Origin of the sequence: Acetoanaerobium pronyense (assembly GCF_017874355.1) — a bacterium.
GTDB lineage: Bacteria > Bacillota > Clostridia > Peptostreptococcales > Filifactoraceae > Acetoanaerobium > Acetoanaerobium pronyense.
Genome location: NZ_JAGGLI010000001.1, coordinates 1 through 230,686, shown reverse-complemented (window position 1 = coordinate 230,686; position 230,686 = coordinate 1). Strand labels below are relative to the sequence as shown.

227 protein-coding genes and 2 pseudogenes (1 of these 229 cut by a window edge) are annotated in these 230,686 nt (G+C 33.5%); 26 read left to right on the top strand and 203 right to left on the bottom strand.

The window, feature by feature from the left end:
* The 98 genes and pseudogenes from J2Z35_RS01140 to J2Z35_RS00660 form a co-directional block, all read right to left on the bottom strand.
* Nucleotides 1–2,625 carry the 5' portion of a PolC-type DNA polymerase III gene (locus J2Z35_RS01140; protein ID WP_209658480.1) on the bottom strand. Its footprint begins 1,623 nt before the window's first position, so 2,625 of the gene's 4,248 nt are visible here — the first part of the coding sequence; its start codon is at nt 2,623–2,625; the stop codon falls past the left edge of the window.
* Nucleotides 2,626–2,710: 85 nt separating this feature from the next.
* Nucleotides 2,711–3,757 carry a flavodoxin-dependent (E)-4-hydroxy-3-methylbut-2-enyl-diphosphate synthase gene (gene ispG / locus J2Z35_RS01135; RefSeq protein WP_245330691.1) on the bottom strand — a complete coding sequence of 349 codons (1,047 nt, stop codon included), beginning with the start codon at nt 3,755–3,757 and terminating at the stop codon, nt 2,711–2,713.
* 10 nt (nt 3,758–3,767) lie between these two features.
* A complete protein-coding gene (rseP, locus tag J2Z35_RS01130; RefSeq protein WP_209658478.1) occupies nt 3,768–4,772 on the bottom strand; it encodes an RIP metalloprotease RseP in 1,005 nt (334 codons plus the stop codon).
* A gap of 15 nt (nt 4,773–4,787) precedes the next feature.
* Nucleotides 4,788–5,951 (bottom strand): 1-deoxy-D-xylulose-5-phosphate reductoisomerase, encoded by a 1,164-nt coding sequence (locus J2Z35_RS01125; RefSeq protein WP_209658476.1) that lies wholly within the window; start codon nt 5,949–5,951, stop codon nt 4,788–4,790.
* A gap of 15 nt (nt 5,952–5,966) precedes the next feature.
* A complete protein-coding gene (locus tag J2Z35_RS01120; protein ID WP_209658474.1) occupies nt 5,967–6,743 on the bottom strand; it encodes a phosphatidate cytidylyltransferase in 777 nt (258 codons plus the stop codon).
* Nucleotides 6,744–6,756: 13 nt separating this feature from the next.
* Nucleotides 6,757–7,476, bottom strand: coding sequence for an isoprenyl transferase (locus tag J2Z35_RS01115; RefSeq protein WP_209658472.1), 720 nt, complete (start codon nt 7,474–7,476; stop codon nt 6,757–6,759).
* Between the two features lie 60 nt (nt 7,477–7,536).
* Nucleotides 7,537–7,740 (bottom strand): hypothetical protein, encoded by a 204-nt coding sequence (locus J2Z35_RS01110; protein WP_209658470.1) that lies wholly within the window; start codon nt 7,738–7,740, stop codon nt 7,537–7,539.
* Nucleotides 7,740–8,297, bottom strand: coding sequence for a ribosome recycling factor (gene frr / locus J2Z35_RS01105; protein WP_209658468.1), 558 nt, complete (start codon nt 8,295–8,297; stop codon nt 7,740–7,742). Before frr ends, J2Z35_RS01110 begins: the two co-directional genes overlap by 1 nt.
* Nucleotides 8,298–8,299: 2 nt before the next feature.
* A complete protein-coding gene (gene pyrH / locus J2Z35_RS01100) occupies nt 8,300–9,013 on the bottom strand; it encodes a UMP kinase (protein WP_209658466.1) in 714 nt (237 codons plus the stop codon).
* A gap of 125 nt (nt 9,014–9,138) precedes the next feature.
* Nucleotides 9,139–10,053, bottom strand: coding sequence for a translation elongation factor Ts (gene tsf, locus J2Z35_RS01095; protein WP_209658455.1), 915 nt, complete (start codon nt 10,051–10,053; stop codon nt 9,139–9,141).
* Nucleotides 10,054–10,107: 54 nt separating this feature from the next.
* Nucleotides 10,108–10,860 (bottom strand): 30S ribosomal protein S2, encoded by a 753-nt coding sequence (gene rpsB, locus J2Z35_RS01090; protein WP_209658453.1) that lies wholly within the window; start codon nt 10,858–10,860, stop codon nt 10,108–10,110.
* A 178-nt stretch (nt 10,861–11,038) separates the two neighbouring features.
* Nucleotides 11,039–11,656 (bottom strand): hypothetical protein, encoded by a 618-nt coding sequence (locus tag J2Z35_RS01085; protein ID WP_209658452.1) that lies wholly within the window; start codon nt 11,654–11,656, stop codon nt 11,039–11,041.
* Between the two features lie 31 nt (nt 11,657–11,687).
* Nucleotides 11,688–12,035: a hypothetical protein gene (locus J2Z35_RS01080; protein ID WP_209658450.1), complete on the bottom strand. Its 348-nt coding sequence runs from the start codon at nt 12,033–12,035 to the stop codon at nt 11,688–11,690.
* Nucleotides 12,036–13,454, bottom strand: coding sequence for a DUF342 domain-containing protein (locus J2Z35_RS01075; RefSeq protein WP_209658448.1), 1,419 nt, complete (start codon nt 13,452–13,454; stop codon nt 12,036–12,038).
* Between the two features lie 23 nt (nt 13,455–13,477).
* Nucleotides 13,478–14,215, bottom strand: a complete 738-nt coding sequence (locus J2Z35_RS01070; protein WP_209658446.1) for a sigma-70 family RNA polymerase sigma factor — start codon at nt 14,213–14,215, stop codon at nt 13,478–13,480.
* Between the two features lie 14 nt (nt 14,216–14,229).
* Entirely contained in the window at nt 14,230–14,556 is a 327-nt protein-coding gene (locus tag J2Z35_RS01065) for a hypothetical protein (RefSeq protein WP_209658444.1), read from the bottom strand.
* A gap of 37 nt (nt 14,557–14,593) precedes the next feature.
* Nucleotides 14,594–15,079, bottom strand: coding sequence for a chemotaxis protein CheD (locus tag J2Z35_RS01060; protein ID WP_209658441.1), 486 nt, complete (start codon nt 15,077–15,079; stop codon nt 14,594–14,596).
* On the bottom strand, nt 15,072–15,695 hold the full coding sequence (locus J2Z35_RS01055) for a chemotaxis protein CheC (RefSeq protein ID WP_209658439.1): 624 nt from the start codon (nt 15,693–15,695) through the stop codon (nt 15,072–15,074). The genes J2Z35_RS01060 and J2Z35_RS01055 overlap by 8 nt, the downstream gene beginning before the upstream one ends.
* Before the next feature lie 22 nt (nt 15,696–15,717).
* Nucleotides 15,718–16,137, bottom strand: coding sequence for a chemotaxis protein CheW (locus tag J2Z35_RS01050; RefSeq protein ID WP_209658437.1), 420 nt, complete (start codon nt 16,135–16,137; stop codon nt 15,718–15,720).
* A gap of 15 nt (nt 16,138–16,152) precedes the next feature.
* Nucleotides 16,153–18,201 (bottom strand): chemotaxis protein CheW, encoded by a 2,049-nt coding sequence (locus J2Z35_RS01045; RefSeq protein WP_209658436.1) that lies wholly within the window; start codon nt 18,199–18,201, stop codon nt 16,153–16,155.
* A 2-nt stretch (nt 18,202–18,203) separates the two neighbouring features.
* Complete coding sequence (locus J2Z35_RS01040) at nt 18,204–19,292, bottom strand: protein-glutamate methylesterase/protein-glutamine glutaminase (RefSeq protein ID WP_209658434.1); 1,089 nt, start codon at nt 19,290–19,292, stop codon at nt 18,204–18,206.
* Nucleotides 19,289–19,930, bottom strand: a complete 642-nt coding sequence (locus tag J2Z35_RS01035; RefSeq protein WP_209658432.1) for a flagellar brake protein — start codon at nt 19,928–19,930, stop codon at nt 19,289–19,291. Before J2Z35_RS01035 ends, J2Z35_RS01040 begins: the two co-directional genes overlap by 4 nt.
* Complete coding sequence (locus J2Z35_RS01030; protein ID WP_209658430.1) at nt 19,927–20,823, bottom strand: MinD/ParA family protein; 897 nt, start codon at nt 20,821–20,823, stop codon at nt 19,927–19,929. Before J2Z35_RS01030 ends, J2Z35_RS01035 begins: the two co-directional genes overlap by 4 nt.
* A gap of 2 nt (nt 20,824–20,825) precedes the next feature.
* Nucleotides 20,826–22,046, bottom strand: coding sequence for a flagellar biosynthesis protein FlhF (gene flhF, locus J2Z35_RS01025; RefSeq protein WP_209658428.1), 1,221 nt, complete (start codon nt 22,044–22,046; stop codon nt 20,826–20,828).
* Nucleotides 22,046–24,073, bottom strand: coding sequence for a flagellar biosynthesis protein FlhA (flhA, locus tag J2Z35_RS01020; RefSeq protein WP_209658426.1), 2,028 nt, complete (start codon nt 24,071–24,073; stop codon nt 22,046–22,048). Before flhA ends, flhF begins: the two co-directional genes overlap by 1 nt.
* A 10-nt stretch (nt 24,074–24,083) precedes the next feature.
* Nucleotides 24,084–25,175: a flagellar biosynthesis protein FlhB gene (gene flhB, locus J2Z35_RS01015; RefSeq protein ID WP_209658424.1), complete on the bottom strand. Its 1,092-nt coding sequence runs from the start codon at nt 25,173–25,175 to the stop codon at nt 24,084–24,086.
* Between the two features lie 2 nt (nt 25,176–25,177).
* Nucleotides 25,178–25,966 (bottom strand): flagellar biosynthetic protein FliR, encoded by a 789-nt coding sequence (gene fliR / locus J2Z35_RS01010; RefSeq protein WP_209658422.1) that lies wholly within the window; start codon nt 25,964–25,966, stop codon nt 25,178–25,180.
* Nucleotides 25,967–25,977: 11 nt separating this feature from the next.
* Nucleotides 25,978–26,247 carry a flagellar biosynthesis protein FliQ gene (fliQ, locus tag J2Z35_RS01005; RefSeq protein WP_209658420.1) on the bottom strand — a complete coding sequence of 90 codons (270 nt, stop codon included), beginning with the start codon at nt 26,245–26,247 and terminating at the stop codon, nt 25,978–25,980.
* An 11-nt stretch (nt 26,248–26,258) separates the two neighbouring features.
* Nucleotides 26,259–27,047 carry a flagellar type III secretion system pore protein FliP gene (gene fliP / locus J2Z35_RS01000; RefSeq protein ID WP_330623305.1) on the bottom strand — a complete coding sequence of 263 codons (789 nt, stop codon included), beginning with the start codon at nt 27,045–27,047 and terminating at the stop codon, nt 26,259–26,261.
* Nucleotides 27,025–27,309 (bottom strand): flagellar biosynthetic protein FliO, encoded by a 285-nt coding sequence (locus tag J2Z35_RS00995; protein ID WP_209658418.1) that lies wholly within the window; start codon nt 27,307–27,309, stop codon nt 27,025–27,027. Before J2Z35_RS00995 ends, fliP begins: the two co-directional genes overlap by 23 nt.
* A 1-nt stretch (nt 27,310) precedes the next feature.
* A complete protein-coding gene (locus J2Z35_RS00990; RefSeq protein ID WP_209658417.1) occupies nt 27,311–27,673 on the bottom strand; it encodes a response regulator in 363 nt (120 codons plus the stop codon).
* Between the two features lie 22 nt (nt 27,674–27,695).
* On the bottom strand, nt 27,696–28,868 hold the full coding sequence (fliY, locus tag J2Z35_RS00985) for a flagellar motor switch phosphatase FliY (RefSeq protein ID WP_209658415.1): 1,173 nt from the start codon (nt 28,866–28,868) through the stop codon (nt 27,696–27,698).
* Nucleotides 28,858–29,856, bottom strand: coding sequence for a flagellar motor switch protein FliM (fliM, locus tag J2Z35_RS00980; RefSeq protein ID WP_209658413.1), 999 nt, complete (start codon nt 29,854–29,856; stop codon nt 28,858–28,860). The genes fliY and fliM overlap by 11 nt, the downstream gene beginning before the upstream one ends.
* A gap of 17 nt (nt 29,857–29,873) precedes the next feature.
* Nucleotides 29,874–30,305, bottom strand: a complete 432-nt coding sequence (locus tag J2Z35_RS00975) for a flagellar basal body-associated FliL family protein (RefSeq protein ID WP_209658411.1) — start codon at nt 30,303–30,305, stop codon at nt 29,874–29,876.
* Nucleotides 30,306–30,329: 24 nt separating this feature from the next.
* Nucleotides 30,330–31,079: a flagellar motor protein MotB gene (locus tag J2Z35_RS00970; RefSeq protein WP_209658409.1), complete on the bottom strand. Its 750-nt coding sequence runs from the start codon at nt 31,077–31,079 to the stop codon at nt 30,330–30,332.
* Nucleotides 31,079–31,504: pseudogene (locus J2Z35_RS14960) on the bottom strand (motility protein A); the annotation flags it as partial. The pseudogene J2Z35_RS14960 and the gene J2Z35_RS00970, both read right to left, overlap by 1 nt.
* A gap of 141 nt (nt 31,505–31,645) precedes the next feature.
* Nucleotides 31,646–31,861: pseudogene (locus J2Z35_RS14955) on the bottom strand (motility-associated protein); the annotation flags it as partial.
* A 3-nt stretch (nt 31,862–31,864) separates the two neighbouring features.
* Nucleotides 31,865–32,074, bottom strand: coding sequence for a flagellar FlbD family protein (locus J2Z35_RS00960; RefSeq protein ID WP_209658404.1), 210 nt, complete (start codon nt 32,072–32,074; stop codon nt 31,865–31,867).
* Nucleotides 32,075–32,090: 16 nt separating this feature from the next.
* The gene (locus tag J2Z35_RS00955; RefSeq protein WP_209658403.1) at nt 32,091–33,500 is read right to left on the bottom strand and encodes a flagellar hook protein FlgE; all 1,410 of its coding nucleotides are present in this window, start codon (nt 33,498–33,500) and stop codon (nt 32,091–32,093) included.
* Nucleotides 33,501–33,537: 37 nt separating this feature from the next.
* Nucleotides 33,538–33,915, bottom strand: a complete 378-nt coding sequence (locus J2Z35_RS00950) for a flagellar hook assembly protein FlgD (protein WP_245330690.1) — start codon at nt 33,913–33,915, stop codon at nt 33,538–33,540.
* Between the two features lie 9 nt (nt 33,916–33,924).
* Complete coding sequence (locus tag J2Z35_RS00945; protein WP_209658401.1) at nt 33,925–35,316, bottom strand: flagellar hook-length control protein FliK; 1,392 nt, start codon at nt 35,314–35,316, stop codon at nt 33,925–33,927.
* A gap of 17 nt (nt 35,317–35,333) precedes the next feature.
* Nucleotides 35,334–36,596, bottom strand: a complete 1,263-nt coding sequence (locus J2Z35_RS00940; protein WP_209658399.1) for a hypothetical protein — start codon at nt 36,594–36,596, stop codon at nt 35,334–35,336.
* 9 nt (nt 36,597–36,605) lie between these two features.
* The gene (fliJ, locus tag J2Z35_RS00935) at nt 36,606–37,046 is read right to left on the bottom strand and encodes a flagellar export protein FliJ (protein WP_209658397.1); all 441 of its coding nucleotides are present in this window, start codon (nt 37,044–37,046) and stop codon (nt 36,606–36,608) included.
* 12 nt (nt 37,047–37,058) lie between these two features.
* A complete protein-coding gene (fliI, locus tag J2Z35_RS00930) occupies nt 37,059–38,366 on the bottom strand; it encodes a flagellar protein export ATPase FliI (RefSeq protein WP_209658395.1) in 1,308 nt (435 codons plus the stop codon).
* Nucleotides 38,363–39,157, bottom strand: a complete 795-nt coding sequence (locus J2Z35_RS00925) for a FliH/SctL family protein (RefSeq protein ID WP_209658393.1) — start codon at nt 39,155–39,157, stop codon at nt 38,363–38,365. The genes fliI and J2Z35_RS00925 overlap by 4 nt, the downstream gene beginning before the upstream one ends.
* Nucleotides 39,150–40,169 (bottom strand): flagellar motor switch protein FliG, encoded by a 1,020-nt coding sequence (fliG, locus tag J2Z35_RS00920; RefSeq protein WP_209658391.1) that lies wholly within the window; start codon nt 40,167–40,169, stop codon nt 39,150–39,152. Before fliG ends, J2Z35_RS00925 begins: the two co-directional genes overlap by 8 nt.
* Nucleotides 40,170–40,183: 14 nt before the next feature.
* Nucleotides 40,184–41,755: a flagellar basal-body MS-ring/collar protein FliF gene (fliF, locus tag J2Z35_RS00915; protein ID WP_209658389.1), complete on the bottom strand. Its 1,572-nt coding sequence runs from the start codon at nt 41,753–41,755 to the stop codon at nt 40,184–40,186.
* A 22-nt stretch (nt 41,756–41,777) separates the two neighbouring features.
* A complete protein-coding gene (gene fliE / locus J2Z35_RS00910) occupies nt 41,778–42,071 on the bottom strand; it encodes a flagellar hook-basal body complex protein FliE (protein ID WP_209658387.1) in 294 nt (97 codons plus the stop codon).
* Nucleotides 42,072–42,095: 24 nt separating this feature from the next.
* Nucleotides 42,096–42,542 (bottom strand): flagellar basal body rod protein FlgC, encoded by a 447-nt coding sequence (gene flgC, locus J2Z35_RS00905; protein WP_209658385.1) that lies wholly within the window; start codon nt 42,540–42,542, stop codon nt 42,096–42,098.
* Entirely contained in the window at nt 42,542–42,937 is a 396-nt protein-coding gene (flgB, locus tag J2Z35_RS00900; protein WP_209658383.1) for a flagellar basal body rod protein FlgB, read from the bottom strand. The genes flgC and flgB overlap by 1 nt, the downstream gene beginning before the upstream one ends.
* 398 nt (nt 42,938–43,335) lie before the next feature.
* Complete coding sequence (locus J2Z35_RS00895) at nt 43,336–44,370, bottom strand: ABC transporter substrate-binding protein (RefSeq protein WP_209658381.1); 1,035 nt, start codon at nt 44,368–44,370, stop codon at nt 43,336–43,338.
* Nucleotides 44,371–44,387: 17 nt separating this feature from the next.
* On the bottom strand, nt 44,388–45,095 hold the full coding sequence (locus J2Z35_RS00890; RefSeq protein ID WP_209658539.1) for an ABC transporter permease: 708 nt from the start codon (nt 45,093–45,095) through the stop codon (nt 44,388–44,390).
* Nucleotides 45,096–45,160: 65 nt separating this feature from the next.
* Nucleotides 45,161–46,003: an ABC transporter permease gene (locus J2Z35_RS00885; protein ID WP_209658379.1), complete on the bottom strand. Its 843-nt coding sequence runs from the start codon at nt 46,001–46,003 to the stop codon at nt 45,161–45,163.
* 1 nt (nt 46,004) lies between these two features.
* Nucleotides 46,005–47,051 carry a spermidine/putrescine ABC transporter ATP-binding protein gene (potA, locus tag J2Z35_RS00880; protein ID WP_209658377.1) on the bottom strand — a complete coding sequence of 349 codons (1,047 nt, stop codon included), beginning with the start codon at nt 47,049–47,051 and terminating at the stop codon, nt 46,005–46,007.
* A gap of 144 nt (nt 47,052–47,195) precedes the next feature.
* On the bottom strand, nt 47,196–48,641 hold the full coding sequence (locus J2Z35_RS00875; protein ID WP_209658375.1) for a putative glycoside hydrolase: 1,446 nt from the start codon (nt 48,639–48,641) through the stop codon (nt 47,196–47,198).
* A gap of 63 nt (nt 48,642–48,704) precedes the next feature.
* Nucleotides 48,705–49,838 carry a THUMP domain-containing class I SAM-dependent RNA methyltransferase gene (locus J2Z35_RS00870; protein WP_209658373.1) on the bottom strand — a complete coding sequence of 378 codons (1,134 nt, stop codon included), beginning with the start codon at nt 49,836–49,838 and terminating at the stop codon, nt 48,705–48,707.
* 46 nt (nt 49,839–49,884) lie between these two features.
* On the bottom strand, nt 49,885–50,526 hold the full coding sequence (locus tag J2Z35_RS00865) for a ribonuclease HI family protein (RefSeq protein WP_209658370.1): 642 nt from the start codon (nt 50,524–50,526) through the stop codon (nt 49,885–49,887).
* Nucleotides 50,504–51,235, bottom strand: coding sequence for a hypothetical protein (locus tag J2Z35_RS00860; RefSeq protein WP_209658368.1), 732 nt, complete (start codon nt 51,233–51,235; stop codon nt 50,504–50,506). The genes J2Z35_RS00865 and J2Z35_RS00860 overlap by 23 nt, the downstream gene beginning before the upstream one ends.
* Before the next feature lie 16 nt (nt 51,236–51,251).
* Nucleotides 51,252–52,043 (bottom strand): Nif3-like dinuclear metal center hexameric protein, encoded by a 792-nt coding sequence (locus J2Z35_RS00855; protein WP_209658367.1) that lies wholly within the window; start codon nt 52,041–52,043, stop codon nt 51,252–51,254.
* On the bottom strand, nt 52,025–52,777 hold the full coding sequence (locus tag J2Z35_RS00850; RefSeq protein WP_209658365.1) for a tRNA (adenine(22)-N(1))-methyltransferase: 753 nt from the start codon (nt 52,775–52,777) through the stop codon (nt 52,025–52,027). Before J2Z35_RS00850 ends, J2Z35_RS00855 begins: the two co-directional genes overlap by 19 nt.
* Before the next feature lie 35 nt (nt 52,778–52,812).
* Nucleotides 52,813–53,943: an RNA polymerase sigma factor RpoD gene (gene rpoD, locus J2Z35_RS00845; protein ID WP_209658363.1), complete on the bottom strand. Its 1,131-nt coding sequence runs from the start codon at nt 53,941–53,943 to the stop codon at nt 52,813–52,815.
* A gap of 27 nt (nt 53,944–53,970) precedes the next feature.
* Nucleotides 53,971–55,722, bottom strand: coding sequence for a DNA primase (dnaG, locus tag J2Z35_RS00840; RefSeq protein ID WP_209658361.1), 1,752 nt, complete (start codon nt 55,720–55,722; stop codon nt 53,971–53,973).
* 130 nt (nt 55,723–55,852) lie between these two features.
* The gene (gene aroF / locus J2Z35_RS00835; protein WP_209658359.1) at nt 55,853–56,626 is read right to left on the bottom strand and encodes a 3-deoxy-7-phosphoheptulonate synthase; all 774 of its coding nucleotides are present in this window, start codon (nt 56,624–56,626) and stop codon (nt 55,853–55,855) included.
* A complete protein-coding gene (gene folK, locus J2Z35_RS00830; protein ID WP_209658357.1) occupies nt 56,626–57,105 on the bottom strand; it encodes a 2-amino-4-hydroxy-6-hydroxymethyldihydropteridine diphosphokinase in 480 nt (159 codons plus the stop codon). Before folK ends, aroF begins: the two co-directional genes overlap by 1 nt.
* Entirely contained in the window at nt 57,098–57,475 is a 378-nt protein-coding gene (folB, locus tag J2Z35_RS00825; RefSeq protein WP_209658355.1) for a dihydroneopterin aldolase, read from the bottom strand. The genes folK and folB overlap by 8 nt, the downstream gene beginning before the upstream one ends.
* Complete coding sequence (folP, locus tag J2Z35_RS00820; protein WP_209658353.1) at nt 57,475–58,272, bottom strand: dihydropteroate synthase; 798 nt, start codon at nt 58,270–58,272, stop codon at nt 57,475–57,477. Before folP ends, folB begins: the two co-directional genes overlap by 1 nt.
* A gap of 7 nt (nt 58,273–58,279) precedes the next feature.
* Nucleotides 58,280–58,858, bottom strand: coding sequence for a GTP cyclohydrolase I FolE (folE, locus tag J2Z35_RS00815; RefSeq protein ID WP_245330688.1), 579 nt, complete (start codon nt 58,856–58,858; stop codon nt 58,280–58,282).
* A 35-nt stretch (nt 58,859–58,893) separates the two neighbouring features.
* Nucleotides 58,894–59,223 (bottom strand): hypothetical protein, encoded by a 330-nt coding sequence (locus tag J2Z35_RS00810; RefSeq protein WP_209658352.1) that lies wholly within the window; start codon nt 59,221–59,223, stop codon nt 58,894–58,896.
* Between the two features lie 23 nt (nt 59,224–59,246).
* Nucleotides 59,247–59,999 carry an aminotransferase class IV gene (locus J2Z35_RS00805; RefSeq protein WP_209658350.1) on the bottom strand — a complete coding sequence of 251 codons (753 nt, stop codon included), beginning with the start codon at nt 59,997–59,999 and terminating at the stop codon, nt 59,247–59,249.
* Nucleotides 59,983–61,326, bottom strand: a complete 1,344-nt coding sequence (gene pabB, locus J2Z35_RS00800; RefSeq protein WP_209658348.1) for an aminodeoxychorismate synthase component I — start codon at nt 61,324–61,326, stop codon at nt 59,983–59,985. The genes J2Z35_RS00805 and pabB overlap by 17 nt, the downstream gene beginning before the upstream one ends.
* Complete coding sequence (locus J2Z35_RS00795) at nt 61,323–61,901, bottom strand: anthranilate synthase component II (protein ID WP_209658346.1); 579 nt, start codon at nt 61,899–61,901, stop codon at nt 61,323–61,325. Before J2Z35_RS00795 ends, pabB begins: the two co-directional genes overlap by 4 nt.
* A gap of 36 nt (nt 61,902–61,937) precedes the next feature.
* The gene (locus J2Z35_RS00790; protein ID WP_209658344.1) at nt 61,938–62,372 is read right to left on the bottom strand and encodes an ACT domain-containing protein; all 435 of its coding nucleotides are present in this window, start codon (nt 62,370–62,372) and stop codon (nt 61,938–61,940) included.
* Between the two features lie 102 nt (nt 62,373–62,474).
* Nucleotides 62,475–64,454 carry a transketolase gene (tkt, locus tag J2Z35_RS00785; RefSeq protein ID WP_209658343.1) on the bottom strand — a complete coding sequence of 660 codons (1,980 nt, stop codon included), beginning with the start codon at nt 64,452–64,454 and terminating at the stop codon, nt 62,475–62,477.
* A 173-nt stretch (nt 64,455–64,627) separates the two neighbouring features.
* Nucleotides 64,628–67,273 (bottom strand): pyruvate, phosphate dikinase, encoded by a 2,646-nt coding sequence (ppdK, locus tag J2Z35_RS00780; RefSeq protein WP_209658341.1) that lies wholly within the window; start codon nt 67,271–67,273, stop codon nt 64,628–64,630.
* 21 nt (nt 67,274–67,294) lie between these two features.
* Nucleotides 67,295–68,119 carry a pyruvate, water dikinase regulatory protein gene (locus J2Z35_RS00775; protein WP_209658339.1) on the bottom strand — a complete coding sequence of 275 codons (825 nt, stop codon included), beginning with the start codon at nt 68,117–68,119 and terminating at the stop codon, nt 67,295–67,297.
* Nucleotides 68,120–68,144: 25 nt separating this feature from the next.
* Nucleotides 68,145–68,789, bottom strand: a complete 645-nt coding sequence (locus J2Z35_RS00770) for a CBS domain-containing protein (RefSeq protein ID WP_209658337.1) — start codon at nt 68,787–68,789, stop codon at nt 68,145–68,147.
* 112 nt (nt 68,790–68,901) lie between these two features.
* Nucleotides 68,902–69,717 carry an HAD family hydrolase gene (locus J2Z35_RS00765; protein ID WP_209658335.1) on the bottom strand — a complete coding sequence of 272 codons (816 nt, stop codon included), beginning with the start codon at nt 69,715–69,717 and terminating at the stop codon, nt 68,902–68,904.
* Between the two features lie 3 nt (nt 69,718–69,720).
* Complete coding sequence (locus tag J2Z35_RS00760; RefSeq protein ID WP_209658334.1) at nt 69,721–72,075, bottom strand: phosphoribosyltransferase; 2,355 nt, start codon at nt 72,073–72,075, stop codon at nt 69,721–69,723.
* Between the two features lie 71 nt (nt 72,076–72,146).
* The gene (locus tag J2Z35_RS00755; RefSeq protein WP_209658332.1) at nt 72,147–74,864 is read right to left on the bottom strand and encodes a calcium-translocating P-type ATPase, PMCA-type; all 2,718 of its coding nucleotides are present in this window, start codon (nt 74,862–74,864) and stop codon (nt 72,147–72,149) included.
* An 86-nt stretch (nt 74,865–74,950) separates the two neighbouring features.
* Nucleotides 74,951–75,532 carry a TerD family protein gene (locus tag J2Z35_RS00750; protein ID WP_209658330.1) on the bottom strand — a complete coding sequence of 194 codons (582 nt, stop codon included), beginning with the start codon at nt 75,530–75,532 and terminating at the stop codon, nt 74,951–74,953.
* Between the two features lie 21 nt (nt 75,533–75,553).
* Nucleotides 75,554–76,156 (bottom strand): TerD family protein, encoded by a 603-nt coding sequence (locus J2Z35_RS00745; protein ID WP_209658328.1) that lies wholly within the window; start codon nt 76,154–76,156, stop codon nt 75,554–75,556.
* A 23-nt stretch (nt 76,157–76,179) separates the two neighbouring features.
* Nucleotides 76,180–76,863, bottom strand: coding sequence for a TIGR00266 family protein (locus J2Z35_RS00740; RefSeq protein WP_209658326.1), 684 nt, complete (start codon nt 76,861–76,863; stop codon nt 76,180–76,182).
* Between the two features lie 16 nt (nt 76,864–76,879).
* Complete coding sequence (locus J2Z35_RS00735) at nt 76,880–77,461, bottom strand: TerD family protein (protein WP_209658324.1); 582 nt, start codon at nt 77,459–77,461, stop codon at nt 76,880–76,882.
* Between the two features lie 24 nt (nt 77,462–77,485).
* Nucleotides 77,486–78,565: a toxic anion resistance protein gene (locus tag J2Z35_RS00730; RefSeq protein WP_209658322.1), complete on the bottom strand. Its 1,080-nt coding sequence runs from the start codon at nt 78,563–78,565 to the stop codon at nt 77,486–77,488.
* Between the two features lie 30 nt (nt 78,566–78,595).
* Nucleotides 78,596–80,227, bottom strand: coding sequence for a YceG family protein (locus J2Z35_RS00725; RefSeq protein WP_209658320.1), 1,632 nt, complete (start codon nt 80,225–80,227; stop codon nt 78,596–78,598).
* Between the two features lie 210 nt (nt 80,228–80,437).
* A complete protein-coding gene (locus J2Z35_RS00720) occupies nt 80,438–82,174 on the bottom strand; it encodes an NADH-dependent [FeFe] hydrogenase, group A6 (RefSeq protein WP_209658318.1) in 1,737 nt (578 codons plus the stop codon).
* 18 nt (nt 82,175–82,192) lie between these two features.
* On the bottom strand, nt 82,193–83,983 hold the full coding sequence (locus J2Z35_RS00715; protein WP_209658316.1) for an NADH-quinone oxidoreductase subunit NuoF: 1,791 nt from the start codon (nt 83,981–83,983) through the stop codon (nt 82,193–82,195).
* 11 nt (nt 83,984–83,994) lie between these two features.
* Nucleotides 83,995–84,393, bottom strand: coding sequence for a (2Fe-2S) ferredoxin domain-containing protein (locus J2Z35_RS00710; RefSeq protein ID WP_209658314.1), 399 nt, complete (start codon nt 84,391–84,393; stop codon nt 83,995–83,997).
* A gap of 15 nt (nt 84,394–84,408) precedes the next feature.
* Nucleotides 84,409–84,918: an NADH-quinone oxidoreductase subunit NuoE family protein gene (locus J2Z35_RS00705; protein ID WP_209658312.1), complete on the bottom strand. Its 510-nt coding sequence runs from the start codon at nt 84,916–84,918 to the stop codon at nt 84,409–84,411.
* 169 nt (nt 84,919–85,087) lie between these two features.
* On the bottom strand, nt 85,088–87,148 hold the full coding sequence (gene glyS / locus J2Z35_RS00700; protein WP_209658310.1) for a glycine--tRNA ligase subunit beta: 2,061 nt from the start codon (nt 87,146–87,148) through the stop codon (nt 85,088–85,090).
* Nucleotides 87,141–88,025 carry a glycine--tRNA ligase subunit alpha gene (glyQ, locus tag J2Z35_RS00695; RefSeq protein ID WP_209658308.1) on the bottom strand — a complete coding sequence of 295 codons (885 nt, stop codon included), beginning with the start codon at nt 88,023–88,025 and terminating at the stop codon, nt 87,141–87,143. Before glyQ ends, glyS begins: the two co-directional genes overlap by 8 nt.
* A gap of 131 nt (nt 88,026–88,156) precedes the next feature.
* On the bottom strand, nt 88,157–88,723 hold the full coding sequence (locus J2Z35_RS00690; RefSeq protein WP_209658306.1) for a DUF4342 domain-containing protein: 567 nt from the start codon (nt 88,721–88,723) through the stop codon (nt 88,157–88,159).
* A 130-nt stretch (nt 88,724–88,853) separates the two neighbouring features.
* Nucleotides 88,854–89,588 carry a DNA repair protein RecO gene (recO, locus tag J2Z35_RS00685; RefSeq protein WP_209658304.1) on the bottom strand — a complete coding sequence of 245 codons (735 nt, stop codon included), beginning with the start codon at nt 89,586–89,588 and terminating at the stop codon, nt 88,854–88,856.
* Nucleotides 89,589–89,595: 7 nt separating this feature from the next.
* Entirely contained in the window at nt 89,596–90,525 is a 930-nt protein-coding gene (gene era, locus J2Z35_RS00680; RefSeq protein ID WP_209658302.1) for a GTPase Era, read from the bottom strand.
* Nucleotides 90,526–90,546: 21 nt separating this feature from the next.
* Complete coding sequence (locus tag J2Z35_RS00675; protein ID WP_209658300.1) at nt 90,547–90,939, bottom strand: cytidine deaminase; 393 nt, start codon at nt 90,937–90,939, stop codon at nt 90,547–90,549.
* Between the two features lie 19 nt (nt 90,940–90,958).
* Entirely contained in the window at nt 90,959–91,693 is a 735-nt protein-coding gene (locus tag J2Z35_RS00670) for a diacylglycerol kinase (RefSeq protein ID WP_209658298.1), read from the bottom strand.
* The gene (gene ybeY / locus J2Z35_RS00665) at nt 91,690–92,163 is read right to left on the bottom strand and encodes an rRNA maturation RNase YbeY (protein ID WP_209658295.1); all 474 of its coding nucleotides are present in this window, start codon (nt 92,161–92,163) and stop codon (nt 91,690–91,692) included. Before ybeY ends, J2Z35_RS00670 begins: the two co-directional genes overlap by 4 nt.
* Before the next feature lie 31 nt (nt 92,164–92,194).
* Nucleotides 92,195–93,208 (bottom strand): PhoH family protein, encoded by a 1,014-nt coding sequence (locus tag J2Z35_RS00660; RefSeq protein ID WP_245330687.1) that lies wholly within the window; start codon nt 93,206–93,208, stop codon nt 92,195–92,197.
* Nucleotides 93,209–93,375: 167 nt separating this feature from the next.
* On the opposite strand from J2Z35_RS00660, the gene J2Z35_RS00655 reads away from it, so the two are divergent.
* Nucleotides 93,376–93,750 (top strand): class II SORL domain-containing protein, encoded by a 375-nt coding sequence (locus J2Z35_RS00655; protein ID WP_209658293.1) that lies wholly within the window; start codon nt 93,376–93,378, stop codon nt 93,748–93,750.
* A 96-nt stretch (nt 93,751–93,846) separates the two neighbouring features.
* Nucleotides 93,847–94,278, top strand: coding sequence for a S1 RNA-binding domain-containing protein (locus J2Z35_RS00650; RefSeq protein ID WP_209658291.1), 432 nt, complete (start codon nt 93,847–93,849; stop codon nt 94,276–94,278).
* 54 nt (nt 94,279–94,332) lie between these two features.
* On the opposite strand, the gene J2Z35_RS00645 is transcribed toward J2Z35_RS00650, so the two are convergent.
* From J2Z35_RS00645 to J2Z35_RS00630, 4 genes are read right to left on the bottom strand one after another with little or no spacing between them, the layout of a single operon-like run.
* Nucleotides 94,333–95,049, bottom strand: coding sequence for an MBL fold metallo-hydrolase (locus J2Z35_RS00645; RefSeq protein ID WP_209658289.1), 717 nt, complete (start codon nt 95,047–95,049; stop codon nt 94,333–94,335).
* Between the two features lie 20 nt (nt 95,050–95,069).
* Nucleotides 95,070–95,606 carry a hypothetical protein gene (locus tag J2Z35_RS00640; RefSeq protein ID WP_209658288.1) on the bottom strand — a complete coding sequence of 179 codons (537 nt, stop codon included), beginning with the start codon at nt 95,604–95,606 and terminating at the stop codon, nt 95,070–95,072.
* Between the two features lie 17 nt (nt 95,607–95,623).
* A complete protein-coding gene (gene floA, locus J2Z35_RS00635) occupies nt 95,624–96,634 on the bottom strand; it encodes a flotillin-like protein FloA (RefSeq protein ID WP_209658286.1) in 1,011 nt (336 codons plus the stop codon).
* A 3-nt stretch (nt 96,635–96,637) separates the two neighbouring features.
* Nucleotides 96,638–97,921 (bottom strand): NfeD family protein, encoded by a 1,284-nt coding sequence (locus J2Z35_RS00630; RefSeq protein WP_209658284.1) that lies wholly within the window; start codon nt 97,919–97,921, stop codon nt 96,638–96,640.
* Nucleotides 97,922–98,863: 942 nt separating this feature from the next.
* Between J2Z35_RS00630 and J2Z35_RS00625 the strand changes: the two genes are divergently transcribed.
* Nucleotides 98,864–100,543: a 2-oxoacid:acceptor oxidoreductase subunit alpha gene (locus J2Z35_RS00625; RefSeq protein WP_209658280.1), complete on the top strand. Its 1,680-nt coding sequence runs from the start codon at nt 98,864–98,866 to the stop codon at nt 100,541–100,543.
* Nucleotides 100,536–101,381, top strand: coding sequence for a thiamine pyrophosphate-dependent enzyme (locus J2Z35_RS00620; RefSeq protein ID WP_209658278.1), 846 nt, complete (start codon nt 100,536–100,538; stop codon nt 101,379–101,381). The genes J2Z35_RS00625 and J2Z35_RS00620 overlap by 8 nt, the downstream gene beginning before the upstream one ends.
* A 59-nt stretch (nt 101,382–101,440) precedes the next feature.
* On the opposite strand, the gene J2Z35_RS00615 is transcribed toward J2Z35_RS00620, so the two are convergent.
* From J2Z35_RS00615 to J2Z35_RS00590, 6 genes are all read right to left on the bottom strand, one after another.
* Nucleotides 101,441–102,196, bottom strand: a complete 756-nt coding sequence (locus J2Z35_RS00615; protein WP_209658276.1) for a YaaA family protein — start codon at nt 102,194–102,196, stop codon at nt 101,441–101,443.
* 117 nt (nt 102,197–102,313) lie between these two features.
* Nucleotides 102,314–103,273, bottom strand: coding sequence for an ABC transporter ATP-binding protein (locus tag J2Z35_RS00610; protein ID WP_209658274.1), 960 nt, complete (start codon nt 103,271–103,273; stop codon nt 102,314–102,316).
* Nucleotide 103,274: 1 nt separating this feature from the next.
* Nucleotides 103,275–104,264, bottom strand: coding sequence for an ABC transporter ATP-binding protein (locus tag J2Z35_RS00605; protein ID WP_209658273.1), 990 nt, complete (start codon nt 104,262–104,264; stop codon nt 103,275–103,277).
* A 17-nt stretch (nt 104,265–104,281) separates the two neighbouring features.
* Nucleotides 104,282–105,184 carry an ABC transporter permease gene (locus J2Z35_RS00600; RefSeq protein ID WP_209658271.1) on the bottom strand — a complete coding sequence of 301 codons (903 nt, stop codon included), beginning with the start codon at nt 105,182–105,184 and terminating at the stop codon, nt 104,282–104,284.
* 12 nt (nt 105,185–105,196) lie between these two features.
* Nucleotides 105,197–106,126: a nickel ABC transporter permease gene (gene nikB / locus J2Z35_RS00595; RefSeq protein ID WP_209658269.1), complete on the bottom strand. Its 930-nt coding sequence runs from the start codon at nt 106,124–106,126 to the stop codon at nt 105,197–105,199.
* Nucleotides 106,127–106,244: 118 nt separating this feature from the next.
* Nucleotides 106,245–107,807 carry a glutathione ABC transporter substrate-binding protein gene (locus J2Z35_RS00590; RefSeq protein WP_209658267.1) on the bottom strand — a complete coding sequence of 521 codons (1,563 nt, stop codon included), beginning with the start codon at nt 107,805–107,807 and terminating at the stop codon, nt 106,245–106,247.
* A gap of 593 nt (nt 107,808–108,400) precedes the next feature.
* Here J2Z35_RS00590 and J2Z35_RS00585 point away from each other — a divergent pair.
* Nucleotides 108,401–109,276, top strand: coding sequence for a LiaF transmembrane domain-containing protein (locus J2Z35_RS00585; RefSeq protein ID WP_209658265.1), 876 nt, complete (start codon nt 108,401–108,403; stop codon nt 109,274–109,276).
* A gap of 1 nt (nt 109,277) precedes the next feature.
* On the opposite strand, the gene J2Z35_RS00580 is transcribed toward J2Z35_RS00585, so the two are convergent.
* The 11 genes from J2Z35_RS00580 to hrcA form a co-directional block, all read right to left on the bottom strand.
* Entirely contained in the window at nt 109,278–110,528 is a 1,251-nt protein-coding gene (locus J2Z35_RS00580; RefSeq protein WP_209658263.1) for an MFS transporter, read from the bottom strand.
* A 48-nt stretch (nt 110,529–110,576) separates the two neighbouring features.
* Nucleotides 110,577–111,020 (bottom strand): GatB/YqeY domain-containing protein, encoded by a 444-nt coding sequence (locus J2Z35_RS00575; protein WP_209658262.1) that lies wholly within the window; start codon nt 111,018–111,020, stop codon nt 110,577–110,579.
* An 18-nt stretch (nt 111,021–111,038) separates the two neighbouring features.
* On the bottom strand, nt 111,039–111,215 hold the full coding sequence (gene rpsU / locus J2Z35_RS00570) for a 30S ribosomal protein S21 (protein ID WP_209658260.1): 177 nt from the start codon (nt 111,213–111,215) through the stop codon (nt 111,039–111,041).
* Between the two features lie 123 nt (nt 111,216–111,338).
* Nucleotides 111,339–111,680: a histidine triad nucleotide-binding protein gene (locus J2Z35_RS00565; protein ID WP_209658258.1), complete on the bottom strand. Its 342-nt coding sequence runs from the start codon at nt 111,678–111,680 to the stop codon at nt 111,339–111,341.
* Between the two features lie 14 nt (nt 111,681–111,694).
* Nucleotides 111,695–112,984: a tRNA (N(6)-L-threonylcarbamoyladenosine(37)-C(2))-methylthiotransferase MtaB gene (mtaB, locus tag J2Z35_RS00560; protein ID WP_245330694.1), complete on the bottom strand. Its 1,290-nt coding sequence runs from the start codon at nt 112,982–112,984 to the stop codon at nt 111,695–111,697.
* Nucleotides 112,985–113,093: 109 nt separating this feature from the next.
* On the bottom strand, nt 113,094–113,828 hold the full coding sequence (locus J2Z35_RS00555) for a 16S rRNA (uracil(1498)-N(3))-methyltransferase (protein WP_209658254.1): 735 nt from the start codon (nt 113,826–113,828) through the stop codon (nt 113,094–113,096).
* A gap of 16 nt (nt 113,829–113,844) precedes the next feature.
* Nucleotides 113,845–114,786, bottom strand: a complete 942-nt coding sequence (gene prmA / locus J2Z35_RS00550; protein ID WP_209658252.1) for a 50S ribosomal protein L11 methyltransferase — start codon at nt 114,784–114,786, stop codon at nt 113,845–113,847.
* Nucleotides 114,787–114,902: 116 nt separating this feature from the next.
* Nucleotides 114,903–116,036 (bottom strand): molecular chaperone DnaJ, encoded by a 1,134-nt coding sequence (gene dnaJ / locus J2Z35_RS00545; protein WP_209658533.1) that lies wholly within the window; start codon nt 116,034–116,036, stop codon nt 114,903–114,905.
* A 141-nt stretch (nt 116,037–116,177) separates the two neighbouring features.
* Entirely contained in the window at nt 116,178–118,013 is a 1,836-nt protein-coding gene (gene dnaK / locus J2Z35_RS00540; protein ID WP_209658250.1) for a molecular chaperone DnaK, read from the bottom strand.
* Between the two features lie 36 nt (nt 118,014–118,049).
* A complete protein-coding gene (gene grpE, locus J2Z35_RS00535; protein ID WP_209658248.1) occupies nt 118,050–118,583 on the bottom strand; it encodes a nucleotide exchange factor GrpE in 534 nt (177 codons plus the stop codon).
* A gap of 40 nt (nt 118,584–118,623) precedes the next feature.
* Nucleotides 118,624–119,667 (bottom strand): heat-inducible transcriptional repressor HrcA, encoded by a 1,044-nt coding sequence (hrcA, locus tag J2Z35_RS00530; protein ID WP_209658246.1) that lies wholly within the window; start codon nt 119,665–119,667, stop codon nt 118,624–118,626.
* Nucleotides 119,668–119,937: 270 nt separating this feature from the next.
* Between hrcA and hemW the strand changes: the two genes are divergently transcribed.
* Complete coding sequence (gene hemW / locus J2Z35_RS00525) at nt 119,938–121,116, top strand: radical SAM family heme chaperone HemW (protein ID WP_209658244.1); 1,179 nt, start codon at nt 119,938–119,940, stop codon at nt 121,114–121,116.
* Nucleotides 121,117–121,221: 105 nt separating this feature from the next.
* Here the strand turns inward: hemW and J2Z35_RS00520 are convergent, their stop codons facing one another.
* The 5 genes from J2Z35_RS00520 to lepA form a co-directional block, all read right to left on the bottom strand.
* Complete coding sequence (locus J2Z35_RS00520; RefSeq protein WP_330623296.1) at nt 121,222–121,917, bottom strand: cytochrome c biogenesis CcdA family protein; 696 nt, start codon at nt 121,915–121,917, stop codon at nt 121,222–121,224.
* Complete coding sequence (locus J2Z35_RS00515) at nt 121,917–122,144, bottom strand: thioredoxin family protein (RefSeq protein ID WP_209658242.1); 228 nt, start codon at nt 122,142–122,144, stop codon at nt 121,917–121,919. The genes J2Z35_RS00520 and J2Z35_RS00515 overlap by 1 nt, the downstream gene beginning before the upstream one ends.
* A gap of 15 nt (nt 122,145–122,159) precedes the next feature.
* Nucleotides 122,160–122,372 carry a hypothetical protein gene (locus tag J2Z35_RS00510; RefSeq protein ID WP_209658240.1) on the bottom strand — a complete coding sequence of 71 codons (213 nt, stop codon included), beginning with the start codon at nt 122,370–122,372 and terminating at the stop codon, nt 122,160–122,162.
* 132 nt (nt 122,373–122,504) lie between these two features.
* Complete coding sequence (locus J2Z35_RS00505) at nt 122,505–123,872, bottom strand: MATE family efflux transporter (RefSeq protein WP_209658238.1); 1,368 nt, start codon at nt 123,870–123,872, stop codon at nt 122,505–122,507.
* A 225-nt stretch (nt 123,873–124,097) separates the two neighbouring features.
* Nucleotides 124,098–125,900: a translation elongation factor 4 gene (lepA, locus tag J2Z35_RS00500; protein ID WP_209658236.1), complete on the bottom strand. Its 1,803-nt coding sequence runs from the start codon at nt 125,898–125,900 to the stop codon at nt 124,098–124,100.
* A gap of 272 nt (nt 125,901–126,172) precedes the next feature.
* Between lepA and rpsT the strand changes: the two genes are divergently transcribed.
* The gene (gene rpsT / locus J2Z35_RS00495; RefSeq protein ID WP_209658234.1) at nt 126,173–126,442 is read left to right on the top strand and encodes a 30S ribosomal protein S20; all 270 of its coding nucleotides are present in this window, start codon (nt 126,173–126,175) and stop codon (nt 126,440–126,442) included.
* 165 nt (nt 126,443–126,607) lie between these two features.
* On the opposite strand, the gene holA is transcribed toward rpsT, so the two are convergent.
* Entirely contained in the window at nt 126,608–127,669 is a 1,062-nt protein-coding gene (gene holA, locus J2Z35_RS00490) for a DNA polymerase III subunit delta (RefSeq protein ID WP_209658232.1), read from the bottom strand.
* Nucleotides 127,638–128,933 (bottom strand): ComEC/Rec2 family competence protein, encoded by a 1,296-nt coding sequence (locus J2Z35_RS00485; protein ID WP_209658230.1) that lies wholly within the window; start codon nt 128,931–128,933, stop codon nt 127,638–127,640. Before J2Z35_RS00485 ends, holA begins: the two co-directional genes overlap by 32 nt.
* 205 nt (nt 128,934–129,138) lie before the next feature.
* Here J2Z35_RS00485 and J2Z35_RS00480 point away from each other — a divergent pair, with 205 nt between their 5' ends.
* Nucleotides 129,139–129,744 (top strand): general stress protein, encoded by a 606-nt coding sequence (locus tag J2Z35_RS00480; RefSeq protein WP_209658228.1) that lies wholly within the window; start codon nt 129,139–129,141, stop codon nt 129,742–129,744.
* Between the two features lie 115 nt (nt 129,745–129,859).
* Here J2Z35_RS00480 and J2Z35_RS00475 read toward each other — a convergent pair whose 3' ends face one another.
* Together J2Z35_RS00475 and J2Z35_RS00470 are read right to left on the bottom strand one after the other, a co-directional pair.
* A complete protein-coding gene (locus J2Z35_RS00475) occupies nt 129,860–131,044 on the bottom strand; it encodes a GNAT family N-acetyltransferase (RefSeq protein WP_209658226.1) in 1,185 nt (394 codons plus the stop codon).
* 7 nt (nt 131,045–131,051) lie between these two features.
* A complete protein-coding gene (locus J2Z35_RS00470) occupies nt 131,052–131,891 on the bottom strand; it encodes a DUF2156 domain-containing protein (protein WP_209658530.1) in 840 nt (279 codons plus the stop codon).
* 336 nt (nt 131,892–132,227) lie between these two features.
* Between J2Z35_RS00470 and J2Z35_RS00465 the strand changes: the two genes are divergently transcribed.
* Both J2Z35_RS00465 and J2Z35_RS00460 read left to right on the top strand, forming a co-directional pair.
* Nucleotides 132,228–133,106, top strand: a complete 879-nt coding sequence (locus J2Z35_RS00465; protein ID WP_209658224.1) for a ComEC/Rec2 family competence protein — start codon at nt 132,228–132,230, stop codon at nt 133,104–133,106.
* Between the two features lie 10 nt (nt 133,107–133,116).
* Nucleotides 133,117–133,332, top strand: coding sequence for a DUF3006 domain-containing protein (locus tag J2Z35_RS00460; RefSeq protein ID WP_209658222.1), 216 nt, complete (start codon nt 133,117–133,119; stop codon nt 133,330–133,332).
* Nucleotides 133,333–133,459: 127 nt separating this feature from the next.
* Here J2Z35_RS00460 and J2Z35_RS00455 read toward each other — a convergent pair whose 3' ends face one another.
* The 6 genes from J2Z35_RS00455 to J2Z35_RS00430 all read right to left on the bottom strand — a co-directional run bounded on the left by J2Z35_RS00455 (nt 133,460) and on the right by J2Z35_RS00430 (nt 142,765).
* A complete protein-coding gene (locus J2Z35_RS00455; RefSeq protein WP_209658221.1) occupies nt 133,460–134,833 on the bottom strand; it encodes an MATE family efflux transporter in 1,374 nt (457 codons plus the stop codon).
* A 132-nt stretch (nt 134,834–134,965) separates the two neighbouring features.
* A complete protein-coding gene (locus J2Z35_RS00450; RefSeq protein ID WP_209658219.1) occupies nt 134,966–136,999 on the bottom strand; it encodes a methyl-accepting chemotaxis protein in 2,034 nt (677 codons plus the stop codon).
* A 125-nt stretch (nt 137,000–137,124) separates the two neighbouring features.
* Nucleotides 137,125–138,936 (bottom strand): hypothetical protein, encoded by a 1,812-nt coding sequence (locus tag J2Z35_RS00445; protein WP_209658217.1) that lies wholly within the window; start codon nt 138,934–138,936, stop codon nt 137,125–137,127.
* A 12-nt stretch (nt 138,937–138,948) separates the two neighbouring features.
* Nucleotides 138,949–140,535, bottom strand: a complete 1,587-nt coding sequence (locus J2Z35_RS00440; protein WP_209658215.1) for a DUF342 domain-containing protein — start codon at nt 140,533–140,535, stop codon at nt 138,949–138,951.
* A gap of 124 nt (nt 140,536–140,659) precedes the next feature.
* Nucleotides 140,660–141,976: a Na+/H+ antiporter NhaC family protein gene (locus tag J2Z35_RS00435; RefSeq protein ID WP_209658212.1), complete on the bottom strand. Its 1,317-nt coding sequence runs from the start codon at nt 141,974–141,976 to the stop codon at nt 140,660–140,662.
* A 75-nt stretch (nt 141,977–142,051) separates the two neighbouring features.
* Nucleotides 142,052–142,765, bottom strand: a complete 714-nt coding sequence (locus tag J2Z35_RS00430; RefSeq protein WP_209658210.1) for a tRNA threonylcarbamoyladenosine dehydratase — start codon at nt 142,763–142,765, stop codon at nt 142,052–142,054.
* 211 nt (nt 142,766–142,976) lie between these two features.
* Between J2Z35_RS00430 and J2Z35_RS00425 the strand changes: the two genes are divergently transcribed.
* Nucleotides 142,977–143,537 carry a hypothetical protein gene (locus J2Z35_RS00425; protein ID WP_209658208.1) on the top strand — a complete coding sequence of 187 codons (561 nt, stop codon included), beginning with the start codon at nt 142,977–142,979 and terminating at the stop codon, nt 143,535–143,537.
* Nucleotides 143,538–143,540: 3 nt separating this feature from the next.
* On the top strand, nt 143,541–144,800 hold the full coding sequence (locus J2Z35_RS00420; protein ID WP_209658206.1) for a nucleotidyltransferase: 1,260 nt from the start codon (nt 143,541–143,543) through the stop codon (nt 144,798–144,800).
* Nucleotides 144,801–144,925: 125 nt separating this feature from the next.
* On the opposite strand, the gene lysS is transcribed toward J2Z35_RS00420, so the two are convergent.
* From lysS to arcA, 31 genes are all read right to left on the bottom strand, one after another.
* Nucleotides 144,926–146,437, bottom strand: a complete 1,512-nt coding sequence (gene lysS, locus J2Z35_RS00415; RefSeq protein WP_209658204.1) for a lysine--tRNA ligase — start codon at nt 146,435–146,437, stop codon at nt 144,926–144,928.
* Between the two features lie 22 nt (nt 146,438–146,459).
* On the bottom strand, nt 146,460–146,951 hold the full coding sequence (greA, locus tag J2Z35_RS00410) for a transcription elongation factor GreA (protein WP_209658528.1): 492 nt from the start codon (nt 146,949–146,951) through the stop codon (nt 146,460–146,462).
* 81 nt (nt 146,952–147,032) lie between these two features.
* Nucleotides 147,033–148,001: a tRNA dihydrouridine synthase DusB gene (gene dusB / locus J2Z35_RS00405; protein WP_209658526.1), complete on the bottom strand. Its 969-nt coding sequence runs from the start codon at nt 147,999–148,001 to the stop codon at nt 147,033–147,035.
* Nucleotide 148,002: 1 nt separating this feature from the next.
* Entirely contained in the window at nt 148,003–148,773 is a 771-nt protein-coding gene (locus J2Z35_RS00400; RefSeq protein ID WP_209658202.1) for a type III pantothenate kinase, read from the bottom strand.
* 116 nt (nt 148,774–148,889) lie between these two features.
* Complete coding sequence (locus J2Z35_RS00395; protein ID WP_245330686.1) at nt 148,890–149,477, bottom strand: ECF transporter S component; 588 nt, start codon at nt 149,475–149,477, stop codon at nt 148,890–148,892.
* A 145-nt stretch (nt 149,478–149,622) separates the two neighbouring features.
* Entirely contained in the window at nt 149,623–150,594 is a 972-nt protein-coding gene (locus J2Z35_RS00390) for a P1 family peptidase (RefSeq protein WP_245330685.1), read from the bottom strand.
* Entirely contained in the window at nt 150,582–151,544 is a 963-nt protein-coding gene (locus tag J2Z35_RS00385; protein WP_209658200.1) for a biotin--[acetyl-CoA-carboxylase] ligase, read from the bottom strand. Before J2Z35_RS00385 ends, J2Z35_RS00390 begins: the two co-directional genes overlap by 13 nt.
* An 88-nt stretch (nt 151,545–151,632) precedes the next feature.
* Nucleotides 151,633–152,844, bottom strand: coding sequence for a sodium ion-translocating decarboxylase subunit beta (locus tag J2Z35_RS00380; RefSeq protein WP_209658198.1), 1,212 nt, complete (start codon nt 152,842–152,844; stop codon nt 151,633–151,635).
* Between the two features lie 74 nt (nt 152,845–152,918).
* Nucleotides 152,919–153,302: a biotin/lipoyl-containing protein gene (locus tag J2Z35_RS00375; RefSeq protein ID WP_209658196.1), complete on the bottom strand. Its 384-nt coding sequence runs from the start codon at nt 153,300–153,302 to the stop codon at nt 152,919–152,921.
* Between the two features lie 15 nt (nt 153,303–153,317).
* On the bottom strand, nt 153,318–153,710 hold the full coding sequence (locus J2Z35_RS00370) for an OadG family protein (RefSeq protein ID WP_209658194.1): 393 nt from the start codon (nt 153,708–153,710) through the stop codon (nt 153,318–153,320).
* 12 nt (nt 153,711–153,722) lie between these two features.
* The gene (gene mmdA / locus J2Z35_RS00365; protein ID WP_209658192.1) at nt 153,723–155,264 is read right to left on the bottom strand and encodes a methylmalonyl-CoA decarboxylase subunit alpha; all 1,542 of its coding nucleotides are present in this window, start codon (nt 155,262–155,264) and stop codon (nt 153,723–153,725) included.
* Between the two features lie 24 nt (nt 155,265–155,288).
* Nucleotides 155,289–155,699 carry a methylmalonyl-CoA epimerase gene (gene mce, locus J2Z35_RS00360; protein WP_209658190.1) on the bottom strand — a complete coding sequence of 137 codons (411 nt, stop codon included), beginning with the start codon at nt 155,697–155,699 and terminating at the stop codon, nt 155,289–155,291.
* Between the two features lie 24 nt (nt 155,700–155,723).
* Nucleotides 155,724–156,659, bottom strand: coding sequence for a methylmalonyl Co-A mutase-associated GTPase MeaB (gene meaB / locus J2Z35_RS00355; RefSeq protein WP_209658188.1), 936 nt, complete (start codon nt 156,657–156,659; stop codon nt 155,724–155,726).
* A gap of 171 nt (nt 156,660–156,830) precedes the next feature.
* Nucleotides 156,831–157,235 carry a cobalamin B12-binding domain-containing protein gene (locus J2Z35_RS00350; protein WP_209658186.1) on the bottom strand — a complete coding sequence of 135 codons (405 nt, stop codon included), beginning with the start codon at nt 157,233–157,235 and terminating at the stop codon, nt 156,831–156,833.
* A 51-nt stretch (nt 157,236–157,286) separates the two neighbouring features.
* A complete protein-coding gene (locus tag J2Z35_RS00345) occupies nt 157,287–158,966 on the bottom strand; it encodes an acyl-CoA mutase large subunit family protein (protein WP_209658184.1) in 1,680 nt (559 codons plus the stop codon).
* A gap of 113 nt (nt 158,967–159,079) precedes the next feature.
* Entirely contained in the window at nt 159,080–160,573 is a 1,494-nt protein-coding gene (locus J2Z35_RS00340) for an acetyl-CoA hydrolase/transferase family protein (protein WP_209658182.1), read from the bottom strand.
* A gap of 27 nt (nt 160,574–160,600) precedes the next feature.
* Nucleotides 160,601–160,921: a DUF3870 domain-containing protein gene (locus tag J2Z35_RS00335; RefSeq protein ID WP_209658180.1), complete on the bottom strand. Its 321-nt coding sequence runs from the start codon at nt 160,919–160,921 to the stop codon at nt 160,601–160,603.
* 279 nt (nt 160,922–161,200) lie between these two features.
* Nucleotides 161,201–162,475 (bottom strand): ArsB/NhaD family transporter, encoded by a 1,275-nt coding sequence (locus tag J2Z35_RS00330; RefSeq protein WP_209658178.1) that lies wholly within the window; start codon nt 162,473–162,475, stop codon nt 161,201–161,203.
* 258 nt (nt 162,476–162,733) lie between these two features.
* Complete coding sequence (locus J2Z35_RS00325; protein ID WP_209658176.1) at nt 162,734–164,071, bottom strand: sigma-54-dependent transcriptional regulator; 1,338 nt, start codon at nt 164,069–164,071, stop codon at nt 162,734–162,736.
* A gap of 72 nt (nt 164,072–164,143) precedes the next feature.
* Entirely contained in the window at nt 164,144–166,300 is a 2,157-nt protein-coding gene (locus J2Z35_RS00320) for an ATP-binding protein (RefSeq protein WP_209658174.1), read from the bottom strand.
* Between the two features lie 252 nt (nt 166,301–166,552).
* The gene (gene ftsH / locus J2Z35_RS00315; protein WP_209658172.1) at nt 166,553–168,538 is read right to left on the bottom strand and encodes an ATP-dependent zinc metalloprotease FtsH; all 1,986 of its coding nucleotides are present in this window, start codon (nt 168,536–168,538) and stop codon (nt 166,553–166,555) included.
* Nucleotides 168,539–168,595: 57 nt separating this feature from the next.
* On the bottom strand, nt 168,596–169,990 hold the full coding sequence (tilS, locus tag J2Z35_RS00310) for a tRNA lysidine(34) synthetase TilS (protein ID WP_209658170.1): 1,395 nt from the start codon (nt 169,988–169,990) through the stop codon (nt 168,596–168,598).
* A gap of 45 nt (nt 169,991–170,035) precedes the next feature.
* A complete protein-coding gene (locus J2Z35_RS00305; protein WP_209658168.1) occupies nt 170,036–170,458 on the bottom strand; it encodes a DUF1934 domain-containing protein in 423 nt (140 codons plus the stop codon).
* A gap of 29 nt (nt 170,459–170,487) precedes the next feature.
* Nucleotides 170,488–171,303, bottom strand: a complete 816-nt coding sequence (murI, locus tag J2Z35_RS00300; protein WP_209658166.1) for a glutamate racemase — start codon at nt 171,301–171,303, stop codon at nt 170,488–170,490.
* Complete coding sequence (locus J2Z35_RS00295; protein ID WP_209658164.1) at nt 171,284–172,351, bottom strand: D-alanine--D-alanine ligase family protein; 1,068 nt, start codon at nt 172,349–172,351, stop codon at nt 171,284–171,286. Before J2Z35_RS00295 ends, murI begins: the two co-directional genes overlap by 20 nt.
* 4 nt (nt 172,352–172,355) lie before the next feature.
* Nucleotides 172,356–173,036 (bottom strand): GntR family transcriptional regulator, encoded by a 681-nt coding sequence (locus J2Z35_RS00290; protein WP_209658162.1) that lies wholly within the window; start codon nt 173,034–173,036, stop codon nt 172,356–172,358.
* Nucleotides 173,020–173,901 carry a 4-(cytidine 5'-diphospho)-2-C-methyl-D-erythritol kinase gene (gene ispE, locus J2Z35_RS00285; protein WP_209658160.1) on the bottom strand — a complete coding sequence of 294 codons (882 nt, stop codon included), beginning with the start codon at nt 173,899–173,901 and terminating at the stop codon, nt 173,020–173,022. Before ispE ends, J2Z35_RS00290 begins: the two co-directional genes overlap by 17 nt.
* Nucleotides 173,902–174,014: 113 nt before the next feature.
* A complete protein-coding gene (locus J2Z35_RS00280) occupies nt 174,015–174,281 on the bottom strand; it encodes a Veg family protein (RefSeq protein ID WP_209658158.1) in 267 nt (88 codons plus the stop codon).
* Nucleotides 174,282–174,393: 112 nt separating this feature from the next.
* The gene (gene arcC, locus J2Z35_RS00275) at nt 174,394–175,332 is read right to left on the bottom strand and encodes a carbamate kinase (protein ID WP_209658156.1); all 939 of its coding nucleotides are present in this window, start codon (nt 175,330–175,332) and stop codon (nt 174,394–174,396) included.
* 25 nt (nt 175,333–175,357) lie between these two features.
* A complete protein-coding gene (gene argF, locus J2Z35_RS00270) occupies nt 175,358–176,356 on the bottom strand; it encodes an ornithine carbamoyltransferase (protein ID WP_209658154.1) in 999 nt (332 codons plus the stop codon).
* 45 nt (nt 176,357–176,401) lie between these two features.
* Nucleotides 176,402–177,634 carry an arginine deiminase gene (gene arcA, locus J2Z35_RS00265; RefSeq protein WP_209658152.1) on the bottom strand — a complete coding sequence of 411 codons (1,233 nt, stop codon included), beginning with the start codon at nt 177,632–177,634 and terminating at the stop codon, nt 176,402–176,404.
* A 265-nt stretch (nt 177,635–177,899) separates the two neighbouring features.
* On the opposite strand from arcA, the gene J2Z35_RS00260 reads away from it, so the two are divergent.
* Nucleotides 177,900–178,820 (top strand): pseudouridine-5'-phosphate glycosidase, encoded by a 921-nt coding sequence (locus tag J2Z35_RS00260; RefSeq protein WP_209658151.1) that lies wholly within the window; start codon nt 177,900–177,902, stop codon nt 178,818–178,820.
* A 97-nt stretch (nt 178,821–178,917) separates the two neighbouring features.
* On the opposite strand, the gene J2Z35_RS00255 is transcribed toward J2Z35_RS00260, so the two are convergent.
* Nucleotides 178,918–179,790, bottom strand: a complete 873-nt coding sequence (locus tag J2Z35_RS00255) for a TMEM165/GDT1 family protein (protein ID WP_209658149.1) — start codon at nt 179,788–179,790, stop codon at nt 178,918–178,920.
* Between the two features lie 170 nt (nt 179,791–179,960).
* Between J2Z35_RS00255 and J2Z35_RS00250 the strand changes: the two genes are divergently transcribed.
* The 5 genes from J2Z35_RS00250 (at nt 179,961) to J2Z35_RS00230 (ending at nt 184,904) form a co-directional block, all read left to right on the top strand.
* Complete coding sequence (locus J2Z35_RS00250) at nt 179,961–180,737, top strand: peptide arginase family protein (RefSeq protein WP_209658147.1); 777 nt, start codon at nt 179,961–179,963, stop codon at nt 180,735–180,737.
* Nucleotides 180,738–180,811: 74 nt separating this feature from the next.
* A complete protein-coding gene (locus J2Z35_RS00245) occupies nt 180,812–182,014 on the top strand; it encodes an efflux RND transporter periplasmic adaptor subunit (protein WP_209658145.1) in 1,203 nt (400 codons plus the stop codon).
* Nucleotides 182,014–183,210 (top strand): ABC transporter permease, encoded by a 1,197-nt coding sequence (locus J2Z35_RS00240; protein ID WP_209658143.1) that lies wholly within the window; start codon nt 182,014–182,016, stop codon nt 183,208–183,210. The genes J2Z35_RS00245 and J2Z35_RS00240 overlap by 1 nt, the downstream gene beginning before the upstream one ends.
* Nucleotides 183,203–183,976, top strand: coding sequence for an ABC transporter ATP-binding protein (locus J2Z35_RS00235; protein WP_209658141.1), 774 nt, complete (start codon nt 183,203–183,205; stop codon nt 183,974–183,976). The genes J2Z35_RS00240 and J2Z35_RS00235 overlap by 8 nt, the downstream gene beginning before the upstream one ends.
* Before the next feature lie 118 nt (nt 183,977–184,094).
* On the top strand, nt 184,095–184,904 hold the full coding sequence (locus tag J2Z35_RS00230; protein ID WP_209658139.1) for an undecaprenyl-diphosphate phosphatase: 810 nt from the start codon (nt 184,095–184,097) through the stop codon (nt 184,902–184,904).
* Nucleotides 184,905–185,003: 99 nt separating this feature from the next.
* Here J2Z35_RS00230 and J2Z35_RS00225 read toward each other — a convergent pair whose 3' ends face one another.
* Entirely contained in the window at nt 185,004–185,669 is a 666-nt protein-coding gene (locus J2Z35_RS00225) for an RluA family pseudouridine synthase (protein ID WP_209658137.1), read from the bottom strand.
* Nucleotide 185,670: 1 nt separating this feature from the next.
* Nucleotides 185,671–186,540: a class I SAM-dependent methyltransferase gene (locus tag J2Z35_RS00220; RefSeq protein ID WP_209658134.1), complete on the bottom strand. Its 870-nt coding sequence runs from the start codon at nt 186,538–186,540 to the stop codon at nt 185,671–185,673.
* A gap of 217 nt (nt 186,541–186,757) precedes the next feature.
* Between J2Z35_RS00220 and J2Z35_RS00215 the strand changes: the two genes are divergently transcribed.
* From J2Z35_RS00215 to J2Z35_RS00200, 4 genes are all read left to right on the top strand, one after another.
* A complete protein-coding gene (locus tag J2Z35_RS00215) occupies nt 186,758–187,267 on the top strand; it encodes a ferritin (protein ID WP_209658132.1) in 510 nt (169 codons plus the stop codon).
* A gap of 304 nt (nt 187,268–187,571) precedes the next feature.
* The gene (gene nuoE, locus J2Z35_RS00210) at nt 187,572–188,051 is read left to right on the top strand and encodes an NADH-quinone oxidoreductase subunit NuoE (RefSeq protein ID WP_209658130.1); all 480 of its coding nucleotides are present in this window, start codon (nt 187,572–187,574) and stop codon (nt 188,049–188,051) included.
* 15 nt (nt 188,052–188,066) lie between these two features.
* On the top strand, nt 188,067–189,944 hold the full coding sequence (nuoF, locus tag J2Z35_RS00205; protein ID WP_209658128.1) for an NADH-quinone oxidoreductase subunit NuoF: 1,878 nt from the start codon (nt 188,067–188,069) through the stop codon (nt 189,942–189,944).
* Nucleotides 189,945–189,961: 17 nt separating this feature from the next.
* A complete protein-coding gene (locus tag J2Z35_RS00200) occupies nt 189,962–191,698 on the top strand; it encodes an NADH-dependent [FeFe] hydrogenase, group A6 (RefSeq protein ID WP_209658126.1) in 1,737 nt (578 codons plus the stop codon).
* A 106-nt stretch (nt 191,699–191,804) separates the two neighbouring features.
* On the opposite strand, the gene J2Z35_RS00195 is transcribed toward J2Z35_RS00200, so the two are convergent.
* Complete coding sequence (locus J2Z35_RS00195) at nt 191,805–193,898, bottom strand: RNA degradosome polyphosphate kinase (protein ID WP_209658124.1); 2,094 nt, start codon at nt 193,896–193,898, stop codon at nt 191,805–191,807.
* 3 nt (nt 193,899–193,901) lie between these two features.
* Nucleotides 193,902–195,446 (bottom strand): Ppx/GppA phosphatase family protein, encoded by a 1,545-nt coding sequence (locus J2Z35_RS00190; RefSeq protein WP_209658122.1) that lies wholly within the window; start codon nt 195,444–195,446, stop codon nt 193,902–193,904.
* Nucleotides 195,447–195,720: 274 nt separating this feature from the next.
* On the opposite strand from J2Z35_RS00190, the gene J2Z35_RS00185 reads away from it, so the two are divergent.
* Nucleotides 195,721–197,226, top strand: a complete 1,506-nt coding sequence (locus tag J2Z35_RS00185) for a Ppx/GppA phosphatase family protein (RefSeq protein WP_209658120.1) — start codon at nt 195,721–195,723, stop codon at nt 197,224–197,226.
* A gap of 95 nt (nt 197,227–197,321) precedes the next feature.
* On the opposite strand, the gene J2Z35_RS00180 is transcribed toward J2Z35_RS00185, so the two are convergent.
* The 9 genes from J2Z35_RS00180 to J2Z35_RS00140 form a co-directional block, all read right to left on the bottom strand.
* A complete protein-coding gene (locus tag J2Z35_RS00180) occupies nt 197,322–198,812 on the bottom strand; it encodes an aldehyde dehydrogenase family protein (RefSeq protein ID WP_245330684.1) in 1,491 nt (496 codons plus the stop codon).
* Between the two features lie 120 nt (nt 198,813–198,932).
* Nucleotides 198,933–200,465 carry a glycoside hydrolase family 26 protein gene (locus J2Z35_RS00175; protein WP_209658118.1) on the bottom strand — a complete coding sequence of 511 codons (1,533 nt, stop codon included), beginning with the start codon at nt 200,463–200,465 and terminating at the stop codon, nt 198,933–198,935.
* A 29-nt stretch (nt 200,466–200,494) separates the two neighbouring features.
* A complete protein-coding gene (locus tag J2Z35_RS00170) occupies nt 200,495–201,130 on the bottom strand; it encodes a hypothetical protein (protein ID WP_209658117.1) in 636 nt (211 codons plus the stop codon).
* A gap of 13 nt (nt 201,131–201,143) precedes the next feature.
* Nucleotides 201,144–202,178, bottom strand: a complete 1,035-nt coding sequence (locus tag J2Z35_RS00165; protein ID WP_209658115.1) for an ABC transporter permease subunit — start codon at nt 202,176–202,178, stop codon at nt 201,144–201,146.
* A complete protein-coding gene (locus tag J2Z35_RS00160; RefSeq protein WP_209658113.1) occupies nt 202,153–203,052 on the bottom strand; it encodes an ABC transporter ATP-binding protein in 900 nt (299 codons plus the stop codon). Before J2Z35_RS00160 ends, J2Z35_RS00165 begins: the two co-directional genes overlap by 26 nt.
* On the bottom strand, nt 203,039–203,443 hold the full coding sequence (locus J2Z35_RS00155; protein WP_209658111.1) for a GntR family transcriptional regulator: 405 nt from the start codon (nt 203,441–203,443) through the stop codon (nt 203,039–203,041). The genes J2Z35_RS00160 and J2Z35_RS00155 overlap by 14 nt, the downstream gene beginning before the upstream one ends.
* 174 nt (nt 203,444–203,617) lie before the next feature.
* Entirely contained in the window at nt 203,618–204,109 is a 492-nt protein-coding gene (locus tag J2Z35_RS00150) for a nucleoside recognition domain-containing protein (RefSeq protein WP_209658519.1), read from the bottom strand.
* Complete coding sequence (locus J2Z35_RS00145; RefSeq protein WP_209658109.1) at nt 204,109–204,540, bottom strand: nucleoside recognition domain-containing protein; 432 nt, start codon at nt 204,538–204,540, stop codon at nt 204,109–204,111. The genes J2Z35_RS00150 and J2Z35_RS00145 overlap by 1 nt, the downstream gene beginning before the upstream one ends.
* Before the next feature lie 15 nt (nt 204,541–204,555).
* Nucleotides 204,556–205,035, bottom strand: a complete 480-nt coding sequence (locus J2Z35_RS00140; protein WP_209658107.1) for a hypothetical protein — start codon at nt 205,033–205,035, stop codon at nt 204,556–204,558.
* A gap of 324 nt (nt 205,036–205,359) precedes the next feature.
* On the opposite strand from J2Z35_RS00140, the gene J2Z35_RS00135 reads away from it, so the two are divergent.
* Both J2Z35_RS00135 and J2Z35_RS00130 read left to right on the top strand, forming a co-directional pair.
* Nucleotides 205,360–206,649, top strand: a complete 1,290-nt coding sequence (locus J2Z35_RS00135; protein WP_209658104.1) for a putative DNA modification/repair radical SAM protein — start codon at nt 205,360–205,362, stop codon at nt 206,647–206,649.
* Between the two features lie 16 nt (nt 206,650–206,665).
* Entirely contained in the window at nt 206,666–207,400 is a 735-nt protein-coding gene (locus tag J2Z35_RS00130; RefSeq protein WP_209658102.1) for a TIGR03915 family putative DNA repair protein, read from the top strand.
* A 21-nt stretch (nt 207,401–207,421) separates the two neighbouring features.
* Here the strand turns inward: J2Z35_RS00130 and pap are convergent, their stop codons facing one another.
* On the bottom strand, nt 207,422–208,933 hold the full coding sequence (pap, locus tag J2Z35_RS00125) for a polyphosphate:AMP phosphotransferase (RefSeq protein WP_209658100.1): 1,512 nt from the start codon (nt 208,931–208,933) through the stop codon (nt 207,422–207,424).
* A gap of 165 nt (nt 208,934–209,098) precedes the next feature.
* Between pap and J2Z35_RS00120 the strand changes: the two genes are divergently transcribed.
* A complete protein-coding gene (locus J2Z35_RS00120; protein WP_209658098.1) occupies nt 209,099–211,777 on the top strand; it encodes a cation-translocating P-type ATPase in 2,679 nt (892 codons plus the stop codon).
* Nucleotides 211,778–211,812: 35 nt separating this feature from the next.
* On the opposite strand, the gene J2Z35_RS00115 is transcribed toward J2Z35_RS00120, so the two are convergent.
* The 23 genes from J2Z35_RS00115 to J2Z35_RS14915 all read right to left on the bottom strand — a co-directional run bounded on the left by J2Z35_RS00115 (nt 211,813) and on the right by J2Z35_RS14915 (nt 230,671).
* Complete coding sequence (locus J2Z35_RS00115; RefSeq protein ID WP_209658096.1) at nt 211,813–213,000, bottom strand: glycine C-acetyltransferase; 1,188 nt, start codon at nt 212,998–213,000, stop codon at nt 211,813–211,815.
* 27 nt (nt 213,001–213,027) lie between these two features.
* Nucleotides 213,028–213,990, bottom strand: coding sequence for an L-threonine 3-dehydrogenase (locus J2Z35_RS00110; RefSeq protein ID WP_209658094.1), 963 nt, complete (start codon nt 213,988–213,990; stop codon nt 213,028–213,030).
* A 242-nt stretch (nt 213,991–214,232) separates the two neighbouring features.
* The gene (locus J2Z35_RS00105) at nt 214,233–214,691 is read right to left on the bottom strand and encodes a chemotaxis protein CheX (protein WP_209658092.1); all 459 of its coding nucleotides are present in this window, start codon (nt 214,689–214,691) and stop codon (nt 214,233–214,235) included.
* Nucleotides 214,692–214,801: 110 nt separating this feature from the next.
* Nucleotides 214,802–215,560: an ABC transporter permease gene (locus J2Z35_RS00100; protein WP_209658090.1), complete on the bottom strand. Its 759-nt coding sequence runs from the start codon at nt 215,558–215,560 to the stop codon at nt 214,802–214,804.
* A gap of 4 nt (nt 215,561–215,564) precedes the next feature.
* Nucleotides 215,565–216,275: an ABC transporter ATP-binding protein gene (locus tag J2Z35_RS00095; RefSeq protein WP_209658088.1), complete on the bottom strand. Its 711-nt coding sequence runs from the start codon at nt 216,273–216,275 to the stop codon at nt 215,565–215,567.
* Nucleotides 216,275–217,216, bottom strand: a complete 942-nt coding sequence (locus tag J2Z35_RS00090) for an ABC transporter substrate-binding protein (protein ID WP_209658086.1) — start codon at nt 217,214–217,216, stop codon at nt 216,275–216,277. The genes J2Z35_RS00095 and J2Z35_RS00090 overlap by 1 nt, the downstream gene beginning before the upstream one ends.
* A 169-nt stretch (nt 217,217–217,385) precedes the next feature.
* On the bottom strand, nt 217,386–217,676 hold the full coding sequence (locus J2Z35_RS00085; protein ID WP_245330683.1) for a hypothetical protein: 291 nt from the start codon (nt 217,674–217,676) through the stop codon (nt 217,386–217,388).
* 21 nt (nt 217,677–217,697) lie between these two features.
* Nucleotides 217,698–218,579 (bottom strand): hypothetical protein, encoded by an 882-nt coding sequence (locus tag J2Z35_RS00080; RefSeq protein ID WP_209658084.1) that lies wholly within the window; start codon nt 218,577–218,579, stop codon nt 217,698–217,700.
* Entirely contained in the window at nt 218,576–220,780 is a 2,205-nt protein-coding gene (locus tag J2Z35_RS00075) for a heavy metal translocating P-type ATPase (RefSeq protein ID WP_209658082.1), read from the bottom strand. The genes J2Z35_RS00080 and J2Z35_RS00075 overlap by 4 nt, the downstream gene beginning before the upstream one ends.
* Nucleotides 220,781–220,792: 12 nt before the next feature.
* Nucleotides 220,793–221,167 (bottom strand): HMA2 domain-containing protein, encoded by a 375-nt coding sequence (locus tag J2Z35_RS00070; RefSeq protein WP_209658080.1) that lies wholly within the window; start codon nt 221,165–221,167, stop codon nt 220,793–220,795.
* Nucleotides 221,167–221,745: an HMA2 domain-containing protein gene (locus J2Z35_RS00065; RefSeq protein WP_209658077.1), complete on the bottom strand. Its 579-nt coding sequence runs from the start codon at nt 221,743–221,745 to the stop codon at nt 221,167–221,169. Before J2Z35_RS00065 ends, J2Z35_RS00070 begins: the two co-directional genes overlap by 1 nt.
* A gap of 173 nt (nt 221,746–221,918) precedes the next feature.
* Nucleotides 221,919–222,734 (bottom strand): metal ABC transporter solute-binding protein, Zn/Mn family, encoded by an 816-nt coding sequence (locus J2Z35_RS00060; RefSeq protein ID WP_209658074.1) that lies wholly within the window; start codon nt 222,732–222,734, stop codon nt 221,919–221,921.
* A gap of 16 nt (nt 222,735–222,750) precedes the next feature.
* Nucleotides 222,751–223,557, bottom strand: a complete 807-nt coding sequence (locus J2Z35_RS00055) for a metal ABC transporter permease (RefSeq protein ID WP_209658072.1) — start codon at nt 223,555–223,557, stop codon at nt 222,751–222,753.
* The gene (locus tag J2Z35_RS00050; protein ID WP_209658070.1) at nt 223,545–224,252 is read right to left on the bottom strand and encodes a metal ABC transporter ATP-binding protein; all 708 of its coding nucleotides are present in this window, start codon (nt 224,250–224,252) and stop codon (nt 223,545–223,547) included. Before J2Z35_RS00050 ends, J2Z35_RS00055 begins: the two co-directional genes overlap by 13 nt.
* Nucleotides 224,253–224,442: 190 nt before the next feature.
* Nucleotides 224,443–224,865 (bottom strand): 3-hydroxyacyl-ACP dehydratase FabZ, encoded by a 423-nt coding sequence (gene fabZ / locus J2Z35_RS00045; RefSeq protein WP_209658067.1) that lies wholly within the window; start codon nt 224,863–224,865, stop codon nt 224,443–224,445.
* Between the two features lies 1 nt (nt 224,866).
* Nucleotides 224,867–226,105: a beta-ketoacyl-ACP synthase II gene (gene fabF / locus J2Z35_RS00040; RefSeq protein WP_209658065.1), complete on the bottom strand. Its 1,239-nt coding sequence runs from the start codon at nt 226,103–226,105 to the stop codon at nt 224,867–224,869.
* A 13-nt stretch (nt 226,106–226,118) separates the two neighbouring features.
* A complete protein-coding gene (fabG, locus tag J2Z35_RS00035) occupies nt 226,119–226,850 on the bottom strand; it encodes a 3-oxoacyl-[acyl-carrier-protein] reductase (protein ID WP_209658063.1) in 732 nt (243 codons plus the stop codon).
* The gene (fabD, locus tag J2Z35_RS00030; RefSeq protein ID WP_209658061.1) at nt 226,780–227,790 is read right to left on the bottom strand and encodes an ACP S-malonyltransferase; all 1,011 of its coding nucleotides are present in this window, start codon (nt 227,788–227,790) and stop codon (nt 226,780–226,782) included. The genes fabG and fabD overlap by 71 nt, the downstream gene beginning before the upstream one ends.
* A gap of 13 nt (nt 227,791–227,803) precedes the next feature.
* Nucleotides 227,804–228,757, bottom strand: coding sequence for an enoyl-[acyl-carrier-protein] reductase FabK (gene fabK / locus J2Z35_RS00025; RefSeq protein ID WP_209658059.1), 954 nt, complete (start codon nt 228,755–228,757; stop codon nt 227,804–227,806).
* 69 nt (nt 228,758–228,826) lie between these two features.
* Nucleotides 228,827–229,054 (bottom strand): acyl carrier protein, encoded by a 228-nt coding sequence (gene acpP / locus J2Z35_RS00020; protein WP_209658057.1) that lies wholly within the window; start codon nt 229,052–229,054, stop codon nt 228,827–228,829.
* Nucleotides 229,055–229,084: 30 nt separating this feature from the next.
* Nucleotides 229,085–230,062, bottom strand: coding sequence for a beta-ketoacyl-ACP synthase III (locus J2Z35_RS00015; protein WP_209658055.1), 978 nt, complete (start codon nt 230,060–230,062; stop codon nt 229,085–229,087).
* A 20-nt stretch (nt 230,063–230,082) separates the two neighbouring features.
* Nucleotides 230,083–230,454, bottom strand: coding sequence for a MarR family winged helix-turn-helix transcriptional regulator (locus J2Z35_RS00010; RefSeq protein WP_245330682.1), 372 nt, complete (start codon nt 230,452–230,454; stop codon nt 230,083–230,085).
* Between the two features lie 58 nt (nt 230,455–230,512).
* Nucleotides 230,513–230,671, bottom strand: coding sequence for an ATP-binding protein (locus J2Z35_RS14915; protein ID WP_334300513.1), 159 nt, complete (start codon nt 230,669–230,671; stop codon nt 230,513–230,515).
* Nucleotides 230,672–230,686: the final 15 nt, after the last annotated feature.

The window sequence follows — 230,686 nt, the reverse complement described above, 5'->3', positions numbered from 1 at the left end:
TGTAGCCGCAAAAGAGGACCCTACCGAACCTCTAGATCCAACAAGGTATCCATCTTCAATAGATTTTGTAACCAATTTTTGAGCAATTATATACATTACTGCATATCCATTACTTATAATAGAATTTAATTCACGCTCTAATCTACCCTCTACTATTTCTGGAAGATTTTCCCCATAGATAGATTTTGCTTTTTTAAAGCACATTTCCCTAAGCTCTGTCTCAGAGCCCTCAATGATTGGAGGAAAGGTTCCATCTGGTATTGGAAGGAGGGATTCAATCATATCATTTATATCATTAGTATTTTTTACTACAACCTCATATGCTAACTCTGCACCTAGATATGAAAACTCATCAAGCATTTCATCTGTTGATTTAAAATAAAGGGGTGTTGATTCCTCCACTCCTTTAAAACCAAGTGAATGCTGGATGATTTTTCTATATATTTCATCTTCAGGGTTAACAAAATGAGAATCTGAGGTAGCTACTACTTTTATATTGTTTCTTCTTCCCACTTCAATAAGCTTTTTATTTATTTCTATAAGATCTGATTCACTTTTTACTATACCCTTATCTACCATAAATTTATTGTTTGATAAAGGCATTATTTCTATATAATCATAAAATAAAGCTATCTCATCTATTTCCTTTTCGGTCTTTCCTTTTAGTATAGCCTGATACAGCTCTCCTCTTTCACATGCACTTCCTAATAGAAGTCCTTCTCTATAGTCATTTAGCATGCTTTTAAGTATTCTTGGATTTTTATAAAAGTAATCTATATGGGATTTTGATATAAGTTTATAAAGGTTTTTGAGTCCCGTAGTGTTTTTAGCAAGAATAACAATATGATTAGTACTTAGTGCTTTAAAATCTACATCTCCAAGCTTTGTATTTATTTCATTAAAATTATTTATAGATTTTTCTTTTAGTATTTCCATAAATTTTATAAATATTTGAGCTGTAGCCTGAGCATCATCAACTGCTCTATGGTGATTTTCAAGATTAATACCAAGATGTTTTGCAATAAGATTTAGCTTGTGTTTTTTTAATTCCTTTAAAATAACTCTCGATAATTTTAAGGTATCTATTTCATTGTTACCAAACTCAAGATTTAATCTTTTAGCGTTTTCCCTTATAAAGCCAATATCAAACTCACTGTTGTGGGCAACTAGTACTTTGTCCCCTATATATTCAAGAAACTCAGGCAATACCTTGTCTATAGTGGGTTTTTCTCTAACCATCTCATTGCTTATTCCAGTTAGTTCTTGAATTTTTAAAGGAATAGGCATTTCAGGATTAATAAGGGCACTGAAAGTATCTATTATCTCCATATTCCTTATTTTTACTGCTCCAATTTCAGTTATTCTATCAGAGGTATTTGAAAGCCCTGTAGTCTCTATATCAAACACTATAAATTCATCCATAAAATCAGCATTTTTGTCTAGCTTTACAATCTTGCTAATATCATTGGCAAGATAGCCCTCCACCCCGTAGATGATTTTTATTTTATTTTTCATTCCGGCTTCCATAGCCTCAGGAAATCCTTGAACTACTCCATGATCCGTTATTGCTATTGAAGTATGACCCATATCCTTAGCTTTTTTTATAAGCTCAGAAGGACTACATATGGCATCCATTGCTGACATGGTAGTATGGGCATGTAGCTCAACTCTTTTGTCCTTGCAAAGATCTTGTCTAACTTTTCGTGAAGCTTCTCCCATTGACTTTACTTTAAGAATGATTTCCTTTGAATAATTATCATAGATTACATCACCACTAACTTTAATGTAATCACCCTTGCCAAAACTTAAACTGTTATCGTCAGAAAAAATCTTACAGTATATCGAACCTGTATAGTCTGTTATAGCAAATTGAATCAAAAACTTCCCATTTCTTAACTCTCTTTTTTCTACTGCAAAAATTTCTCCTACAACCTTTACTCCATAGTCGTCCCCTTTAAGCTCGCTTATGCTTATAGTTTCTGTATTTTCTTTTTTTATAAAGGACTTATCTACAAACTTCTTTTCAGGAGCCTTAGTTTTCTTTTTCTCGGAAGTTTCCCCTTTATTATCAAGAGGGGGTTTATTTCCAAGATTATATAATATTGCTTCTGCTTCTGCTATTTTTTCTGTAGTATATTTGTCCATGTCCATACCCTGATTTAAGCATCTTACCTCTATATTTATGGAAAAGCCTGTCTCTTCCTCTAACATTTTATTTATTGAGTAAGGTATATTTTTCCCTTTTATTCTCTGCTCTACAAATTTATCTTTAATATCCATAATTATTTTATTTTCTTCTTTTTCAAATGAAAAAGAAATAGAATCATGGGTGCACAAGGTTGAAGGGCAAATAGACGAAACGATATATTTTATATTTTCATAAAAATCTCCTATAAAATCTTCGATTTTTTTATTTTCAAATTTATACCTTGGTCTAAGTCTTATATTTTTTATGTCCTTAAAAGTCTGTTTTAGTTTATCTTCATGTTCCCTTAGTGTACTGTATTTAATTATTTCCTGGGATTCTATATATATATCCAGAACTTTTTCATTTCTAAAATAAATCATATTGCTAAGGCTTATTTCCTTACCTAAGCCTTTAATATCAAAAATATTTTTTTGCATCTGACCATCTCCTGAGGTTTTAAACAACTATATAACAAAAGCCCTTCTAAGATTGTTGTGAAAGGGCTTTTGCAGCTTATCGACTTTAGAATTTATCTATCTCTTCTAATAGCACTTTTATTACTTCGTTTTCAGATATTTTTCTGATTACTTTTCCTTTTTTGAAGAGCAAGGCCTCTCCCTTGCCACCTGCTATACCTATATCTGCTTCTCTGGCTTCCCCTGGACCATTTACTGCACAACCCATTATAGCTACGCTCAAGGATTTTTTTATGTTCGCTGTAGCTTTTTCAACTGTCTGTGCAAGACTTATAATATCTATATCTGTCCTACCACAAGTTGGACAAGATATTATTCTGATACCCTCATCATATTCTCCAACTGATTTTAGAATCTCTTTAGCAACATAAATCTCCTCAACTGGGTCTGATGTAAGGGATACTCTTATAGTGTCTCCTATTCCCCTTAAAAGAAGATATCCTATCCCTACAGAGGATTTTATAGTGCCAGACCTTAAGGTTCCTGATTCAGTAATCCCAAGATGTAAAGGATAATCACTAAGATTTGAAAATAATTCATAGGCTTTAATAGTCTTTTGTATATCACTTGCCTTTAAAGAAACTGCAGTATTATAAAATTCATGTTTTTCAAGTATTTTTATATGATTGAAGGCACTTTGAACCATGCCTTCCGGTGTAGAGCCCTTGGTTTTTAAAATTTCTTTTTCTAAAGACCCTGCATTTACCCCTATTCTAATTTTTATATTACTTTCTTTAGCGGCTTTCACAACTTTTTCTACATTCTCTTCCTTACCAATATTTCCGGGATTGAGTCTAAGGCCATGTACTCCGCTTTCTATAGATTTAAGAGCTAGTCTATAGTCAAAGTGTATATCAGCTACAACAGGAATATTCACCTTTTTTATAATTTCCTTTAATGCATCTGCAGACTGCTCATCTGGAACTGTAAGCCTTACTATATCACAACCTGCATCTTCAAGTCTTTTGATTTGGTTTATAGTTTCATTTACATCTGCCGTCTTTGTATTTGTCATAGACTGTATTGTTATAGGATTTTCCCCACCGATTTTTATATTCTTAAGGGTAATTTCTCTAGTTTTTTTTCTGTTCATAATAGTACCTCTAATTGAATATTCTCAATATATCTTTATAGGTTACAAAGACCATAAGAAGAAGGAGGAGTGCCATTCCAATAAGATGGATAGTACCTTCTTTTTCTGGATCTATTTTTTTCCCTCTTACAAGCTCTATAAATTGAAATATAATTCTGCTACCATCAAGAGCTGGAATTGGAAGAAGATTTATAAGCCCTAGGTTAAGGCTGATTACTGCCGCAAGGAAAAGGACATTTGCAAATCCAGTTCTCGCTGCATCTCCCACTGCACTTATTATTCCTATAGGACCAACTACACCTTCACTTTCTGACCTTCCTGTAAAAAGCTGTCCTAAAAAGGTAAGCATATCTTTTAGCATTCCTACGGTTTGTTTAAAGCCATATGAAATAGATATTCCAGGTGCTCTTTCATATTTTGGTGAAATACCAATAGCTGTTCTTCCACCTTCTCTAACAGTCTCTACATCAATCATTAGAGTCTGAGACTCTCTTTGTACTTCAAATGTCAAAATTTCATCTTCTGAAGCACCAATAGTATCAGTTACATCTGTCCATGAGCTTGTCCTTGTTCCTTCAATAGAGATAATTCTATCTCCCTCTTGAAGCTCAGATCTAATTGCAGGCATGCCTTCAATAAGCCCCCCTACAGTATTTACTGGAACTCCTACCATCATATAAAGCATAGAGAATAGTAAAAAGGCAAATATAAAATTCATAAATGGTCCTGCAAAAATTATGGCCATTCTTTTAAGGGGATGCTTGTTGTTAAACCCGTTTGGGTCCTCACTACCTTCATCTTCCCCTTCCATTCTTATATAGCCACCTAAAGGTAGTGCTCTTACTGAATAATCAGTTTCATTTTTTGTTTTGCTAAAAATTTTAGGTCCCATCCCTACTGCAAATTCATGTACTGTAACTCCAAAGAACTTAGCAGTAAAAAAGTGTCCCATTTCATGCACTATAACTATTACGCCAAAAACTATCAATGCTATTATTATTGTCCATATACTCATAAATTCACCTTCTAATTAATTTATCACATTTTTAAAAACAAATTCCCTAGTCCACTTATCTACTTCCAGTATGTCTGATAATGTAGGATTTGATATATAATCATGGACTTTTATTGTTTGTTCAATTATATCAGATATTTTGTAAAAACTTATCTTATCTTTTAAAAACTCATTTACTAATACTTCATTTGCCGCATTTAAAACTGTAAGACTGCTTCCCCCTTGCTCCAGTGCCTCAAATGCCAGTCTAAGGCATGGAAACACTTCCATATCAGGTTTTTCAAATGTCAGGTCTTTAAGAGTATGAAAATTTAGCTTTGGCTCTTTAGAATGCAGTCTTTCTGGGTACGTGAGGGCATACTGAATTGGACCCTTCATATCTGGAGTTCCAATCTGAGCCTTTACAGAACCATCTTTGAATTCTACCATAGAATGTATGATGCTTTGAGGATGAACCACAACCTCAATATCATCTTTATCAACATCAAATAGCCATTTTGCTTCGATTACCTCAAGTCCTTTATTCATAAGTGTGGCTGAATCTATTGTTATCTTTTGTCCCATTGACCAGTTTGGATGTTTTAAAGCCTCTATTCTTGTCATCTTTGCTACATCATTTTTTTGCATGCCTCTAAAAGGTCCTCCAGATGCAGTAAGTATCAGTTTTTCAACTGAAGACTCTTTTTCACCTACAAGACACTGAAATATTGCACTATGTTCACTATCGACAGGAATAATCTGTCCCGAATATTTTTTTAGATGTTCCATTACAAGATGACCAGCTGTAACTAATGTCTCTTTATTTGCAAGGGCAATAGTCTTTCCCTTTTCAAGAGCCTTTAGAGTTGGCAAAAGTCCTATCATACCAACTACAGAAGTCACTAAAATATCTGTAGTTTCAATTTCACTAATTTTTACAAGGCCCTCTATACCTGAAGATACTTCAACTAAATCATCTAAGCCAAGCTCTTTAAGCCTTGATTTTAAAGTCTTTTCGTGTTTTTCTTCAAATATACATACTTCTTTAGGTCTAAACTCTATTATCTGCTCTATAAGAGTGTCTAAACTACTTCTCGCAGAAAGAGCATCTATTTGAAACATTTCCGGATTATTTCTCACTACTTCTATAGTTTGTAATCCTATAGAACCAGTAGACCCTAGAATAGAAATTCTTTTCAAACTAACACATCCTTTTTATAATACATTTACAAGGTATACAAAAATATATGTAAATGGAGCTGTAAATATTATACTGTCAATTCTGTCTAGCATTCCCCCATGACCAGGGATAAGGTTCCCATAATCCTTTATTCCTATTTTCCTTTTAAAAGAAGATGCAAACAGGTCTCCCATTTGAGATATCATACTTCCAAGTATAGAAGCTATTATAACAATTAATATATTTTCTGGGTGTACATAGTATGCATATAAGGAAGAAATTAATACACTTCCAAATATACCTCCAATGCCTCCTTCAACTGTTTTTTTAGGGCTTACAGATGGTATTAGCTTATTTTTCCCAAAAGTTAAGCCAACAAAGTATGCAAAAGTATCCGTTGCCCATGCAAATATAAATATATACCATATATACTCAAAATTATTATTTCTTATAACAATAATAGAAGATAGGGCAACAGTTATATATATAAAAGAAAGAGCGCTAACTGAAATATCTTCTATTTTTCTTTTATTAAAAACAAGAAGGATGCTTTCCATGAACACAAGTACAAAAAGAGCAACAGGAAGTATATTCCAAAGGTTTGCCCAGTTTGGTCCCATCACTAGTATTGAGAGTATATATAATGTAAAATTTGTAAGCTTTATTCCAGATTTGTTAAAGGCTCCTGTAAATTCGTACAAAGATATTAACGTTATTGCAATGACTGCTAGCCTAGTTATTAATCCTCCATATATAATTACAAAGAAAAAAACTGGTAATAATAAAAGGGCTGATATTATTCTGACCTTCAAGGAAAGACACCTCCTAGCTTAATCCCCCAAATCTTCTATCTCTATTTTGATAGTCATATATAGCTTTATGCAAATCTTGTTTTTTGAAATCTGGCCAATTTATATCTGAAAACCAAAATTCACTATAGGCAGCTTCCCACATAAGAAAATTTGATAGTCTTAACTCCCCACTTGGTCTTATAATAAGGTCTGGATCAGGCAAAAAGTTTGTAGATAAATATCTTCTTAAAAAATCCTCATCTATATCATCAATATTTATATTATTTTCTTTACAATCATCAAGGATTTTAATTATTGCTCCTTTAATATCGCTTCTGCTTCCATAATTTAGAGCTAAAGACATTGTTACACCACTATTGTTTTTTGTTTTTTCCATAGCATTTTTTAGTTCTAAAATAGCAAACTCTGGAAGCTTTTCTATATCTCCTATAGTTTTAATTCTTACATTGTTTTTGTGAAGCTCATTTACTTCATTTTTTAGATATTCCACCAAAAGCTTCATAAGTCCATTTACTTCTTCTTTTGGTCTTTTCCAGTTTTCTGTGGAAAAGGCATATAGAGTAAGATATTTTACTCCAAGGTTATTACATTCTTTTACTATTTCCCTTATTGTTTCAACTCCAGCTCTATGTCCAAAGCTTCTTGGTAAAAATCTTTTTTTTGCCCATCTTCCATTTCCATCCATAATTATAGCAATATGCTCAGGAATAGAATCTTTATTTATTTTATCCATATAATCCAACTTTAATCATTCCTTTATATGAACTTACCCCGGCCTTAAAAGGCCGGGGTCTTATATCATGGTTTTAAAATGAGATACTAAAACAGCTAATTTATTTTCTATAAGCTTAACTCTAACTACATAAGGCTCATCAAGTAAATCTTTATCTTTACCTCCACAGGTAGAGTAAGTAAAATATTCATAGCTATTTTCCCTTAGATACTTTTCAGCATCTTCTAATGATAATCCTATTAATTTATTATTTAAATCATTCATTAAACTTCCATTATATCCTTTTCTTTCTTAGCAATCAGTTCATCAATGGTCTTAATATGACCGTCCGTAATTTTCTGAACTTCATCTTGAGCTTTTTTAGAATCATCTTCTGTAAGCTCAGATGCTTTTTCCATCTTTTTTATAGACTCATTAGCTTCTCTTCTCTCGTTTCTTAAAGCTACCTTTGCCTGCTCTCCAACCTTTCCTACAACCTTGATTAAATCCTTACGTCTTTCTTCTGTAAGCTGAGGAATATTTATTCTTATTGAAGTTCCATCATTTGTAGGGTTGAACCCTAAATCAGAAGTTAATATAGCTTTTTCTATGCTTCCAATTGCAGTTTTATCCCAAGGCTGAACAAGTATAGTCCTTGGTTCTGGAGATGAAACCCCTGCCATTTGCTTTATAGGAGTCATAGTTCCGTAATAATCCACCATAACTCTATCAAGCATATTTGGATTAGCTCTTCCAGCTCTTATTGTTGCAAGCTCATCCTTCATTACTGATATGGTTTTTTCCATTTTTTCTTCTAGTTTCTTATGAACATCTAATTTCATTTCTAAACCCCCTTAACTAAAGTTCCAATACTTTTTCCTTTTACTACTTCTATTATATTATTTGGATCTTCTAATGAGAATACCCTAATTGGAATATTATTATCCATACAAAGAGATGTAGCTGTCGAATCCATCACTTTAAGTTCTCTGCTTAGAACATCCATATAAGTAAGCTCATCAAATTTCAGTGCATCTGGGTTAGTTACAGGATCACTGTCATAAACTCCATCTACTTTTTTAGCCAAAAGAATTACTTCAGCTTCAATTTCAGCAGCTCTAAGTGCAGCTGTAGTATCAGTGGAAAAGTATGGATTACCAGTTCCTCCTCCAAATATTACCACTCTATTTTTTTCAAGATGTCTTATAGCTCTTCTTCTGATATATGGCTCTGCTACCTGTCTCATTTCTATGGCAGTTTGAACTCTTGTATCAACTTCTATGTTTTCAAGGGCAGATTGAAGGGCTAGAGAATTGATTACAGTGGCAAGCATTCCCATATGATCAGCTGTAGTTCTATCCATTCCTTCTCCGGTTCTACCTCTGAATATATTTCCTCCGCCTACTACAATTGCTACTTCTACTCCCATACTTGTCAGCTCTTTTATTGACTTAGCAACACTATTTACAACATCATTATCAATGCCAAATCCTTTGTCTCCAGCTAGAGCCTCTCCACTGAGTTTTAGCAGTACTCTTGTGTATTTAATAGATTCCATAATTCCCTCCTAAAAGAAAAGCTTTTTAAAAAAGAGAACACTTTGTGTTCTCTTCTTTTTTTTACAAACAGGGCTATCCCTATAAAACTTAGGATTAATAAAGACTTTCCTGCTTAATATACATATTAGTTTCCTAATTGCTTTGCAACTTCTTCAGCAAAATTTTCTTCTTTTTTCTCTATACCTTCTCCTACTTCAAATCTCACAACGTCAGTAAGTTTGATTTCAGAGCCTATTTCTTTTGATGTTTCATTTACAACATCTTGAACTGTTTTGTCAGAATCCTTAACAAATGTCTGATCAAGAAGGCATACTTCTTTAAGCTGCTTTTGAAGTCTTCCTTCAACCATTTTTTCAACTATGTTTTGAGGCTTTCCTTCATTTAAAGCTTGTTGTATAAGAATTTCTTTCTCATGAGCAATATACTCTGGATCAACGTCATCTCTTGATATATATTTAGGATTCATAGCAGCCATTTGCATAGCTATATCTTTTCCTAGAGTTTCCAATTTTTCAGAATCATTTGATGCTTGCATCTTAACTAAAACGGCTATTTTACCAGCCCCGTGAACATAATCTGCAATTCTTCCACTATCTACAGAAAGAACAGAAAATCTTCTTATACTCATATTTTCTCCGATTCTAGCAATTTTAGCATTTAAAGCATCTTTAACTGTTCCTTCATTTTCATAAGAAGAAGCTAAAAGTTCATCAAGATTAGAAGGGTTGTTTTCTAGTGCAATTTTAGCAATATTATCTACAAAACCTATAAACTCTTCGTTTTTAGCTACGAAATCAGTTTCAGAGTTAACTTCTACCATAGAAGCTTTTTTCCCATCTTCAGATATAGCTACGCCTACAAGACCTTCAGCTGCAATTCTGTCTGATTTTTTAGCTGCTTTTGCTAGACCTTTTTCTCTAAGTAAGTCTATAGCTCTATCCATATTTCCTTCAGCTTCTGCTAAGGCCTTTTTACAATCTAGCATACCTGCTGCAGTCTTTTCTCTAAGTTCTTTAACCATACTTGCAGTAATATTCATTTTATCTCCTCCTATAAAGTAATAAAGGTAAGGGTGTTCCCCTTACCTTTAGTTTTACTCTGCTTCAACAACAGCCTCTTCTGACACCTGAGTCCCTTCAGCTTCTGAAGAAGTCTCTTCTATTTGTCCCTGCTTAGCTTCTATTACAGCTTGTGAAATTGTAGAAGCTATAAGCTTTACAGCTCTTATTGCGTCATCGTTTCCTGGTATTGGGAAATCTATTTCATCTGGATCACAGTTTGTATCTACGATACTTACTACTGGAATTCCTAGAGTATGTGCTTCTTTAACTGCAATTCTTTCTTTTCTTGGATCTACTATGAAAATCGCTCCTGGAAGTTCAGGCATTTCCTTTATTCCATTAAGATATTTTTCAAGCTTTTCTTTTTCATTCATAAGTTGGATTACTTCTTTTTTTGGAAGAACATCAAAAGTTCCATCTTCTTGCATTTTTTCAAGCTGAATAAGTCTATCTATTCTTCCTTTGATAGTCTTGTGATTTGTAAGCATACCACCTAACCATCTTTCGTTAACATAGTACATTCCAGCTCTTTCAGCTTCTTCTTTTATAGCATCTTGAGCTTGCTTTTTAGTTCCAACAAAAAGGATTGGCTTTCCAGTTTCAGCTACTTCTCTGATGAAGCTATATGCTTCTTCTATTTTCTTTACAGTTTTTTGAAGATCTATTATATAGATTCCATTTCTCTCTGTAAAAATAAATCTAGCCATTTTTGGGTTCCATCTTCTTGTTTGATGTCCAAAATGAACACCTGCTTCTAATAATTGTTTCATACTTACTACTGCCATTTTACTTCCTCCTTGGTTTTTCCTCCGACCCAATCATCTTATCAAAAACCTTTCGGCACCAATTTTGAGAATCATGAGACGTGTGTATTTAATTCCTCTAATATGATAATTGATAGTGTAAATAAAATCAAGTTTTATTTTCTACTTTTAAGCAAATATCTCAATTAACTTTGAGCTATTATTCTATTAATTTATCCGCTATTTCCCTTAAAGATGAATTTTTTCTAAATTCTTTGATTCCTGGATTAGTTTTTATGTCTTTTCTAAAAAGGTATGTAAGTTTTCCAAAATCTTCAGCACTTTGTATAATCCCATCTTTTTTAAGACCTTCTAGTATTTTAGTATTGTGGGTTTCAAGATTATTTAATAATTCCTTATGAGTATTAACATTATATATTATCCCATTGTTTCTCATAGACTCTGCTCCTTTTAACTTGTCATAATTTATAAGCTCAAGAAGCATTAATAGATCATTTTTATGAGAGTATATTTCGTGTTCAATTAAGGAATCTGCAATTTTACTATATGTCATTTCATCTTTTATTTCAATTTCTACTGTTTCTTCAGATTCAGATTCATTTTTTTCAATTTTTGCTAAAAGAGATTTATTTTCAGTTTCAAGGCTATTTATTTTTTCTTGAAGATCTTTGACTAAATTATCTTCTTGTTCAATACTTATAGTTTCTACTTCTTGGGAATTTTTATTTAGCGCTAAAGGCTTATTTATCTGTAATTCTAACGAAGAGCTAAGTCCTAAGCTCATTAAAATTACAAGAGCACCCATAGTAAATCCCATTATATACGAAAAAAAATTCTTGGATTTCAATTTACAATTTACCTCTCATTTTTAAAATAAGTTCAACTTCCTTAACACTTTTATTCATTTTTTTAGCTATTTCATTTATATCATTTCCTTGTTTTAAATACTTTTGAAGCTCATCCTCAGAGGGTACATTAAGCTCTCTAATCTCTAGAATTTCGTTTTTTAAATCAATTATTTCTTCTCTTACTGCTTTTAAATTTCTGCTTAAAAGCAGTATTTCCCCTCTTAAGAAATCAGGATTATCGGTATCATCTTTACTCCCTTTCTTAAAGAAGAAAAATAAAGATAAGATATTTATCAAAAAAAGCATTAATATAATTCCGTACATTAGATTTTGAGACATTGGTTTCATCTAACCCTTTCTAACTGTTATGTCATTATTGTCTATAAACATAGTACAGTTTCCTATTTCATCTTTTATAAATCTAGTATGTCTGCCTATCGATATTTTTGTCCCCGGATAAATCTTTTCTTTTATCTTTAAAACTCCTGTTTTTGCTTCAATTAGTGTTCGTTCTATCTTTTGAATCTCAAGCTCCACCATATTCGTAGATTGAAGAATTTTATTGTACTCTTCCAGCATTTTAATAAAAGAAACTCTTCTTACATTATCCATAAGACCTCTTTGAAGCATCTGCTTTCCAGTTTCTATATTTGGATGAATTTCTCTTGTTTTTCTTTGATAACTGTCTAGTTCTTCTTTATACGTTTCAAGCTTTGTTTTATCTGCAGGGTCTAGTCCAACTTCTAAGGATGTTTTAGTACCCATATAAGAGCCTATAACCTGAGCGGATATTTCGTTTTTAACTCTTATCTCTCCTCCAACTATAAGTCCTTTTTTTCCTTTTACGGTGAGGTTTTCCCCACAACTTACATTTGAATGTACTATAAAGTCTGTAATTATATCTCCTTTGGTGTAAACCATTGCATTTTCGATAAACCTACAAATTAGCTTTCCCCCAACTTCTACTTTTGATCTGGCATTACCTTGAATTCCACCCTTTACTACTAAATCCTTACCTACATGAACATTTGAAGCTTCTATAACCCCCATAACTTCAAGACTTCCTAGACATTCAACCTCAAAACCTGTCTTTATATCTCCTTGAATGTTTACATCTCCAGAAAACCTTATATTGCCTGTGCTTGTATCCACACTTCCTTTTATAGTAAGCACTTCATTTATTTGAATTTTATCTCCCTCATATTCTAATCTACCCGATTTTGAGGCAATTAGTGTATCATGTTCATCCGATTCCTGTACATTCTTGCCATATTTGAAAACAGCTTCTTTACCTTTTACTGCTTCTATTTCTTGATTTTTTATATTTTTCCCAGACAATCCTTCTGTAGGATTCACCTTTCGAGCAAGCACTTCCCCTTCCTTTACCTCAATAAACCAGTTTAACTCTTTAAAGTTTATATTGCCTTTTTCATCCTGATTAAGAGATATTGAGCTTTTTACTCTGTGGGTGAAACTTATATAGCCATCTTCCCCATTTTCAGGTTTGATTCCCTCTGCTATAAGTATAGATGTTTGGGATATTCTTTTAGTTTGCATATCTTTGATAGAAGATTCAATTATTCCATATGAAATTTCATTATCACTTAAAAACTCCATTATTTCATCAAAAGAGGGAAAATCGGATTTTGATTCAATCTCTTCTGGGCTCTCTAATATTTCTAAATAAGCTTTCATGAAATCAGCTGTCACTTTTAGGCTCAATTTGTACTCTCTGAGCAATTTTTCAAACGAAATCATTTTAAACATACTTTTGATCCCCTTTTCAATATTTATTTGAATTGGTTTCTCATTTTCACTATTGCTTTACTATGAATTTGAGAAACTCTTGATTCAGAGATTTTGAGTATCTCTCCTATTTCCTTATAGGTCAGGCCTTCATAATAATAAAGGTTAATGATAATCTTATCTCTTTCACTTAGTTTCTCGATGGCAAGCTGAAGCTCCTTTAAAGTATCATTTTTGATTGCAGAAGCTTCTGGACTAGAATCAATTGTCTCATCCTTTAATTGAATTTTATAGTTATCTTTAAAATCATCTTCTATGGACATTACATTAAAAATAGAAGTTTCATCAAACATAGACTTTATTTCCGATTCCGTTTTGCCTAAATATTCTGCTATTTCAGCGTTTGAAGGTTCTCTTCCCAGCTTTTGGTCTAAAACCTCATATGCATCTTTTAATACTTTGGATTTTTGCCTTATAGATCTTGGTACCCAGTCTAAATTTCTAATTTGATCTATTATAGAGCCTCTTATTCTAATTGAGGCATATGTCTCAAATTTTATATTTTTAGTTCTATCAAATTTATCTATAGCATCAATAAGTCCAATTACTCCATAACTCATTAAATCTTCATACTCAATATTACTAGCATAATAATTATAAAGCCTTCCAGATATAATTTTTACAAGACTTATATATTTGATTATTATTTCCTTTTTTATCTCACTTTTTGTATTTGAATCAACTTCCATATCATACTTTTTCCAAATATCTTCATTTTTCATATGAAATCCCCCTTTTATGGATTATTTGGGGTCCACTCTTCAAATTCAGGCTCGTTTATATTTTTAGTATCCTCATCCTCAATTGCCGATGTCTCTCTTAAAATTTCTTTTATCTCATCGTCTGTCCCGTTTATCTCAAGCTCAAATGTGGACTCTTTTCTTTGCATCAATATCTTGCCTACAAAGAAAAGAATCAATATTATAGTGTTGAGCCCCAAGACTCCTACTAGTAAATGAACTATAAATCTTGATAGCTCTAAACCTTTAGCTAGAGAAATAAACAGAATAACAATGGAGATAATATAATTTGTCAAAACCACAACTATTGTTTTATTCCTCATTTTAACTCCTTAAATACTGAATGAATTTGAGCTTTTATTATATTACTGTCTCACCTTTACCTATCGATTTAATATTGAGTTCTTGGTTAGAACAATTGAACCTTATAGTCCTTCCATGATTTCCAAAAACATCCTCTGATATAATCGGAATTTTTAAAAGCTTTAATTTTTCCTTAACAGCGATAACGTTCCGTTTCCCTATATTTAAGCTGTCCGAATTTAGGGAAACGCTAAACATCTGCGCTCCCCCTGCTATTTTAGCTTTTAGAGAGTTTTTATTTATATTCTTTTTAAGAAGCTCAATCATCATTAAGTCTATACAGGTATCTGCAAACTTCATTTTATTTGAATTGTTTTTTATTTCAAGACTAGATGGGAGCATAATATGAGCCATTCCTGCCACTTTATTTGCGGAGTCGTATATTATTACTCCCACACAGGACCCTAGCCCTAGAGTTACAAGTATATTATCTTTTTCTCCAACTTTATAGTCTGCCATCCCTATTTTTATATTGTTATCCATTACCCAACACTCCTAAGCTTTTAAATAAGGTGTCAAACGAAGTAAGGTCTGGCATAAAAAAGAAAAAACACTTGATTTTTTCTTCATCTATTATTAATCTATTTTCAATTAATATAAGCTTGTCACTTTCAAGTCCGTATTCTATAGCAGGTACACTTAAAATAGAACTCACCATATCAATATTTACAGAAGGAACTGATATATTGATATCAAGGGACGTAAGAAGTGATATAGAATTTACATAACCACTAGACATTATATTTCCAAGCTCTTGAATAACTGATGATTCAATTTCTGAATATATATCCCCTTTAGGTTTGTTTCCAAAAAGTATATTTACTAAATTGTCCGCAGATTCTTTATCTAAAAGAGTTAGTATAGTTCCATTTATACTTCCATTGAAATTAATATAAACCCCTACAGTAATTTCTTCCTCATCATCAAATAGCTCTACTACTTTTTCAGTTTCTACCACTTCAATGTTAGGAACTTCCATATTGACGGACTTATTAATCATTTTGGAAAGAGATGTGGCTGCATTTCCAGAGCCAATATTTCCAATTTCCTTAAGAACATCTAAATAAAGGCTATTCATATTATCTAAAGTAAAATTCATATAATATCTCCTGACTTTAAATTTACTTTTCCACTATCTTATCTACATCCAAAATTATTATCATTGTATCGTCTATTTTTCCTATTCCTTTTACAAATGTGTCTGAAGAAGCGTCGTCAAATGTAGCATAATCTATCATCGATGGTTCTATCTCTTTAACCTCTGATGCCGAATCAACAATATAACCTATCATCATTTCCTTCATTTTATTGACAATAATTCTAGTATCTGAGCCATATTCTTTAAATTCTATATTCAGTCTTTCTCTAAGGTCTATTATCGGGACTATTTCTCCCCTTAAATTTATTACTCCCTTTACATAATTTGGAGCTTTTGGAACTCTAGTTATGGGCATCATTCTTTCAATGGTCTCGACATAATCAATCTTTATACCATAAAATTCTTCCTCAAGTCTAAATATAACAAATTGGTTATTGTTCATATCCTCACCTCTTTTTTAGAATAAAGAGTTGGTATCTATTATTAGAGCAACTCCGCCATTTCCAAGTATTGTAGCTCCTGCAATCTGATTTATAAAGCTTAGATATTTGCCTAAAGATTTTATAACAATTTCTTGTTGTCCAATTAGATTGTCAACTATAAGCCCAATCTCTCTTTCTCCTTTTTTAACTATAACAACTGTGGCTTCGTCTTCCAATTCTTTAACCTCAGCACACATCAACTCTTCTGATAGTCTTACTAAAGGAAGAGTGTTTCCTCTATAAAGAACAACTTCTTTTTTTTCAACAAGTCTAATCCCTTTTGTATCTATGCTTGTAATTTCCTTAATATTATTTAGTGGTATTGCATATTTTTCTCCTCCTACAATTACAAGCAGCGCCTGTATAATGGCTAAGGTTAGAGGCAGTCTTATAATAAATTTAGAACCTTTATCAGTTTCTGTTTCTATCTCTACATTTCCTCCAAGAGCTTCTATTTTTGTTTTTACAACATCCAGCCCTACTCCTCTGCCTGATATATCAGAAATCTTATCAGCGGTACTAAAACCTGGCTCAAATATTAATTCTGCGGCTCTATTTATATCAAGTTCTTTTGCCTGCTCTGATGTAATAATCTCCCTTGAAATTGCAATTTGTTTTACTTTTTCAACATTTATTCCTGCTCCATCATCTGATACTTCTATTACAACTGTATTTCCATCTGGATAAGCAATTAAGTTTACTCTTCCTTTTTCAGATTTCCCTTTTTCTAATCTTTTTTCAGGTGTTTCTATTCCATGATCTATTGAATTTCTAAGAAGATGAATCAGAGGGTCTCCTATTTCATCAATTACAGTTCTATCTACCTCAGTCTCTTCTCCTGACATGTGTAATTCGATTTCTTTGTTTAAATCTTTAGACAAATCTCTAATCATCCTTGGAAAACGATTGAAAACTCTTTCAACAGGAACCATTCTAACTTTTGTAACAGCATCATGAAGGCTTGTAGTGATTCTTTCAAGATATTCAACTGCTTCTCCCATGCTTTGCTCATCTGAGCTTATTTCATCATCCTCAAGACGAGTTTTAACAATTATGAGTTCACTTACAAGATTCATTAAATTATCTAGCCTATCTATATCTACTCTTACAGTTTTAGCAGCTTTATTTTTCTTTTCTGTTTTTTCTTTCCCTTCATTTTCTTCAGGTGAAGTCTCATTTTTTTCTATATTATTAACTTCATTTATTATCTCTTGTTCATTACTTACATTAATTTCTTGGGATACTTTAGAAGTGTTTATATCGTATTCAGCTATCACTACAGACTTTACTTCTGAAACGTCCATTATAAGTTTTTCAATATCTTCTTGTGGTAACGTAGATGAAAAAAGTAATGTGAAAGAACTTTCAAACTTTTCATCTTCAATATCATCAGAGGAAGGATCTGAATATACTATTTCTCCATTTTCCTCAAGAGATTTAAAAACCAGAAATGCTCTTGCTGCTTTTAGCATGCAATTTGGCTCTAATTCAATCTTTAGAGAATGAATTTTGAATCCCTTTTCACTCATTTCACCAGCTACTGATTTTATTGTTTCCAAATCTTCACTAGAAATGCTAATACCAGCAGTATTATCTATTGTTAAAGGTTCTGATTGACTTTCTTTTTTTGCAGATACGCCACCCTTTTCAATTATTTCTAATCTTTTTATTATATCCGATATATCTATAGATTTTTCTTTACCTTCTGACTCTATAGCCTTTATTTGCTCTTCAAGTATATCAAGACCCTCGAAAAGTATATCTACTATTTCCTGCTCTGCATAAAGCTTCTGCCCTCTGATTCCATCAAGTATATTTTCCATCTTATGAGTTAGTGAGGCTATTACCTCAAATCCCATAGTAGCGGACATACCCTTTAGAGTATGAGCTATTCTAAAAATTTCATTTACAGTTTCAAGGTTTTCTCTGTTTTCTTCAAAGTTTAGCAAACATTGATTTAAACTTTGAAGATGCTCTTTGGACTCATCTATAAAAATATCAACATATTGTTCGAAATCTAGCACATTTACACCCCCATGATTTTGTTTAATTCCATAGCTATTTTTCCAAGTGGAACTATTTTGTCTATTTGACCTGTAGAAATTGCAGCCTTTGGCATTCCAAATACTACGCAAGTAGATTCATCTTCAGCAATATTATATGATTTTTTGCTGTTTTTTAAAGAAACTATCCCTTTTGTACCATCTGAACCCATCCCTGTCATCACTACAGCGATTACATCAGATATAGTACTTTCGCTTAAAGCTTGAAACATAAAATCTACTGAAGGCTTATGACCAGATACCTTCGGACCATCACTTAATTTAATACTATATTTCCCTGTTGCTATGCGTTTTATTTCTATATGTCTGTCACCTGGTGCTATATATACAGTCCCATTACAAAGAGGTTCTCCATCTTCAGCTTCTTTGACAGTAAGCTGAGATAGGCCATTAAGCCTTTCAGCAAGGGACTTTGTAAATCCTTTAGGCATGTGCTGAACTACTAAAACTGGTGCATCTATTTTGCCAGATACATTACTTATTACTTCTTGCAATGCTCTAGGTCCTCCAGTAGATGTCCCTATTGCGATAATTTTTTTTACGTCTTCGCACCTTCTATCCCTAGGGATAGGTTTTAAATTTCTTGAGCTTTCCATAGGCTCCTTTGGAATATATTCTGTAACAGTCTTTAATGACATTTTTTTTGTCTTAACCTTTGCTGCTTCCTTTACCTTTGTAATAATATCATCTTGTATATCAGATGAGCTCATTTTGAATATATTGGTAGGTTTTGCAACAAAATCCACTGCCCCCAAATCAAGGGCTTTAAATGTCATATCAGCACCTTCATTAGTAAGAGAGCTGAGCATTACCACCGGAGTAGGTTTAAAGCTCATTATTTCTTTTAACGTGTCTATACCATTCATTACAGGCATTTCAACATCCAAAGTTATTACATCTACTTCCTGCCGTGTTAAAAAATCAACAGCTTCTTTACCATTTTTTGCAGCGGCAATCACTTCTACACTTTGATCAGATTCTAAGATATCTTTTAATACTTTTCTTATAAATGCTGAATCATCAACTATGAGGACTCGTATCTTATTCATCATCTCATCCCTCTTTTAATTAACATTCTTTGCTGTTCAAATAAATAACCTATTAAATCATTTCTATCAATATCAGATATATCTACAAACTCCAGACTAATTTCATACCCTAATTCTTCGGATTTTTTTATATTTTTTACTAAAGCCTCTAATGAAAATGAATTTTCTCCGAGGGTAAACTCTATTTTAATAGATTCATCAAGGTCCAGCTTCATTCCAGTTTGAATCTTCACGCCCCCTCCGCTTAAATCCTTAGTAAATCCCTTTTCATATATTATATCCTCAATTCTCTTTATTTGAACAGGGATTATAACTTCTAAACGAAAGAAATTTCTTCTTTGACTTTTCTTTACTGGACTTATTATTTCAATAAGCATAGTAGGTATTTTTTCTTTATATTTAGATATAACTTTACCTTTAAAAGAGTATACACCTCGTTTTTCAAAGTTATATATAATCTCCAAAACACTTCCATTCATTATAGTTACAAGCTGATGATTTTTTATAGGTACCGCTATTTTTATATTCTTTTCTCCTACTATTTCTTCTACTTGACTGACATATTCAACTTTTTTTCCATTTTTTAGTTCTTCATTAAAAGTAATTTTTTGCCCTACTACAGGATAGTTTTTTTCCATCATCTTTTTCCTCCACTTGCAAAAATCCCTTTTAGCTTTGACATGAATCCAGTAAATCCAGTATCTTCAACTGGAGCATCTGTTATCTTTCCAGAAATATTTCTTATACACATTGCTGCATTTGATTTTGGATAGTCAATAATAAAAGGTTTTTGGCTTTTTACAGCTTTAGGAACTGCAGGATCGTCTAAAATACTTCCTAAAAAATTTAAATTCAAATCTAAAAACTTCTTGGAAACCATTTCAAGTTTAAGAAAAACATTTTTTGCCTCTGACATATTTTCTGCTCTGTTAACAACAATATTTATTTTCTTATCCTTTTCATTTAATGATATTACTTTTATAAGTGCATAGGCATCTGCAATAGAAGTTGGCTCACAGGTGGTAACTACTATCAGTTCCTTTGAAGCCTCTATAAATGATGTTACTGACTTTGAAATACCCGCTCCTGTATCAATGAGTATATAATCAGCCATCTCTTTGAGCCTATTTATCCCATTTAGCATAATATTCATATCGTAAAGAGAAAGTTCTGTCATTTCTTGAATTCCAGAGCCTCCAGAAATTATTCCTATCCCAAGTGGTCCTTGGATGATTATTTCTTTGATATCTATGCCTTGTTTTATAATATCAATAAGAGAGTATTTTGGCATAAGTCCAAGGAGAATTTCAACATTAGCAAGACCTAAATCAGCGTCTATAACAATTACTCTTTTTCCAAAGCTTTGGAGGGCTATAGCTAGATTGATAGTAAAATTACTTTTTCCAACCCCTCCTTTTCCACTAGATACGCATATGACCTGGGGCCCATCTAAAGATGAATTTTTTTCAGGTTCAATTTTTTCTTTTTTTATTATTGCTTCTCTTAGCCTATGAGCTTGGTCAAATCTTTGCATCTTTAATTCTCCCTTAAAAAATCATTGATAAAACCCTTTAAATCAAATATCTCTATATCATCAGGGACATTTTGCCCAAATGTAGTATAACTTATAGATTTACCCGCTTCATTCATTATATCGAATATTAATCCTAATCTGCTAGTTTCATCTAATTTTGTTACTATCAAATGATAATTCTCTATAAAACTATAATTCGATAATATTTCGTCAATATCTTCTTTGTTGAAGTTTGCTCCTATTACTAAAAATACCTCTTTATCATCTATAGTTTCTAGCATGTCTTTTAGCTCTGCCATATGCTTTTTATTCTTATGGCTTCTTCCAGCTGTATCTATAAATATGGTATCTCTTGTATCTAGTCTTTGAAGAGAGTCTTTTATGTCATTTTTATCATAAGCGACCTCTAGTGGGCAATTTAGAATCTCTGCATATGTTTTAAGCTGCTCTACTGCGGATATTCTATAAGTGTCTAGGGTCAAAAATCCTATTCTTTTATTTTCTTTTATAGAAAGACTTGACGCTATCTTAGCAAGAGTTGTAGTTTTGCCAACACCTGTTGGCCCTACAAAAACATTGTACTTTTTATTAAAAGAGCTTCTGCCTTCAATCTTAAATCCCTTAAATTTTTCTTCAAGAACTTTAGACATTATTCCTACTGAAGCCTCTCCTTGAGAAGAAATAGCCTTATCTACTATTTGAAGTGCCAGCTCTTGTGATATTCCTTTATCTCTTAAGAATTTTATAGATTCATTTTTACTTTTCTCTGACTCTTCGTCCTCTTCTGATTTAAAAGCGTCACTAAATTTTGCATTCAAATGATTGATTACCATTTTTATTTCGTCAATGTCTTTGCTTATAGTATCTTTTTCTATTGGTTTTGGGATAGTTCTAGAAGATGAAATTTTTATTTCATCTTCTAGGTCTTCATTGTTTTTTACATTATTTAAATAGGATTTAAATTTTTCATTTTGATAATTTTTATTTCTGTAGATTTCAGTATCTACCATAGAGGTTTTTAAAGGAGATTCTTTTCTTTTTAATTGTTTTTCCCTTATTTCTACAGCTGCTAAAATCTCAACTTGTTCTTTTTTCATAAAAGAAAATAGGCCTTTTGGCTTTATTTTTTTAGTTTGGAGTATAATTGCATCTTCACCTAATTCTTTTTTCACTTGTAACATTGCCTCAGCGGCAGTTTTTGCAACAAATTTTTTAATCTGCATTAAATACTCACCATCCCTATGGATTGAATTTTTGCTTTGGGATCTACTTCATTATATGAAAGAACAATTATATCATCACTAATCTGTTCAACAAACTTTTTAAAATAAAATCTGCAGACAGGGGCAGTTATTATTATAGGTTGTTCCCCAATTGAAAGTATTTTTTCAACTTCTTCCCCTAAGCTAGATATAAGTTTTTGTGATACTGAAGGGTCAAGAGCCATATATGTTCCAGTTTCAGTTGTTTGAAGAGACTCCATAATTGTTCTTTCAAGATCTGGATCAAGTGTAAGAACTTTTGCTTCAGTGCGAGGCATAAACTGCTTTGTTATAGATCTATACATAGATTGTCTTACATATTCTGTAAGCATATCTGTGTCTTTAGTAACTTGACCATAATCTGCAAGTGCCTCCATTATATTGCTAAAATTCCTTATTGATACTCCTTCTCTTAGAAGATTTGAAAGTACTTTTTGAATATCTCCAAGTGATAAAAGAGCTGGAACTACATCATCTACAAGAGTTGGATGTGTTTCCTTTAAATTATCCAGAAGCATCTTTACTTCTTGTCTTCCAAGAAGCTCAAAGGAATGTTTCTTTATAACCTCAGTAAGATGGGTGGAAATAATAGATGGAGGATCGACAACAGTATAGCCATATATCTCCGCTTTTTCTCTTTCTTTTTCGTCTATCCACTTTGCTGGAAGTCCAAAGGCCGGCTCTATTGTGTCAATCCCTTTTATATCTCCTTCTGCCATTCCAGGATTCATTGCAAGATAGTGATCAAAAAGGATTTCTCCACCAGAAATTTCTACGCCTTTAACTTTAATCATATATTCATTGGGTTGAAGCTGAATATTGTCTCTTAATCTAATCATAGGTACAACAATACCAAGCTCAAGTGCACATTGTCTTCTTATCATTACAAGTCTGTCAAACAAATCTCCACCCTGAGATTTGTCTGCAAGAGGTATTATTCCATATCCAAACTCAAGTTCTATTGGGTCTACATTTAAAAGAGGCAGTACATTTTCAGGACGTCTTATTTCTTCCACGTCCTCTTCTTTTGAGACTCCTTCTATTTCTTTAGGCTCCTCTGATGATCTTCTTAGCATATTAATCCCTGCTGCTAAAAATATCATAGATAATAGGAAGTATGGAATAAATGGAAGTGGTGTTACTGAAAGGAAAAACAGCACTCCTGATATAATAAACATTATTTGATAGTTATTGAAAAGCTGATTGACAAAATCCTGCCCTAAGCTAGACTCTGATGCAGCGCGAGTAACTACTATTCCAGTTCCTGTTGATATAAGAAGGGCTGGAATCTGAGATACAAGTCCATCTCCAACTGATAGTACTGTGAATCTTGAAATAGCTTCCATAAAAGGCATACCCATTATCATTACTCCGATTACAAATCCTCCAATGACATTTATAAGGGTAATTAATATACCTGCAATTGCATCTCCTTTAACAAATTTTGTTGCTCCATCCATAGCTCCATAAAAATCCGCTTCACGTTGTATCTTTAACCTTCGTTCTTTTGCTTGAGTTTCATCAATAAGACCAGAGTTTAAATCAGCATCTATTGCCATCTGCTTTCCTGGCATAGCATCAAGTGTGAACCTCGCTGCAACTTCCGATACCCTCTCTGCACCCTTAGTTATTACCATAAATTGTACTATAACTATTATTGTAAATACTACAAATCCTACTACTGGATTTCCAGCCATAACAAAATTTCCAAAGGCTTCGATTACTTGTCCTGCATTTCCTTCTCCAAGAATATATCTTGTGGTTGTGATATTGAGGGCAAGCCTAAAAAGTGTGGTAATTAGAAGCAATGATGGGAACACTGAAAAATCGAGCGCTTCTCTATTATACATAGCAACTACTAGTATAAGTAGTGCAAGTGATATATTTAAACTTAACATTACATCCACAAAAAATAGTGGTATTGGAATAATAATTATAAGTACGATGCCTATAACCCCTAGGGTTACTAAAATATCCTTAATCCTCATAAGGTCCCCCTTAAACTGCTCCTTTTAGAGAGTATACATATGCCAGAACTTCTGCTACTGCCTCATATAGTTCCGGTGGCACCATCTGTCCTATCTCAATTTCTTTATATAAAGCCTGGGCCAAAGGCTTATTTTCTACAAGTGGTATGCCCCCTTCTCTTGCTTTTTCTTTAATATTTTGTGCTATTAGGTTCTTCCCTTTAGCTATTATATATGGGGCATCAAATTTGCTTTCATCATATTTTATTGCAATAGCAAAATGTGTAGGGTTTGTTATTATTACATCTGCTTTAGGAATCTCCTGCATCATTCTTCTCATGGCAGCTGCCCTTTGCTTTTCCTTTATTTTTGCTTTGACCTGAGGATCTCCCTCAGATTGTTTGTACTCTTCTTTTACCTCTTGTTTTGACATTTTTAGATTTTTTTCATAGTCATATCTTTGATAGAAAAAATCAAGTATAGCTATTATTAAAATAGCAAAAGTCATTCTTATTGCAAGGTTCATAGCAAAATCATAGAGAAGATAAGAAAACTGAACTTTGCTTAGCTCCATACTTTTAAGAACAAGGCCAAAATTATCTCGCAAATATAAAAACCCTACAAAGCCTACAATACTAATTTTAAGAAGTGACTTTACAAGTTCTACTAAAGATTTTAATGAAAAAATTCGTTTAAATCCTTCTATAGGGTTTAGCCTCTCTGGCTTTACTTTTAGGGTCTCCGTTGTAAAAAGACTTCCAACTTGGATTCTAGAAGATATAAATGCAGCTACAAAACCAGCTCCTATAACTATAAAAACTGCTTTTGTTACAAAAAAAACTACATAAAGTACAGCTCTATAACCTCCCATTGTTGTTGAAAGAATGTCACTATAAAGAATATCCTTAAAAAAATAGATAGCTTCTGCAACTGTACGAAACATAAAGCCACCAGCTATCTTGAGTGCTAATACTGATGCCATTAAGGAAACAGTAGTATTAACTTCTTTACTTTGCAGGACCTGTCCTTTTTTCCTAGAGTCTTGCTTTTTTTTAGAAGTAGCCTTTTCAGTTTTTTCACCGGTAAAAAGCTGTAAATCTATATTGAAAGTAATAGGCTTCATAATCATCCTTTAATTATGTTTAAAAACCAAAACAAATATTTGTACATTTCCATAAGCATCTTTCTAATTAGATCTGCCATAAATGGAATAGAAATAATAAAAACTGCAAGTCCCATAAAAATTTTAAAAGGCATACCTACAATAAATACATTCATCTGCGGCATTATCTTTGCCATAAATGCCAGCAGAATATTACCAAGGAATATACTTATCATTATAGGTATAGAAACGGTTATTGCACTTATAAAAAAATATTCCATAAGCTTTCCTATAAATTCCAAAAAAGAGCCATTTATTACCTGACTCTGTCCCAAAGGCAAAACGCTGAAACTATTTATTAAAGATCTCATTAGATAGTGATGACCATCTATATATAAAAAAATTAAAAAAGCAAATATATCCATAAGTCTTGAGGTAATAGTAACCTGTCCTCCAAGCTCAACATCGTTTACTTGCGACATAGAAAGACCTATTTGAACATCCATTAAAGCTCCTGCTGACACAAATATTGCAAAAAACATTTGAGCTACATAACCTAAGCCTATACCTATTACAATCTCCTTTAATCCTAAAAAAATCAATTCTGCAGTCCCAACAGGTCTACCAAGTTCAAATACCATAAACGGAAGAATTATGTAAGAAACTATAATTGAAAACCCCATTTTAAGGACAGAAGGAAAATTAGTTCTGCTAAAAAAAGGGGCCGAAAGAAAAAATCCAGTCACCCTTGATAAAATAAGTAAAAAAACATTTATCGATATTATTACTGTGGTAAATAGTTCATTAAGCATATTTTATCCCATCATCTTATAAATATATCTACATTACTGAAGATATTTCTTGTAAATCCAACCATAGAGCTTATCATCCAAGGTCCAAAAATAACGAGTGATAGCATTACTGCTATTATTTTAGGTACAAATGCAAGAGTCGCTTCCTGTATTTGGGTTGTAGCCTGAAATATACTTACTAGAAGACCTACAGTAAGTCCAATGAGAAGCATTGGCGCAGACATTAAAAGTACCATAGTAAGGGCTTGTTGCATTACTCCTACAACTATATCCATATCCATAAAAAAACCTCCTAATTAAATCCTATAACGATGGACCTTACTACCATTTCCCATCCGTCTACAAGTACAAAGAGCAATATTTTAAATGGAAGTGATATCATCATAGGGGGAAGCATCATCATACCCATAGACATAAGGGTACTTGCTACAACCATATCAATTACTATAAAAGGCAAGAATAACAAAAATCCTACCTGAAAACCGGTCTTCAGCTCACTAATTATAAACGAAGGTATTAGCACCGTGTTAGGAATTTCTTCCAGTGTGATTCCTTCTTCCTGATTAAATCCCTCATCCTGAGAAAGCTCCATAAATAGCATTATATCTTTTTCTCTAGTTTGTCTAAACATAAACTCTCGTATTGGCACCATAGCTGTTCCAATAGCCTCACTTTGGGTTATTTCTTCATCAAAGTATGGTCTTAGAGCATCAGAGTAAACTACATTACCTACAGGTGCCATTATAAAGAGGGTCAAAAATAGGGCTAGTCCTATTATCACTTGAGAAGGAAGGGTTTGTTGAGTACCCATAGCACTCTTTAGAAGTGATAATATAACTATTATTCTAGTAAATGAAGTCATCATGATAATTATACTTGGAAGAAGGCTCAAAACAGTAAATAGAATAAGAAGCTCTATTGAGCTGCTGAGATTTCTAGGATCTTCCGAACCGCTTATCTGAAAAGAAAATTCAGGAACGGTCGGAGTCTGAGCCTCTATAACACTTCCAAATGCAACTACCATAATAATTGTAAAAAAACCTATAATTAACTTTTTTTTAGGGTTTATCATTTTTATCATTTTCCTCTTTACTTAGCTTGTCTAACAGAAAAATATTATTATTACTAGTTCCTATAAGATATTCTCTGCCTTTACAGTTTATAAGAAGTACCTGTTTATCTCTTGATATATAGGTTTTTTCAATTACCTTTAGATTTTTATTTCTGCTTAGTTTTTCATCTCTTTTTGCCAAAAATTCCGTTGAATATTTAGCTCCATAAAGTATTGCTCCAAATACACCCAGATAGAAAATAACCTTTATTATTTGAATAAAGAAATCCATATTATCCTATTACTTTTCTTACCGCTTCCACTATTCTGTCAGCTTGAAACGGCTTAACAATAAAATCCTTTGCTCCAGATTGAATAGCCTCTATAACCATAGATTGCTGCCCCATTGCAGAACACATAATAACTGCAGCTGAAGGGTTTATTTTTTTGATTTCTTTAACAGCCTCAATACCATCCATCTCAGGCATAGTAATGTCCATTATTACAAGATCTGGAGTAAGCTCCTTATACTTTTCTACAGCCTTTAATCCGTTTTCTGCCTCTCCTAAAACATCATATCCGTTTTTTACAAGTATGTCCTTAAGCATCATTCTCATAAAAGCCGCATCATCTACTAATAAAATTCCTTTTGCCATTATCTATAATCCTCCTTATTTATCAGATACTTTTAAGTCTTTTTTCCGCTTTAATTATATCTGTGACTCTAATCCCGTAATTTTCATCAATTACCACAACTTCCCCTTTGGCTATTTTCTTTCCATTAACCATTATATCAAGAGGTTCTCCTACAAGTCTATCTAATTCTAATATACTTCCAGGAGTAAGTTGTAAAATTTCATCTATAGATTTGGTGGTCTTGCCAAGCTCTACTGTAACTTTAAGAAGTACATCTTTAATTAAATCTATATTTTCAGGTACAGAGCCATGTCTTTTTGTTGGAGCATCAAAGCTTGCAAATGAAGCTGGCTGGACTCTTACATTATTTTGCTGAACATAATCTTGTCTAGGGCTTTCATAATCTGCTTCGTAAGAATCATACTCTGGTTCGGCTTCTCTTTCATAAGTGCTCTCAGCTCTATGAGCGCTTTGTTCAGGTGATTTAGGCATAGTAGTTGGCTCTTCCACCTTTAGCTCTTGCTGAATCTCTGGTTCATCAGATCCATATAGCATACCATTTACAAGACCTTTAGCAAAATCTATAGGCATAATTTGCATTATTGTACTATCAATCAAGTCTCCTATAGTCATTTTAAATGATGTACAAATAATTGGTTCTTTTGCAGATAAAAGTTCTGGATCTAAGCCTCCACCTTCAGCTAGATTAACCTTTGAAACAACTGGAGGGGTAATATCTATCTTTTTCCCTAACATTTCAGCTAGTGAAGTAGATGATGATCCTACCATTTGATTCATTGCCTCACTTATAGCACTTAGATGTATATCATTTAGTTCTTCAGGGATATCTGACTTTCCATCTCCTCCAAGCATTAGAGAAGTAATTATTTTAACATCATCTTCTTTTAGGATTAAAAGATTCATACCTTCTATTCCTATTCTGTAGTTAACCTGCACTGAAACAAACGGTATTGGATAACTGCTTGCTATGTCGCTTATTGTTGTCTCTTCAACACTCGGAGTCGTTATTTGAACCTTATGCCCAAGCAGTGTAAAAAGGGTAGTTGCTGCTGTACCCATATTTATGTTTCCAATTTCTCCAAGAGCATCTATCTCTATATCATTTAAAGCCGATGTTTTTGTAACTTCTTCTTCCTGAGGTCCTCCTTTTAAAAGAGAATCTATTTCCTCTTGAGAAAGCATGTCATTCCTCATAGTCATCATCACCCTTTTCTACCACTTTAGTAATTTTGAAGGCCATATTGTTTTTCTTCGTACCTGGCCGCCCAAAATATTTGGTTTTTCCTTCAACTTCAAGCTCTAAATCTTCATTTATACTCCTGTTTAATTTTATTACATCTCCAGCTTGGAGATAAATGAATTCTTCTACAGTTATATATGTATCACCTACTATAGCTGCTGCTTCAAGATTTGCTCTCTTTACCTTCTTTTTTAAGAACTGTTTTTCATCTTCAGTCATATCTTTCTTTACATTTGAAAACCAGAATCTTGTAGAAAGCTTTGGCAGTATAGGTTCTATAACTATGTGTGGCATACATACGTTTATAAGGCCTTCTACATCACCTATATTCACTCTTAATGTGATTAAAGCTACAGTTTCATTGGGAGAAACAATCTGAGCAAACTGGGAATTCGTTTCAAGTTTGTCAAGTGTTGGCTCAAGCTCAATTACATTTTCCCAAGGCTCTACTAAAAGAGCTGAAACCTGCTTCATTAGCTTAGCTAGTATAGTTTGTTCAATCTCGGTAAATGCTCTTGATTCAGAATCATATTTTCCATTTCCTCCGAGTATTCTGTCTATCATAGTAAAAGCCAATCTACTTGAAGCTTCCATTATTATCTGTCCTGGAAGAGGAGCAAAATCTATAACTGCAATAAGAGCAGGATTAGATATAGAGTTATTAAATTCGTAGTAAGAAAGCTCCTCTACTGATATTACCTCAACCTGAGTAATAGTCCTCAAATATCCAGATAAATATGTGTTGAATATCCTAGAAAAGTTCTCATGAATTATATTAAGAGTCCTAAGCTGATCTTTTGCCAATTTTTTAGGACTTTTAAAGTCATATTTTTTTATTTTGTTTTCTTCTGCTTCCTCTTTCATTTCAGAAACATCTATATCTCCAGAATTCAGAGCAGACAGAAGGGAGTCTATTTCGCTTTGTGACATAATATCTGCCAAGGTTCTTCACCTCTCTCTTACTGGATGATGTAATCCGTAAAATAAATATTTGTAATATCATTTATACCTAGTATTTCTGTAAGACTTTTGGTAATAGAGTCTCTTATTACCTGCATTCCAGAAGGAGTCATCATTTGCTTTAAGTCTTGTCCCATAAGGATTTGAATTACCGCATCTCTAACAGGTTCTATATTTTTTTCAAGCTCTGCAGGAGTTTTCTTATTCCCTGATTCTACCACAATATTACCTTTAAAGTATCTTCCGCTACTTCCTATGTTTGTAGAGAATTCCCCAATATCGTGTCTATATGTGGCTCTTGGTTTCGAGGGAGATCCTTCTCCATTTGCAACAGGAGTCCTAAAAAACACTAGGTATAGAGTGGTTCCAAATACAATCAAGGAAACCACAAACGCTACAATAGATAAAATAGCTATTTTCTTATTATCCAATATCATCACTCCTAAGAGTATAGTTTAGTTTGGTGCAGTGTTTCTATGATACATATCTTTAAGTATTACTATGTCAACTCTTCTATTTCTTGCTCTATTCTCAGGAGAATCATTAGGTACCACAGGGTGATACTCACTATATCCTGCTGCTGATATTCTCTCAGAATCGATGTTCGTGTTTTCAATTAAAAATCTTACAACATTGCTGGCTCTTCCTACTGAAAGCTCCCAGTTTGAAGGGAATCTAGGAGTATTCATAGGAATATTATCTGTATGACCCTCAATGCTAATGAATTTATTTTCAAAATCAGGACCATTTAGAAGATTCCCTATATATATCATTATTTGAGCTGAGTCAGATTTTAAATCTGCGCTACCAGGGTCGAAAAGTATATTGTCTTGAAATCTAAGTAAAAGACCAGCACTTTCGTTTAAAATTGTAACACTATCAGAGAGATTATTTTGGTCAAGATACTCCTGGATTGTTCTCTCAAGATTTTGAAAGCTTTGCATTTCAAGAACCTGACTGGATGCTCCATCATCTATAAGTCCTGTATCTATAGCTGGTATATCCTCCACTGTTCTTCCGCCCTCTAATACTCCCAGTGCTCCACTAAAAGACTGTATCACTGCCTCAAACTTTTTTGCATCAATAGATGCAAAGGAAAACAAAAGTACGAAGAAGCATAGTAGCAGGGTCATCATATCGCCGTATGTAAGCATATATTCTGCTACTCCGCCTTTTTTTTCTTCAACTTTCTTTTTTCTACCCATTAGTCTTCAACTCCGTTTCCTTCCCCAATAGAACCTCGTAGTGATGGAGGTAAGAATGCTTTAAGCTTTTCTTCTATAATTCTAGGGTTTTCACCAGCTTGAATTGAAAGCAGACCTTCAACCATAATTTCTCTTTCTAGAATTTCCTCTCCACTTTTCACTTTTAGCTTGTTTGCCATTGGTGTGAAAAGCAGATTTGCTATAAGTGCTCCATAAAGTGTAGTAATAAGAGCAACCCCCATAGATGGTCCTATAGTATCTGGATTATCTAGATTTTGGAGCATATTTATTAGTCCTATAAGTGTTCCTATCATACCAAATCCTGGAGCAAGTACTGCCATAGTCTCAAATAGCCCTTGTCCTGCTTTATGTCTTTGCTCAATAAAATCAAGCTCTGTCTCTAAAAGATTTCTCACAAGCTCAGGGTCTGTACCGTCAACTACAAGCATTAGACCTTTTTTTAAGAAATCATCTTCTAATGATTCTGTGGCTTCTTCAAGGGAAAGAAGACCTTCCTTTCTTGCTTTATTTGCAAGCCCGATTATATCATTAATGATATTTCCAGGATTTGAATCTCTGTTTGCAAATGTTTTTCTAGTTAATTTTATTATATCTTTTACCTGTGGTATTGGAAAGGCTACAAGTGTTGCTGCAAGCGTCCCTCCCACCACTATCATTATAGAAGCTGGATCTATAAAGCTTCCAAGACTCCCATTAATAAGTATGGCGAAAAGAATCAAAGCTACCCCTAAGACAATTCCTATGATTGTAGATAAATCCAAGGTCTACACCTCTCTTTTAATTACTTTTGTCACTGCTTGTATCTCAGCGTTATATCTTATGACTTTTTCTATTACTTCATCTATAGGCTCTCTAACCACATGCTTATGCCCTGTGGTTAGAGAAACTACTGTATCAGGATTAGCTTCTATTGTTTCTATTAGATTTGCATTTAAAATAAAAACCTCTCCATTTAGCCTAGACAATTTTATCATAAAGGCCCCCCATCATCTATCTTTTAAGATTAACTAGCTCTTCTAACATCTGGTCTGTAACTGATATGATTCTTGAGTTGGCCTGGAATCCTCTTTGAGTTACAATCATGTTTGTAAACTCTTTTCCTAAATCTACATTTGACATCTCAAGAGCTCCTGGTTGAAGAAGTGCATTTGCCCCAGAACCTGGCTTATTTATCTGAGCATCTCCAGAGTTTACTGTTCCCCCATAAAGATTACTTCCTTGCTTTAGTAGTCCACCTGGATTTGAAAATACAGCTGTTGCAATCTGTCCAAGAGTTTTGTCTTTTCCATTTGAGAATATACCCTGTACAGTACCATCTGCCCCTATAGCGTATCCTGTAAGGATACCTAGAGGATATCCATCTTGAGAAGCCATAAATACTGTAGATTGACTTTCGAATTGGGTAAGAGCATTAATATCTATGTCAAACTCAACTTCATCTGCTCCATTTGAAGGTGTCAACGTCAATGTAGGTATTGTTTGTCCCGGTGGATTTAATTTTCCATCTGGTCCAAAGATTATATTGCCTAATTCACCGTCTGCTGCTGCCGGTGGCACTGGAAATCCACCTGCTTGAGCTGGAGCCATACTTCCATCATCATTTATAGCAAATGCTAGCACTGTCCATGTAGCCGCTGGAGCCGCTGGCGGAGCTGTAGTTGCTGTTTTTACAAAAGCTAATTTAATAGTATGGCTTCCACCCATAGTATCTATTACTGTAATATCTGTTTCTCTTCCTACAGAATCTGCATATGCAGGATTTACGACATATTTATCCCCTTGAGGTTGAAAGACGCCTGCATTTGTTCCATCTCCTACTAATGCATCTGGAGGAGTATCATAAGAAGTAGTAACTTTGGCTTTACTATTTAAATTCCCCTGCATAGTTACATTTTGTGTATCCTTTGGATCAAATGTATCTGCAAGTGGTACCTTGATTCCCCCAAGAGATGTAGTTATATTTCCATCCTCATCTGCTTGATATCCTATTACTCGAAGCCCATCTGAGGATACTAGATTTCCTTCGTAGTCTATATCAAAGTTTCCAGCTCTTGTATAAAACACTCCATCAGTACTTCCATCTCCAGATACCATAAAGAATCCGTCTCCGTTTATCATTACATCTAGAGCTCTATCTGTTCTGTCAGGAACTCCTTGAGTAAATATTGTATCCATTGATGAAAGGTCCATACCAAGTCCAACCTGCTGAGGATTTGTTCCTCCACGCTCTTCGCTTGGTCCACTTGCTCCTCTTAAGTTTTGGCTAAGTGAATCCTTAAATGTTACTCTACCTGTCTTAAATCCTATTGTATTAACATTGGCAATATTATTTCCTATTACATCCATTCTCAGCTGATGATTTCTAAGTGATGAAACCGCCGAATTCATTGAACGCATCATAATGCAATTCCTCCTCTAAATTATCAATCAAACTTAATTATTCAGCCTTAGCAAGTTCTTTAATTGTGCTTGAAAGTTCATCTATTTTTCCCATAAGCTCTTTGTGGGCTTCTACGTAATTATTATTGAACATTTTTATTGTTTCAAATAGACCTTTTTGACTCTCTTCAAATACACTTTGCATATCTTTAAAACTTGCGTTTAGGTTTTGCATTTGCTCTAGTGATGAAAATTGAGCCATTTGGCTAATAAACTCTTTGTCATCTACTGGTTCAAGTGGGTCTTGGTTTTGGAGCTGAGTTACAAGAAGCTGAAGAAATGCATCTTTTCCCAAATCACCATTTTTGTTTACTGTCTTTGGTTTATTTAAATCTTCTAGCATAGTCTGTCTTATGGTATTGTTTACTGTACTCATTTTTTCCTCCTATATCAAATCACTAAACATATCATCTATCATATATGGATTTAGAGGGGCCATTAAATCTTCTATTTCATTTTCTATCCCTATAGAGCCATCATTTTTTAACTTGCTATATTTTTGAGCTTCCATAATGCTTTTATGTCTATTTAAGTCATCGGGATTGCTTCCTACAAATACGCTGAGTTCGTTAATTTGTATGCCTTGTTCTTCAAGTGTTTTCTTTAAACTTGCTATATTACTTTCAATCATGGTTTTTGCTTTATCGTTTTCTGCATAAAAGGATGCATTGAACACTCCATTTTCAGAAGATATTTTTACACTTAATTTTCCTAGGCTTTCTGGTTCAAGCTTTATATTTATTTCTGATTTATCTTTTCCAATAATTGATTTGATTTCCTGAGCAATTTTGTTAATGATCTGTATTGGTCTTGCATCCTTAATCCCTGTATTTCCTATAGAGTCTGTGGATTTAAGTCCTAATGATGAGAATTTGATATCACTTATATTTAAAGTATCGTCTGAGTCATTATTTATAAATCCAAACTCCATCATGTCTTCAGAAAATTCATCAGAGAGCATCATTTTTTCTTGTGGTAGGCTTTCCACTTTTAATGATAAAATCTGAGCCTTTAAATCATTTCCTAAAGTAAGTTCTTTCCTGACATTAAGATGTTCTCCCTTAGACTCAATTTTCTCCTTTGGAATTTTTATTGACCCTTCACTTAATGCTTTTGGTAAAATATTTTTTTCTGATCCTTGGATATTTTGAATCAGCTTATTAATATCAATACCTGCCTCTGATAGCATTTTCAGAATCTTATCGGGATTAATATCCTCTTTTGCAATTTGGCTTAGAAGTTCTTTATTGTTTTCTAAAACATTTTTTATTTCTTGAACTATTTGATTTATTTTTTCGTTTTCCATCTGATTTATAGGCTCTATATCAGAATTCAAACTTTTTAAAATTGCAGCAATAGTTTCAAGAAGATTTGAATCAATATCTATATCTTTGTCTTGGTTTATATCTTCAGGTTCTACCTTTTCATTTGAAATAGTTTCTTTTACTTCTGTCTTATTATCAGTTTTTTCTGAAGCTTCATCTTCCTTTATAGTTTGCTCTTTATTTTCATTTCCTTTAACTACATCTTTTTGTTCTTCTTTTACAGTTTTAGTATTTTGATTGTCATTCGAAGGACTTTTTTCTAGGGTTTTTCTTTCAGGTTCTGAATTTTTTGTTTCTATTTCTCTTTTCGGATTTGATAAAGTTCTATCAGGAGCTTTGTCTGAAGCTCTTGAGAATATATCTTTAAACCCACTATCATGTTTAGCATTTTTATTATGATTGATATTTTGACTTAACAAGGCTGATAAATTTAAGTTTTCTATTTTACTCAATCCCTTGACCTCCTTTTTTACGGCTCTGGTATACCTATCTCTCTACTAAGAAGTGCAGCTTTTTCTACTTTGTCTGTATTTCTAAGTTCTGAAAGTACTTGACCTACAAGAACTGGCCTCATTCTTTTTAAAACTTCGATTGTCATCTCTTTTTCTGTTATTCTAAATACTCTAGCATCGTCTATTTGATATTCTTTAAATGCTGAAGGATTTTCTGTAAGGTTATCTATTATGTCTGCAAGGTCAGCTGGTGCCATCCTAGTATATGATGTTGCAAGGGTAGTTACATCCTCGTCATACTGTTTTAAAACTTTTACAGATTCTGAAACAGCTTTCGAAAAGCTTCCTTCAAATATTATGTCAAGGTCCTCAAGCTCTTTTATTTTTTCAACTACTTTAGATACATAGGATTCATCTTCAAAATGAGATAGTATTTGGGCAGCTGCCATATAATTCATTCTTGAAAAAATAAGACCTGCTTTATCTAAGTTGAAGTTTTGCTGATTTTGTAGCTCTACTGCTGCTAAATCTGGTTTCATCTCTTCATAGATAGAAGCTAATGATTCGCTTTGTCTTCGTTGTTCTATATATTTATCTATTTCTTTGGAAACCGCCTTGCTGTAATCTGCCCCAAAGTTATATTCTATTTCAGTGGAATAAGCTGTATTCATGTGATATAGTATTTTCGCTGTAGTAGGGGCATCTATTCTTTCAAGGGTTATAGCCACAGTTTTAAAATCCATAGTTGCTGATAACTCTCGTTCTATAGCAAGTGTAGCCCCTTTTATTCCAAGACTCTTATAATGTGAAGCCATTGTTCTAAGATCTTGATCCTGTTCACTAATCATAAGCTCATATTCTCGTTTTAATACATCCTGCTCCATTTCACTTAGACTTATATTATCTCTAATTCTTGCAGCCTTAGCAGAATTTTCAGCCATCATAGAGGATAATATTCTTTCATATAGCTTAGAATCTTCTTGCTTTAGAGAGTAAAGCCGTTCTGATGCTCTTTGTTCGTCCATAGCAAGATAAAAACTTGCAAGTTCTTTTACTCTAGTATCAGACTCCACCTCTGATTTTTCAGAGGTCGATATCCCAACTTTAGCAGCTGCATTATTAACAAAGCTTTTTACATCTTCATTTGTAAAGTAAAGTATGCCAGTTGCTATTAATCCAATGAGAAGCAGTCCCAGCACAACTAGAAGCGCTGTTTTTATAGCTCCAAACCTTGAACTCTCTTCTATGTCATTGGGATTTAACAGTTCATCATTGACCATTTCTGCCTCCTACGTAGACCTATTTTTATTAAAGCTTACTATCTGATCTATAAGCTGTTCTTCTTGCTTATTTATCTTATATTTGAATTTTTCTAAATCTTTCTCTTTTAAGTTTTCATATGATTTTTTGTCTTTTCTAATTTCAAGATATTCTGCTCTTTTTTTTTCTATATTAGTATTTAATGCACTTAATTCAAATTCAAGCTTTAATTTTTTTCCCTTTAAAAAAATTAGATATTGATTCGACGTCCTTATATCCATTATTGTAGAACCAATCTTTCTTTTATCCTTAAGCTCGTGTTCTTTATTTTTTATATCTTTATCTACCTTTTCTATTTCTTCTTTTTTTTCATTTATTTCTTTGAGAAGCTTTGATATCTGATTCTTTTTTTCATCTTCTTGCTTCTCTTTTAAATCAAGTATTTTTTGAAATCTGAATTTATAATTCATACTAATCCCTCATTATTCTAAAATCTCAAAAAGCATTTCTTGAATATCTTCAAAAGAATACTTGTCGTACATTCCCTGCTTTAAAAAATCATTAATTTGATCTATTTTATCTATAGCTTCATCAACTTTTTTATTTGTTCCTTTTACGTAAGCACCAATATTTATTAAGTCTTCAGAGTCTCTATAGGTGGACATTAAATCCTTTAATCTTCCTACTATTTCTATATGTTCTTTTGCTACAATATTAGGCATTACCCTACTAATACTTGCAAGCACATCTATTGCAGGATAATGATTTTTATTAGCTAGGCTTCTGGAAAGTACAATATGCCCATCCAATATACCTCTTACAGCATCAGCTATAGGTTCGTTCATATCGTCCCCATCTACAAGGACTGTATATAGCCCCGTAATAGATCCTGCATTTGAGTTTCCTGCTCTCTCTAGAAGCTTCGGAAGCACCGCAAATACTGAAGGAGTGTATCCCTTTGTAACAGGAGGCTCGCCTATCGCAAGTCCTACCTCTCTTTGAGCCATTGAGAACCTAGTGAGGGAGTCCATCATTAAAATAACATTTTTCCCTCTGTCTCTGAAATATTCCGCTATAGATGTGGCAAGAAGAGCTCCTTTCATCCTTACAAGTGGAGGCTGGTCGGAGGTAGCTACTATTACTACTGAGCGTTTTAGACCTTCTTCTTGAAGATCATTTTCTATGAACTCCTTTACCTCTCTTCCCCTCTCTCCTATGAGTGCAATCACATTTATGTCGGCTTGAGTGTTTCTAGCTATCATTCCTAGTAGTGTTGATTTCCCAACTCCAGAACCTGCGAATATACCTATTCTCTGACCTATGCCACATGTTAGCATCGCATCCATAGCCTTGACACCAAGAGATAAAGGCTCTTGTATCCTTGACCTCATCAGTGGATTTGGAGGCTGATTATTTACAGGATATACTGTCTTTATGGCAAAACTTCCAAGTTCATCTATAGGATTTCCCATTCCATCAAGAACCCTGCCTAAAAGATCTTCTCCAACTTCTACTTCAAGAGTGTTTCCAGTTGCAACCACGAGCGAACCAGGTCCTATACCTTCCATTTCACCAAGGGGCATAAGTAGTACTGCATCATCCTTAAATCCTACAACTTCTGCCATAATAGGGTCATCTGACTTTACTGGATAAATATTACAAGTTTCTCCAAGTCTTACAGCTGGACCTTTTGATTCAATGGTAAGGCCTACAACCTTCGAAACTCTCCCTTTGTACTGTACAAGAGATATATCTTTTAATCTACTATTATATTTTTCAAGTGTCTTCATAATATCACTTCATCATCTGATGTAATTTTAGAGAATTCTTCCTTAAGCTTTTTTATTTGATAGGATACGGAAGGATTAACAATTCCAGATTCACTTTCTATCTCTAAATCCCCTTTTCTATATGCATCCATTATTCTTATATCAATGTTTTTGATTCCAGGAAACATAGCTAGAATTTTGTCTTTTGCAAAGGATATGCTGTCAAAATCTTCAGATGATACTTTTAATGTCAAGGAGTCTCTGAAATTCATTGCTTCTAGTGAATGTTTTATAATGTTTATTACAATTTCGTCTTTTTCATCAAGTAGCTTCTTGGTTATCTTCTCCACAGAAGAGATTACAAGTTGAATAATTTCTGACTCCATGGAAAGTGATACGCTTTCTTTATATCCTTCTGCTTCATTTAAAATATGTTGGGCACTTGTTATAAGATCGTTATATTTCTGCATACTTTCCTTATAACCTTTTTGAAACCCTTCCTCATAACCTTCTTTGGATTTTGAAATCCTAAGCTCTTCAGAAAACCTTTGTGCTTCTTTTTTTATCGTAGCACCTGCTGTTTCTGCCTCTTCAACTATTATTTGTGATTGAATTTTAGCATCTTGAAGAATCTCATAGGCTTCTTTTTCAATATTCATTTTGTATTTTATAGCTTCTGCTATAGCTACTTCCTGAATATCTTCTTCATATATATCGTCATCTTCTTCTATTTCTGATAGCTCTTCTTCATAAGATGGAATTGTGACTGTTTCTTCTACATCCACATGATGAGATTTAATTACTCTATACAATTATCTCATCTCCTCCACCTCTGGATATTACTATTTCTCCAGCTTCTTCAAGTCTTCTAATTACGTTTACTATATTTTGCTGAGCTTCTTCAACATCTCTTAATCTTACAGGTCCCATAAAGTCCATATCTTCTCTAATCATCTCGGCCATACGTTTAGACATGTTTGAGAAAATAAGGTCTGATACTTCTTGAGTTGCACCTTTAAGAGCAACCGTAAGCTCTTGATTTTCAATTTCTCTAATAAATCTTTGGATAGCAGTAGAGTCAAGATTTGTAATATCTTCAAATACAAACATTCTCTTTTTAATTTCTTCTGCTAGCTCTGGATCTGTAAGTTCCAGATTTTCTATTATATATTTCTCAGTTCCTCTATCAACAGAGTTTAGTATCTCTACAACGGCTCCAACTCCGCCAGCTTTTGTGTAATCCTGAGTAACTACATTTGAAAGTTTCTTTTCAAGTACAAGCTCTACTTCCTTTATTACCTCAGGATATGTCCTATCCATAGTAGCTATTCTCTTTGAAACTTCACTTTGCTTTTCTTGAGATAAGGATGATAGTATCTGCCCTGACTTTGCAGGCTCAAGGTAGGAAAGTATAAGAGCTATAGTCTGAGGATGCTCATTTTGGATGAAGTTTACAAGCTGAGAGGCGTCTGCTTTCCTTGCAAAGTCAAATGGTTTAACCTGAAGTGAAGCTGTAAGTCTATTTATGACCTCATAGGCCTTGTCTTTTCCAAGGGACTTTTCTAAAACATCCTTTGCATAACCTATACCACCTTCTGATATATACTCTTGAGCTACACACATTTCATAAAATTCTTGAAGTATCTCTTCTTTAACCATTGGATCTACTTTTTTTACATTTGCAATTTCAAGTGTTAATTCTTCAATTTCTTCTTCTGAAAAATGCTGAAATAGCTTTGCAGAATGCTCAGGTCCAAGGGTTATCATAAGAATGGCCGCTTTTTGCTTTCCGTATAATTCAGTTTTCTTTTTTGCAGTTGCCATTAAGCCTATTCCTCCTACTCCTCATCTAACCATGTCTTTAAAAGCTGGGTTACAATTTCAGGATTTGTATTTATAAGATTTTCAATACTCTTTTTATGACTAGATTCTTTTATTTCGAATTCGATTTGTTCTATTTCTGAGTTTGATATCTTAGACGAAGTAGATTCCATCTCCGTCTGCAATCTCGCCTTCTCTTCTTTGTCTTTTCTTCTCTTCATAAAAACATATGCTCCAAGTATAACTAAAGGAACTAACGCTATAAGCCCTAACGCTATCCAGCCCCACATAGGAACTCCTTCTGCAACTTCTTGACCTTGAAGAGCCTGTCTGATATCTTGGTTAAATGACTGTGCATATATCTCCACTGCTCTAGTTTCAAGTCCAGTTGCCGCTGTAATAAGGGAAGTTATTTCTGTCCTTTGCTCATCTGAAAGCTCTCCACCTTCTAAAGAATCTTGATTAAGTACTACAGCTACTGTCAAGTGCTCTATCTGACCCTTTGCTCTTTCTACGTTTTTTACTATTTCATTAAGCTCATAATTTATTATTCTCTCTTGCTTGTCATAATTTGAATTCATAGCATTTGGGTCAAGTGTGGCGAAATTTACTACTTCATCTTCACCTTCATTTGCATCTACCCCTGGGGCACCAATTGCTCCCTGCTCATTTTCTACTGTTTCAATATTTTCCTGAAGACTTCTTACAAGTCCCTCAGTTTCTCCTTCAATTGGCGGAGCAAACGTCCTACTTTGCGTTACATCTGAGTCGAAGTTGAGTTTTACACTAGCCATAACAGATACGTTACCATATCCATATATTGGATTAAGGAAGTTGTTTAGGCTTTGCTCTATGTCTGTTTTTACTTTGCTTTGAAGCTCAAGATTAGTACTTGATTCAAAGTTAGAGTTTTCAGCTCCGTTGTCATGATTTAAAATCTGACCTGAAGGGCCATGAACAGTAACATTCTGAGGAGTTAGTCCTTCTACAGAGTTAGCTACAAGCATAGCTATTCCTTTAATACTCTCAGGATTTATATTTGCATTTTCATTTATACTTAAAAATATACTCGCTTTTGATTCTTGCCTGTTCTCTTGAAGTATAAATTCTTGAGATCTCGGAATAGAAAGGTTTACAAAAGCATTATCTACCCCAGGTATTTCCTTGATTACATTTGCTATTTCATTTTGAAGAGCATAGGTCCTTGCCTGATTTTTTTCATCATCACTCATAAACATGGTATTTCTATTTATAAGTTCACTATAATCAAAAGTTGCATTCGGGAGCCCGGCAGCTGCCAAATCAAGTTTTGCTCTATTTATGTACTGAGATGGAACGCTTATAGAACCGTCTCCATTGAGATTATATGGTATCCTTAAATCATCAAGATTTTTAGTTACATCAGAAGCTGTTTTAAGGTCTAAATCTCTATATAAAGTAACATATTCAGGACGAGTAAAATAAATTATCAATGAGGTTGTAATTGCAACTAAGGCCAAAGCCGCTATCCCTAGTGATATTTTTTGCTTATTTGAATATTTCCCTGAATACTCAGAGGCCTTCTCTTTAAAATTGTTAAATAAATCCAATATAGTGCACCTCTTTCAGCCTCTATACTTGTATTCGCATGATTTCTTTGTATGCTTCTAAAACTTTATTTTTCACCTCTACTAACGCTTGAAAATTCACACTTGATATTTCTGAAGCTATAGTAAGGTCGTGAAGGTTTTCCAGCTCACCTGAAACAAGCATTTCATTAAGTTTTTGCACATTCATTTGACTATCACTCACCTTATATACAGATTCTTTTAAAAAATCTGAAAAAGGGATTTCTGGTTTTTCAATAGATTTGTCTGTTGAAAAGCCCATATCCCTATAGGAGATTCCCCCCACTCTTATATCCATCTAATCTTCATTCCTTTCAAAATCTTATTTTCCAATCTCTAAAGCTTTTAAAAGCATATTTTTAGAGGTAGTAAGAGCAGTAGCATTAGCCTCGTAAGAGCGAGTTGCACTTATCATATCTACCATTTCTGTTATAGTGTCCACATTGCTCATAGTAACATATCCCTTATCGTCTGCATCTGGATGTCCCGGATCATAAATTTGTCTAAAAGGAGTTTTGTCCCCTACTATTCCAACTATCTCTACACCTTTCGATGAAGCTTTATTTTCACCTGTTTTTGAAGAAAGGATGCTCTTGAATGATTTCTGTTCTTTGGCAGCCTGAAAAATGGTAACCTGACGTCTATAAGGGTCTCCACTTTGAGTTCTAGTGGTATTGGCATTTGCAAGGTTCTTTGCTATAACGTCCATTCTTGTTCTTTCAGCAGTAAGGGCTGATGAACTTATATTTATACTTGAAAAAATCGACATTATCTATTACCTCCTGTTATAGCAGTCTTTAGACCTCTAAATCTATTTGATATTTGCTGAGTCACAGCGTTATAATTAACAGAGTTTTTTACAAGATCTGCCATTTCAAGGTCAGCATTTACATTATTTCCATCAATCCTCGTACTGAAGCTTCTATCCTTATCAACATAAGGAGCCTTACTACTTCCTATATTCGGAATATCTATGTGTTTCTCATGAGTCTTGTAGCCATTTATATACTTTCCCCTTGAATCCTTTAAGAATTCTTCGAATCTCACAACTTCTCTTTTGTAATTTGGGGTATTAACATTTGCTAGATTATTATTTATTGATTCGTTTCTTAAGGAATAAGCATTAAGTGCAGTATGCATATTTCGAATATTATTAAAATTCATTTCGCTCCCTCCTCTTATGATTTTTATTAATAAATATCCTAATCAATCTGGTAAAATAGCTTTAACCATTACATTCTACTATGATTGTAATCATTCTGAAATACTTAATCAAGAAAATGAGTCTTATTTACTATACTTTTATTTTTAGTTAGGAAATTAATATTTCTTAAGTATAATTCAATAGTGGTAAATTTTTTTTACATATCTTATTTTACTATGTTTTTTCCTAAACTTAAAGGATTTTATTTTTAAGTTTTCATTAAAAATAATGTTTTATTGATGTGTTTTTTTGGAAAATATTTTCAATAATATTTTTCTTTTAATAAAATTAAAAGTTTTTTATAAGCAAACTCTTTATTTAAATTAAAAAACTCCTTTTAAAAAAGGAGTTTTTTAATTTAATAAGCTTTTATTTCAGTCCACACTCTATCATATTCCGTAGTAAACTCTCCAAGATCTTTAAACACTTCTCCAAGGGCTTTTATATTTCCTTTTGGGTATAAAAATTCATTTTCAACAATTTCATCAGGAAGATATTCAAGAGCACCTACATTTGGAGTAGAGTACATTATATATTCTGTATTTCTAGCCGCAATTTCAGGTCTCATCATAAAATTTATAAAAAGCTCAGCTTCTTCTTTATTCTGAGATGTTGTAGGTACAGCCATAGTATCAAACCAAAGATTTGTTCCTTCATTTGGAATAGAATATTCAAGGTCTTCGTTTTCATCCATTAGTAGCATAGCATCTCCAGACCAAGCAAGAGCCATGGCAGCCTCTCCAGCTATCATCTGTCCCTTATAGGTATCTACTTCATAGGATCTTACAAGAGGTTTTTGACGCATTAGCTCCTGTTTTGCTTCTTCAAGTTCATTTGGATTTGTTGTATTAAGGGAGTATCCAAGCTTGATTAGAGTGATTCCTATCGTATCTCTTGGAGAGTCCAGCATTATAATCTGACCACTATATTTTTCATCCCAAAGTATATCCCAAGAATCAACTACATCATCTACTTTTTTAGTATTATATACTATTCCTAGAGTACCCCATAGATAAGGAACCGAGTATTTATTATCAGGGTCATAAGAAAGTCCCTTAAACTCATTTCCTATATTTTCATAGTTTGAAAGATTCTCGAAGTTGAGCTCTTCAAGAAGTCCTCTTTGAATCATGCTTTCTACCATGTACTCCGATGGAAATATTACATCATAAGCAGTTCCTCCAGCTTGAATCTTTGCAAGCATCTCTTCGTTTGTTGCAAACTCTTCATAGTTTATTCTAATGGAGTATTCCTCTTCAAAGTCTCTTATAACATCAGGGTCTATATAATCTCCCCAGTTGTAGATATTTAGTGTCGTAGTAGCTGCGTTATTACATCCTGTAAAAGCGAACATCAGCATAAGTGGAATTATTGCAAGTATTATTTTTTTCATTTCTACCTCCCTATTTTTTAATTTATTTCTTCTTTTTTATTGTCTCTAAGCTGAAGTACAAGCATTAAAACAAGTACAGAGACAAAGAGTATTGAAGAAAGTGCATTAATCATTGGGCTTACGCCCCGTTTTGTCATAGAATAAATCCTAATTGATAAGGTGCTTACTCCTGAACCTGTTGTAAAAAAACTTACTATAAAATCGTCTATAGATAAAGTAAATGCAAGAAGGGCTCCAGTTACTATTCCAGGCATTAGTTCAGGAAGAACAACCTTGAAAAAAGCTTGAAAAGGTGTAGCCCCAAGATCCATTGCAGCTTCCTCTATATTTGGGTTTAGTTGTTGTAGCTTTGGCAGTACTGCAAATATCACATACGGTATATTGAAGGTTATATGAGCAAGTATAAGGGTTATATATCCCAGTTTCATATTAAATAAAACGAAAAGAGATAAAAGTGAAATACCTATTACTATATCCGGATTTACCATCGGTATATAGCTAAGGCTACTCATTAAGGCCTTTCCCTTTGGTTTCATATTATGAATTGCAACAGCAGATATAGTTCCAATTATTGTCGAAACAACGGAAGCAGTTACAGCTACTATTAAAGTTGTGTACAGAGACTCCATAATACTCCTGTCTCTAAGAAGGTCACTATACCATTTTAATGTAAATCCACTCCAGTTTCCACCATAGCGTGAATCATTGAATGAATATAATATCATAAGAAAAATAGGAAGGTATAGAAAAAGATAAACTAAAAAGGCATATCCTCTTGCAATGTGCTTTTTTACCAAAGTCCAGTCCTCCCCTCTTTTGATCCATGTTTTCCAAGATATCCCATTGAAATTATTATCATTACCATCATTATCATAGATATAGCCGACCCAAATTGCCAGTTTCTAGCCATCATAAATTGATTTTGAATAAGATTTCCAAGAAGTATAGTTTGACCACCTCCGAGCAAATCTGATATTACAAATGTAGATATAGCTGGCATGAATACCATAAGTATACCAGATGCTACACCTGGAAAACTTAAAGGAAAAATCACTTTTGTAAATACTCCTTTTGTATCTGCTCCTAAATCCTTTGCAGCTTCAATAAGACTATAGTCCATTTTCGACAATACCGAGTATATCGGCAGAACCATGAATGGCAGAAAGTTATAAACCATCCCCATTATAACGGCTCCATTGGTATAAAGCATCCTAATTGGCTCATCTATAAGTCCAAATCGTAATAATAGTTCATTGATAGGACCTTGATCTCTAAGAATTACCATCCATGCATAGGTTCTTAAAAGAAAGTTCGTCCATAAAGGAAGAATAAAAAGCATGACCATTAAGTTTCTTCTTTTTAGTTTTGCCTTTGAAATTATATATGCCATTGGGTAACCGATTAAAAGACATGCAATAGTACTATATACTGATAATTTAATCGAACGCCATAATACATTTAGATAAATTGGTTCAAAGAACATCCTATAATTTTCAATAGTAAATTTTAAGGTCATTCCACCAAATGGATCTCTTTCTGTAAAGGAATAAATTAAAATTATAAATATAGGGACAACAGTAAAAAGCAATATCCAAAGTGCATAAGGGGTGGCAAGAAAGCTTTTTTTATTCATACTATTCCCCCCTTTTCATTATATGAAGAGCCTCTGGAACAAAATCAAGCCCTACAATTGCTCCAACGTCAGAGTGATTTATAGTATGAATCATCCATTCTTTTTGAGTTTTACTATCTACCACTATTATTTCATAGTGAACTCCTTTAAAAACCACATCTGTTACTTCCCCTGTGATTTTAGAGCCCTCTGGCTTTGTAATAAGTATGTCCTCAGGTCTTATTACCACGTCCACTTCTTCCATATGAGAAAATCCTTTATCAAGACATTCAAAAGGCTCTCCGTTCAATATTACTCTAAAATCCTTTTCCATAACTCCTTGGATTATATTACTCTCACCTATAAAATCAGCTACAAATCTGTTTACAGGCTCATTATATATATCCTCTGGAGTCCCTATCTGCTGAATTTCCCCTTCGCTCATTACTACAATCCTATCAGACATTGTAAGAGCTTCTTCCTGATCATGGGTTACATAAATAAAGGTAATACCAAGCTCCTGCTGCATAGTTTTAAGTTCATATTGCATCTCTTTTCTAAGCTTTAAATCAAGAGCCCCAAGTGGCTCATCAAGAAGAAGAACCTTAGGTTCATTTACAAGAGCTCTGGCAATTGCTATCCTTTGCTGTTGACCTCCTGACAAAGAGTTTACACTTCTTTTTTCAAATCCTTCAAGATTTACAAGCTTAAGCATTTTTTTTATTTTAGGCTCTATTGCTTCTTTAGGGGTTTTTTTAATTCTTAGTCCAAAGGCTATATTTTCATATACATCTAGATGAGGAAATAAAGCGTATTTTTGAAAAACTGTGTTTATTTGTCTTTGATGAGGTGGAACTTTACTTATTTCCTTATCTTCAAAATAAAGCTCTCCATCTGTTGAGTTTTCAAAACCTCCAATTATCCTAAGGGTTGTAGTCTTTCCACAGCCGCTTGGACCTAAAAATGTTACAAATTCCTTTTCTTTGATATATAAATTTATATCCTTTAAAGCTTCTTTGCCATCAAAGACTTTTCTAATTCCTTTAAGTTTTATTATTGATTCGGTCATCTTTTTCTCCTCTTGTTATAAAAATTTCTTGTTTAGGACTTCTTCGATAGATGTCATTAACCGATACAAAGGAGGCTATTAGAGTTTTTCAATATCTAATAGCCTCCTTATTCAATTTGTAATCATAAGATAAAATAAAAAATGCTATTTTATATTGTAGTTATTGCTTGCGCTCCATAGAAGATATTGACTTACTCCTGCATCATTCATACCCTTAATCTGAGCTTTTATCTGATCTGGTCCATAACTTATATAGCCCGGAACCCATGCAGCTGTAAAACTCTGTATCCAAGGTCTTATTGTTGCAGGGGTTTCAAGATTTCTATTTCTCATCACAGAATCTCTTGAACCATAAAACAAAACTCCATATGGATCTGCGTCAGGAACAGGTATTCCATATGTTCCATTTGCATAGTGGCTTGGGTACATCATAGGCGAGATGTAATCTGTATAATTACTTATAGCCTCCCAGTACTGACCTAGTTGCATATCATCCGGAACACTTGGAACCAGTCCATATATGTCTGCTGATACGTAGGCTTCTTCTTTTGATATAGCTTCATAAGCCTTTTTCAGGTAGTTTTGGATAGTTTCTGGTTTTCCTTCTCCTAGTTCATTTCTGTAATCCAGTATGGCATCTAGCTTACCACCATTTGATGCTGGAAACCTTACATAATCAAACTGGATTTCATTGAATCCTGCCTTTGCAGCTTCAACTGAGACTCCTATATTATAATCCCAAAGGTCTCTATCATGAGGAGAGACCCAAAGTATATTATCACTATTTACAAATGGCTTTCCTGTCTCTTTATTTATTATTACTTTCTCAGGATTATAGCTTGCATAGGTAGGATCTTTAAAAGATACTATCCTTGCTATAGTATATATTCCTCTATCATTTAATTTCTTTAAAAATTCTTCTATATCTTTGATAGGTGCTTTTTGATTTGCAGTTGGTGCGTATTTTTCTGCAGCATCTGTTTTGAAAAGCATATTGCCATAATCGTCCTTTACGTCTATTACAAATGCATTTATCTCTGTCTCATCGGCAAGTTCTAAAAGACTATTTAGCTTCGCTCCTGCAGCACTATGGATTGTAACATAAACACCTTTTACTTCAACCTTTGGATTGCTTTCATATTCAACCTTATGAAAAGGTGAAAAATCAAGTCCTCTTAAATCTTCACCTAAAAGATCTTCTCTTTTGTCTACAGTAAATTCAGCAGATAAAAATCCAGTTTCTTCACCTTCAAAAGTATGATAATTTACCTCATACCATAAATTATTTTCTTCATCATTTACTTCATTTAATATTTTTATTCTAGTTCCTCTAAGAAGAGAATTTACTATAGATGCATTTGCACTTGCCTCTTCCCTAACATTTAGCTTGGATGCACTTACAAACTTGTATCCATCAACTACTTCTTCCATGGAAGATTCTTCTTCCTCTTGTTCAACATTTTCCTCAATAATCTCCTCAGAGCCTTCACTATTTGAACCTTCTGAAGTACATCCTGAAAACATTAATGTTCCTATAATCATCGCAGATATTAAAGCCGTTAGTTTTGTCCTTTTATTAAAAAATTTCATAACACCCTCCTGAAAGCCAGTTTTTGTACACAGTCATTATAACAAAAAACCCTTGTATTGTAATCATTTCTTTGGAGGTTTTGGTCCTAAATATTGATAATAATAGCTTTTTAGCATACCATTATAAAGCTTTCTGTTCTTTTGGAAAGGTATTTCCAAGGTACTTTCAAGGTCTTCCATTGTAGTTATTATATAATAAGACCAGTTTTTGAGTTTTTTGAAATTTTCTTTTAAAATGTTATATATTTCATTTATCTCATCTTCTGAGCCAAGTCTTTCTCCATATGGCGGATTAGTAATAATGAATCCATATTCTTCTGTTTCTTCAAAATCCTTAATATCTCTGACTTCAAAATCTATAAGATGGCCCACTCCAGCAATTTCTGCATTTTCTTTTGCAATTTCTATTACCTCCTCATCGATATCATATCCTTTTATCTTAAAATCCACATCGTTTTCTAGTCTAAGGGCCTCTTCTCTTTCTTCTTTCCATACTCTTTTTGGAATAAAGGAAAGATTTTCTCCTGTAAAGTTTCTATTTATTCCAGGCATTATATTTGCCCCAATAAGAGCTGCCTCAATAAGAATTGTCCCTGAGCCGCACATTGGGTCCACAAGATACCTTCCTGGTCTCCAAGGAGTAAGCATCACCATAAAAGCAGCAAGGGTCTCTCTAATTGGAGCTCCACCAGATTTTTCTCTATATCCTCGTTTATGAAGAGCCGGACCTGTCGTATCTATCGTAACTTCCACTACATCCTTATTTATAAAGATATTAATAGGATGTATTTCTTTGGTTTCTGGAAGTTCTGTAACCCTATGCTTTAATTTTAATCTTTCAACTACACCTTTTTTTGCAACAGATTGTATGTCAGGAACTGAAAAAAGCTTACTTTTTATTGTTTTAGCCTTAGCTACAGGAAATGCAGAATCTTTTTCTATATATTTTTCAAATGGCAAAGAAAGCATCCCTTGATACAAATCTTCAAAGCTATATGCCTTGAATTCCCCAACCTTTACTAGCACTCTTTCAGCTGTTCTAAGGGATAGATTCGCCTTTGCAATTGTAAATTCATCGCCCTCAAAGGTTACTCTTCCATCGGATACCTTTAGAACCTTAATCCCAAGATTTTTAAGTTCAAAAGAAACCGTAGATTCCATTCCAAAAAGACATGGTGCAATAAGTTCATACTTCATAATTAAATCTCCAATCTTTTTTAAGTACTTTAAATAGTAATTTTCATTATATCTCAACTGTAATACGTTTATAACCAAGTTCAATCAGTCTTTTTTTGGTTTTACTACAAACCTTACTATTTAAAAAGTCTATTAACTGACTTTTTGAAACACTAATTATTATTAAATCATCATTAACATTTATTTCGATATTTTCAAAACCATTATCTAACATATCCTTTTTAATTTCCTCAAAAAAGTCTTGTTCATTTATTGTCACTTCATTATCTAAGACAAAGCTTTTTTCATAAATCTCTTTAGTATCTAAGGCAATGTTGAGTGCCTTGTCAGCCTCTTTGTTAAGCTCTCTTTTTATATGGGTTATATTATAACTCTCAAGCTTTTTGAATTCTTCAATCACTTTTAAATATACTTGTTTTAGTTCTTCATTTTTAACTTTATATTCTCCTTTAATCTGCTTTACAATTAGTTCGCTATCCATGTAAATATTTAGGTTTTTTGCCCCAAGTAAAATTGCTTTTTGTGTTCCTTGAAGGAGCGCTATATACTCAGCATAGTTATTGGTAGCTATGCCAATTAACTCACCTCGCGTATACAAGGTTTTATCATTTTGTTTTATAACATATCCTATAGCTGCTTCACCGGGATTTCCCCTCGAGCCACCATCACTGAAAAGGGTTGTCATCATATTTTAAGGTTTCCTCCATAAAAAGTATTCTTTTGCAGTTTCCGCATTCAACTATTTTTTTTGAATCACAAGCATTTAATAAAATAGGTTCTGGTACCTCTGATTTACATAAACTACAAGTTTTATCTTCTATTTTTGAAAAAACTATTTTGCATACTTCTCTTTTTCTATCATACATTTTAAGAAGCTCAGGCTCGGCCATCTTCCTAAGTTTTCTAATTTTCTTTTCCATAGATTTTATTTTTTCATCTAAGTATATAATTTTTTCATAATTAGCTATACGGATTTTTGATACACGTTCTTCAAAGGTATTGTATCTATATTTAAATAAATTTAAATCATTAATATATCTGTCTATTTTTGTAAAATCCTCAAGAATCAAATTTTGTATTTCTTCTCTTTGGCTCTTCATTTCACTTTCCATTTTCTTTAAAACTTCTAACTTGTCTTTGTCAGTTATTTCTGTTTCATATATCTCTTCCACTATGTTTAATAGTCTTTTGTCTAAATCCGCCAATTGATTTTCCTTTTCCATAAGTTTGTTTCTTTCAAAATCAATTCGACTCCGCATGCATGCTTCTTTTTCTTTCAATCGATTTATTTTCTTTTCCAGCTCTATTAGGTGTATATCATTGGATATCTCACTGGCTTTTGATTTGGCTTTTTCCACAAGTATATATCCTTTGTCTATCCTCTTCAAAATATCCAAGAAAACCATCCTCTCTTCAAGCCTGAATAGCTAAAAACGGATCTTCCATAGAAGTACTATTATAAATTTCAATATCTTTAGATAAAATATTTCTCAAAAAATTTTTCATTGCAACATTAAAATGTTTTTCGGTCCCAAAATGTCCTGCGTCTATTATACTCATCCCAGCTTCTTTTATATCTTGTGCTTCATGATATTTCACATCTCCAGTGATATATATGTCACATCCCAATGCTTTCGCTTCTTTCCAGTACTCTATACCAGCTCCATTAACAACTCCAACCTTTTCTATATTTTTATCACTTCCTCTAACAATTTTTACATCTGAAAGATTCAGCTTTTTAATAACATATTTTGAAAATTCATTGATATCCATTTTTGTCTTTAATTTCCCTATCCTTCCTATGCCAAATTCTTGAGATGTCTCATATACTAAAGCAGTCGTATCCTCAAGCTCTAATAAATCGGCAACGTAATCATTTAATCCACCTGAAAGCATATCAAAATTTGTATGGCTACTATAAATCGCTATATCATTTTTTATGGCATCAATGATATATTTCGATTTTTCATGGTCTGTAGTTATAGTTTTTAGAGCCTTAAAAATTAATGGATGATGAGATATTATAAGATCAATGGAATTTTTCTTTGCCTCATCTATAGTCTCTTTTGTAATTTCCAGTGTTAGCATTATTTTTTTTATGTTTTTTTCTTTATCTCCTACTAAAAGCCCAACATTATCCCATTCATATGCAATTTCTATCTTTAATGCTTCGTCTAAGATTTTAACTATTTCTGAAAGCAACATTTTCTCAGCTCCTTGAATTTATAAAGAAGAGTCTCCACTTCTTCAAGTCTGGAAGATATATTTTCCCCTTCTGCATCCTTTAGCTTGTGAATTATTTTTTTCTGTTCATTTATTTTTCTGTCTAATAACTTCAAGAGAAGTGGATGTTTTTTTTCTATATTTATTTTACCAAATTCAAAGTCCATGTCATTCCAGCTATCTGTTTTTTCACCTAATCCTTTTTTGCTAATGATAATATTGTATATTATTTTATCGTCTTCAACCAAATCTTCATCTATTATTTCAAAATTATTTTCGATAAGATATTTTCTTAAGCTTTCCGGAAACTGAACTGGTTGAAAAATCATGGTAGGATTTTTTACTTTGAACTTCTTGTCGTAGTCATCCTTTAATATTTCTTTGATTAGTATTCCACCCATGCCAGCTATCACTAACACATCTGCTTCATCTTCATTTAGTATTTTTAATCCACTTCCCAACCTAGTGTCTATAACGGAATTAAGTTTGGAAAGATTCACTTGGTTTATTGCCTTTTCCAGTGAACCTTTGCTTACATCTGAAGCTATAGCGTGCTTACATTTATTTGCTTTTATTGCTTCAAGTGGTATATACCCATGATCAGTCCCAATATCTGCAAGAATATCACAGGAAGGAATTTTTTCTAAAATTTTACTAAGTCTTGCACTTAACATCTTATTCTCCTTTATCTCATAGTAATTAAAAAGATTCGCCATAGCGAATCTTTCAATTGTACTTAGTTAAATAATCCTTAGTCTAAATAATCCTTAAGTTTTTTTGATCTGCTTGGATGTCTTAATTTTCTCAATGCCTTTGCTTCTATTTGTCTGATTCTTTCTCTTGTAACATCGAACTCTTTGCCTACCTCTTCCAGCGTTCTTGCTCTACCATCTTCAAGTCCAAATCTTAATTTTAATACCTTCTGCTCTCTCTCGTTTAAAGTATGAAGAACATCTTCAAGTTGCTCCTTTAGTAGAGAGTAAGCCGCTGCTTCTGCTGGAGCAAGGGCATCATCATCAGGAATGAAGTCCCCTAGATGACTATCTTCCTCTTCACCTATAGGTGTTTCAAGAGAAACAGGTTCCTGGGCAATCTTCATTATTTCTCTGATTTTTTCCTCTGGCATATCCATTTCTTTTGCAAGTTCTTCTGGTTTCGGATCTCTCCCAAGTTCTTGAAGTATCTGTCTATGAACCCTTATAAGCTTATTTATAGTCTCTACCATATGCACAGGTATCCTTATAGTTCTTGCCTGATCTGCTATCGCTCTTGTTATTGCCTGTCTAATCCACCAGGTAGCATATGTAGAGAACTTGAATCCCTTTTTATAGTCAAATTTCTCTACAGCCTTTATAAGACCTAGATTTCCTTCTTGAATCAAGTCAAGAAATAACATACCTCTCCCAACATATCTTTTTGCAATAGATACAACTAGTCTTAGATTTGCTTCCACTAATTTTTTCTTTGCCTCTTCATCTCCATCTTCCATGCGATGAGCAAGATCTATTTCTTCCTCTGCGGACAAAAGAGGAATTTTACCTATTTCTTTAAGGTACATTCTAACAGGGTCATCAATAGATATCCCTTTGGGGATTGATAAATCAAGGACAACGGCTTCTTCTTCCTCATCTTCATCCTCTTCTATAACACTATCTACTTTCCCTTTTAGTACCGTTTCAATAGGATCTTTTGCATTTTCTTCAATCACATCAATTCCCATTTGGGCAAGTGTCTCATACATGTTTTCTATTTGGTCTTTATCAAGCTCTATATCTCCAAGTGCCTCCGAAATTTGATCAAATGTCAAAGTACCTTCTTTCTTCCCTTTGTCCACCAAATTTTTTATGGCAAGTTTATTTTCTTGTTTTATATCCTTATCCAAACAAATCACTCCTTAAATAACTTTCCTTTATAATCTATCTAATTCCTTTTGCAGTTCAATAACATCCATTCCAATTTCAAGTATTCTTTTGAAATCAGACTCATCATTTGGATTTAAGCTATTTTGCTCAGTTTGAAGTTTTTCTATTTTTATTTTTAAAGAATTTTTTTTCAATAAAATCACCAGAGAATATATTTCATTTGTAGATAATGCTTCATATATATTATTCCCCATAAATTCTTTTTCAATTATGTTTTTATTATTATCTTTAGAAACCAGCTCAGCAAAAATATTTTGAGTTTCTTCATAGCAAAAATCCTCTGGCTCCAAAATTCTAATTGCTATATCTAAAGCCTCTTGATTTCTAAGAATTGAAAAAATCAATGCCTTTTCATTTTCTATCCCATTTGATTTTGTAACATTTATTTTTTCGATTTTGGGTATATTGTGAGTTATATTTGAATCATTCTTTGTCTCCTGAGTTTGAAACTGCTTTGGACTAAAGTACTTTCCATATACCTCACTCCCTAAAGCCTTTACAGATATATTTGTAATCTTGGATATCCTCAGTATTTCTTTTTCAACCTCTACAGGACTATTATGTATTTTTAAGATATCAGCCACTTCTTTTATAAAATCAATTTGGCCTTTATCATTATTTATGTCATGTTTTTTCATTATATATTCAACTTTAAATCTCAAACTTGAATAGGCATTCTTTAGAGTAGCCCGAAACTTTGCCTCCCCTTCCTTTGACAGATAGTCATCTGGATCCTTGTGGGGATTGATATCAACTATATATGGAGAGATATCCGTCTTCAAAAGTACCTCTATAGCTCTTAATGTAGCATTGATTCCCGCTTCGTCAGAGTCATAGCAGATATATACTTTGTCTGTATACTTTTTTATGGCTAGAGCCTGATCTTTCGTAAGAGATGTTCCTAATGAAGCAATCGCCGAAGTAAATCCATATTGATGAAGGCTAATTACATCCATATACCCCTCAGTCAGAATAAAGCCATTACTTGAACTGGCTTTGGCTATATTTAAGCCATATAGCTGTTCTTTTTTATGAAATATCTTCGTATCTGAGGAATTCAGATATTTTGGAAGTCCATCACCTAAGACTCTTCCTCCAAATGCAATCACCTTTCCTCTGACATCAAATATTGGAAACATAAGCCTTGAAAAAAATCTTTCCCGAACTTTCCCTGACCGCTCAACAAATAAGCCGCTTTCCAGCAGTTCTTCTTTTATGTAGCCTTTAGAGTCTAAATACTTTCCTAATGACCCATCCTTAGGAGCATATCCAAGCCCAAATCTTTTTATATTTTTATCAGAAAGGCCTCTTTTTTTTATGTATGACAGTGAATTATCCTTGTTTGACCAAAGCAAAGAAAAATAAAATCTTGCAGCCTCTATATGGATATTAAATATTCTATCTCTTAGTTTTGCAAGTTCCTTATATTCTATACTCATTTCTTCATCAGGCCATTTTATCATAGCTTTTTCTGCAAGAATTTTAAGAGCGTCCATAAAATCTAAATTCTCTTTTTTCATCAAAAAAGAAATGACATCTCCTCCTTCACCGCACCCAAAACACTTGTAATACTGCTTTTTTTCACTTACCATAAAAGATGGCGTCTTTTCGTTATGGAATGGGCAAAGGCCTTTAAAATTCTCACCACTCTTATTAAGCTGCAGGTATGAGGATATGACATCTATTATATTGCTTTTAGATTTTATCTCTTCTATGAAGTTGTCATCTATATTCGACATAAAAACTAACCCTCCTTACTAACATAAAGGGCCTTTAAATTAATATTCTCCATAAAAACTATTTTTCCTTCATTTGAAAATTCTAAAATTTTGAGGGAATTTATAAAGAAAAGAAAAGGATGAGAATACCTCATCCTCTTAAGGCTTTAACTAAGTCTGTGAAATCTTTAAAATTTAAAGACTGTTCCCCATCAGATAGTGCTCTTGAAGGGTCAGGATGCACTTCTATTATGAGTCCATCTGCCCCACATGCCATAGCCGCTAAAGACATCGGCTTAATTAAATTTCTTTTTCCAGTTCCATGGCTTGGATCAACTATGATAGAAAGCCCAGTTTCCTGCTTTATGATTGGAACTGCAGATAAATCCAGGGTATTTCTGGTATAGTCGTTAAATGTTCTTATTCCTCTTTCACACATTATTATATCTGTATTACCTTCTTTTGCTATATATTCTGCTGCATTAACCCATTCTTTTATTGTAGCAGACATTCCTCTTTTTAGGAGCACAGGCTTATTTAATTTCCCTGCCTCACTAAGAAGTGAGAAGTTTTGCATATTTCTTGAACCTATTTGAATTATATCTGAAACTTCATAGACTTCTTCAAGGCTTCTTTCATCTATAGCTTCAGTTATAGCCATTATCCCAACTTCTCTTTTCACTGATACTAGGATATCAAGCCCTTCTTTTCTCATTCCCTGAAAAGAAAATGGAGAAGTTCTTGGCTTATAAGCTCCACCTCTAAGAACGTTTACACCTAAGCTTTTAATAAATACTGCAGTCTCTTTTAATTGTTCATAGGATTCTATAGCACAAGGTCCACCTATTATAAGTTTTTCCTTAGACATATCCAAAGAACTTCCTATTATAGGTTTTTTTATATTGCTGAGCATTTTTGATAGCATTATACTTCGTACTCCTTTATACCCTGAGTATCTAAATTTCCTAAAATATCTTTTATTTTTTCACCCTCAATAAAACCTTCCGGATTAATTTCATATAAAGGAACTAAGACAAAGGCCCTTTCCTTAATCCTAGGGTGAGGAATTATCAATTTTTCGTCCTCAACGATTATATCATCAAATAAAAGTATGTCAATATCAAGAGTCCTAGGACCCCACCTTATATCCCTAACTCTATGAAGATTAATCTCTATCTCCTGAAGCTTCTTTAAAAGCTCATGAGGGCTCAATGAGGTGCTGATTTCTATGCAGGCATTTACAAAGGTATCCTGATTTTCATAACCCCAAGGTAAGGTTTCATAAAATTTTGATATTTTTACTACTTCACAGTTTTCTATCTCATCTATTTTTTTGATTCCTTTATTAAGATAACCAGCCCTATCTCCTATGTTGCTTCCTAAGGATAGATAAACCCTACTCATCTTTATAGTCTCCTCTTGATCTTTTTATGGAAATTCCCATATACTCAAATATACCTTTTACTGGTGCTTCAGGCTTTTTTATTTTTATTTTTACTGATTTGATTTTTTTAAATTCTTTAAATATTTCCTTTGATATATTTTCAGCTAAAGCTTCCAATAAATCATATCTTTTTTCCTGACAATGTTTTTTAGCAACCTCATAAACTTCAGCATAGCTTACAGATTTATGAAGATTGTCAGATAATCCAGCTTCTTTTAAATCAAGATATAGGTCTATATCTATAAAAAATTTTTGTCCAAGAACTTTTTCCTCTTCTAGCACCCCATGGTACCCAAAAAAACTCAAATCCTTAAGAGTTATTTTATCCACTATACCTTCCTCCTGTAGATTGCATCAGCAACCATAGATGCCCTCAAATTTTCCTTAACATCATGCACCCTTACTATATCTACACCCTGCATTATTCCAATTACCGTTGTTGCTATGGTTCCCTCTACTCTTTCTTTCGGGGGAAGGTCTAAAATTTTTCCTAGCATAGATTTTCTAGATGCTCCAAGTAGTATAGGAAAATTCAATTCTTTTAGTTCACTTAATCTGCCCATTATCTCTATATTATGTTCAGAGGTCTTTCCAAAACCTAGACCTGGATCTATTATTAGATTCTCTCTTTTTATGCCTGCTTTAAATGCAATATCCATTGTTTCATGGAAAAAGTCTTTTATAGACTCCATTATATCTTTTTTATATATAGCTTCTATTTGATTATGCATCACTATTACAGGGCAGTTTCTCTCTGCTGCAACTCTTGCCATATCTTTATCTCTTTGAAGTCCCCAGACATCATTTATAATCTTAGCACCATTATCAAGGGCAAGCTCTGCTACCTTTGCCTTATAAGTATCTACAGATATAAGTAAGTCTCCAGACTTTGAAATCTCAGATATTACTGGTATCAGTCTTTTTATCTCTGTTTCTTCATCTACCTCTATAGAGCCTGGTCTTGTAGATTCGGCTCCTATATCAATTATATCTGCTCCCTCTTGCTTCATTTTTATTGCTCTATTTACAGCACTATCTATTTCAGTGAAGTCTCCTCCATCAGAAAAGCTATCTGGAGTCACATTTAATATCCCCATAATATATGTCTTAGATCCAAAATTAAACATAGGTCACCTACCTTGAGTTAATAAGACTTAAAGCTTCTGCTCTTGTAGCTGCATCTGTTTCAAATATACCTCTTACAGAGGATGTTATGGTTTTTGAGCCAGGCTTTTTTATTCCCCTCATCGTCATACACATATGCTCCCCTTCAAGCACTACAAGAACCCCATGAGGTTTTAGAACTTCCATTATTGATTCAGCAACGGTTTTTGCTATCCTTTCTTGAAGCTGGGGTCTTCTTGCAGCAGTTTCCACAACTCTTGCTAGCTTTGAAAGGCCTGTAAGTTTTCCCCCTTTAGGAATATATGCTACATGAGCTTTTCCAAAGAAAGGAACAAGATGATGCTCACACACAGAATGAAAAGAAATATCCTTTACTATTACCATTTCTTCATGGTTTTCTTCTTGGAAAAATATTTGAAGATGATCTTTTGGATTTTCGTGAAGTCCACTAAAGATTTCTTCATACATTTTAGCTATTCTTTTTGGGGTGTCTAATAGTCCCTCTCTATTTGGGTCTTCTCCAATGGCTTCAAGTATATCTCTTACTGCATTTTCTATTTTTAATGTATCCATTTTCTTAACCTTCATTTTTTTATTTCCTCCGATTCTAAAAAATAAAAATTTCAAACCATGTCTTTAAGGCTATTATAGATATCCTTCTCTCCCCATATAGGATTGGACTCTAAAATTGCTTTTATCATAAACCCTTCCTTATTTTTGATAAGAGAGCGGGCAAGTTTCTCTGAAATTATATTGATGTCGAACTCAAATCCATATATTTTTTTTATTTCTCTAAACTGCTTATCAGTATAGTCATCAATTACAAAAACGTCTATATCTTTTGTTTCATCAAAAACTAAGTTTTTAGAGGATCCTGTCAAAAATATAAGCCGTGTTTTTTCCCTTGATGTATATGTTTCAAAAATTATATCAATAATCTTATTCTTATCCATAAATTAATTCCCTCATTTAATCTTTAGATTTGAAAAATTTTATTATTTATCTTTATGGATAAGCTAAAATCAAAAGAAAAATCCTTGGATTCTATAGAACTAACTGGCATAATGCCAAGAAGGCTATTGCAGACATAGGCCTCATCCATAACCTTAATATCATTCATGGGTATATTTTTTTCTATTATTTTAAAATCTTTATTAAGCTCCTCTATTACTTTAGTAACAGCTATACCTTTAAGTATAGGCTTTGAAAATGATGGTAAAATAAAGGTATTATCTTTTCTAAAAATAATATTAGAGCTTGAACACTCCAGTATGTGGTTCTCGTAGTCAATAAAAACAGCATCATCAAAGCCTTTAGATTTTGCCGTATTTCTAGCATAATAGTTTTCCATATAGGACGTTGTTTTATACCTATAGTAAGGATTTTCTCCTCTTTTGTATGGATAAACCCAAAGCTTAAAACCTCTTTTGTAATGTGAGATATCATATGGTATATCCCTTTCTTCTATAGCGTAACCACTATTTGAAAGAGTAAGGCGTATAGCCTTAGTTTTATTTAATGTTTTCGTTGATTTTTTTAATTGCCTAGTTGCACTTTCTATATGATTTTCCCCAATTTTCAGTTCTAAAGATGATTTTGTTAATCTATTTATATGCTCATCTAAAAATAAAATATTATTATTCCTAAATGCCATAGTCTCGAAAAGTCCAATTCCAAACTTTACTATTTCATTTTCCCAGCTAATTTCGCTGCTATATAAAGTCTTCATTTTCAATCGTCCCATTTAACGCTTTTACGATAGATCTAGCCTTATGAAGAGATTCCATATATTCATCTTCAGCACTCGAGTCGTAAGTTATTCCGCCACCTACTTGAAAGGTTATGAATTTTTCTTTTTTTAATATGGTTCTAATCGCTATATTAAAATCTGAATTTTGATTAAATCCAATATACCCAATAGAACCAGTATATACATTCCTTCTAGTTGGCTCTAACTCTTCTATAACCTGCATTGCTTTAATTTTAGGAGCTCCAGTTATAGAGCCTCCTGGAAAAGTATTTTTTATGACATCGAAGATATCCTTGTTTTCATCAAGCTCTGATTTCACTGTAGCTACAAGGTGATTAACACTTGCATACTCTTCTATTACAAAAAGCTCTGGTACTTTTACAGTTCCAATTTTCGATACCCTTCCAAGGTCATTTCTCTCAAGATCAACTATCATCAGAAGCTCTGCCTTGTCTTTTGAGCTATTTAAAAGCTCCTGCTTTAATTTTTGGTCTTCTTCAATTGTTTTTCCCCTTGGCCTCGTTCCTTTTATAGGTCGTGTTTCTAAAGTATTGTTTTTTAACTCTAAAAATCGCTCTGGAGAATTGGAGATTATTTCAACATCCTTAAAATCTAAAAAACCTCCGAAGATTGTAGGGCTTACTTCTCTTAGTTTTCTATATATATCATACCCTGTTCTAGAAGTCTCGCCTTCAAATCTTTGGGTAAAGTTAGCCTGATATATATCACCTATTCTTATATATTCCCTTACCTTTTCTATGGCAGAAAGATAATATTCTTTAGTCATATTCCCTTTTAGTAGGATTTTTTCGTCAGGCTCGAACTTATAAACTGTTTTCACTGCTTCATATACCTGTTTTTTTCGTTTTTCCAATATATTTTTTTCTTTTTCAATATCAATCTCAGGAGATACAATATAGGTTTTATTAGCCTTATGGTCGACTACAAAAGCCCAGTCATAAAGGCCAAAATATATATCCGGAATATTTATATCCGCTTTAGCTAATGTATCTATATCCTCAAAATATCTTCCAGTATCATAAGATATATATCCTACAGCTCCCCCGTAAAAAGGAAGTTCACCCTTAACGGAAGATTTGTAGTTTGACATAACATCTTTAAATTTATCTATACATTCTTCGTCATTTTCATATTTTAATATTTCAAATGGGGATGAGGATATCACCGTATATCTTCCATATCTTTCATTGTAAAGGGAGCTTTCAAGTATAAAACTATATGGCTCCTCTTTAATTAAATCATATAAATCTATAGCCTCAAGTGATGTATTTAATTCTATAATCATTTTTTCCTCCTGGCCATGACTATAAAGTTTTGAAAAATCTCATGTCCCTTTTCCGTTAAGATTGCTTCCGGATGAAACTGAACCCCTTCAATGAGATAAGTCTTATGCCTTACTCCCATTATTTCCCCATCAATTGTCTCCGATGTGATTTCAAGGCAGCTAGGCAAAGTGTCTCTTTCTATTATAAGAGAGTGATATCTAGTTACATTAAGGGGTGAATTAATTCCACTATACACACCTTTTTTATCATGATTTATGGGATATACGTGTCCATGAACAGGCCTTTTTGCCTTGACTACCTTACCGCCAAAAACTTCACCAATAGCTTGATGACCTAGGCATACCCCAAGAATTGGAATTTTTCCTTTGAAGGCCTCTATAGCCTCCATAGAAATACCAGCTTCTTTTGGGCTTGATGGCCCAGGGGAGATTAAAATCATTTCAGGAGATAACTCTTGAATTTCATCTATTGTAATAGAATCATTTCTAAATACTTTTATATCTTCTCCAAGTTCTTTTATGTACTGATAAATGTTGTAGCAAAAAGAATCAAAATTATCTATCATTAAAATCAAGTGAATAACCCCCTAAAGTAAGCACTTTAAACTTTACTACTCCATAGCAATAAGTTCCGCTTTAACGACACCTTTCACTTTCATTAATAAATCTAGTAGCATTTCCATATCAACCGTAAGATTTGACATTTCAAAGGTTATGGACAGATTTGCAATTTTGTTTATAGGTATATCCTGACTTATAGTAAGCACATTTGCTTTTTTTTCTGCTAAAAGATTTAAAATAGCTGATAAAACTCCTGTTTCGTGATTAAGCAAAAAAGAAACTGTGGCTTTATTTCCTATCATTCCTTGAGATACGCTAAATACATAGTCTTTATATTTGTAAAAAGTACTTCTACTAATGCTTAGCTGTTTCACTGCATCTGTAATTCCTTTTGCTTTTCCAGTTCTTAAAAGCTCCTTTGCTTCTACCACTTTTTCATATACAGGTGGAAGAATAGAACTATCTATTATTAGAAATTTTTTCATTTTTGCCCCCCAAATCTTTGCGTTTAAAAGATTATAGCATATAGAAATATTCCTCTCAACAATAAAGCCGAGCATATGCCCGGCTTTATATTTAAAAAGATTTTAAATAATCTCTTTCGATGTCTTTACAATGTTTTCAACTGTGAATCCAAATCTTTCCATTACCTTATCAATAGGAGCTGAAGCACCAAATGTATCCATACCTATAGCTCTACCTTCAAATCCTAGGTACTTGTACCAGTCGGTTGTAACTCCTGCCTCTACAGAAACTCTAGCTTTTACGGTTTTTGGAAGCACACTTTCTTTGTACTCCTTATCCTGCGCTTCGAATATATTCATGTTTGGCATTGAAACTACTCTAGCATCTATTTTATCTTCTTTTAAAACTTTTTTTGCTTCAAGAAGTAGATTAACTTCTGAACCTGATCCCATAAGGATTATATCTGGAGAATCCTTATCTTCTTTAGAGAGTATATATCCTCCTCTTTGTGCACCTGCTGTAACTTCTTTGATTACAGGAAGATTTTGTCTTGTTAGAGCCATAACGCTAGGACCATCTGTCTTTTTCATGGCTTCGATATATGCATAGGCAGATTCCTTATAATCCGCTGGCCTCCATACGCTAATTCCAGGTATATTTCTTAAAGAAGAAACATGCTCTACAGGCTGATGAGTAGGGCCGTCTTCTCCTACTCCTATAGAATCATGTGTAAATATAAACAGTGATGGAATATTCATAAGAGAAGCAAGTCTTATTGGTGTTCTCATATAATCAGAAAAAACAAGGAATGTAGAACCAAAGCTTCTTAATCCACCATGAAGAGTAATTCCATTTACAATGGCTCCCATTGCATGCTCTCTGATACCAAAGAACAGGTTTGAACCTAAAGCATCACTTAAGAAATCTCCCTGAGATTTTATATATGTCTTTGTAGATTCATTAAGGTCAGCAGACCCTCCCATTATATTAGGTATGTGCTTAGCTATATTGTTTAATATTTCTCCACCAGCAGACCTTGTAGCAATATCTCCTGAATCAGGACCAAAAATTGCTTTGTCTTCAAGAAGAGATGTTGGCACCTCAAGGCTGTGCCAGTTTTTCCATTCTTTGTATAACTCTGGGTTTTCTTTTGCATAATCTATAAGCATATCTTGCCAAGCTTTCATTTCCTTGTCTTTCTTTTTTGTAAGCTTTTCAAAATGCTTTCTTACATCCTCTGGGATTTCAAACTCTTCATGCTCCCAGCCCAAAGCTTTTCTTGTAAGCTCTGCTTCTTCTTTTCCAAGAGGTGCACCATGAGCCTTCGAAGTTCCAGCTCTATTTGGGCTTCCAAATCCGATAATTGTTTTTACCATTATAAGATTTGGTTTTCCGTTTGATTTTTGAGCTTTTAGTATTGCTTTTCTAATTTGACCTATATCATTGCCATCTTTTATTACTTGTACGTTCCAATTTTGAGACTCAAATCTCTTTTTAACATCTTCGCTAAAAGATATATCTGTCCCACCATCTATAGTTATCTTATTGTCATCATAAAGTACAATAAGCTTATCTAGCTTTAATGTGCCTGCTATGGAAGCTGCCTCATAAGTGATGCCCTCCATCATATCTCCGTCACCAGCTATACAATAAGTATAATGATCTACTATATTGTGTTTGTTTGTGTTGAACTTTGACCCTAGGTGTTTTTCTGCTATCGCCATACCTACAGCATTTGCGAAACCTTGACCAAGGGGTCCAGTGGTAGTTTCTACACCTTCAGTATGTCCAACCTCTGGATGTCCTGGAGTCTTACTATCTAGCTGTCTAAAGTTCTTCAGCTCATCCATTGACAAATCGTAGTTAAATAAATGAAGCATTGAATAAAGAAGCATTGAACCATGTCCTGCTGATAAAACAAATCTATCTCTATTTTCCCACTTTGGATTGCTTGGAGATAATCTTAAAAATTTACTCCATATTGTATAGGCCATAGGAGCAGCCCCCATTGGCAGTCCTGGATGACCTGAGTTTGCCTTATTTACTGCATCAACAGATAAAAACCTGATAGTATTTATTGATCTTTCATCAATTTTTTTCACTTTGTAACCTCCCGCAACATTTTTTACTATATACTAAACTATTTTATCATATTATGAGAAAAAATCAGCTTTTTTAGCGTATATTTATTGTTTAACATTTATTTTCATTCATAACTATGGGATAGCCTTTGGCTATCCCATAGAATCTTATTATTTACGCAGTCTTATTTCCTCTATTTATCTCTTTGGAAGTTGTGCTTTTCTTTAAGAGCAGCTTGAGCAGCAGAAAGTCTTGCTATAGGAACTCTATACGGTGAGCAGGATACATAATCAAGTCCAAGGTGATGACAAAACTCAATTGAAGAAGGCTCTCCACCGTGTTCTCCACATATTCCGAGTTTTAGATCTTTTCTAGCCTTTCTACCAAGATCTACTGAAATTTCCATAAGTTTCCCTATTCCGTCTCTGTCTATTACTTCAAAAGGACTCTTTTCGAAAATTCCCTTATCCTCATATTCCGCTAAAAACCTTCCTGAATCATCTCTTGAAAAACCAAATCCCATTTGAGTAAGGTCGTTGGTTCCGAAGCTGAAAAATTCTGCTTCTTCAGCGATTTTATCTGATGTCACGCAGGCTCTAGGTACTTCTATCATAGTACCAATCATATATCTAATATCTTGTCCTCTTTCTTCAAATACCATTTTAATTTCTTCTTCGATTTCGTTTTTAACGTACTTTAATTCTTTGATATCACCTATAAGAGGAATCATTATCTCTGGATACATTCCTTCAAATCCCTCGTTTTTGATATCAATTGCAGCTTCTATTATTGCTCTCGTCTGCATTCTATATATTTCAGGATAGGTAACTGCAAGTCTGCATCCTCTGTGACCAAGCATAGGATTAAATTCTGCAAGGTCTTCTATTCTATCCTTTAAGTCCTCAAAATCTATATCCATAGATGAAGCAAGAGATTTTATGTCTTCGTCCTTACTCGGAAGAAACTCATGCAGTGGTGGATCAAGAAGCCTTACAGTAACAGGTCTATCTCCCATCGCCTTGTATATCTCGTAAAAATCCTGTCTCTGAATAGGAAGAAGCTCATCAAGGGCTTTCTTTCTTTCCTCCAGTGTATTTGATACAATCATTCTTCTAACAGCTGGGATTCTATGCTCATCAAAGAACATATGCTCTGTCCTGCAAAGACCTATTCCTTCTGCCCCAAAGGCTACAGCTTGAGCAGCGTCCTTAGGAGTATCTGCATTTGTTCTTACTTTTAGAGTTCTTATAGAATCAGTCCATGCCATAAAATTCTCGAAGTTTCCGCTCATTTCAGGATTCACTTTTTCTATTTTTCCAAGATATACATTTCCCGCACTTCCATCTAGAGAAATAAAATCTCCCTCTACTATTACCATGCCTTTTGCCTTTATTACCTTGTTTTCTTCATCTACTCTAATCTCGCTACAGCCAGCTACGCAGCATTTACCCATACCTCTAGCTACAACTGCCGCATGAGAAGTCATTCCTCCCCTTGCAGTTAGTATTCCTTCAGCAGCTACCATTCCCTCAATATCCTCTGGAGAAGTTTCTTGTCTTACAAGTATGCATGCTTCTCCCCTAGCCTTAGCCTTTACAACATCTGCTGCATGGAAATATACTTTTCCTGATGCCGCACCTGGTGAAGCTGGAAGCCCCTTAGCTATAACTTCAGAATTTTTGAGAGCTTCTGCCTTGAAAGTAGGGTGAAGTAGATGATCAAGCTGCTCAGGCTCTATTCTTAGTATCGCCTCTTCTTTCTTTATAAGGCCTTCCTCTACTAAATCTACAGCTATATTAATGGCGGCTTTTGCAGTCCTTTTCCCTGTTCTTGTTTGAAGGAAATAAAGCTTGCCATTTTCTATTGTAAATTCTATATCCTGCATATCCTTATAATGCTTTTCAAGCTTATCTACTGCATCCTCAAATTCTTTATATACATCTGGCATTATACCCTTAAGCTCTGAGATTTCTCTTGGAGTCCTTATTCCAGCAACAACGTCCTCTCCCTGAGCATTTAATAAAAACTCTCCAAATAATTTATTCTCCCCATCAGAAGGACTCCTTGTAAATGCAACACCTGTTCCTGATGTTTCACCCATATTTCCAAACACCATAGACTGGACATTTACTGCTGTACCAAGGTCATGAGGGATACTGTGTATTTTTCTATATATTACTGCTCTTGGATTTTCCCATGATTCAAATACAGCTTTTATTGCAAGATTTAGCTGGGTTATAGGGTTTTGAGGAAACTCTTCTCTTTTTTCCTCTAAGTATACCTTTTTATATTCTTCAACTAAGGTCTTGAGATCACTTGCATCAAGCTGAGTATCCTCTGTCACGCCTTTTTTTTCTTTCATTTCTTCTAAGATTGATTCAAATCTAACCTTTGGTATTCCCATAGCAACATCGGAAAACATCTGAATAAATCTTCTATAACTGTCATATGCAAATCTTTCATTTCCAGTGGAGTTTGCAAGACCTATTACAGAATCATCATTAAGTCCAAGATTCAGTACAGTATCCATCATTCCAGGCATAGAAAAAACAGAACCAGATCTTACTGAAAAAAGAAGAGGATTTTGTTTGTCAGAAAACGTCTTTCCAAGCTTTACTTCCACTTCCTTTAAATGGATATTTATCTCATTTATAAGTTCCTCCCAAAGCTTTCCTTTTTCATCATTGAATCTAATACATGCCTTTGTTGAAATTGTAAACCCTGGTGGAACATTCAGTCCAATATTTGTCATCTCTGCAAGATTTGCACCTTTTCCCCCAAGAAGAGATTTCATTTCCTTTGAACCTTCATGAAAGCTATAAACATACTTCTCTGACATAATTTTACCCCCTCAGCATAATTAATCCTTAAGAATTTTTATTCCGTTTTTTTTCAAAAGACTAATGATTATCTCTGCTGTTTCTTCAATAGCCTTTGTTGAAACGTCTATAATAGGACATCCAATTTTTTTCATTATTTTTTCAGCATAATCTATTTCATCTAGTATTCTTTCCATACTTGCATAACTAGAGCCTTTAGGAAGCCCCAGTGCTTTTAATCTTTCTTCTCTGATTTCATTGAGTTTCATAGGCGAATTAGTAAGTCCTATAACCCTTTTTGCTGGTACATCATATATTTCTTTTGGCGGTATAGATTCGGGAACTAAAGGAACATTCGCCACCTTTATATTTTTGTTTGCAAGATACATAGAAAGAGGGGTTTTAGAGGTTCTTGAGATTCCAAGAATTACTACATCTGCTTTTAAAAGTCCTCTAGGATCCTTTCCGTCATCGTATTTAACAGCAAATTCTATAGCTTCTACTCTTTTAAAATAAGTCTCGTCAAGCTTTCTTATCATTCCAGGTTCAAGAGCTGGTGGAAGTCCAGTTGCTTTTTCTATAGACTTAATCAATGGGCTAAGAAGATCTACAGTAATCATATTATGCTCTTGGCTAAACTCCTTAATATACTCCACAAACTCCTTATCTACCAGTGTATAGAAAATTACTGAATTTTGAGTTTTAGCGTCTTCGAGAATCTCGCTTAAAAACTTTAAATTTAAAACAAAAGGAAATCTTTTTATTTCATAATTATCAACTTCAAACTGAGAAATTGCTGCCTTAGCGACTTGTTCTCCAGTCTCTCCTAATGAGTCTGAAATAATATATACAAAAAAACGATCCATTAGCACCTCCATATATATTTATAAATTACTGAGCTACTTCCATAAATAGTCTTGCAATATTAGTCTTTGAAAATCTTCCTATTACAATTAATTTTTCCAGATTTCCTTCTTTTCCAGAAATTACAACTGGAATACTGTCAATCTCATGCTCTATTATCTTTCTTGTAGCATCCACAACAGTTTCATCTGCCTTTGCATATATTATATTTGGCATTCTAGTCATAGCCATGCTTACAGGAATATTATTTATATCCGAACCTCCTAGAGCATTTTTAAGAAGATCTTTCCTTGATACAACTCCAGTAAGGTACTTCCCATCTGTGATAAAAATGGAACCTACATCTTCTAAAAACATAGTTACTATTGTATTGTGAATTGAGTTACTTTCTTCTACTATTACAGGAACGCTCATCACATCTCCTACTTTTCGTGTAGATATCTCTCTTAATTCATGGGATTTCATTGTATTTTCTGTATAAAAATATCCCACTTTGGGTCTGGCATCAAGAAGCCCACTCATGGTTAATATGGAAAGATCCGGTCTTAGTGTAGCCCTTGTAAGTCCAATCATGCTTGCAATTTGCTCACTTGTAATTGGCTGGTGCTCTTTGACTATATCAATTATTCTTTGCTGGCGTTCACTAAATTGTATGGAATTCCCCTCCTTCATTATGACATATTATATAAAATATAGTATGTCATAATTAACTTATTGTCAATCTAATATTTAATTATATTAAATTATATCTACCCAATGTGTTTTAAAAATAACAAATATAAATTTAAAGAATTTTATTAAATTTCTTTGATTTAGCTTTTTCAAGTAGATATTCTAATATATATTCTGAGGTTTTGGGTCCGCTTTCATGCGATATTTTTATATTTTTCAGATTACAAATTTCTTCTTGAATCGATAACCCTCCAGATGCTGGTATAAAACCAAGTTCTGAATTCAAAAGCATATTTTCATCCATTATAGAATCTCCTGCCGAAAAATAATCATTCTCTCCAATTAAATCTTTAAGATAAACACAAGCCTTATGCTTATCTACTCCAAATGGGATAAAATAAACTTTTTTTCCAACATTTTTAACACTTACTCCCTTTGGATTAAAGTATTCTTTTAGTTCATTGATTATCTCTTCACTCAAGGCTTTTTTTAATACAGCATAAAAGTATATATTATCCGCTGTTTTCAAATTTTTTATGCTTTCTATTCCTATTATTTTTGTGGCAATTTCTTTCCCTTCCTCTTGCCCTAGAGAGTTTTTTATTTTTATATTCATTCTCTTTTGCCAATCTTTATCTATATCTCCATCTATTAATATATTTCCTCCATTCGTCATTATTGCATATTTTACTTTTATCGATTTTTTAAAAATGTGAATTCTCTTATACTGCTCTATGGTTCTTGCGGTTGTAGGAATAAAGTTGAGATTTTGTGAAAGTTCTTTTAAAAGTTCATATCCTTTATTAGTCATATAGGCTATTTCTAATTCGTCTTTTCTTTCAACTCCAACAATACTGTCTATATCGGAATTTAAAGTCCATCTTTTGCCAAAAATTAAGGTGTTGTCAAGATCGCTAAAAAAAATCAATACTTATTCTCCTTTCAAATCTTTGATTATACCGCAGCATTCATAATACATATCATCAAAGATTTCCACCTCTACATCTCTTTCCTTTGCAAGTAGCAGTATATGCTTTAAGTTTTCATTTTTAGGGTTTTTGATTAATACTTTCCAAGGTATCCTCCGAAGTAGCACTCTAGTAGTTTCTCCAATTCCTGGTTTTATAAGATTAGTATCCTTTATTCCATATGTTTCTCCAATCATTTTTACACTTTTCATTCCATGCCAATGTATGGATTCTTCTTCTGAAATAAAGGAAGGGTCAATAGCTTTGTACTTTGAAAATTGAGAAGTTATCTCTTCAATAAAATATCTTGAAAGATCCTCTTCAAGAAGTTCTTTGTAAAATTTTCCTCCATGAAAATCGTCTTCTCCAATCAAATCTTTTCGATGAACAGTTCTACTCATAAGTCCAGAGACAGTAGAGTTAAGACAAGAGCTTGGAATTAAAAAATCCTCTCTAGTTCCATAAAGACTGCTGCACCCTCCAGTATCTGACAAAACTGCCAATGTGCTATCAAGCTCTACATTTAGTTCTTCACTAAGCTCTTTGCAGCTTTTTTGAAGCTCTATTGATATAGCTCCCTTGCCTGTCCAACCATCAACAAACTGTATCTTTTTAAAAGGATGTCTTGAAAGTATATATTTCATTGCATTCTTATCCAGCCCTTTTCCCCTTATTATAGATATAGAGTAATGTGGGACTTCATAGCTGAATTTTTCTTCAATATATTTTTTGATTAAAATTCCAATAGGGCTCCCTGCTCTTGCAAGAGATACAAGTACTATATCTTTTCCATTTCTTTTAATTATTTTTTCACCTACAATTGCAGTGGCTAGAGCTACCTTATCTTTATTTTCTTCAAGACTCCGGTGAAATAGCTTTAAATACTCTTCTGAGGGACTATATTCAACTGGAAGCATCTCAGAATAATGAATACCTGCTTGTATGGCTTTTTCCCTTTCAGTTGTTTCTTTTTCCATTTCAATAAGAGATAAATCCTTTAGTAAAAATATAATATCATTATCTTCGTAGCTTCCTGATGAAAAGGATTTTTCCTTTTCTAAAAAATAAACAATATTTACTTCCCTAATTCCCAATTTCTGAAGCTCTATTAGCATCGAACTTATCCTTTTTAAATTACTAATCTCTCTTTCTAGGAAAATAAATACCTCTTCGTATTCATTATTTTTAATGTTATACAAATAGTTAATCTGCCCTTCTTCGCATGGGTCTTCAAACTGTATTTTAGATTTTGCTCCATATTCATCTTTATCAAATGGATGTATTGGGCTTATTGTAGTTGATTGAAATTTTATGTTTTCACCCATATAAGCTGCTGTAAACATTGGAATATACATAAATTCTTTTGTACCTAAAACAAGGGTTTTATCATATTTTCTTTTGTTTTTTAAAAAATCTCCTATTTTTTCTAGCTTTTTCTCTAATTTTTTGTTTTCTTCTATTGTAATTCCAAATCTTCCTGTTTCTTTAATATGGTTTTTAATAAGAAGATGCTCATTCTTATCTCTATCTAAAATATCCTCCATACAAAAGTTTCTAAGCTTTATATAAGGCTTTTTTTGCAAATCATTATTTTGATTATTAAGAGGAGTCTTGTTAGAAAAATCAAAATTTCCATTAAGCTTGACTTTTCCTTTAAGAAGTGAGTGTACTTTTATAGGTTTACCAAGCTTTAGCTCAAGTTTTTTATAAGTATCGATACTGTTTTCATCTCTCCAGTCTAAAAGAGTAAATACAGAAAAATCAGTATTTCCATATCTTTCATTGATTTGATTTATTATATTTATTATGGTTTTTCCTGTGGTAATTTCATCATCTACAAGAATTATCTTTTCTGCATCTTTTATGATTCCTTCGTCAAGTGCATATATCTTATGGTTTTTGGCATGAGAATGTTCTTCATGAAATTCTAGCACAGGCTCTATATCTGGAATATTTTCTCGTGTAGTGTGAATATATGAAACATCACCCTCAAAATTTCTAAATACGCTTTGGGCAAGCCCTGTGGCGGTTTCACAAAATCCAATAAATAATGTTTTTTTATTAAGAAAATCCCTGTAGGTTTCCCTTAATACCATTGCTGCGTATATACCATCTTTAGGATCTATAGGTATATGCTTTCCTAAAAGCTTGCTCACAAATAAAAAACTTCTCATCTTATTCTCTCTTGCTGCCATTTGAAAAAGTTCTTTTATTGGAATTTCGCTATGGCATTTTTCTACGTCTATTTCAATTTCTAAATTTTCCAAGATATTATAGATATACTTATTACTAGTTAGGTTTATTATGTCTTTATTCATAAAATTACTCTCCTTCTCCATTAGACTGTAAAGTATGGAGAAAGTCAGCAGAATAATCTGCTGACTTTCTTTTATGCTGCTTCTTCTGAAATATCTGGTGAGGTTTCTTTGAATTTTTCAGGTTTTACGAAAAACTTGTCTCTAATTACCTTTCTTGAAAGGTCTAGGGGAATTATTATAATCGAAAGTCCTATAACTACAAGCCATTCTGAAAGTGTAAGTCCTGCTGTTCTTAAGACTTCTCCTCCTATATATGTCAATATAACCTGAACTGTAAATATTAAAATAACTATTTTTATAAAGCTTGGGTTAAGATTCATATTTTTAAATAAACGTACCTCTGTGGTCCTTGCGTTAAATGCATTAAATCCATTAAAAAATATAAACATAGCAAAGAATCCTGTAAGGAAATATATATCTGGATTTGATGGTCCTCCAGTTCTAAAAAGACTTCTTATTGCTGGGGATGTCAGATAGAAAACAGACATTCCTGCAACAAAAATACCATTTACAAGTATAGCACTCCACATATCCTTACTTATTATTGATTCAGTCCTTCTCTTTGGAGCTTCGTTCATATACTTATGAAGAGCTGCTTCTCCACCGAAGGCTAGAGCTGCAAGGGTATCCATTACAAGATTCACCCAAAGCATCTGAGTCATAGAAAGAGGTAAATCCACACCAATAAATGGTCCTATAAATGCAATGAGAATTGCCCCTACATTTACTGTAAGCTGATAGACTATAAACTTTCTAATGCTATGAAATATTGTTCTTCCGTATAATACTGATTTTGTTATAGAAAGGAAGTTGTCATCAAGTACAACTATATCTCCAGCCTCTTTAGCAACCTCAGTACCACTTCCCATTGCAAAGCCAACATCTGCTCTCTTTAGAGCTGGGGCATCATTTACTCCATCTCCTGTCATACCTATAACAAGGTTGAGCTCCTGAGAAATTTTAACAAGTCTTGATTTATCAGTAGGAAGAGCCCTTGCAATTACTCTTATATCAGGGAGCATTTTTTTAAGCTCATCGTCTGATAGCTTTTGAATATCTTGAGATGTAAGAACTATATCTTCTTTTCTTTGAAGAAGACCTGCATCCTTAGCTATAGCAACGGCTGTCTCTTTTCTGTCCCCTGTAATCATTACTACTTGAATACCTGCGTCCATAGCTTCTTTTATTGCACTTACAGACTCTGGTCTTAAATCATCTCTTATACCAACAATTCCTACTAAAGTAAGGTTTGAGAAATTCACATCATCTGTAAGAGGTTCATCGGATGTAGCTATTGCAATTACGCGAATTGCTTTTTCAGATAGAATATCTATCTGACTTTCAATTTCTTTTGTATCTTTTAGATCTTTGATATCTCCATTTTCATCATAGTAAGTCTTGCACTTAGTTAGGATCACTTCCGGAGCACCTTTTATAAGGGTCATGTCATGCTCCCCTTTAATCTGTGTTGCCGAAAATTTATTTTCGCTATTAAATGGAATTGCTTTTATCGTATCAGACTCTGAATTAGTCTCATCATTTTGTGATACAAAATGTATAAGAGCCCTCTCAGTTGCATTTCCTCCAATTACTTCAAGCTCGCACCCTTCACAAGCCCCTTTTATTACAGCATTTGTATTCTTTTTAAGAGATACATCTAAAATTCTACCTAGTTTTGGAGGAATATTTTCATATTTACTATATTCGATTTTGTCTCCTCCAAAAAATAGTACTGCATCGAGCTTTCCTTTGGTTATAGTTCCTGTCTTATCAGAAAATAATATATTTAGGCTTCCAGCTGTTTCTATACCTATGAGCTTTCTAACAAGTATGTTGTCCTTTAGAAGCTTTCTCATATTCAATGAAAGAACCATTGCAATCATCATAGGAAGCCCCTCTGGAACAGCAACAACTATGATTATTATTGTCAGTATAACAGCTGTAACAAGATCATTTGCCACCGTCTGCCAGCTTGAAAAATAATTAGCTATCTCAGCCGCTTCAAATGCATTGTCTATTAGCACCTTTTTAAACATAAAGGAAATGGCTATTAAGGTACCACCTATATATCCAAATTTACTTATCCCCTCTGCTAAAGCAGATAGCTTTACTTTAAGAGGTGATTCTCTATCATCAACCTGCATTTCTTGGGCAAGGTTTCCATAAAATGTCTTATCGCCTACTTCTTCAACCTTTAATATTCCTTCCCCTGAAACCACTATAGTTCCTCTGTAAACGTCAAAAGGATTTGAAAGGTCAGTATTTTTTTCACTATTTTCCATTATCCCTTGAGATGTCTTTTTTATTTCTTTGGTTTCTCCTGTAAGAGCCGCTTGGTCTACTTTTAAATTTCCGTGGGATAGCTTTCCATCTGCTGGTATCTTATCCCCAGATTGAAGGAGCACTTCATCTCCAACAACGATTTCATCTATAAGAACATTTTGAATACTTCCTTCTCTAAATACCTTACAAATAATTTTAGAGGCATCTTCTTGAAGTTTTTGAAATGATTCTTCATTTGTATATTCCGACCATGTAGAGATTGTTGTTGCAAGAACTACTGCAATAGCAATACCAAGTGCCTCATACCACTCTGTTTGACCCATAAAGAAAAATATTACGTTTATTATAAGAGCAAGCATCAGTATCTTTATAATAGGATCCTCAAAGTTTCCTTTAAGCTTATCCCAAAAACTTTCTACATCCTGTGGTGTAAGTTTATTTGAGCCATGGCTTTCTCTTGATTTTAAGACTTCGTCGTTATTTAATCCCTGAATGTCGTATTTCATTAATCTTCCTCCTAAAAATCCATATAAAATTGTAATCTGTTAAGGGTGCAGCCATTTAGACTACACCCTTTAATACTAAATTCCTTCTAACCAACTTCTAGACCATAATTTGTACAAAGTGCATGAAGTCCTCCCTGAAATCCACTTCCTATTGCGTTAAATTTCCAGTCAGAACCACTTCTATAAAGCTCGCAAAATACTACAGCTGTCTCAATAGAAAATTCTTCTGCAAGGTCATATCTTAATATTTCTTCGTTTGTATCTTGATCCACAAGTCTTACGAAAGCATTACTTACTTGTCCAAAGTTTTGTGCTCTTTGAGGAGCATCATGAATAGTTACAGTAATTGCTATTTTATCAATATGAGATGGAACTTTATCAAATTCAATTGTTATCTGTTCGTCATCTCCTTCACCTTCTCCAGTTCTGTTATCTCCTGTATGAACTATAGATCCATTTCCCCCCTGAAGATTATTGTAAAATATAAAATCATTTTCACTTTTTACCTTTCCATCTGCACCTACTAAAAATGCAGAAGCATCCAAATCGAAGTCATATCCACCTGAATACTTATTTGTATCCCATCCTAGCCCTATTATTCCCTTTTTAAGACCAGGGTTAGTTTTCGTAAGGTCAATTCTTTGCCCTTTAGATAAATTAATTCCCATTTGTTAATCTCCTTTCATAACTTAAAATCGTTTTGCTATATCTGAAAGAGAAGTATCCCTTGTTCCTTCTCCTATAGCACCAAATTTCCAGTCATTTCCATTTCTATATATTTCAGCCACCATAACTGCAGTTTTTCCAGAATAGTTTTCATTAAGATTATATCTTAATAGCTCTTTTTTTGTATTCATATCTACAATTCTAATAAAGGCATTTTCAAGCATTCCAAAGTCATGCCCCCTTTTAATACAATCATAAATATTAACTACAAAGAAAAGCTTTTTTATATTTTCAGGGACCATAGCAAGCTCTACTATAATTTCCTCATCATCTCCATCACCTTCACCAGTTAGATTGTCCCCTGTATGAAGTATACTTCCGCACTTACTTCTAAGATTTCCAAAATAAATGAGGTCACTATTAGATGAAAGCTTGTCATTTTCGTTGAGCATTAGTACAGATGCATCACAATCTATATCTGCATCTTTAGCTCCAAAAAGAGAACCTAGCAAACCCTTTGATTGCTGCTTTACAGGATCCCATCCTAGTCCTACCATTATTTTAGAAAGTCCTGGATTTCCTTTCGTAAGATCAACTTTCTGTCCTTTTTGTAAGCTTATAGCCATAACTATTGCCTCCTAATATTTTCTTATTTGCTTTGAGATGGAATAAATTGTCTTATCCAGTTACCAAAGCCTCTAGGGTTTCTTGTTTGAATAAGCACAGTCCCAGGTCCTCTGAATCTACATACAAGCATCTCCCCAGAAGTAAAGCTTGAAATCCATCCTGAGGATGCTTTTTCTATGCTGTACTGCATATGGTCAGGCCATGCTACAAGGTGACTGTTGTCTATAACCACTTCTTCCCCCGCCTCTAGATTTATAGGATGAATAGCTCCATAAGAATTGATAAAGACAGTCCCTTTACCACTTACCTTTAGTATAAAAAATCCTTCTCCAGAAAATATTCCTTTTGTAAGGTTTTGCATCTGTGTATCTATGGATATTCCTTCAGTTCCTGCAAGGAATCCATCTTTTTGAACTCTAAGACCATAACTTCCATCAAGCTCTACATCAACTATCGCTCCAGGAACAGATGGAGCAAGGAGGATTTCACCTGGACCTCTATTTGCAGATAGTATTTGAAAGAAGAATTTTTCTCCTGCAAGCATTCTTCCTATTCCCTTTAGTATTCCTCCTTCAAGTTTTCCCTCTACATCTACTGTGTTTGACATGGAAACCATAGCATCAGATTCAGACTTAACAGTCTCACCTTTGTTTAAGTAGGCTTTTAATATTGGAAAAGCATCTTGATATAAAATTTCATATTTCAATATTATTCCTCCTCTATTAACCTGCGTTAACCCCAAAATTTTGGCAAAGTGCTTTTAATCCGCCTTGAAAACCGCTTCCAACGGCACTAAACTTCCAATCTTCTTGATTTCTATAAAGCTCTCCTACTATAATTGCCGTCTCTATACTAAAATCTTCAGAAAGATCATATCTTATAAGTTCTTCTTTTGTATCTTCATTAACAACTCGAATAAAAGCATTGCTTACCTGACCAAAATTTTGTGCTCTGTTTTCAGCATCATGAATTGTTACTGTAAAGGAAATTTTTGCTATATCAGCAGGAATTGATTTTAGATTTATTCTAATCTGCTCGTCATCACCTTCACCCTCTCCAGTAAGGTTGTCTCCAAGATGAGAAATGCTTCCAGTAGAATCCTTTAGATTGTTATAAAAAATAAAATCATTGTCACTTCTTACTTTCCCTGATTCTGATGTCAAAAATGCAGCTGAATCAAGGTCAAAGTCAAAACCACCATCATATTTATTTGTATCCCATCCAAGCCCTATAAGTACATTTGTAAGTCCTGGATTTCCTTTTGTAAGATCAACCTTTTGTCCTTTTGATAAACTAATAGCCATATCAATCTCTCCTTTTCAATTTAATTAATGTTTTTTAGAATTCTCAAATTTTTCTTGAAGCTCAATTAATTTTTTTCTACCTTCTTCTCTAACCTTTTTATTATCTTCCTCAATTTGCCTTGTCTCAGAAATACCATTCATTATAGTTTCAAATGTTTTTTCTAAGGTTTCAATTTTTATGCTTGAGCCACTTGTAAGTCTTGCAATATCTATTGATTGAGTAGATATATTTTCTGCATTTCTCATAAGCATTTCATTTGTTTTATCATCAAGTGCCTTCATTGCATCAGCCTGTATTTTTTGTCTTTTAATTGCAATTGCCTGTATCAGTCCTGTTTTAAATACAGGAATTGTAATTACAAATGCACTACCTATTTTTCTAAGAAGGTTATAATTTCCCCTTTGAATCAGTTTAATCTGGGGAGCCGTTTGAAGAGCCACCATCTTTGCCATTTCAAGGTCATATACCCTTTGCTCGACCATTTCAAGAGTTTGAAGAGCATTTTGATGATTTATTACATCCATTTGTTGACCAGATGTATTCATTTTATTTTCAAGCTGTGGAATTATATGCTTTTTCATTCTTTCTGAAATAAGATGTCCTGCAGCAATATATTTTTCTAGATTTTCATAATATTGAATGTTTTTTTCAAACATCTCTTCAAGCATATTGTTTGTTTTATTTATTTCACTTTCATACTGCTTTATTTCCACATATATTTTTGACATTTCATTATCCATAGTTTGATACTTATCAAGAAGTCTTGCTATATCATCCTTTACCTTATTAAATACTTTAGACAAAAATCCTCTTTGTTTTTCTTCAAAATCCTTAGGGTCAAATTTACTCATTATTGAATTAAGCTGTTGAAGCATTCTTCCGCTATCTTCTACAGACGAATTGCTTATGGATGAAAGAATCTTGTCACTAAACTTTGATATCTCTACAGCAGTTTCCTGACCAAAATTCATTATTGATTGAGCATTTCTAGTATCAAGACCATCTGCAAGTCTTACTACTTCTGGTGAAGATTTTATCTTTAGCTGAACCTCATTAATCTTTTTTTCTAAATCTACTTCCCTTTGTTCAAGTTCCTCACTCATATATTCTCATCTCCTTTGATTTTTTATATACTAAAATGTGAAAAAACCGAAAAATCCCCTCTTTTTTGTAACTTCTCTTTCTAATTTTGAATTCATACCCTCTAAACTTAAATCAAATCTAAGTTCTTTTAATTTGTGTATATCATAATAACCACTTTTAATTCCGCTTTCTATGTTGTTATAACCTGTTGGAGTCAATATTACTACATCAAATCCAATAAAGTGTAAAAAAGATATTACAATCAAATCTTCTTTGTTAAATATTTTTTCATCAGTGTCAAATATTACAAGCTTTGGTATTTCAAATGGATAATCAAATTTTTGAATTATATCCAAATATTTTTTTTCAAGCCCAAGGATTGTATATATTATATGAACAGAAAAATTTGGTGCTAGACTAAAATTGAATATATCCTCCTTGTAAATTATAAGTTTTTCGATTGCATTTAATATCATATTTTGAACAGACAATCTTAGATGGTGAAATTTGTATTCTGGAAGGCTTTTTATTTTTTCCTTATTTAAGGTTCCATCAAAATTTATGATTCCAGGACTTGCTGCATATCCTCTTTGCGCAGTGAATGGTATTTTCCCAACAAAGATTTTCATAGGACTTTCTTTTGCAAGAGTACTATACATTTTGTAATAATCCTCTATTTGGTCACAGGTTCCGCTTATTTTTCCAAATACATTTGGAATAAGAACCTTACCGCTGTCTATCTTAAACCCTTCTCTAAATCTCGCTTCTTCATCCCAAATTATCAGAAGCTCCTCAAGGGTTGTTTTTATGGTCTGTGCAATAACCTCATAGTGTTCAAACTGCCATGGCGAATACATTCCGCTATCTTCAGTATGAAGTATTTTTTCTATCTCTCTTGACGCTTTATAAGCTACTGTTTCAAGTCTTTCTTTAGAGACTTTACTAAAATCTAACTCTATATCCTTATATTCCCCTAAAATCACTTCATGGGAATATACAGAGGACTCTGGAACCTCATTAAATTTTCCATTGTTTTGAGGATTTAAATAAACTATATCAAATCCAATCATAGAAAGAAGAATTAAAAAATAAACCTCATCCTTTTGTATATCTCCTATATAAAGAAGTTTTGGATTATCTTCCCCATATACATAGGCATCAAAAGAATTTTCAATGTGCTTTTTTAGCCAAAATAGAATTTTGATATAAAAGTTTTTAGTGATATTTATATTTGGCTGATTTTTTATATAAATATCTAAGAGAAGTTCAGTTTTTTCCTTTAGGAGATTTAGTTTTGTCTTTTCAACTTTAGGAAACAAGGGCTGAGTTTTTTCCACAATATTTTTGGAGTTCTTAATAGGAAGTTTTTCTACATCCCCCCAACTCCGGTTGAATTCTGTAATAAATGATATATCTATTACCTTTTCAAATCCTTTTTCTAATCTAATATATAGATTTTTTAAATCTGATAGCCTTTCATCAAGATCTTTAACCCAGTTTTCATAAGTCTCTATGCTATCAGCTCCAATAAATCTGTAAAAATATATTGGAGTGACCATGAGTTTATCATTGTGTGCAAAGCCTTTTCTATGAACAGGATTTACTAAAATATCTTCTTCAATATTTGAGGTTTTTCTGCTAATTGTGTTTATCATTAGGTTTTTATATTTATTTTCCACCATATAGCTAAAACCCCTCCTAATTTTTTCGTAAATATCTGATAATTTATATTATACTACAATGAATAAGTATTAATGGCTAAGTTTGGGAAAAATTAGATTAAAATTCCATTAAAAATGTATCTTCGAAAAAATCAAAGATACATTTTTATTCTTTTTAATTTATAAAATATACATTAAATAAATAATAAAACTTTTTATTTAATTAATAAACTAGTATCTATCTCTTGGTCTATACTTGGTATGAAGATACTTGTGACTAATATGGCTATTTGGTTTTTCTAAAAACTCATCATAAATCTTAATGATATCAGGATTTTCGTGGGATTTCCGTATAATGAGAGCTTCGTCCTCTTCATATATACCCTTAAGTCTTGTTTCTCTAACCTTAGCTGCTTCCATTTCTTTTGGATTTATAAGAGGCTGTCCTCCTCCTGTAATACATCCTCCTGGACATGCCATTACCTCTACAAAATCATAGTGTTTTTGATTTTCAAGGATTTCCTCTACTACTTTTCTTGCATTTGAAAGACCATGAACCACTGCTGCTTTAATTTTCCTTTCATCAGGAAGGTTTATTTCCGCTTCCTTGATACCTTCAAGACCTCTAATACTCTCAAACTCTAGTTTTTCAAGTTTTTCCTTTGAAACTATTTCAAAAATCGTCCTTAATGCAGCTTCTGCAACCCCTCCAGTAACACCGAATATAGCAGCGGCTCCACTACCCTCTCCAAATGGATTGTCAAATGCCTCATCTTCTAAATTCTTAAAGTCTATTCCCGCCTCTTTAATCATCGAAGCTAGCTCTCTAGTTGTAAGTACAATGTCCACATCTTGAATTTTGTCTGTACTTAGTTCATCTCTTTGCCCTTCAAATTTTTTTGCAATGCACGGCATTATTGAAACATTTACTATATTTTTAGGATTTATATCCATTTTTTTAGCAAAATAACTTTTTATAAGAGCTCCTTCCATCTCACTTGGAGACTTGCAGGTGGATAAATTATTTAATATTTCTGGGTAGTTATGCTCTGCAAACTTTACCCATCCAGGACAACATGAAGTAAAAATAGGAAGGTTTTCTTTTGACTCAAGTCTAGACAAAAATTCTGTACCTTCCTCCATTATAGTAAGATCAGCTGCAAAATCAGTGTCAAAAACCTTGTCAAAGCCTAGCATTTTAAGTGCAGCAACCATCTTTCCTGTCACTCTAGCACCTACAGGCATTTTAAATTCTTCTCCCAGTGCTACCCTTATAGCTGGAGCAGTCTGTACTATTACAACCTTGTCTTTGTCAGCTATAGCTTCCCAGGTTTCTTTTATATTCTCTTTTTCATATAATGCACCTACTGGACATGCCATTATGCATTGACCGCAGTTTATACATACTGTATCCTTCAGTGGTTTTTCATATGGTGGAGATACTTTTGCCTTAAATCCTCTTTCTGCAAAATTTATTGCATGAACGGTCTGAATCTTTCCGCATGTCTCAATGCATCTTCCACAAAGTATACATTTACTGCTGTCTCTTACTATACTTGTTGATGAATCATCATAAAAGTTTTTGCTTTTATCCCCTTCGTAGGGTATTTCCCTTATATTTAATTCTCTTGAAAGGTTTTGAAGTTCACAGTTTTCACTTCTAATACAAGTTGTACATTCTCTATTATGGTTAGAGAGTAAAAGTTCAAGAATAAGTTTTCTCCCCTCTCTTACAAGAGCTGAGTTTGTCTTGATATCAAGTCCTTCTTCAACTTCTAAAGTACAGGATCTTAAAAGCTTTCCATTCATCTCAACTACACATACTCTACATCCTGAAAAGTCATTAACATCTTTTAAGTAACATAAGGTAGGAATTTTAATTCCTAATTTTCTTGCTCCTTCAAGAACAGTAGTACCTTGAGGAAGACTTATTATTTTATTGTCTATTTTGATTTCAATATTTTTCATTTGAATACCTTCCTCCTATCATACTTTTACTACAGCTTTGAATTTACATACCTGTTCACATAGTCCACATCTAACGCATTTTAGAGGATCTATTATGTGGACCTCTCCAATTTTTCCAGATATAGCTCCTACAATACAGTTTCTTTCACATATTCCACAACCTGTACATTTTTCTTCAAGTATGTCATATACAAATAGTGCACGACATGATTTAGAAGTACATTTCTTTTCATATATATGGTTTTCATATTCATCTTTAAAGTGCCTCAATGTCGATAGTACTGGATTTGGAGCTGTTTGTCCAAGTCCACAAAGTGCTGTCTTTTTGATTCCCTCTCCTAGGTGCTCAAGCTTTTCAATATCTCCGTCCTCTCCATGACCCAGAGTTAATCTTTCAAGTATTTCAAGAAGTCTTTTTGTTCCAATTCTGCATGGAGGACATTTTCCACAGGACTCATCTTTAGTAAAATCAAGGAAAAATCTCGCTACGTCTACCATGCAGTTGTCCTCATCCATAACAATCATTCCTCCAGAACCCATCATAGAGCCTAATTCTCTAAGGGTCTCATATTCTATTGGAGTATCAAGATTTTCTTTTGGGATACATCCTCCGGATGGCCCTCCTGTCTGTACGGCTTTGAAGGCCTTTCCATTTGGAATCCCTCCTCCTATCTCATAAATTATTTCTTCTAAAGTAGTTCCCATAGGAATTTCAATCAGCCCTGGATTGGATATCTTACCCCCAAGGGCAAATACTTTTGTTCCAGGACTCTCAAGGGTTCCTATACTTTTAAACCAGCTCGGTCCATTTAGTATTATTTGAGGTATACTTGATAGTGTTTCTACATTGTTTATTACTGTAGGCTTTCCCCATAATCCACTTTTTATTGGGAAAGGGGGTTTTGGCATTGGTATCCCTCTTTTTCCTTCTATTGACTGCATTAGCGCAGTTTCTTCACCACAAACAAAGGCTCCTGCTCCTAGCCTTATCTCAATATCAAAGTCAAATCCTTTTTCAAATATATTTTCCCCTAAAACTCCTTTTTCGTAGGCTTGAGCTATTGCAATCTTGAGGCGTTCAACTGCAAGTGGGTATTCTGCTCTTACATATATAAAACCTTTACTCGCTCCTATTGCAAAACCGCATATAGCCATTGCCTCTATGACGCTATGAGGATCCCCTTCAAGTATAGATCTGTCCATAAAGGCTCCTGGATCTCCTTCATCTGCATTACAGATTACATACTTTTGGTTTGATTCTTCAGCTGAAGCAAGCCTCCATTTTAGTCCAGTTTTAAATCCACCTCCACCTCTACCTCTTAATCCTGATTCTTCAATGATACCTATTACATCTTCTTTAGTTCTTTCATTCAGTATTTTAGAAAGTGCAAAATATCCATCAAATGCTATATATTCTTCTATATTTTCAGGGTTGATTTTTCCGCAATTTTTTAGTGCGATTCTCTTTTGTCTTTTAAAGAGTTCTAGCTCATCAAGGTTATTGATTCTTGATTTTTTATCCTCTTTGTAAACAAGTCTATCTACTACCTTGTCCTTTAAAAAATGTTGCTTTACAATTTCAGTCACATCTTCCTTTTTAATATTGCAGTATACTATATCACTAGGATAGACTATAACTACTGGACCCAAATCACATAGTCCAAGGCATTTTGTTTTTATTAACTCAACTTCATATTCTAGATTATTTTTCCTTATTTCCGTCTTAAATATATTATAGAGTCCTAATTTTTGAGATTTTGCACATTCCTCTCCTGAACATACTAAAACCTGAAGTCTAAGTAGTTCCATATAATCCCCCCCTAATCATTAATAGGTATATAATCATTACTAATCTTTCCGTTTATAACATGTACCATAAAATCATATATTGGCTTGTCGGAAAGTACATGGGATGCTACTATGCGCCTTACTTTATAAGGGGTTATTTTTACATAGGTAGTTTTTTCCTCTCCAGGCTTTATCACTTCTACTAAAGGTTCTAGCTTACATATTCCAATACAGCCAACCTTGCATACCCTTACATTTTTTAAGCCAAGCTTCTCTACCTCATCCTCTATAGCTTCATATACTGCATCTGCTCCTGCTGAAATTCCGCAGGTTGACATCCCTACCATAATTCTTGTAATTTTACTGTCGGAATTTTCACTCATAAGGCTAAGATTCTTTTCTTTTATAAATTGTAGCTCCTCAATATTCATATAAAAGTCTCCTCCTTATTCATTATATTCTTCATAATTCTTTAAAATTCTAAGTACATCGTCAGATACAAGCCTTCCATAAACCTTCTCTCCAATTGTAAGAATAGGAGCAAGGCCACACGCCCCTAGGCATCTTGCCGCTTCAATTGAAAATTTCCCATCGGCTGTAGTCTTTCCCACTTCAGTTTTAAGCTCTGAGCAAAGCTTGTCCAAAATATCCTGAGATCCCTTTACATAACATGCTGTACCTAAACAAACTCTAATTATATACTCTCCTCTTGGTTCTAAATTAAAATGAGAATAAAAAGTCGCTACTGAGTATATTTCGCTCATTGAAATCTTGGTTTCTTCACAGACAATCTGAAGTGATTCCTGGGGCAAATACCCAAACAAGGATTGAATCTCATGAAGTAGCGGTATAAGAAATCCTTCTTGATTTTTGGAGTCAATAGAGAGACCTCTTACTTTGTCTAGCTTTTCCTGATTCTCTTTTGTAATCTCAAGACTTTTAATATTTGTGCTCATACCTATCCTCCTTTGTTAAAAAAATATCTTTAAAACCCATACTATTTTATAATTACTTATACCCCTTTATTTTAAATTTCTATAACAATTTCAAAAATATTCTGAGTATTTTAGAAGCGAAAAAAGAACCTTCTTATTCTGTAGAAGGTTCTTCCTATAATCTTTTTATTTATTTTGAGTCTACAATTTTTGAAAGATCTGCTACTTTCTCCATGGTGTGTTTAATATGATTTAGCATTCTTAATCTATTTTCTTTTATATCTGGGTTCTCATCCATTACCATTACACTATCAAAAAACTTATCAATATCGTCTTTAATAGAAACAAGCATTTCAATTCCTTTGATATATTCTTTATTTTCTAGGAATGTTTCTACATCAGACTTTATATCTTTGTATACTCTCCAAAGATTTTTTTCTTCACTTGAGTCAAACAAATCTTCATTTACTTCTCCAAGGCTACCCTTTTTTGCAATATTACATACCCTTGAAAAAGCATTTAGTATATCAGTTACATCATGATTTTTTACAAAATAGTCGAGCTCATCAGCTCTAACTTTAAGGTCATATGGATTTGAGTCTTCAACTTCAATAATGGCATCAATCACGTCATACCTTATACCAAATTCGCTAAATAGATTTTTAAGTCTAAGACCAAAGAACTCCATAAGCTCACTATGGGTTTTTTCTCTATCAAATTCTAGAAAATCAAAGTTTTGAAGAGCTAATCTAGCAAGAGTCTCTACCTTTATATTTAATTTCTTTTCTATCAATATATTTAATATCCCAAGAGCCTGTCTTCTAAGAGCATAAGGGTCCTGAGAACCCGTTGGCTGTATACCTATTGCAAAGAACCCTGCAAGAGAGTCTATTTTGTCTGTTATAGAAAGAATAATACCTTCTTCTGTTTGGGGAAGCTCATCTCCTGCAAATCTTGGAAGATAGTGCTCATAGATAGCCTCACCTACAGCTTTATTTTCGTTTAAGCTGTAGTATCTACCCATTATACCTTGAAGCTCAGGAAACTCAAATACCATTGATGTAGTAAGGTCTGCCTTAAGAAGGTATGCAGATCTTTCTAAATCATCAGAAGCTATATTAAGTTCTTTGGCAATTTGTCCCGAAAGAGTCTGAATTCTCTTGGTTTTATCAAGGAGAGTTCCTAGCTTTTGCTGAAATACAATCGTATCAAGTCTTTGAACATATGCCTCAAGAGGCTTTTTTAAATCTTCATTATAAAAAAATAGAGCATCACTTAATCTCGCATCTAAAACCTTCTCATTGCCTTTTTTTACATTTTCTATTCCGTTTGAATCACCATTTCTCACAGTAATAAATTTATTTATAAGTTTGTCATCGCTATCTACTACTGGAAAATATCTCTGATGTTCCTTCATTGGTGTAATAATAACTTCCTTAGGAAGAGATAGGTAACTTTCATCAAAATCCCCATAAAAAGCAGTAGGGTATTCTACAAGGTAAGTAATCTCTTCTAAAAGCTCTTCATCCATCACCATATGTCCATTTAGACTTTTAGCTACTTCATTACACTGGGATAGAATCATACCCTGTCTTTTTTTGTCATCAAGAATTACAAAGTTCTCCTCAAGCTTCTTTTCATATTCATCAATTGAACTTATTTTTATTTCTGAATTTCCTAAGAATCTATGACCCTTAGTAATATCTCCAGACTTTATTCCTTCTATTTCAAAGTTTAATATTTCTTCTCCAAAGATACATAAAAACCATCTTATAGGTCTTACAAATCTTATATTTTTCCCGCCCCATTGCATGGATTTAGGAAAAGACATGGCTCTAATCATACCTTCAAATAAGTCTTTTAGAAGGCTTTCTGTTTTTTCTCCTATTTTTGAAACCTTTACATAGATATATTCTTCCTTACCTGAAGTTTTAAAATATATATCCTTCTCATCAGCGCCCTTACCTTTTAAGAACCCTAAAAGAGCTTTGCTTGGATTTTGAGCTTCATCAAATGCAATTTTCCTAGCTGGCCCTTTGTATTCTTCTTCTATGGATTTTTGTGTTTCTGATAGTCCTTTTATAAATATTGCAAGTCTTCTAGGTGTAGCTTTTACATTTATATCTTCGCAATCTATTCTAAGCTCCTTGAATTTATTTAAAAGATACTGCTTCATATCTGACTTTGTCTTTGATATAAATCTAGCCGGAATTTCTTCAACTCCTATTTCAAGCAGTAAGTTTTTATTCATTTGAAACACCACCCTTCAATAGTGGAAAGCCCATTTCTTTTCTTTGCTCAACATATGCAGCAGCTATCTTCTTCGACATATTCCTAACTCTAGCTATATATGAAGCTCTTTGACTAACACCTATAGCACCCCTAGCATCAAGAAGGTTAAAGGTGTGAGAGCTTTTAAGTACATAGTCATAGGCAGGCATTACAAGCTTGTGCTCTAATAGCCTTGTTGCCTCTTTTTCATAGGAATTAAAAAGTTCAAGAAGCATATCCTTATCAGAAAGCTCAAAGCTATATACAGAATGCTCATACTCAGCTTTTTTGAATATATCTCCATACTTTATTTCATCTGTATAATCAATATCATATACATTGTTTTTTTCTTGAAGATAAAGAGCTATTCTTTCCAGACCATAGGTAAGCTCTGCAGATTCTAACTCACAGTCTATTGAACCCACTTGTTGAAAGTATGTAAATTGTGTGATTTCCATACCATTAAGCCAAACTTCCCATCCAAGCCCCCATGCTCCAAAGGTAGGATTTTCCCAGTTGTCCTCAACAAATCTTATATCATGTTTTTTAGGATCAATACCAATTGCTTCCAAAGATTTAAGATATATATCCTGTATATTTGCCGGAGAAGGCTTCATTATCACCTGAAATTGATGATGCTGATATAGTCTGTTTGGATTGTCTCCATATCTTGCATCTGCAGGTCTTCTTGATGGCTCTGTATAACATACTTTCCAAGGCTCTGGTCCAAGGGCCTTTAAAAAAGTCTGGGGATTCATAGTTCCCGCACCTTTTTCACTATCATAAGCCTGCATAATAATACAACCTTGATTTGCCCAGTACTCTTGTAACGCTAATATCATTTGTTGAAAATTCATTTTTATTCCTCCTACTTCCAAGGATATTTTCTTATTCAATTAATATAAATACTATAAAGCAATATTTGCCTATAAGTCAACTATAGCCAATGAAAAAGACACTATTTCTAGTGTCTTTTTCATATTAGAGATTAATTATCCTCTTCCTTTTTTTTAAGCGTATCCGCCATATCTTTTTGCTCTTTGCTTAATTCTTCTTTTTGCTCTTGCATAGCTTCTTTAATTACTTCTTCTGTAACATCTTCTTTTTCTGCTTTCCCCATTTTTTCATCAACTTTTCTTTTTACTTCATTTACTTTTTCTTCAGTCATTTTATTTACATCTATTATATCTCCATCTTCTTTCACTATCTTTATAGTATATTTAGTAACTATTGCTGCTCCCACTCCAACGATAGCCATTACAGGTGCAATTATTACTCCTATAGCGCCTATAGTTACTGGAAGATTAAGGATTACTTCTCCTTCTTTTTCTACCATAACTCTAGTAATATTTCCTTTTTTTAGAAGATCTTTTAATGTATCAATAAGTTCGTTGCTTTTGATATTTACACTGTCAACGAAGCTGTGATGGCTTTTTTCAAGATATATTATTGCATCTATAACATCTCCATCACACGCATTGAGTGCGTCTCTAGCCTGTTCGTAAGTAACTCCCGTTCTTTCAACTACCTGATCAATTTTTTCCAGTGTTATCATAATATATACCTCCCCAAAAATATTTATCCCTTAGTTAAAAATCTCAAATTTTCTATAGATATAGATTCTTTGAAATTTCTTACCTTGAGATTCAAGCCATTAGTAAATTAAATCCCAATCTAATTAATAATCAAATTAAAAACTCAAGCGATTTGAGATGCAAAACCCCAAGATGTTCCTTAAAATAAAAATCAATTAGATTTCTTGCTTCAGCGATTAATATATCTGAAACCTTAGCCTCAGAAGACTTTGTTATATCATTTTCATAAATGTATTTTATAAGTCTTACTGTAGATGGATCAAGTTTTATAAGGCTTTTAAGTTGACTTGAGCAGTCTAAGCATACAAGTCCTCCTTCAGATACACTAAACATCGTTGATGCCCTTAAATCTATGATACCACAGTTTGAGCACTTTAAAACTTCTGGTTTTAATCCTACATACTCAAGGGATTTCAGTTCAAAAATAATCCTTAAGAGTCTGTAGTTTGCAGTATATTCTAAAATGTCCAACCCTTCTTTTAAAAGATCAAACAATCTTATATTTGTCTGATTCTCCATCAGAACTTTCTCGCAAAACTCCATAAAGTATGATCCGTAATAATATTTGTCTAAAACTGAAGATAATCTATAGTAATTTTTTATTAAATCCGCTCTTTGAAGCCTAAATGACCCTGACGTAGGTGTCAATGAAAACATGGAAAGTGCAAATGGCTGAGTAGAAGACATCATGGGACTCTTAACTCTCCTAGCTCCCTTTGCATACACTCCTATTTTTCCGAATTTTCTGCTCAGTATAGTGAGTATAAGATCAGACTCTGAATATTTTACTGCTTTAATTACAATTCCTTCTGTTTCTATATACATAATCTACCTACTTATTATCATCAAATCCCATAGTTCTTATGAAATTTTCCTTATCTCTCCAATTTGGTTTTGCCTTAACCCAAAGCTCTAAAAATACCTTGTTTCCAAATATAAACTCTAGCTCTTCTCTGGCGGACTTCCCTATACCTTTAATCTTTCTTCCCTGATGACCAATAATTATTTTTTTATGAGCTTCCCTTTCGCAATATATCAGGGCAGATACGTCAATAATATCCTTATCTTTTCTTTTTTTCATCTGCTCTATTTCCACTGCTATCCCATGGGGAATTTCTTGATCTGTGTACATAAGAATTTTTTCTCTTATTATTTCAGAAACTAAAACTTTTTCTGGTTGATCAGTTATCATATCTTTTGGAAAATACTGTGGGCCTTCCTCTAAATACTTAGAAAGTACTTTTATTAGTGTGTTGCTGTTTTCACCTTTTATAGCTGAAACAGGAACTATTTCATCAAATATACCTATTTCAGAGTACATATTAATTAAATCCATAAGCTCTTCTTTGTTTATTTTATCGATTTTATTTATAACAAGAATTTTTTTAGAAGTATTATTTTTTAAGTTCTCGATTATTTCTTTATCAGTGACCCCTATTCTTTTAGATTCATCCACTACAAATAAGATTATATCCGTATCCTTCATTGAAGAAGATGATGCCTTCATCATATATGAGCCTAATTTATTCTTGGGTTTTTGAATACCTGGAGTATCCATAAATACAATCTGAAGATCATCAGAATTATATATCGCTCTTATTTGGTTTCTTGTAGTTTGGGGCTTGTCACTCATTATGGCTATTTTTTCTCCGATTAAGGTATTCATAAGAGTTGATTTTCCTACATTGGGTCTTCCTACAATACTTACAAATCCAGATTTGAACTTTACATCATTTTTTGTTTTATTATTCATATTTATCATTTTACCTTTCTATTAATCTTCCTACATATCTTCTTTTGTAAATGAATGGGGAAGAAGCTCATTTAGAGTATATTCTTTTATAATATTTTTTTCTGTGTTTCCAAGTATAATCTTTAAATCCTTTCCAAACTCTACAAGTACTTGCCTGCAAATCCCGCATGGAAAAGTTTCTTCATCATTTGATGATGCAATTGCAATTTTTTCAAATTCCTGTTCACCTTCTGATACCGCTTTGAAAACAGCTGTCCTTTCTGCACAATTTGTCGCTCCAAAAGAAGCTATCTCGACGTTGCAACCAAGGTAAACCTTGCCTGACTTTCCCAAAAGAGCTGCACCCACACGAAATTTTGAATACGGAACATAAGCATTCTCTCTTGCTTTTTCTGCCATCTTTAAAAGTTCTTTGTTTTCCATATATACATCTCCTATTTTTTTATCTGAAAAATACTCTAAATAATAAGATCATTACTAGTATACCCAAAATACCTCCATAAAATACCTCTCTTTTTGTATGTATTCTTCCTTCTATTCTGCTTTGTGCCACTAAAAGAGCTATAAAAAAAGCTAGAGTTGAAATAAGGGGGTTTTCAGAAATAAAAGTGATGGAGGTTGCAAGGGCGAAAGAAAGAGCTGAATGCCCGCTTATGATTCCCCCTTGAACATGGCTTCCTTTTGTAGAAAAAGTCTTTCCTCCTATCACAAGAGTAAGAGTAACTATTATTCCTATTATAACAATGTGTATATCCTGATTTCTTATCTTCATTAAAATATGCATTGTGGCTGGGTTCAATCTATCAAAAAAAATAAGATAGGCCACTAAAATAGAGTTAATGGCTGATATCAAAACCGCTCCTGCTGATACATCCTTTGCTATTTTTGCAAGTGGGCTGTATTCAGTGGTAATCAAATCTACAGTTTTTTCAATAGCGGTATTAAAAAGTTCAGCTATAACTACAAGAGATATTGTAAAAAAAATAGCTATCAATTCAATACGACTCAGGTTCATAAATAAACTTAAAAAGAGTACCCCAAGGGCAACGAAGTAATGGAGTTTCATATTCCTTTGGGATTTTAGGGTATATATAATACCATCTATTGCATAATTAAAAGATTTTATAAGGCTAGTCTCTTTTGTTTGCCTTTTATTTTTATCTCCCAAAATTCTCATCTTACTATCCCTAACCCTTTAAGAACTTTTTCTTCCTTGATTCTCATGACTTTTTCATTTTCTTCAGTATCATGGTCATATCCTAAGAGGTGAAACATAGAGTGACAAATTAGAAATGAAATCTCTCTTTCAAAGGAGTGTCCATATTCTTCTGCTTGCTCCGAAGCTTTTTCAAGGGAAAGGACGATATCTCCAATTAAAATTTCCCCTATATTATTTTTAGTTTTCATCTCCTTTAGCTCATGCTTTTCGTACATGGGAAAAGAAAGCACATCTGTGGATTTATCCATTCCTCTAAATTTATTATTTAGTTCTTTAATTTCTAGGTTATCTACAAGGGTTAAGGAGACTTCTACTTCATAATTAATTTCCTCTTCTTCTAAGGAATGTTGAATTACTTTTTCTAGTGTATCTAGCGTTATATCATCAAGGGAAAACCTATCTTGAAGATCCTCCATTATAAGGTTCATAAGCCATCCTCTTTTCATTTTAAATATACTTTTAAAACTTCTTTTTAAAATTATTTCCTTTTTCTTTTAATGACTCTTTTTTTAATGCATCCTTCTTTTCATGCTTTTCATATGCTTTTATAATTCTTTGTACTAGCTCATGTCTTACTACATCTTTTTCTGAGAGATTATTAATTCCTATTCCTTTTATTTCTTTTAGAACTTCAGTAGCATGTAAAAGACCACTATATTTGTTCCCTGGAAGGTCTATTTGAGTTACATCTCCAGTAACGACAGCCTTTGATCCAAATCCTAATCTTGTAAGAAACATTTTCATCTGCTCTTTAGTAGTATTTTGGGCCTCATCTAATATAATAAATGAGTTATCAAGAGTCCTTCCTCTCATAAAAGCAAGGGGTGCTACCTCTATCATACCTTTTTCCATATATTTAGAGAACTTTTCAGGTCCCATGATATCAAATAGTGCATCATAAAGTGGTCTAAGATATGGGTCCACCTTATCTTTTAAATCCCCTGGAAGAAACCCCAGACTTTCTCCAGCCTCAACAGCAGGCCTCGTAAGGATGATTCTTGATATTTCCTCTCTTTTAAATGCCTTCACAGCCATTGCCACTGCGAGATATGTCTTTCCTGTCCCTGCTGGCCCTGTGCATATTGTAATGTCATTTTTCCTTATATTTTCTATATAAGAATTTTGCCCTATTGTCTTTGGCTTTATTGGATTACCCTTTGCAGAAATTACAACTATATCATCTGCAATATCAGAAAGCTTTGAATCTGATTTTTGAGAAACCAAATCAATTGAATAGCTAATTGTCTGAGGGTCAAGGCTTTCTCCTTTTTTTACAAGAGAAAGAAGATCTTTCATTAATTTTTCTGCTCTTTCTACTTGGGATATATCTCCTATTAATACCACATTTCCATCTCTAAGTACTATGTGTATGCCAAATTCTTCTTCTATTAATTTAATATTTTTATCAAAATTCCCAAAGAGTTCTCTTTGGAAATTTTCATCCATAATTTCTAATTTTCTCTGTTCTAGCAAACTAGAATCCTCCTTAAATTATAAATTCTTTTCTATAATTATACCACTTTTACCTTTAAATTAACTACCTTGCTTTTTAGAGAGAACTTATTTGTTTTAAATAGAGTACTATAGGGTAAAATAATTAAGGAAATAACAATATATATATAATTTTAGGAGGTCAAAATATGTCAATTTTAGGAAATTATCTACAAACTGGAGATTGGAAAGGCGAAAAGCACGTTCCAGTAATACACGCTCCTGAATCAGTACAGGCAAATGAATTAATTAATATCAAACTATCTATTGGAGACTCTATAGCTCATCCAAACACTCTTGAGCATCACATATCATGGTTTAAACTATATTACTTAGCAGAAGGAGCTAAGTTTCCTGTAGAGCTTGGAACTTATCATTTTATGGCTCATGGTGAAGCAGATATGTTTACAGAACCTGTAGTTACTACAAGTGTTAAACTTCCTAGCTCAGGAAAGCTTATAGCCCTTAGCTACTGTAATATTCACGGACTTTGGGAAAATTCCCAAGACATTAAAGTAATATAAAAAGGTAGGCCACTGGCCTGCCTTTCATTTTTATATCTATTTTTTAATTTTATTTTATGCTATAATTACGATATCATTAATTATAGGAGTGTGTTTATGTCAAATATTTTAGAAGTAGGTATGATAGTAGAGGGAAAAGTTATTCAAATTAAACCTTTTGGGGCTTTTATATCCCTTGGTGAAAACAAAAGGGGTTTAGTTCACATATCTCAAATATCCCACGACTACATAAAAGAGGTTGGTGACGCCCTTAAGGAAGGTGATACTGTAAAGGTAAAAATACTTTCTATCGAAGCGGAAACTGGAAAAATTTCACTTTCAATTAAAGATGCAAATCCTAAGCCTAAGGTTGAGAGAGAGCAAAGACCTTTTAAAGAAAAATCATTTGAACGACCAAACTCATCTGACAGAGATAAATCATTTAAAAAAGAACCAGAAAAATCTGGCACACTTGAAGATATGCTTAAGGATTGGACTAAACAATCAAATGACAGACAGGCAGATATAAATAGACGTCTAAAAAGATAAAAAGAGGGGAATCCCCTCTTTTTTTATTGTATATTTTCATGAATAGTTATAACCTTATTTTCTATAAAGAGATTCTCCTCGTGTGCTAATTTTCAGTATTTCTGATTTCGAGTCCTTCATTTTTTCAGCAAATCTTTCTGTTATTTCATAAACATCCTGAAAATGCATAGGAATAAATACCTTCGGAGAAACTTCTCTAATAAAATATTCTCCTCCGTAATAATATGCATCTTCTAGTCTAGGATCTACTGGAAAAAATGCAAAATCTATAACCTTACCTTTAAGTTTTGATACCTCTTTAAAATAATTATTTTTAGCTTCTTGTTTTTCTTTATCATTTTCGCCTTCCCAATGCCACCAATTGAGGTCTCCTGCATGAAAAATATTAAAATTCTCTACATTCACAAGAAAAGATATACCTTCGTCAGTTGAGCCAAATGTCTTTATATTTATATCTTTTATATTTACCTCTTCATCGTTTCCTAAATAAGTTATATTTTGAAAATTATCTAGCGGCTTTATATCATTTGAAAATATATAACTTATATTTTCTTTATTGAATGTAAATATCTCTTTATCATAATGATCATAATGGCCATGTGAGACAAATATATAAATATTTTTGTTGTCAGGTAGATCCTCTTTTTTAATCTGTCCGCAGTCTTTATATCTGTTTTTTTTGCAGTTGTCCCTAAAATAATCAAATATTAGTATGCTTTTTTCTAACTCTACATAAAAGCCGCTATGAAAGAGATATGTTATTTCTATCATTTCTTCACCCTTTCAATTTTCTATTTTCTAAGACTAAGAGGTTTGTCCAAAATTTCTTTTAGTATAATAGCCCTTCGCAGGTCATCTTTATCAGAGAAAAACTTTTCTTTTTCAGATTTACTTTCCCTTGAATAAGTGGATATTCTATTAATATCTTTCTCATTAGTGCTATAAATATTTTCATGAATATTTTTATTTTCCCTAGCATATACATCATTGTTCTGAGATATGCTTTTATTTTGAGTTAAAGTATTTGATTCTTTATACATTTCATCTCTTTGATTTTTCTGGATATTTCTACTTTTTATATTCTTTTTATTTTCTATTTTTGTTTTGTATTTTTGTTTTAACTCATTTGATTTAATGCCTTCATCTTTTGATGTCTGGGAACCCGTTTTGCGATTGTCCATTCCAATTTGGATAGACTCCTTGACATCTTCCATAAATGTCTTGATTTCAGATGGTCTTTCAGTTCTTTTCGGTTTTTTCTTGTTCTTCCCTCCAGATACAATAGATGAAATAATTAAAAAGATGATAATACCTATAATATTATCCATTTATTCACCCCTTAAGACTATCTTTTGGCTTTATCAGTATCATAGCTTGATTTATCTTTTCCTTCAACTGTAGCTATAGAATCTCTCATTTGCGTATCTGCCATTACATTTTTCATATTATAATAATCCATAACTCCAAGCTGTCCGTTTTTAAAGGCTTCTGAAATAGCTCTTGGTACTTCTGCCTCAGCTTCCACAACTTTTGCTTTCATTTCCACAACTTTGGCCTTCATCTCTTGCTCTTGTGCTATTGCCATAGCTCTTCTTTCTTCTGCTTTTGCCTGTGCAATCTTCTTATCAGCTTCTGCTTGATCTGTTTGAAGTTGAGCTCCTATATTCCTTCCGATATCTATATCAGCTATATCTATAGATAATATTTCAAAGGCTGTACCAGAATCAAGTCCTTTGTCAAGAACTGTTTTAGATATTTTGTCAGGATTTTCAAGTACTTCCTTATGGTTTACTGAGCTACCAACAGTTGTTACTACACCCTCTCCAACTCTGGCTATTATAGTTTCCTCTCCTGCTCCCCCTACTAGTCTTTCTATGTTTGCTCTAACTGTAACTCTTGCTCGTACCTTTACCTCAATACCATCTTTAGCAACTGCAGCTATTATAGGGGTCTCAATAACCTTAGGATTTACAGATACCTGAACAGCTTCAAGTACATCTCTACCTGCAAGGTCTATAGCTGCTGCCTGTTCAAATTCAAGATTGATGTTTGCCCTCTGAGCCGCAATCAGTGCATCAACCACAGAGTTCACATCTCCACCCGCAAGGTAGTGAGCCTCAAGTTTGTCAATAGAAAGCTTAAGACCTGCTTTTGTTGCTTTAATCATAGGATTAACTATTTTAATAGGTTGTACCCTTCTAAATCTCATACCCACAAGAGTCATTATAGAGACCTTTACTCCTGAAAAAAGAGCCGTAAGCCAAAGTCCAAGTGGTACAAAGCTTAAAAACATAGATAGAGCGAATATAATCAGTACAAATATAATAACAATAGATATTAAATTTGCAGTATCCATATACTATACACCTTCCTTTTCTTTTACAATTAATCTACTTCCTACTGAATTTAATACAATTACTTTTGTATCTTTTGAGATATACATGCCATTAGTTGTAGCATCATAAATTTGCCCATCTATTTCAATTTTTCCAGATGGTCTAAGATAAGTGAGTGATTTCCCCTCTCTTCCTATAAGTTCAATAACCTCTTTTGATGATACGAATCCCCCTTCCTTGTCCAAATTAGTGTCTAAAAATAAAGTTTTTGAAAGATTCCTCTTGGGAATATACTTTATAATCAAAGCAATCACAATTGTAGTGATTACAAGGGCTATAGATATGCTTAATATCGCCTGAGCAGCAGAGCTTGAAGCCATTACTATACTTCCAAATATAGCAATAATTCCTCCTATTCCAAATACCCCGAATCCTGGAATAAATACTTCTATCGTAAGAAGTACAATTCCTAAAAGAAAAATAAGAACTGCAAATGTGGTAGTACTTCCAGATAATATAGAACCCGCAAAAAACAGAGCAAAGCCTACGATTCCAATAAGTCCTCCTATCCCAAGTCCAGGGGTTATTACTTCTATAACAATTCCTATAAATGCAGCTGTTAGCAAGATTTGACTTACAACTGCTGAAGATATAAAGCCAATTATATTATCGGATGTCCTCTTTGATACAATTACTTCATTGACATTTTCATAACCTAAGCTCGCATATACATCAGCCCTGTTATTTGCAATCCCATCTATAAATTCTAATTCCATTGCTCTATTTGTAGTAAGGTTAAGTAGCCTTCCCTCATCCACTACTCCATCTATAGATATAGATGAATCAGCCATTGCAGCAACAAGCTGAGGATCTCTGCCTGTCCTTTCCGCCGTAGTCTCAAGAAGAGATCTCCAGTAGGAAAGAGTTTTTTCTGAGTTTGGTATAGGCTCAGCAGATCCTATTGTAGAAGCTGGCGCCATATAAAAATCATCAGCTGAAATACTAAGAAGTACTCCTGCAGATTCAGCTTTAGTATTGACAAAACTAGCTGTTCTTACTCTAGTTCCTAAAATTTCTCTGCTTATTGCCTCCGCTGAGTCTATCCTTCCTCCTAGTGTATCGATTTGAATTAGTATTAGATCCGCATTATTATTTTCAGCATCGTTTATTCCGTGTTTTAAGTAGTTTAACATCCCGGCATTAACTTCTGAATCAAGGGAAATTACATATATAGTTTCATTTGCTGCAAAAGCATTTCCTTGTAAAAGAAACATAATAAATAAAAATGTAATTATGATTTTTTTCATTTCCCACCTCTTATATTTGTTTTTATACAACTTGAATTTCCCTCTATATACCCGATTATACTATATAAAATCTTATTTTTAAACATTTCAGATAAATTGGCGCAAAATAAGACCGACTACATATTATTAATAATATAAGCCGGTCTCATTTCGAAACTTCATTTACTATTCTACTGTTTGTGAAACATTCATTCATTCTTACCTCTTTACTTTTTAACTTAAATCTTTTTAAGCTAAAACCTTTTATTTTGTTTCATTTAAGAAACTTTACTTGCTTTTGCTTCTTTTAAAACTCTTGCTTTGTTTTAAAACTTTTTACTTCTTTTTTAAAAGTAACATCTTTCTTAAAAAACATCTTAACAAATTGGCTTTAATAATTTGTTTGTTACTTTTTTAAATCTAAATCTCTAAATCTTTTCTTTGAAACAATTTGCAGTACTCTAATGATTTTTATTTCTAAAAATCATTTTGAATTCTCAAATGCATCCATTAACCTTAAATCTCAAACATTTTTCTTGCATCAGGTGAAAATAAAACTATAGTTTTGGTTTAACACTTAACTTCAATCTCATAACCTTTTAAAAACTTGTTACAGAATCTTTGTTAATGGTGTAAATCTAAACTTCTAACTTTATAATCTTAATCTTGATACTTAAATCTTGCTTAATACTTAAAACCTTGAAATACTCTTTGGATTACATTTAGAATTCTTTTAAGGGTATTGCTAAACAATAGAACCTCTATGAAGTTTCTTTATATCAAGAAGGATCGTCATCCTTCTTACTCTATATATACCATTTTAATGTACCTTTAAACAACTATTTAAAAATTTTTTTAAAATTTTTAAAATCAAATTCAGATTATCATTTATTATTGGTTTCTATTCTGAAATTTAAGGTATATATCTTATTGAAATATACCAAACAAGGAGCAGTGATATTTATGGATTACAACATATTAATAGGCGGTAAGGCAGGACAAGGAGTAGAGACGGCTGCAATACTGCTTACAGATATTATACACCAGGCTGGACTAAATATATTTTCTTCTAAAGATTATATGTCTCGAATAAGAGGAGGCCATAACTTTGTAACAATAAGATTTTCAGAAAAAGAAATTTACTCTCATTCCAATGACTATGACCTTATTATTTCTCTTGATACGAATACCCTTGATATCCATCTAAAGGATTTGAAAAAGGATGGATATATAATTCAAGGGTCAGATATTGATTTTTCATATCATAACTTACTGTCTTTAAATGCAAAGAAAATTTCTTCTGATGCTGGAAATCCAAGAGCCTATAATAGTGTGCTCCTAGGAGCTGCCACTAAATTTTTTAATCTTCCTATAGATTCCCTTGAAAATGTTTTTTCAAAACATTTTTCCTCTCTTATTATAAAACAGAATCTAGCAGCATTTATGGAAGGATATGATTCTTCAGTAAAAATTCATGATACCTTCATTTTCAAAAAAATTCCTAATAAAATACTTTCAAATTCAAATGAGAGTTTTGCAGCTGGATCTTATGCTGGTGGCCTTACTTTTTATAGTGCATATCCAATGACACCATCTACTTCAATAATGAAGTTTCTATCAGGGATTCAAAAAGAAGCAGGTATACTCGTGGAGCAGGCTGAGGATGAAATCTCTGCAATAAACATGGCAATTGGTGCTTCTTTTGCAGGTGCTAGAGCTATGACAGGGTCTTCTGGAGGTGGATTTTCTCTTATGGTAGAAGGTCTTGGTCTTAGCGGAATTACAGAGACCCCTCTAGTAATAGCCGAGGTACAAAGACCTGGCCCTGCTACCGGACTTTCTACTAGAACTGAACAAAGTGACTTACTCTTTACAGTTTTTGCATCTCAAGGAGAGTTTCCTAGGGTAGTTACTACTATAATAAATCATGAGGATGCATTTACAAAAGGAATCAGATCCTTAAATATTGCTGAAAAATATCAAATTCCAGTTATAGTTTTATCGGATCAGTATCTGGCGGATGCAGTGAAGACAACTACTGATTTCGATCTAGAAGAAATAGTTTTAGAGGATAGTATTCTAAGAGAAAAAGTAGAAGATTATAAGAGGTATGAATTCACAGAAAGCGGTATAAGCCCAAGGCTTATTCCTGGTTCAATAGATGGTATGACAGTGCTTTATGACAGTCATGAGCATAATGAAAAAGGAGAAATAGTAGAAGACTCCTTTACTAGAAATAAAATGATGGCTAAAAGAATGAATAAAGAGGCTCTAATTCTTGAAAATGAAATTATAGAGCCTGAATACTTCGGTCATAATGAACCAGAGTATGTCCTTGTAGGTTTTGGATCCACATGGGGTGCTTTAAGAGAGGTTGCTGAAATCTTTGAAGAAGAAAATTTAAAAATAGGCTCTCTAATTTTTTCAGATATCTGGCCCCTTCCAAGAAAAAAAATTGAAGAGTTAAATAGTCATAATCCAATATTTATAAATGTAGAGCAAAATTTTACAGGTCAACTTGCAAACCTAATATCAATGAAAACTTATATAAAATTTAGAAATAACATTCTAAAATATGATGGAAGACCTCTATCTGTAAAGGAAATCTACACTAAAGCAAAGGAGATAATATCATATGATTAATTATAAAAAAGACAAGCAAACTTCATGGTGCCCAGGGTGTGGAAACTTTCCTCTTCTCGATGCTTATACAGAGGCTCTTGAAGAGTTAGGACTTGAAAATGATCAAGTCGCAGTAATTTCAGGTATTGGACAAGCTGCAAAGATACCTCACTATATGAATGTTAATGGATTTCAAGGGCTACATGGTAGAGCTTTGCCTGTAGCTTTTGGGGTGAAAGCTGCCAATCCCAAGCTCACTGTTCTTGTAAACACTGGAGATGGTGATGGTTATGGAGAGGGTGGAAATCATTTTCTGCATGCTGTAAGAAGGAATATGGATATCACACACATAGTCCATGACAACCAAATATATGGGCTTACAAAAGGTCAGGGATCCCCTACTACAGCTATAGGTCAAACTACTACCCTTCAAACGAGTGGAGTAAAATCCTATCCCTTTAATCCTATGGCTGTGGCTTTATCTCTTGGTTGCACTTTTGTAGCAAGAGGTTATGTTGGAGACAAAGAAAGATTAAAGGAAATAATAAAGAAAGGAATTAAACATAAGGGCTATTCTCTAATTGATATTTTTCAGCCTTGTGTTACCTTCAATAAGGTAAATACCTATGCCTACTATAAGGAAAATACGTATTACTTGGATGAAACTCATGATGAAAAAGATAGAATGGCTGCTCTAAATATAGCTCTCCAAACTGAAGGAAAAATTCCCCTTGGAATACTCTATGACAATCCTAAAAATGATTTTCATGACTTTAATAATCATGTTTTAGAGGGTTTGGGTCAAGAAAAATACGATATTGAAAAAATTAAAAATATAATTCATAAAAAATTCTATTAATACCTTATGTATCAAAGCTTTAAGACTTCCTATAGTATAGACAATAGGTGGTCTTAAAGCTAAAATTCATCTCTTATAAATACAAATTTATCTAATGTAGACCTTTCCTCCGAGTACATATAACCCTCATAATCAAACTCTTTTAAATCCTCTGGGTTATCAATTTTGTTGTTCATAATATATCTAGCCATCATTCCTCTTGCCCTTTTTCCATAGAGAGTTATAAATTTATACTCTCCCCTTAGAGAATCCAAAAACTCTATATCTATCCATTTGCTATAATTTTTAGCTGAATTTATAGCAGCTGAATATTCCTTTGATGAAAGATTTATAATAATTTCCCCAGTAGCTTTCATTTCTTTTTTTAACTCTTTTTTTAATATTTCATTCCAATAAACATCCAGCTTTTTATTATTTATAAATTTATATCCCATTTCCATTCTATAAGGCTTTATTTCATCTAAGGGCTTTAGTATGCCATATATCCCTGAAATTATTCTAATATGCTTTTGTCCAAAATCTAAATCCTCTTTACTAAGAAGCTCTGCTTTAAGACCACTATAAACATCCCCCTTGTATGCATAAATAGCTGGTGATTTTATATTAGTGTTTACAAAATCAATATACCTTTGAAAATTAAGCTCTGCTAGTTTGTTGCTAACACCCATCATTTCCTGCATGCCTTCATATCCTAAATCCAATATTTTATTTGCAAGATAATTTGCTTCATCCTCAAAAATCGGTTTAGAAGGCTTTATTTTATGCCCTTTATCATCAAAGCTCATAGTTTTACTTGAATTAATAAATGTAATCATTTTTTCCACATCCTTTTTTAAGCTTTGTTTTTGTTTTTATTACCTAAAATACAATCAAAAATAAGGTTTTGGAAACCTTTAGTTTCCAAAACCTTATTTTAATTTTTTTAAGTTTAGTTATTTAAGATTTCTAGCAAAGTGACATGCCACAAATCTTTCTGGCTCAATTTCTCTAAGCTCTGGAGACTGATTCAGACAAATATCTTGTCTATGTCTACATCTTCCATAGAATCTACAACCTTCTGGAGGGTTAATAGGACTTGGAACATCTCCTTCAAGTATTATCTTTTCCTTGTGAACCTCAAGAGAAGGAACTGGAATTGCAGATAATAAAGCTTGAGTATAAGGGTGAAGTGGATCCTTGAACATAGAGTTGTAATCTGACATCTCTACTATTTTTCCAAGGTACATTACCGCTATTCTGCTACTAACGTGCTTAACAACACTAAGGTCATGAGATATAAACAGATATGTAAGTCCAAATTCATCCTGAAGATCTGCCATCAGATTTAATATCTGTGCCTGTATAGAAACGTCTAGTGCTGATACAGGCTCATCCTGAACTATAAACTTTGGATTAAGAGCAAGGGCTCTAGCTATACCAATCCTTTGTCTTCTTCCTCCATCAAGTTCGTGAGGGTAAGTATTGATTAGTCTTTGTGCAAGACCAACTGTATCCATAAGCTCTTTTACTTTTTTATTCATATCAGCTTTATTGTTATATACTTTATTTACAATAAGTGGCTCTGCTATTATTTCAGAAAGACTTAATCTTGGATTAAGGGATGCAAATGGATCTTGGAATACAATTTGCATTTGCTTTCTCATATCTCTCATACCTGCAGAGTTCAGCTTAAGAATATCATTTCCTTCAAATAATACCTCTCCAGCAGTCGCTTCTAAAAGTCTTAGAAGTACTCTTCCTGTAGTTGATTTTCCACACCCTGATTCTCCAACAAGACCAAGGGTTTCTCCTTTATTTATATAAAAGTTTACATCATCTACAGCATGAAGAAGACCTTTTTTAGTGTTAAAATATTTTTTAAGATTTTTTACTTCTATCAATTTTTCAGCCATATTATTCACCTGCCTGATCTTTATTGTCTACATTTTCATATAAGAAACAGTTAACAAAGTGTCCTTCACTTACCTCAGTCCTCTGTGGAATCTGCTTAGAACAGATAGGCATAGCCTTTGGACATCTTGGATGGAATGCACATCCTGAAGGAAGGTTTGTAGGGTCAGGCATTAGACCTTTAATAGGTTTTAGTCTTGTTTCGTCTTCCTCTATATTCGGAATGGAATTAAATAGTCCCACAGTATACGGATGCTTAGGAGATGTGAATAGATTGTATTTATTTGTATACTCCACAACATTTCCTGCATACATTATAGCAACTTTATCACACACCTCTGCAACTATACCAAGGTCATGAGTAATCATTATCATAGATGTATTAAACTCTTTTTTCAGTCTATTCATAAGAGTGATTACCTGAGCCTGAATTGTAACATCAAGAGCTGTAGTAGGCTCATCTGCTATAAGAAGCTCTGGATTACACGCTAGAGCAATCGCTATTACAACCCTTTGCTTCATTCCTCCACTAAACTGATGCGGGAAATCCTTTGATCTAGCTCCTGGGATTCCAACAGTTTCTAGCATTTCCTCTGCTTTAACCATTGCCTGTGCATTGTTTACATTTTGATGAAGTTTTATAACCTCAGCAATTTGCTCTCCAACTGTAAGTACTGGATTAAGAGAAGTCATAGGATCCTGAAATATCATGGAAATTTTATTTCCTCTGATTTTTCTAAGTTCTGATTGAGATTTTTTTAGAAGGTCTTCACCATCATATATTATTTCTCCACTTACAATTTTTCCAGGAGGAGTTTGAATTAGTTGCATAATCCCAAGAGCCGTAGTAGTCTTTCCAGCTCCTGTCTCTCCAACGATTCCTAAAGTCTCTCCCTTTGCTATTTCAAAAGTCATGTCGTTTACAGCTTTTACTGTACCTTCATGAGATATATAGTGTATATTTAAGTCTTTAACTTCAAGTAACATACTCATATTAGTTTCCTCCCATCTTAATTCTTAAGTCTTGGATCAAGAGCATCTCTTAACCCGTCACCTAGTAGGTTTAGCCCGAAGATGGTGATCATTATAGCTAGTCCAGGGAAAGCTGTCATATGAGGATAATCTCTTATAAACTGTCTTCCTGAAGATAGCATAGCTCCCCATTCTGGAGTTGGAGGCTGAATACCAAGCCCTATAAAGCTTAGACCTGCAGCCGAAAGTATCGCTCCTGCAACACCTAATGTCGCCTGAACTATTATTGGAGCCATTGAATTTGGTATTATATGTCTTCCTATTATTCTAACATCATTTGCTCCTACTGCTCTTGCAGCTTCTACAAACTCTTGGTCTTTTAATGTAAGTACAGAAGCTCTTACTATTCTCGAATAAGAAGGTATACTTGAGATACCAACTGCAATCATTACGTTTGAAAGTCCAGGCCCGAGAGCTGCAACGATTGATATGGCAAGAAGAATAGACGGAATAGCAAGAAGTATATCCATCATTCTCATTATAAAGTTGTCAAGTTTTCCTCCATAGTACCCTGCTATTGCTCCAAGAATTCCACCAGTTATCATAGCTATACCAACAGCTATAAATCCAACTTGAAGAGATATTCTAGAGCCGTGTACAACCCTGCTAAATATATCTCTACCAAAGTTATCAGTACCAAACCAATGATTACTATTTGGTGTTTGAAGAGCATTCATAAGATTTTGGTCGTCTATTCCAAATGGAGCAACAATATCTGCAAGCAAAGCACTTAGTATAAGTACTATTATAATTCCTAGTCCCACCATTGCCGATTTATTTTGTCTTAGTCTTCTCCATACCTCAAGCCACTGACTTCTCTTTTTTGCATTTTCGGCAACGTTTTCCTTTTGTATATCTACTTTTTTACTATCTGTCGTCATCGATGAACCTCCTTACTTGTACTGTGATCTTATTCTAGGATCTACGAAGGCATATAAAATATCAACTATTAAGTTTACAAAACTAAACGTTACAGCAATAAATAATACGCCTCCCTGTACTACCGGAAAATCTCTAGATCTTATGGAATCAACCATTAGTCTACCAACACCTGGTACTGCAAATATAGATTCTGTTAATACTGCTCCCCCAAGTAAGTATCCAAACTGAAGTCCAATTACCGTAATTATAGGTATAAGCGCATTTTTAAGGGCATGTCTGTTTATTACCTTAGACTCTACTTGACCTTTAGCCCTTGCAGTTCTTATGTAATCCTGTCTTATTACTTCCAGCATACTGGATCTTGTCATTCTTGTGATTATCGCTGCTGTACTTGTCCCTATAGTAAGTGCTGGAAGCACCATATGGGCGGGTGTATTAAATCCAGATGAAGGAAGCCATCCCAGATATACTGAAAAAACTAGAATCATCATAAGTCCCTGCCAGAAGTTTGGCATCGATACACCAAGTAGAGCAACTACCATTGCAACATTGTCAAATAATGAATACTGCTTTGTTGCAGATATTATTCCAGTAGGAATTCCTATTATAACAGCTACCATGATTCCTAATGCCGCAAGTTTAAGAGTTGAAGGAAATCTTGTCATAATCAGCTCTAAAACAGGCCTGTTGGTAGTATACGATCTACCTATATCTTGATGAACAACTGCATTCTTAACATATCTTCCAAATTGTACTAAAAACGGATCATCAAGACCCAATTCTGCTCTAAGCCTTATCACGTCTGCCTCAGCAGCCGCTTCCCCAAGCATAATTCTTGCTGGATCTCCAGGAGTAAAATACATCATGGTAAATATTATAAAAGTAACTCCTAAGATTACAGGAATGAGCATTAGTAATCTTCTAAGTATGTACTTATGCATAACTAGCCTCCTTTGAAAATGACATCCACAGTAATAATGTAGGGCTTAAATCACCCTACATTATTATGTGAAATAGGTTTTTTATAAAACTTTTTAAACTAGATTATTAAAATTTAAATTATTCGAAGTATACTGTGAATATTTTATGGTGTCCTGCTGGATGTTGCTGGAACCCTTTAACGTTTGATCTAACTCCAGCTAAGTCTTCCCCAGCCCATGTAAATATCCATGGAGCTTCGTCTCTTATTATTTGCTGTACTTCCATATACGCTTCTTCTCTTACGTCAGGATCTACAGATTTTCTTCCTATATCAAGAAGCTCATCAACTCTTGCATTAGAGTAGAATGTTCTGTTTCCTGCAGCTCCATGCTGTGAAGAGTGGAATAAAGGATATAGTCCGTAATCTGGATCTCCAGTTACAGTAACCCATCCAAGTATGAACATATCATGCTCACCAGCTGCTGTTCCATCTAGGTAAGATCCCCACTCAACAACTTGTACTTCTGCGTTTATATTTACGGCTTTAAGCTGATTTTGTACTATTTCTGCGATATCCATTCTTTGCTGGTTATCGTTAGTCCAGATTGTTGTTGAGAAACCATCAGCAAGTCCTGCTTCTGCAAGAAGTTCTTTAGCTTTTTCAACATCATATCCGTATCCTTCTAGGTCTTGATTTGAAGCCCATACGTTTGGTCCAAGAACACCTTTAGCTGGTGATCCAACACCTTTGTATACAGCGTTAACTATAGACTCCATATCAAGAGCATAGTTTATTGCTTGACGTACTCTTACATCATCATAAGGTGCTTTTGCAGCGTTGAATCCAATATATGATGTAGCAAGGTTTGGACTTCTTTGAAGAACTAAATCAGAGTTTGACTCTACTCTTTCTACGTCTGTAGGAGCTATATCATAAGCGATATCTATTCCACCAGTTTCAAGTTCTATAGTTCTGTTTGTGTTTTCTGGTATATTTCTAAAAATTACTCTTTCAATAGCTGGAGCATCTCCATGGAACTCGTCAAATCTAACAAGCTCTATGCTATCTCCACTCATCCACTTGTCAAATTTGTATGGTCCAGTTCCAACTGGGTTTTGTCCATAGTCTTCTCCAAACTCTTCTACTGCAGTTTGATTAAGCATACCAGTAGCTGTATGAGCAAGATGTGATAAAAGTGGAGCAAATGGCTCAGAAGTTGCTATTCTTATTGTGTAGTCATCAACTACCTCGATTGCATCTCCATTAATAGAACCAACTATATGTCCTATTTGAGCTGAATCTAAAGCTCTAAGTAATGTAAACTTAACATCTTCAGCAGTAAAGTCTTCTCCATTGTGGAATTTAACTCCCTGCTTTAGTTTAAATTCAAATGTAAGGTCATCAACTTGCTCCCAAGATTCAGCAAGCCCAGGTTGAAGTTCCATACTTTCATTTTGATTTACTAGAGTTTCATATATTTGCTTAGAAACTCTTGAAGAAGGTTGATCATTTGTTGCATGAGGGTCAAGTGAAACTGCATCTGCCCCTTGTCCTACGATTAAAACGTCTTTTGTTGCAGCTGGTGTTTCTTCTCCTCCAGTTGATGGTGCAGGCTCATCTCCGCCATTACCACATCCTACAGCAATAAGTGCTACCATTAGGATCAAACTAAGTAGTAAGGTTATTTTTTTGTTTTTCATTTCATTTCTCCCTTCCATATTTTGTTATATTCAAACTTCATCTTAGTGAAGAGGAAGCTTAAACCAATTTTTACAAGGACAATATAACGACGTATTGAAAAATCATAATGAATTAAATTTTCCAAATATATTAAATATACTTTCTATTGCCTTGATTAATATCAATTATATATTATTTTTGTGAGACACACAACAAAATTATTATGTATGTTTCCAATAATCCCTCTATATAAAATTTTCAGTTTATTCATAAGTATGCTTAAAATATTAAATGAAAACAAATATCTTTTACTAAATATAAGCTATTCAAAGGTTTTCAATCTCTAGCTTTGAAAGAATATTTAAATTATTAAAAGCTATGAAATTTTTTATACATACTAACGAATAATTATTTTATAAAAATTCACTTTAGCATAAAGTAAAATTTATATATATTTCCAAAATTCTGTTAATTTCTATATAAATTTCTTTTATATACAATACTTCTGTTTTCAGTTTTTTAACATAATTTTATTTTCTTACCTAATTTCAATACTATTAATTGGGGTATTTGTTTATAATAATCTTAGAATAAAATTTAAGGAGGAATTAAATTGAGATTAAAAGTTGATATTATAGGTCTTATTCTAATAGCAATCGGTTTAATTATGCTATTCAATTATTTAGGTTATACAGATATCAGGGTTATGGATATCTTATTCTCTTATTGGCCCCTTATCCTCATTTATATCGGAATTAAAATGCTATTTGATAGAAGCAGCAAATCTGAGATTATAATTGGTGCACTTTTATGCTTCTTAGGACTTGGACTTCTTGGAGACAACCTAAATGTCTTTAGATTCGATATTGGTTATTTTATAGGGCTTATTTGGCCTATAGCTATGATTTTAATCGGTTTATCACTTATGTATAATCCAAAGCAAAAGAAAAAAGGTTCTGATTATAGTAAGGAAAGCTATAAAGGAGATATTCCTGAAAATGACACAATTCTCAATACAAAGACTGAAAATCTTGATAGTTATAATAAAGTAAATAAAAGCCCTAAGATAAAAGTAAATCTTACAAAGGATAGTGATTATGATGGCGATTATGAAACTGAATCTTCATTTAAAGAGATTCACACAGTATTATACGATTCTTTCGAGGAATTATGGGATATTAAAGACGGATCTTATACTGCCTTTATGGGAGGAGTAGAGCTTGATATATCCAAGGCAAAATTTTTAAAAGAAGAGGTTAATATAAATCTTACGGCAGTAATGGGAGGGATTGAAATACTCGTTCCAAGGGATGTTACAATTCACTGCAAGGGAACTGCTGTTTTAGGAGGGCTGGAATTTATCGGAAAGGAAAGTGGAGGAGTATTCTCTAATCTTACTGGAGACTACATCCCCCAAATCAAATCTAAAGGAACCATATTTTTTAACTGTAATGTTCTAATGGGTGAAATAACTATAAATTTTAAGTAGACTAAACTTCAACATCCTTATAATCTATAAATAAAGCAGATATAAAAGAAAGTATTCCAAAGACCAATATTGAAATAAACGCTTTTTCTATTCCTATTCCTTGTTGAATAAAGAATGCTATTAAAAAATTTACAATTCCACTTCCTAAAAATTCCATCATGTTAGCAGTAGAGGTGGCTATTCCGGAATTTTTTAGGAAGTTAACATCTTTAATTACAGTAAAGGTTAAGATATGAAACATTATAGCTGCACCCATCAAAAAGAATAATAAAGGAATTTGCTCTATAGGCGGTCTTCCCTTCATTATGATGAGTACATAAAACCAAAGTATCGTATAAAATCCTGTTGACAAAAGAAGATTTGCCTTATAGTTCCCTTTTAAAAATCTGTCCATCAAAGAAACAAATGGAGCTCCAGCTATGAATCCAAAGGTAAAGAAAGAAACAAATTCTGCTGCATTTACCTTGTCTACTCCATAGATGCTTGTGATATAATTAACTCCCCAAAGTCCCATAATAGATGTCATTGTGGATATAAAGAAGAACATAACCATTAAAGGAGGGTATGTTCTTTTATTTTTAAATACTTCTTTCAATGACTCAGAAATTTTTGAAGTTTTGTTTTCCTTTGCCTCTGCTTGTTTATCTTTTACAAAAATAAACATAATTCCTAAGGATACTAGATTCAAGATTGTAATCACGTGCAAAGAAGTATTAGCTCCTACTCTTGAAATCATATAAGCAAGAGGAAGTGTTCCTGCAAACATCCCTATATTGGATATAAATGCCATAAGAGATGATAATTGAGAAAAGTACTTCCTTTTAAACCAAAGAGTCTGAACTTTCATTATAGATATTACCGCCATAGAAGTACCAAGTCCTATAAAAAACCTTGATATCCATCCAATTAAAAAGCTATCTGTAACTGTAAATAAAAATGAAGATATAGTAGTCAAGGTTGCTCCAAATAAATTTAACTTTCTAACTCCCACTTTGTCAATTAATATACCTGATGGAATCTGAAAGATAGCATATCCATAAAAAACAGCAGATGCCATAAATGAAAGTCCTACAATATCAATTTCAAATTTTGACATGATATAGTCTGGCATTACACCTATATAAAGCCTCTGAACAAATACCATTATCATATTTATTACTAGTGATGCCCAAATGAAAAGTCCATCCTTATTTTCCTTTAATCTGTCTTTAAAGGTTTTTTCATAAATTTCATATTTTAATGTTTCCCCCAAAGAAATCCCTCCATTAGAAAAAGAGGCCTTTGGCCTCTTTGTATGTGTTTAATTAAGGATTTGTTTCGCGATTTCATTTATTCTTTTTCCGTCAGCCTTACCTTTTACCTTAGGCATGACAACACCCATGATTTTTCCCATATCTTTCATGGTAGTAGCACCAACTTGATTGATTGTTTCGCTAACAATAGCATGAAGTTCTTCATCTGTAAGCTGCTCAGGAAGATACCCCATTAAGATAGAAATCTCTTTTTCTGTTTCATCAACAAGATCATCTCTTTGCAGTTTTTTGAACTCTTCAAGAGCATCTTTTCTTTGCTTTAACTGCTTAGAGATTACATCCAATATATCATCGTCAGAAAGCTCGACTCTTTCATCCACTTCCTTTTGCTTTATGGCGGAGCGAACAAGAGTAACAACAGATTTTCTCACCTGATCTTTGTTCTTCATGGATTCTTTAAGGTCATTCATCAACGTGTCCTTAAGAGTCATGTATTTCACCTCGATTAATTATCTTTTCTTTTTTCTAGCTGCTTCAGACTTTTTCTTTCTCTTAACGCTAGGCTTATCATAATGTTCTCTTTTTCTAACTTCTGACATAACTCCTGAAAGAGCGCACTGACGCTTAAATCTCTTAAGAGCACTGTCTATAGTCTCATTGTCTTTAATCTTAACTTCTGTTGCCATTCCTTATCCCTCCCCTCCACTACTAACACTGGTACGATAATATGGAGTAGTCAATCTTTTATGTTGGCTGGGTGCTAACACTAAATTATTATAAACTGAAATGATGATTAATTCAAGTATTTTTTAACCTGGAGGCCATTTCATGTTTCTTCCACCTAAAAGATGTACATGAAGATGGTATACAGTTTGTCCACCTTCTTCATTACAATTATTTACAAGCCTAAATCCACTCTTTTCTATTCCTTCTTTTTCAGCAATATGTTGAGCTGCTTTAATCAGCTCATTTGAAACATTAGAGCTTGTATCTACATCCATAATAGTTGCTATATGCTTTTTAGGTATTATAACAATGTGAACCGGAGCTTCTGGATTAATATCCCTAAAAGCAAAAACATATTCGTTTTCATATACTTTTTTAGATGGAATATCCCCGTTTACTATTGAACAAAAAATGCAATCTCCCACAATTACTCCTCCTTTTAGCTGTTAATATTTGATAGCTCTCCTATTACAAACTCATCAGTGGACTCAGTTAATTTAACCTTTAGTATCTTCCCTTGTACATCTTCCTCTGACTTAACCCACACTTTTATATAGTTTTTAGTATGTCCTTCGTATCCTTCTTTACTATGGCTTTCAAATAGTACTTCTACTTCTTCTCCTAAAAACCTTTTTTCAAAAGCTCTTTTATTTTCTTTTCCTAAATTTATAAGAGCTTCACTTCGTTCGTTTTTTTCCTGTGGACTTACCTGGTCTTTCATTAGAGCGGCCTTCGTACCTTCTCTTGGAGAATACTTGAATATATGAGCATCATAAAGATTTATTTCCTTTAAAAATCTTAAAGTTTCATTGAATTCATCTTCTGTCTCTGACGGAAACCCTACTATTACATCTGTAGTTATGGCTGCATCAGGATATATATTTCTTATCATATCAACAGCACTCTTATACATTTTTGTGTCATATCTTCTATTCATTCTCTTTAGAGTTTCATCACAGCCACTTTGAAGTGAAAGATGAAAATGCGGACAAAACTGCTCAACCTTGAAAATTCCTTCAAGAAATTCCTTCGTAATTATAAGAGGTTCCACTGAGCTTGTCCTTATTCTTTTTACATTTTCTATCTTTCCAATTTCCGTAATTACATCCAGTAAGCTGTTTTTTTCATTTAAGTCTTTACCATAGGATGCAACATGTATGCCTGTTAGAACTATCTCACTAAAGCCTTTTTCAGAAAGCTCTTTTACCTCTTTAATTATATCTTCAAGTTTTCTGCTTCTTACTGGACCTCTTGTATAAGGTATAATACAGTAGCTACAGAACCTATCGCATCCCTCTTGAATTTTTAAAAATGCTCTAGTTTTTCCTTTTAGGTTTGAAAGAGATAGATCTTCAAATTCTCTTTGCTTCATTATATCTATTACTTCTACGACTTTTTCTATACCTGTAAGCTTTTCAACCTCAGAAACTATTTTATTTCTGTCGCTTGTTCCCATTACAAGATTTACTCCATCTATGGATATAATCTCATCTGGAGATTTTTGGGAATAGCATCCCACTACAGCCATCACTGATTCAGGGTTTATTTTTTTCGCCCTTCTTATCATTTGTCTGGATTTTTTGTCTGACATAGCAGTAACTGTGCATGTATTTATCACATACACATCAGAAAATTCATCAAATTCTCCGATTTCATAACCTCTATCCTTAAAAAGCTCTATCATTGCATCTGTCTCATATTGATTGACTTTGCACCCTAGAGTATACATGCTGACTATTTTTTTTCTATTGTATATTTTTTCAAATTCCCTTGAATCTAGGGTTAAATCCACCCTTTGGTTTATCATTATTACCTCCAAAAACTGATACACAATTAGATTAATTAAATTCATTTGATATGATTGCAAGAGCGGCAATCGCTGCTGTTTCCGTCCTTAAAATTCTATTTCCAAGAGAAAGGACGGATATATCTAGCTCCTCAATCTCCTTTATTTCCTCAGGTGCGAATCCCCCTTCAGGCCCTATTATAACTCCTATGGACTTTACAGTGGATAAATCCCGTTCACTTAGAAAAGATTTCAGGCTAACATCTCTATGATTTTCATAAAAGACTATATTTAAATCATTTTTTTTGATACTTTCTTTAAAAGCTTTAAAAGAGCATGAAGCTTCAACAACTGGAATCTGTGTCCTCTTGCTTTGCTTTGAAGCTTCATAAGCTACTCTATTTAGCCTCTGAAGCTTCTTATCCTCTTTTTCCCCTTTTATTTCTGCAACGCATCTTTTAAAGCTTACAGGAATTATTGACCTAATGCCAAGCTCCGTAGCTTTTTGGACAATTGTATCAAGCTTTTGACCTTTGGGTATTCCCTGATAGAGGTTAATATCTACAGGAAGCTCTCTTGATATATTCACTTCTTCAATTAGATTAAACCCTATAGAATCTTTGTCTACAGTTTCTATTTCTGCAATATATTCAATATGATTTTTATCAACAATTTCTATTTTATTTCCTTGTTTTAGCCTTAAAACTTTGGAAATATGTTTTACATCATCCTTATTATCTATGATATTTGAAAGTTTTGCATACTTATCAATGAAAAATCTATCCATTAGACTACCGCCTTAATTATAATACTCTAGATGTAATACATGCCCATTCGCCCATTTTATTTACATCTATTATTTCAAAGCCTTTTTCTATTATTGCTTGTTTTACATCTTCAAGTCTGGAAAGTATAATACCTGATGATATAAAGATACCTCCAGATTTTACAAATTTATCTACATCATCTGAAAGAGCTATAATTATATCAGCAATTATATTTGCAACTAGTATATCGCTTTTTTCATGAATTACATCTGTAAGGTTTCCATGTCTTATCTCTACAAATGCCGATAGATTGTTTTGCTCTACATTTTCCTTGGAAACCCTTACAGCCATAGGGTCTAAATCTACCCCTACTACATTTTCCGCTCCAAGCTTTGCTGCAGCAATAGATAGTATGCCGCTTCCACAGCCAATATCAAGTACAGTGTTTTCTCCTGTTACATATTTTTCAAGCTCTATAATACACATATTTGTAGTTTCATGAGTTCCTGTTCCAAATGCCATTCCAGGGTCAAGGTCTATGACAATCTCGTTTAATGAAGCTTCATAATCTTCCCATGTAGGCTTTATAACAATGCTATTTGATACTTTTATAGGCTTATAGTATTTTTTCCAAGCATTTTCCCAATCTTCCTGATTAACTTCTTCAATTTCTACAAGAGCATCCCCTATATCAATTCCATACTGAGAAAGGTTTTTCACCCCTTCTCTTATTATTTCTATTTTAGAGATAATACTCAAATCTTCTTCAGATAAATATGCCTTTACAATAGCGCCTTCATATCCATTGATAAATACATCTTCCTCTATATAGTCCCAGGAAAGCTCGTCCTTTTCTTGAAAAATGAAGTCTTTGGGATCTTCAATAACTACCCCTTGGGCTCCTACCTCATAAAATATGTTACTAACAGCTTCTACAGCCTCTGTTGTAGTTTTAACTTTTATTTCCGTCCACTTCATATTAAACCTCCTGAAACAATATATTAGTTTCCCATTATATATTATAGAACTTAAAAAAACCAGCTGTCAAAAAAGATTTAACCTAAAATTATTTAGGTTAAATCTTTTCCTTATTGTTACTTAAATATATTTTTTACCTTTTCAAAAAAATTCTTGCTCTGCTCGTTTATTTCTTCTCCACTTTGTTTTGCAAAATCTCTTAATATGTCCTTTTGCTTATCAGATAATTTTTTTGGCACCTCTACATTTATCTTAATAAGCTGATCTCCTCTTTGAGCAGTTCTTAAGTAAGGTATTCCTTTTCCTCTAAGTCTAAATACCGTACCGCTTTGTGTTCCTTCCGGAATCTTGTATTTTACTTTTCCATCAAGGGTAGGTACCTCTACTTCATCTCCAAGAGCTGCTTGTACAAAGGTAATCGGCATCTCCATCATTACTGTATACCCTTCTCTTACAAATAATGGATGAGGCTCTACATCCACAACTATATAAAGATCTCCTCTTGGTCCACCTTTTGACCCAAGTTGTCCTTCGCCTGACATCTTTATAGTTGCTCCATCATCTATCCCAGCAGGTATTCTTACATTGATTTTTTTAGATTTTCTAATCTTCCCTTGTCCATGACACTTTTCACATTTTTCTTCTATTATAGTACCGCTTCCATGACAAGTAGGACATTCTGCAACATTTATCATATTACCAAAAGGCGTCCTAGTTGCCTGTCTTATTTCTCCAGTACCGTTACATGTAGAGCAGGTCTTTGAGGATGTCCCTGGTTTCGCTCCAGAGCCACTACATACACTACATTCCTCTTCTCTTTGAATTGTTATCTCTCTTTCTACTCCAAATGCAGCTTCTTCAAATTTAAGATCCATTCTAAGTTTGATATCACTGCCTTTTCTTGGACCATTTCGTCTTGTTTGTCTTCCTCCAAAGGAGCCTCCAAATATATCCCCAAACATATCTCCAAAGATATCTTCAAAGCCTCCACCCGAGAATCCACCTTGACCAAATCCTCCTCCTGAAAAACCAGCATGACCGAACTGGTCGTAGGTTCTTCTTTTTTGAGGGTCAGAAAGAACTTCATAAGCCTCGCTTATTTCTTTAAATTTATCTTCTGAGCTTTTATCTCCTTGATTTTTGTCAGGATGATACTGCATTGCCATTTTTCTATATGCCTTTTTGATTTCCTGTTCAGATGCGTCTTTCCCTAAACCTAAGACTTCATAGTAATCCCTTTTTTCCACTATTTCACCACCTATATTAATTAAACAACTCTTCACTTTTATATAGTAAGTATACTAATAGTTAAAGCGAATCTTCCTTTATTCACAATAATAGCTTGCATAAAGCAAGCTATTATTTAATCTCTAATGTTTAGTTTATTGTTTTTATTTGTCTTCGTCAACAACTTCATAATCCGCATCCACAACATCATCATCTTGAGAAGAATCAGATTGTCCTTCTTGACCTTGGGATTGCTTAGCCGCTTCCTCATACATTTTTTGAGATATAGGATGGATGGAGTTCATAACTTTTTCTATTTCAGCTTTTATTTCTTCTGCAGTAGCGTCCTGCTTGTCTTTAACTGTTTTAAGTCCTGCTATTGCATCCTCTACAGCCTTTTTCTCATTTTCACTTACCTTATCTCCAATTTCTGATAAAGTCTTTTCAGTTTGATAAATAGTAGATTCTGCATTATTAAGAGCTTCCATTTTTTCCTTTTTCTTTTTATCTTCTTCCGCATGAAGTTCCGCTTCTTTTACTTTTTTCTCTATTTCTTCTTCAGATAAATGAGTAGTAGATGTAATAGTAATCTTTTGCTCTTTTCCTGTTCCTAAGTCCTTTGCCGTAACGTGAACGATACCGTTTGAATCTATATCAAAAGTAACTTCTATTTGAGGGATTCCTCTAGGAGCAGCTGGTATATCAGTAAGCTGAAAACGTCCTAATGTTACGTTGTCAGGCGCCATAGCTCTTTCTCCTTGAAGTACATGTATATCAACTGCAGTCTGATTGTCTGCTGCTGTAGAGAAAGTCTGTGATTTTCTAGTTGGTATAGTGGTATTTCTTTCTATTATTTTTGTAAATACCCCTCCTAATGTTTCAATTCCTAGGGAAAGTGGAGTTACATCAAGAAGTAGTACGTCTTTAACGTCTCCAGAAAGCACACCTGCCTGTATTGCAGCTCCTATAGCCACACACTCGTCAGGGTTTATTCCCTTATGAGGGTCTTTTCCTGTAAACTTCTTAATAGCTTCTTGTACTGCAGGGATTCTTGTTGAACCTCCTACAAGTATTACCTTGTCTATTTCTGAAACAGAAAGACCTGAATCAGCTAGAGCTTTTCTTGTTGGCTCCATTGTTTTTTCTACTAAAGAAGCAGTAAGTTCATTGAACTTAGCTCTTGATATATCCATGTTAAGGTGTTTTGGCCCTTCTGCTGTAGCTGTAATAAATGGAAGATTTACATTTGTAGTAAGGGTTGAAGAAAGTTCTTTTTTAGCTTTTTCTGCAGCATCCTTAAGTCTTTGAAGACTCATTTTGTCTTTTCTTAAGTCTACTCCCTCAGTCTTTTTGAATTCATCAGCCATATAGTTTGTAAGAACTTCATCAAAGTCATCTCCGCCAAGAAGGTTGTTTCCACTTGTGGAAAGTACTTCAAATGTACCGTCTCCTATTTCAAGTATTGAAACGTCAAAAGTTCCTCCACCAAGGTCAAATACAAGTATTTTTTCTTCGTGATCAGTCTTGTCAAGACCATATGCTAAAGATGCTGCCGTTGGCTCGTTGATTATTCTTTTAACATTAAGCCCTGCTATTCTACCTGCGTCTTTAGTTGCTTGTCTTTGAGCATCTGTAAAATATGCAGGTACTGTAATTACAGCTTCTGTAACAGTGTCTCCAAGATATGCCTCTGCATCAGCCTTTAGCTTTTGAAGAATTATAGCAGAAATCTCCTGAGGAGAGTAATCCTTTCCATCTATATGAACTTTATGGTCTCTTCCCATTTCTCTTTTTATAGAAGATATTGTTCTATCTGGGTTTGTAACAGATTGTCTCTTTGCAGGCTCTCCTACGATTCTTTCTCCGTCTTTTGAGAATGCAACTACAGATGGAGTTGTTCTCATACCCTCTGCATTTGTAATTACTACAGGCTCTCCACCTTCAAGCACTGCTACACATGAGTTTGTTGTTCCTAAATCTATTCCTATAGTTTTTGCCATTTTATAATCCTCCTAAATTTATATGTTTAATTTATATTATTTGCAAACTTTTACCATCGCTGGTCTTATTACTTTATTTTTAAGCTTGTACCCTTTTTGCAGGACTTCCATTACACAGCCTGGCTTTTCTCCATCTTCCTGCATTACTGCATGATGAATATTCGGATCAAATTCTTCATCTAAAGCTTCAATCTCTTGAAGTCCAAATTTGCCTAAAGAATCTTGAAGCTGCTTAAATATCATCCCTACTCCTTTGTAAAAAGGTGTATCATTGGATTCTTTTTCGCTTGTTAAGGCTCTTTCAAAGTTATCTAGGATTTCTATCATTTCAAGCATTATTTTTTCATTAGAAAGAGTTACAAGGTCTGCTTTTTCTTTTTCTACTCTTCTTTTATAGTTTATAAAATCTGCTTGTGTTCTTTGTGCAAGACTTTTCATTTCGTCAATTTCACGTTGAAATTTTGTAAGCTCATCTTCCTTTTCCTCTTGATTATCCACCTCTTGCTCTATATCTTCCTGCACATTCTCTTCCGAGTTTTCCACTTCTTCTTTTCTATCAAATTCTGCCAATTATAATTCTCCTTTCTATGTTGCTATATTTTAATATTACCTAAGTATCTTCCATCAATTTATTTAATCTTTTTGAAATATAATTCATTACAGAATATGCTTTTTCATAATCCATGCGTTTGGGACCTATAATTCCGAGCTTCCCTAAAAGCTTGCCTTGATGCTCGAATTTTGCAGTTATAATTGAACAGCTTCCCAAAATATCGCCCATAGACTCGTCACCGATGATTATATTGATATTTCCTTTTTCTATGCCTTTTTCTTCAAATAGTGTAGCTAACTCATTTTTCTGTTCTAGAAGAGAAAGGAAAGATTTTGCCTTTGTAACATCACTAAATTCTGGAAAATTAAATATATTTGTCGCTCCATTTAAAAGGACATTAAAGGCCAAATTTTTATCCAGCTTTTCACTCATTACATTGAACATTTCATCAAAAATACGATTATATTCACTAATCTGACTTCTTATATAAGTCATAAAATTATTGTCAAAGTCTTCAATTGTCTTGCCTTTTATCTTTTCATTTAATGTTTTAGATATTATGTCTAGTTTTTCTTCGGTTATTGGATTGCTCATTTTGAACTTATTGCTTCTAACAGATCCATCAACCATTACCATAATAAGAACAGCAGTTAAAGGATTGATGTATACAAGACTCAAATTCTTTATTTTTTTGGAATCATTCATTTTTTTTGCTATAGCTACAGATGTGTAATTTGTAATTCTGGATATGAGCATTAATGATTCTTCTAAAAGATGCTGTATTTGCTCCATATTCCCTACAAGAGACTCTTCTATGCTTAGCTTCTCATCCTTGTCAAGACCAATGCTTCTCATAAGCTCATTTACATATAGTCTATAGGCATCTTGAGAAGGTATCCTACCAGCAGATGTATGGGGCTGGACAAGAAATCCCATTTCCTCAAGGTCAGCCATTTCATTTCTTATTGTGGCAGCACTGACTCCCAGGTTTTTATTTTTAGATATAGTACGTGAACCCACAGGCTCAGCCGTATCTATATACTCTTTGATTATAAATTGAAGAATTCTAAGTTTTCTCTCTGACATATTGTTTGAAGACATAATATCCACCTCTTTAAAAGCAACACCTTTAATATAAGGGTTAAACTTTCTGTTAGCACTCTACATATGCGAGTGCTAAAGCTTCTGTATATATAATATCGATTCTCCACTTTATTGTCAATAATTCTTGGGGATTTTTTTATAGTAAAATTATTTTTAAGTAATTAACTATTAGTTCGTTTTAGCTTTTTAATATATACTGTAAAGTAATTTAAAATTTATATTCGCAAAATGATTGAAATTTTATATATTCGTAACGGAGGATTATCTATGAAGATAAAAAGCTTTAACCATGATACTGATTTTATAGGAGTATATGTTCACATCCCTTTTTGTATACGTAAATGCAGTTATTGTGATTTCATATCCTTCCCTACTTCACAAGAGTTAATTAGTAGTTACTTAGATTCCTTAGAAATAGAAATCAGCCTCTATAAGAAAAAAATAGAAAATTATACTATAAAAACTATATTTATCGGAGGTGGGACTCCAACTAGTCTCGATAACAATTCATTTGACAGGCTTCTTAAAATTATAGACAGTGGTTTGTCCCTTTCCCAAAACAAAGCTTTCATAGAATATACTGTAGAGGCAAATCCTAAAACCATAACAAAAGAGATTGCAGAGTCTATGGTATATTATGGAGTAAATAGAGTGAGTCTTGGTCTTCAATCTAGTAACGAAAAAGAACTCCAGCTTTTAGGTAGGGTTCATACCTTTGATGATCTTTTTGATTCAATAAATATTTTAAGAGCTAATAGTATAGATAATATAAATGTAGATCTGATATATGGACTTCCAAATCAGTCCATAGAGACCTTTCAAAAATCATTAGAGGATTTAATGACTCTGTCAGTTGATCATATTTCCTGTTATTCTCTTATCCTTGAAGAGGGTACAAGACTTTATGATATGGAAAAATCTGGAGCTGTTTCTATGCCTTCTGAAGAAGATGATCTTTTGATGTATGAAACTGCTATTTCATTTCTAGAAAAAAATGACTATAAACAATATGAGATTTCAAACTTTGCAAAAGACAATAAAAAGTGCCTTCATAACATAATCTACTGGAAAAATAAAAACTATGTTGGGCTTGGAGTTTCTGCCCATGGTTTTTTAGATAAAGTGAGATATGAAAATGCTAATAATATGGAAGACTATATTTCTTTAATAAATTATAATAAATACCCTATAGTAAAAACAGAAAAAATAAACAGCAAAATGCTTTTTGAAGAATGGATATTTTTAAGACTTAGAATGAATGAAGGTATTTCATTTGATGAGATAAATTCAGAGTTTGACATTGATTTCAAAGATAAATACTCAAATATTTTGGATAAGCTAAAAAAAGATAGTCTTGTTGAATTTAATGAAGAGAGGTTTTTTCTTACAACAAAAGGTTTTGAACTGAGTAATTATGTTTTTCTGGAAATACTATCTCTTGATTAGATTAAGGAATAAAAATAGTAAATTTATATTTTATTTAGCAAAAGAGGAAGCCATTACTGGCTTCCTCTTTTCAGTTAATTATTTGCTTCTTAATCCAAATAAAACCTATACGCCTAGATAAAACACATAAAAGCCACCAACAAGTACAAACATAGCTAGTGTGGTCCTCAGATAGGTTCCGATTTTTATATACTTTGGTTCTGTAAGGAGCCTGTTTATTGAAGATATTGAAACCCCTGCTATTATTACTGGTATGCTATGTCCTATACTATATGCCATTAGCATAAAAGCTCCAAGGGCAATATTTCCTCTGCTTGCCACAAAGGATAGTATTGCTGCAAGAACAGGAGTAGCACAAGGCGAGGATACAAAGCCTCCAAATAGTCCAAGGGTAAATATACCTTTTAGTCCTCCCTTTTGAGGTTTTTCTTCAATCTCACAAAAATTGTCTTTTTTCCCAAAAGAGAGTACTCCTAGTATATTAAGCGCACTTCCTATCATAATAAAAGAGAGAAGGATGTATATATATCTTCCATATACTGAAAACCTTCTACCCATATATGCCGTAACAAGCCCGATTCCTATAAATGTAATACTTATTCCAAGTGTAAATACAAGGGAATAAAGAAGACCTCTTTTTCTGTCCTTGACCCCAGAATTCCCCATATATCCAGCCACAAGAGGAAGGGTTGTAAGAATGCAGGGACTAAAGGATGATACAACTCCTGCTAAAAATGCAACAGGGACTGCCAAATAAATATTGTTTATCATAAAAATCGAAAATTGCTCAAGTAAACTCACTAATTTACACCTGCCTCTTGCATCTTTTTGTCTATCTCATCAAGGGTCATTACTCCTTCAATTTTATCAAGTAAATTATTTTCTTTGTCAAAAACTAAGAAGGTTGGCACTACTCTAACCCCATACTCCATTGCTAGTGGAAAATTCTCTTCGTAATCAAGGTTTATTATTATGATATTTGCATTTTCTCTATACTTGAGCTGCGCTTCTGCTATAATGGACTCCATCCATTTGCAGGCAGGTCAAGTACTTGTCTTAAACTCCACAAAGGTAGGAAGGTCATTATCCATAGCTTCTTCAAAAGTAATAGCTACTTCAGGACTCAAAAGAGTGATTTCATTTCCTTCACCTATATCAGATATTTGCTCAGTGGGCTTAACATTTTTCATATAATATATTCCACCTAATACACTTATTACTAGAACAAGTGCCGCTATTCTAAAACTTTTACTCATAGATGCCTCCTTTTAATCGTTTTAACTAGATATATAGATATTATAAATTAAATCCGCTAAAATTAATACCCTAAATTTAAACATGCCTACTAAATAGTCTATCACTAAAAAAAGACAGGAAAACCTGTCTTTTTATGCTGGTACAAACTTAGATTCAATTCTTTTCTTTTCCCAGACTCCACTTTTATATATTATATAGCCAAGTATACATACAATAAAATTACTAATAATCATAGAGTACCATACAGATGTTTCTCCCAAATTTGTATAGTTCTTAAATAAAATCACTAATGGAAGTCTTATAACCCAAAGTCTTGCCGTCATCAGTCCCATAGAATACAGGGTTTTTCCAGCTCCCTGAAGAGTTCCTACAAATACCTGAAATACACCCATAAGAGGTATAGATAAAGTTATAAGTATGAGATAATGGGTTCCTTGCCTTAAAACCTCTAAATCAGTAGTAAAAAGCCCTATAACCTCTTCAGCAAAATAAATAAGAGGTATTCCTCCTATGCTTAAAAATAGGGTCGCCATTATCATACTGGTTTTTACAGCTTTTTTTGCCCTATCTATATTATCTGCTCCTAGATTTTGTCCAACTACTGTAGTTAGTGCGCTTCCAATCCCCATTGCAGGCATAAGAACAAGGCCGTTTATTTGATTCCCTATTGCAAAGGCAGTTAAAGTTGCCTCTCCAAAGGATATTATAAATATGTTAAGAACCATAAATCCTACAGATGTCATAGACTGCCCCACAGAAGATGGAATACCTATTTTAAGAAGCTCAAGCATAAGATTCTTATCTATAATAAGGTGCCTTTTTTCAATTTTAAAATCGCTATTTTTTTCAAATAAAGTCCAAACTGAATAAATTCCAAAAATTCCTCTCGCAATAATAGTTGCAAGTGCCGCTCCTTTAATTCCTAACCCAAGAGTAAAAATAAAAATAGGGTCTAGAATTATATTACTGATTACACTAAGTCCTCCTATTTTCATAGGTCTATAGGTATCTCCAAGGCCGTTTCTGATTGCACTATAGGCGAACATCATAAACATTGTAGGTCCACCAATAAACATAAGTCTTAAAAAATCTGATGCATATATATAAAAAACATCTGTTGCTCCCATGATTTTAAGAAGTGGCGGTGTTATTATAAAGCCTATGATTCCAAGTATTATAGAAAATACAACCGAAAAGGTTATTACCTGTCCTGATACCTTTTTAGCCATTTCATCATCAGCTGCCCCACTATACTGAGAAATAAGACTAGTCCCTGCTATAGAAACCCCAGCTCCTAAGGACATCATAAAAAAGATCATGGGCCATACAAACTGTATTGCTGCTATTTCAGTGGTACCTAACTTACTTACAAAGTAGGTATCTGTAAGGTTATAGATGGTTTGTATAAAATTGTTTGCCATCACTGGAAGGGATAGAGTCAAAATAACTCTTTTCATATTCCCCTCTAAAATAAGTGCTCTATTTTGTTTTATCCCCATATTGTCTTCCCCCCTTTAAAATATCTATAGCAGAATATCTATACTCCACCTTATCTCTGATAAACTTTCTTGTTCTGACAATGACTTTATATTCACAATAGTCTAAATTTAAAACAGGCATTATTAAACCCCTTTAATACTGAAAATTAATTTTCAATATAGGGGCTTAATACTATACTTCTTTAATTTATTTAGATGCTAAGCAAATATTTTAAAAACAATATATTAATCATCAAGCTTCAGAACTGACATAAATGCTTTTTGAGGAACCTCTACATTTCCTATTTGTCTCATACGCTTCTTTCCTTCTTTTTGTTTTTCAAGAAGCTTTCTCTTTCTGCTTATATCTCCTCCATAACACTTTGCAAGTACGTCTTTTCTGTAGGCACTTATGGTTTCTCTTGCAAGAACCTTTGTCCCTACCGCAGCCTGAATAGGTACTGGGAACTGATGCTTAGGTATCTCGTCCTTGAGCTTTTCACACATTCCTCTACCTCTTGCCTGAGCTGTACTTTCATGAACTATAAAAGAAAGGGCATCTACCTGCTCTTTATTTATAAGTATATCAAGCTTTACAAGATTTGATTCTTTATACTCTTTAAATTCATAGTCAAGGGAGCCATAGCCCTTTGTTTTTGATTTTAAGGAATCAAAGAAATCATAAACAACTTCGTTTAGAGGAAGCTCATAGTGAAGAGTCACTCTTTTTGTATCAAGGTATTCCATATTGAGCATATTGCCTCGTCTGTTTTGAGCAAGCTCCATAACAGCACCAACATACTCTGTAGGCACTATAATATCTGCTTTAACAATAGGTTCTTCAATATGACTTATTTCTTGAACTGGTGGAAGGTTTGTAGGATTTTGAATCATCAAAACCTCACCATCATGCTTATTTACTCTATAAAGCACTGATGGAGCTGTGGTTATGATATTAAGATCAAACTCTCTTTCCAGTCTTTCTTGAATTATCTCCATATGTAAAAGTCCTAAAAATCCACATCTAAACCCAAAACCAAGAGCAGCAGATGTTTCGGCTTCAAATTCAAGAGCCGCGTCATTTACTTGAAGTTTTTCAAGGGCATCTCTTACATTTTCATACTTTTCTCCTTCGGCTGGATATATACCGCAGTAAACCATAGGAGTTGCTTTTTTATATCCAGGAAGAGCCTCAGAAGTAGGTCTGTCTGCAAGGGTTATAGTATCCCCTACTCTTGCACTTCTTATATCTTTAATTGATGCAGCTATATATCCTACATCTCCTGCTCCAAGCTCACTTACAGGAAGATGTCCTGGCGACATAACTCCAACCTCAGTAACTTCAAACACTTTTCCAGTGTTCATCATCTTTATCCTATCACCTTTTTTTACTACTCCTTCAAAAACCCTTACATAGGAAATTACACCCTTATAAGAATCATAATAAGAGTCAAAAATAAGTGATTTTAATGGAGCGTTGAAATCTCCTTTTGGTGCAGGTATCTTGGCAACAATGGCTTCAAGGACATCAACTATATTTAATCCATCCTTAGCCGATATAAGAGGAGCTTCTGATGCATCAAGTCCGATAATATCCTCTATTTCTTGTTTTATCTCCTCTGGTCTTGCACTTGGAAGATCTATTTTATTTATTACAGGTACTATTTCAAGGTCCTGTTCCAGTGCAAGATATACATTCGCAAGGGTCTGGGCTTCTACCCCCTGAGCTGCATCTACTACAAGAAGTGCCCCTTCACAGGCTGCAAGGCTTCTAGATACCTCATAGTTAAAATCCACATGACCCGGAGTATCAATCAAATTAAAATAATATTCTTCTCCATCCTTAGCTTTATATATAAGTCTAATAGACTGAAGTTTTATAGTTATACCTCTTTCTCTCTCAAGGTCCATATTGTCAAGTAGTTGTTCTTTCATTTCTCTTTGAGATACAAGACCAGTGTCTTGAATAAGTCTGTCTGCAAGAGTGGATTTTCCATGATCTATATGGGCTATTATACTTAAATTTCTTGTTCTTTCTTGTTTATTCACGAGTTACCTCCTTTACTTTTCTTCCTAACCTTATTATACTATTATTTATATAGAAATTTTGCAATACAATTATAAAAATTTAGATTAAGTGAGTTTTTTTTAGCTCTTCAAATAAGCTTATTGTAGAAAATCTATCTTACTCTTTTATTAATACTTTTTTTCTTCATTTTTTTCCTACATATGGCTTTTTGTGCTTTACTTTTAATGGTTTATTTGGTACAATCTTTTTTGTTGACAAATTCGAAGAATAAAATATCTAGGAGGTGAACAGGTTGGCAAATATCAAATCTGCTAAGAAAAGAATTACTGTTACAGCTAAGAAAACTTTAGTAAACAGAATGAGAAAATCACAGATAAAAACTGCTATAAGAAGATTTGAAGCTGCTCTTGCTGAAGGTAACATGGAAGCTGCTACTCAAAACTTCAAGTATGCTCAAAAGAAGATACATCAAATCGCAGCTAAAGGAACAATCCATAAAAATGCTGCCGCTAGAAAAGTTTCTAAGCTTGCTTCAAGACTTAACTCTGCAAAAGCTAACTAGTACTTATATATAATAGTATTTTTATTAATCAAGGCCCCAGATTGTTCCGGGGTTTTTGTTTTTCAAATAAAGATATTAATTGCAAAGTTTTAGAATCTACATAAAATTTCATTTTTACTAAAAAAACACCAAAGGACTAATGTCTTTTGGTGTTTTTTTACCATTTTATGCTATTGTCTTTCCATGAATTTCATTTTTAATCTTCTGCCATATTTTCGTTATTATAAGCTCTACTGCAACATTTTCATTTAGCTGTCCAGTCTTAATTCTAAAATCTGTGTCTACGCAAAGATTCATAAGAATAACGCTATCTTTGAAGTTTACTTTCTGGGCATAATCCATTGCTTTTTTTAGCGCATATGGATGAACTGACAGCTTTTGAGCTATCATGCTTTGGTTATATCCCTTTCCCTTGAGCAAGTGGCATTTAGTAATCATGGAAAGCTGTCTTCCAATCATAGTTAAAACCATGAGAGGGGATTCTCCATTCTGAGTCAAGTCTCTAAAAAGCCTTAAGGAATTTTTAGTATTTCCCATAAAAACATAATCTATAAACTTGAATATATCATTTTCATAATTTTCAAAGACAATTGCTTCTATATCCTCTTTGCTTATAGATTTTTTTTCCTTAAATATAGACGAAAGCTTTATAAGCTCATTTTCTACATCTCTCAGGGTCTTAGGAGACTCCTTGTAAAAATATCCGGTGCGCTCTAGAAAAAAATCAAGTTGCTGTCCATCAAGAGATGCTCCATGATTTTTTAGCACATCACTCGACCATTTTTTTATCTCTAAAGAAGTAAGTTTTTTTGATTCAAAAATTATATGATTTTTTTTAATTGCTTTGAAGGTCGAAGATCTTTTGTCTAGCTCCTTAGGGGCAAATACTAACACAGTAGATTTTGAAGGATTTCCTATATAATTTAGAATCTTCTCTTCCTCAGTTTTAGAAAGTCCTTTTCCCCCTGTTTTGAAAAAATCTCCGCTTCTTAAAAGAACTATTCGCTTAGTATCCATAAAAGGCATGGATTCAAGAGTTTCAATAATTTTATCTATGTCTGAGCCAACCTCATCCACTTGAACAAAGTTTAAATCTTTAAAAGAAGTATCCAGCTTATCTTTGATTTCCTCAATGATTTTTTCAATAATATAGGATTCCTCTCCATAGAGTAAATATATTAAATTTTCTCCTTTATTAATATTGGCGAGTAAATCCTTGTAAGTCATTAAAGTTCTCCTTTAGCCTGTATTTTTCGTATATTCCATATAAAGCTATTAAAAATATATACATAGATATTGTAATATAAATACTCGATTCTTGAAAGTCAATATAAGACATTGGTATATCAGAAAGCATGGTGTTGATATATATAAAAAAATCCATTAAATCCACAGATACTTCTTTGGCTATGGGACCTATAAACGCAATCTTATTAAATAGTATTGTAAAAATTAGTACCGGATAAAGAACTCCAATAAGAGGAACGCTAATCAGGTTGCTTATTAGAGATATAAGGGAGATTCTCCCAAAATGATAATATGTCAAAGGCAAAGTAAGGAGCTGAGCTGAAATAGTAAGCCCACCAAGCTTAGCAATTTTTTTAAGGATTGGATTTTTTATTTTTTCTGCCTTATTTTTTATAGGGTTATAAAAAAGTCCAATAGATAAAATAGCCATAAAAGAAAGCTGAAAGCCTATGTCATATATTATATAAGGATTTATAAGTAAAAGAGCAGAAGCTATGATAAATCCGCTACTTAGTATATCATACTCTTCACTAAATATCACACTTAGTATCAAAAAAGTATAGAAAGCACCTGCTCTGACAGAAGAGGGTCTTCCTCCTGTAAAAACCACATATATCCATATAAAGAAAAAAATGAAAATATATCTGGTCAAAAAGTTTGTTTTATTTAGTAGTATTCCTAAAAGTCCAGCTATTATACCTATATGAAATCCAGAAATAGCAATAAGGTGACTTGTACCTGTCTTTGACATTGTATCACTTGTAGATAAGTCTATCTCACTTCGCTCTCCATATATTAGTGCTTTTATAAAGGGACTTCTTCCTCTAAAAATATTTTCGATCCTTCTGCCCAGCCTATCTCTAAGCTTTTGTATATAATATAAAGGAGAAATACTTCTCCCAACAAAAATATAATCTTCAGGTTTAATTATATAGATATAGCCTTTACTCATTAGATATCTTCCATATCCTTTATTTTCAAGATTTTGAGCTAATTGTTTTCTTCCTCTTACATCTAAAATATCTCCTTCTTTTATGTTATGAGTATCATTCCATATAGTCATCACGGAGTCTTGAAAAAAAATATTTGTATGCGTTTCTTTATATTCTATTTTCTTTACTGTATTAAGTCCATTGTATTCATCTATATCTACTTTAGATTTAAGTAGATAGTTTTGAGCTTCAATAAAAAATAAGGAAAAAATAAAAATAAATATAAATATACAAAGGGAATACCTTCTCATATTTTCCTCCCTATAAAATTATTACAGCATTAGTTCCAGTTTAATTTAATCTCTTCTATAATAATCTCCTAAAATTTAAGTCATGTAAAGATTTTTTGAATTTGAATCCTAAAAGTATTATTAAATATCAATTTTGATTACAATGCCTAATATTTGGGAATATTATCTATAACTGAAAGTATCAATTACTAAGGAGGAATGACAAATGTCTAAAAAAAGAATGGTCGGAGTTTTTAAACTAGAAGAGCATGCTATAAAAGCAATAAAGGAACTAAAGACTATAGGATATAAGGAGGAAAATATCTCCTTTATAGCAAAGAGCAAAGAAACAAAAGAACACATCGAAGAGGCTACACATGCATCCCCAGAAAAAGAAGTAGGAAAAGCTGCTGGAACAGGAGCTGTAGCAGGTGGAGCAATTGGTGCTATAGGAGTTCTTTTAGTAGAAGCTGGAATATTTGCTATCCCTGGGATAGGACCAATACTTGCCGCAGGTCCTCTTGCTGCTACAATAGCAGGTCTTGCTGCAGGAGGAGCTACAGGAGGAGTTGTAGGAGCCCTTGCTGGACTTGGAATCGATAAAGACGATGCAGAAAAATATCATGTGCACCTAGAAAGCGGAGATGTTCTAGTTCTTGTAGATAGTCACGAAGAAAATATAGACCAGGTATTCTCTACTTTTGTAAGGCATGAAGCTCTAGAAAAAGAATCCTATGAGGGCTATAAGGATATGCCTAAAGAGCCTGTAATGAATAGTTTAAAACCAGAGGTAACACCTCCAACAGATCCACTTGATAGTACAAAAAAATAACAGTTTTAATAATAAATCCAGTATTAATGAACTCAAATATCCATTATTAACACATAAAAACTAGGTTAATTCAGAAAAAAGCTTCCCTTTTTTAATAACAAAAAAGGGAAGCTTTTTATATATAATCATTTATGAATGATTTTGTATTTGGAAAAATTTCTTTAAGAGCTGATACTATATTCTCTTTCTTTTCAGGTTCTAAAAAAACTATCTTTTCAGTAAATACTGCATTTTCAATACCAATATATCCCAGTGCAATTTGAGTTAGAGAACCTATATCTATTATAAAATCAATATTATTTTCATCATTTGACTCTATTACATCATTCTCAGATATTATAAACGCTTTATTATTGATATCTAAAAAAGAATCTATAATCTTCATTTTAAGAGGGATTTTATTTTTTATACCCATATTATTTAAGAATAATGCTGGATTTATTATTCTCGCCATCATAAAGGGTTTAATATTAACCTTTATTTTGTTATCATAACCCCAAAAGTCTTTTAAATATGAGTCTTTTTCCTGACATATCTCTACATCCTTAAACTGAGTACGATGACTCTTGATTATCGATAAAAAGGTATTGAGTGAAGAGCTATTTTTATAAAACATCTCCCTCACAAAACCCTTAGAGCCCCCTTCAAATTTCGGATAAAATATCATATATCCAGTTGCACCTTCATCTTTATCATAGGATATGAAAATTTCCCCTGCTTCAGATTTTACTTCTTTAAAAAGCTCTTTAAAGTAGTCCTCATCTCTTTCTATATAATTGTCCCAGTTTTTCGAAGCACTTGAGTAAATATTCTGAATATCTTTTATATCCTGCTTAGTTATTTCTCGAACTCTCTTTGTTTTTTCGGCCCTATCCTTTCTTATCTTAATATCTCTGATAGAAAGGTTATATACTTCCATATCAAAGCAGTTTTCATAGCCATATCTCCTATAGATATCGGTATCTATAGGCATAAGCAAGGATATAGCCCCCCCTCTTTCAATCAAATCTAAAAGAGATGCCTTTAGTAGCTTTGTAGTCAGCTTCTTACCTCTGTGCTCTGGATATACACTTATCCCAACCACATAGCTTGTCTTTTCTTTTTTCCCTTTTATAGATAGTGTATATGGGTTCAACTGAAGAGATGCCTTTATCTCTTCTTCGTCCCATAAAGCATTGTAATCTTTAGAATATCTATTTTCAAAATAATAATCTGTAGATGATGCATCTTCATTAAAGGAATACATCCAAAGCTCCCTTATTATTTGTATATCTTTTTCTTCTGCATATCTAAACCCCATTTTATCCCTACTTTTCTATTAATGTATATTTTTCTACAAGTTTTATAGGCTTGTATGAAAGCTTAGCTTTTCTAAGACCTTCAAGGCCTAAATCCTCTTCTCTATTTGCAAACTCAACATTTGGAAATTCATTTTCCAAAAAAAGTTTATTGATTGCAGCGTAAAGTCCTCTTATTTCTGGATTTGCTTTTTCCACATGAACAACAACGGTATCATCATTTAGCATCTCCCCAAATGTAAAGGCCTCAAGCTTTCCATCAATATAAATTCCGCCTACCTTAGTTTCTTTAAGTCTACTTTGATTTTTAAATACCTTTTCTACAGCAAGCCTCTCTCCGACTAAATGCTGATCTTTCTCTTTATCCTTTGCCCATTCTTCCATTAGATTTATTGCCTCTGAAAAATCCTTTTGGTCTAAAAGTCTATACTCATATCTACCTTCATATTCTTTTAAAAAGCCATTATAATGGTTTTTCTTAGAATGATATTTTCTCCCTGAGAGAGTTCTTAATTTTTCGGCATCATATACATAGTCAAAGGCATCTCTTTCTTCGATAACCTCAAATCTTTCAGGATATCGCTCAATTAAAAAATCAACCCAAGGCTTTGTTATTGCCCTTAGATTCAATTTTTGTCCTATCCTTTCAAAACAAGATTCTATTTCACTAAATGCAGCTTCATAGTTCTCCTTTTCGGTAATTGGCTGTATAGCAAAATAATCATCCTCGTATTTTCCAAATATAATCAAATAGTCATCTTTTATTTTATAACTTGTATTGAAAACATGCTGCCACATATATATTGTCATAAAACTATATTCACAGGCTTCATAACTCACCTTATTCATATATGGTAAAAGGTCATCTTTTGATCCTATAGTTATAGACTTTAAACTACAGTCCGATTCCAGCTTATTAATCTCAATCTCCTCCAGTACATTGTAATATTGCAATATTAAAATTTTATCATATTTTTTTCTTATTGGGAATAATTACTCTGTTATTAGTCTATATATTATAAATTATAAAAAGCAAAATCATACTTTAGTCTTTAGTTTAACATACTCTTAATTATTTCCAAAAAAATCACACCTAAACACGCTTTATTAAAAACTCTTAATACCCTAAATGTAATATATATTTTCTGATATAATATAATAAATTGTATGTTTCTAGGAGGAATCATGAAAAAAACATATCTTAGTTTTTTATTTATTTTTATACTATTAATCTCATCGGGTTGCGAAATTTTTGTTTCAGAAAGAGAGCCTTTACTAGAGGTTCATTTTATTGATGTAGGTCAAGGAGATGCCTCCCTTATTATTTCTCCAAACGACAAAACAATGCTTATAGATGCTGGAGACAATTCCAAAGGCCGAGAAGTTGTGGAATATATAAAGAGACAGGGAGTTAGAAAAATAGACGTCTTAATAGGTACACATCCCCATGCGGATCATATAGGTGGAATGGATGATGTTATAAATTCATTTGAAATAGGAGAATTTTATATGCCTAAAAAAATCCATACCACTAAAACCTTTGAAGACGTACTCCTAGCTGCAAAATCAAAGGGACTTACAATAAAGGAAGCCTATGAAGGTAGGGAAATCGACTTTGATACAAATATTGATACTAGGTTTTTGAGTCCTATTAAAGACAAAAATTACTCTGATGAACTAAACCTCTACTCTGCAGTAGTGAGGATAGTCTATAATGAAGATTCTTTTATTTTTATGGGTGATGCCGAAGCCCCAAACGAAGAGGATATTCTTAAATCCTTTGATGATATAAAGTCTGATGTTATTAAGTTAGGTCATCATGGTAGCTCCACATCTACCACAAAGGAGTTTTTAGATAAAGTATCTCCTTATGCAGCTGTAGTTTCTGCTGGATATAAAAATAAGTATTCTCACCCCCACAAAGAGATTCTTACTTTACTTGAAGAAAACTCTATCTCTTTATATAGGACCGATGAACAAGGAACAGTAGTATTTAAATCTAGTGGAAATGAAATTACTGTAAATCAAGACCCAGGAAGCTATATTTACAGAAAAGGGAACTAGGAGGCTTATTATGAAGGGTATAATAGACAGGTTTGAAGAAGAATATGCAGTAGTTGAGCTTTCAGATGGTAGTTTTAAAGAAATAAAAAAAATTTATTTGCCTAGGGAAACTAAGGAAGGGGATTTCATCAATATAATAGGTACTCAAATCACCTTAGACTTAGAAGAAAGTAAAAAAAGAAGAGATAGAATTAATAATCTTATGGAAGACCTATTTGAAAAATAATATAAAATTTACTATAAACTTTATATTAAAAAAACTGCTATAGCTCATTTAAAGGGCTCATAACAGTTTTTAAGTTTAACCGATATTTCTTTAATAAAAATTTATATAAGATAACTTTCCATAAATGCTAAATTAGGTTTGGAATCACTGTGCCTGTTTTTTTCTTATATCTAGTTAGAAGTCCAATAAACCATGTGGTTAATATTATTCCCTTAAACACACTGGAAATACTTATGCTCCACCATACTCCATCAAGTCCTAAAGATGTTGCAGAAGAAAGAAATATGGCAGCAGGTATCCTTAGTGCATTAAATATTATACCTATTACAGAAGGTGGAACAGTCCTTCCAAGACCATTGAACGCTCCTGATGTTAGTATTTCAATACACATAAAAAGCTGAGAATAACCAAGTATCTTCAGATAAGCTACCCCAATACCAAGAGCTTCTTTTTCAGAGAGGAATATAGAGAATATGGGTCCTCCTGCAAATATTAAAAGAAGTGTCGCAAATATACCTACAAGGCTTACTAAAAAAAGTCCAGTAAAATACCCTTTATATATCCTGTCCCACTTTCCAGCTCCATAGTTTTGCCCTGTAAACGCACTTATTGCAGTGGAGAAGCCACCTGCTGTCATCCAAGATATAGCTTCTATCTGACTACCTACCCTTTGAACAGCCACTGGCACCGGTCCCCACACTGCTACAATTCTTGCAATAAACATTGCAAAAACAGTAAACATTCCGCTTTGAAGGGCTGCTGGAAGTCCCAGAAAATATACATCCTTAATCTTTTCCCAATCAATATTTGTAAAAAGCCTTAAGCTAGAAAAAAGCTTAGGTGTCTTAATTGCATAAACCAAAAATACAGAAAAAACCACTAACTGTGAAAATACTGTAGCTATAGCTGCGCCCTTTACTCCCAATGCTGGAATAAAACCAAACCCTAGTATAAGGAGGGGATCGAGTATCATATTTGCAATAAGGCCAAGTGCATTTACTCTAAAAGGGACCTTGCTGTTTCCATACCCATTCCATATTGCTGTAAATACAGGATTTATAAAACTAAATACCATACCAATACCAATTATGGAAAGGTAATCCGTAGCTTTTGTTATTACTTCTTCATTTCCTAAGTTAAAAAATCCTATAAGCTGGTTTTTAAATAGTATTAAAATCAAACTATATACTATGGAAAAAAAGAGATTTATTTGTATAGAGCTTTTTATATATCTTTTAGCTAAAATATCATCGTTTCTTCCAATGGATTGAGACACTCTAACTTCTGCTCCTATTTTTGATATCATTATGAGGGCCATGGAAAACCAGGTAAAGAATCCCCCTGTCCCAACTGCTGCCACCGAAAGACTTCCAAGTCTTCCTACCCACATCATGTCCGTAAGATTATATGCCATTTGAACAAAGGATGTTCCCATAATTGGAAGTGCCAAAGTTATTAATGCTTTTGAAATACTTCCTTCTGTTAGATTATAACTTTTCATTTTATCTCCCCTGCACTACTATTAAAGTATTATGTTCAACTATTAGATTCCTATTTTTTTATAATTTTGTCAATATTTTTTTACATTAGAAAAGACAAAATTCAAAAGAATCTCGTCTTTTCTAAATTAATCTTAAATTTTAAATTTTGATATCATTTCATTTAGATTTTGAGCTATTTTAGCAAGCTCTTCACTTGAGTTTGCAATCTCCATCATAGATGCTGACTGCTCCTCTACAGAAGCGGATGCTTCCTCTGTTCCTGCTGCATTTTCTTCTGATATTGCAGAAAGGTTTTCTATAATAGATATTATCTCATCTTTCTTTGCGGACATCTCTTTTTCAGACTCATTAACCATAGATATAGCACTTTTCATGTCTTCTATGGCATCTGAAATCCCCTCAAATTTAGCGCTTGTCATCTCAACTGACTTACTTTGAGAATTCACTATACCTTCAAGCTCTTCCATTGTCTTTACTGCATTAGAGGTCTTTCCTGTAAGCTCGCTTATTACAGACGATATCTCTTCAGTGAATCTGTTTGATTCTTCAGCAAGTTTTCTGATTTCATCAGCTACAACTGAGAATCCTCTTCCAGCCTCTCCAGCTCTCGCAGCTTCTATAGCAGCGTTTAGAGCTAGAAGATTTGTTTGGTTAGAAATATTCTTTATCATTTCACTTGCTGTAACTATTTTTTCGGCGCTCTCATTAGTATTTACTATAACTTCTTTTACTTCCTTTGATGATTGATTGTTCTTATTAGTCTGCTCTACAAGTCCTTTAAGGATATCAAAGCCTTCGTCCTTAAGTTTGTTGACATTCTCTGTAGACTTGTTTAGTCTATCTATATGTCTTTCATTTTCTTCAACTATAGTCCCTAAATCTGTAATAGATATTGCACCTTTTTCCGTATCTACCGCCTGATCTGATGCCCCTTGAGCAATCTGCTCTATAGTTCTTGCCACCTCATCAGATGCTGTTGCAGATTGCTGAGCAGTAGCTGTGAGCTCCTGAGAAGATGCTGCAAGCTGATTTGAAGTCTCCACTACTCCTGAGACAATTGCTCTCATAGATTCCTGCATTCCCTTTACTGCATCTGCTATTTCTCCAAATTCATCTTCTTTGGCAAGTATATCCTTAGGAATATCTTGTGTAAAATCTCCATCTCCCATAAGATTCATCTGTATTTTTAGCTTTTGAATAAGCTTTACTATATCGTTTGAAATAAGATACATAAGTATCCCCATTACAAGAAATACTAATAAAGATATTCCAAACACTATCATCATATTATTTCTAACTGCAGCATTTATGTTTTTCATGGAATATCCTAAGTTTATTGCTCCTACTACTCTTCCTTCTTCTTCAACAGGCACAAGCACCTCATAAACTCTAACTCCTTCTGCTGCAAAATCATATTCATTAGAGTATTTTTCTCCCCTTGAAATTGCGGCTATTGCTCCAGGATCATCTTTAAGGTCTATACCAATTCTTTCTTTATTGCTATGGGCTGCTGCTGTAAAGCTATCATCTATGTATAATGCAAAAACTATTTCCTCCGATTGAGAAATCTCATCTATAAGTACTTGATATTCAAAGCTTTCCATGATTCCTGCAAGAGTTGATGCGTCTATTCCAGACTGTACCATATTCCCGCTTGGAAGTCCTAAATATCCATATTTGTAAAAGTTTCCATCGACAGCGCTCTGCCTTATGTCCTCATATAGGGTAGTTTTGCTTCCGTTTAATACTTCCCTGCCTATATGGTCAGCTGGAAATGTCCATCCTATGTTTTCAGGCATGTTTGAGTATATTATCTCACCATCTGGAGAAGTAATATTGATTTCCACTATATTCATATCTCTAGATAATGCACTAAGAAATTCGTTATTTATATTGCCGCTATTAAAAGCAATCACTCTATTTGCAGTTTCTATTCTCTCTTCAATAAGTTTATCTATAGTTTTTAAAGTCTCACTATTATCCTTTAATCTCGATGCATAACCTTCTGCCAAATAAAATCCATTTACTCTCATTTCATTTAGTAGATTTTCCCTTGCAAAGTAAGAAGATATTCCTCCGATTATACTTACTCCAACAAAAATAAGTATAAGGGGAAGTGCTACCATCTTAAACTTTATACTTTTTTTCCTCTCTCTTTTTTCCATCAACCCAGCCCTTTCATATTTTTAAATAATCAAAAAATGAAATACTCTATTAGATATATCGAACTAATAGAGTATTTTTATTTTACTATTGACAAGTATACAATTTTAAAAAAAATTTTACAAGACTAAATTGATATATTTTTGATTATATTTTTTTCGATTTCAGACCCAGTTTCCCCTGTAACAAACCCATCAAAATCATCTTTAATTATTTCTTCGTCACCTAAAGAAATAACCATTATGACATTATCATAGCAATAGATATTTTCATAATCATAGTTTTCTAAACTAATCCTTGTAAAAGGAAGAGGCCTAAAGATTTTATAATATACCTTAAAATCCATATCATATTCTTTTTTCATAAAAGTAAATTCTTCAATAGCCCTATAAAACATAAATCTAGAATCTTTAATCATTCCCTCAGTCTTTTTTTCTTTTTCCTCCATCTGTCTTATTATTGGAGATATACTATTTGATATTGTCTCAATTATCAATATATTTTTTTCGTCTACTGAATCCTCAATCTGAGTAATCACAATATACCCATATATATTTTCCTTTTCAGAGGAAAGTTCTTCTGTTTTTATTGGGCATATTATAATACAGTTTTCATCTCCTTTATAATCCTCAATATCAAAATAATTTTTAATATTTTCACTGCCATGACTAAAATAAATACTTTCTTCATTTATATTGAATTTTGGCATAAGATTAATTTTTCTATCAGCATTATATCCAATGGGCTTTATTTTATAATTGTCTTTAGTTTTTATTAGAATAAACCCTCTTTTCATTTTATATCCCAGTCTCAAGGTCTCTAAGGTTATATCATATATTTCATCGATACTATTACATGAATTGATATTTTTTATCATCAAATTGAGTTTTTTCATCCCTTTTATCTGATTTTCGATTTTTTCTCTATTTTGATTTATTTCCTTGATATATATAGCATTTTTCATTGCTATATATATTGATTTTGCAATGCTTTCTGCTTGATTCAAAATCAAATAATCATAAGGACTTTCATTAACTGGTTTTCCTATAGTTACAAATCCTAATATTTCCTCTTGAGCTATAAATACTATATACTCTGCACCTAGAGACTCTAATGCACTAGTATCTTCAATTATTTCACTTAATAGCTCTTTATCTATTTTTACATTATATATAGTTTTTTCGTTAATCAGCCTGCTTTTTTTCATTTTAAATTCTTTAATAACTTTTTTTTCAGAGCATAGGATATCTACATAACCTTTTACTACTCCAGCTTCCTTTAGGGTGTCATAGATACCAAAAGTTGTAACAGAGCTTGAAGTTAATTCTCTAATCACATCTATACATAGAGCATAAAGTCTATCAAGGCATCTTTCAGCCATTATAAGCCTTGTACACTGATTGACTAAAATAAGGTTGTAGACTTTTTTATCTATATCCGCCTTCAAAAAATCAAATTTTTCCCTATCATATGCGTTTGAAAGGGACATATTGAAAAGATTTTTCATACCTTCGATATACTCAAGATGATATTTTTCACTGCATATATCAGGTAGAGTCTCTGTTAATATAAATCCCGCAAGAGTATCCTTTACTATCAGAGGTATTATAATCTCAGCATTATACTTCTTTAAAAAATCTTCCTTAAAATATTGATTTTTATTTTCGCATAGGGTTGTGCCACATAATGTCGCAATATTTTCCAATTTAGAATCACAAGGATAAAAATCCTTTTTTATATCATAACCCACACATTCTTTAAGCACATAGCTTTCTTCTTCAAGTGCAAATATAGCTGATTTTTTCAGCCCTGTTATTTTATGAAAATGTCTATATCCATAAGAAAAAAGCTGCTCAATACTTAATACCTGGGAATAAAATTCAATTGCTGAAAGAGAATAATCTAGGTTTGCATGTTTTTTTGATAATACATCTGTCATCTATATCCTCCTTTAAACATCTGAAAGATGAAGGGCGTTGTCCTTGACATAAAATGAACCTGTAATCACAGATTTTACAATCTTTTGCAGATTTTTTATTTCAAGAATAGTCTTTGGATATGCACTCTTTAGGATTTTCACTTCTCCTTCACCCTTAGTTCTAAGTTTTTCCTCTACTTGCTTGAACTTTGAATTTAGCATATTAATTTCATCTAATATCGACTCATAGGTTAGAAGCATTCCTTTATATGCAAACAAATCTTTTTCACTAAGGGTATCCTTATTAATCTCCATTATTTCAAGCTGTCTCTTAAGTCTATTTGCTTTAAAAATCGTTTCGTTGAATTCAAACTTTATAGACTCAAGCTCAACTTTTATCTGGTTTCTATCAAAACCCAAAACCTTTATTTTTGTTGCCTTTTCCATTGCATTACCTAATGTATTAGCAACAACTAGGTGCTTAGCTTCAATCTTACCTCCAACTATCCTTCCCTTTTCAGGAGAAAGAACTATTTTTTCTCCCTTTAAAGTACTTTCAAAAGCATAGAGGCCTATGTTAATATCTCCTTCAGCTTCTATTTCAGCTTCGTTGACATATTTAATATATACATTTTTCCCTGCAAGAATTTTACCTTTGTACTTTCCATTTATCCCCCCAAGTACCGATACATTTCCCTCTAAAGACTGAATAACTCCTACAGCGCCTATACCTATAGGGCCTTTTATTATTATGTCCTTTGTTGCAACTACAGAAAATAAATCCTCTACTATACCATTTATGGTTACAAACCCATCGAAATTTATATTTCCTGTCTTAAAATCCACATTACCATCAATCATAAGATGATTGTCGACCCCTATTTTTCCTTCTTGAACCTTGACTGCTCCATCATATTTTGCAGTAAGTATTATTTTATTCCCTTCTGGCATTTCTAAAACGGATTTTTTGTCATATTTTAGCATATAGTCTCTACCAGGCTTTGCAGGAATTGTTTTTCCAAAGATATTTCTTCCTTCTTTTCCTTCTGTTGCTAAAATCTTTTCTCCAAGCCAGCCACCTTTTTGTACTGGATCTATGAGATTCATGTCGTAATTATCGACTTTTCCATCACTTTTTATTTTTGGCTTTTTTTCGCTAAACTCAAAGTATTTTATTTTAGCATCTACTCCATCCACAGGCTTTATTCCCTGACAGACTAAAATCTTATCACTTAAATACATTTCTTCTTCTAAATCTTCAAGATTAACCCCTTCTGTAACCCCTTTTTCTTCAAGTATTCTTATTATATCGGCTTTAATACTATCTTCTCCGTAATTCCTTATCTCTTCTGATGTACAATTAATTGTAACATGCCCACTCATTTCATCCGCTGATGGATGAAACTCTATCATATCCTTATACTCGCCTATTTTTGAGATTACTCCAGTAATATCAAACGCTTTCTTAAGACCCATAAAATCTGTAACCTTTACCCTCGGAATTTTCTTACTCACATCTTGAAAATAATTCATTGAAATTTCATTATTTTTCACTAAAAGAAATACTCCATTTTGTTCATCTAAAGTTACCTCTACATTATTGTCTTCATATAGTTTCATGAGATCCTCCCCCATCTAAATCATGGCATTATGCAGTAATTATAATTTAACTGCGCGCTTTAATAATAAATATATTTTACCATGACATTTCTAAAAATTGCGTTAATTTTAGAAAAAAGGTCCTTTAAGGCATTATTTTCCCTTTATACGGGACCAAAAGCCTATATGCAGGCAGTATATATAGGTACAGAGCGTAGAATATCGATAATGGAGAGGCTTCTAAAAGAAGCAGGGGAGCAAGCACTGCAATATTCCAAGGAATAAGAGGCGCTATAACAATTGCAGTATTTTCTATATTAAGGGCCAGTATTTCATTTGAGATTTCGTTTTTCTTATACATATCTTTTCCAAGAAGGTGAGTAAGCATCACTGCGATTACTTGGCTACATCCAAATGCCGCAGAAAAAAAACTTATTATTACTGTATATAAAAATACTCCCCTTTCGCTCTTAGCTTTATAGGTATATTTATTTATAATTTCAGTTATTTTAATTGCCTCAATAATAGAAGCTATGGAAGATGAGATTATTATTACAGTTATTATTTTTATCATGGAAGTCATTCCTCCGCCGCTTATTATAGTGGCTAAAGGATTTTGAGGTTCAAGAGAATACCCAAAGACAACATGCCTTATAAACTCATAAGGAGAGTTTTGTTGTATTAATATAGATATCACTCCTGCTGATAGTAGACTAAGTATTATAGCTTTTTTTACTTTTATTTTAAATCTTACACTCAAGATTATTATTAACGCAGGAAGAAGGGTTATCCAGTTTATAGTATAGGTTGATAAAATTTCATAAGTTATAGAGGATTCCTTGAAATTCATGGGATAACTCAATGATAGTATTGCGAAGCCAATGGAAGCTATTAAAAACGGTATTAAAGAGGATTTAAACATATTGGATATATTTGTAAATATATCAGTATTAGTAATAGTTGATACGAGAAGAGCACTTGAAGACATAGGTGAATTTCTATCTCCCACATAGGCCCCTGCTATTATAGCTCCTGCTATAAGAGGTATATTCCCGTCTGCACTTCTTGTTATAACCATCAATGCAATACCTATCGTTCCTACAGTTCCAAAAGAAGAGCCTAATAAAAAGGAAACAAATGAACAAATTAGAAATGCATACATTGCAAAAAAAGTGGGATTTAGATATGTTATTCCATAATAAACAAGCCCCCCAACAGTACCGGATGACATCCAGCTACCGGTTAGTCCTCCAATAAGTAAAAGAACCTGAAATACTACAAATGAAACTTTAACTCCTTTTTTTAAGAATTCAAATATAGTATTAGTCCTTATGCCTTTCTTATATGCTAATATTACAAACAAAATAAAAACAAAAAAAAGAGGATAGGCTATAAAAATACCCTTATATACCCCAGCAAGCAAAAGAATAAACGAAACAAAAAAAACAAAGAATATATCCATAGTTTATCTCCTATTTAATCATACTAAACACTTTTTTATTTCAATCAATCCATTGCTTATTATCTTAAAATACTACTATTCCTTCCACTCAATAATATCCCTAACCACCCTTGAGGCCATAAATAATCCTGATACTGAAGGTACAAATCCAGTGGAGCCTGGGATTTCTCTTTTACTTTCATTACTCATTGATATTACTGGCTTGATTGGTTTTTCATCAGAGTATACACAAAGAAGTTTATCTACTTTTCTATTTTTTAATTCTTTCCTCATTACTTTAGCAAGTGGGCATACTGATGTTTTTTTTATATCAACTATTTTAATTTTAGTTGGATCCATTTTATTTCCCATACCCATAGAGCTTATTATAGGAGTATTTGTCTCTTTAGCTTTTATTATAAGATCTATTTTGGATGTAATTATATCTATCGCATCCACTATGTAATCATATTTTACAGAAAAAAATTCGTCCCTATTTTCAGGAAGATATTTCTTTTTTATAGAATGCACTTTTATATTTGGATTTATTTCTTTGATTCTTTCAGCCATTACCTCTACCTTTAATTTACCCACTGTCGACTGTAGGGCTGGAATCTGTCTATTTAAATTGGATATATCAACATCATCAAAATCCACTAATGTAATTTCGCCTATCGAGCTTCTTACAAGGGCCTCAGCAGCATAGCTTCCAACTCCACCTATTCCAAAGACGGCTACATGACTGTTTTTAAGCTTATCAAGGTTTTCTTCTCCTATTAAAAGTCCTAGTCTTAAAAATTCTTTTTCCACTAATTAATCATCCTTTCAAAACTATTAAATCTTTTTAGAACTGAAATGATTTGTTTAAAAAACCACTTTTAAAGTATACTATATTATAAGTAGTAATTCATTAGAATTATTTATTAATGAATACTCCTTTATAATACGATATAAGAAGTATAAAAAATATAATTTTTCCATTTATAAATTTTAAAACATTGTATTTAAAAGAGGTGATTTTATGAAAGTTTCTCCTGTAAACAGAAGTAGGGTAAGCAATATTGTCGTAATGAGACAGACGGTTATAGGCGGTATAGATTCTGTAGAGAAGCCCAATCCAATAACTGCCCTTACCAATAATCCTTCAAATTTTTCTGATAATTTTTGGCTTTCCAACGATCTCTTTTATGATAGTTTGGGTGAAAAACTAAAAGAGCAACATGATTTTCAGCTTCATGAATCACCTATGGGGAATGAAAATATAGATTATGATAAAGAGGATGATGCTATCCTTAATTTTATTGAAGATATAATAAAAAAATATAATATAGCCATAGACTATATGAAAGATGTAGACAAAAAGGCTAAAACCGATAAGCATTTTAGGGTTGCAAAAATAGTAACATCTCACAATAGACCTCTTTCAAATCTTGGGATAACAACAGATAGAAATTATCATATGTCCTTAAATAAAGAAAAATTTCTTCTTACTTCTAAAAAAAGTCCCCATCATATGAAGCTTCTTTTAGACCCAGAAAAAGGAATTATAAGAAAAATTTACGATGGCTTTAAGGGAGTATAATAAATGACTACATTAGGTATAATTGTCGAATATAATCCATTTCATAATGGACATCTTCATCATATTAAAGAGGCTAAAAAACTTACAGGTGCAACCCATGTTGTGGGAGTAATGAGTGGAAACTTTGTACAAAGAGGCGGTCCTGCTCTTATAGACAAATGGTCTAGAGCCAGTATAGCTGTGGAGTGTGGAGTGGACCTTGTTTTAGAGCTTCCCGTTGTTTTTTCTTCCCAATCGGCCGAGATTTTTGCTAAAGGTAGCATTTCAACCTTAGAAAAGACAGGAGTAATAGATTATATTGTATTTGGAAGTGAAAGCAATTCCATTGAAAACATTTACTCTGTAGCAAAAGCTCTATCATTTGAATCCGAAAATTTTAAAGCTATCCTCAAAGACAAGCTTCAGCTTGGTATATCATATCCTAAAGCAAGAGAAGAGGCTCTTAAAAGCTTAGGGATAACTAACCTATCTTCTACCTCTAACGATATCTTAGGCATAGAATATGTTAAGCAGCTAATAAACTTAAATAGCTCCATAAAACCCCTTTCCATTCAAAGGACAGGGAGTGAATACAACAGTCTTACCCTTGAAGGGAAAATATCAAGCGCAACTGCTATAAGAGAGTTTATAAAAAACCAAAAATCCAATCAACATCAAATAAGTTTGGGAAATGAAAACAAAAATTTGTCTTATATCGATAATTTTATGCCTCATCAAACATCTTCAATATTATATAGCCTGATGAAAAGGGGTATTAACCCAATCTTTGATGAGAATTTTTTTAATCTAATACGCTTTGAAATTATCAAATCTAAGGAAAATTTAAAGAGTATATATGAAATTGAAGAAGGACTTGAAAACAGGATTTATAGCCTAGCCCTTAAATCGGAGGATTTTAATGAGTTTATTTTTTCACTAAAAACCAAACGATATACTCTTACAAGGTTAAGAAGAATTTTATTTAATATACTTCTTGGAATACAAAAGAAAGATATGGAGATATTAATTAATGATAAATCTCCTGCTCCTTATTTTAGAGTCCTTTCTTTTAACCAAAAAGGACGAGAGATATTAAAACAAATTTCTCAAAATGCTAATGCTCCAATTATAAACAAGGTGGCATCTTATAAGCCGATATATGACTCTGAGCGCATGATTTTTAAATACGATACATTATCAACAAGAATATATAATTTAGTCTATAACAGCAATTTAGATAGCTTAGATACAGATTTCTTACAATCACCTATATATACAGTTTGAAAAACATAGATAAAAGCTTTTATTTTCAAAATTTATGCAATAAAAACTGGGGCATTTAGTAGATTTTTCATCTATTACATGCCCCAGTTTTTTATAAAATTCTTTTTAGTAGTAACAATATTTAATTACTGTTCAGTCTTCTCTTCTTTTACAATAGGCTTCATTGTAGGGAATAGTATTACATCTCTGATTGAAGGGGAATTTGTAAGTAGCATTATTACTCTATCAATACCTATTCCAAGTCCACCAGTAGGAGGAAGTCCTACCTCTATTGCATTTAGGAAGTCTTCATCAAGAACATGAGCTTCGTCATCTCCTAGCTCTCTTTGTTTTAGCTGATCCATAAATCTTTGTCTTTGATCAATTGGATCATTTAGCTCAGAAAATGCATTAGCAATTTCCCAAGTATTTACGAAAGCTTCAAATCTATTTGTTTTTCTCGGGTCATCTGGATTTCTCTTCGAAAGAGGAGAAACTTCAACAGGATGATGAGTTATAAAGGTTGGCTGTATAAGATGCTCTTCACAGAACTCTTCAAACATCGCATTTATAACATATCCTCTATTCATTCCAGGAGTTATTTCAAGATGCTTTTCTTTAGCTATCGCTAAAGCCTCTTCATCTGTATCTATCTTATCAAAGTCTACCCCTGTATACATTTTTATTGCATCTGTCATAGAAAGTCTTTTCCAAGGAGGTGTAAAGTCTATTTCAGTTCCTTGGTAGTTTATTTTTGTAGTTCCTAGAGACTTTTCAGCCATATAAGCCACAGACTCTTCTGTAAGCTTCATTATATCTTCATAATCTGCATATGCTTGATAGACCTCTATTGCAGTATATTCTGGGTTGTGTTTGATAGACATTCCTTCGTTTCTAAACATCCTTCCCATCTCATATACCTTCTCAAAGCCTCCAACAATAAGCCTTTTAAGATAAAGTTCATTTGCTATTCTAAGATACATGTCTATGTCTAAAGTATTGTGATGAGTCACAAAAGGTCTTGCAGATGCTCCCCCAGCTAGAGTTGCAAGTATAGGAGTATCTACTTCAAGAAATCCTCTCTCATCTAAATATTCTTTAAGAGCTTTTGTGGCCTTGCTTCTTGTTATAAATGCCTGCTTTACCTCAGGGTTTACTATTAAATCCACATACCTTTGTCTATATCTTATATCAGTGTCCTTAAGACCATGATATTTTTCTGGAAGAATTTGAAGTGATTTGCTTAAAAGAGTAACAGATGAAGCTTTAACTGACATCTCTCCTCTTTTTGTTTTAAATACTGTTCCAACTATACCTACTATATCTCCGATATCGTAGGTTACAAAGTCAGCATAGCTATCTTCTCCTATTGCATCTTGTCTTACATATATTTGGAGCCTTCCATCTTCATCTTGTATATCTATAAAAGAAGCTTTTCCATGCTCTCTCATACTCATTACTCTTCCAGCTAGTGAAACTTCTGTTCCTTCAAGCTCTTCAAACTTATCTTTTACATCTCCTGTTTGATGAGTTTTTTCATATTTTTCAATTTTAAAAGGGTCTTTTCCTGATTCTTGAAGTTTTTTTAGCTTTTCTCTCCTTATTTGGAGCATTTCATTTAAACTTAAAGCCTCATTTTCGACATTTTGATTAGACATGTATTCCCTCCTATTACGATTTTTATCTACTTATTTCTACTACTTTTATTTTTGCAATTCCATCAGGAACCTGCACTTCAACCTTATCTCCAGCATTTTTTCCAAGAAGAGCTCTACCAATAGGAGATTCATTAGAAATTTTCCCTTCAGCTGGGTCAGCCTCTGCTGAGCCTACAATAGTATATTCATCTTCATCTATTTCTTCTTCATTTGGTGCTTGAAATTCGATTTTTACTATAGATCCTACAGTTACAGTATTACCATCTATAGCTGACTCATCAATTACTACTGCATGTCTTAGTATGTTTTCAAGCTTCATTATTCTTTCTTCAACTTGTGCCTGCTCATTTTTTGCTTCATCATACTCCGAGTTTTCCGAAAGATCTCCAAAAGAAATTGCTATTTTAATTCTTTCTGCAACTTCCTTCCTTCTTACGGTTTTTAACATCTCTAGTTCATCTTCAATTTTCTTAAATCCTTCTTCCGTTAAAAGAACTTCTTTCGTTTGTTCCATCATTAACTCCCCTTTATTTTATTAGCCATATTGGCTGTATTTGCATAAATATATGGCACTGATTATATAATACGCCACCTTTTATGTCAAGGATTCCAAATAATCTCTTAGTTTATTTATGACTTCCTCTGGATTTGTAAGATGATTTAGTTCCTCTTTAAAGCTGGCACTATTTTTCATTCCCTTTAAATACCATCCAATGTGTTTTCTCATCTCCCTAACTGCTTTATGCTCATCCTTATACTTAAGAGCCAGATGATAGTGGTTAATAGCAGTATTTATCTTATGGGAATCTGATATTTGTTCGATTATACTATCTTCATTTATATAATCATATATTTCTTTAAAAATAAATGGGTTTCCTTGAGCTCCTCTACCTATCATTAAAGCGTCTGCTTTTGTATGAGACAAGATATTTTTTGCATCTTCAAATGTAAAAATATCTCCGTTTGCAATAACAGGAATATTCAAAGTGTTTTTTACTTCTTTTATTATGTCCCAGTCTGCTTTTCCACTATAATATTGTTCTCTTGTTCTTCCGTGAACTGTAATTGCATCAGCTCCTGATTTTTCCATAAGAGATGCAAATGATACTGCATTTACATTTTTTTCATCCCAGCCTTTTCTTATTTTTACTGTAACTGGAAGATTTGTATTTTTCTTTACTGATTTAACTATCTCAGCTGCTAGCTCTGGATTTTTCATAAGTGCTGATCCATCACCGTTTTTTATTACTTTTGGAGCAGGACATCCCATATTTATGTCTATCATTGCAAATCTGTTTAGAGATGTTAATATTTTTGCTGATTCCCCCATAAATTCAGGTTCAGAGCCAAAAATTTGGACAACCACAGGTTGTTCCTCTGCTTCTACTTTTATCATTTCAAAAGTATTTTTGTCTTCATAGCAAACTGCCTTTGAGTTTATCATCTCTGTATAAAGCAAGGATGCTTTATGTTTTTTACATATAAGCCTAAAGGGAAGATCTGTAACTCCAGCCATAGGAGCTAAAAATACTTTTCCTTCGGGAACAAAACTTCCTATTTTCAATTTAACCATTATTCCTTTCGTATATAATCCTAAGTCCTTCAAGGGTAAGGAATTTGTCAACAATGCTTACTGTTGAGGTTTCTGCACATATTAACGTGGCTAAGCCTCCTGTTGCAACTACCTTCACATCCTCTTCCCCTAATTCCTTAATCATCATTTTCACTATATTGTCTACAAGGCCTGCATATCCAAATACTATTCCTGATTGCATAGCCCATGTTGTATTTTTACCTATTACACCCCTTGGTTTTGCAATCTCCACCTTATGAAGCTTTGATGCTCTTTGAAAAAGAGCCTCACTAGATATCTTTATTCCTGGTGAAATTGCTCCTCCCAGATATTCTCCCTTTGAAGAAACTGCACAAAATGTTGTTGCTGTTCCAAAATCTATCAATATTAATGGACCACCATACTTTTCGAAACCTGCTACTGCATTTACTATCCTATCAGCCCCAACTTGTTGAGGGTTTTCATATTTTATATTTATACCAGTCTTGACTCCTGGACCTATAATTATAGGTTCTTTATTACAAAATTTCATGGAAAAATTTTCAAGAGAGTGCATTACCTCTGGAACCACTGAGGAAATTATCACATCTCTTACATTATTTAGAGAAAGATTTTCATATTCAAATAACTGTCTTATTATAACTCCATATTCATCGGAGGTCTTTGCTTTATCTGTTCCTAGCCTAAAGCTTGATATTAGTTCTTTTCCTTTGTACGCTCCTAAAACCATATTTGTATTTCCAACATCAAATACAAGTAACATAACAGCACCTCTTTAAATATTATAGGTATATATTAAGGGAAGCCAACGGCTTCCCTAAAATTATTTTAAATAAATCAAAACTCTAAAATTCTAAACCAATCTTTGATTTTAGATTTTTATTTCTTTATCTTTTTTATCCCTTTTACTGCTGCTGTTACTATTAGCATTGCAACGAACATCTCAGGAAGACCGTTGGCTATTCCAATAGAGCTTATTACAGTAAAAGCTTTTTCACCTGACATACCAAGAGCAGATACAAACCTTTCAGCATAAAGAATGTATACCATCCCTAATACTCCAAGAGTATTTGTTAGTGTTCCAAGTGCTCCTGTTATTCCAAATGATACTGTTTCATTTTTAGTTATTTTGAAAGTTCCTTTATATACATAGTAAGATACAAGTCCTATAAGTATCCTAGGTAGTATAGAAACAAGGGGATTCCAAAACACAAATGATACTGGTGTAGGCGTTGTTATACTTCTAATCAAAGAGAATATCCCGAAGATTAATCCTACCGCCATTCCTACAATTGGGCCTTCCACAATAGCTCCTATTATTACTGGAATATGCATTATGGTTGCATTTGTAGGCCCTACAGGTATAAACCCAAGTGGAGTCATACCAAGGATTACAGATATAGCTCCAAGCATTCCTGTAACCGCCATGTGTCTTACTGAAAAAGTCTTTTTCTTAACTTCTACCAATTTGTACACCTCCGTTCCAGCTCCATATGGATGCCGGACAATTAAAATAAATTAGATTAAAAAATACTGAAGTTCAGCTTCAAAAGAATACCGACTTCCAACTAAATATTATATTGCAATTCTTGTATTTTTTCTATAGTTTTCATTAAATTTTCTTCGAATTTAAACATCTCCATGATTTTAAATCTCCCAAAGAGCCTGATTTGTATATTGCGTTATGAATCGCTTTTTCCATTGAAAGACTTGCTATATGAGATATCTTGTCAGTTGAGCACTCTATTTCTCCAGTTGATAAAGTAAATATTGTATCACCGTCTAAGGAAGTATGAATTGGAGATATTGCTCTTGCATAGCCATTATGAGCCACCTGAGATACCTTTTTGCACTGGCTTTTATTTAAAACAGCATTTGTAATTACAGCTCCTATTGTAGTATTCGTATTTGAAAATTTTCTATCTTCCTGAAAATTCAACAAAAGCTTAGAGGAATTTGCAAACCCATCTTTCTCGTCATTTAAAGCTCCTGCAATTATGCTTCCATCTTTTATTACATCTCCAAATGCATTAACAGCTACAATAGCTCCTACGATAAGTCCCGTATCATCCTTATATTCATAATATCCAAGACCTGATTTCATAGCAAAATCCATTCCCTTTATTTTTCCAATTGAAGCTCCTGTACCAGCTCCTATATTTCCCACTTCAAAGTCTGAATTTGCGTTTATTGAGGCGCTATATCCCATTTCTTTGTCCGGTCTTGTCAAATGACTTCCTATATATAAATCAAAGAGTACGGCTTGACAAACAATAGGAACTTTAGCAACTCCAACATCAAAACCAAATCCTTTTTCTTCAAGATATTTCATAACTCCACAAGATGCTTCTAGTCCAAAGGCTGAACCTCCAGAAAGGACAACAGCATGGACTTTATCAACCGTGTTTATGGGATCAAGCAAATCTGTTTCTCTAGTTCCTGGAGCTCCTCCCCTTATATCTACTCCCGCAACTGCTCCTTGTTCGCAAATAATTACAGTAGCACCTGTAAGCCCGTCTAAATTTTGTGCATTACCTATTTTTATACCTTTTATTCCTATGGTTGGCATCTTCAGCTCTCCCATCTAATGGATATTTCTCCTGAATTGAGCTCTTTTACTTCCTTGTTTTCAAATTCCACAAGTAAGGTTCCATCTTTGGTTATATCTATTGCCTTTCCCTTTTCTACTTTATCCTGATAATGGATATATATTTCTTTTCCCAAAATACATGAATACTCTTTCAGGATTTTGAGAATTTCACTTTTATCTCCATCTACAAACGAGAGATAAAGCTCCTCAAATATAGGTAGGAATCTCCAAAGAAGCTCAAGTCTTCCTATGTTATAGCCCTGGATTTTAAGAGATGTGGCAATATCCTTTATTTCCTTAGGGAAAGATTCACCTTTTATATTTATTCCCATACCCAGTATTATATACTCAACACTTTCTACATCAGCGGACATTTCAGTAAGTATTCCGCAGATTTTTTTTCCATCTATAAGTACATCATTTGGCCACTTTATTCCTACTTCTACATTAAGCTCATCAAGTGTTTTTGCAAGGGCTGCAGCTGCTATGCTGGTTAGAAATGATGCTTTTGAAGGCTCAATCTGAGGTTTTAATATAAAAGATATATAAATGCCTTCTTTGCTTCCAGAATAAAAGAATCTTCCTCTTCTACCCTTTCCCCTTGTTTGTTCTTCCGAGATAACAATAGTCCCGTCCTGCTCATCTCTTGCAATTTGCTTTGCAAAATCATTAGTCGACTCCACAGTCTCCATGGTTATAACCTTTGAACCAATTTTTTTAAGGTCTATTCCTGTTTCAATCAAGTCATTGTTCATAAAGTCTGGGTAGCTTACAAGCTTATATCCTTTTTTCGTTACAGATTCTATTTCAAAACCCATTTCTTTTAGCTTATTCATTCTTTTCCAGATAGCCGCCCTAGTAATTCCTAATTCATCGGATATTTTTTGACCAGATACAAATTCTCCATTTGCATCTATAAGAAGTTTCAATATTAGCTTATTCATACTTCCCTCCTTCCCCATATTGTATAATACTTTTTAAGTCAGTTTTTTATATTGTTTAAAAAAATAGCAGCCTTTAAGGCTGCTATTTTTATTTAAATAGACTTAGCATAACTCCTGCTGCAACTGCAGATCCAATTACACCTGCAACGTTTGGTCCCATAGCATGCATTAGAAGGAAGTTTGCTGGATTAGCTTCTTTTCCTACAGTGTTTGATACACGAGCTGCCATAGGAACAGCAGAAACTCCTGCAGAACCTATAAGAGGATTAATCGGGTCTTTTGTGAACTTATTAAGTACTTTGGCAAGAATAACTCCACTTGCTGTACCAACTCCAAATGCCAATATACCAAGAATAGTTATTTGTATAGTCTTTAGCTGAAGGAATTCTGCTGCATTAGCCGTTGCTCCAACAGAAACTCCTAAAAGTATTGTAACTATGTTTATAAGCTCATTTGTAGCTGTTTTTGAAAGTCTTTCAGTAACTCCACACTCTTTGAAAAGATTTCCAAGCATTAGCATACCAACTAGAGTTCCAGCAGGTGGAAGTATTAAAGTTACAATAATCGTAACTATTATAGGGAAAATTATTTTTTCCTTTTTAGTTACTACTCTAAGCTGGCTCATTACTATTTCACGTTCCTGCTTTGTAGTTAAAGCCTTCATTATAGGCGGCTGTATAACTGGTACAAGCGCCATATATGAGTATGCTGCAACTGCAATAGGTCCAAGAAGATGTGGTGCAAGCTGAGATGTAAGGAATATTGCTGTAGGTCCATCTGCACCTCCAATTATTGCTGTTGAAGCTGCTTCTTGAGCTGAAAAACCTAATGCTATTGCACCAAAGAAGGTAAAGAATATTCCAAACTGAGCTGCTGCTCCAAGAAGCAAACTCTTTGGATTAGCTATTAGTGGCCCAAAATCTGTCATTGCTCCTACCCCAAGAAATATTAGAGGAGGGAATATTCCAAGCTTAACCCCTTGACCTAAATAATACATTAGACCTCCAGGCATTACAGTTTCCATATAGACCGAAAAAGTCCCTTGCTGTGCGCTTGCTGCCTGATCCATATTCGTTATTTCTTGAAAATGAAGAAGGGTTTCAGGTTTTCCCATTATATTTGCAAGTGGAAGGTTCACAAGAAGCATTCCAAATGCTATAGGAACAAGTAAAAGAGGCTCAAAGCCCTTTCCTATAGCTAAGTAAAGTAGAAAGCAGGAAACTATAATCATTATAGCCTGCTGAATTGTTATCGATGCAATCCCTGTAGAACTCAGGAATTCTATTATAACTTGACCCATAGGGCATCTCCTTTCTAGTTAAGTCAGCTACTAAAATCTTAGATTTTATGTAAATGACTACTGATGTTTTGATATTATCCTAGTGTTACAAGTACATCTCCAGAATTCACAGATGCTCCCTTTGATACATTTATTGACTGTACAACACCATCTTTAGGTGCAACCAGTTCATTTTCCATCTTCATAGCTTCAAGAATTACAAGTACTTGCCCTGATTTTACTTCTTGTCCTTCAGAAACCTTTATATCTAGTATTGTTCCTGGCATTGGTGCCTTAACTCCGTCTCCTCCTGCAGATGGCGCTGGAGCTTTTTTAGCTGGAGCTGGTGCTGCCTTTGGTGCTGCTTGTGCTGGTGCTGCAGCTACCTGTGGTCTTGGAGCAGATACTACTCCATCCTTTATTTCTTCTACTTCTACTTCGTAAGAATTTCCATTTACAGTTATATTAAATTTTTTCATCATAAACCTCCTAAGTTATAGTCTGCTTTGTATTTGTTCTAATCTTCCGCTTCTTGCCCAAGACGGTGAGCTTTCTCCAAGTCTTGCTATATTTACAACTCTTATAGAGCTTTCACTTACTCCCATAGATGAAGCAACAGCAGCTGAAATTACAGCTACAAGCTCTCCCATATCTTCTTCATACTCTACTTCTGTTTCAACTACCTGAGCCTCTGGTGCAACTTCTTTTGGAGCTGCTCCATTCATAGTTTTTTCAAGAAGCTTTATTACTCCCATAAGCAATATTAAGATGGCAAATACTATAGCCATTGAAAGAACAGTAATTACAAGTCCTCCAAACATTTTCTGTCCAAAGTTTAAAGCTCCGATATCATGGGTCATAAGATCCAATATTTCATTAATATTCATTTAAATTCCTCCTTATAGTGGTATATTTCCATGCTTCTTAGGAGGTCTTTGCTCTCTCTTTGAAAGGAGCATATCCAGTGCCTCAGCTAATCTTATGATTGAATGAGCTGGCTCAATCACGTCATCAACAAAGCCTCTCTCCGCTGCTTTATAAGGCGTTGCAAATTCATCTGTATATTCTTTTATCTTTTGAGCTCTAGTCTCTTGTGGGTTTTCAGCATTTTTAATATCATTTCTGAATATTATGTTTGCTGCTCCCTGAGGTCCCATTACTGCTATCTCAGCTGTAGGCCATGCATAAACCATATCTGCACCAAGGTCTTTTGAGCACATTGCAAGATAAGATCCTCCATATGCCTTTCTTGTAATTAAAGTAACCTTTGGTACAGTTGCCTCACTATAAGCATAAAGCATCTTTGCACCATGTCTTATGATTCCGCCAAGCTCCTGCCCTGTACCTGGAAGGAATCCTGGAACATCAACTATAGAAATCACTGGAACATTAAAGCAGTCGCAAGTTCTTATAAATCTTGCTGCCTTATCAGAAGCGTTGATATCAAGGCATCCTGCCATAACCATTGGCTGGTTTGCTATTATACCTACTGATTGGCCGTTGATTCTTGCAAATCCAACTACCATGTTTTGAGCATAGTATGGCTGTACTTCAAAGAAATCTCCAGAATCAACAAGTCCTGTTATTATTTTTTTCATATCATATGGCTTATTTGGATCAGATGGAACCATATCGTTAAGAGATTCTTCTATTCTATTTACATCGTCAGCTTCAAATACTGGTGCCATTTCCATGTTGTTTGAAGGAAGATAGCTAAGTAGTTTTCTTATGTTCATGATACATTCTTCATCATTTGCTGATACAAAATGAGCTACACCTGAAACAGAGTTATGAGTCATTGCTCCACCAAGATCTTCAGCAGAAACCTCTTCTCCAGTTACAGTTTTTATTACCTGTGGTCCTGTAATAAACATCTGGCTAGTCTTATCAACCATAAATATAAAATCTGTAAGTGCTGGAGAATAAACCGCTCCACCAGCGCATGGTCCCATTATTGCAGATATCTGAGGAACTACACCTGATGCAATTGTATTTTTATAAAATATCTCTCCATATCCAGCAAGTGCATCAACAGCCTCTTGAATTCTAGCTCCACCAGAGTCATTTATTCCAACTACTGGAGCTCCCATTTTTATTGCAAGGTCAAGTACCTTAACTATTTTTTTTGCATGCATCTCTCCAAGAGATCCACCTACTACAGTAAAGTCCTGTGCAAAAGCATATACAAGTCTGCCATCAACTTTTCCATATCCTGTTATTACACCCTCTGCAGGAGCTTCAACTTTTTCCATTCCGAAATTTGTGCATCTATGCTTTACAAAAGCATCAAGTTCTACAAATGTTCCTTCGTCAAAGAAAAGATTCATTCTTTCTCTAGCTGTAAGCTTTCCTGCTTCATGCTGCTTGTCTATCCTTTTTTGCCCGCCTGCCATTTCAATAACTCGTCTTTTCTCGCGAAGCAGTTCTAATTTTTCTGACATGATAAGCCTCCTTATTTTACTTTTTTATTCTCTCTCGCTAAGCTCTAACAGTATTCCTCCAGTAGCTTTTGGGTGACAAAATGCTATTTTTGCTCCACCAGCACCATATCTTGGTTTTTCATCAATCATAGCATAGCCTTTTTCTTTCATGTTTGCTATAGCTTCTTCTATATTATCAACTCTAAGGGCAACGTGCTGAATTCCACCTCTACCCCCGTTTTTTTCTATAAACTTTGCTATTGGTCCATCTGGAGAAGTAGATTCAAGAAATTCAAGCTCAGTGTCTCCTACTGGAAAGAAAGCAACCTTAACCTTTTGATCTTCAACAACTTCTGTTCCATGACATTTGATATTTAGCACTTCTTCATAAAATTTAATTGTTTCATCAAGATTTGTAACTGCAATTCCAATGTGATCAACTCTAGATACGTTCATGATAGTCCTCCTTAAATTATATTATTATTTTTGAGAAATCTCTTTCCATATTTTTTCTGCAACAGAGTATGGATCAGTCTCTTTGCTTACAGTTTCAAGAAGCTTATCTTCCATATGTTCTTGCTCCATTAAACTTGTAAACTTTTTTTCTATATGGTCATGAATTAGTGCTTTTATTTCTGCTTTATTTCTTTGCACTCGTCTTTTGATTAATTCGTTGCTTTCTTCAAGATAAGCCTTGTGGTTTTCTATATTTTCTATAACCACTTCCACCCCTTCTCCAGTTTCTCCTACTGTAAGAGATATTGGCGGTCTAAAGCCCCAGTCTTTTTTGAAATCCAGCATCATATCTATTTCTCTTAAAGTCTTTTTTGCTCCATCTTTATCCGCTTTGTTTACTACAAATACATCTCCTATTTCCATAACCCCAGCCTTGATAGCTTGTATATCATCACCAAGTCCAGGAACCATGACCATAAGCACAGTATCAGCAGTTTTTACTATATCCACTTCTGATTGTCCAACTCCAACAGTCTCTACAAAAATATAGTCGCATCCATAGGCATCAAGTACCTTTATAGCTCCTTGGGTAGCTTTTGATATTCCTCCCAAATGTCCTCTAGTACCCATAGATCTTATAAAGACCTCTGGATCAAGGTAAAGATCAGCCATTCTTATTCTATCTCCTAAAATGGCTCCCTTTGTAAATGGGCTGGTGGGATCTATAGCTACAATTCCTATTTTTTTCCCTTTAGACCTAAGTGTCTTTACAAGCTTATCAGTAAGAGTTGATTTTCCAGCACCTGGAGGACCAGTTATTCCTATTACATAAGCTCCCTTAGTATGCTTGTGCAAATCTCTAAGAACATCAAGATAACCCTTGCTTTCATTTTCAACTAAACTTATAAGTCTTGCGCAAGCTGTCTTTTCCCCTTTAAGAAGTCTGTCCAAAAGTTCCATATAGATTACCTGCCTTAGTAATTAAATTAAACAGTTAACAAATATTATTTCCATGTGCAAAATATATACTTGATGGAAATCCATCAAGTATATATTTCATTAAAAATGTTTTATATTTCAAATTATATCCCTAAAAACATTATGGAGATTATTTAAAAGAATATATTCTCCTTAAGCCTGCTTTTTAAGATTAGATTTTATAAAGTCAATAGTTACTTGTGTAGGTGTTCCAGGGGTGAATACTTCTGCAATTCCCTTTTCTTTTAGCTCAGGGATATCATCATCTGGTATTACTCCGCCCCCTATCACAAGGATCTCATCATATACATTTTCTGTTTTTAGAAGTTCTACAACCTTTGGAAGAAGGTGGCTGTGAGCTCCTGAAAGTATACTCATAGCAACAACATCAACGTCTTCTTGAATTGCAGCTTCTACAATTTGCTCAGGAGTTTGTCTAAGTCCTGTATATATTACTTCCATACCTGCATCTCTAAGAGCTCTTGCTATAACCTTAGCTCCTCTATCATGCCCATCAAGCCCTGGCTTTGCAACTAACACACGAATAGGTCTATCCATTATTATTTCCTCCCCAAATCTATATAAAAGTTTAATTAAGAATCAAGTTTTTTATAAAATTACGCTCTGCTTGTACTCTCCGAACACATCTCTCATAACGTTGCATATTTCTCCAAGTGTTGCATATGCTCTTACAGCATCAAGAATATATGGCATAAGGTTTTCCTCACTCGAGCATGCTGATTTAAGAGCAGAAAGTTTTTCTTCAACCTTTTCAGAATCTCTTTTTTCTTTAAGGTCGCTTATTTTTTTCTCTTGAAGTTCTCCTACTATAGGATCTACTCTTAGAAGTCCAGTAGGCTTTGGCTCTTCAACTTGGAATTTGTTCATTCCAACAATTACTCTCTTTCCAGATTCTATATCTTTTTGATAAGTATATGCTGCATCCATTATTTCTTGCTGCATATATCCTTTTTCTATAGCTGAAGGAGATCCGCCAAGATCGTCTATTTTACTTATTAGCTCCATTGCAGCCGCTTCTAAATCATTTGTAAGGGACTCAACATAGTAAGAACCTGCAAGTGGATCTACTGTATCAGCTGCTCCACTTTCATGAGCTACTATTTGCTGTGTTCTAAGAGCTGTACGAACTGAAGATTCTGTAGGAAGTGCAAGAGCCTCATCCTTTGAATTCGTGTGTAGTGATTGAGTTCCTCCAAGTACTGCTGCAAGTGTCTGAATAGCAACACGAACTATATTATTTTCTGGTTGCTGAGCAGTAAGAGTAGAGCCTCCTGTTTGAGTATGGAATTTAAGCATCATAGATTTAGGATTTGTTGCTCCAAATCTTTCTTTCATTATTTTAGCCCATATTCTTCTAGCTGCTCTGTATTTTGCTATCTCTTCAAAAAGGTCGTTATGTGCGTTGAAGAAGAATGAAAGTCTAGGGGCAAAGCTGTCTACATCAAGTCCTGCATCTATAGCAGCTTGAACGTACGCTATACCATTAGAAAGAGTGAACGCAATTTCTTGGGCAGCAGTAGAACCTGCTTCTCTTATATGGTATCCTGATATACTTATTGTGTTCCAAAGTGGAACTTCTTTTGAGCAGTATTCAAATATATTTGTAATAAGTCTCATTGAAGGCTTTACAGGGAATATGTATGTTCCCCTTGCAACATACTCTTTTAGTATATCGTTTTGGATAGTTCCTCTAAGTTTGTCTGAAGAAACTCCTTGTTTTTCAGCAACAGCTATATACATTGCAAGAAGCACTGAAGCTGGAGCATTTATAGTCATTGATGTAGATACCTTGTCAAGAGGAATTCCATCAAAAAGAATTTCCATGTCTGCCAAAGAGTCAATTGCAACTCCAACCTTTCCAACTTCCCCTTGTGAAATTTTGTCTGAAGAATCATATCCCATTTGAGTTGGAAGGTCAAATGCTACTGAAAGTCCCATTGAACCTTGCTCTATAAGATACTTATATCTCTTGTTAGACTCTTCTGCTGTAGCAAAACCAGCATACATTCTCATTGTCCAGAATCTACCTCTGTACATAGTGTCTTGAACACCTCTAGTAAACGGGTACTGAGCTGGAATTCCTAAATCTTTGTCATAATCAAGGTCTGCAATATCAGCTGGAGTATAAAGTCTCTTTACCTCAATTTCAGAAGTATTTTTGAACTCTTCTTTTCTTTCTGGGAATCTCTCTAATGACTTTTTAACTTTGCCATCTTCCCATGCACTTACATTCTCTTTGATTTTTGAAACTTGATTCTTATCAAACATTTTTTTCTTTCCTCCCTGTTTTTGTGTTTTGTTGGGAATCCATTAAAAGACTAACATATTTTTCTGTGTTTGTCCCTTAATATTATAATAAATTTTCAATAAATTGACTATATTTATTTCATATTTCCCGTTTCAAGAAATTTTTCATGCCAAGAAAGTGCTTCTTTTAATAGATGAGGTGTATGCTTAAACTTTCCTTCTTTTGCTCTATTAAAGTAATCTCTAAGTTTTTCTTTGTAATCAGGGTGAGCACAATTTTCAATTATAGCTTCTGCTCTTTCCTGAGGACAAAGTCCCCTTAAATCTGCAACTCCTTGCTCTGTAACTATTACCATAACGTCATGCTCTGTATGATCATGGTGAGATACCATCGGAACTATAGAAGAAATATCTCCATTTTTTGCAATTGACTCTGTTGTAAATATTGAAAGATATGCATTTCTAGTAAAGTCCCCAGATCCTCCTATACCATTCATCATTCTGCTTCCCATTATATGGGTAGAGTTTACATTTCCGTATATATCTACTTCAATAGCTGTATTCATTGCGATTACTCCAAGTCTTCTTGCTACCTCTGGATGATTACTTATTTCTTGAGGTCTTAGTATCATTTTGTCTTTGTACTTGTCAAATTCTTCATAGAAACCTGGAAGTCTATGAGGAGATAAGGTAATTGAAGTACCTGAAGAAAACTTTACTTTATTGGCATTTATAAGATCTAAGACAGAATCTTGAAGCACTTCGGAGTAAACCTCAAGGTTTTCAAAATCCGAATCACAAAGACCGCCAAGCACTGCATTTGCAACGCTTCCAACTCCAGATTGAAGAGGAAGAAGATTTTCTGGAAGTCTTCCAAGTCTTACTTCTTCTTTAAGGAATTTTATAAGATTTTGAGCCATTTTTCTTGATGTATCATCTATTGGAGCAACCGCTCTTGTAGAATCCGAAATATCAGTAAATACAATAGCTGCAATCTTTTCCTTATCGCAAGGTATATAAGTAGTTCCTATTCTTTGAGATACAGACACAAGAGGTATAGGCTCTCTATTTGGAGGTGCCTGTGGAATATAAATATCATGTATACCCTCTAGTTCTGCAGGTTGTGATGTGTTTATTTCAACTATAACTTTGTTTGCATTTTCTATAAATGTAGCTGAGTTACCTATCGATGTAGATGGTACTATTCCTCCGTCTTCTGTTATAGCAACCGCTTCAACTATAGCAATGTCCATCTCTCCAAAATAACCATATTTTACCCATTGTGGTACATGACTAAGGTGCATATCCTGATATTTTATATTCCCTTCATTGATGGCATTTCTGCACTCGTTGGTTGTCTGGTACGGGAATCTTCTTTTCATAACTCCAGAAACAGCAAGCTCTTTGTCGAGCTCAGGTCCTACTGAGGCTCCTGTAATTAGAGTGATTCCTATTTCTTCTCCATTTTCAGCTCTTTTTGCAAGCTCAACCGGCACAGCCTTAGGATATCCAGCGGGAGTAAATCCTGAAGCTCCTACAACCATGTCATTTTCAAATATTTTTGCAGCTTCTTGAGCTGTCATTACTTTTGATTCTAACTCTTTGCATCTTAACCTTGTCTTATCCATAACTAAGCCTCCTAAAATCGATAATTTTTAGATTTCTTCTGACAACTGTTTGTACTTTTCTTGGCAAATCTTAAGTGCAGAAACTATAGCTTTTTTTGCAGAGCCAAGGTAATTTTCTTGGAGGTCAAGCTCTACAGGTTCAATATCTTTAATATTCCTTCCTATTATAATTTGATTTACAAATTCCTTTGCAACTCTTGTTATAAGTGTGCAGTCACAGTCTACTATCTCTCCAGTAGATCTTTTAACTACAACTCCTACAGCTATTATGCCTCCATACATTTCGCTAGCTGTAATTCCTTTAGGAAGTTTGGAATAGCCAGTTATTAATATCTCTTCTCTCTTCATACACAGTTCCTCCTTTTGATAACTAGTCTAGTGGCAAAAGGTCATTTTGCCTTCTTAGATATCTGGATTTTTATTTAATTTTAATAGGATGAGCTTAGATATAAGCAAAAAAAGCACGGGAAAATAAGTGGGCCTGCCATCTCATTTCACCGTGCGATTTCTATCTTTGCGACAAAAGGGAATTTTGCCCCAATAGAATCAAGGTTGACAATTAAATATCTAGATTCATTATATCTAAGTTGGCCCATAACTGCAATATGAATTTGAAAGAAATATTAATTATCCTACTATTCCAACAAAAACAAGTATAGCTCCAAACACAACTCCTCCAAATCCTAAAATCATAAGCTGATTAAAGAACTTAGTCTTATCTATTTCTTCATCTGCCGAAGCCATTGCAAGAGCTCCTAGTGTAGATATTGGCGAGTTAGTCACAAAGTGAGAGCCAAGAACTACAGCAGTGATAAGCGTTTTTCCATCAATTCCAAGATTTTCAACAAGACCTGGAACTGTAGGTATAAGTGTAGGCATTACTACTCCAGATGCAGATGAAACTGAAGACATAAGACCTGCAATAATTGTAATTATAGCTCCTGATGTCTGCTGATTCATAAATACAGATAGAGTATCTGTAAGAAGGTCTATACCTCCTGCAATTTTTATTACGTTTACAAGTACTCCAACCCCACAAACCAGTATAAGAGTAGACCAAGGTATTCCTGCAATAGACTGTTTTTCATCTGCAACTTTCATGAAAAGAAGTACGAAAGAACCAACAAAGGCAGCAAATCCAATATTCCATTTTGCAAATACAATTGATAAAACAACCGCTCCTATGACAGCTATAGTCATCATTTGATGAGTATTAAACTTTGCTGGCTTTACAGCTTTAGCATCCGCATCTTTTTTTAGCTTGTACCCACCAAGACCTATGTAAAGTACGGCAGCTATTATCACCTGAGCAATTACCATTTGAATAAATACATGAGTCCCAACATCATATCCTATAGCACTTGCAAGATTCACTGCAATAATTCCAGTTGGAGCTATAGGAGAAAGTCCCCCTGCATTAGAACCTGCAATCGTAACTCCTGCCATTAGAAGAGGGCTTATCTTTTCTTCATGGGCTACTGCCATAGCAATTGGAAGTACAAGTGCACAAACTGCTATATTACCAGGGCCTACAGCCGCAAGAACCGTTGCAAGTATAAAAAATATAATTGGTAATAGCTTTTTATTTCCATTACTTAAGTAAGCAGCTTTTCTAGCAAGAAGCTCTAGAGTTCTATTAGCTCTCGCTATACTAAATAAAAGGGTCATTCCAAGTAGCATAAAAAATAAAGAACTAGGCCATCCTTTTATAAGTGTTGCTGCTTTTGCTGGCGCTGAAGAAAGAGCTACCATTGTATCTGGATTTGAAGCAAGAGGTTCATATACAAAGAACCCTAAAAGAAATGCAAAAGCAATAGATACAAGACCTGTATTAACCCCTCTTTTAAATCCAATAAAAATTGCTACCACGAGCGTAAGTAAAGAAATCAGTTCAATTCCCATAAAGCTTCCTCCTTTAATCAAAACTGTTTAGTCGACTTTAACTATATACTCGCAATAAATATGCCAAATTATTAACATTCTTGAAAATGTTTTCATAAATTTTAGAATATTGCAATTGCTCAGTTGAGGATATTTATATCGTTATTTTATTATTTAATTTCTACAAATTTTCCTCTATTTTTTTTAGAAAAATAAAAATCGGTAACTTAGTTACCGATTACTGGTAAATATGTTACCGATTTTTATTTTTATATTATTTTATAAAAATGGTCTTTCAAGGGAATATTTTTCAATCTTTCGTCTTAAAGTAAGTCTCGATATACCCAACCTTTCGGAGGTCTTAGTGATATTCCACTGATTTTCAATAAGTACATCCATAATAACCTTTGCTTCTGCATTTTCAAGGCCCCTATGGTCAGTTTTAGTTTCGTCAATTAAATCTGAAATAATATCATCAGGAAGTTCTTCTTCCTTAATTAGTTCCTCATCTGCAAATATCATTAGCCTTTCTATTAAATTTTTTAGTTCTCTTACATTGCCAGGCCAGTTATAATTTAGCATCCTTTTAAAAGCACTTTCTTCAAAACCTAAAACGTTTTTTCCCAGCTTAGTATTATATTCTTTAATAAAATAATCAATAAGATATTCTATATCCTCTTGTCTATCTTTAAGATCAGGCATTTCTATGGGAATTACATTTAATCTGTAATAAAGGTCCTCTCTAAACCTTCCTTTTTTTATTTCCTCCTTTAGATTTTTATTTGTTGCAGCAACAATAAGTGCGCTAAAGTCACTTTCGGCTAGTCCTCCAACTCTTCTAAACTTTTTTTCTTGAAGTACTCTTAGCATTTTAGCCTGCAAATCTATATCCATATCTCCTATTTCATCAAGAAATAAAGTTCCACCATTTGCATTTTCAATAAGACCTGTTTTCCTCCCTTTAGCTTCTGTGAAAGCTCCTTTTTCATACCCAAAAAATTCACTTTCTTGAAGATTTTGGGGTATTGCAGCACAATTTATTGCAACATACGGTCTTTGATTTTGATATTTCAATTCATGAATATATTTAGCAAGTACTTCCTTTCCAGTTCCGCTAGCCCCTGTTATGAGTATCGCTGTTTCAATATTCATATTTACAATTTTTTTAATTTTTTTCTTTATGTCAATAATTTTTTTACTTTTTCCTACAAAAGCCTCAGATTGACCTAACTCATCTTCATCTAAACTGGTTTTTATTTTTTTGTATTCAGATACCTTTAGTATCGCTTCTTTAACCTCTTTTATAGAAAAAGGTTTTGTGAAATAATCATACGCTCCAAGCTTCATTGCATTTACAGCTAATCTAATATCACTCAAATAAGTTATCATAATAACTATTGCAGAGCTTTTTTTATTCTTAATCTCCTTCAAAACTTCAATACCATCTTTACCGGGTAGATGAATATCTAAAATAGTTATATCCGGATTAAATTTTTCAAAAAGAAGCAGACCTTCTTCTCCGCTACCACAAGCAAGAACATCAAAACCTTCATTTTGAACAGCAAATTTCAGTGAAGTTCTTATACCAATTTCATCATCTATTATAAGAATTTTCATCAATATTCTTTCACTCTCCCCTTTATGTACATAACAATCTAGTTCGAAAAATAAAATGACTTTAAATATATATTATTTAGGGAACAATATAGTAAACTCTGTTCCTCTTCCTTTGATACTTCTAACAGTCAAATAACCTCCATTGGCTTTTATAGATTTGTATGCAATTGGAAGACCCAATCCTGTTCCTGATTCTTTTGTTGTAAAAAAAGGGTCAAATATTTTATTCATCTTGTCCTTTTCAATCCCTACTCCATCATCTGCAATTATAAGAGCAATTTTATCACTATCTTCATTTATATCTATTCTAATAGTCCCCTTGTCTTCAACAGCATACAGGGAGTTTTTGAATATATTCATGATCGCCTGCTTTACATCTAATCTATCTATATTAACAAAGATTTTTTTACTTGAATCATTTATAGATATGCTTATTTGTCTTTTTTTAGCCTCAACCTTAAATAGGTTAACTACTTCAAGCACAACCTGATTCAAGGAAATTTTCTCTTTTTTGATTCCTTTTTTCTTTGTAAAGTCCAAAAACTCTATAACCATTTTATTTAAATCCGCCACTTCCTTTTCCATAATACCAAGTACTTCTTTTTTTGATTCTTCTTCTACATAATCTTCCTTAAGTATCTCTATAAGATTAGACATTCCTGCAAGAGGATTTCCTATATCATGGATGATTGAGGCAGATAGCTCTCCTAGGGTTCTTATCCTGTCTTCTCTTTTTAATTCTTCTTCTAGATACTTCACTTCTTTTAAATCTCTAATTCCTATTATTATACCAGTTCGTTCTCCACCCTCCTTTTTTAAAGGGGAAAAGGATAAAGAAACAGGCACTATCCCAGAATTTTTACTTTTTATTTCAATTTCAGTTTCAAATGTAGTAACTATATTCTCTGGGTTTTTGGAATTTATATTATCTGGATTAACAGAAATCTTTTCATAAAATTCATTGAGTTTTAGGCCGATTATCTCTTCCTTTGAATAGCCTGTAACCATTTCCACTGCTTTATTTGCAAAGTTTATCTCTCCAAACTTATCACAAACTACCACAGCACTAAAAAAACTCTCCAAAACATCAGATAGTCTTCTTTTAAGATTTTTTACATTTTCATTTGAAATCTCCAGATCAGATATTTGCTTATCTATTCTATTTCCCATCTGATGAAAAGCTGTTCTAAGCTCTCTTACTTCATCATAATAGTCAAGATTTTCTGTCTCTATATGATAGTTTTCAGAACCAATCTTTTCTACATCTTTCACTAAAATCTCTATTGGCTTAGTAATAGAGTTGGAAAAAATGATACCTATGATTATGGATAATATTATTATTACAAACATAAAGTTTCTTAGCTGTTTGTTGAAAGCATCAGTTTCTGAAATAAATGAACCAACGCTTTGCTCTACCATTACCATCCAGCCAGTACTTTCTACAAAACTTGATGCAACATTATATACTCCATAATCAATCTTTCTTGTTCCAAAAAAGCTTTCTTGCTTATCTATTAAGGATATGTAATCATGGACTTTTCCATTTTTTTCAATTATACTGTTTTCCATAATTTTAATAGTACTAATCTCACTTTCGTATGGATCTACAGCCAAAGAGCCATAACTATCAAAAACCCATATGTTTCCATCAAATTCTTCTTGATTAATTTGTATAATTTTTTTTATATTTTCAATGGGTATACCTCCACCAATTAAACCTATAAGCTCCCCATCTGAAAATACAGGAGCTGCTAGAACAAAGTGGGGTTTTGAGAGAATAGTACTTAAAAACAATCTACTTACCGCAGTTTCTCTTGTTCTCATAACATCTATATAATAGTCTCTAAACCTATATACATTCACCTCTGTGACCTCAGGATTAGCTGGCTTAGAAAATTGAATTTTCCCAGTATCATCCATAAAAAATATTAGGTCAAAATAAGAAAAGTTATCATACATTCTAAAAATTTCATTTTGAATAAGCTCAAGGTCTCCATTTGACTCCGAAGAAAATGCAGCAGCAGTTTCCACTGCTTCTATAGCATTCGCTAAATACATTTCAATCTGATTGGAAACAAACTTAGAGATTGACATGTTTTTCTGCATAATTCTTTCACTTATATTTTCTGAAGCCATATTTCTAAAAAAATATCCCGACATTCCAACAAAAATCATTGTAAATATAACTATAAATATAGTAAAGCTAGTTTTCAAGCTTCCAAAATACAAGGTATCACTTCCTTAGTTCTTCTCATAATATTCTGAATTAGTATAGTTATACATAAAATATACTATATATAAACAAAATATAAAAGGTAAAATTTTTCAAACCCAAGAGAATGTGAATAATTTCACTTTCAAAAATTAGTTCTCCCACATAAAAGGATAAATTTATTTTTAATATTACAACGTGATATTGGTAATAAAAAATGACGAAAGATATAAGAAGCTTCCTTCATATTCTTTCGCCATTAATATTTTTTATTCTTTTTTCAAATCTACGCCATCAGCAGAGACTTCATCATTTTCAGGTTCCAGAGTTTCTTTTTCTGATATTCCACCTGATGATGCAATAGAAGATCCTTTTAGACTTTCCTTTGCATGTTCAGCAGCTTCCTCAGCAAGTTCCTCTAAGCTCTCTTCACTTAAATCAAGCTCATTATTGAAAGCTTGCTCAAATTGCTTAGCATCCAGTGTTTCAAATTTAAGAAGTGCTTTTGCAACGTTATGAAGAATTTCTATGTTTTCAGTAAGAAGCTTTTCTGTCATTTCATAAGCTTCATCTACAAAGCGTCTTATTTCTCTATCAATCTCAGATGCAAGTTCCTCAGAGTAATTTCTTCTTGTTGTCATATCTCTTCCTAAAAATACTTCGTCAGAAGAATCTCCAAAAGCCATAGCTCCTAGTTTTTCGCTCATTCCAAACTTTGTAACCATAGCTCTTGCGATTTGCGATACTCTTTCAAGGTCATTTTGTGCCCCTGTAGATATATCATCAAGAACTAGCTTTTCAGCTACTCGTCCTCCAAGAAGCTCTACAAGCTTTTCTTCCATATCTGTTTTTGTAGTATAATACTTATCTTCAGTTGGAAGGGTCATTGTAAATCCTCCAGCCCTTCCTCTAGGTATTATAGTAACCTGGTGAACTGGATCAGCTCCTGGTAAAAGCTTAGCAATTACCGCATGTCCAGCTTCATGATAAGCAACTAACTTTCTTTCTTTTTCGCTTATAACTTTTGATTTCTTAGGTAGACCTGCTATAACTTTTGTTATGGCTTCTTCTATAGTGTCCATATCTATTTTCTTACGATTAGCCCTTGCTGTAAGAAGAGCCGCCTCGTTCATAAGATTTTCTATGTCTGCAGGGGTGAAACCTGGGGTCCTTCTAGAAACAACCTTTAAATCCACATCTTCTGCAAGTGGTTTATTTTTTGCATGAACCTCCAGTATTGCTTCCCTTCCTTTTGCATCAGGGGATCCTACCATTATTTGTCTGTCAAATCTTCCAGGCCTTAAAAGAGCTGGATCCAGTATATCCGGTCTATTTGTAGCTGCCATTATTATGACACCTTCGTTAATTCCAAAACCATCCATTTCAACAAGAAGCTGATTTAGGGTCTGCTCTCTTTCATCATGGCCCCCTCCAAGTCCAGCACCTCTTTTTCTTCCCACCGCATCAATTTCATCAATAAAAATGATACACGGAGAAGATTTTTTTGCTTGTTCGAAAAGATCTCTAACTCTAGAAGCTCCTACCCCTACGAACATCTCTACAAAGTCCGAACCACTGATAGAGAAAAATGGTACTCCAGCTTCTCCAGCAACTGCCTTAGAAAGATAAGTCTTTCCAGTTCCAGGAGGACCCACCATTAAAATTCCCTTTGGTATTCTAGCACCAAGTTCGATGTATTTTTTTGGATTTTTAAGAAAATCCACAATTTCTTCTAATTCCTCTTTTTCTTCATCAAGACCTGCCACGTCTTTAAAATTAACTTTTACTTTATTGTCATCTTTATGAAGCTTGGCCTTGGATTTCCCAAAGTTCATTACTTTGTTTCCTCCACCTTGAGATTGCTGCATAAATACAAACCAAAAAACAACAAATATAAGAATCATAAATATGGATGGCAGAATTTCAAAAATCCAAGGTGTAGTAGGAACAGGTTCCCCTGTAGTAACTAAATTTCCTTCTTGTGATTGTCTTAATATTTCTTCTGAAAGCTGTTCTTCGCTTATTCCATAAGGAAGATACGATGAAAATGACGTTTCTGTACTTCTTATTGTTCCTGTTATTCTTCTATCTACGAACTTCACTTCTTTTATATCTTCCGCCCTAAGACTTCGGTAAAACTGGGAAAAAGGTATATCTTTAACTTCTTGAACCTGATTTCCAAACAGTTGTACCACAGATATTATTATTATGAAAATAAGCAGATAAAAGCTTGCTCCTTTGAAAAATTTCTTCAAAAAGAAGTCCTCCTCTCTAGCTGAATCATCATGATATTTTATCACAAATTGTAATTATTATAAAGGTTTACAAGTTATTCTTATCACTTTTTCTGTATTTTCGTCGATTTTGTAATCCTCACTTATTTTATACCCAACCATCCAAAGTATCCCTTCTTTATCTGTGACTAAAGGTACTTCGTCTCTTTTTTCTCTTGGAATCTTAAGATCAATAAATATATCTTTAAGTTTTTTCGTCCCTCCTAACCCCATAGGCCTCATCCTGTCTCCATCTATTCTTGCTCTGACTGTAAGAGGACCTTTTATCTTGTCTATATCAAAAGCCTTTGTAAACTGCCCCGTTGGAAGCATCATACATTTTTCTTTTGACATTATCTTGCTTTCTATTGCCATGTTTACCTCTGGAATCTCAACATAATCATCAAATTCAAGATTATGGCTAAAAGTTACTGTTTTTTCTATCATTTCTTTGGTTGTTATATAAATCCCTTCTGGCCTTTTGTATACAAAAATGCCTTTAGGTAAATTTATCATTGCTTGGTTTTTAGGATTTCGTGAAAGTGAAATTACATCTTCCACATGAATATTTTCAATACCTTCAAGACTACCAGAAATCTTTTCTATTGCCATTCTTATGAGCCTTTTACTTATTGAATATTCACAGGATAAAAGCTCTTCGCTATCCATCTTTACAGTATCCTTTGATACTACTACCACTTCTTTTTCAAAAATACTCTTAGCATTTTTTTCAAGATACTCATTATCTTCTCTAAGAATATTTGCCGTCCTAGAAAGAGTTTCTTTTATATTATGGGAAAATTCCTTTTCTATAAACGGAATAAGTTTTAGTCTAATTTTATTTCTTGTATACTCTTCTTCAGAATTTGTATGATCTATTCTAGGGTTTAATTCATGATTCTCGCAATATTTTACTATATCCTTTTTTTCTACATCCATTAGAGGTCTTATTATTCCATCTTCCCTAAAATAATCCATTCCTTTGAGCCCTTTGATTCCAGAACCCCTTAAAAGTCTCATTAAAACAGTTTCTGCCTGATCATCAAGGTTATGTGCAACTGCTATCTTATCGGCATTTATTTTGGATTTGACTTCAAAAAGCATATTGTACCTTACTTTTCTTGCTGCTTCTTCTAAAGTAAGCTTATGGATTTTCGCAAACTCAGGAACATCTATCGCCTTTACGAAAAAAGGTATCTCCAGTTTATCGCATAATTTAGCCGCATACATAGCATCTTTTTGGGCTTCAATGCCTCTTATTTTATGATTAAGATGTGCACCATAGATTCTTATCCCATATGTACTTTCCAAACTTTTAAGGGTATGAAGAAGACATACAGAGTCTGGTCCACCTGAAAGCGCAACGAGAATTTTATCTCCCCTAGTTATAAGCTTTTCTCTTTCTATGGTCTGTTTTATCCCATCTATTACCATACACTTCATCCTTTACATAGTTTTTCTGAAAGCCAAACACTAGGATTAGCTAACCATTATATGCATTTTATTTTTTCCTTCAAGGAAACCTTTTACAATTATCTCATATTCTATATTTATTTCTATATTAAAGGGATTTATTTCTTTAGTTATGGACACATCTTTTGTAAGTATCTCCATAGACATATCTCCATATGGAGTCTTATAGGATGACTTGTACCTCTTTCCCTTTTCAAATTCCATAAGAGAAGTATTGCTTCCATTTTTTTTCATGGACACAAAGCCTTCCTTTATCGTAAGGGTAGTCTTAGTTCCCTTCATCCCTGAGATTTCGGATTCATCATAGCTTAAAATACTAAAATCTCCTTCTTCATAAAAAAGTCCTTCTGTGACAAGTTCTATTACATCTTCTTTTTTTGATGCAAAATCAAGTTGTACTGTTTTTATATTTATAAGAGTTTCTCTCAAATATATCACCTTTCATTGTAACTAAACTACTAATATTTTTGTATTTCTATCATTTCTATTTTTTCTATTTTTCTATTAAGAAATTGTTCCCCAATTTTTATAAATTTGCTAGGTTGATCTGAGACGTAGTATCTAAAATAAGGAGAATTCTCTGATACATTTAACATCTCTTCCTTTTCTAGAAGCTCTCTTAAATCTTTAGCAGTCTCTCTAGCTGGGTTTACAAGGGTTACTTCATCTCCCATCACCTTTTGTATAGTGTTATTTAAAAGAGGGTAGTGTGTACACCCCATGACTAAGGTATCTATACCCGTTTTTCTTAATTCTAACAAATATTTTTGTGCTGTGAGATAAGCGATATCAGTATCTGACCATCCCTCTTCTACTATTGGCACAAAAAGCGGACAGGACTTTGAAAATATCTCAAGCTCACTGTTTGATTTGAGCATAAAATTATCGTAAGCTTTCGAACCTATGGTCCCCTCTGTTCCTATGACTCCTATTTTGGAATTTTTTGTGGTTCCGACTGCCGTCCTAGCCCCAGGCTCTATAACTCCAAGAATGGGCACATTATATCTTTCTCGTGCCTTTTCTAGGCTTCTAGCACTAGCTGTATTACATGCGATTACTATGGCTTTTATCCCTTTTTCCAAAAGAAAATTGATTGATTGGAAGGTATATTTCACCACTGTATCTGAAGATCTTGGACCATATGGAACTCTAGCTGTATCTCCAAAATAAATTATATTTTCATCTGGGAGTTCCTTTATGATTTCCTTAAGTACAGTAAGACCTCCTACACCAGAATCAAATACCCCTATAGGATTATTTGGATTTTTTTGCATCTTCTCTTTCCTTCCTTTCAACTGCTAGGCAAATCAGTCGTTCTACAAGCTCTTTATATGAAATTCCGCTTTTTTCCCAAAGTTTTGGGTACATGCTAATAGTTGTAAATCCAGGCATTGAATTTACTTCATTTAAAAATATTTCATTTGTATCTTTATCTATAAAAAAGTCTATTCTGCACAGTCCTTCTCCATTTATAGTCTTATAAGCCTTTTGAGCCATTTTTTTGATTTCATTTTCATCATCTATGCTGATATCAGAAGGAATTATAAGCTTCGATTCATTACTTTTATATTTCGCATCATAATCATAAAATTCATCAGAAGGTATAATTTCTCCTGTGCATGAAACTTTAATATCTTCACTATTTCCAAGGATAGAAACCTCTATTTCCCTTGCATTTATTCCTTTTTCTACTACTAGTTTATGGTCATAAAGAAAAGCATTTTCAATGGCCTTTTTTAGATTATCCCTATTTTTAGCCTTGCTAATTCCTACACTAGAGCCCATATTAGCTGGCTTTACAAAGCATGGATATCCTAATTTTTCTTCTATATCAATCATAGACTTTTCTATATTATTCCATGAACATACTGTTAGATGAGGGACTTGATTTATTCCTTCAAATGCAAATAATTTTTTTGCTATATCCTTGTCCATCGCCACAGCTGATGCAAGAACAGGGCATCCTACATATGCTAGGTTTGAAATTTCTAAAAGTCCCTGAAGTTTTCCATCCTCTCCAAACGGTCCATGAAGTACTGGAAATACAAGATCAAATACTATATTAATGTCACTTGAATATATTCCTGGTTTTTTTTGAGAGCTGCAAAAAACCACTTCAGCATCAGATACATTGTTAATCCAGCTACCATCTGCAACTGATTTTATATCTCCATCAAAATAATGAAACTCCCCTTTATTATCTATGCCAATTAGATAAACATCATGAATCTTTTTGTCAATGTTTTCATAAATGGATTTTGCCGACATTAAAGAAACTTCGTATTCTGCTGATTTCCCACCAAAAAGTAATGCTATTTTCATAATATCACCTACTGTTTCTTTTATATTTTTCTAAAATAAAAAATTTAATCTCCCTTATATGTTCCTCAGATGCTTTTCTAGCTTTTTCAGGTTTTTTTTCTTGAATTGCTTCAAGTATTTTTTTATGGCTAGCTAATATGTAATCAGCTGTAGTTGTGTCTTCTACATAGCTTTTTCTAAAACGATGAACCTGCTCTATAAGAACGCTATTTACTTTGATTAGCCTAGGATTTCCCGATGCATTCAGGAGTATATCATGAAATCTCGAATCCCATTTTACTATCTCCTCAACATTCTTGTCTTCTACGCTCATTTCTAAGCCTTTATACGCTTTTTCAAACTCAGATAGTTCTTCTTTTTTTATTTTTGTAGCCGCTAAAAAGGCAGCAAGGCCTTCTAAGACTTCTCTAACTTCAAGGACATTTTCCACATCTTTTATAGAAAGCTCTGATACCTGAGCTCCTCTTCTTGGAATCATTTCAACAAAACCATCAATTTCAAGCTTCCTTATAGCTTCTCTTACTGGGGTCCTTGATACCCCTAGTTTTTCTGCAAGTTGAACCTCCATAAGTCTCTCTCCAGGCTTTAACACGCCATCAAGTATTGCATCTCTAAGATGGTCAAAAACCACATCTCTAAGGGGTTTTATATCCTGAATACTAAGCTTATCAATACCTCGACTCAATTTCAACTCCTCCTTCAGAGGTTTTTGTTATATATGTTTCTTTAAATTCCTTAGAAAGCTTCTCAAAATCTCCAGAAGCATCATAAATATTTCTGTATAATCCAAAAACAGTTGGACCGCTCCCAGTCATCATTGAAACGACCGCCTTGCTATTTGTCATAATATTCTTTATTTTGTCAATATCTATTATTAGCTTTGGAGTTACACTTTCTAAAGAATTAGCCATAGAAGATGATATTTTTTCTAGAGATTTTTCTCTAAGTCCCTCTATTAGCCTTTCATTGTCGGGTCTTGCATAAGGTTCGTTTATATTAAATTTCTTGTATACCATCTCTGTTGAAACCGAGTCATCTGGCTTGCAAATTAAAACTACTATATCCATAAAAGGAATAGGAGTGAGCACTTCTCCAATACCCTGTGCTCTAACACTTCCCCCTTCTATGCAAAAAGGAACATCCGCTCCCAGTTTTAGTCCTAGAGCTTTAAGTACACTTAAATCTACGTTTAAAGAAAACAATTCATTCATTCCAACAAGAACAGCCGCAGCATTTGAGCTTCCTCCTGCCATCCCTGCTGCCATTGGTATTTTTTTATCAATATGTATGTTTACCCCTTCATTTAAGCCATAATGATTCATTATAAGAATTGCAGCTTTATATGCTAAGTTGCTTTCATTAGAAGGAATATTCGGGTTACTACAAAAAATTTTTATTTCTTTATCATCACGTTTTTTAATCTTTATAGTATCGTAGATATCCACACTTTGCATTATCATATCCACAAGATGATATCCATCTTTTCTTTTTCCTATTATATCAAGTGATAAATTGATTTTTCCCCTTGCTTTTAATATTATCTCTTCCATAAAACCCTCCACACGCTGGTTTGCTTCTACAATATGTTATTATACTATATAATGTTTATTTTGCATAAAAAACTCCCCTAAAAATTTTAGGGGAGTTTTTATGTATATGATATCTAAGATGGTCTTGAGGTTATGTCATCTTTGCTAAGCTTCAGCTTGACAGTTGATGTCAGTATATCCGAATAACTATATGATACTCTTGTGGTAGTATCGAAATTACCGTCTATCCTCACTACAAAGACATTAGGGTAGGCATTCTCAAGTACGCCCTCTTTTACCACTATTTTCTTGCGGCCTTTGTTAGCTTTAAGTATGATTTTCTTTCCGAGGTGCTTTTCAATACTCTTTCTAATTCCTTCTAAAGTATGTTTCGTAGCCAAAAAATCACCCTCTTCATATTTTTACTAAGTATAATAATAACATAAAGAGGGAAATCTGTCAAATGATTTAAATTTCAATTATAGTTTAAGATATTTAGGTTGTCAATATATTTTATTTCACTATTTTCGTTCCTGTTTTTCCCTCAATGCCTTCTGCTGCTTTTTCCAGTGAAGTAATAAGGGCTTTTCGTCCTTTCATAGACGATGCGAACATCATTGCCGCTTTTATTTTAGGAAGCATCGAACCTGGCGCAAACTGTCCTTCCTCGATGTATTTCTCAGCTTCATCTATAGTAATCTGAGAAAGCCAAACCTCATCTTCCTTTCCAAAGTTAATAGCCACTTTTTCCACTGCTGTAAGTATAATAAGGTAATCAGCTTCAAGTATTTCAGCAAGCTTTGCAGAAGCAAAGTCCTTATCAATAACAGCTGATACTCCTATAAGCTTATTTCCTTCCTCATAAACGGGTATTCCTCCCCCACCAACTGCTATAACTACTTGTTCGTTTCTTATTAAGGTTTTAATAGTTTCTTTTTCAGCTATGTCAATAGGAAGAGGAGATGGTACTACTCTTCTATATCCCCTGCCTGCATCTTCCTTCATTACAAAGCCTTTTTCTTTGGTTAGTTTTTCCGCTTCTTCCTTTGTGTAAAATGCTCCAACAGGCTTAGTTGGATTTTCAAAGGCAGGGTCATTTTTATCGACTAAAACCTGAGTAATAATTGTGGATACAGGATTATCAAGGCCACGATTTAAAAGTTCTTCTCTAATAGCATTTTGAAGGTGATATCCTATATACCCTTGGCTCATGGCTCCGCATTCAGGAAATGGCATTTCAGGAGTAGCCGCTGCTGATTTTGATGCAATATCCATGGCAAGATTTATCATTCCTACCTGAGGTCCATTACCATGGGAAATCACCACTTCATGTCCCTCTTCAACCAAATCAACTATTGGCTTAGCCGTCCTTCTTACTGCTTCTATTTGCTCATTAGGAGTATTTCCAAGAGCATTTCCGCCAAGGGCTACCACTATCTTGTCTTTAACCATAAAATCATCTCCCCAAGAATATATTTTACAGGTTTCCTATTGTAGCAACCATGACTGCCTTTATAGTATGCATTCTATTTTCTGCTTCATCAAATACTTTGGAGTATCTGCTTCTAAAAACTTCATCAGTAACTTCCATCTCTTTAAGGCCATATTTTTCATATATCTCTTGACCCGTCTTTGTATTTGTATCATGAAAGGCAGGAAGACAGTGAAGAAAAATCATATCTTCATTTTCAGCTTTTTTTATCATTTCCATATTTACCTGATAAGGTTTTAGAATATCAATTCTCTCTTTAAATCTATCTTCTTCACCCATAGAAACCCAAACATCTGTATAAATTACATCTGCATTTTTTACATCATCTACATTTTCACTAAGGTTTATAGATGACCCTGTTTCCTTTGCAACTTCCTTCATTTCGTTCACTAACTCTTCTTCTGGCCAAAGTTCTTTTGGTGCAATTGCCCAAAAGTCCATACCCATCTTTGTTGCTCCTATCATTAAAGAGTTTCCCATATTGTTGCGGGCATCCCCTACGTATACGAATTTAACTTTGTTAAGAGGCTTAGATATATGCTCCATTACTGTCAAAAAATCCGCCAAAATTTGTGTAGGATGATATAAATCTGTAAGTCCATTCCATACTGGAACTCCAGCATTTTGAGCTAATATTTCTACAGTTTCCTGCTTGAAACCTCTAAATTCTATTCCATCATAAAATCTACCAAGTACCTTAGCTGTATCTTCTATAGACTCTTTTTTCCCCATCTGACTATCCCCGCTTCCAAGGAAAGTCACATGACCCCCTTCATCAAGTGTTGCAACTTCAAATGCGCATCTCGTTCTTGTTGAAGCTTTTTCAAACAAAAGAACTATATTTTTTCCCTCTAGAAGATTTCCTTTAATACCTGATCTTTTTTTATCTTTTAAATCTTTTGCAAGGTTTAAAAGATACTTAATTTCGTCTTGAGTAAAGTCTTTAAGAGTTAAAAAATTTCTTCCTTTTAAATTTAGTGACATAAATTGACCTCCTTAAAATGTTTTATATAGGATAAAAATATAATGTTATAAGTCTTCTCTATAAAGAGGCATAGACATACATCTCGGGCCTCCTCTTCCTCGTGAAAGCTCGCTTGATGGCATTACATGAAGCTTTACTCCATTTTCTTCAAGCAGCCTATTTGTTACATGGTTTCTTGAATATACAACAACTTCTCCAGGTGAGATTGCAAGTGTGTTTGACCCGTCATTCCACTGCTCTCTACCGGCATCAACTATATCTCCTCCTCCACACCTTATGAGTGTGACCTTATCAAGATGCAAATACTTTGCAAGCGCTTTATCAAGTTCTTCAGTTTCTTTTTCAATTCTAATATAGTTACTGTTCCCTTTTTTGATTGCATATACAGTAAGAGGACCTTCTATCTCTGGATGAATTGTAAACTTGTTATAATCAACCATAGTAAATACTGTATCTAGATGCATAAAGGCTCTTTTATTTGGTATATGAAAAGCAAGGATGGTTTCAAATGACTCTCCTTCTGCAAATATTCGTTTTGAAAGCTTTTCAATAGATTCTGCATCTGTTCTTTCTGATATCCCAATGGCCAGAGTCTTTTCATTTAATACAAGTTGATCTCCCCCTTCTATTGCAGTGGGTTCATCTCTGTCATACCACATCGGGATTTTTATATCCTTAAATTTCGGATGATATTTAAAAATATATTTTGCAAACAATGTTTCTCTTCTTCTTGTAACAGTTCTCATATGATTAAGTGAAATCCCTGAACCTATAGTGGAAAATGGATCTCTAGTAAAATAAAGGTTTGGCATTGGGTCAACCACAAAAGGATATCTGGACTCTACCATGTCAGCTAATGAGGTTGCATTATAATTCTTCACTTCTGATTTTCTAATACCCTCCATCATTTTATCTATCATTTTTCTATTGTCAGAAAAGTCCATAAGGAGCTCTTTGACTATAAAACGTTTTTTGTCTCCTTGAACCTTCGCCTCAGAAATAAATTCTTCTAAAAATAAATCCTTAACAGCGGAATCTTCTAAGGATTCTGCTGCCAGATCTTCAAGATAAAGAACCTCAACTCCATTTTTAGCAAGTATCTTTGCAAACGCATCGTGTTCTTCTCTTGCAATTTGAAGGTAAGGAATATCATCAAAAAGCAATCTATCCATTAAATCAGGTGTTAAATTTTCAACTTCTTTTCCAGGTCGATGAAGCAATACGGTCTTTAGTTTTCCAATTTCTGAATAAACATTAAGAACTTTCTTGTCTTTCATTTCAGTCACCTCGACTTGAATTTCATTTTATTTATTTCAATACATTACTATAGTATTTCCATAAATTTCTTGTTCAATCACTTTTTTATATTAAAATATTTAAGAAAAAAGTTTTCAGGAAATTATTTTAAAGAAAAATATGACCTAAATTGTTTTATATATTTTTAAGTAACTCTATTATTTTTTAGAAATAGACTGGTTATTTCAGATACATAGAGGGTATAATGCAACTATCTTAACTCAAATATCTACAGGGGGAATTTATGTGAATAAATATCTACATATAAATAATGACTTAAAAAAAGCCATAAGGTCTAACAAGCCTGTCGTTGGACTTGAATTAAACAGTATCTCAAAGGTAATACCCTATCCTAAAAGTCTTGAGCTCGCCTTAGAAATAGAAAACATAGTTAGAAGCCTAGGATGTTTTCCTGCTACCATTGGTGTATTAAATGGCAATCTAGTTGCAGGACTTACACCTTCCGAAATTTCTATTTTACTTGCAGATGATGACCCTCATAAGATTTCTACAAGAGATATTGCTTATTTTGTATCCCAAAACCTTTCAGGGACAACTACAGCAGCGACTTCCATAATAATATCAAAACTTGCAGGTATTAAGGTCTTTTCAACTGGCGCTATTGGAGGTGTACATAGGGGAGCACTTGAAAATTTTGATATTTCATCAGACCTTCAGGAACTCTCCAATATAAGCGTTGCAGTAGTGTGCTCTGGAGTTAACTATATATTTGATATTCCCCTTACTTTAGAATACCTAAAAACCTATGGTGTGCCAGTAATCGGACATCTTACAGATATCTTCCCTGCATTTTATGTACTTGATGATAGACTTAAGGTAGAGTATAGAATGGATAATGTAAAGGATATTTCTCATCTTATAGATGTAAAATGGAACTTAGGACTTAAAGGGGGAGTAATTATTACAAACCCCGTACCAGAGGAATGCATTATAGATAAAAACACAATAGAAGGTTATGTTACAAAAGCTATTATAAAAGCAAAAGAAGAAAAAATTGATAGAAAAGATTTTACTACCTATATGGTAGAAGAGCTAGATAGCCTTACCAAAGGAAAGACAAAAAAAAATATAGGAACAATTTTAAAAAATAACGCTAGGCTTTCCTGCCTGATTGCAAAAGAGCTAAGCTCCCTTTATATAGAATGATATAAATAATAAAAACCCCTCCCAACTACATCTCTTTAATAGAGAGCTTTAGTCAAATGGAGGGGTGTTTAATTTTATATATTTAGGTTTTATAATTCTAATCACATAGTTTTTTAATCTTTTCTCCTTTTTCTGGAGAAATATTTTTTAGAGACTCTATATATCCTATTATATCTCCTAAAAAAGGGACTCCCTCTCCTATGTACTTCTGGGTAATCTCATTTATTTCAATTGCTCTCTCACACTCTGGATCATGTCTTGAACATCCTGAGCATAATGAAATGAGATTGGAGAGCTTTTTTGTATAGTAGTCTTCCCTATTTTTTATATTAAGCTTGAAAATCCATGCAATTATAGAAATAGTAAGTAAAGTAGCTAAAATTAAAGAGCTAATGTTTATGTAGTTTGAAGGTATATAACTATATAGTCCATTAAATCCAAATATCAAGAAAATAACTGCTGCTATCATTTTCATTGTAATCTCTGGAATTTTTTTCCCAAGTATCTTACCTGTGTATATACCAACGTAACTTACAACTACCATAGATAACGAAGTTCCTAAAAGAACCATAAAAGGACTCTTTGCACCCGCACCTAATGCCATAGCTGTGAGCTGAGTCTTATCTCCAAGTTCTCCTATAAAAAATGCAACAGCTACTGCTAATATAGGATTGGAAAACGACTTTCCTTCTTTTTCATCCTCATCTTCATACTCTATAACTAATGATAAAAACCCAAATACCAGAAAAATAAAACTCGCTATTACCTGAATACTGTTTAGCGATGCATATCTAGAGATAAAAGATGCAAAAAGTATAGCTAATGCATGATTCAAAAATGCTCCAGCAAAAACTCCCTTTAATACATCCCCTGTCTTGTATTTTGTAGAAAAGGCAAGAGCTAAAAGCTGTGTTTTATCTCCCATTTCAGCAACAAAAATAAGTCCAAAAGCAGATAGAAATTCTAACATTTATATTTCCCCTCACTATCTCAAACTCACTCAGTATTTTTATTTATCTATCAAATTTCCTCTAATTAGCTAACCTTTATATTGTAATGTATTTAAAACTATAAGTAAACATATTATAATCTAGCTATATACATACTATTTCTAAAAAAATTAATTAAAGGAGTGACTTTATGAGCTATTATCAGAAAGGATTTTTTATTGAAAAAGCTATAGGGAATAATAGCTTTTCCTATTCTAGAAGAAAAAGCATAAAAAAAATATATATACCAAAGCTTAAAAAATCAAATGAGATCATTTTAAAGGAAGGTCTGAAATATGGTTTTGTAGAAGTTGATGAAGGCGTAGAGCTTGGATTCAAAGGACTAGAATCATTTTTAGAATACAAAAGTCCTGAAGGAGTAAGTTATTATATTTTTGACAATCACAACCATGCTTTTTATTTTATATATGAAGAAGTATTTACAAAAAAAATTAAAAATAGACAAAAAATGATTCATTTTGATCAACATAAAGATACTCGAATTCCTGATTTATGGCTTAAAGATGTTAAGGATATTGATGTCATAAGCTTTTTAAAAGACATAGATATGGATATTCCCACTACAATTAGCCCTTTAGATAGAGCTTTTTACTATACAAATGGAGTCTTAAATGTTGGAAATTTCATCTCTCCTTTGCAGGAAGAAAATATAGTTTCTGACCTTATTATTGTGGATTCAACTTATAGCTTGAGTGAATCTCAAAAATTTCTTGATGACAAAGAATCCTTTATTGTAGATATTGATCTTGATTTTTTCAGTGAGGATATGGATTATATAAACTATGAGATAAAAATAGATATTATAAAAAAATTTTTGAAAAAAGCATCTATTGTAACCATTGCTTCAAGCCCATTTTTTATTGATTTTAAAAGAGCAGAAAAAGCTCTTTACGATATTTTAACCTAAATCTATAAATAAATAATTGAAACGATTTCATATTGGGTATGATATCACGATAAAATTAGATTTGGGGGTGCGTTATGAATTATAAGAAAGTCTTGAAATATATTTTAGTTTTTGTGATTTTGATTGGGGCCGGATATTTAGGCTATTCATTTTTAAATAGACCTGTGGAGGTCTCTTATATTAATCCATCTAAAGAGGATTTCAATGAGACTGTACTTGGCAGCGGTAGAGTAATCCCTAAGGATTATGTAATATTATCTCCCGAGGTATCAGCAAAGATAACTAGAATAAATATTAGAGAAGGGGATTATGTAAATAGAGGACAAGCCCTTGCATCTTTAGACTCAAGTTCTGTGGATAATAGAATCAGAGAAATAAACGCTTCGATAAATTCTGCAAATGCAAGTTATGAAAGTATCGTATCAACAAATTATGATCTTGCAGAAAAAGAGAGATTAAGACTAGAGCTTGAGCTTGAAAATCTCAAAAGGGAAAAAGACAGATATGAAATCCTTTTAAAGGAAGGAGCTATCCCTGAAGTTGAGTTTACAAAATTAGAAGACCAATTTGCTATTTTAGAAAAAAGATTGGAAAGTGCAAAAATAACTGAGTTATCTCTTTCTCAAAACGGAACAGAGGCAAAGAAAGCTCTTAGCTCTGTATCTCAAAGCAGGGCAAGCCTTCAGTCTGCACGTTCAGATTATAGTAAATATACTATAATCTCTCCAATATCAGGGACTGTAGTCAAACTCAATTCTTCAGCTGGAGAGGTTGTCCAGACAGGGCAGACCATATTTGAAATTGCAGATATAAGCGAAAAATATGCTTATGTTGAAGTGGACGAAAAAAATATAACAAAAATTTCTTTGGGACAAAAAGCATATATATATCCCTCCTCAAACCCAGATATAGCTGTGGAGTCTTATGTTACAAAAATATCCAACTTAGTCGATAAGGAAACTGGTACAGTTCCTATAGAAGTTGCTATCCCACCCGAATCTCTAGATTTGTTTTTAATAGACCTTAGCGTTACTGTTGAGTTAGTCATTAATGAAAATAAAGATGCTTTAGTCCTAAATGCATCATATATATTAGCTGAAGATGGAAAAACCTATATATTAACGGAGGAGGAAGGGATAGCTAAAAAACTGGAAATAACTGCTAGGGGTACTGGGGCCAAGCGAATCATATCTGGGAATATTTCAAGCTCTACAATGGTGCTTGATCCCCAGGAAATAAATGAAAATGATAAAATAAAAATTAAGGGTGAGCCGTAATGCTATATGAATGGAAGATAGCAATTAGATTTTTAAGGGACGGAAAAGCTCAAACCCTTTTTATACTTTTGGGGATAGCCGTTGGAGTTGCTGTTCAGGTTTTTTTAAGCTCTCTTATAGGTGGACTTCAAGACGATCTCGTAAATTCTACTATAGGAAACTCACCCCAAATCACAGTAAAAGGAAAGGAGCAGAGCTTTGAAAACCTTTCAAGTACAGCTTTTATAAATACTCCTAAAAAAAATGAAGAACTTGAAAATTATGAAGATGTAATGTCTGCAATTGGGTCAATAAGCTCCATTGAGTCTATCTCCCCTTCTATAAGCGGAAATGGTTTTTTAAGAAAGGGAAATAGAAATTCTTCTATTATAGTGAAAGGTATAAACCTTGAGCTCGCAGACCAAATTTACAATATAAGTAGTAGGCTAGTTTCTGGAACATCATTTTTAGATGCAAATTATATTTTAATAGGAAAATCTTTAGCCGAGGAATTTGATTACAAGATAGATGATATCCTCCAAATCACACTCCCCCAAGGAGAAGTGCAAAACTTTATAGTGGGAGGTATATTTGACCTTGAGACAGAAAACCTAAACTCATCATGGATTTTTATGGAGCTAAGTAGAGCTCAGAGGCTATATAATCTTGGCGGAAATATAAATTCCTTGGAAATCCAAGTAGATGAGCCATTTGAAGCAGATATTATAGCAAAAAGAATTCAAGAAATATATCCATCTGTTGAAACCGAGAACTGGAAAGAGCAAAATGCCCAGCTCCTTACTGCTTTAACTAGTCAGTCAAGCTCTTCTTTGACTATACAAGCTTTTGTACTCCTTGCAATAGCTCTTGGAATATCAAGTGTTCTTGCAGTATCAGTAGTTCAAAAGTCAAAGCAAATAGGAATACTAAAAGCTATGGGTACTACAAGTAATTCTGCAAGTAGAATTTTTCTTTTACAGGGTGGATTGTTAGGGCTTTTAGGAGGCGTTACTGGAGTTATTTTAGGGTTTGGATTGATTCAAGGTTTTTTAATAGGAACTCAAACTATTTCGGGACCTCTTTTCCCTCTAACAATCGAAAGAGAAAATATAGTTTTAGTAATCATAGTCTCTACAATGGCAGGTATAATATCATCTTTTATCCCTGCAAAAAAATCATCATCCCTCAACCCTATGGAGGTGATTAGAAATGGATGATAAGCTTCTAAAAACTGAGAACCTTGTGAAAATATATGGAACAAAAATACAAACAAAGGTTCTTCATGGAGTCAACCTAGATATAGACTATAAGGAATTTGTAAGCATCATAGGGCCTTCAGGTTCTGGAAAAACCACACTCCTTAATATCCTTGGAACCTTAGATAATGCCTCCTCCGGGAAGATACTTTTTAGAGGAAAGGATTTGACATTAATGAATGACAAGGAACTTGCTGAATTTAGAAATATTAACCTTGGATTTATATTTCAGTTTCATCATCTCCTTCCAGAGTTCACAGCACTTGAAAATGTTTTGATTCCTACATGGATAAAATATAAGTCCCCAACTTCTAAGTTGATGGATAGAGCTAAAGAACTCCTTGAAATTGTAGGATTAAAGGAGAGAATGAACAACAAGTCAACAGATTTATCAGGAGGTCAGCAGCAAAGAGTTGCAATCGCAAGATCCCTGATTAATAATCCTGCTCTTGTTTTAGCAGATGAACCTACAGGAAATCTTGATACAGAATCTACAGATCAAGTTTATGAGCTTCTGAGGACAATAAATAAAGATATGGGCACGACTTTTATAGTAGTTACTCATGACAGGCATCTTGCTTCAAAATCCGATAGAGTAATAGAGATGATAGACGGAAATATAGATAAAGACTATCTAACGGCTTCAAAAGGAGAAAATCTTTGGGAATGCCTTGCTCCTGAGCACTGTATATATTTCCAAAAAAAATTTAAAAGCACCGAAAAATAGAACTTAGAAATTTTAAGGAGCAGACTTAATTTTTAGTCTGCTTTTTATCTTGAACATAAATGAATCTTATGTTTTACTATTAAGGATAACAAAACAAATTTTTAGGAGGACATTTTTTATGATGGACATAATTAAAGTGATAATACTTAGTATAGTTGAAGGAGTTACTGAGTTTGTACCTGTCAGTAGTACCGGACACCTTATTCTTGCAAATGAGTTTGTAGCTCTAGAGCCTGCATCTTTTGCAAACAACTTCAATGTAATCATTCAGCTAGGTGCTATAATGGCTGTAGTAGTTCTTTATTTTGAAAAGTTGAATCCATTTGACAAAAAAAAGGGCAAAACAGAAAGGCAGATGACCTTTAACGTATGGAAAAAGGTTATTGTAGGGGTTTTACCTGCCATGGTGCTTGGACTTTTATTTGATGATATTATAGATGAATATCTCTTCAATGTAACAGTAGTTGCCCTTGCCTTATTTATTTGGGGTCTCGTAATCGTACTTATAGAAAAAAGAGAAAAACCTGCAAAATTTAATACTGTTTATGATATTACATATAGGACAGCTTTTACAATTGGTCTTGTGCAGTGCCTTGCTATGGTCCCTGGTACTTCGAGATCCGCTGCAACTATTATAGGTGGAATGCTTGTTGGTGCTTCAAGAGTGGCTGCCGCAGAATTTTCTTTTTTTCTTGCAATCCCTACTATGTTTGGTGCGACATTTCTTAGGCTTTATAAAAACGGTCTTGTATTTACTTCATGGGAGTGGTTCTTGCTTGCATTTGGAAGCGTCCTTTCCTTTATAGTATCCCTTATAGTAATTAGGGTGTTTCTTGACTATATTAAAAAGCACGATTTCAAAATCTTTGGTTATTACAGAATGATTTTATCTGTAGTTTTTATGGCTTATTTTTTATTTATCAAATAATAAAAACTGCTTGGTATAATACCTGAAAAGGATTTAATACTAAGCAGTTTTTTAATGAAAATACTTTTATGCTAAAATTTTTCTAATAGTAGACTTTACTTAAAACAAGTTCCATGGATATTCCTTTGGAGGATTTGACTCAAACTTCATAGTCTCTTTTAAGGTCGGGTGTTCAAAGGATAATGAATTCGACCAAAGTGCTATAGATTTTTCTCTAGGATTTTTAGAGCCGTATTTCATATCCCCTAAAATAGGAAAGCCTCGACTTGAAAACTGTACCCTGATTTGATGAGATCTACCGGTAATCAAGTTTACTTCCACAAGGGACATGTTATCCTTTTCATCTAGTACCTTGTACTGTAAAATTGCCTCTTTTGAATTTTTAGTTTGTGAATCTACAGATTTCACCTTGTTTTTTTCTTTATCTTTCAGGAGGTAATCAATCATTTCCCCATCCTTTGACTCCAGTATTCCTTCGACTACTGTCAAATAAGTCTTTGAAACTTTCTTTTTTCTAATCTGCTCTGACAATCTCGAAGCTGCCTTTGAAGTCCTAGCAAATACCATCACTCCTCCTGAAACCCTATCTAATCTATGAAGGAGTCCTATAAAAACCTCTCCAGGCTTATTGTACTTTTCTTTTATATATCCCTTTATAATTCTGAGCATGTCCATATCTTTAGATTCATCTTCTTGGGTAGGAATCGAAAAAGGTTTGTTTGCTACTATTATATGGTTGTCTTCGTATATTACATCTATCTTCATTTTATTTCTCCCATCTTCCATAAATCCCACATGGAAGGACAAGTGAATCTTTTTTTACAGGAATGCCTATTTCTCCACTATAAACTTCTCCGCCTTTTTCCTTTTGAATTATAAGCTTCATCATATTTTCTATGGCAGTTGGAGAAAGTCCTGTTGTATAAGAATTTAAGAGTACAAAAAGAGGATCATCACTAAGAACATCCTTAGTAACCTCAATAAGTCTTGGCAGCTCCTCTTCAAGCTTCCATATTTCTCCATTTGGTCCTCTTCCATATGAAGGAGGGTCCATAATTATAGCATCGTATTTGTTTCCTCTTCTTATTTCCCTTTGAACAAATTTAAATACATCATCAACAATAAATCTTATTTTATTATTTGTAAGATTGCTAAGCTCTGCATTTTCTTTTGCCCAAGATACCATTCCCTTTGACGCATCTACATGACAAACTTCACTTGCTCCAGCATAAGAAGCAGCGCAGGTAGCGCCCCCGGTATACGCAAAGAGATTTAATACCTTTACAGGTCTACCTGCATTTTTTATTTTTTCTATTATCCATTCCCAGTTGGCCGCCTGCTCAGGAAATAACCCAGTATGCTTAAAACCCGTGGGTTTTACATAAAATTTCAGTTCTTTATAGGATATAGTCCATCTGTCCGGAACTTTTTTCTTAAATTCCCACTGACCTCCACCTTTGCTACTTCTGTGATAGTGACCATGAACATCCTTCCACTCTTTGTTTTCATTCTCACATGGCCAAATAGCCTGAGGGTCAGGTCTTCTAAGTATTATATCCTTCCATCTTTCAAGCTTTTCCCCTTCTCCTGCATCAATTATTTCATAATCATTCCATTTATCTGCTAACAGAAGCATTAAATCACATCCTAATTTATAATTTAAAATTCAGTTCTCTCATTTACAATACCTTTCATTATACTATAACAAAAGTCTAGGTTCAATTTGATTTGAATTATACATTAAGAAATCTTACCGTTTTAAGTAAATCTTTAACCTTGCTATAAACTGTTTCCAATGGTTATAATGTAGTTGTAATAAAAATACAACATTATTTGGGAAGGAATGATTTTTAATGAGAAGCGAAAGATTAATTAAAGCATTAAACGAACAAATAAAGCTTGAGTTTGAATCTTCATATGCTTATATTGCTATGGAGGCTCATTTCAAAAAAAATAACCTTGATGGCTTTGCAAATTTTTTCCATATTCAAGCAATGGAGGAAAGAGATCATGCCTACTTAATGTTTAACTACATCTATAGTATAGGAGGAGAAGTTGAGCTTCTAGATATCTCTAAACCAAATAACATATTCAAAGATGAGGTTGATGTCTTTGAGCAAACTTTAGCTCATGAGCAAAAGGTTACAGCATCTATTAATAATCTAATGGATATTGCAATGGAAGATAAAGACTACTCTGCCCAAGCCTTCCTTCAGTGGTTTATTAAAGAACAGGATGAAGAAGAGGAAGTTGCGACTGATCTTTTAGAAAAAGTAAAAATGATTAAGTCCAATCCATCAGGTCTTTTTATGCTGGATTCAAAACTTGCACAAAGAATATACACTCCAGCTACTATGGAATAAAGTTGCATAATCCCCTCTTTCATCTAGAGGGGATATAACTTAATTTTAAGTTGTCTGAATATTATTTGTTTTGTGATTTTTCAATATTTTGACCAGTTTCATTCTTTATGTAGAAAGTGAGAATCATTCTTATCTTTTTGTGCATAAATAAACAAAATATGTTAATTTATAAACAATTTTCACTGCTCTATTCAAGCAAAAATGAATATTTAACCAATATTCAAAAGGGTGTTTTGTATTACTCAAAATTCTGTTATATTTAATGTAGACAATGTTTGTTTAATATTTAGCAAGGAGGGATACCATGCAAGATACTGCCTTAAGCAAAGAATTATACCAAGAACTAGAAAGCTATATTGACTCCCTTGAGTCGAAAGAAACAGCACTTATTGAAGTTCTTCACAGAGCGCAAAACATTTTTGGATACATTCCTAAGGATGTTCAGCTATTTATAGGTGAGAAACTTAATGTACCTGCTTCTAAAATTTATGGCGTCGTAAGCTTTTACTCATACTTCACTACAGAGCCTAAAGGAAAGTATGTATTTAGCGTATGTACTGGAACTGCATGCTTCGTAAGAAAAGCTGATGCTATAGTTAAGGAGCTTGAAAAAACCCTTAATATTAAAACTGGAGAAACTACAGAAAATAAACTTTACACAATAGAATGTCTAAGATGTGTAGGAGCCTGTGGCCTTGCACCAGTAGTTATGGTTAACGACGAGGTTTATGGAAAAGTTAAAGTTGAAGACATTCCTAAAATAATTTCTAAATACTCAGAATAGAAGGGAGGCCTATTAATGAATAGAATTGATTCTTTTAAAACTTTGATGGATAAGCAAAGCGAGCTTATGCCTATACTTAATTTAAGAAAAGAAAGTATGGAAAGCAGTGAATATAAGGAGCTTCTTATATGCGGAGGTACAGGATGTGTATCCTCTCAAAGTAATCTGCTTCTAGAAAATTTAAATTCTGAAATAGAAAAGCATGGCCTTTCTGACAAGGTAAAAGCTTCTATTACAGGATGTTTTGGCTTTTGCGAAAAAGGCCCTATTGTTAAAGTTTTCCCAGAAGATGTATTTTATGTGGAAGTAACTCCTGATGATGCTGCTGAGCTTGTAAAATCTCACCTTGTAGATGGACATAAGCTTGAGAGACTTCTTTATGAAGAGCCAACTATCAAAGAAAAAGTAAATACTCAGCATGAGATGGAGTTTTATAAAAAACAAGAAAGAATAGCTCTTAGAAACTGTGGACTTATCAATCCAGAGCTTATAGAAGAGTACATAGCAAATAGAGGTTATGAAGCTCTTGGAAGATGTATCAGCGAAATGACTCCAGAAGAAGTTATAGAAGAAGTAAAGCTTTCTGGCTTAAGAGGAAGAGGAGGCGGAGGCTTCCCAACAGGACTAAAATGGGAATTTACAAGAAGACCTAAGTCCGAAGTAAAATATGTTGTATGTAATGCTGACGAGGGAGACCCAGGAGCATTCATGGACAGATCAATCCTTGAGGGAGATCCGCACAGCATAATAGAAGCTATGGCAATCAATGGATATGCTGTAGGAGCACAAAAAGGATTTGTATATATTAGAGCTGAGTATCCCCTTGCAATAAGCAGATTAAAGACAGCTCTTAATCAAGCAAGAGAAAGTGGCCTTCTTGGAAAAAATATAATGGGTACAGACTTTAGCTTTGATATAGAAATCAAATACGGAGCAGGAGCTTTCGTATGTGGAGAAGAAACGGCTCTTATTCACTCAATCGAAGGAAGCAGAGGAGAACCAACTACAAAACCTCCATTCCCTGCTGAGAGCGGACTTTGGGAAAAACCAACATCAGTAAACAACGTTGAAACTTTTGCAAACGTACCTTCTATAATCTTAAACGGCGCTTCTTGGTTTAACAAAATAGGAAGTGAAACTTCTAAAGGAACTAAGGTTTTCGCACTTGCTGGTAAAATTAATAACGTTGGACTTGTTGAGGTTCCAATGGGAATCACTCTTAGAGAAATCATCTATGAAATAGGTGGCGGTATCAAGGATGGAAAAGCCTTCAAAGCAGTTCAAACTGGAGGACCATCTGGCGGATGTATCACTGCTGACCAGCTTGATGTTGCAATAGACTACGAATCACTAAGCTCTATAGGTTCAATGATGGGTTCTGGTGGTATGATAGTAATTGATGAAGATAACTGTATTGTTGATATAGCTAAATTCTATCTTGAATTTACAGTGGAAGAGTCTTGTGGAAAATGTACTCCATGTAGAGTTGGAAACAAGAGACTTTATGAAATGCTGACAAAAATAACAGAAGGAAAAGCAACAATTGAAGATCTGGATGCTATGAAGAATCTTGCAGAAACTATAAAGATGACTTCACTTTGCGGACTGGGACAAACTGCTCCAAATCCAGTACTTTCAACTATGAATTTCTTCTATGACGAGTATCTTGCTCACGTTCAAGACAAGACTTGTCCATCTGGAGTATGTCAGTCACTTCTTAAATACACTGTAGTTCCAGAAAAATGTATCGGATGTACTAAGTGTGCAAGAGTATGTCCTGTATCTTGCATAAGCGGAAAAGTAAAAGAAGTTCATTATATAGATCAAAAAGCTTGTATCAAGTGTGGAGCTTGTTTCGACGCTTGTCCTGTAAACGCAATTACTAAAGGTTAAGAAGGGGTGATAACGGTATGGTTAATGTAATTATAAATGGAAAAGAAATTCAAGTACCAGCAGGTTCTACCATACTTGAAGCTGCAAATATGCTTAATATAAAAATCCCTACTTTATGCCACCTTGACCTTCATGATATAAAAATGGTTAACAAGGCAGCATCATGTAGAGTGTGTGTAGTAGAGGTTGAAGGAAGAAATACCCTTGCTCCTGCTTGTGCTACTCCAGTATTTGAAGGAATGAAAATAAAGACTGATACAAAAAAATCTGTTAAAGCTAGAAGAACAGTTGTTGAGCTTCTTTTATCAGATCATCCAAAAGATTGCTTAATTTGTGAAAGAAATACAAACTGTGATCTTCAAACTTTGGCTGCAGACCTTGGTGTTAGACAGATTAAGTTTGAAGGTGAAATGTCAGAGTATCCAATTGACAAAAGCAGTCATTCTATAGTTAGAAACATGGACAAATGTATACTTTGCAGAAGATGTGAAACTATGTGTAACGAAGTACAGACAGTTAATGTACTTTCTGGAGTAGGAAGAGGATTCGAAACTGTAGTTGGCGCTGCATTTGATTTGCCTATGCATGAAACTAACTGTACGTTCTGTGGTCAGTGTCTTTCTGTATGTCCAACAGCTGCCCTTACAGAAGTAAATAACGTATCTAAGGTTTGGGATGCCCTAAACGATGAAGATAAGGTTGTAGTAGTACAAACTGCACCAGCAGTAAGAGTTGCCCTTGGCGAAGAGTTTGGAATGGACCCAGGAAGCGTAGTTACTGGAAAAATGGTCGCATCTCTTAAAAACATAGGTTTTGACAAAGTATTTGATACAGACTTTGCAGCTGACCTTACAATAATGGAAGAAGCTTCTGAATTTGTCCACAGACTAGAGCATGGTGGAAAACTTCCTATACTTACAAGCTGCTGTCCTGGATGGGTGAAATTCTTTGAGCACCAGTTTAGCGATATGCTTGATATTCCATCAAGCTGTAAATCTCCTCACGAAATGTTTGGAGCAGTTGCTAAAACATATTTAGCTCAAAAAATGGATATCGATCCAGAAAAAATGGTAGTTATTTCTGTAATGCCTTGCGTAGCTAAAAAATATGAGGCTGCAAGACCTGAGCTTGGTCATGGTGGAACTAAAGACGTAGATCTTGTAATTACTACAAGAGAGCTTGCTCAAATGATTAGAGAAGCTGGTATTGACTTTAATACCCTTGAAAATCAAGACTTTGACAATCCACTTGGGGAATCAACTGGAGCTTCTGTAATATTTGGAGCTACAGGTGGAGTAATAGAAGCTGCTCTTAGAACAGCATACGAATGGCTTACAAAAGAGACACTTGAAAATGTTGAATTTGAAGCTTTAAGAGGTATAGAAGGAACTAAAGAGGCTACTGTAAATATAAATGGTCAAGACATTAAGATTGCGGTAACTCATGGACTTGGAAACGCTAGAGCTCTTCTTGAAAAAATAAGAGCTGGAGAAGCTGAGTATCATGCTATAGAAATCATGGCATGTCCTGGAGGATGTATTGGTGGTGGCGGACAGCCTTATCACCATGGAAACCTTGATATTCTTAAAAAGAGAATTGAAGGTATATATTCAGAAGATAGAAGTAAGACTCTAAGAAAATCACATGAAAACCCAATGATTAAAAAGTTATACGAAGAATATCTTGGTGAGCCATACGGAGAAAAAGCCCATGAACTTCTTCATACTCACTATGTTGCGAGACAAAAAATGTAATATCTTTAAATCAAAAATCCCCGTAAATACGGGGATTTTTTTATCTAATTATATATATTACCTGCTTTACTTTTGAATATATTATTTTCAAATCAGGTTCCAGTTTTTATTCATATGAAGTTCTTGGCTTAAACTCGATTATTTCTGGATGATTAATCGCTTTTACTTTTTCTTTTACATAATCATAAAAATATTCTTGAGCATTTAATGTCTCTTTTCCTCTTTTATCAACTCTTATATAACTTCCATCTGATTTCATAAGTCTAGTTTTTTCAGTATCTTTCAAGTATATTTCAAGCAGATTTATTATTCTCATCTTGTTTTCTTTATCTTCAATTGGAAATAGTAGCTCTATTCTTCTATCCAGATTTCGAGGCATCCAATCTGCACTTGACATAAAAACTTTTGGATTTCCTGCATTATAGAAATAAAAAATCCTTGAATGCTCAAGATATCTTCCCACAATACTTCTTACTTCTATATTTTCACTTAACCCTTCTATTTCTGGAATCAAACAGCATATCCCTCTAACTATAAGTCTTATCTCAACTCCTGCCATAGAAGCTTCATATAATGAGGCTATAAGACTATCATCTACAAGAGAGTTCATCTTTACTATTATTTTCCCATTATTTCCTTCTTTTACATGATTTATCTCTGCTTTTATAAGTTTTTCAAATTTAGTTCTCAGGCCAATTGGAGCTATATCCATCTTGTCTAGTTTTGAAATTTGACTAAATCCGGATATCATATTAAATATAGCTGATGCATCTCCACCCATATATGGATTGCAAGTCATTAATGATGTATCTGTGTAAAACTTTGCAGTTACATCATTATAGTTGCCAGTGCCCATATGAACATACCTTTTTATTCCATCCTCCTCTCTTCTTACCACAAGAAGGAGTTTGCAGTGAGTCTTTAGTCCAACAAGTCCATATATTACATGACATCCAGCTTTTTCAAGTCTTTTAGCCCAGATTATATTGTTTTCTTCATCAAACCTCGCTTTAAGTTCTACAAGTACAGTAACCTGCTTACCATTTTCAGCTGCATTTGTAAGAGCAGCTATTATTGGAGAATTTCCACTTACTCTGTATAAAGTCTGTTTTATGGCAAGAACATCTGGGTCCTTCGAAGCCGATTCTACAAATTCTACTACCGAATCAAAGCTTTCAAAAGGATGATGAAGTATTATGTCTTTCTCTTTTATAACTTCAAATATGTTTCTGTTTTTTGTCTGAATAGCTGGGAGTGGTATATTGTTTTCAAACTTAAGATGATTATATCCATCAATACTGTATAATTTCATCAAAAAAACCAAATCTATAGGTCCATCGTTTTTATATATTCCACCTTCGAAAGGTCCGCTCTCTTCTATAATATACTGAAGAAGCTTATGATTTATTTTCTTCTCAAACTCTAGCCTTACAGGGTTTCCCCATCTTCTTTTTTTAATAGATTGTTCTATCTCTTCTAGCAAATCCTCTGCCCCTTCTTCATCAATAGAGAGGTCAGCATTTCTTGTAATCCTATAACATCCTGCTGCAATTATTTCATGCCCCACAAAAAGACTTTCAAGATTCATTTTTATAACATCCTCTAAAAGAATAAATTCCTTACATTCTTTAGATGGCACTCTTATAAATCTTTTGAGAACTCCAGGGACTTGAACTGTAGCAAAATTAATGCTATCACTTGAGGAATCTTTTACAAGTACTCCTATATTTAAGCTTTTGTTAAGTATCAAAGGAAATGGTCTAGACTTGTCTACAATCATGGGAGTAAGAACTGGATAAATTTCATTTAGATAATATTTTTTTATATACTCTCTTTGAATATCATTGAGCATCTTTGGTTTTTTAAAAATTATCCCCTCTCTTTTCATAGCTGGAATTATTGATCTTAAATATGTGTTGTATTGTTCCGAAACCATCCTATGAACCCTTTTTATTATTTTTTCGAGTTGTTCCTTTGGATCCATTCCAGAAGAATCTTTTTTTGAATATCCTGCTATTATTTGATCATTTAAAGATGCCACTCTAACCATAAAAAATTCATCAAGGTTTGTGGTAGATATGGACATAAATTTTAATCTTTCAAAAAGAGGATTTTTTAAATCCTGGGCTTCTTCAAGCACTCTATCATTAAATTCAAGCCAGCTTAGTTCTCTGTTAAAATACTTATATTTTACTGACATAAATTAAAACCCCTTTTGTTTTAATATGGGTTTATACCCCATTACTTCCTCAAAAAAATCTGATATTTTGTGAAAATACCATTTTTCAAGTGGTATTTCTTCATTGGAGCTTGCTGTTATTGTTAAAGTACTTCCTTTTATTTTTACATCGATTGATTTTATTTTATTTTTATGGCTCAAATCTAAAGCATCTGCTAATTTAACTATTGCAGCCATTTTGCTTATTCTTATTTTGTTATCATAGCTTAGGACTTCATAACTTTTACTGCCTTGTGGCTCTTCGTCTGCATGAAATTTAGCCACATGAGCTATGATGTCCATTTCTCTGTCACTAATTCCCATTATATCCAAAGCTTTAATTATATGAAAAGAATATACTTGATAATTATTCACATTAACATACTTTCCTATATCATGAAGCAATGAAGCTATCTCCATAAGAAGCCTATCTCTTTCTGAGAGAAAATGTATTTTTTTTGTTTTATCAAATATTTTAAGGGCCATATCCTTAACATGCTCTACGTGCTGATAGTCAACCCTGTATTTGATTGCTATATCTACTATGGAATGTCTAATATCTTCAATAAAGTCTATTTTTCTTTGAGTATCATATGCTTCGTCTGCCATATCTGCTAGTATCCCATGTCTTAGAGAAGCTCTAGGGACATATATATCCTTTGATTTAGTCATTTCAATAAATTTTTGAGATATAGCAAGAGTTGGAACTACCATTTCACTTTGTTTTTCATTGATTCCAAGAATTTCGGATAATTCCTCAGACGATAGATTTCTTGCCTCCTTATAAAATTCTTTGAGACTATCCTTAGAAAGTTTTTTCATACTTTTCTCTTCATCAGTTTTCTTGCAAGCCTTATATATAGAAGAAAGCTCTCCTCCAAGACCAATAAAGTTTGATACGTTGTATTTTAATAAATTTTCTTTTATTAGATAGGATTTACTTTCTATATAATCTTCTAATACCTTTGGAAAATCCATTGTGTCCGATTCTATTTCACTTAGTGTTTCTTTAAGTCTTTGAGATCCTATTTTTACATATTCCGTAAAGCAGAGATATCCTTCATTATATAAAGTCACCTCTACCCCACCAGACCCTATATCTATAATAAGAACCCCTTCCTTTCTCATTTGAGAGGCTTCCGGAAGATATTCTCTTATCGCCTTATAGGTAAGAAGTCTTTCTTGAGAATTGTTTATTATCTCTACATCAAGACCAGTTCCAGACTTTATCTGTTCAATAACATAGTCCTTGTTTTTAGACTCTCTTATACCACTAGTTGTAACAGCTCTATAATTTTTTATATTATATTCATCAAGTAATTTTGAAAAGTTTTTTAATATTTTAACCGTATCCTTAATGGTTTCTAGGGACACTTTTCCAGTATTATATGTATCCTTGCCTATATCTATGCTCTTTTTAAGTTCTTCAAGAATTTTTATATTTCCTTTTGAGCCTATTTCCGCTATTAACATTCTAATTGAATTTGACCCAACATCTATAGAAGCTACAAGTTTATCTTTTCCCGCCATATATATTCCTCCATATAGGTAAATTATATCATTACTTCTACTTTTTAAATGTTAAATCTTAGTTTTCAACTATATACCCAGAGGAAGAGGATAATTTCATAATTTTATGTTTTTTTTACATATAAGTTCGGAATTTTACTATATATCTCTACTTTTATTTTTTTATAGGTTTTTTATTGATATAATATAAAGTAATTATAAATTTAGAATAAAACCAACCATAATTTTATAATGATTTGCCAAGATTTAAAATAAATAATCAGGAGGGTATTCAATGTTAGATAACATAGGCATAATAGATATGGGCTCCAATTCAGTTAGACTAATACTGGTTAAGGTTAATCACGATATGTCTTTTCGTCTAATGGAGGAGCATAAAGAATCCATAAGGCTAGGTGATGGATTCACAGAAAATATGACCTTGAAACCTCATAAGATAGAAGCTGCCCTTAAAACGATGAGAATGTTTAAGAGGCTGTGCGATGCCCAAAATGTAACCAAAATACTTGCAGTAGCTACAGCTGCAGTTAGAAAAGCACAAAACGGAATTGAGCTTATTGATAGAATAAAAGCGGAAACAGGAATAGATATGAAGGTAATATCTGGGGAAGAAGAGGCTCACCTTGACTTTATTGCTGTATCAAGCTCTCTCAGTATAAAAGATGCTCTTATCCTTGATATTGGTGGAGGTAGTTTTGAGCTTATATGGATGGAAAATAGACTAAAAAAAGAATCCGTTAGCATTCCAATAGGCTCTATAGATTTTGCTGAGCAGTTTAATGTAAAAGATCCCCTTTCTAAAAACGAAGAACAAAAAATTCTTTCGTTTATATCAAATCATCTAAAGAGCATCCCTTGGCTTGAGAATGCTAAGAACCTACCTCTTATAGGAGTCGGAGGAACCCTTAGGAATATAGGTAAAATAGATATGCTCAGGAGAAAATATCCACTGGATATAATCCATGGCTATGAGGTTCCCTTGAGTGGATTTAATTTTATATACAAAGAGATAAAAAATCTAGAGATATCTGATAAAAGATCCTTTCCTGGATTATCTTCAGACAGAGCTGATATATTTATAGGCTCTCTTGCTCTTGTAAAATCCATAATCGACTTTACAAAATCAACCAGTTTGATAATAAGCGGTAAAGGGGTAAGAGAAGGGCTTTTTTATAGTTTTCTCAAAGATAAAAATATAATAATAGATAATCCCCTACTACTTTCCCTTGAAAATACAGGTAAAAATATGGGACTTGATATGGTTCATATGTTCCAAGTAAGAAAACTTACAAAAAGACTTTTTGAGGACTTAAAGGAAATCCATAAAATTCATGAGGATATTGATAAAATAATAGATGCATCGACTATACTTCACGATAGTGGTATTATAATAAATTATTATAATCATCATAGAAATTCCTTTTTTGTAATCCTCAACTCTCAGGTCAATGGGCTTACCCATAGAGAACTTGTAATGAGTGCCTATATAGCTTCATTTCACAGGAAAAATAAATCCTATGAGGATTTTGAAACCTATAAGCTTCTAATCGATGAGCGTGATATTGAAATCATTAAGATAGTTTCAGTGCTTCTTCGTATTGCCGAAAGTCTTGATAAGAGTATGAGCAGCGTGGTATCTGATTTATATTGTGAAATAGAAAAGGATAAGGTACTAATAAAAATATCCGCAAAAGAATATCCTGAACTTGAAATAAATGATGCAATAACTGCATATTCTCAGTTTAAGAAAGTATTTAAAAGAAGTATGGTTATAATATAAACTTGAAAAAGAACTTCTTATTTAATGGAAATAAAATCGTTAATAAAGTTATGAAATTTTCCTATCCTCCCAAAAAAAGAGCCTAGGCTCTTTTTTTATTTATGAAGCAGTTTTAGCATTTTTTCCATAAGCTTCATTTTATTTTTTGAATAAGGGAACCAGTTTATTTCTTTTGATTTGACTCCACTATCATATACAATAGCTACTTGATTCGTAAATATCTTAAGACCTTCTTCTCCGTGATATCTTCCCATACCGCTTGACTTCACCCCACCAAAAGGTAAATCCATATTTGCAACTGGTATGATTACATCATTGATTCCAATTACTCCAGCTTCAAGCTTTGATGCAACCCTTGATGCCTTGTTGGAATCCGATGTAAATACATATGCTCCAAGCCCATATTCGCTATCGTTGGCTAAAGATATGGCTTCATCCTCATCCTTAAATTTCATAAGTGGAAGTAAAGGGCCAAAAGTTTCTTCCTTCATCACCTTCATATCGTGGTCAGCCCCTATTATTATAGTTGGAGGCACAAATCTATTTCCATCTATTATACTGCCTTTTGAATGAGATACCGCTCCCTTTGCTTTTGCATCCTCCATATGGTCTTTTACTTTAGAAATCTGACTAAGACTTGTCATACACCCCATGTCTGCATAAGGTTCATTTCCTTGCCATATTTCCCCAAGTTTACCTTTTAAAAGGGACAAAAACTCTTCATATATTTCTTCTTGAACATATAGCCTCTCAACAGATAGACAAACCTGTCCCGAATTTGTAAATCCTCCCCATATAGCAGCTGAAGCAGCTCTTTCAAGGTTTGCATCCTTAAATACTATCATAGGGTCTTTTCCCCCAAGCTCTAGCTCTACAGGAATCATATACTCAGCGGCTTGTTTTAGGATTTTTTTACCTGTTGCTGTTGAGCCTGTGAAAAATATCTTTGCTGGCTTCATATCTATTAGTTTTGAAGCAAGCCCAGAGCCATTATCTCCATAAACAACCTGAACTACATCTTTTGGAAAATCAAGGGATTTAAATATTCTTTCAACTATTTTTCCTATAAATATAGTCTCCGGAGAAGGTTTAAGTATTACAGAGTTTCCAGCTATAAGTGCCGATATAATTGGTGTCATAGCCAGATTAAAGGGAAAATTCCATGGCGAAATTATAAGCACAGGCCCTATTGGTCTATATTCCACATAACTTTTTTTAGTAGCAAAATAAATTGGAGTGGATTTCTTTTGAATCCCAATTATCTTTTCTGCATTTTTTTCATAATATTTTATAGCGTCTACAGTGGCCATGATTTCCGCAGAATAAGCCTCAATCACAGGTTTTCCAGTGATTTTTGCAATTTCCCGACTTAATTCATTTCCCATTTCAACTAGGTATTTTCTAAGCCTAGTCATAAACTCCAATCTTTCTTTTAGGGATATACTCGACCAAAGTTTATGGGATTCTTTAGATTTTGTCATTACAAAAGGAAGCTCTTCTTCCTTTGTAAAGTCCACGGTTCCAATTAGCTCTCCTGTAAGAGGACTTTTTATTTCCACCACATGTATCAACTCCTTATATTTCATTAATCGGTCCTTCTCATCTTGTATATTATTCCCAAACTAAATAAAAATAAACAACTCCAAATAATATTATGATTCACATTAAATCATTTTATTAAAAGAGTTGTTTTTTATATTTTTTATTTAATTAGCTGGTTTAATACTTTTAAAACCGCTTTTCATAGCCTCAAGAACCTCTTCATTTTCGTCTATACGATATATTCTAGCTGGTTTGCCTTGACTATCCCAATCGATTCCACTCCACCAGACTGCAACCTTTAATCTATCGTATTTAGGAAGTGTCTTAAACATATCTTCAATCCAAAGTCCCTTATCTCCTCCATGGGAGCTCGATCCAAACTCAGTAATCATAAAAGGGTGATTAAATCTATTAGAGTACTCATAATAAAAATCATCGTATATTTTTTCAAAAGAATGCCAGTATTCTCCCTTATAATAATTTCCTGTGTTGTATCCAGTAAGTCCTACTATGTCTACATATTTATCCCCAGGGTAATAAGCCATATAGCTATTCCAGCTAAAATCCGGAAAGCTCTTATCATTTGGATTCCATACATATATTATATTGTTTGCACCTTGACTTTCAAAAACCTCATATAGATGTCTATACAGCGCTATATAAACATCCGCGTCCTTTCCGTAATGATAGGCACTGTACATACACCAGTCACCATTCATTTCATTGTTTAATCTAAAAAGTACAGGATGATTAAGTTCCTTTAAAGCCTTTGCATAATTCTCAAAATATGTCCTATACTCACCATCTAGGATGTTTTTAGTAAGATCCACTACTTTTCCATCCTTTTGTATAGTAGTTTGCAGGGTTAGCTCCACAACTCTTCCCATTTCCTTGGCTTTTTGGAGGTCATATAAGGGAAGATTTTCATCCATATGCTGATATCTCACAACCACTGGGAACTTATAATCTAGTCTGACTTCTATTTTATCTAGATTATATGTCCTGCTCGGAGCTTCTGGTTCAAATATTCCAAACTTTAAGGTACTTTCATCTGAAAAATATTCATTCATAAATGCTTTTGACACTTCACTCATATTCCTTGATGATGGGTTAAACTTAGGAAGGCTTAAAGAAACCTCCTGAGGCTCTGTAAACTTAAATGTAGATAAAATAGCATCAAAATCATTTATTGGATTTTCAGATTTCATAAATACCGTTATTACTTCATTATTTGTTCTTGGAATTTCTGCAGTCGCATAGTAATTCTTATCGGCTTTCACTTCATTGAATTTATTTCTTTCATATTTTAAAATATTTGCACTTTTACCACTTATGGATAATTTTTTAGATTCTGTTACCCTAAAAAGTGGACTTTTGCGTATAGGAAGGTTCCCATAATTAGTGTATGTGCTGAAGTTATTACTTTTTCCTCTAAAATCATTATAATAAATATCTATGATAGTGTTTTCGTTTTCAAATCTAGTACGAATATCCATCATAGATTCATCTTTTTCCATATTTCCGTAAACCTGTATTTCATAACCATGGAAATAGTTTTTGTATAAGTTGGTATATTCATTTAGCTTTAAATACTCACTGGAAACTGACTCAGAATATGAATCCTCCAAATTTATAATGCTTACTAATACCAAACACATAAGTAATCCAGCAAGTATTTTATTTACTCTTTTAACCATACTTATATTACCCCTTTCCCACAGACATACTACCCCCTATTTTCCACCTTTTCTATATATAGCTTATCCTTTGAATCCAGCTTAAGATAAAAACTCTCATAAGGGCTATATCCCGTTTCCTCTACAAATTCTCCGAAGTCAATTATTCTACTATCTATATGAAAATAACTTAAGACAGAATCATCCTTTGTAAATACTATTAAGGCAGGATATTGATTTTTATCAATCATACTGTAATTTCCAAGTATACTATTATACTCAAGTGGTAACCTGCTTTTATAGGCAGGATCATATTCTATGGAACTTATATTTTTTATATCTTGTTTTTCTAAGATTTCTTCATAATTCTCGCCACTCAGTATATACACCCTATCAGAAGAGTTTACTTCATCAAATCCTCTATTTCTTGAGAATCCTCTTGAATATGGACTATATGTGCGAGTGGTGTAATGAAACATCTCTTCATCGCTTATTTTAGTTGTAGACATGTACTGTCTTTCTTGGATTAGGCTATTCCTATAACTCAAAAGCTCAAACTCATTTTCTGTCTCGCTATGCTTGTCTCTATAAGATATAGGATTTATTGTTACATTAATAATTATAGACATTACAAATATTAATATGCCTAATATGACTAACCTAAGGTGATTTTTAGTAAAATTCATATACAATCCCTCCTTATGCTGCCCTATTTTTTTGAATTAGATATTTCGGAACTTTATATCCTGCATATCCACCTACTAAGTAGCCTATAAGCATACCTGAAATGCCCCTATCTATTATACCACCAATTATTGCTCCTCCAAGAAGAATACTGCAAATTAATATACCAAATCTAAAAAATTCCTCAGTGGACTCAAACGTAAGAAGCTCTGAATTTTTTTCCATTTTTGATAAATCAAATAATACATGAGAAACCACAATTATTGATATTGATATAAAAAGCAAAAGTGTGGAATGAAATATTTGAATTTCAGGTGCAAGCTCTATGGCTTTATAGAAAAAAAACATAGGGGTAATTTGTCCAAATATTTCAGCTGCTCTATTTACAGCATTATCATATGGAACATGATTTCCGTTTATCAGTGTATAAAATTTGTTATAGCTTACTAGAAAAAGTCCGTAAAAAGCAACAGGAAAAAATATGAATATATAGGAACATATAAACTGCCCTAAAGATGAACCCATCAATATTCCTATAAGAATGGAAAATGAAAACACAGAAACTCCAATTAAGCTATATGAGATTATCCAAGCAACTATATCTATTCCTGTATAAAGAGATAGTAAAAGTGGGCTAAAAAATCTCATTCCCATAAGTATTAATCCTGAGACTATTATTGGCACAGTGATGATAAATACTCCTAAAAAAATCTTATTAAAAAATATTTCAAATCTCGTATAAGGTCCCGCTATCATAATTTCAAGGGTTTTTTTTCTTTTTTCCTCTCCAATTAAAAGAGTTGCTAAAATAACTGGTATCACACCAATAGCCATTAGAACTACTTGATTTTCTATTCTAAATATAGTCCTAAGCCTATAAATATTGTTGTACTGTGACTGAGATTCTGCTAGAAATGATGATGCCTGCTGACCTATAAAATATGGAACTGCAATAATCATAAGCCCTAAAAAACTGTAAAAAATCCACTGAACAAGTTTCCAATCCTTTTGAAGAAGGTTTTTATTAAATGGCAATTTCTTTGACTGCATATCCTTCCCCTCCCATTCTGTATATAAATATTTCCTCTAAAGTCATATCCATTTTTTCCATTAATATAGGCTTGTACTTTATAGCTCTTGTTTTAAAAAGCTCATAATGCTCATCTATTATAATTTCATATACTTTTCCATATTTTTTTAAAGATACAATATTAAATTCTTTTTCAAATTCAAGGGGCATTACATCTTCAAAAGCTATCTGAACCTTTTTAAATCTAAATTTAAGATTGTCCATATCTTCCTGAAGAACCATCTTTCCCTTATCCATAAACCCAACTCTATCAGAAATCTGTTCTAACTCTGATATATTATGAGTAGATATGAGTACACTAGTACCCCTTGATGAAACATCTTGAATTATAAGATTGAGTACTTCTCTTCTTACAAAAGGATCTAGGCCTGAGGTTGGCTCGTCCATCAGTATTACTTTTGGCATAGAGCTTAACGTCATAAGTATTGATAATTGAGTTTTCATTCCCTTTGAAAGATGTTTAATCCTTTTTTTATCAGAAAAACTGAATATCTCCCTAAGTAGCTTATATCTATCTTCATTCCATAAAGGATTCATTCCTTTGTAAAACTCTTTCATATCCTTTACTGTAAATGTAGGATAAAAATTAAGATTGTCTGGAACATATCCTATCATTGACCTAATATCTTTTGACACAGATATATTTTTGTCTTGTAGCCTTATAGTTCCTTCATCAGGAGCATATATTCCGCATAGTAGCTTAATCAGTGTAGTTTTTCCTGCTCCGTTTGGACCTATAAGCCCATAGATAGACCCTTCTTTAAGCTCTATGTCAACATTTTTAACTACAGGAGCATCTGAATACTTCTTTGATATATTTTCACCTTTTATCATCTTTAGCCTCCCTTACCGCTCTTATTTCTTCATATAATTTTTCTATTTCGACTATTACTTCTTCTTTTTTTAGTCCTAAGTAAATTGCTGCTACAAGAAGTTTTTTCATTTCAGCTAATAGTTCATTTATTTTTTCTTCCTGGTCCTTTGGCTTTATATCCTCGCAGATAAATGTTCCTCTTCCTCTAACTGTGCATATCAGCCCTTGTCTTTCAAGCTCTTGATATGCCTTTTGTACAGTATTTGGGTTTAAAGTCATCTCTTTTGCCATTTCCCTTACTGATGGAAGCTTATCTGAAGGCCTAAGTACTCCCTTTACTACCATCTCTCTTATCGATTCTATTATTTGTTCGTATATAGGAGTTCTGCTTCTTATATCTATTTTTACCATATTTTCACCTCCATATAGAAAAATCACGTGTACTACATACAATAATACACTTGGTACAGATTTTTTTCAAGTCCAAAAAAATAAACCATTAGAAACGCGATATTTCTCTCATTAATCAAGAAGAAATATTTCACAATACTTATGGTTTACTTCATTTAAATTGCTCTAAGAATATTATATATTTTGTTTTATAATCTCTCTTTGAATATCCATTTCTTTTAGACTAAATACTTTTTCTAGCCTTTTTGACATAATATACGTAGCAATGACTGCAACTACAAGCCTTGCCCCAAATAGAACCCAACCGTTTGCTCCAACTGCTACAAATATAAGAGTATCCTCTACAACAGCATGACAGCTTGCTAAAAATACTATAAGTAGCACAAGGTCTTTTTTAGAAAGATTCCCTTCCTTAGAGCTTTGAATTATAACTCCTGCTCCATAGGAAAGCCCGAATATTAGACCTATCAAAAGAGGAAATCCAGATTCCTTGGACATTCCAAAAAAATCTGTAACAGGCTTTAAAAACCTGCTTATATAGTCAAGAATTTTATAATCTTTTGCCAGCTGCATTATAATCATAAGCGGTATTACTATTATAGCTATCTGCCATACAGATGAAAGACTGCCTAGAGTCGCTTCTTTAAATATTTCTAATATATCCATCACTTTATTAAACCTCCAAGTAAAGTTCCATATAGTAAGCCTATTCCAAGCATGAGAGATACTCTAAGTAAAACCACATTAGTAGCACTTACTTTTAATTTTTTTACAACCGCCGTTTCCATAAATAATGAATGTGAAAATGATAGCATAAGTGCAATTACAGTCACTTCAAAAGGATTGAGAGATAAAGCTTTTATAGCCCCTATTGCTGCATATAGGTTTAAAAAATTACCCATAACAAGTACTATAGCTGCTTCTCCTGGGAGATTAAAAAAATTCATAAAGGGTTCAAATAGCTTTGCAATATAGTCAAGAGCCGGAGTATGACTTAAAAAAGTAATAAAAAAATAAACAGGTATAATTATTTTTCCAAGCATCAATGTAGTATCAAGTCCTTTTTTCGCACCTTCTTTTACAGAGTTAACAAACACCACAAACCTCCTAATTTATAATCCAATATTTGCCAAAAGTAAAGCAGTCAAAATTAAGTTTCCTACAAAATAAGTATACCTTGCTCTTTGACTTATTTTTACTTTTTCTTTTAGTAGCTCTAGTCTTATCTCGTCTAAAAACACTCCATCAAGCTCAAGCTCATCTACTCTAGAGTATTTAACAAGTATCATATTGTCGTTTAAGACGCTGTAAATCATTTTTATCATTGTCTCTTTTCCCTCTACATATAGTGTGGGTTTTACATAAAAAGTTTGGATTTTATTTCGCCTTAATACTTCCTTTACCGCACTATAAAATTCCTCCCAATTGACATTAAAAATTATTACAGAGTTGTTCCTAAGAATAAGAATAAATATAAAAATAATGACCATAAAACCATATCCAAGCTCAACTAAAGAGAAACCATATTTAAGATTAAACTTGAATATTCCTATAAAACTTGGAGTTATTAAAGAAAGAAAGTAAACGCACAAAGATAGGAAAAAATTTTCATAGTAGACTTTTACTCTAAAAAACATGTACGTCACGTATAAAATATTAATAATAAGAAATATTGCAGATAAATAAAGTAGTGTTTTTTCCATAGCATCACCTTTTTTTAATTTATATAAATATATTACTTCCTAACAGAAGTATTTACAATATGTTTAAATTTATATTGGATTAAAAAATAAAACCACCAAAGAACATATGTTCCTTTTTATTGATTTTAATGGTATAATAATATAAGGGAAAGTAAATTTTCCCTTATTTATAAGCTTGTTTTTCAAGTTTTTAAAAAAAAGGAGCAGGTTTTAATGGAAACAGTTGAAAAGTTAAAAATTCTTGCAGAATCTGCAAAATATGATGTTTCATGTTCCTCAAGCGGCTCTAAACCTAGAAAATCATCTCCAAACTCTATCGGCGATGTCAAGGTGAGCGGAATATGTCATACCTTTACATCAGATGGAAGGTGCGTGTCATTATTCAAAGTTCTTATGACAAACTACTGCATCTACGACTGTAGATATTGCATAAATCGAACCTCAAACGATGTAAGACGTGCCATTATGACACCTAAAGAGATTTGTGAGCTTACAATTAGTTTTTATAAAAGAAATTATATCGAAGGATTATTTTTGAGTTCTGGAATTATTAAAAGTCCATCCCATACTATGGAACTTCTTTTAGAAACAGTAAAAATGCTTAGAGAAGAATATTTTTTTATGGGTTATATCCATCTCAAGGCTATCCCTGGGGCGGATTCACTCTTGATTTCAAAGGCGGGAGAATATGTTGACAGGCTTAGCTCAAATATAGAGCTTCCCTCTAAGGACAGTCTTAAAATACTAGCTCCAGACAAAACCTATAAGGATATTTTGACTCCAATGCATATTGTCAATTCCAAGCTTTTAGAGCATAAGGAGATTAAAATAAAAAACAAAAATCATTTTGTGCCAGGAGGTCAAAGTACTCAAATGATAGTTGGGGCTTCTCCTGAAAGAGATGGACATATAATCCGTCTTTCTGAAGAGCTTTATAACAGATTTTCCCTTAAGAGAGTTTATTATTCATCATATATTCCTGTAAATAATGACTCCTCACTCCCTGCTATTAGTGTAGCTCCACCTCTTCTTAGAGAGCATAGACTTTATCAGGCTGATTGGCTTCTTAGATTTTATGGATTTAAGTCTACTGATTTAATAGATGTTAACGAAGACTTTGACCTAGCTTTTGATCCTAAGGCACAATATGCCCTTAAAAATCTTCATCTTTTTCCTATCGAAATAAATAAAGCTCCTTATGATATGCTTTTAAAAATTCCTGGTGTAGGAGTAAAATCTGCTCAAAGGATAATAGCCGCCAGAAAATGGGGAAATCTAACTTTTGAAGATTTGAAGAAGATGGGTATAGTGATGAAAAGAGCTAAGTTTTTCATACTATGCTCTGGTAAACATTTTATGGGAATGAGATTTTGCGAAGACAATATTAGGGATTTTATGCTGATGGATGAAAAGGTAAAAAACAAAGTCAGGGAAGGGATTCAGCTGAGTATATTTGATCTTGAGCCTAGTGAGATTTTTACAAGTACTACCGGAAGTATCTAATTGAGAAGGTGAAAATATGATTAATTATATATATGACTCCACTTTTGACGGTCTATTGTGTACCCTTTCTGTTGCTTTTAAAGAAGGTTCAAAGTTTACGATAAGCCCAGGCTCTGAAAATCAAATATTTATAGACTCAATATCTGTAGACATTGTTACAGATAAAACTTTGGCTGAAAAAACATATATACGAATGGAGAAAAGGTGGGGCAATCTGGTTCTTCAAAATATCTATAAAGGATTTTTGTATCCTAAGAGTGAGAACCTAATAGCATTTTATATCTCAGTTCTTATGAAAAACAGTTCAAAAGAGCTGGCTCTTAGCCATCCTTCTCTTATTGATTTCCAAAAAAGGATACTCAAGATTTCCAGAGAAATCCATAGATGGCATGGTTTTCTAAGGTTCAAAGAGCTTGAAAATGGCTTTTTTTATAGTAGCTATGAACCGGACTACGATTTAACACCACTTATCATACCTCATTTTGCAAGTCGATTCAAAAATGAAAGCCTCATAATTCACGACACTAAAAGAAATTATGGTGCTTTTTATCAAAATAAAGAGATTTTTTATTCGAGACTTGATAATATAAAAACTCTTCCACTTTCAAAGGATGAAGAATTTTATCAAAAAGGGTGGAAGGCTTATTTTGAAAGCCTAGCAATTGAAAACCGAAAAAATCCCAAGCTTCAAATGTCTATGATGCCAAAAAAATATTGGAAGTTTCTTACAGAAAAAGAGGGAGATTTTTAACTTCCCTCTTATTTGTTGAAATCAATACCCTTCTTCTTTAGATAATTCCTGTTCTAATGTGTATTCACCTATAGCTAACTCCATAGCCTTAGAAACTTCCTCAAGGACTTTAATTCTTGCATATTTTTTTGAATTTCCCTCTATTACTATCCAGGGTGCATAGAGAGTATCTGTTTTTTCTATCATTTCTCCTATGGCATTTTTATACTCTTCCCATTTTTCTCTATTTCTCCAGTCTTCCTCTGTTAATTTATGACTCTTATCCTTATCATTTTTTCTTTTTTCAAATCTTTGTAGTTGTTCATCCTTGTCAACATGAATAAAAAATTTCAAAATCACAGCATTATAGCTTCTTAAATGCTTCTCAAATTGATTGATTTCTTCATATGCCCTCATCCATTCATGTACTTTTGCAAAGCCTTCTACCCTCTCCACCATGACTCTTCCATACCAGCTCCTATCAAATATAGCTGTATGACCAGTTTTAGGAATATCTTTCCAAAATCTCCATAGATAGTGATACTCCTTTTCTGTTTCATCAGGAGCTGAAATAGGAATCACCTCAAATCCTCTAGGATCCATTGGAAAGGTAAGTCTTTTTATAGCTCCACCTTTTCCTGAAGCATCCCATCCTTCAAACACAAGTATCATAGGGATTTTTTTTCTATACATTTCATATGAGAGGTTCTCTATTTTACTTTGAAGAAGATTTAGCATCTTACTATATTCTTTTTTTTCTAAGTCAAGGGATAGGTCAAGCCTATCAATCATCCAAGAAACAGGATTTTTCTCTTTTTCTATTTTGTCTTTGATAGTATCTTTTTCTTTTGATTTTTCATCTGCTTTAATCCTAGTTTTTAGTCTTTCCTCAATTATTGTCATAATTTGTTTAGATGATTCTTCTTTATCTTCACTAATTACAACATCCCATGGACTAAAGCTATAATTTGTTTGAGTGAGTATTCCATCAAATAAACTATAGTAATAATCATATTTTTCATTTTGATTTATATCTTTTTTCTTTACTCTCCAAGAAGTAGCTTCATCTGATTCAAGGGACTTTAGCCTGTTTTTTTGAGTTTCTTTTGATATATGAAGAAATATCTTGATAATTTCAACCCCATCATCAGATAATTGCTTTTCTATATTTTTTATATCTTCAATATCCTCTTTCATAGTTCTTACATCAACATGACTTTCTTCCATAGCTCTTCTATACCAGCTTCTATCAAATATTACAATCTGACCTTTTTTAGGAATTTTTTGCCAAAATCTCCATAAAAACGGCTTTCTTTGCTCTTCCTCTGTAGATTCGTGAAATACCCTTACTTTGTATCCCCTTGGATCAAGCTCCCTAATTACTTCATTAATCATTGTTCCTTTTCCAGATGCATCAAATCCCTCAAATATAATAAGTACAGGAATCTTTTTTTCTTGGATTTCTCTTTGAAGTCTTGCAAGTTCCTTTCCAAGATCCTTAAGCTTTATATCTTCAAACTTTTTACTAGGTTTTTTCTCACTATTTTTCAGCATAAAACCACCCCTTCTTATCTTATGTTTTATATCCATTTTTTAATAAAATATCCACTAAAGAATAGTTAATGGTTTCATATTACTTTTTTTGTATATATATCTAAGAGAATGCTTTTTTGATTTTACCTAAATCTAAAAATATATTATTCAAAAAAGGAGGAAATTATGGGAAAAATTATTGAATCTCCCCATACTATTTCAATTGAAAAAATAGTTGAATCTTCAAATACAGATATTGAAAAAGGTATTAGTGAATCAGAAGCAAAATCCAGGCTTGAAAAATATGGAAAAAATGAATTAGAAGCCTCTGAAAAGGTTTCTGCACTGGAAATTCTTTTTAGCAATACAAACAATATAATTGTATATCTTCTTATTGCCGCTGCAATAGTTGCTTTTTTTATGGGGGATACAGTTGAAGGTATAGCAGTCATAATCGCTATTTTAATAGCTATCTTATCTGGATTTATTTCTGAGTATAAAGCACAAAAATCTATAGAGTCCCTCCAAAAAATGACAAAGACCATTTCTAAAGTAATTAGAGATGGCAAAATAAAGGAAATTCCGTCAAATGAATTAGTTGTAGGAGACCTTGTATTTATTGAAGAAGGTGATTCTATAACAGCTGATTCAAGAATAGTTAAAGATAAAAATTTTGCTTCTATAGAGTCTTCCCTTACAGGTGAATCCGAAGCTGTAAACAAAGATAGCAAGTTTATATCTGAAAAAGATACTCCTCTAGGAGATAGAAAAAACATGGTGTATTCTGGTACTGCTGCTACTAGGGGCAATGCTTATGCCATTGTTACTTCAACTGGTATGGATTCAGAAATAGGTAAAATAAGCTCCATGTTAAAAAATGAAAAAAAAGAACAAACTCCTTTAGAAAAACAACTGGATAAATTAGGAAAAACTTTAATAATATTTTCTGGACTTGTAGCACTACTTGTAACTGTTGTAGGTATAATAGCAGGTGAAGAACTCTACTTTATGATAAAAATCGGTATAATCCTTGCAATCGCAGCAGTTCCTGAGGCGCTTCCTGCTGTATCTACTATCACTCTCGCAATCGGAATGAGGACTATGGCTTCCCATAATGCACTTGTAAAGAGTCTTCCTGCAGTCGAAACCCTTGGCTCTACCACAGTCATATGTACCGATAAAACTGGGACACTAACAGAAAATCAAATGACAGTTAGGGAGATATATCTAGTTTCAGAAAAAGCCTATAAGGTAGAGGGCTCCGGATATGAGCCAAAGGGAGATATCCTAGAAAATGACGAAAAGGTGAATTTAGATGAAAGTGAGGAGCTTAAAGATTTAATCACAGCATCTGTTCTTTCAAGCAATGCTACTCTTTCTGAAGAAGAAAATCAATACAAGATAATTGGTGATCCAACAGAAGGTAGTCTTGTTGTATTAGGTAAAAAAGCTTCCATTGAGAAAGAATCATTAGAAAAAGATAATTACTCTAGAATTGGAGAAATTCCATTTAACTCCAAAGAAAAATTTATGGCCACAGCATATGAAATAGACTCATCCCAAAAAACTATATATATCAAAGGAGCTCCTGATATTTTAATTGAGATGGCAAAGGATAAAGAAAGTATAGTAGAAAAAATGATTAAAATAAATGACTCTCTAGCTGAAAAAGGAATGAGGGTACTAGCTATAGGAAAAATCAGAGACTATGATGGAGATGGCTCTGAAGAATCCATGAGGAAGGCTCTAGAAAATGGCATAGAGCTTTTAGGACTCACTGGGATAATAGACCCTCCTAGAGAAGATGTAAAGCAGGCTATTCGAGAGGCTCAGGATGCTGGCATCAGAGTTATAATGATTACAGGAGATCATCCTAAGACTGCATCAATAATAGCTGGTCAAATAGATATGGAAAACTATGATGATGTCCTAACAGGAAGAGAAATGGACAAAATGTCAGATGAAGAGCTTGCAGAAAAAATACTTCATACCTCTGTGTTTGCAAGGGTATCCCCTGAAAACAAGCTTCAGATAGTTAGAGCCCTAAATATAGATAAGGAAGTTACTGCAATGACTGGAGATGGAGTTAACGATGCTCCAGCTCTAAATGGAGCCGATATTGGTATTGCAATGGGGATTAGAGGCACAGAAGTTGCTAAAGACGCCTCAGATATGATACTCACAGACGATAGATTTTCAACTATTGTAGATGCAGTAAAAGAAGGAAGGACTATATTTGACAATATAGAAAAATTTGTATATTTCTTATTTTCATGTAACATAGTTGAAATTCTTGTTGTTTTTATAGCTATAGTATTAAGACTTCCTATGCCTATACTAGCTCTTCAGATTCTTTGGCTAAATCTAGTTGTAGACGTACTCCCAGCTATGTCTCTTGCTTGGGAACCATCGGAGCCAGATATAATGAAACGTAAGCCTAGGAATCCTGAACAGACTATAGTTAGCAAATCTTTTATGATTAGAATGTTTGGAGAAGGAATTTTAATTGGACTTGGTTCATTGTTTGTATTTATGTATGGATTAAATGGATATTCTGAAGTAGCAGCAAGAACTATGGCATTTTCAACTATGGCATTTGGACAGCTATTTCATATCTTTAATGTAAGAGGAAAAAAATCATTTGGATTGGATAAAACCATATTCAAAAACCCTTATCTTATAGGATCTCTTTTTATATCTCTAGGACTTCAGCTTGTTGCAGTGTATCTTCCGTTTTTCAATACAGTAATGGGTACCCAGCCTCTTGATTTTTATAAGTGGGCTATAATACTTGCAGGTTCAGCTATACCTACCTTAATAATACAGCTTTTTAGAATGTTTAACTCAAAAAGAAGATTGGCCTAATGGCCAACCTTCTTTTTTTATAGTATATAAATTTTTTAAAGTATATTCATTTCCTTGCCAACTGTTTCAAATATCTCTACTGCTCTATCAAGTTGCTCTTTCGTATGTCCAGCAGTAACCATGCATCTTACTCTTCCTGTACCTTTTGGAACTGTAGGGAATACTATAGGGCTTACAAAAACTCCAGCTTCAAATAGCTTTTTAGAGAACTCTATAGCCTTTGCCTCTTCTCCGATTATGATAGGAGTGATTGGAGTCTCACTTTCTCCTGTATTGAATCCAAGAGTCGACATTTTTTCTTTGAAATATCTAGCGTTATCCCAAAGTTTGTCAGTATACTCTTCACTTTCCATAAGCATTTTTATTGCTTCGATTATAGCTCCTATTGCAGCTGGTGGAAGTGCTGTTGAGAATAGGAATGGTCTTCCTCTGTTTTTAAGCCATTCTATTGAAGCTTTTTTACCTGCAACATATCCTCCAACTACCCCTATAGCTTTTGATAGTGTTCCTATAGTGAAATCTACTCTTCCGTGAAGATCAAAATGGTCTATTGTTCCTCTACCACTTTGTCCAAGTACTCCACTTGAGTGAGCATCATCAACATAAGTCATACAATTGTATTTTTCAGCTATTTCAACAATTTCTGGAAGCTTTGCTATATCTCCATCCATTGAGAAAACACCATCTGTTATTATAAGAACATTGTTATATTTATCTCTGTCTTCTTTTAATATTCTCTCAAGGTCTTCCATGTCAGAGTGCTTATATCTAGCTTTCTTAGCCTTTGAAAGTCTTGCTCCATCTATTATTGAAGCGTGATTTAGCTCATCAGAAAGGATAAGGTCTCCTTCATCTGTAACAGCTTGGATTGTTCCTGCATTACAATTGAATCCAGATTGAAATACAAGTACTGCTTCTTCTCTTTTAAACTCAGCAAGAAGTTCCTCAAGCTCATCATGAATCTTCATGTTTCCTATTATCGGTCTTACAGCTCCTGCTCCCGCTCCAAATTCTTCTATAGCAGCTATTGCAGCTTTTTTAAGTCTTGGATGATTTGAAAACCCAAGATAGTTATTTGATGATAGGTTTATTACTTTTTTTCCATTTACAAGACACTCAGCTTCATTTGGTCCATCTAGTGTAGCTATTTCCTTGTAAAGACCTGTTGCTTTTAACTCATCAACCTTGTCTTTTAAATATTTCATATCATGTATATTTGACATTTTATCCTCCTTATTACTATCTCTAAATTACTTGTAGCTTATTCCAAGTTTTTCTGAAAGCTTATCAAGCATATCTATAGTCATTGTCTCTAGTGTATAGTCAGGCTTCCATCCCCACTCTTCTTTTGCGCATGAATCATCAAGAGAATTTGGCCAAGAATTAGCTATAGCTTGTTTTACTGGATCAACATCATATGTCAGTTCAAACTCTGGTATATGCTTTCTGATTTCTGCAGCTATTTTTTCTGGGTCAAAGCTCATTGCTGTAACATTAAATGCATTTCTGTGAACAAGCTTAGATGGATCTGCTTCCATAAGGTCATGAATAGCCTTTATTGCGTCAGGCATATACATCATATCCATTTGAGTTCCCTTGTCTATGAAAGATGCATATTTCTTTTGCTTAAGTGCTTCGTAATATATATGAACAGCATAATCTGTAGTTCCTCCACCTGGAAGTGCTTTGTAAGATATAAGACCTGGGAATCTAACTCCTCTTGTATCTACACCAAATCTCTTGTAGTAGTAGTCGCAAAGAAGCTCTCCACCAACTTTTGTAACTCCATATATAGTTGTAGGTCTTTGTATTGTATCCTGAGGCGTGTTATCAGCAGGAGTACTAGGTCCAAAAGCCGCTATTGAGCTTGGAGTAAATACTGCTGCTCCTCTTTCTCTTGCAACCTCAAGAATATTGAAAAGTCCGTTCATGTTTATGTTGTATGCTAGCTGAGGATTTCCTTCCGCTACAGCTGAAAGAAGTGCTGCAAGGTTTATTACTGTATTTACATTATGCTTTTCGCAAGCATCAGCTACCTGCTGTGCGTTAAGTATGTCAACTATTTCAAATGGTCCGCTTTCAAAGATATAATCTGGTCCTTCTTTTCTTAATCCACTTGCTATTACATTGTCATTTCCATATTGCTCTCTAAGGTACATTGTAAGCTCAGTACCTATTTGTCCAAGTGATCCAGTGATAAGGATTTTTCTCATTTCTTCAACCTCCAAGTTGTTTTTAACACAATACTTTTGTGTTTAATTGAAAAACAATTTTCACGAATAAACGTTTTTTCGAGTACTATTAATCCTATTATAACGATAATTCATATAAAAATAAAGAGATTCTTATACTAATTTTCAATTTTTAAAATAATTAATTTAAACTTTAGTATTTTTTTCACAATAAAACCCTTCACCAGATATTTTACTAGTAAAGGGTTTTGAGTTTGATTTTTTTAGTCTAAAGCCACATAAAGATCAAATCTAATTCCGTCTATGTCAAATTCTACATTTATCATATTTTCACTGCTAGTCATAATCTCTATATCACTTCCATACATCATTGTAGGAACAGAAATATCTATATTAATCCCATCATTAGAAAAATTAATGCTGCCGTTTGCTGTGAGCATATTGGAAAGTTCCGAGAGGGCGCTCTTAGCCATATCATCCAAGCTTTCAACGGGCATTCCCATCATCATAGTGGATGCTATTTTTCTGCTTCCCATTTCATTTATGGTGTAAACTACATTTCCTTTTACATCTCCAACTACATTGAGCATAAGAACTACACCGCTAGTCTTTAGAGGCCTATTGTTAAGAGCAATTCCTTTTCTCTCAACACTTGAAAAGCCAAGCTGTGGCATAACTTCTAAAACGGATTTTATAAAAGGGTTTATCATTTTTGCATCCATTTTCACTCCACCCACCTTAAATCACTTGTCAGTCTACAACTATTATACTATAAATACAGGGATATAAACAGAATAGTTTGAGTACAATTTACTGTTTTTCTTTAAATGCCTTATAACCATCCACATAATCTTTTTTCAATTTTGTCAATGATTTTAAAAATCAAAAGACCCATTAGGCTTATTGCAATAATTCCAGAAAACATAGACATATAATCTACCATTAAAAAACTATTCATTATAAAATATCCTATTCCATAAGAAGTTGCAAAGTTTTCCGCAAAGAAAAGAGCAGATATACTTATTCCTATACTTATTCTAAGGGCTGTTAGTAGCTTTGGAAGTATACTTGGAATGATTATATGTATTATTTTAAATTTTAGATTTAGATTAAGTGATTTTGCAGACAAGTGCACTTCATTTGGAATTTCCTTTATAGCATCTCTTGTACCAATCACGATTTGAAATATAATAATTGAAAAAATCAAAGCAATTTTAGAGTTATCTCCAAGTCCAAATATTATCATCATAACTGGCAAAAATGCTATTTTGGGGATTGGATATCCTATATATATTAGTGGTCTTAGTATATATTCCCATTTTCTGCTCATTCCCATCAATATTCCAAGAGGTAGTCCAATTACTACCGAAAGCACAATAGATACAGTTATTCTTTTTAGGCTATGTATTATATGAAAAATCAAATCTTTTTCTAATATAGCTTTAATAAAGTGAGGGATTGACAATACTGGAGATGGGACAATATTTGAATCAATGATTATACTTGCTATATGCCAAATGCTTAAAATTAAAATAGCCCCATATATTTTACTTATGCCCTTTGTCTTAAGGATATTAAAAGACTCGTTCATTCTTCTACCCTTCTTCCAGTATTTCTCTTATTTTAATACAGTTTTCATAAAATTCCCTGCTCTTCCTTATATCTTTTTTTCCAAAAGAACTGTTTTCAACAATACTTCTAATTTTCCCTTTATTCATCACAACTATTCTTTGTCCTAAAAAAACAGCCTCTTCTATATTATGAGTTACAAAAATCAAGGATTTCTTATCCTTTGTAACTATTTCCATTATAATATCTTGTATATCTTCCTTTGTCATAGCATCAAGAGCCGAAGACATTTCATCCATCAGAAGAATATCAGGCTCAAGGGCTAAAGTTCTTCCAATTGCAACTCTTTGCTTCTGACCACCACTTATTTCCTTAGGAAATTTATCCTTTAGTTCAAATATATTCAGTCTCTTTAGTATATTGTTTGAAAGCTCTTTTGAGATTTTAATGTCTTTGCCTTTTGCCTTAAGGGGAAGAATAATATTTTGCTCTACGCTCTTCCACGGAAAAAGACCATAGTTTTGAAATATAATTCCAATTTCTCCCCTTGTAAATAGATTCCCTTTTTCAATTTTCTCAGGAGATATAAGTCCTGCAATAATATATAAAAGTGTAGTTTTTCCACATCCTGAAGGTCCAATTATGGCAAGAGTGGTATTTTCCTTTATTTCAAGGTTTATATTATCAAGTACTTTTTCTTTTCCATATGAAAATGAAAGAGATTCTAATTTTATCATTAGTTTATAAACTTCCTTTCAAATATATCCGAAGCTTCTATAGATATTTCTTTTCCAAGCTCTTTTTCTATCCAGTTTATTATTTGGCTAACATATTCATCATTTGGAAGCTGAGCTATTTTATACTCTGGAAGATCCATCATATCTTTTATATCTTCTATAAGACTAAGTTTTTTTATTAAAAGCTCTCTTGCCAGAGAGTCATCTTCATTTATATCCTTTACCGCCATATTATAGCCTTCATGAAAAGCTTTTATAGCCCCTTCTTTTTCATTGATTGCTTTTTCTGTAAATACAAAAATATCTGGGCAGTAACCATCTTTATTTTCATAGATTATCTTTTCAAGCCTATCTAGGCTGCCCATTGTTGCGACAGGTTCAGGGAAAACTCCCATATCAACATTTCCTGTTTTTATCATTTCAAGTCTTGCTGGAATTTCATTTATAAAGATTTTTTCGATATCATGGTTTTCAGAAAGCCATTCATCTGCCAAATAATTTGTAACGCTAACCTCCATAAGAGCCATTGATATATTTTCTTTATCTTCAAAGCCTTCTCTAACAAGTATAGGAAACATTCCATCAGTAAGCATAGTTCCCTTTATATCAAATCCACCCTGCACATTCATTAAAAGAGCTATGATATCGGATATTGCTCCATCTACTTGCCCTGTTTGAAGAGCACTTTGTCTATCTTGTCCACTTGTAAATAACTCAACCTCTAAATCAAGTCCTAGCTGCTCGAAATATCCTTTTTCCTGTGCCACAAAAATAGGAGCTGCATCTACCGCAGGCATTACACCAATCTTAAGATTCATGTCTGCTGATACTTCTTCCGTTTTACTTTCAGTTACCTCTGTATTATTCCCCACTGTACAACCTGAAAACATAAAAATACTCATTGCAATAATTAGTACAACTACCTTAATACTATTTTTCATCTTCTTCCTCCTCGTTTATCTTTGTTAACTATTTAATTTTAATGTTAAAATTTCTACATAGCAACTTGATTTAATAATTTAAATACTTACAAAATAAACAAAACACCTTCGGATAATAAATCTCAAGGTGTTTTGTTTAAAAACCTATTATTTTTTAAAAAATAAATATTTAGCCTTCTGATACTACAGTTTCTTCTCCAGCTTCCATTTCTCTTTCAGCAATTAAATCTTCTATATGTTCTTTTCTTAGTAATAATTCTTCAAGGGTAAGTTGGGCTAAATCCTGTTCTTTTGCCTTTGGAACAACTACTCCATGCTGAGCTAAAAATCCGTCAATATTATCTTTATTTTTCATGTATACATAATAGCCAGTTGCCGCCACTCCAACTCCTACAACAAATCCAGTTACATGTGCCTTTGTAATTCCTGTTTTACCTAATCCTAGTCCCATATAATTCATTAAAATCACTCCTCTTTAAAATTAAATTTCTTTAAGGCTCTCAAGCCTCATATAAACAGGCATAGGTTTTCGAGAAATTCCCTCTAAAACATTGCCATGCTTTCTTGACATTTGTTGAACCTGTTCAAAAATAGTCTGATGCCCTTTACTGGATGTGGTTCCAACTAGTCTGCTTAATCCTGCAACAAAAAACTTTATAGGATTTCGTACCAGCTCTTCATCACTTATTGGTCTTACCCTCACATCTACATAAGGTCTATTTTTATCATCAATTACTTCATTCGCCTCAAGTAGACAATGCTCTTCAATAGGATGAGCTAGATGTCTTCCAAATGTAGCACCCCATGTAATCAAACTTGCCCCCAGAAAATTCCCTTTAACCATTGAATTAAAAAGGTATACTACTGATATGACCTCTGGGTCGTAAATCCCTTCTCGTTTTACTTCTCTCCATGCATGATTTAAAACTGAAAGTAGCGTACTTATTCCTGCATTGTATGATAGTATTCGTTTTACATCATTACCACTATTTTGCATAGCTGAACCTGGAGTATAAAAGTTAAGCAATTTTGATAGAGTAGCAACTAAAAGAGATGTAGCCGCATAGTAATCTAGAGGCGTCAACTTATGCCTTCTTTCAATTTTTACAATGTTAACCGGATTATTGCCATATTCCAAAGAAAAAGCAATACCCACTCTAACTATTATTTCCGTGCTTGAAACCACAGACGGGTTATAATATATTAAGAGAGATTTTGTAATTGGAGTATAAGTGATTTCATTTACGCCTTCATGTCTTCTAACTTGACTTATAAATTTGCTTGCATCTCTTGGAGCTTTAAGAAGTCTAAGCCTAATACGTCCTGGAATTCTGTGTGAAATGACTACGCTTAACTCTTTCAATTAAGCTCCCTCCTTTCAAAGTTCTTAATTAAGAGCCTTCCAGAATTTAGCACCACAAATATAGTTGAAGAGTTATGAAGTACAGAACTCCAAAAAACTGGGATTATACCAAATGCAGATAAACCTATTCCTATAGAATTAATACCTATAACCATTGCAAAATTTTCTTTTATAGTTCTCATAGTTGATCTTGCAAGTCTAATAGTTGAAGGTATCAAAAGAGGATCGTCATTAGTTATAGTTACACTAGATGATTCTATTGCCACATCAGTTCTAGTATTTCCCATAGCTATTCCTACATCTGCATATGCTAGGGCTGGAGCATCATTTATTCCATCTCCAATCATCATTACCTTAGAGCCACTTGATTGCATATTTAATATAGTTTTTGCTTTATCTTCAGGCATTAACTCACCTTTATAATCGTCCATATGCATTCTCGAAGCCACTATCTCAGCTTGGAAAGAAATATCTCCTGTAAGCAATCTTATATCATCAAACCCCATATTTCTGAGTCTATTTAATGCTTTTTTCATATTTTCTTTTAAAGCATCATGGATTCCAATAACTCCTAATAACTTGTCTTCAAGAGAAACATATACAACTGCTTCTCCAAGTTGCTCCATCACCTTAATATCTTGATATAGCTCTGTGATATCAATACCATTTGCTTTCATATATCTTCTGTTTCCAACTCTTACTATTCCTTTATCTTCTACAACTGTATTAACACCTTGACCTACATCAGTTTGTATTAAACCATGGACTGGAATTTCATATCCAGATTTTTTTGTTTTTTCCAAAATAGCATATGCAATTGGATGAGAGGAGTCTTCCTCTGCTGCCGAAGCCATTTCAATAACCACTTGCTCACTTATATCTTTTACACAAATAATCGTTGTCACCTTTGGTCTACCCTCTGTTATTGTTCCAGTTTTATCTAAAACCAGTGAGTCTGCCTGAGCTAGTGCTTCAATATAATTGCCCCCCTTGATTAAAACTCCGTTTCTCGCTGCATTATATATAGAGGCTGATAAGGCTGTAGCAGTTGAAAGCCTTACTCCACAGGAATAATCTATAATCATCATGCTTAGCGCTCTATTTATATCTCTAGTAAATAAAAACATCGTCCCTGCAAGTAAAAAATTTAGTGGAATAAGCCTAGCAGAAAACTTGTCCATATATGTCTGGATTTGAGCTTTTTTGCTGGCTGCATCTTCAACCATATGAACGATTCTAGCAACAGTGGTCTCATCTCCTACTCTATTGACCTTGATGCGTATCTGTCCTGATTTTAGTATTGTCCCAGCATAAACTTGCTGACCTTTGATTGCATGAGATGGATAAAATTCTCCTGTAATTGCTGCCTGATCTATATATCCTTCTCCTTCGATGACAACTCCGTCAATGCTTAGCTTATCTCCAGTTTGAATACTTACTACTTCATCAGGTTTGATATGTTCAACTGGCGTGAGTAAAAGCCTTCCATCTTCCCCAACTACAAAATGACTATTATCTCCGGTATCAAGCATATCCTTTATTGCATTTCTAGTGTTGCTTATTGTATAAGCAGTCATTAACTCCGCAATATCTGAAAGTAAAATTGTGATTAAGGCTGATACCCCTCTACCTGTAAGGACAGCTGTGATAATAGCAGTAGCTGTTAAGGTATCAGCATTTGGTCTTTTAGTTTTAACTAAAGAATTTACACCGCTTTTGAATATATCTAATGAGAGAAGTAAACTTATAATTGAAGCTGTTTTGTTTTTTCTTCCCTGAAAAGCAATGTTTCGTGTTTTAATCCCCAAAATCAGCAAAGCTCCAGATGATATTACAACCCTTTTGAGCATATCTTCAACTGATACATCCTGAAGCCTTCTTTCATTTACGGTTAATGAATTTTTTTTAGCTCTCTCCGCTGAATAAGCATGAAGTGAGTATATGCCAATGTGACTCTCAACTATATCTATTACATCTTCTGCATTTAATGTATCTTTGTCATAGTGAATTAATATGCCTCCTGTGATTGGAGTATATTCTACAGAATAAAAGGATGTACATTTGTTCATAGATTTTAAAAGTGCTTCTTGGAATTCCCCAAGATAAAATAAAGCCTTAGATCTAAGCCTTAGTCTTCCAGGTAAGCTATGGGAAACTTGCACCTTCATTAGAGGCATTTCTTTTGTTTTTACTTTTAGCATAACCCTTGCCTCCTACTCTATAAAATCAAAATTTTCTTTCATAAGTTCTATAAAATGATTTATAGCATCAGTTTGCTTATCTGGAGTGTAGTTTTCAAATTCTCCTCTATTTTTTAAAGCTAATTTTGCCATGGATTTTAGATTTTTTAATATCTCGTTTTCTGTTATTAAGGTTTTATCATATATTATAAGTGCATTGCCAGTTAGAAAGCAGACCTCTATTTTACTTATTCCCTTTATCCTTTTTACAGCATCAAAATAATTTGAATCTATATGCCATTTAGACGGTATATTTTTTATAAGTGGAATATGAAGTCTTAGTCTTCCTGGTAATGAATGTACAATACGAAACTTATATAGGGTGTTTAAAAGCATTACTTCTATCATTAGATCACCGGCCTTCCAAGCCCCAAAGTATTATAAGCCCAGTAAAGAAGTGTAATAGGCTTTGGGCTTCCTAGACTTTTGGTACGCATATACTCTCTAAGTGCTAAAAGGATAAAAATTATGGGTATCATTGTATTTATATCAACTAAACCCTTTGTTTTTTCTAAAATTCCATAGTTTAAAGAATTATGAGCAAGTCTTATCTCTTTTGAAATTAAAGATGTATCATTACTAATTTCATTGTCTATTCCAGTTAGCCTTATAATCGCGCTTATTAAAAGGTCTCCTTTTATCTTTTCAGGATTATATATAATAAGCATGGACCCTATAGTTGAGTTGAATCCCACATTTTCAATCCCATCAACCTTCGAAAGTTGTATGGCTATATTATGACTTTGTTCCTCAACTTTAAAAAAATCAGAGTATATTCTCAATCTCCCGTTTATATTTTGTCTTACATCAAGTTTTCCATTGAAGCTCAATGTTTTTTTAGAATCATTTGAACTAGCCTTCCTAATTTGCTTGTTTATTACCTGAAAAGCTATCATTCCATATAAAACACTAGACAGCATTCCCATCTATATTCCCTCCTTTATTAAAATTTATTTTATATAACTAAGTTATTTTTAAGTAAACTAGCCTTAAATATATTACCAATATAAAAAATGGTATAATCCTTATTAATATTAATAAAGATTATACCATTTCTAGGGAAAATAATAACGAAAATTTCAGACTTTTATGTTTGAATTTAATATATTCCTAGCTTCTGCCCATTTTCTTTAAAAAGATCAATTAGACTTTTATGCTCTGGTCCTGGGAAGTTTCTAAGTACTACTATCTCAGATTGGCTAATTTCACTTATAGCTTCTCCTTGAGGATTATGGAAATTGTCTATAATCAGTGAATGCTCCATAGCTCCAAGCTCGGCTATTTTAGCAGGACTTGAATCATCAGCTGAAAATACAGAAACCACATCAAAGCCAAGAGAAGTTACAAACTCAGCAACATGTGCATGAGCCAACACCTTCATATTTTCCATATCTTTTTCCTTCATATTTGCTTTTAACGTGTTGACAACTTCTTCAAGCTCATCTATCCATATTTTTTGCTCATCCTCAGTATCTAGCCTTTTAGCAAGAATTTCTGTCTGCTCTTTTAGATTTTCAAATGTATTTGTGGTTCTTACATTTATTATTTTTTCTTCGTCTATATCATTTGATTCTATTATTTTTCTCATAAAAGGTTCATATCCTGCCATCACAATAAAATCTGCATTTTGAATCTGCTCTATATCACTTGGTTTAAAATCATATTCAGGAGGGTGTCTTAAATCAATTGGAGCTATTGTAATGACATTTTTTGCTCCAGCCCCCTCGGCTATGTATGCGGTCCAGCTTGTTGAGGCTACAATATTTATCTCATTTTGGTTTTCTGATACATCTTGCATTTCTTGTCCCTTAGATACTTCCTCAGGACTTTCATTATTTGTGCATCCAACAACTGATGCTCCAAGAACAAATAAAAGCATTAATAAAGCTATAATTTTCAATTTAGTATTTTTCATCTTTTCCTCCTGTATTTTAAAATTTCCTTTTGATTAAAAGACTTGTCATAAGTAGTAGCACTCCTATAAGAGTTATAGTGACTCCTGTAGGAGAGTCATATACCATGGAAAAAAGAAGTCCTCCTGTACTTGATATAATTCCAAATACTGATGTCAATATAAGCATTTGCTTAAAGTTTTTTGCTAAACCTGCCGCAGCCATAGCCGGCAAGAGTATCATAGAATCTATAAGAAGAGCTCCAACAACCTTCATCGCTACTCCTACTGAAAGGCCAGTTAGAAATAAGAGTGAGTTTCTTAGTCTTTTTACGGGAACTCCAAGCCACTGAGCTTGCTCTGGATCATAAAAAATAAGCTGGATTTCTCTATAAAATACTATAAATACTAAAAGAATTATAATTGAAAGAATCATTACAAAATAAAGGTCAAGTCTAGTAAGTGTAAGTATACTACCGGTGAACAAACCAAATACATCAAGGGCTGGTACTCCTGTCTTATAAAAGATTAAAAAGGCAAGAGCCATACTTCCAGTCATAAAAAAAGCACCTATAAGTCCTGTGTCCACCTTGAATTTGTCAGATAAAGGTCCAAAAAGCAATGAGCCTAAGGCTATTGCAAAGAGTGCAAAGGTCAAAGGATTTGCTCCAAGAGCTAGTCCTATCGCTCCTCCCAAAAGCCCAAAGTGCATAAGTGCAAAGCGAATAGTTGTAATATTAAACATCACAATCACATTTCCAAGAAGAGATATTAATCCCCCTGCAAATAAAGAGGCTATAAGAGCTCTTTGAAAAATTGATATTTTTAAAAGCTCTAATATTTCCATGAATCATCCTCCTCATAGGAATATGATTGTCCATTCTTTATAAGTATTGACCTGTCACTTATCTGATATGACCTATTATGGTCATGGCTTATCATAAGTATGGAAATTTTAAAGCTTTCTCTTATTTTTATGATTGTTTTTTCAAGCCTTTCAATAGACTCTTTATCCAAATGGGTGTTTGGCTCGTCTAAAAGCAGTATTTTGGGCTCCCTTACAAGGGCTCTTGCAATGTTTAGTCTTTGTCTTTGACCCCCTGATAAATTTCGGCAATCCGTATCTTTAAGTTCTTTGAGGTCTACTAGAGATAAAACCTCTAGAGTCATTTCCTTATCTTCTTTTGAAGGCTTTTTCATATACTTAAAGGAAGTCCCCCATCTTCCAAGTAGGGTAGCATCAAATACACTAATGGGAAACTTGCTTGTATTGTGACCTTGAGGGACATATCCAATCTGTGTTCTTAGCCAGCTTTTATCCCTGAGCTTTGTAATATCCTTTCCCAAAACCTTAATTGAACCTTTATTAATAGGAATTAGCTGAAGAATTCCTCTAAATAGTGTGGTCTTTCCTGCTCCATTTTCTCCAAATATAGCTACAAACTCACCTTCAGCCAATGTAAAATTGATATCTTTTAGAACTATATCTTTCCCATATCTTATTTCTATTTGATTTAATTCTATGGCGTTAGAATAGTTCATAACAAAATTCCTCTCTAGTTTTAAACATTATCTTAAAATTGATTCTATCAGCACAAGATTTATTATATAGTTAGGATTTAAAAAAGACAAGATTATTAGGGTTTCCTATTAATCCTGTCTTTCAATTATAATCATTAAATTTAAAGTTTTAAAAATCACTATAGCTTTAGTCTCAATATGATATTAAGATTTATCCTATAGCAAACATTATTTCTGCTTCTACAGCTACTTCTTCTCCTACAGAGGCTCTGGCTTTTCCTATTCCAAGGCCTGCTCTTGATTTTATAATCTCCACCTCAAGAGTAAGAGTATCTCCAGGCTTGACTTTTCTTTTAAATCTAGCCTTGTTGATTCCTGCAAAGTAGGCTATCTTTCCTTTGTTTTCCTCAAGGCTAAGTACTGCGACCGCACCAGTCTGAGCAAGTGCTTCTATTATAAGTACTCCTGGCATTACATGCTCCTGAGGAAAGTGTCCTTGAAAGTAGTATTCTGATGCTGTAACTGCCTTGATTCCCTTTGCCTTTATTCCAGGTTCTATTTCTAGTATCCTATCTACTAATAAAAAGGGGTATCTGTGGGGTATTATCTCTTGAATTTGATTACTATCAAGCATATTATCCCTCCCACTTTTTAAGAAGTATAGTTGCATTATGACCACCAAATCCAAGTGAATTTGATAGTGCATATTTAATGTCTGATTTTCTTCCTGTTACAGGAACATAGTCAAGATCACATTCTTCGTCCTTTTCCTTGTATCCTGCTGTTGGGTGTACAAAACCTTCTTCAAGAGATTTTGCGCATGCTATTGCTTCTACGGCTCCAGCTGCTCCAAGCAGGTGTCCTACCATAGACTTTGTAGAGCTTATCATTAGTTTTTCACTATGCTCTTTAAAGGTTCTTTTAATAGCCGCAGTTTCTATTTTGTCATTGTAAGGGGTACTGGTTCCATGAGCATTTATATAGTCTACATCAGAAGGATTAATACCAGCATCCTCTATTGCAAGCTCCATAGCCCTTGATCCTCCATCTCCTGTAGGCTCAGGGGATGTAATATGATATGCGTCACTTGTAGTTGCATATCCTACAACCTCTGCATATATCTTTGCTCCTCTTTTTTGAGCATGCTCAAGTGATTCTAGTACAACTACTCCAGCTCCCTCTCCCATTACAAAACCATCTCTTTCCTTGTCAAAAGGTATAGATGCTCTCTTTGGGTCTCCTGAAGTGCTAAGTGCAGTCATAGATGTAAATCCTGCTATAGCAAGAGGAGTTATAGATGCCTCGCTTCCTCCTGCGAAAACTATATCCTGAGAATTATTTTGAATAAGCCTAAAAGCTTCTCCTATTGCATTGGTTCCTGATGCACAAGCAGTTACTACCGATGTGCATACTCCTTTTAAACCTATTGCTATTGCAACGTTTCCTGCTGCCATATTAGATATAGCCATAGGTATGAAAAGAGGTGATACCCTATCTGGACCACTTTTAAGAAGTTTTGTCTGCTCAGTTTCTATTGTGGATAGTCCTCCTATACCACTTCCTATGATTGCTCCAGCTCTTGTTTTATCTAGATTTTCCATATCAAGTTTGCTATCAGTAAGGGCATCCTTTGCAGCCGCAATTGCAAACTGTGAGAACCTGTCTAGTCTCTTTGCTTCTCTTCTTCCTAGTACATCTGATGCACTAAAATCTTTTACCTCTGCTGCAATTTTTACCTTATAGCCCTCTGTATCAAACGAGGAAATAAAATCAATTCCTGATTTTCCTTCTTTTAGAGCTTCCCAAAATGAATCTACTGTGCTTCCAAGTGGAGTTATAGCTCCCATTCCTGTAATTACTACTCTGTTTTTCATATACTCCCCCTAATTACATAACCATTCCGCCATCAACATTGATGACTTGGCCTGTGATATATCTTGAATCTTCATGTGCTAGGAATTTTACCAAATTCGCTACATCCTTCGCCTCTCCCATATCTCTCATTGGGATATTTGAAAGAATAGCCTTTTTAACTTCTTCAGAAAGTTTGTCAGTCATATCTGTTCTTATAAATCCAGGAGCAATTGCATTTACAGTCACTCCAAAAGGAGCCAGCTCTTTAGCGGCAGATTTTGTAAGACCTATGACTCCTGCTTTAGATGCTGCATAGTTTGCCTGTCCAGCATTTCCTATAAGACCTATTACAGAAGATATATTTATTATCTTTCCCTTTTTTTGCTTCATCATAGCCTTGCTTGCATGTCTTATGCAGTTGAAGGTTCCCTTTAGATTAATGTCTATAACTGAGTCAAAATCCTGTTCAGACATCCTTGCAATCAGCTTGTCATTAGTTATTCCAGCATTATTTACAAGAAGGTCAAGACCAGCTTCCTTTACTGCAAAATCTATAAGGCCTTTCACCTGCTCAAAATCACTTATATCAGCTTGGAATTTAAAAGCTTTTGAACCATTTCCTTCTATTTCTGAAATCAAAGAAAACAGGTTTTCATCTTCTTTTCTGTAGTTTACTACTATATCGTATCCAGATTTAGACAACTCTAACGCTATCGTTCTCCCAAGTCCCCTCGTTGCTCCAGTCACTATTGCTACCTTTTGCATATCCTAATACCTCCAGCTTATTGATTGTTTCCTCAAATGAATTGAGATCTTCAATATTCATTATATTTAAAGTTTTATCTATCTTCTTTATAAAAGATGAAAGTGTTTTTCCAGGACCTATTTCTACAAATGTACTTACACCCTGCTCAATCATATATCTAATAGAATCCTCCCACATAACAGAACTCATCACCTGCTTTACAAGAGTCTCCTTAATTTGCGTCTCACATAGTACTTCCTTTGCTGTAACATTTGTAATTACAGGTATTTCCATAGGTGATACATTCACATGATTCAGTTCTCCCCATAGATTTTCTGCTGCATTTTGAAGCATAGAAGTATGAAAAGGCGCACTTACTTTAAGCTCCATAGCTCTTTTTGCTCCTTTTGACTTTGCTATTTCACAAGCTTTTCTTACAGCCTCTACTTCTCCCCCAATTACAGTCTGTCCTGGACAATTAAAATTACTTGGCTCTACAACTCCATGGATTGAAGCTTCTTCACATACCTCTCTAGTTTGGTCTTTTGTAAGCCCCATAATAGCAGCCATTGTTCCAACACCTACGGGTACAGCTTCTTGCATGAACTTTCCTCTTTTTTGAACAAGTCTTACCGTGTCTTCAAATTTCAAGCTATTAGAACATACTAAGGCAGAGTATTCACCAAGGCTCAGTCCTGCAACCATATCAGGCTTTACTCCCTTTTCCTTTACAGCCTCAAGTATTGCAGCCGTAACCGTAACTATAGCGGGTTGCGTTATCTCTGTCATAGCAAGCTGTTCTTCTGAGCCCTCAAAACAGACTGATGTAATACCAAAACCTAGTGCTTTGTCAGCTGTTTCAAAAATCTCTCTTGATGAGCTAAAGTTTTCATAAAAGTCCTTTCCCATCCCTTGATACTGAGCTCCTTGACCTGCAAACACAAATGCCAGTTTATTCATAATAACCTCCTACTTAATCAATAAGGCCTAAATTTTCGCCTGTTGTTTTATAAATTTTTGATAACTCCATCATCATTTCATCTATCATTTCTTTGCAACTTTGCTCTTTATTTATAAGTCCTGCAACCTGTCCTGCCATTATTGAACCAAATTCTATATCACCTTCTATGGCAGCCTTGTATAAAGTTCCTTGACCCATCTTGTCAAGCTCCTTTGGATCTATGTTTTCCTTCTCAAGTGTTTTGAATTTTCTTGAAAGTTTATTTTTAAGGAGCCTCACAGGATGTCCAGTGCTTCTTCCCGTAACTTCTGTATCCGTATCCTTAGCTCCAAGTACCTTTTGTTTGTAATTTGAATGAACAGTACACTCAGTTGCTACAAGGAATCTAGTTCCTACTTGAACAGCATCTGCTCCAAGCATAAAAGCAGCCATCATACCACGTCCGTCAGCTATTCCTCCTGCTGCAACTACTGGAAGATTCACAGCATCAACTATTTGAGGAATAAGTGCCATAGTTGTTATCTCTCCTACATGGCCTCCTGCTTCTCCTCCCTCTGCAATTAGGGCATCCACATTTAATCTTGCCATTCTTTTTGCAAGGGCTACAGAAGGTACAACTGGAATCACCACGATTCCTGCATTTTTCCACATTTCTATATATTTACCTGGATTACCTGCTCCTGTAATTACAACCTTTACCCCTTCTTCACACACAGCATGAGCAATCTCTTCGCTATATGGACTAAGAAGCATTATATTTACAGCAAAAGGTTTGTCCGTTAATTCCTTTGTTTTTCTAATCTGCTGTACAACCCAGTCTTTAGGTGCATTACCTGCTGCTATTACTCCAAGGCCTCCTGCATTTGAAACAGCAGATGCAAGACTGTAGTCTGATATCCAAGCCATTCCACCTTGGATTATTGGATATTGTATACCTAATACATTACACACGCTGGATTTTATCATGTTACATCTCCTTATAAACCACTTTTATCTATTAAGGTCAGACAGTTTAGCGTCTGACCTTATATTTTTTTACTTCTGTGAATCTACAAAAGTTACTATGTCTTGAACTGTCTTAATTTTAGCTGTTTCTTCATCAGCTATCTCAATACCAAACTCATCTTCAAGAGACATAACAATCTCAACTACATCTAGTGAGTCTGCTCCAAGATCGTCTATAAGTACGCTTTCTGGCTTTATTTCCTCTTCTGAAACCTCAAGTTGATCTGCAAGTATAGCTTTTACCTTTTCAATAGTCATTTTAAATTCCTCCATTTTTTTATTTGTTTTTTATTCTTTCCAATTTATTAATAGTGAACCCCATGTAAGCCCTCCTCCAAAACCACAAAGTATAATCTTATGGCCTTTTTTTAGGAGTCCTTTTGTATTCATTTCATCAAGGGCTATAGGGATACTAGCTGAAGAAGTATTACCGCATTTGTCTAAATTCATATAAAATTTTTCTTTTTCTATTCCCATCTTATTTGCTACAGATTCTATTATTCTGTAATTTGCTTGATGAGGTACAATATAGTCAATTTCATCTATATTAATATTTGCACTTTGTAAAACCTTATTAATGCTCTTTGGAATGATTTGGGTTGCAAATCTAAAAATGTCCTTGCCATTCATTCCTATTATTTTTTCTTTTTCCTCTTGTTTTGATAATATATTGTTAACAGGATTTGCAGGAAGAGTAAGACTGCCTTTTACATCTCCATCACTTCCAGAGTACGAAGAGATGATTCCATGGTTTTCGTCTCTTCCTAAAATAGCAGCTCCTGCACCATCTGCAAATATTACGCATGTGTTTCTATCTTTCCAATCAACTACTTTAGAAAGAACCTCTGAACCTATTACAAGAGCATATTTAATATCATCTGATGCTTTTAAAAACTTGTCTGCTATCTGCATAGAGTATACAAAACCTGTACATGCGGCTGTTATGTCAAAGGCAGTAGCATTTTTTGCTCCTAAATTTGCTTGTACAAGGCAAGCAACTGAGGGCATAAAACTATCTGGGGTTATAGTGGCTACAATTATAAGACCTATATCTTCTGGACTTATTCCAGATTTTTCGATTGCTCTTTGTCCTGCTTTTATTGCAAGCTCTGAAGTATCTTCACCACTTGATATCCTTCTTTCTTTTATTCCTGTTCTTTCAGATATCCAGCTGTCACTGGTTTCTACGTATTTGCTCAAATCATCATTAGTTACTATAGAATCAGGGTAATAGCTCCCTGTTCCAATTATGGAAGTATAGCTCATATACTCCCCCTTTCTGGTTCTTATTCGCTGTATTTTTCATCAAAGAAGTGTTTCAATTTTTCAAGAGATCCTATTAGAGCTGTATCTTCTTCAAGGTTTAAATCTTCAAGAAGCTTCTCTACCATTTCGATATGAAACTGCTCATGAATCTTAAAAACTTCTTTTCCCTTTTCCGTTAGTTTGATTAAAACAATCCTTCTATCGGTATCATCTCTTAGCCTTTCTACATAACCCTTCTTCACAAGCCTATTTACAGAGGTCGTAAGGGTGCCTACAGTAATTCTAAGTATCTCAGCCGTTTCAGTCATGGATTTTATATCTTCATAACCTATAGCTTCAATCGTGTGCATCTCATTCATGGAGAGGTCAGTAATACCTCTTGTTACCGGCAAGCATTTTTGTATAAATTTCGGCAAATAATTTTCCCTATTTTTTGGAATATAATTTTCCCTAAAATAGGGATTTTCTATTTTCTAAGCGATAGCTTTTTCCAGTCATATTAAATAGCTCACATTTATATGTTAACCTGTCTAAAACTGCTGTAGTTAGGGCTGGATCGCCCAACAGCTCTGACCAATCTTCAAGCCCTTTATTAGAAGTGATTATTATTGAGGCTTGCTCGTG

Coding starts and splice junctions, on each gene's coding strand:
- ispG (WP_245330691.1), bottom strand. CDS start 3,757: ATGAACAGAAAAAAAACTAGAGAAATTACCCTTAAGAATATAAAAATC.
- rseP (WP_209658478.1), bottom strand. CDS start 4,772: ATGAGTATATGGACAATAATAATAGCATTGATAGTTTTTGGCGTAATA.
- J2Z35_RS01115 (WP_209658472.1), bottom strand. CDS start 7,476: ATGGATAAAATAAATAAAGATTCTATTCCTGAGCATATTGCTATAATT.
- J2Z35_RS01110 (WP_209658470.1), bottom strand. CDS start 7,740: ATGAATGATTTAAATAATAAATTAATAGGATTATCATTAGAAGATGCT.
- frr (WP_209658468.1), bottom strand. CDS start 8,297: ATGAAATTAGATGTTCATAAGAAACTAGAAGAAAAAATGGAAAAAACC.
- pyrH (WP_209658466.1), bottom strand. CDS start 9,013: ATGGAATCTATTAAATACACAAGAGTACTGCTAAAACTCAGTGGAGAG.
- tsf (WP_209658455.1), bottom strand. CDS start 10,053: ATGAATATTACTGCAAGTATGGTTAAAGAACTTAGAGAAAAGACTGCA.
- rpsB (WP_209658453.1), bottom strand. CDS start 10,860: ATGGCAGTAGTAAGTATGAAACAATTATTAGAAGCAGGTGTTCATTTT.
- J2Z35_RS01085 (WP_209658452.1), bottom strand. CDS start 11,656: ATGGGATTTACTATGGGTGCTCTTGTAATTTTAATGAGCTTAGGACTT.
- J2Z35_RS01080 (WP_209658450.1), bottom strand. CDS start 12,035: ATGAAACCAATGTCTCAAAATCTAATGTACGGAATTATATTAATGCTT.
- J2Z35_RS01075 (WP_209658448.1), bottom strand. CDS start 13,454: ATGTTTAAAATGATTTCGTTTGAAAAATTGCTCAGAGAGTACAAATTG.
- J2Z35_RS01070 (WP_209658446.1), bottom strand. CDS start 14,215: ATGAAAAATGAAGATATTTGGAAAAAGTATGATATGGAAGTTGATTCA.
- J2Z35_RS01065 (WP_209658444.1), bottom strand. CDS start 14,556: ATGAGGAATAAAACAATAGTTGTGGTTTTGACAAATTATATTATCTCC.
- J2Z35_RS01060 (WP_209658441.1), bottom strand. CDS start 15,079: ATGGATAACAATATAAAAATAGGGATGGCAGACTATAAAGTTGGAGAA.
- J2Z35_RS01055 (WP_209658439.1), bottom strand. CDS start 15,695: ATGAATTTTACTTTAGATAATATGAATAGCCTTTATTTAGATGTTCTT.
- J2Z35_RS01050 (WP_209658437.1), bottom strand. CDS start 16,137: ATGAACAATAACCAATTTGTTATATTTAGACTTGAGGAAGAATTTTAT.
- J2Z35_RS01040 (WP_209658434.1), bottom strand. CDS start 19,292: ATGATGAATAAGATACGAGTCCTCATAGTTGATGATTCAGCATTTATA.
- J2Z35_RS01035 (WP_209658432.1), bottom strand. CDS start 19,930: ATGATGGAAAAAAACTATCCTGTAGTAGGGCAAAAAATTACTTTTAAT.
- J2Z35_RS01030 (WP_209658430.1), bottom strand. CDS start 20,823: ATGCAAAGATTTGACCAAGCTCATAGGCTAAGAGAAGCAATAATAAAA.
- flhF (WP_209658428.1), bottom strand. CDS start 22,046: ATGCAGATTAAAAAATTTGTTGCAAAAACTGCCGCTGAGGCAATGTTA.
- flhA (WP_209658426.1), bottom strand. CDS start 24,073: ATGAGGATTAAGGATATTTTAGTAACCCTAGGGGTTATAGGCATCGTA.
- flhB (WP_209658424.1), bottom strand. CDS start 25,175: ATGAAGCCTATTACTTTCAATATAGATTTACAGCTTTTTACCGGTGAA.
- fliR (WP_209658422.1), bottom strand. CDS start 25,966: ATGCTTAATGAACTATTTACCACAGTAATAATATCGATAAATGTTTTT.
- fliQ (WP_209658420.1), bottom strand. CDS start 26,247: ATGGATATGGATATAGTTGTAGGAGTAATGCAACAAGCCCTTACTATG.
- fliP (WP_330623305.1), bottom strand. CDS start 27,047: ATGATAAAAATGATAAACCCTAAAAAAAAGTTAATTATAGGTTTTTTT.
- J2Z35_RS00995 (WP_209658418.1), bottom strand. CDS start 27,309: ATGGATTTCTTTATTCAAATAATAAAGGTTATTTTCTATCTGGGTGTA.
- J2Z35_RS00990 (WP_209658417.1), bottom strand. CDS start 27,673: ATGGCAAAAGGAATTTTATTAGTAGATGATGCGGCTTTTATGAGAATG.
- fliY (WP_209658415.1), bottom strand. CDS start 28,868: ATGAGGAATGACATGCTTTCTCAAGAGGAAATAGATTCTCTTTTAAAA.
- J2Z35_RS00970 (WP_209658409.1), bottom strand. CDS start 31,079: ATGGGTAGAAAAAAGAAAGTTGAAGAAAAAAAAGGCGGAGTAGCAGAA.
- J2Z35_RS00960 (WP_209658404.1), bottom strand. CDS start 32,074: ATGATAAAATTGTCTAGGCTAAATGGAGAGGTTTTTATTTTAAATGCA.
- J2Z35_RS00955 (WP_209658403.1), bottom strand. CDS start 33,500: ATGATGCGTTCAATGAATTCGGCGGTTTCATCACTTAGAAATCATCAG.
- J2Z35_RS00950 (WP_245330690.1), bottom strand. CDS start 33,915: ATGAGTACAGTAAACAATACCATAAGACAGACTATGCTAGAAGATTTA.
- J2Z35_RS00940 (WP_209658399.1), bottom strand. CDS start 36,596: ATGGTCAATGATGAACTGTTAAATCCCAATGACATAGAAGAGAGTTCA.
- fliJ (WP_209658397.1), bottom strand. CDS start 37,046: ATGAATTATAAATTCAGATTTCAAAAAATACTTGATTTAAAAGAGAAG.
- fliI (WP_209658395.1), bottom strand. CDS start 38,366: ATGAAGACACTTGAAAAATATAATAGTAGATTAAAAGATATATCTCTT.
- fliG (WP_209658391.1), bottom strand. CDS start 40,169: ATGGCAACTGCAAAAAAGAAAACTGAATTATACGGAAAGCAAAAAGCG.
- fliE (WP_209658387.1), bottom strand. CDS start 42,071: ATGGATATAAGAGTGGGGGGAATCTCCTATAGGGATATGGGCTTTTCA.
- flgC (WP_209658385.1), bottom strand. CDS start 42,542: ATGTCGATTTTTTCAAGTATAAATATAAGTTCATCAGCCCTTACTGCT.
- flgB (WP_209658383.1), bottom strand. CDS start 42,937: ATGAATTTTAATAATATTCGAAATATGCATACTGCACTTAATGCTTAT.
- J2Z35_RS00895 (WP_209658381.1), bottom strand. CDS start 44,370: ATGAAAAAAATAATACTTGCAATAATTCCACTTATGCTGATGTTCGCT.
- J2Z35_RS00890 (WP_209658539.1), bottom strand. CDS start 45,095: ATGATATTATATTCATTCAATGATTCACGCTATGGTGGAAACTGGAGT.
- J2Z35_RS00885 (WP_209658379.1), bottom strand. CDS start 46,003: ATGAATAAAAAAAGCTTTCTTGCCACCCCTTATGCACTTTGGATATTG.
- potA (WP_209658377.1), bottom strand. CDS start 47,051: ATGACCGAATCAATAATAAAACTTAAAGGAATTAGAAAAGTCTTTGAT.
- J2Z35_RS00875 (WP_209658375.1), bottom strand. CDS start 48,641: ATGAAATTTTTTAATAAAAGGACAAAACTAACGGCTTTAATATCTGCG.
- J2Z35_RS00870 (WP_209658373.1), bottom strand. CDS start 49,838: ATGAAGTATGAACTTATTGCACCATGTCTTTTTGGAATGGAATCTACG.
- J2Z35_RS00865 (WP_209658370.1), bottom strand. CDS start 50,526: ATGATGACAACCCTTTTCAGTGATGGTGGCTCGAGGGGAAATCCCGGT.
- J2Z35_RS00855 (WP_209658367.1), bottom strand. CDS start 52,043: ATGTTGCTTTCAGAAATAGTTAAAATCTTAGACGAAGCATTAAAGATA.
- J2Z35_RS00850 (WP_209658365.1), bottom strand. CDS start 52,777: ATGGCGAATCTTTTTAATTACTATGAGATAAAGGAGAATAAGATGTTA.
- dnaG (WP_209658361.1), bottom strand. CDS start 55,722: ATGTCGAATATAGATGACAACTTCATAGAAGAGATAAAATCTAAAAGC.
- aroF (WP_209658359.1), bottom strand. CDS start 56,626: ATGCTATCAAAAATGCTCAGCAATATAAAAAAACCTATAATAGGAAGT.
- folK (WP_209658357.1), bottom strand. CDS start 57,105: ATGAGTAGGGTTTATCTATCCTTAGGAAGCAACATAGGAGATAGGGCT.
- folP (WP_209658353.1), bottom strand. CDS start 58,272: ATGTTTAATTTTGGATCTAAGACATATATTATGGGGATATTAAATGTG.
- folE (WP_245330688.1), bottom strand. CDS start 58,858: ATGAAGGTTAAGAAAATGGATACATTAAAAATAGAAAATGCAGTAAGA.
- J2Z35_RS00810 (WP_209658352.1), bottom strand. CDS start 59,223: ATGGATAAGAATAAGATTATTGATATAATTTTTGAAACATATACATCA.
- J2Z35_RS00805 (WP_209658350.1), bottom strand. CDS start 59,999: ATGAAGACTTTATATAGCAGCGAAATTAGCTGGGAAAATGAAATAGTA.
- pabB (WP_209658348.1), bottom strand. CDS start 61,326: ATGATTATAGAATTAAATACATCACTTGAGGCTATAGATTTATATGAT.
- J2Z35_RS00790 (WP_209658344.1), bottom strand. CDS start 62,372: ATGAAAAAATTTCTAATAATAGATAGTTCTATTCTTCCACCTGTATAT.
- ppdK (WP_209658341.1), bottom strand. CDS start 67,273: ATGTCAGAGAAGTATGTTTATAGCTTTCATGAAGGTTCAAAGGAAATG.
- J2Z35_RS00775 (WP_209658339.1), bottom strand. CDS start 68,119: ATGGATCGTTTTTTTGTATATATTATTTCAGACTCATTAGGAGAGACT.
- J2Z35_RS00770 (WP_209658337.1), bottom strand. CDS start 68,789: ATGAAGGAGGGGAATTCCATACAATTTAGTGAACGCCAGCAAAGAATA.
- J2Z35_RS00760 (WP_209658334.1), bottom strand. CDS start 72,075: ATGAATAAAGACATAATAAACCTAACTAGTAATAAGTATATCTATAAT.
- J2Z35_RS00755 (WP_209658332.1), bottom strand. CDS start 74,864: ATGAAATACGACATTCAGGGATTAAATAACGACGAAGTCTTAAAATCA.
- J2Z35_RS00750 (WP_209658330.1), bottom strand. CDS start 75,532: ATGGGAATTAATTTATCTAAAGGGCAAAGAATTGACCTTACGAAAACT.
- J2Z35_RS00745 (WP_209658328.1), bottom strand. CDS start 76,156: ATGGCTATAAGCTTACAAAAAGGACAGAAAGTTGATCTTACGAAAGGA.
- J2Z35_RS00735 (WP_209658324.1), bottom strand. CDS start 77,461: ATGGCTATTAGTTTATCAAAAGGACAAAAGGTTGATCTTACAAAAGGA.
- J2Z35_RS00730 (WP_209658322.1), bottom strand. CDS start 78,565: ATGAGTGAGGAACTTGAACAAAGGGAAGTAGATTTAGAAAAAAAGATT.
- J2Z35_RS00725 (WP_209658320.1), bottom strand. CDS start 80,227: ATGGTGGAAAATAAATATAAAAACCTAATGATAAACACAATTAGCAGA.
- J2Z35_RS00720 (WP_209658318.1), bottom strand. CDS start 82,174: ATGAAAAATATTGAAATCAAAATAGACAATAAAATAATAAGTCTTCCT.
- J2Z35_RS00715 (WP_209658316.1), bottom strand. CDS start 83,983: ATGGAACTACTTAGACTTCAGGTTTTAGTATGTTCAGGAGAGGAATGT.
- J2Z35_RS00710 (WP_209658314.1), bottom strand. CDS start 84,393: ATGAATATTGAGGAGCTACAATTTATAAAAGAAAAGAATCTTAGCCTT.
- J2Z35_RS00705 (WP_209658312.1), bottom strand. CDS start 84,918: ATGAGCACAAATATTAAAAGTCTTGAGATTACAAAAGAGAATCAGGAA.
- glyS (WP_209658310.1), bottom strand. CDS start 87,148: ATGAATAAAAACTTACTGCTTGAAATAGGAGTTGAAGAAATTCCGGCT.
- glyQ (WP_209658308.1), bottom strand. CDS start 88,025: ATGAATTTTCAACAAATGATATTAGCGTTACAAGAGTACTGGGCAAAT.
- J2Z35_RS00690 (WP_209658306.1), bottom strand. CDS start 88,723: ATGATAACACTGGAAAAAATTGATCAGGTAGTTGAAAGAACGGGAGTT.
- recO (WP_209658304.1), bottom strand. CDS start 89,588: ATGTATATAGAAACAGAAGGAATTGTAATTAAAGCAGTAAAATATTCA.
- era (WP_209658302.1), bottom strand. CDS start 90,525: ATGATAAATATGAATAATAAAACAAAAAATGATGTAAAGTTCAAATCT.
- J2Z35_RS00675 (WP_209658300.1), bottom strand. CDS start 90,939: ATGGAAAACAAAGAACTTTTAAAGATGGCAGAAAAAGCAAGAGAGAAT.
- J2Z35_RS00670 (WP_209658298.1), bottom strand. CDS start 91,693: ATGAGAATTTTGGGAGATAAAAATAAAAGGCAAACAAAAGAGACTAGC.
- ybeY (WP_209658295.1), bottom strand. CDS start 92,163: ATGAACCTTATAATGGAGGATCTTCAAGATAGGTTTTCCCTTGATGAT.
- J2Z35_RS00655 (WP_209658293.1), top strand. CDS start 93,376: ATGTCAATTTTAGGAAATTATCTACAAACTGGAGATTGGAAAGGCGAA.
- J2Z35_RS00650 (WP_209658291.1), top strand. CDS start 93,847: ATGTCAAATATTTTAGAAGTAGGTATGATAGTAGAGGGAAAAGTTATT.
- J2Z35_RS00645 (WP_209658289.1), bottom strand. CDS start 95,049: ATGATAGAAATAACATATCTCTTTCATAGCGGCTTTTATGTAGAGTTA.
- J2Z35_RS00640 (WP_209658288.1), bottom strand. CDS start 95,606: ATGGATAATATTATAGGTATTATCATCTTTTTAATTATTTCATCTATT.
- floA (WP_209658286.1), bottom strand. CDS start 96,634: ATGGATACTGCAAATTTAATATCTATTGTTATTATATTTGTACTGATT.
- J2Z35_RS00630 (WP_209658284.1), bottom strand. CDS start 97,921: ATGAAAAAAATCATAATTACATTTTTATTTATTATGTTTCTTTTACAA.
- J2Z35_RS00625 (WP_209658280.1), top strand. CDS start 98,864: ATGGATTACAACATATTAATAGGCGGTAAGGCAGGACAAGGAGTAGAG.
- J2Z35_RS00620 (WP_209658278.1), top strand. CDS start 100,536: ATGATTAATTATAAAAAAGACAAGCAAACTTCATGGTGCCCAGGGTGT.
- J2Z35_RS00615 (WP_209658276.1), bottom strand. CDS start 102,196: ATGATTACATTTATTAATTCAAGTAAAACTATGAGCTTTGATGATAAA.
- J2Z35_RS00610 (WP_209658274.1), bottom strand. CDS start 103,273: ATGGCTGAAAAATTGATAGAAGTAAAAAATCTTAAAAAATATTTTAAC.
- J2Z35_RS00605 (WP_209658273.1), bottom strand. CDS start 104,264: ATGAGTATGTTACTTGAAGTTAAAGACTTAAATATACACTATATATCT.
- J2Z35_RS00600 (WP_209658271.1), bottom strand. CDS start 105,184: ATGACGACAGATAGTAAAAAAGTAGATATACAAAAGGAAAACGTTGCC.
- nikB (WP_209658269.1), bottom strand. CDS start 106,126: ATGCATAAGTACATACTTAGAAGATTACTAATGCTCATTCCTGTAATC.
- J2Z35_RS00590 (WP_209658267.1), bottom strand. CDS start 107,807: ATGAAAAACAAAAAAATAACCTTACTACTTAGTTTGATCCTAATGGTA.
- J2Z35_RS00575 (WP_209658262.1), bottom strand. CDS start 111,020: ATGACTCTTAAGGACACGTTGATGAATGACCTTAAAGAATCCATGAAG.
- rpsU (WP_209658260.1), bottom strand. CDS start 111,215: ATGGCAACAGAAGTTAAGATTAAAGACAATGAGACTATAGACAGTGCT.
- mtaB (WP_245330694.1), bottom strand. CDS start 112,984: ATGTATACTCTAGGGTGCAAAGTCAATCAATATGAGACAGATGCAATG.
- J2Z35_RS00555 (WP_209658254.1), bottom strand. CDS start 113,828: ATGGATAGATTTTTCATTGATAAGTATGCAAAACTTTCAAATATCATA.
- prmA (WP_209658252.1), bottom strand. CDS start 114,786: ATGAAGTGGACGGAAATAAAAGTTAAAACTACAACAGAGGCTGTAGAA.
- dnaK (WP_209658250.1), bottom strand. CDS start 118,013: ATGGCAAAAACTATAGGAATAGATTTAGGAACAACAAACTCATGTGTA.
- hrcA (WP_209658246.1), bottom strand. CDS start 119,667: ATGTCTTCAAACAATATGTCAGAGAGAAAACTTAGAATTCTTCAATTT.
- hemW (WP_209658244.1), top strand. CDS start 119,938: ATGAAGATAAAAAGCTTTAACCATGATACTGATTTTATAGGAGTATAT.
- J2Z35_RS00515 (WP_209658242.1), bottom strand. CDS start 122,144: ATGGAGTCCATTATAGCAGAAGCGCAGCTCAAGTATAGAGAAAATGCA.
- J2Z35_RS00510 (WP_209658240.1), bottom strand. CDS start 122,372: ATGAGTAAAAGTTTTAGAATAGCGGCACTTGTTCTAGTAATAAGTGTA.
- J2Z35_RS00505 (WP_209658238.1), bottom strand. CDS start 123,872: ATGGGGATAAAACAAAATAGAGCACTTATTTTAGAGGGGAATATGAAA.
- holA (WP_209658232.1), bottom strand. CDS start 127,669: ATGACTTACAAGGATTTACTCGCCAATATTAATAAAGGAGAAAATTTA.
- J2Z35_RS00485 (WP_209658230.1), bottom strand. CDS start 128,933: ATGAGAAGGTATTCCCTTTGTATATTTATATTTATTTTTATTTTTTCC.
- J2Z35_RS00480 (WP_209658228.1), top strand. CDS start 129,139: ATGTCTAAAAAAAGAATGGTCGGAGTTTTTAAACTAGAAGAGCATGCT.
- J2Z35_RS00475 (WP_209658226.1), bottom strand. CDS start 131,044: ATGGGGTTTAGATATGCAGAAGAAAAAGATATACAAATAATAAGGGAG.
- J2Z35_RS00470 (WP_209658530.1), bottom strand. CDS start 131,891: ATGAATAAGGTGAGTTATGAAGCCTGTGAATATAGTTTTATGACAATA.
- J2Z35_RS00465 (WP_209658224.1), top strand. CDS start 132,228: ATGAAAAAAACATATCTTAGTTTTTTATTTATTTTTATACTATTAATC.
- J2Z35_RS00460 (WP_209658222.1), top strand. CDS start 133,117: ATGAAGGGTATAATAGACAGGTTTGAAGAAGAATATGCAGTAGTTGAG.
- J2Z35_RS00455 (WP_209658221.1), bottom strand. CDS start 134,833: ATGAAAAGTTATAATCTAACAGAAGGAAGTATTTCAAAAGCATTAATA.
- J2Z35_RS00450 (WP_209658219.1), bottom strand. CDS start 136,999: ATGGAAAAAAGAGAGAGGAAAAAAAGTATAAAGTTTAAGATGGTAGCA.
- J2Z35_RS00445 (WP_209658217.1), bottom strand. CDS start 138,936: ATGACAGATGTATTATCAAAAAAACATGCAAACCTAGATTATTCTCTT.
- J2Z35_RS00440 (WP_209658215.1), bottom strand. CDS start 140,535: ATGAAACTATATGAAGACAATAATGTAGAGGTAACTTTAGATGAACAA.
- J2Z35_RS00435 (WP_209658212.1), bottom strand. CDS start 141,976: ATGGATATATTCTTTGTTTTTTTTGTTTCGTTTATTCTTTTGCTTGCT.
- J2Z35_RS00425 (WP_209658208.1), top strand. CDS start 142,977: ATGAAAGTTTCTCCTGTAAACAGAAGTAGGGTAAGCAATATTGTCGTA.
- J2Z35_RS00420 (WP_209658206.1), top strand. CDS start 143,541: ATGACTACATTAGGTATAATTGTCGAATATAATCCATTTCATAATGGA.
- lysS (WP_209658204.1), bottom strand. CDS start 146,437: ATGTCTAATCAAAATGTCGAAAATGAGGCTTTAAGTTTAAATGAAATG.
- greA (WP_209658528.1), bottom strand. CDS start 146,951: ATGGAACAAACGAAAGAAGTTCTTTTAACGGAAGAAGGATTTAAGAAA.
- J2Z35_RS00400 (WP_209658202.1), bottom strand. CDS start 148,773: ATGTTACTTGTATTTGATGTTGGAAATACAAATATGGTTTTAGGAGCG.
- J2Z35_RS00390 (WP_245330685.1), bottom strand. CDS start 150,594: ATGGGAGAGCTGAAGATGCCAACCATAGGAATAAAAGGTATAAAAATA.
- J2Z35_RS00385 (WP_209658200.1), bottom strand. CDS start 151,544: ATGAATAAGCTAATATTGAAACTTCTTATAGATGCAAATGGAGAATTT.
- J2Z35_RS00380 (WP_209658198.1), bottom strand. CDS start 152,844: ATGGGTCAAGTTATAATAGAATTCCTGAGTTCTACAGGGATTGCATCG.
- J2Z35_RS00375 (WP_209658196.1), bottom strand. CDS start 153,302: ATGAAAAAATTTAATATAACTGTAAATGGAAATTCTTACGAAGTAGAA.
- J2Z35_RS00370 (WP_209658194.1), bottom strand. CDS start 153,710: ATGAATATTAATGAAATATTGGATCTTATGACCCATGATATCGGAGCT.
- mmdA (WP_209658192.1), bottom strand. CDS start 155,264: ATGTCAGAAAAATTAGAACTGCTTCGCGAGAAAAGACGAGTTATTGAA.
- mce (WP_209658190.1), bottom strand. CDS start 155,699: ATGAACGTATCTAGAGTTGATCACATTGGAATTGCAGTTACAAATCTT.
- meaB (WP_209658188.1), bottom strand. CDS start 156,659: ATGGAACTTTTGGACAGACTTCTTAAAGGGGAAAAGACAGCTTGCGCA.
- J2Z35_RS00350 (WP_209658186.1), bottom strand. CDS start 157,235: ATGGATAGACCTATTCGTGTGTTAGTTGCAAAGCCAGGGCTTGATGGG.
- J2Z35_RS00345 (WP_209658184.1), bottom strand. CDS start 158,966: ATGTTTGATAAGAATCAAGTTTCAAAAATCAAAGAGAATGTAAGTGCA.
- J2Z35_RS00340 (WP_209658182.1), bottom strand. CDS start 160,573: ATGGATAAGACAAGGTTAAGATGCAAAGAGTTAGAATCAAAAGTAATG.
- J2Z35_RS00335 (WP_209658180.1), bottom strand. CDS start 160,921: ATGAAGAGAGAAGAGATATTAATAACTGGCTATTCCAAACTTCCTAAA.
- J2Z35_RS00330 (WP_209658178.1), bottom strand. CDS start 162,475: ATGGGAATTGAACTGATTTCTTTACTTACGCTCGTGGTAGCAATTTTT.
- J2Z35_RS00325 (WP_209658176.1), bottom strand. CDS start 164,071: ATGAAAATTCTTATAATAGATGATGAAATTGGTATAAGAACTTCACTG.
- tilS (WP_209658170.1), bottom strand. CDS start 169,990: ATGGTAATAGATGGGATAAAACAGACCATAGAAAGAGAAAAGCTTATA.
- murI (WP_209658166.1), bottom strand. CDS start 171,303: ATGCAAAAAAATCCAAATAATCCTATAGGGGTATTTGATTCTGGTGTA.
- J2Z35_RS00295 (WP_209658164.1), bottom strand. CDS start 172,351: ATGAAAATAGCATTACTTTTTGGTGGGAAATCAGCAGAATACGAAGTT.
- ispE (WP_209658160.1), bottom strand. CDS start 173,901: ATGGAAGAGATAATATTAAAAGCAAGGGGAAAAATCAATTTATCACTT.
- arcC (WP_209658156.1), bottom strand. CDS start 175,332: ATGGTTAAAGACAAGATAGTGGTAGCCCTTGGCGGAAATGCTCTTGGA.
- argF (WP_209658154.1), bottom strand. CDS start 176,356: ATGTCACTAAATTTAAAAGGAAGAAATTTTTTAACTCTTAAAGACTTT.
- arcA (WP_209658152.1), bottom strand. CDS start 177,634: ATGAAAGACAAGAAAGTTCTTAATGTTTATTCAGAAATTGGAAAACTA.
- J2Z35_RS00255 (WP_209658149.1), bottom strand. CDS start 179,790: ATGTTAGAATTTCTATCTGCTTTTGGACTTATTTTTGTTGCTGAAATG.
- J2Z35_RS00250 (WP_209658147.1), top strand. CDS start 179,961: ATGAGCTATTATCAGAAAGGATTTTTTATTGAAAAAGCTATAGGGAAT.
- J2Z35_RS00245 (WP_209658145.1), top strand. CDS start 180,812: ATGAATTATAAGAAAGTCTTGAAATATATTTTAGTTTTTGTGATTTTG.
- J2Z35_RS00240 (WP_209658143.1), top strand. CDS start 182,014: ATGCTATATGAATGGAAGATAGCAATTAGATTTTTAAGGGACGGAAAA.
- J2Z35_RS00235 (WP_209658141.1), top strand. CDS start 183,203: ATGGATGATAAGCTTCTAAAAACTGAGAACCTTGTGAAAATATATGGA.
- J2Z35_RS00230 (WP_209658139.1), top strand. CDS start 184,095: ATGATGGACATAATTAAAGTGATAATACTTAGTATAGTTGAAGGAGTT.
- J2Z35_RS00225 (WP_209658137.1), bottom strand. CDS start 185,669: ATGAAGATAGATGTAATATACGAAGACAACCATATAATAGTAGCAAAC.
- J2Z35_RS00220 (WP_209658134.1), bottom strand. CDS start 186,540: ATGCTTCTGTTAGCAGATAAATGGAATGATTATGAAATAATTGATGCA.
- J2Z35_RS00215 (WP_209658132.1), top strand. CDS start 186,758: ATGAGAAGCGAAAGATTAATTAAAGCATTAAACGAACAAATAAAGCTT.
- nuoE (WP_209658130.1), top strand. CDS start 187,572: ATGCAAGATACTGCCTTAAGCAAAGAATTATACCAAGAACTAGAAAGC.
- nuoF (WP_209658128.1), top strand. CDS start 188,067: ATGAATAGAATTGATTCTTTTAAAACTTTGATGGATAAGCAAAGCGAG.
- J2Z35_RS00200 (WP_209658126.1), top strand. CDS start 189,962: ATGGTTAATGTAATTATAAATGGAAAAGAAATTCAAGTACCAGCAGGT.
- J2Z35_RS00195 (WP_209658124.1), bottom strand. CDS start 193,898: ATGTCAGTAAAATATAAGTATTTTAACAGAGAACTAAGCTGGCTTGAA.
- J2Z35_RS00190 (WP_209658122.1), bottom strand. CDS start 195,446: ATGGCGGGAAAAGATAAACTTGTAGCTTCTATAGATGTTGGGTCAAAT.
- J2Z35_RS00185 (WP_209658120.1), top strand. CDS start 195,721: ATGTTAGATAACATAGGCATAATAGATATGGGCTCCAATTCAGTTAGA.
- J2Z35_RS00180 (WP_245330684.1), bottom strand. CDS start 198,812: ATGAAATATAAGGAGTTGATACATGTGGTGGAAATAAAAAGTCCTCTT.
- J2Z35_RS00175 (WP_209658118.1), bottom strand. CDS start 200,465: ATGGTTAAAAGAGTAAATAAAATACTTGCTGGATTACTTATGTGTTTG.
- J2Z35_RS00170 (WP_209658117.1), bottom strand. CDS start 201,130: ATGAATTTTACTAAAAATCACCTTAGGTTAGTCATATTAGGCATATTA.
- J2Z35_RS00165 (WP_209658115.1), bottom strand. CDS start 202,178: ATGCAGTCAAAGAAATTGCCATTTAATAAAAACCTTCTTCAAAAGGAT.
- J2Z35_RS00160 (WP_209658113.1), bottom strand. CDS start 203,052: ATGATAAAAGGTGAAAATATATCAAAGAAGTATTCAGATGCTCCTGTA.
- J2Z35_RS00155 (WP_209658111.1), bottom strand. CDS start 203,443: ATGGTAAAAATAGATATAAGAAGCAGAACTCCTATATACGAACAAATA.
- J2Z35_RS00150 (WP_209658519.1), bottom strand. CDS start 204,109: ATGGATATATTAGAAATATTTAAAGAAGCGACTCTAGGCAGTCTTTCA.
- J2Z35_RS00135 (WP_209658104.1), top strand. CDS start 205,360: ATGGAAACAGTTGAAAAGTTAAAAATTCTTGCAGAATCTGCAAAATAT.
- J2Z35_RS00130 (WP_209658102.1), top strand. CDS start 206,666: ATGATTAATTATATATATGACTCCACTTTTGACGGTCTATTGTGTACC.
- pap (WP_209658100.1), bottom strand. CDS start 208,933: ATGCTGAAAAATAGTGAGAAAAAACCTAGTAAAAAGTTTGAAGATATA.
- J2Z35_RS00120 (WP_209658098.1), top strand. CDS start 209,099: ATGGGAAAAATTATTGAATCTCCCCATACTATTTCAATTGAAAAAATA.
- J2Z35_RS00115 (WP_209658096.1), bottom strand. CDS start 213,000: ATGTCAAATATACATGATATGAAATATTTAAAAGACAAGGTTGATGAG.
- J2Z35_RS00110 (WP_209658094.1), bottom strand. CDS start 213,990: ATGAGAAAAATCCTTATCACTGGATCACTTGGACAAATAGGTACTGAG.
- J2Z35_RS00105 (WP_209658092.1), bottom strand. CDS start 214,691: ATGGATGCAAAAATGATAAACCCTTTTATAAAATCCGTTTTAGAAGTT.
- J2Z35_RS00100 (WP_209658090.1), bottom strand. CDS start 215,560: ATGAACGAGTCTTTTAATATCCTTAAGACAAAGGGCATAAGTAAAATA.
- J2Z35_RS00095 (WP_209658088.1), bottom strand. CDS start 216,275: ATGATAAAATTAGAATCTCTTTCATTTTCATATGGAAAAGAAAAAGTA.
- J2Z35_RS00090 (WP_209658086.1), bottom strand. CDS start 217,216: ATGAAAAATAGTATTAAGGTAGTTGTACTAATTATTGCAATGAGTATT.
- J2Z35_RS00085 (WP_245330683.1), bottom strand. CDS start 217,676: ATGAATTATATGGGACTAGGATTAGGTAAAACAGGAATTACAAAGGCA.
- J2Z35_RS00075 (WP_209658082.1), bottom strand. CDS start 220,780: ATGCTAAAAGTAAAAACAAAAGAAATGCCTCTAATGAAGGTGCAAGTT.
- J2Z35_RS00070 (WP_209658080.1), bottom strand. CDS start 221,167: ATGATAGAAGTAATGCTTTTAAACACCCTATATAAGTTTCGTATTGTA.
- J2Z35_RS00065 (WP_209658077.1), bottom strand. CDS start 221,745: ATGGGAATGCTGTCTAGTGTTTTATATGGAATGATAGCTTTTCAGGTA.
- J2Z35_RS00060 (WP_209658074.1), bottom strand. CDS start 222,734: ATGAAAAATACTAAATTGAAAATTATAGCTTTATTAATGCTTTTATTT.
- J2Z35_RS00055 (WP_209658072.1), bottom strand. CDS start 223,557: ATGGAAATATTAGAGCTTTTAAAAATATCAATTTTTCAAAGAGCTCTT.
- J2Z35_RS00050 (WP_209658070.1), bottom strand. CDS start 224,252: ATGAACTATTCTAACGCCATAGAATTAAATCAAATAGAAATAAGATAT.
- fabZ (WP_209658067.1), bottom strand. CDS start 224,865: ATGCTTGATAGTAATCAAATTCAAGAGATAATACCCCACAGATACCCC.
- fabF (WP_209658065.1), bottom strand. CDS start 226,105: ATGAAAAACAGAGTAGTAATTACAGGAATGGGAGCTATAACTCCACTT.
- fabG (WP_209658063.1), bottom strand. CDS start 226,850: ATGCAAAAGGTAGCAATAGTGACTGGAGCAACGAGGGGACTTGGGAGA.
- fabD (WP_209658061.1), bottom strand. CDS start 227,790: ATGAATAAACTGGCATTTGTGTTTGCAGGTCAAGGAGCTCAGTATCAA.
- fabK (WP_209658059.1), bottom strand. CDS start 228,757: ATGATAAAATCCAGCGTGTGTAATGTATTAGGTATACAATATCCAATA.
- acpP (WP_209658057.1), bottom strand. CDS start 229,054: ATGACTATTGAAAAGGTAAAAGCTATACTTGCAGATCAACTTGAGGTT.
- J2Z35_RS00015 (WP_209658055.1), bottom strand. CDS start 230,062: ATGAGCTATACTTCCATAATTGGAACAGGGAGCTATTACCCTGATTCT.